The following is a 230,686-nucleotide window of genomic DNA, read 5'->3' on the forward strand; positions in this document are numbered from 1 at the left end:
CCGAGACGGACCTGCTGGCCGGTGCACCCGAGTGGTGGGAGCCGCCCGTGCGCGGAGCCCGTGAGGGAGAGCTCTTCCTCGGCTTCGTCTACGGCTTCGACGGGAGCACCTGGGAGCGAGCGGAGTACGACGCCGAAGACGGCTTCAGGGGCGTGCGGCTGCCGGCCCTCAGCGACGAAAGCACCCGCGCGTCGATTCTGGCCCTCATCGAGCACGCGTCCGGTCCGCAGGGCAGTCTGCCTTCGCGGGAGTCCGTCGACGCCCTGATTGAGGCCGACGCCCGGATCGACAAGGAGCTTCTGGCTGACGTCGTTCCCTCCACCGGCTGGGACGTGACCGCGGGAGTGGCCGCCGCTCTGGCGTTTCGGCCGGCCTGACTGCCCGCGCCCCTGTCCGGCCCGACTGCCCGCGCCCCCACGAGGAGGCCGGGGCCGGGACGGGCCTTTGGCGGAACGTCCGGCAGGGGGAGAGCTGTGTGGTGATCCAGGTGCGCCCGTCAGGCCTTCGGGGCGGGGAGGGGTGCCGGGTGGATCTCGACGCCGGACACCGGGGGCGGGAAGCGGGGTCGGGAAGCGGGTGCCGTTGGCACGGGTCTTATTGGGTTGCCGCCCGCCGGCCCGGTCGGGTAGGAAGCTTGGATGCTGAAGGGCGGCAAGGTCGGGCTCAGGGCCCGGCACGAGGACGACATCCCGATCCTGCGGGAAGAGCTCTACAACGACGTGGTCAACTCCGCGCGGGCCGGTGGCCGGCCGTGGCGGCCGATCAAGCCCGGCTCGAAGGACCCTCGGCTCGTAGGAGACGACACGGCGGATGGGTACGTCCCGTTCTCCGTGGTGGAGTTGCGCGGCGGCGCACTGGTCGGCACCGCGGTGCTGAGCAACATCGACACGCACAACCGTTCGGCGCACATCGGACTCCAGCTGCTGCCGCGCTTTCGCGGCCGGGGTTACGGGACCGACGTCGTCGCGGTGCTCTGCCACTACGGTTTCGTCGTGCGCGGCCTGCAGCGGCTCCAGATCGACACGCTGTCGGACAACGCCGCGATGCTGGGCTCCGCCGAGCGCAACGGATTCGTCCGTGAGGGCGTGCTGCGCTCCTCGGCCTGGGTCATGGGTGAGTTCCTGGACGAGGTGCTGCTCGGGCTTCTCGCTCAGGACTGGAAACCGGGCCCGGACCCGGCGGTGGTAGTGACCGGAGCCACCGGGCTCGGTGCCGCATCCGGACGAGGGTAGTGGCGAGGCGCGGCCCGGGTGGGTGGCTGGGCGACCCGGCCCGTTCCGTTCGCAGCGCCGTGCGGCGCAGCCGCACGGCGCTGCGAACGGAGGGGGCCTGCCTGCCGGTTACGGGCCGACGTCGAGCGGGGCGAGCTTCTTCGCCGTACTGCAGTGCTTGGTCCGCCCGTGCCTCCACAACTGCACCGCGGTCAGCGTGAGGAGGCCGGCGAACACCGCGAGGAAGACCCCCGCGACCACTGTCTGTCGGCCGCCTGCTGCCGAATCGTCGTAGGAGAGCAGGGCCAGGGCTGACAGCAGCATCCCCGCTACGTACACCGAGCGGACGCGCCGCAGCTGCCGCACCGCACGAGGAGCAAGAGCAACACGCTTCACGAAAGCCATGCTTACCTCTGTACCCCTTCCGACGGCGATGAGACATCGATGTGCCGGACAACTGCGCCGCGCTGAGGATGCCTTGGACGTCTGCACGGGGTGAGGCGGGGATGGTCGATCAGGGGCCGCCGGAGGCGTCGTTCGGTCGAGCACCGCGATCACCCGGCGTGCATGATGGTGATATGGACAAGGACTCATCGGCCTCCGCCGTCGAAGCGGGTTGGCAGACCGTACGCGACGACGGGCGCGTCAGCCCCGAACTCCTGGAGGCGGCCTACGCGGAACCCCTCCTGAGACCCCTCTTCCCCTGGACGGGGATGGGTGAACTGCACTTCAGCCGCTGCACCGGGGGACGATGGACCTGGGACATTCCCTATGTCCTGCCCGTCGTCGGTGGTACCTACTGGGTCTCCGGACCTCTCCGCACCGAGACCGTGGGTCCCGCTGCCACACCGCAGGAGGCCATCGCCATGGTGATCGAACGTCTTCCACCCGGCTGCGACCGTGCTTTCGTGGGCACCCCGGAAGAGCTCGCAGCTCATGAGGCCAGGACGCGGAAGCAAGGGGCGGAGGGAGGGTGAACGCCACGCTTGGTCGGCGTCCGGAGGGGGTGGGCACACGATGACCAGGTACGCCGTCGAGCGCTACCGCAAGGGTGAGGATCTGCCCGAGGGGGACACGGACGTGACCGCCCTCGGCGGTCGGTTCCTGGCGGACCTCTTCGGTTGTCCTCTCGGCCAGTTCGTCAACGTCTACGCAGTCGAACCGAGGCACGCCGAAGTGCTGGTCACCTTGCCGGGGCTGGTTCTCGACCTCGACGCGTACGACTACTTCCTGTCCGTCACCGCAGAGGACATCGATGTACCTGGTGAGGCGGCGGCAACGGGCCAGGCGGCGCTCGGTTGACCCGATCCGGCGGCCCCGGAGAAGGTCGACCCGGTCCGGCCGGCTCCGAGAAGTGGGCCCGGCCGGGAGCCGCCCGGCCGGGCCCACCAGGTCACCGGCCGTCAGGTCACCGGCCGTCAGGTCACCGGGTCACCGGGCCCACCGGGTCACCGGGTCACCGCACCCGGAAGGTTGCTTCCGGCCGGTCGGCGGCGCCGATGTTCTCCACGTACAGCAGTGCGTCGTCGCGGTGTCGCAGGTAGCGGCCGGGTGCGCTGTAGGACTCGAAGGACATCAGGGACGGGTCGGAGAGTCCTGGGACGCGCCGCCACGTCGCGTCGGCGCGGTAGGCGTCGTCGTCGGTGCGCGCGCCGATCCACACCTCCCCGCCCTGCTGCCGCAGGAAGTGCCCAGGGAAGTTGACCGACTCCAGCGACACGGCGGAGGGGTCCGCGAGCCCGGGGACGACCTTCCACCGCATGTCTGCGTGCGGTGTGACATCGGCATCGACGCGGCCGCGGCTCCAGGCGTGCCGGACGAACCGGTTCGGGGCGTCGGCCGCTTCGAGGCTGAACACGTTGGAGCGGATCGAGACGTTGTCGAAGCGTGCGAGGGGCCTGCTCGGGGCCGCCGGTCCGGTGTCCGACGACAGCCGGGTGACGTGTACGCCGTTGGCGCCTGAGGCGAAGGCGGTGTCCGTCGTGCTGATCCTCGGCCTGGTCATGTCATCGACGTAGACCTTGACCGACGATCCGGTCGCCTCGATCCGCACCCGGTGCTTCGTGCCGACGGCCGCCTTCAGCCGGGCCGTTGCCAGCGGTGTCCGCTCGTCGCCGGTCGCCTTGCCGAGGACCAGACCGTTCGGGCCGAGGTCGGCGTAGTAGCCGTGGAACCCCTCGGTGCCGGTGCCCGGTTGCGTGACGCGGAAGGCGAGGCCCGCCTCACTGCGGGCGTGGCGCAGGGTCACGTCGGCTTCGTAGACCAGATCCGAGAAGTTCGTGTCCTGGAGGGCGAGGCCGGCGGAGGACGACGCGGCGGAGTAGGCACTGCCCTTCGGGGTCCAGTCGGCATCGCCGTACGTGCGCCATCCGACGGCGTTGCCGTCGTCGAAGTTGTCGTTGACCTTCATCGTGACCGGCCGGATCGTGCCGTCACTGTTGAAGTCGATCCGGTCGTAGGCGAGGGCCCGGTGGTTGCCGTCGGTCTCGCTCAGCGGGCGGCGGTGGTAGACGATGTACCAGATGTCGGTGCCTGGCACGTTGACGACCGAGTTGTGTCCGGAGCCACGGGCGACGGCCGGGTCCTGGGCCAGCACCCTGTCGATCTTCTTGAACGGGCCGGTGGGGGAGTCCGACATCGCGTAGGACACCGAGTAGTCCGGGCCGGTCCAGCCGCCCTCGGACCACATCATGTAGTACGTGCCGTCGCGCTTGAACATGTAGGAGCCCTCGACGTAGTTCTCCGGAGTGATCTCCTTGTAGGTCGATCCGTCGGAGAAGGTGCCGAGGCTGGTCATGTCCGGGTTGAGCTTGACGACGTTCGCGTGGCCCCAACCGCCGTAGTACATGTATGCCTGGCCGTCGTCGTCGATGAAGACGTCCTGGTCGATCGGCTGGGCGCCGTTGTGGAACCGGGAGACGAGCGGGCCGCCGATGGCATCCTTGTACGGCCCTTCGGGGCGGTCGGCGACGGCGACGCCGATACCACCGAGCTCGGAGTCGCTCTGGATGTCGTTGGCGGCGAAGTAGAGGTAGTACTTGCCGTCGCGGAACACCGGGGCGGGCGCCCAGAGCGCGTACTCGGCCCAGGAGACGTCGGCGATGTCCAGCACCTTGGGGTGCTTGGTCCAGTTCACCATGTCCGTCGAGGAGAACGCGTCCATGAAGGTCTGCTCGCTGTACCTGCGGGACGTCGTCGGGTAGATCCAGAAGCGGTCGCCGTAGACCGCGACATCCGGATCGGCGTACCACCCCTCGACGATCGGATTACCCGCCTCGGCCGTGCTGGCGTCCGGTGCGCCGGCCGTCCGGGCGGCCGGCGGCGGGTCGTCGGCTCCGGCGGGCGAGGGTGCGAATCCGGCCAGCAGGGCGGCCGCGGTCAGGATGACGGAGAGTCTGCGGATATTGCGCAGCATGAGGACTGGGGGCTCCTTCTCGTGTGCGACAACGTTGTCCGGCGGGACGAGGCGCTCGGCAAGCGGCTGGGCAGAATGCCGGCGGGGCGGTGAGCGGCGGGCTGTGTCGCGGGTGGAGCGGGCGACGGCCCGGTGACTGTGGCGCGCGTGCGTTCGGCGTGGCCCGGGGTGCGTGCGCTCGTCGCGGACGACCGCAGCCCTGTGGGGCGGGCCGGTCGGAGGGCTGGGTGCCAGTCAGGAGGGCGGGGTCTTGTACTACGTTGGAAATTTTGGTGCGTGCAGCATGACAACACGGGTACGGCACCCTGTCCACCCCGCTACCACTCCAGCGCGGACTCCCGGTAGGGGTGGGACCCACCGGTTTCGGACACCCCGCACCGAGGCGGTGGGCGTCGTCGTCCGCGTGAGCGCCGCTCCCGGCTCCCCGCCCGCCGCTCCCGGGGCCGGGTGATCGTCGCGAGGAGTCCGCTCGCCATACAACGGGGCATACGGCGGAGGCCAAGGGGCCCACCGGAGCGGGCACGGCATACCGGAGCGGGCACGGCATGCCGCAGCGGGCGCGGCGTGCCGGAGGGACGACCGGCCCGCGCCCTCCGCCGGTGGGACCGCGGTGTCCGGTCCGACAGGACGTCAGCCGTACGTGAGCCGGACGTCAGCGGCGCCCGGGACAGTGGGACAGTCCGGCCACCGGGGCGACGCCGTGAGCACACGTGCCGCCCCTCTTCGCACACCGCAGGAGTGACCCATGAGACGACGTACCTTCCTGGGAGGGGCGGCCCTGGCCGCGGCATCCGCCGCACTGCTGCCGCTCCCCAGCGCCACCGCCGCCACCACGACCACGGTCACTTCCCTCGACGCCCTGCAGAAAGCCATCGACAAGGCCCTGCCGGGTGACCGGATCGTCGTCGCCGACGGCACCTACACCGTGCCGGCGGGGAAGGCCGTCACCGTCTCGGGCCGGAACGGCACGAGTGCCGCCCCCATCACGATCGTCTCCCAGTCGCGTGGCGGCGCGGTCCTGAAGGGTGAGCGGAGCTTCGTCCTCGGCAACTCCAGCTACGTCACCCTCAGCGGCTTCACCCTGCGCCAGAGCGTCACCCTGGAGGTCCCGGCCACGTGTACCGGGATCCGGCTCACCCGGAACACCCTGGAGTTCGCCGACGACACCGACCTCGACTGGGTCGTGGTGCGGGGCGACGACACCAAGGTGGACCGGAACCGCTTCCGGTCCAAGACGACGGCCGGCTGCTACCTCGTGGCCGACGGGCCCGGGAGCACGGCCATGGCCCAGCGGCTGCAGGTCCTGCGCAACCACTTCTCCGACCACAGCTACAGCGGCGGCAACGGCGGAGAGCCCATCCGCCTCGGCGTCAGCAGCCGGGCCCTCAGCAGCGCCCACGGCGTCGTCGAGTACAACCTGTTCGAACGGTGCGACGGAGATCCCGAGGCCATCTCGGTGAAGTCCTCCGACAACACCGTCCGGTACAACACCATCCGCGACAGCGTCGGCGGCATCGTGCTGCGCCACGGCAACCGCACCACCGTGGAGGGGAACCACCTCCTCGGCGGTGTCAACGGCCTGCGGCTGTACGGCAACGACCACTTGGTCGCCAACAACTACCTGTACGCCCTGACCGGCCGCGCCCTGGTCATCGGCAGCGGCAGCACCCGCGACCACCACGCGGGCGAGACGGCGGACGAGCGCCGCGGGAACGACGCCTGCGACCGTACGCTGATCGTGCACAACACACTGCTGAACAACAGGACCACCCTCTCCGGGGACAGCGGCACGGACCGCCCCCACCTCCCGCAGGACGTGTCGGTGGCGGACAACCTCCTCGTCGCCCAGTCCGGCGGCCTCGTCCAGGCCGGCCTGGGCGCCGGAGTCACGTGGCGGAGCAATCTCCTCTGGGGAGCGGCACTGCCGGGGGACATCCCCTCGTCCGGCTACACCCGGGCCGACCCGCTCCTGCGCCTGGAATCCGACGGGGTCCACCGGCTGTCTCCGGGCAGCCCGGCGATCGGCGCGGCGTCCTCCGGGCTCGGATCGGTCACCCAGGACCTCGACGGTCACGCACGGGGCGCCGCACGCGACACCGGCGCGGACCAGTACAGCGTCCAGGCACCGCTGCGTCGGCCGCTCACCGCGGCGGACGTGGGGCCGAACGCTGCCTGAGCCCCACACTTCGACCCCGCCCGGCAGTCGTTCGGGCGGGGGAGTCGTCGCTCGACGTGGCGGGGTCAGCCCGTGGCGCGGATGGCGGCGATGTCGAACTGGAGGCGGAGCCTCTCGCTCACCATGGCCCCGCCCTCGGCCAGCCTGGCGTTGTACGTCAGGCCCCAGTCGGAACGGTTGATGGTGGTGGTCCCGTCGAAGCCGACCCGTTCGTATCCGAACGGGTCGGTGACGTGGCCGATGTAGGTGAGGTCCAGGACCACGGGGCGGGTCGTTCCCCTGATGCTGAGGTCGCCGGTCATGCGGTAGACCTCCTTGCTCGCCAGCTGCACAGCGGTGCTGGTGAAGGTGATCCGCGGGTGCCTGCCGGCGTCCAGGAAGTCGCGGCCGACCAGATGGGCGTCACGCTGCTCCACACCGGTGTCGACACTCGCCGTGGCCAGCGCGATCTCGGCCCTGGAACGGGACGGGTCCCGGCCGTCGAAGAACAGGCGGCTCTCGTACTCCGCGAAGGAGCCGCGCACCGTCGTCACCATGGCGTGCCGCACCGAGAATCCGATCCTGCTGTGCGCGGGGTCGATCATCCACTCTCCGGTGAGGGCAACCAGGGCCGGATCCGGCGCCACCACGCCGGTGGGGGCCGCCGCGTCGGCCGGTGCCGCTGGGCGGCGGAGCGTGGAACTACGGCTGAAGAGGTTCATGATCATTCAGTTATCCAGGGGTGAGCAGCACCCGCAAGGCCGGATCGGGAAACCCGACCATTCCTTGGCAGACCTTCACACGGTGGAGTTCCCTGTCCGCGGCGTCCATTCACCCCCGGCCGGTAGGTGGGGTGGTGGCCCGCCTTCACGCGCGCACTCCCTCGTGGAGCTGGCCGAACGCCACGTGGCCGCCCGCCCTGATCCGTGCCCCCGCCGCGTTATCGATCTTCCTACCCGTCACACCTCGCCCTCTCTGTGCCTCCGGCGCGGAGGCGGGGTTCCCGTGAGCCACACCACACCGATGTGATCGTAAACAGGCGGGAAATGGGCGTGAGAGACGCCCAATGCTTCACCCAACCTCCTTATAGTGGTCGCGCGTTGATCGTATGGCCGCAACGCGCGAAGCCGTCTCCCCAGGAGTCCGTACGATGACGAGCCCTTCCTTATCCGCCGTGCCCGCGTCCGGCGGCTGCCCCGCGCACGCCGCCACCGCCCCCGTGCAGCTCGGCGGACCGGATTTCACCACCGACCCGCAGGCCCTGTACCGGACGATGCGCCACGCGTACGGGTCCGTGGTTCCGGTCGAGCTCGCCGGAGGGTTTCCGGCCTGGCTGGTCGTCGGCTACCGGGAGGTCCACCAGGTCACCAGCGACGGCGAGCTCTTCCCGCGGGACGTCGGGCTGTGGAACCAGTGGGAGCACGTACCCGAGGACTGGCCGCTCCTGCCCATGGTGGGGCGGCCCATGCCGTCCATCTACTTCACCGCGGGCGCCGAGCACCGGCGGCACTCCGAGATGGTGGTGCCCGCGCTGGAGGGCGTGGACCCGTTCGAGATCCGAGGGCACTGCGAGCAGCTCGCCGACCGGCTCGTCGACGACATCTGCGGCCGGGGTTCGGCCGATCTCGTCGCCGACTTCGCCGAGCCGCTGCCCGTGCTCGTCCTCGCCCGCCTCGTCGGGTTCCCCGACGCGGAGGGCGCGGACATCGCCCGGGTCCTGAAGGACCTGGCCGACGGGGGCCCCGGGGCCCAGGAGGCGTACGGGCGGTTCGGTGCGCACATGCGGCGGCTCGTCGCGGTCAAGCGGGCCGAGCCCGGCGACGACGTCACCTCGCGGATGCTCGCCGACCCCGAACCCTTCACGGACGAGGAGTACGCGCTCGACCTGATGGCCATCACGGCGGCGGGCCACCTCACCACCGCCGACTGGATCAGCAACTCCCTGCGCCTCATGCTCACCGAGGACCAGTTCGCCGAATCGCTCGCCGGCGGCCGGCGCAGCATCGGCGACGCGATGAACGAGGTCCTCTGGGAGGAGAGCCCCACCCAGATCCTCGCCGGCCGGTGGGCGGTCCGCGACACGCAGCTCGGCGGGCGGACCATCAAGGCCGGGGACATGCTCCTGCTGGGTCTGGGCGCGGCCAACACCGACCCCCTGATACGCCAGGAGCTGGGGCCCGGCACCGCGTCGCACGGCAGCAACGGGGCGCACCTGGCGTTCAGCCACGGCGAGTACCGCTGCCCCTTCCCCGCACAGGAGATCGCCGAGACCATCGCCCGTACCGGAATCGAGGTCATCCTCGACCGGCTGCCCGATCTCCGGCTCGCCGTCCCGGCCCAGGACCTCGTGCGGCGGCCGTCCGCCTTCCTGCGCGGGATGAACGCGCTTCCCGTCCGGTTCGCTCCCGTACGTACGACAGGAGACCTGTTGTGAACTGCCCGCACGCGACCGTGGTCGTCGACCCCCTCGTCCGGGACCTCGACGGTGAGACCGAGAAGCTGAGCGGGGGTGGCGCGCCACTGGCCCGCATCGAGCTCCTCGGGGTGCCCGCCTGGACCGTCACCCGGCACGCGGAGGCACGCCAACTGCTCGTCGACACGCGGCTGGTGAAGGACCTGAACGCGTGGGGGCTCTGGCGGAGCGGCGAGGTCACGCACGCCTGGCCGCTGATCGGCATGATCGACGCAGGCCGCTCCATGTTCACCGTGGACGGCGAGGAGCACCGCCGGCTGCGGACGAAGACCTCCCAGGCACTCACCCCGCGCCGGCTGGAGGCGATCCGCCCGGCCATCGAGAAGTTCACCGAGGAACTGCTGGACGCGCTCGCCGAACAGGGGAAGGACGGCGTCGTCGACCTCAAGGCGGTGTTCGCCCAGCCGTTGCCGATGCGGGTCGTCGGCCTCCTGATGGGGGTGGACGAGGCGCAGCACCCGATGCTGACGAAGCGCTACAAGGCGTTCTTCTCCATGCTCACCCCGCAGGAGGAGCGCATGGCGCTGCTCGCGGAGCTGGACGTGTTCTACGCGGAGCTCGTGCGGGAGAAGAAGGCGCGGACCACCGACGACCTCACCAGTGCGCTGATCCTCGCCGAGGAGGGCGGCGAGCCGCTGACCGAGGAGGAGGTCGTCGGCAACCTCAAGGCCATGGTGGCGGCCGGGCACGAGACCACGATCGGGCTCATCCTCAACGCCGTACGCGCGCTGCTCGCCCACCCCGACCAGCTGAGGAAGGTACTGGACGGGGAGATCCCGTGGGACACGGTGATCGAGGAGACGCTGCGCTGGGACACACCCACCACCCATCTGCTGATGCGGTTCGCCACGGAGGACATCCAGGTCGGTGACCAGGTGATAGCCGAAGGGGAGGGGGTGGTGATCTCCTACCGGGCCATCGGACGCGATGCCGTGCAGCACGGGGACGACGCCGACGCCTTCGACATCACCCGCCCGACGCCGATCCGGCACATGACGTTCGGTCACGGGCCGCACATCTGCCCGGGCGCCGCGCTGTCCCGCGTGGAGGCGGGCATCGCGCTGCCGGCGCTGTTCGGACGCTTCCCGCAGCTGAGGCTCGCCGTTCCGGACGAGGAGATCCGCAAGCTGCCGGTGATGACACAGAACGACATGGAGGCGTTTCCCGTGCTGTTGCACGGCTGAGGGGCGCCTGCCGGGACGCCGCCGGAGCACCGCTCGGGACACGCCCCTGCCCCGCCCCGGGGAGGGGTCGCGACGAGCCGGGGCGTACCTCCTGACGGCCTCTCGGCTCCTGTTACGCTTTTCGTGGGTCATGAGTTCCAGTGGCAAGCCCCGGCTCGCTGGACGGCACCCCGCTTCCGCTGCGGGTGCTCCGGGTGACGACCCGCTCCGCGCGGCACCGCGCGGGGAACAGCGGACACCGGGGGCGGGCCCCGGGGTCCAAGACCCCGGAAGGCGGCGACCGCCCATGCTCCCCCACCTCATTCACCAGGACGGCTGCACGCAGTACGCCGCCGGGCACCACGTGCACTGGATCCACGCCAAGAAGTGCGTGCAGGAGCCGGGCCGGGCCGTCGAGTTGCTGCTCACCTCCAGCGATGTGCGTGACGACGGCTGGTTCGCGCTGCGCGCCGCCTTCGAGCACGCGGGCGACCTGCCCGAGGTGTGGATGCACGCCCCCGCCGATCTGCGGGAGCTGCTCGCCGGGCACCGGGGCCGGGTCTTCTGGCTCCCGCGCTGGCACGCGCTGCGGTTCGTCGGCCTCGACGGCGGGGCGACCGGGCTGGTGAACGTCGGCACCGAGGGCGGGGCGCTGTGCGTGACCGAGCGGCCCGGCCCGGAGCGGACGAACCGCGGGAACTTCACCTACGGGCTCTGACGGGGCCCCGGCAGGGCCGCTGCGTCGGGCCCCACTCGCCGTCGGCCCCGCGGCGTGCCGGCGGGGCCGGAAGGACGTCCCGTGCGGCGGTGCGTCGGTGCGGCGGTCACGGCACGAGGGTCGCGATGATGGTCTGCGACCGGCGTGGGCCACTCGTTTCGCGACACTGCGCGGGCAACCCGCCGACGAGGCGTGCCTCGTCCGTGATCCGGCGATGAACGGAACCGGTCGGCCGGTCGATCGATGAGTTCCGGTCCCTGCGGAGGTCACAGCCTGCGGGACCGCCGACCGACCGGCGCGCTCGTAGGCGGAGGAGACACATGGCAAAGCTCATCTACTCGATGATCACCTCGCTCGACGGCTATGCCGAGGCGGCCGAGGGCGACCTCGGCAGGGGGGCCGAGGACCAGGAGGTGCACACCTTCGTCAACGACCTCTTCCGGCCCGTCGGCACGTACCTCTACGGCCGACGGATGTACGAGACGATGGTCTACTGGGAGACCGCGCACACCGAGCCCGACCTGCCGCCGCACATCCTGCAGTACGCCCGCGACTGGCGGGCCGCGGAGAAGATCGTGTACTCCACGACGCTCGAGTCGGTGTCCAGCGCGAAGACCACGATCGAGCGGACCTTCGACCCGGACGCGGTGCGCAGGCTCAAGGCCGAGGCGGATCACGACCTCACCGTCGACGGCCCGAACCTCGCGGCCCAGGCGATCGCGGCCGGTCTGGTGGACGAGTACCACCTGTTCATCACCACGAGCGTGGTCGGCGGCGGCAAGCGGTTCTTCCCCGAGGGGGTGCGCCTCGATCTCGAGCTGGTCGAGGAGCGCGTGTTCGACAGCGGACTGATCTACGCGCGCTACCGGACCCGCTGAGCCGCAGCGGTTGCTCCCACCTGCCGGTGGCCCAGCCGGGGCAGGTGGGACCCGAGCGGCTCGAGGGCGGGCTCCTCCTGCCGCGAGTGTCAGGCCGACCAAGCACCGTGCTCGTGCTGTTCGTGATCTCGCACGGGGTGCGCGCGTTCGCCGAATCCGTGCGCGATCCGTTGACGCGCAACGTGTTCGATTCTACGGTCCCGTCCGAAGTGCCGAGCATTATTCGATATGTCGAACCTGCGAATGGCGTGGGCATGGCAACCAGTGAGCGGTCGGCGGCGACTGTCCAGTGCCACCGACGCGCCCCCCGCGCCCCACGACCGAAGGAGGTCTCCTCATGAGCCGCAGCCTGAGAAGGACCCTCGCCGTTCTCCCCGCCGCGCTGCTGATGGCCCTCGTGCCGGGCAGTGCTTCCGCCTACCCCAACCCCGGTGTCGTCAACGGCGACATCGTCGTCCACGACCCGTCCATGATCCGGAGCCCGTCCGGCCGGTACCTGCTCTACTCCACAGGAGAAGGCCTCCAGCTCCGCACCTCCACCGACCGCACCGCCTTCGGCCGGTCGGGCAACGCCTTCACGACGAAGCCGAGCTGGTGGAAGAACTACTCCTCGGCTTCGGACCCCTGGGCCCCCGACATCTCCTACCGCGGCGGCACGTACCTGATGTACTACGCCGTCTCGTCCTTCGGCTCCAACACCTCGGCCATCGGACTCGCCGGCTCCACCACCGGTCTGGCGGGCAGTTGGAGCGACTACGGCATCGTGTACACCTCGAACGCGTCGAGCGACTACAACGCCATCGACCCCAACCTCTTCGTGGACGACGACGGCAAGTGGTGGCTCTCCTTCGGCTCCTGGTGGACCGGGATCAAGATGATCCGCGTCGACCCCTCGACGGGCAAGCAGTACGCGGGGGACACCGCACGCCGCTCCCTCGCCTCCCGCCCCACCGGGACCAAGGCGGTCGAGGCGCCGTCGATAGTGAAGCGCAACGGCTACTACTACCTCTTCGCCTCGTACGACACCTGCTGTGCCGGGACCAGCTCCACGTACAAGATCAAGGTGGGCCGGGCGACCGCCATCACCGGGCCCTACAAGGACCGCAACGGCGTCAGCATGCTCAGCAACGGCGGCACTCCCGTCATGGAGTCGCACGGCCGGTACATCGGACCAGGGGGCCAGTCGATCCTGGCGGACTCCGACGGCGACCTGCTCGTCTACCACTACTACGACGGCCAGGAGAACGGCACCCCGAAGCTCGGCGTCAACCTACTGAACTGGAGCAGCGGATGGCCCGTCGCCTACTGACCCTGCTGAGCGCCCTCCTGCTCGCCCTCGCGCTGGGCCAGCCGACGGCGGCGTCCGCTGCCGAGGGGCGGCCCTACACCAACCCGGTCAAGGCGCAGAAGGGCGCCGACCCCTGGATCTCGTACCACGACGGCAACTACTACCTGGTGGCGACGAGTTGGACCGACGTCATCACCCTGCGCAAGTCGCCCACACTCGCCGGGCTCGCCACCGCGCCGAGCGTGCAGGTGTGGAAAGGTGACGCGGCCTCCCGCTGCTGCAACATCTGGGCGCCGGAACTGCACTACTCGGGCGGGCGCTGGTACCTGTACTTCGTCGCCGGGCAGAACATCACCGACTACAACCCCACGCAGCGGGTGCACGTACTGCAGAGCGCGTCCTCGGACCCGATGGGGCCCTACACGTACCGCAACCAGCTCGGCAGCACCTGGATGCTGGACCCGAGCGTGCTCACCGTCAACGGCTCGATGTACCTGCTGGGCAGCGCGAGCGGTGGCGGTACGCAGAACCTGGTGATCGCGCCGATGTCGAACCCGTACACGCTCAGCGGATCCTTCTCGACGATCTCCACGCCCACCTACGACTGGGAGAAGTCGGGCGGCACGGTCAACGAAGGCGCCGAGGTGCTCCAGCGGGGCGGGAAGACGTTCATCGTGTACTCCGCCAGCGGCTGCTGGACGCCCGACTACAAGCTGGGGCAGCTCACCCTGACCGGCTCCGACCCGCTCGCCGCATCCTCCTGGACGAAGAAGTCCACCCCGGTCTTCCAGCGGAACAACGCCGCCGGGGTCTATGGACCGGGGCACAACGGCTTCTTCACCTCGCCCGACGGCACGGAGAGCTGGATCGTCTACCACGCGAACGACTCGGCGTCCGACGGCTGCGACAACGGACGTACCGCGCGGGCGCAGAAGTTCGGCTGGAACAGCGACGGCACCCCGAACCTCGGCACACCCGTCGCCCTGGGCACGACACTGGCCGGGCCCTCCGGTGAGACGGCGGCCACGCCCACCGCGTACACCGTGGTCAGCCGGGCCACCGGGAAGTGCCTCGACGTGAACGGGGCGTCGACCGCCGACGGGGCGAACGTCCAGCAGTGGACCTGCAACGGAGGCGCACAGCAGAGATGGCGGGTCGAGGACCGGGGCGACGACACCAGCCGCCTGGTCAACGTCGCGACGGGCAAGGTGCTCGACACGGCGGACTGCTCGACGGCCGACGGTGCCGACCTCCGTCAGTGGTCATGGCTCGACAACACCTGCCAGCGCTTCCGCCTCGTCACCACCGACACCGGCGGCTGGGTGCGCATCGTCAACCAGGCCACCGGCAAGGTCGCCGACGTGGCGGACTGCTCCGCGGCCGACGGCGCGGACGTACGGCAGTGGACCTGGCTGAACAACACCTGCCAGCAGTGGAAACTCACCCCGGCGGTCTGACGCCCGAGGGGCCCGGGCCGCGAAGGCCCGGGCCCCTCCCGGGGCCGGGAAACGCGATGATGGAACCGCTGCGGATTCCGTACCGCCACGCGGCAACCTTTCGGGCCGCGGCGGCGACTACTGCCAGGAACCCCCACCTCTTCCCGACGGAACGGATCAGGTCATGGCAGCGAATCGACGACGTACCCCGGTCGACCCCCGGCACCGCCGCACGCTGGTCGCGGGAGGGACGGCGCTCCTGGCCGTCGTGTCGGTGCAGGCGTACGGGTCGGCGTCCGGCGCGGCAGCGGCGACCACCCTCACCGTGGCCAAGGACGGCAGTGGGCAGTACTCCACCGTGCAGGCCGCGGTGAACGCGATCCCGGCCGGCAACACCGCGCGCGTCGTCGTCTCCGTCAAACCCGGCACGTACCGGGAGACCGTGAAGATCCCCTCCACCAAGCAGAACGTCACCCTCCAGGGCAGCGGACCGAGCCGCAACGACACCGTCATCGTCTACAACAACGCCTCCGGCGCCCAGAAGCCCGACGGTTCCGGCACCTACGGCACGAGCGGCAGCGCCACCGTCGCGGCCGAGGGGAACGGCTTCCAGGCCCGCAACCTCACCCTCTCCAACGACTTCGACGAGGCCGCCAACCAGAACATGAGCGGACTCCAGGCCGTCGCCCTGCGCACCGCCGCGGACAAGGTCTTCCTCGACTCCGTCATCGTCACCGGCGACCAGGACACCCTGCTCCTCGACACCGCGTCCAAGGCGACCCTCGGCCGGGTCTACATGGTCAACTCCTATGTCGTCGGCAACGTCGACTTCATCTTCGGGCGGGCCAGTGCGGTGATCGACAAGTCCGTCATCACGCTGAAGAAGCGGTGGAACGGCAGCTCCGCCGGCTACATCGCCGCGCCCAGTACCGCGGCCGGCCGCAAGGGCTTCCTGATCAACAGCTCGACCGTCAACGGGGACGTCTCCGGGGCGAGCTTCTACCTCGGACGGCCCTGGCACGCCGGTGGTGACGCCTCCCTCGACCCGATGGCCACCTTCCGCAACACCAACCTCAGTGCCGCGATCAGATCCGCCCCGTGGACCGACATGAGCGGCTTCTCCTGGAAGGACGACCGCTTCGCCGAGTACAAGAACACCGGACCGGGCGCCGGCGCGGCGAGCAGCGACCGACCGCAGCTCTCCGATGCCCAGGCCACCGCGCAGGAGACCGCGGACTGGCTGGACGGCTGGACACCGTCGGCGTCCTGAGCCACGGTGTGCAGTGAGAGGGCCCGAAGGCGGTCGAAGCGCTTCAACTCCACTCTGGACAGTCCCTGTGAGCAAGTCTAGGCTCATCGGTGTCTGTGCATGTCAGAGTGTGAAGAGGAGGGCAGGGGGTGCTGTCGAAGCGCTTCACCGACTCTTCTTTACCGCCCTCATCTGTAATGGAGAGCTGAATGGTCACGCTTGCCGAGGTCGCCCAGCACGCCGGAGTCTCCGCGAGCACGGTGAGCTATGTCCTCAGCGGGAAGCGGTCGATCTCCGCCTCCACCCGTGAGCGGGTGGAGCTCAGCATCCGGCAGCTCGGCTACCACCCCAACGCGGGGGCACGCGCCCTCGCCAGCAGCCGGACCAACATCATCGCGCTCATGGTGCCGCTGCGCACCGACATGTACGTGCCGGTGATGATGGAGATCGCCATCGCCGTCGCCACCACCGCCCGGACCCACGGCTACGACGTCCTGCTCCTCACCGGAGAGGAAGGGCCCGCGGCGGTCCGGCGGATCGCCGGGAGCTCGCTCGCGGACGCGATGATCCTGATGGACGTCGAGATGCACGACGAACGGCTCCCGCTGCTCCGTGAGTCCGGACGGACCGCCGTCCTCATCGGCCTGCCCGCCGACACCGCCGGACTGACCTGCGTGGACCTCGACTTCGAGGCCACGGGTGCGCTCTGCGTCGAGCACCTCTCCGACCTCGGACACCGCGAGATCGCCGTGATCGGCGAGGCCGCCGCCGTCTACGAGCGCCACACCGGCTTCGCCGAACGGACCGTGGACGGCATACGGGCCAAGGCCCAGGAGACGGGCGTGCGGGTCCTGCACCGGCCCTGCGAGGGAGGGTACGCGGCGATGGCCGGCACCCTGGCCAGGGTCTACGACGAGCGGCCGGGCACGACCGGCTTCATCGTGCAGAACGAGGCCGCCGTGGAGCCGCTGCTCAACCTGCTCCAGCAGCAGGGGCGCGCGGTCCCCGAGGACGTCTCCGTCGTCGCGATCTGCCCCGAACAGGTCGCCACACAGGCCTCGGTGCGGCTCACCTCCGTCGCCATCCCGGCGCAGGAGATGGGGCGCAGAGCGGTGGAGCAGGTGGTGGCCAAACTCGCGGGCCGCGGCACCGACGAGGTCGAGCTGCTGGCACCGGAGCTCACCGTGCGGGCGAGCACGGGGCCTGCCCCGGCCTGACCCCCATCCGCCCGGCGCTGTGACCCGAACCCCGGTGTGCCCGGGGCTCCCACCGTGCGCGTGGTGTCCCGCCCGTTCGCGCACCCGACGTGATCGGGCACAGGATGTCGGGTCCGGCGGGGTCGGTGCTGCCTAGCGTGGTGGTCGTCAAGAGGAGGGGGGACCGGGCATGCTCGAGCGGCTGAACCAGGCCGTGGAGCACATCGAACGCCATCTCGACCAGCACATCGAGGTGGAGGAGCTGGCACGCATCGCGGCCACGTCGGAGTACCACCTGCGCCGGATGTTCTCCGCGCTCGCGGGCAGACCGCTGTCGGAGTACATCCGGCGCCGTCGGCTCACCCTCGCGGGCGCCGAGGTGCTCGCGGGGCGCGGGACACTGCTGGAGATCGCGGTGCGCTACGGCTACGGCTCCGGCGAGGCGTTCGCGCGCGCGTTCCGCGCCATGCACGGCATCGGGCCGGGCGAGGCCCGGCGTACCGGAGCCGAGCTCAGCTCCCAGTCCCGGATGGCCTTCCGCCTCACCGTTGAAGGGAGTAGCAGTATGCGATACCGCGTCGTGGACAAGGCGGACTTCACCGTCGTCGGGCTCAAGGCCAGGGTTCCGCTGGTGCACGCGGGACCGAACCGGGCGATCATCGACTTCGTCCGCGGGATTCCCCGGGAGACCCTGGAGCGGCTGGAGGAGCTGTCGGACCAGGAGCCGCACGGCATCGTCGCGGTCTGCGACGACCTGGACCCCAGCCGCGCCGAGGGCACCGAACTCGACTACCACCACGGGGTGATCACCTCCGTGGCCGCTCCCCCGGGGGCGACCACGCTGGCCGTCCCGGCCGGCACCTGGGCGGTCTTCACCACCTCCGGGCCGGTGCCGCAGGCCATCCAGGAGATGTGGCGGGACGTCTTCACCGAGTGGTTCCCGTCGAATCCGTACCGCAGCCGCACCGGGCCCGAGATCCTGCGCACCCGCCCGTCGCCGGACAGGACCGGGGCCGACGCCGAACTGTGGCTCCCGGTGGAGCCGGAACGCGGCTGACCGGAACCCCGGTCCCGGCGGGTGACGCCCCGGCACGCAGAACCGGACGAGCCGGCCCCTGGTGGGGGCCGGCTCGCCCGAGCCCGTGCACGTGGGAGGACCGTGCGCCGGGCCCGTGCGCCGGGGTCAGCTCGACGAGACGTTGAACCCGTTGGTCCTGAAGTCCAGTCCGCCCTGCGACGAGGTGATCTCGTAGCCGAACTGGACGTCACCGATGGTCTCGTTGCCCCACCAGCCCTTGGTGTCCTTGATCCACTTCAGGATCGGCAGGATGTTGACCGTCCCGGAGGAAGAGTCCGAGGTGCGCAGGAACGAGAAGACCTGGTTGGCCCCGTTGTCGCCCTTGTAGACGGCCCAGGTGTGGCCGCCCAGCGTCACCGTCCCCTGCGAGGTGCCGAGCGGACCGACGGCCCCGTTGTGGTTGACCCAGAGCATGACCTCGTAGTCGTAGTCCGTGTCCCAGATGTCGTACGACGTGTTGTAGGCCCCGGACGACGGGACGGTGACGTTGTAGCTGCTGGTCAGCGACGAGAGCGAGGTGATCGACTTGTTGACGATCTTCTTGGCGTTCGGGTACGACTTGATGCCGCCGGTGTTCGGGTGGTTGGCCCAGACACCCCAGTTGCTGGAGGAGTTGGCCCAGACCGTCTGGGCGCCCGCTCCGGAGCCCCAGATGTTGTTGTAGAGGATGTAGCCGTCGGACGTGGTGTAGTTGCCCCACTGGTCCGATGAGGACCAGACCGCGGCGTGGGCCGGTGCCGCGGCGAAGCCGATCAGGGCGGCCACCGCTGTCGCGGGTGCCAGCAGGAGCCTCGTCAGAGTGCGTCGTGGTGCCATGGTGTCCCTTCCATGGGTGGGGGGAGGTGCGCTACCGCGGCCCCAGGGTGAGGACGCGGTCCACGCCGGCCGCCAGGTCCAGGGGGACCCGGGGGTTCGCGGCGCAGGTCTCGGTGAGGGCGAACTTCTCGCCCGTACGCACGTCGATGCGGGCGTCACGGGTGGGGTGCAGGACCGCGGTGGCGCCCGCGGGGGACCAGCTCAGGTCCAGCCGGGCGCCGAACCGCGTGCGTACGCCCCGCAGTTCGCCCGCGGGGTACTCCGCCGGAAGGGCCGGGAGCAGGACCAGCCGGCCCGGGGCGGACTGGACGAGCGACTCGATCACGGCGGACGGGAGCGTGTGGGCCGCGTCCGCGTTGTACACGTTGCGGGACGGATAGTGCGCGCTCATCAGCGAGTCGTGGAAGAAGTCGCCGCCCAGTACCGCGTCCAGCGCCGCCGACACCCGTGCCGGGTCCCGCAGCCGGGCCGCGATCAGCGCATGGTGCAGGTGCCCGTGCGCCGAGTCGTTCTCCGACCCGCGCAGCTCCAGGGCGCGGTGCGCGGCGGCCGCCAGCTCCGGGGTGTCGTAGGGATTGATCTCGTCCAGCGGCCACACGGGGTAGAGGTGGCTGAGGTGGCGGTGGTCGTACGTCTCCTCCAGGCCCGGCCACGCCCATTCCGCGAGCGCCCCGTCCTCGTTCACCAGGTAGTCGGGGAGCCGGGCCGCGAGCGAACGCCAGAGATCCGCGGACGGATGGCCGGGGGAGGCGCAGGCGGCCGTGGTCAGGGCGTGCCGGGCCGCCGCGATGTCCATGGTGGCGTTGACCGTGCCCCAGCTCGCGTTCGCCGGCCGGTTCTCCGGGGAGTAGGAGGGGACCACGGCGATGTTCCCGTCCGGGTCCTCGCGGCTGAGGAAGTCCTCGTAGAACAGCGCGGCCTCCACGAGGGCGTCGGTCAGCCGGGGGCCCGCGGTGCCCGTGGTGACCTCGGCGTGTTCGAGGAGCGGCTGCAGCAGCCAGTCCGCCCCGGCCGTCCACAGGTGCAGCGGATAGGCGCGCTGGAAGTGCCGGGTGTGACCCGACTCGCCGTCCGTGTGCGACGGTGCGACGATGCCCCGCGCCCCGAAGATCGCCCGCGCGTTGTTCTGCCAGTCCGCCAACTGCCCGTGCACCAGGGCGGCATGGGCCTCGGTGACCTCCGGCAGGGCCGCCGTGGCGGCCGAGGAGATCTGCAGGTTGAGATTGGCGTTCGTGGTGAACGCCCCGGACCAGGCGGTCTCCCAGTCACCGGTCCACAGCCCGGTCAGCCGGGGCGGCAGCTGCCCCGACGAGGACAGCAGGTGGTAGCGGCCCGCCGCGAAGAGCCGCTCCAGGAGCGCCGGGCTCTTCGGGCTGCGGAGCAGCTCGCTGCCGGACAGCTCCCGGTCCTGGACCGCGTCCCGCAGCGTGAGCGACGTGCGCCCGAACGCCGCCCGGTGCAGCGGCTGATGGCGGGCGAGCAGGGTGGCGTAGTCCTCCTGCGGCAGGGCCGCCCACAGGTCGCCGAGGCCGGGGTGGCCGAGCCCGCGCCGGACCCGGGTCGTCAGGGTGAGGCTTCGCGCCCCTTCGATCCGGATGCCCTCGCCCGCCACGGTCACCGTGCCGCCGTCGATCCGGGCGGCCGTGACCCCCGTGTACGCCAGACCGCTGCCCGGATAGCCCACCCGCAGCGCGAGGTTCGCGCCGTTCGGGGTCAGCACCGTCGAGCGGCCGACCGCCAGCTGCGCCGGGGCGCCGGGCAGGGCGTGGTCCAGCAGGATGTCCGCGCTCAGCCCGAGGTCGGTGACGTACTGCACGATCACGTCGTCGGCCCGCGACACGAAGACGCGGCTGCGCCACGCCTCGTACGACGCCGTCACCTCGCCCGTCGTGAAGTCGACCTCGCGCCGGTAGCCCGCGACCGCCTCGTGCAGCCCCCGGCCACGGCGGACGCAGGTCCGGAAGGCCGGGTGGAAGGGCTGGACCCACACCAGCGGACGGCCCGCGCCGAACTCCTCCGACGCCGTGGTGTCCCCGGTCAGCAGGGCGTCCTGGAGACGCCCGAGCCGGCCGGCGAGCTCGGGCGGCCGGACGTCCTCGCTGCCGTTGGGCCGTACCAGGGTGTGGTGGTTGACGACCACCCGGTCGTCCGCCGGATCGCCGTACACCATGGCGCCGTGCCGCCCGTTGCCGCTGAGGAACGCGTCCTCCCAGCGGGCGGCGGGGGCCGGCTCCCACGTTCCGTCGATCATGCGGAGACGTCTCTGAGCACGGCCACGCCGTAGCGGCCCAGCTCCAGGCCGCCGTCCGCCTCGACACCCGTGAGCAGGTCGAGGCGTCGGCCCGGCAGCTTCACCGCGACGGTGGACCGGCTGTGGTTCAGGAGGAAGAGCAGCCCGCCCCGGCGCACCGCCTCCACCTCCTCGGGCAGCCCCTCCAGGACGGGGCGGGCGCCCGCGCCCTCCGCGGCCCGGCCGAGCAGTCCGCGCAGGGCCTCGGGCTCGGGCAGTGTGGAGACGTACCAGGCGGTGCCCTTGCGGAGCACGGCGGGAAGCCCGTCGAGCTCGCCGCCCCGGTACGCGGACACGGTCTCCGCGCTGCCGTCGGGCTCGAGCTCCTCCGACCACAGGCCGCCGCGGAAGCCGTCGCAGTCCACGGAGGCGTCCGCGTCCAGCGGCCACCACTCGTGGACCGTGCGGATGCCGAACAGCTCACGCAGTCTGCTGTCCATGCCGCCCGGCCTGATCCGGTCGTCCACGTCCGCGACGCCGGTGAAGAAGCCGCACACGAGCGTGCCGCCTCCCCGCGCGTAGGAGACCAGGTTGTCGATCGCCGCGTCCGTCAGCAGGTACAGCTGGGGCACGACCACCATGCGGAAGGCGCTCAGATCCGCCTCCGGGCGGGCGAACTCCGTCGCGATCCCGCTCTCCCACAGCCCCCGGTGCCAGGCCTGCACGAGGTCCGGGTACGCGACCCGTGAGGACGGGCGGCCCTCCTGGGTGCTCGCCCACCAGGAGTCCCAGTCGTGGAGCACGGCGACCTCGGCCGGGACCGCCGCGTCGCTCACCTCGGCCCCGATCAGCGCCAGCTCGGCACCGATCTGCTTGACCTCCCGGAACGTGCGGCCGTGTTCCCCCGCGTGCGTCAGCATCCCGGAGTGGAACTTCTCCGAGCCCTGCCGGGACTGCCGCCACTGGAAGTAGCAGACGGCGTCCGCGCCCCGGGCCACCGCCTGCAGCGACCAGAGGCGGTTGAGACCGGCCGGTTTGGGGTGGTTCACCTCACGCCAGTTGACCCCGCCGGCCGCCTGCTCCATCAGCATCCACGGCCCGGCGGCCTGCGAGCGCGTCATGTCGGCGAGCATCGCGTTGTACTGGCCGCCCTGCGGGTCCGTCGGGTCCGGATAGATGTCGACGGAGACGACGTCCTCCTGCTCCGCCCACGCCCAGCCGTCCTGGCCCGACCACAGCGGCATGAAGTTGGTGGTCACCGGGATGTGCGGGGTGTGCCGGGCGACGATGTCCCGCTCGGCGACGTAGCACTCCATCAGGGCGTCGGAGGTGAACCGCTTGAAGTCCAGCACCTGCGCCGGGTTCTTCATGTACTGCGCCCGGCGCGGCGGCAGGATCTCCGCCCAGGAGTCGTAGCGCTGGCTCCAGAAGGCCGTTCCCCAGGCTTCGTTGAGCGCGGCGACGGAGCCGTACCGGTCGGCCAGCCAGCGGCGGAAGTGGTCGGCCGTCGCGTCGCACCAGCAGTGCGTGCAGTACTCGTTGTTGATGTGCCAGACCGTGAGCGCCGGATGGTCCGCGTACCGGGCGGCGAGGTCCTCGGTGAGCGCGGTGGCGTAGCGCCGGTAGACCGGTGAGCTCGGGCAGAAGTGCTGCCGGGAGCCGTACGACACGAGTGTGCCGTCCTCCGCACGCGGCAGCGTCTCCGGATGGAGGGCACCCATCCACGGCGGCGGAGAGGCCGTCGGGGTGGCCAGGACGACGCCGACGCCGTGGGCGTGCAGGAGGTCCATCAGCCGGTCCAGCCAGCCGAACTCCCGCGCCCCCGGGCGTGGTTCGATCTTCGCCCAGGAGAACACCCCGAGGGTGACGGAGTTGACCCCCGCCTCCTTCATCAGCCGGACGTCGTCGGCCCACACCTCCTCCGGCCACTGCTCGGGGTTGTAGTCGCCTCCGAAGAGGACGCGGCCACGGGTGGCGTCGTGCAGGGACGGCATGGACTTCTCGTTCCTCATTCGGGATCTGCGTACTGGATGCCGCGGCCGTTGGTGCCCAGGTAGACACGGCCGTGGACGCGGGGGTCGCCGGTGATGACCTCACCGGTCCACCCCCACTGGTGGGAGTCGTCGTTGATGCGGACCCAGGTCCTGCCCGCGTCGTCCGAGCGGAGCACCGCCACCCCGTCGTGCGTGGCGGAGACCCGGCCCGTCTGGAAGACCGCCGGATAGCCCGCCCGGCCCTTCGCCGGGGCCGCCTTCCCGAAACCGAGCGCGTGCGAGGCCTGGCAGCCGGCCACCGCCGTGAACGTCCGGCCGCCGTCCGTCGAGCGCAGCAGTCCGCCGTCCTTGGCCGACAGCCACAGGTCGCCGGAGCGGCCCGGTGCGGCGGCGATGCGGAACTGCACATCACCGGAGGGCAGCCCGGTGGCGGCCCGGGTGAAGGTGGCGCCCCGGTCCGTGGAGCGGAACACCGTCCCGGTGTCCGTGTCGTACACGTAGAAGCGGGCGGGGTCGAGCGGGTCGGCGACCGGTGTGCCGCCCTTGGGGAACGTCGTGACCTCGGCCCAGGTCGCGCCGCCGTCCGTCGAGCGGTGCGCGGGGTACTTCGTGCCGTCCCAGTGGATGAACGACCACAGCAGCACCGCCCCGTCCGCCGAGACGGCGACCGGCCCGGGGGCGGACGCGGCGATCTCCGGCTGGGTGGCGAACGGCCGCCAGCTCGCACCGCCGTCGCGGGAGAACGCGCCCGCGGAGGTGGAGCCCGACGGCCAGCCCGTCCGCACGACGTACGAGGGCTTCAGCGTGGCCAGCGCGAGGCCGGTCGCCGTACCGGACACCGGATTCGACGCCATCCCGCGCGACGGGGAGGCGGTCAGGGAGTCGTGGTACATCACCCCGATGTCACCGAGTCCGCTGAGCAGCCGGGCCCCCGACGGCGGTGCGATCAGCTGCCGGACCGCCGACTCCTCCAGCCCCCGGATCTCCGGCGCCCAGCGCACCAGGTCGCGCGTGCCGTAGATCGTCGCGCCGGTGCCGAACAGGATGTGCCGCGAGTCGTACGGGTCGACTGCCACGGCCTGGATCCACCAGCCGAACTTGGGCGTCTCGCCGCCCCACTTCAGATACGGCGTCTCGGACGCGTCCAGGACCGCCGAGTCCTTGAGCGAGGTCCAGTGCGCGCCCCCGTCCGTGGAGCGGAACAGGGTGTCCACCGGCCCCCAGCGGTTGTTCGTGGAGACGACCACGGTGCCGGGGCGGGCCGCGTCGACCGCCACCCCGCCGTAGCCGAACGCGTCACCGCTGCCCGGTGCGACGGGGGTGACGTCGGTCCAGGTGCCGGTCACCGTGTCGAGCCGGTGCACCGAGCCGTCGCTCTGGTTGTTGGGGCCCGGACCGTCCGCGTAACTCACGTACAGCGCACGGGTGTGCCTGTCGTACGCGGCACGGATCGGCACCTTCGACGACGCCGCGTCGGCGGACGGCTGTCCGGGGACGGCCTCCCAGCCGCCGGAGCCGTCCGTGCGGTACAGAGCGGTCCCGCCGTCGCCCCAGCCCGCGTACACCGTCCGGCCCACCGCCACCAGCAGCGTGACGCCCTGGCCGCCCGCCCGGACGGTCGCCGGGAACGCGGGGTCGGCCGCCCACGTCGCCCCGCGGTCCGTGGAGCGCAGCAGGCCGTCGTGCCGCGTCCCGAGCCAGAGCGTCTCGCTGTCGCGCGGGTCGACCAGCAGCCGTTCGCCCGCGCCCCGGCCGTCCTCGTTGGCTCCCAGCCGCACCGTCAGGTCCGTACGGGCCCAGGTGGCGCCCCGGTCCTCGGACCTGAGGACCGCGCCCGGGCCGGCCCACGACTGCGCGTACGTGCCGAGTGCCAGATACAGCCGGTCCGGGTGGGCCGGGTCGACGGCCAGGGCCTCGACGCCGAGCAGATTCCAGTCGTCCCAGCCGAGGTGGTCCGTCAACGGCTTCCAGCGGGCCGCGGCCGCGTCCCACCGGTAGGCACCGCCGATGTCCGTCCTGGCGTACGCCAGACCCCGGACGGCCGGGTGGAACAGGATGCCCGTCACGAAACCGGTCCCGCCGATCGCCGCCGTGCGCCAGCGGTGCGGCTGGGTCCTCCTCGGTCGCCGGGCCGCCGCGGCCGGGCCGGCCGCGGGCAGTACGGCCGCGGCGGAGGCGGCGACCACCGCCGCCCCGGCGAGCACGGTGCGGCGCCGGGGCGCGTTCTGCCGAGCGGGTTCGGGCTGCGGGACGGACGGAGCACGCATGACGGACACACCTTCCGGTGGGGAAACGGGGACGGGAGTGGTGGTGCTCAGCCCTTGACGGCGCCGGTGAGCATGCCCTTCTGGAAGTGCTTCTGGACGAACGGCGACAGCACGGCCACCGGAATCAGCGCGAGGACCATCACCGCCATCTGCACCGACAGGCTGTTGATCTGCCCGCTGCTCACCGCCGCGCCCATGGCGCCGGGCGGCACCTGGTGCTGGAGGACCAGCTGGCGCAGGATCATCTGCAGCGGGTACTTGTCGCTGTCCTGGATGTAGAGCATCGCGTTGAACCACTGGCTCCAGTACCCCACCGCGTAGAACAGTGAGATCACCGCGATCACCGCCCGGGACAGCGGCATGATGATCTGGAGCAGGATCCGCCATTCACCCGCGCCGTCGATGCGCGCGGCGTCGATCAGCTCGGGCGCGGTGTCCATGAAGAAGCCGCGCAGGACCAGGATGTTGAAGACGCTGATGGCGCTCGGCAGGATCATCGACCAGTAGCTGTCGCTGAGGCCGATGCCCGTGACGAGCAGGTAGGTCGGGATGAGACCCGCACCGAAGAACATCGTCGCCATCATGGTCATCAGCAGAGGCCGGTGCGCGAAGGAGTCCTTGCGGCTCAGCCCGTAGGCGCACAGCACCGAGATCACCATGCTGAACACCGTGCCGACGACGGTCAGGCCGATGCTCACCAGGGCGGCGCGGGTGACGGCGCCGCCGCTGAGCAGTTCCGTGTACGCGACGAAGGTGACGGTCTTGGGCCAGACGACCAGACCGCCGGCCTCGTTGATCGCCTTGGTGTCGGAGAGGCTGGTGACCACCACCACCCAGATGGGTACGAGGATCACCGCGCAGATCGCGAAGAGCCCGACGCCCTTGAAGGCGAGGCCCGCCTTGGTGGGCTCCTCCTCCCACACGGGGCGGTGTTCGGTGCGCAGGGCGCGCTGGAGCGGGGTCCGGGTCCGCTCGGCCGTGGGCCGCGCGGACGGCTTGCCGTCCTTTTCCGTGTCCAGGAGAGTCGTCATTTCTTGGAGTACACCCCCTGCTCGCCCATCATGTGGGCGACCTTGTTGGCTCCCAGCACCATGGCGACGCTGAACAGTCCCTTGAAGATTCCGGCGGCGGCCGCATAGCCGAAGTCGCCGGTTTTGATGCCCGTCCACCAGATGTAGGTGTCGAGGATCTCGGACGCGCCCGCGCCCACCTGGTCGCGCTGGAGCAGGATCTGTTCGAAGTCGAGGTTGAGCGCACTGCCGACCCGCAGCACGAGCAGCAGGGCGATGACGGGGCGCAGCGCGGGCAGGGTGACGTGCCACATGCGGCGCCAGCGGCCCGCGCCGTCGACGGCCGCGGCCTCGTACAGATCGGTGTTGACGGCGGCGAGCGCGGCGAGGAAGACGATGACGCCCCAGCCCGCGTCCTTCCAGATCGCCTGCGAGGTGACGAGGAACTTGAAGAAGCCGGGGTTCGTCATCAGGTCGAAGCCCTCGTGGCCGTGCTCGCGCAACCACTGCGCGACCAGGCCGGCGCCACCGAACATCTGCTGGAAGACGGTGACGACCAGCACCCAGGAGAAGAAGTGCGGGAGGTAGACGATCGCCTGGACCCAGGCCCGCACCCGTGCGCTCATGATCGTGTTCAGCAGCAGGGCGATGGCGATCGGGATGGGGAAGAAGAGGATCAGCTGGGTCAGGAAGATGACCAGCGTGTTCAGCAGGACTTCCCAGAAGCGGTGGTCCTCGAAGATCCGGGTGAAGTTGTCGAAGCCGACGAAGGGGCTGCCGGTGATGCCCAGGTCGTACACGTCGTAGTCCTGGAAGGCCACGACGTTCCCGAGCAGCGGGATGTAGTTGAAGACCAGCAGCAGCATCATGGCCGGCACCGTCATCAGGACCAGCGTGCGGTCCCGGCGGAAGCGCAGGCGCCGGGTGATGCCGCCCGGCTCGAACGGTGCCTTCGTCTTCTTCCCGCGCCGCTTCGACGGCCGGGCCGGCGGCCCGCTCGCCCGCGACCGGGCGCGGGCGCCGTCCTCGTCGCTGTTGTCCTCGCCGGACGGGACGGCAGTCCGCCCCTCCGTGCGCTCCGCGTCGGTCGCCACCGTGGCCCGAGGCTTCACCCTGTGCTCCCCATGTCGTGCTCTCCACCCCGGCCGCCGGGCTCCTCGCGCCCGGCGGCCTGCTGTTCAGTCGTTGTGCGTACGTGCAGGTGTGGTGTGGCGCGCCCGGGTCAGACGCCGGAGCCGTTCTTCTCGAGAAGGTCCTGGTACCAGTCGCGGAGCTTGTCGCCGCCGCTGTTCTTCCAGGTCGTCACCGCGGCGTCGACGTCGCTGACCTTCTTGCGGCCGCGCCGGATGTCCTTCTGCAGGTCGTCGAAGGGGGTGTAGAGGGAGGCGTAGCGCTGGGGCTCCACGACCTGCATGCCGAAGAAGAGGGGCTTCTTGACGTGCGGGGCCTGGCGGGCCATCCAGCCGGCGTAGTCCTGCACCAGCTTCGGCTCGTCGGGGAAGGCGATGGTGTGCGGCGGGGAGGCTATGTAGAGGAGGGTGGCGGGCTGGGCCTCCTGGATGCCCTGCGGCGTGAAGGTCGGCACCCCGCCCTCGACCTTGTAGTGGGTGTCCTCGACGCCGTAGTTCGTCAGCATGAACTCCTTGGTGCCGTACGGCGCCGCGGCGAAGTCGGCGATGCCGAGGAACTCCTCGATCTTCTCCTTCGGCAGGTCCTTGCTGAGGAAGGTGAAGATCCCCGCCGGGTCGTCCTGCCACAGGACCGGCTTGCCACCGTCCGCGGCGAAGAAGTCCAGGGCCTGCATGTCGAACTTCGGGTTGGCGGCGGCCTGCTCGGAGACCATGCCCTTCCAGCCGCCGGTGCCGTCGTTGTACATGAGGACGTGGCCGCTGGTGAAGCGGATCTTGGAGTCCGCGTCCTTGTTGGCCTCGGCGTCCGGGTGGATGTATCCGCCGTCGTGCAGCTTGCGGGCGAAGGCCAGGGCCTCGCGGTACTCCTGCGTCTCGATCTTGTGGACGAGCTTGCCGTTCTCCAGCTGCCAGTAGTGCGGGGCGTCGGGCAGCAGGCCGTAGACCTTCTGGATGCAGGTCCACAGGTCGTCGAACGCCCACACCTTGCTCTTCGGGGCGGTGTACTCCTTGCCGAAGGCGAGCAGGTCGTCGGCGCTCGCGGGCAGGGCCCCGGAGCCGACGAGGTCCTTGCGGTAGAAGAACGCGTTGCCGATGACCGGGTTGGGCATGGGCAGGCCGCGGAGCTTGCCGCCGAAGACGGAGTACTGCCAGGCGCCGGTCGGGATGTTGGCCAGGTTCGGGTACTTCTTGACGGCGTCACCCGCCAGGTAGGGCCCCAGGTCGGCGAACTTGGCCGTGATCGCGTTGCGGATCTGCCCCTGCATGTTCCAGCCGGGGATGGTCATGACATCCGGGATCTCGGAACCGGCCAGGACCGCGCCGATCTTGTCCTGGTAGGTGTTGCCGTCCTGCGGGTCGAAGCCGAGCTTCGCGCCGACCGCCTTGTTCACCGCCGTGTAGTACGGGTTGTCCTTCTTCGGGACGGTGCCCCACAGCGGGGTCATGACCCGGAACGAGGACCCCTTGCCCGGCGCCGACTTCACCGAGGCGACCAGCGGGTCGGGCAGCTTGGTGAACCCGGGGCTCGAGCCGTTGACACCCGGGACGTCGGGCTGCACCAGATTCGTCGGGGCGTAGCTCGGCATGACCTTCTTCAGTGCCTTGCCCGTCGTCGTGCCCTCCTTGCTCCCCGATGCGGTACCGCTGCCGCCGCACGCGGCGAGCAACGGTGCTCCGCCGGCCACGGCCACTGCGGCGAAGGCGCCCGATGCGAGGAAGCTTCTCCGGCTCGGGGCGGTGGAGGAGGGGGAGGAATTCGGCGTCATTGCGTCAACCCTTCGAGGCGCACCAGGACGACACGCGGCGGGCGACCGCCGTTCGGTTCCTGTGTCTGAGGTGGGGCGTTACTGGCCGAGCCGGCTGCGACATCACCGGCCGGGAGTGAAGCGGTTTCAACACTGTCGAAGCGCTTCGATGTTGCAGCGAGGTTAAGTGAAGGGAACCGGTCGCACAAGGGTCCGTTTCCAGATTCCTCCGACCTGTTTCCGAACCGTTTCCCGGCGCGGTGTGCCCGAGATGCGCCCGGTTGGGGATGCCGTGCCCTTGACACCCGCGGGGTCGGACGCAGAGCATCGAAGCGCTTCGAAAGATCTTCTCCTCGGATCGAGGGTCCTTTCGCAGCGTGAAGACCGGAAAACCTCCCACCTCTCCAAGGGGACCCGCACGTGACGGACCATCCGCTTCCCTTCCGCGACCCGCAGCTCTCCTTCGCCCTGCGCACCGACGATCTGCTCGGGCGGCTCACGCTCGACGAGCGGATCGCGATGCTGCACCAGTTCGCCCCCGCGGTGGAGCGCCTGGGGATCGGCCCGTTCCGTACCGGACAGGAGGCCCTGCACGGCGTCGCCTGGATGGGCCCCGCCACGGTCTTCCCGCAGGCCGTCGGCCTCGGCGCCACCTGGAACGACGACCTCGTCCGCCGGGTCGGCGAGGCCGTCGGCAACGAGGTCCGGGCCAAGCGCGCCCAGGACGACCGCGTCGGCCTCAACGTCTGGGCCCCGACAGTGAACCTGCTGCGCCACCCGCTGTGGGGCCGCGGCGAGGAGGGGTACGCCGAGGATCCGGCGCTGACCTCCGCCATCGCCGTCGCGTACACCCGCGGGCTGCGCGGCGACGACCCCCGCTACTGGCGCACCGCCCCCGTGCTCAAGCACTGGCTCGCCCACAACAACGAGACCGACCGCGACACCGCCTCCTCCTCGGTCCGCCCGCGCGTCCTGCACGAGTACGACCTGCGGGCCTTCCGCGACGCGGTGCGCGCCGGAGCCGTGGCCGGTGTCATGCCGGCCTACAACCTGGTCAACGGCCGCCCCAACCACGTCTCCCCGCTGCTGGGCGAGCAGCTGCGCAGCTGGACCGAACAGCCGCTCGTCGTCTGCTCGGACGCCGGCGCCCCCTCCAACCTGGTCGATTCCGAGCACTACTTCGACACCCACGAGGAAGCCACCGCCGCCTCCCTGAGGGCCGGCGTCGACAGCTTCACCGACCACGGCCAGGACTCCACGGTCATGACCGGCCGGATCCGCGACGCACTCGCCAAGGGCCTGCTCGACGAGAACGACATCGACACGGCCGTCCGCAGGCTGCTCGCCATGCGCTTCGCCCTCGGCGAGTTCGACCCGGAGCTCGACCCGTACGCGGACGTCACCGCCTTCGACACCGACGAGCACCGGGCGCTCGCCCTGGAGGCCGCGGAACAGTCCGTCGTCCTGCTGGGCAACGACGGGCTGCTGCCCCTGGAGCCGGGTGAGGGCCGGACCGTCGCCGTCGTCGGACTCCTCGCGGACGCCTGCAAACTCGACTGGTACAGCGGAACGCTGCTGCACCGCTCCACCCCGCTCGACGGCATCCGCCGGCGGTACGGCGCGGAGAACGTCCTCTTCGCCGAGGGGGTCGACCGGGTCCGCCTGGAGTGCGCCGACGGCTGGCTGCGGGTGCCCGAGGCCGCCCCCGCGAAGGACGGCGAGGCACGCGGCGCGGAGGGCGCCCTCGACCCCGCGCTCCTCGCCGGCCGCACCGACCTGCCGCCGCTGACCTGCGGCGCCGACGCCACCGAACTGGCCCTCGTCGACTGGGGCGACGGCGTCCTCACCTTCCGTACCGACGAAGGTCTGTACCTCTCCGTCGCCGACGACGGATACGTCCGGGCGTCCGCGGACGAGCCGGGCGGGTGGATCGTCCAGGAGACGTTCCGGCTGGAAGAGGTGGAGGGACACGACGGCGGGCACCGCCTTCTGCACATCGGGACGGGTGGGTACGTCACTGTCGCCGCCGACGGTGCGAAGGTTGCCGTGTCCGGCGAAAAGATTTCCGCCGCCGACGCGACGGTCTTCCGGACGGAGACCGTGGAGCGGGGCGAGGACGCCGTGGCCCGGGTCGCGGCCGCCGCCGACACCGTGATCGTCGTCGCGGGGAACGACCCCCACATCAACGGCCGCGAGACCGAGGACCGTACGACCCTGGACCTGCCCGCCCAGCAGGAGCGGCTGTGGCGCACCGCGTCCGCGGCCAACCCGCGCACCGTCCTCGTCCTGACCTCCGCCTACCCGTACGCGGTCACCGAGGCGGCGGCCGAGCTGCCCGCCCTGCTCTGGACCGCGCACGGCGGCCAGGCGGCCGGCACCGCGCTCGCCCGGGTCATCGCCGGCGACGTGTCCCCGGCCGGACGGCTCCCGCAGACCTGGTACGCCTCGGACGCCGATCTGCCGGGTCTGCTCGACTACGACATCATCGGCTCCCGCCAGACCTACCTGTACTTCGACGGCACCCCGCTCTTCCCCTTCGGGCACGGCCTCACCTACGCCGCCTTCACCTACACCGACCTGGCGGCGGAGGTGGAGGGCGAGCGGCTGCGGGTGTCGCTGACCGTCACCAACGACGGGCCCCGCGCCGCCGACGAAGTGGCCCAGGTCTACGTCCGGGCCGCCGAATCCGGTACGGACCTGCCGCTGCGCAAGCTGGTCGGCCACCGCCGGACGCACCTCGCGCCGGGCGCCGCCGAACGCGTCGAGATCCTCGTCCCCGTCGAGGAGCTGGGCCACTGGAGCGTGGCGCACGGCCGCTGGACCGTCGAGCCCGGCGCGTACGAGGTCATGGCCGGCGCCTCCAGCGCCGACATCCGGCTCACCGCCACCGCGGTCCTCGCCGGCGAGCCGTCCGGCCCGCGCCCCGTCGTCGAACGGGGCCTGGAGGCCGCCGACTACGACGAGCAGCAGGGCACGGAGATCGTCGACCGCGCGAAGGTGGCGGGTGACGCCGTCGCACCCGTCGAGGGTGTCGGTCAACTCCTCTTCCGGGGCTGCGACTTCGGAGACGGTGTGCATGGGGCCACCGTGTCCGCCTCGGGCGCGGGGTCCGTCACACTGACGGTGGACGGACGGTCGGCGGAGCTCGCCGTCCCCGCCACGGCGGGGATCTACGACTACCGCACCGTCGAGGCCGCACTCGACATCCGCGGGGTGCACGACGTGCGTATCACCCTGAAGGGTTCCGTACGCCTCGCCGGAATCGGATTCACCGCGTGATCCCCCTGCCGCACGTCCCCGATCCCCGACCGCTTCCCCGTGCCCCCGGCAAGGAGTCCTCATGAGGTTCACCGACGGCTTCTGGCTGATGCGTGAGGGCGTCCGCGCCTCCTACGCGACCGAGATCCGCGATCTGCGCGTCGAGGACAGCCGGTTCACCGCGTACGCCGCCGTCAAACGGGTGGCGGCACGCGGTGACACGCTCAACACCCCGCTCATCACCGTCGAATGCTTCTCCCCGGCCGAGGGCGTCATCGGCGTACGCACCACCCACCACGCCGGAAAGGCCCGCCGCGGACCCGACTTCACCCTCCTGCCCGGCGACGACGGCGCACCCGCCGCCCGTACCCGGAGGGACGGCGCCGTCACCGAGCTCACCAGCGGACCGCTGACGCTGCGCATGGACGGCGACGGCCCCTGGGGCATCTCGTTCCTCGACGCCGGGGGGCGGCGCCTCACCGGCGTCGACACCAAGGGCACGGCCTTCGCCACCACCCCCGACGGCGCCCACCACATGATCGCCCAACTCGCCCTGGGAGTGGGGGAGAACGTCTACGGGCTCGGCGAGCGCTTCACCCCGTACGTGAAGAACGGCCAGACCGTCGACATCTGGCAGGCCGACGGCGGCACCAGCAGCGACCAGGCGTACAAGAACATCCCGTTCTACCTCTCCTCGCGCGGCTACGGCGTCTTCGTCAACCACCCCGGCAAGGTCTCCTTCGAGGTGGGTTCGGAGTCCGTCGGCCAGGTGCAGTTCAGCGTCGAGGACCAGTCGCTGGAGTACTACATCGTCGCCGGACCGACCCCCAAGGACGTCCTGGCCCGCTACACGGCCCTCACCGGCCGCCCCGCACTGCCGCCGGCCTGGTCGTTCGGCCTCTGGCTGACCACCTCGTTCTGCACCTCGTACGACGAGGAGACCGTCACCTCCTTCGTCGACGGCATGGCCGAACGGGACATCCCGCTCAGCGTCTTCCACTTCGACTGCTTCTGGATGCGCGAGTACCAGTGGTCGGACTTCCTCTGGGACCCCGAGGTCTTCCCCGACCCGGAGGGCATGCTGGCCCGGCTCAAGGCGCGCGGGCTCCGCATCAGCATGTGGATCAACCCGTACATCGCCCAGAAGTCCGTGCTGTTCGCGGAGGGCGCCGAGCTGGGCCACCTGGTACGGCGGCCCAACGGCGACGTCTGGCAGTGGGACCTGTGGCAGCCCGGCATGGCGCTGGTCGACTTCACCAGCGCTGCCGCCCGCGACTGGTACAACAGCAAGCTGCGGATGCTGCTCGACCAGGGTGTCGACTGCTTCAAGACGGACTTCGGCGAGCGCATCCCCACCGATGTGGTCTGGCACGACGGCTCCGACCCGGAGCGGATGCACAACTACTACGCCCAGCTCTACAACCGCACCGTCTTCGAGCTCCTGGAGAAGGAGCGCGGCGCCGGCGAGGCGGTCCTCTTCGCCCGCTCCGCCACGGCCGGCGGGCAGCAGTTCCCGGTGCACTGGGGCGGCGACTGCTTCGCGTCCTTCAACGCGATGGCCGAGTCGCTGCGCGGCGGCCTGTCCCTGTCCCTGTCCGGCTTCGGCTTCTGGAGCCACGACATCGGCGGCTTCGAGGGCACCCCCGACCCGGCGGTCTTCAAGCGCTGGCTCGCTTTCGGCCTGCTCTCCTCGCACAGCCGGCTGCACGGCAACGTGTCCTACCGGGTGCCGTGGGCGTTCGGCGAGGAAGCGGTCGACGTGGCCCGGAAGTTCACCCTGCTCAAGCACCGCCTGATGCCCTACCTCTACGGGGTCGCCGCCGAGGCCCACCGCACCGGCGTCCCGATGATGCGCCCCATGCTGGTCGAGTTCCCCGGCGATCCGGCCGCCCGCACCCTGGACCGGCAGTACATGCTCGGCCCGGACCTGCTGGTCGCCCCGGTCTTCACGGAGGACGGCGAGGTCGAGTACTACGTCCCCGAGGGCACCTGGACCTCGCTGCTCACCGGCGAGCGGATCACCGGCCCCGCCTGGCGGCACGAGACGCACGGCTTCGACAGTCTGCCCGTGCTGGTCAGGGACGGCGCCGTACTCCCGTGGGGCGCCGACGACCAGCGCCCGGACGCCGACTGGCTGGACGGCCTCACCCTGCGGGTGTTCGGCTCCGGCGGCGGTGAGCGGACGGTCACCGTCCCGGACCTGACCGGCAGCCCGGCGGCGTCCTTCCACGTCGTACGGGACGGCGCGGCCACGCAGGTCACGGCGCAGGGCACGGAACTCCCCTACCGCGTGGTCATCGAGGAGTCCGGGACCGTGGGGGAGGGGACGGGGGCGGTCTCCGTCGCCTGACCCTCCGACAGCGGATTTTGGCGCCAACGGGCCCGCTGCGGATGGGTGTTGTCGCTCGACCCGGACCCGTGCGTGACGTCGGCTCCCAGGACCAGGGTGTGGTCCCGGGGGCCGACGTCGTCGTAGGGGGTGCGTGTCGGCGTCGTCGGAGCCCGGTCCCGGACCGTGGACGCCGATCAGGGTGCCAGGGTCGCCGCCGTCCCGTCGGCGGCCCGGTGTCGCGGCCCCGCGGCGCGACCCGTGCAGGGGCCCGCTCCGGGCACGTGCCGGCGGGCGTCCGATGCGTTCCCGTGTCCGCACCGGCCGGGCCGCGAGGAAACCGGCAGGCGACATCGGACGCTTCCGATGGCAAGATCAATCCAACTCACTAGCGAAGTCGGTTCGTTGACCGGCCGAACCCTGGAGACGTCGTGTCCGCTCGCTCCGTACTGCCCGCCATGGCCACCGCCACAGCCACCCTCACCGCCGTTGCCGTGCTGGCGGGCTGCACCAGCACCAAGCCCTCCGCGTCCGGTGGCGGTGAGCTGGAGCTGGTGAAGTCCGGCAAGCTCACCACCTGCACCCACCTGCCGTATGAACCCTTCCAGGTCCGCAAGGGCGACGCCGTCGTCGGCTTCGACGTGGACCTCGTCGACCTGGTCGCCAAGAAGCTCGACGTCACCCAGGAGATCGTGGACACGCCCTTCGAGGGCATCCAGAGCGGCGAGGACCTCAATGCCCGCAAGTGCGATCTGGCGGCGGCGGGCATGACGATCACACCGGTGCGCGCGAAGAACCTGGACTTCTCCGCGGGCTACTTCGATGCCACGCAGGCCATGATCGCCAAGAAGGGTTCCTCCTTCACCTCGCTGGCGAGCCTCGAGGGGAAGAAGCTCGGCGTCCAGCAGGGCACCACGGGGGAGACGTACGCGCAGAAGAACGCCAAGGGCGTGACGACCGTGCAGTTCGAGGACCTGGCCCTGCTGCTCACCGCCGTGAAGACCGGACAGGTCGATGCCGCGGTGAACGACAACGGCGTGCTCTTCGAATACGTGCGGAAGAACCCGGACACCCAGGTCACCGCCGAGTTCGACACGGGGGAGGAGTACGGCATCGGGGTCCGCACCGGGAACGACGCCCTGCGCAAGGAGATCGACGCAGTGATCGCCAGTGCCAAGTCCGACGGCAGTTATGACCGGATCTACAAGAAGTGGTTCCCCGCCGCTCCCAAGAAGTGAGGAACCACCACCGATGTCCATATCCCGTAGACAGCGGACCCGCGCGATCCGGGGCGGTCAGTACGCCGTCCTCGCCGTCGTCCTGCTCGTAGTCGCCCTGGCCGCCGACTGGGGCGAGATCCGACGGGCGTTCTTCGACGTCGAGGTCGCCAAGGCACAGTTCCCCGACATCATCACCACTGCCCTGCTCAACACCGTGGTCTACACCCTGCTCGGCTTCGGCTTCGGGCTGGCCGCGGGGCTTCTGCTCGCCCTGATGAGGCTGTCGCGCGTCCCTCCGTACCGCTGGCTGGCCATCGCGTACATCGAGTTCTTCCGCGGAATTCCCGCACTGCTCGTGTTCATCGCCCTCGGATTCGGCGTACCGCTCGCCTTCCAGGTGGCGCTCAACCAGTACGTGACCGTCATGCTGGCACTCGGTCTCGTCGGCGCCGCCTACATGGCGGAGACGATACGGGCGGGAATCCAGGCGGTCCCCAAGGGGCAGATGGAAGCGGCGCGTTCGCTCGGGATGTCGCAGAGCCGGGCAATGGTCTCCATCATCATCCCGCAGGCTCTGCGCATCGTTCTGCCGCCGCTCACCAACGAACTGATCCTGCTGACCAAGGACTCGTCCCTGGTGTATCTGCTGGGCCTGTCGCTCTCCCAGTACGAGCTCGCCAAGTTCGGCCGGGACGCCCTGAACCAGAATCGCAGTCTGACGCCGATCCTCATCGCGGGCCTGTGCTATCTGATCATCACTCTGCCGCTCGGCCACCTGGTCAGGCGGCTCGAAGCGCGTACGGCGAAGGCGAGGTGACCGCGGTGAAGGCGGTTTCGGCGGCAGGCGACGCGGAGGCGGTGAGCGGGCCGGCGATCGACGTGCGGGGCCTGCGCAAGTCGTTCGGCACGCTGGAGGTGCTCGCGGGCATCGACTTCTCGGTCGCCCGGGGCGAGGTGGTCTGTGTCATCGGCCCCTCCGGTTCGGGCAAGTCCACGCTGCTGCGTTGCGTGAACCTGTTGGAGGAGCCCACGTCGGGGACGGTCACGGTGGCCGGAACCGAAGTCACCGACCCGGACGTGGACATCGACAAGGTGCGTCGGCGGATCGGCATGGTCTTCCAGTCGTTCAACCTGTTCCCGCACCTCACGGTGCTGGAGAACCTGACGCTTCCCCAGCGCCGCGTGCTCGGCCGCGACAGGGCGGAGGCGGCGGGGATCGCTCGCGAACGGCTGGCCCGGGTCGGCCTGACCGACAAGGAGTCCGCCTACCCGGCGCAGTTGTCGGGCGGCCAGCAGCAGCGCGTCGCCATCGCGCGGGCTCTGGCCATGGATCCGGAACTGATGCTCTTCGACGAGCCCACTTCCGCGCTCGACCCGGAACTGGTGGGGGACGTCCTGGCCGTGATGCGCTCACTGGCCGACGAGGGGATGACGATGCTCGTCGTCACCCACGAGATGAGTTTCGCCAGGGAGGTCGCGGACCGCGTCGTCTTCATGGACGGCGGAGTCATCGTGGAGGAGGGGGCTCCGGAGCAGGTGATCGGCGCGCCCCGGCATGCCCGGACCCGGTCCTTCCTCGCACGCCTGCTGACCCCGGCCACCGCGGACCTGACGGAGGCGGCCGAGGCCGCCGACGGGGCGGGGAAGCGTTCGGGCCCGGTGTAGCCGTGCTCCGGGCGCCCGCAGCGGGCCAGGCGCGACGTCGTCGCCTGGCCCGCTCCGGGCGCCCGTGCCGGTACGCGCGGCCGGGCCGGCCGGCCATCGGGCGAGCGGGTGCGCCGGTCGGCGCCTCGCGGCCCGCGGCTCGGCGGCGAAGGTGTTTCGCGGCTCGGCGGGCACGACCGGGTCCTGCGAGCCGACCCCGCGCACCCAGGGCAACGGATGTACACAGCCCTGCCCCGGCCTGCCCGCAGCCGGTATGCCGCGCGTCCGGCCACCCGGCGTGTGACGGCGTCGCGCCCGGGTTCCAGCACGATGGCGCCGCCGGGTGACGCAACCGACAGCGGCGATCCGGGGGCGATCCGGTGGGGGCCGGATCAGCCCGGTCCATCGACCGGCGCGGCCCACGAGAGCGGGATACGCAGGCGTTGCGTACTGCTCGCGTGCCGGAGTGCGCCGACGCGTGCCGACTGTGCCGAAGCGTGACACGAATCCGTCGGGGCACCCCACCGGTCACGGGCCGACCCTGCCACCCCCGTGCCCTCGCCGTGGGCAGCCTCTCGGGCGCCGGGTGCCGGGCAGCCTCTCGGGTGCCGTGAGTGAGCCGCGTCACCCAGAGCGAGTATCCAGGCATACATCCGACCGGAACGGAGAGGGTCCCAGACTGCTGGTGCCGAATCCCGGTCCACCGGCGTGTGTGCTCGGCCGGACCGGTGCGGAGCAATTCAGGCACGGAAGGCAGATCACTACATGTCGGCTCACCTCTCGTCGGCTCATGCCGCGACGGCGCTGGAGACCATCCACATCGACGGGACCTGGCACGCCGCCGCGTCGGGTGCGACGCGCGAGATCCTCGACCCCGCCGACGCGACCGTCCTGGCCCTCGTCGCCGAGGGCGGGCTCGACGACACCGACGCGGCCGTCGCCGCCGCACGCCGTGCCTTCGACGACGGACCCTGGCCGCACCGGCCCGTCGCCGAACGCGCCGGGCTTCTGCGCCGGGTCGCCGAGCTCCTCCAGCGGGACCGCGAGGAGATCGCGATCACCGAGAGCCGCGACACCGGCAAGACCCTGGAGGAGGGGCGTGTCGACGTCGACGACGTGACCAACGCCTTCCGCTACTTCGCCGACCTCGTCATGAACGAGAGCGGCGGCAGGGTCGTCGACGCGGGCGACCCCGATGTGCACAGCATCGTCGTGCACGAGCCGGTCGGTGTCTGCGCCCTGATTGCGCCGTGGAACTACCCCCTGCTCCAGGCGAGTTGGAAGATCGCCCCGGCGCTCGCCGCAGGTAACACCTTCGTGCTCAAGCCCAGCGAGGTCACCCCGCTCTCCACCGTCCACCTGATCCGGCTGCTCGCCGAGGCAGGCCTGCCCGATGGAGCCGCCAACCTCGTCACCGGCGCGGGCGACCCCGTCGGCGCCCGGCTCTCCGAGCATCCGGACGTGGACCTGGTCTCCTTCACCGGCGGCCTCGCCAGTGGGACGAAGGTCGCGCAGGCGGCCGCACCCACGGTCAAGAAGGTCGCGCTGGAGCTCGGCGGCAAGAACCCCAACGTCGTGTTCGCCGACGCCTGCGCCACCGACGAGGACTTCGACACGGCCGTCGACCAGGCACTGAACGCCGCGTTCTTCCACAGCGGTCAGGTCTGCTCCGCAGGGGCCCGGCTCATCATCGAGGAATCGGTCTCCGCACGCTTCGTCACCGAGCTCGCGCGCCGCGCCGACGCGATCCGGCTCGGCCGGGGCACCGTCGACGGCATCGAATGCGGCCCCCTCGTCTCCGCCCAGCAGCTCGCGAAGGTCGAGGCGTACGTCGCCTCCGCCCGCGAGGAGGGCGCGGTCGTCCGCTCCGGCGGCGCCCGCCCCGAGCCCTCGGACGTACGGCCCGCGAGCGGCTACTTCTACCGGCCGACCGTCCTGGACGGCTGCCACCGCGAGATGCGGGTGGTCCGTGAGGAGACCTTCGGACCGATCCTCACCGTAGAGACCTTCCGTACCGAGGAAGAGGCCGTCACGCTGGCCAATGACACGGACTACGGTCTCGCGGGCGCCGTCTGGACCACCGACGCCGGCCGTGCGCGGCGCGTCGCGGGCCGGCTGCGCCACGGCACCGTCTGGATCAACGACTACCACCCGTACCTCCCGCAGGCCGAGTGGGGAGGCTTCGGCAAGTCCGGTACGGGCCGCGAGCTCGGGCCCACCGGACTGGCGGAGTACCGCGAGGCCAAGCACATCTACCAGAACCTCAACCCGCGCCCCCAGCGCTGGTTCGCAGGCTGACCGCGTCACCCCCACCGGACGCCCCCGCTGTTCGCAGCAGCACGCACACGCAAGCACCTTGCAGAAGGAGCAGTGACCGATGCCTCCGTCCCCCCGCTCAGCACGCCCCGAACCTGCCGACTACGTGATCGTCGGAGGCGGTACCGCCGGTTCGGTCATCGCCTCCCGCCTAGCCGAGGACCCCGACGTCACCGTCACCGTCATCGAGGGCGGCCCCACCGACATCGACCGGGACGACGTGCTCACCCTGCGCCGCTGGCTCGGACTGCTCGGCGGCGACCTCGACTACGACTACCCCACGACCGAGCAGCCGCGCGGCAACTCCCACATCCGGCACAGCCGTGCCCGGGTCCTCGGCGGCTGCTCCTCGCACAACACACTGATCAGCTTCAAGCCGCTGCCCGGTGACTGGGACGAGTGGGCCGAGGCCGGCGCCGCCGGCTGGGACGCGGCCTCCATGGACCCGTACTTCGCCCGGCTGCGCAACAACATCGTGCCCGTCGACGAGAAGGACCGGAACGCCATCGCCCGCGACTTCGTCGACGCGGCACAGGCGGCGGCAGCGGTGCCGCGCGTCGACGGTTTCAACCGGAAGCCCTTTCACGAAGGGGCCGGCTTCTTCGACCTGGCCTACCACCCGGAGAACAACAAGCGCTCCTCCGCGTCGGTCGCCTACCTCCACCCGCACATCGAGTCCGGGGACCGCCCCAACCTGTCGATCCTGCTGGAGACCTGGGCGTACAAGCTGGAGTTCGAAGGCAAGCGGGTCACCGGTGTGCACGTCCGCACCGCGGACGGCGAGGAACTGCTGCTGCGTGCCACCCGCGAGGTCATCGTCTGTGCGGGAGCGGTGGACACCCCCCGGCTGCTCATGCACTCCGGAATCGGTCCGGCGAAGGACCTGGCGGCCCTGGGCATCCCCGTCGTCCACGACCTGCCCGGCGTCGGCGAGAACCTCCTCGACCACCCCGAGTCGGTCATCGTCTGGGAGACCGACGGCCCCATCCCGGAGAACTCCGCCATGGACTCCGACGCGGGCCTCTTCGTGCGGCGGGACCCCGAATCCCGGGGCCCCGACCTGATGTTCCACTTCTACCAGATCCCCTTCACCGACAACCCCGAGCGCCTCGGCTACGAGAAGCCCGAGCACGGCGTGTCGATGACCCCGAACATCCCCAAGCCGCGCAGCCGCGGCCGGCTCCACCTCACCAGCGCCGACCCCGGGGTCAAGCCCGCCCTGGACTTCCGCTACTTCACCGACGAGGACGACTACGACGGCCGCACCCTCGTCGACGGCATCAAGCTCGCACGCGAGATAGCGAAGACCGAACCGCTCGCCCACTGGCTCAAGCGCGAGGTCTGCCCCGGCCCCGACATCACCTCCGACGAGGACCTCAGCGAGTACGCCCGCAAGGTCGCGCACACCGTCTACCACCCGGCCGGCACCTGCCGGATCGGCGCGCCCGGCGATCCGGCGGCCGTCGTCGACCCGCAGCTCCGCGTCCAGGGCCTGGACGGCGTACGCATCGCCGACGCCTCCGTCTTCCCGACCATGCCCGCCGTCAACCCCATGATCGGTGTCCTGATGGTGGGCGAGAAGTGCGCCGAGCTGCTCCAAGCGACCCCGACCGCCGGAGGCGACGTCCGATGAGTGAACCCACCACACCCGTCTTCTCCGTCCGCGATCTCTGGAAGGTGTTCGGCCCCGGGGCCGACCGTATCCCCGGCAGTGAACACGCCGCCCTGCCCTCCACCGAACTGCGCGAGCGCACCGGTTGCACCGCCGCCGTACGCAACGTCTCCTTCGACGTCGACAAGGGCGAAGTCTTCGTTGTCATGGGCCTGTCGGGCTCCGGCAAGTCCACCCTCGTGCGCTGTCTGACCCGGCTCATCGAGCCCACCAGCGGCACCCTGGCCATCGACGGCGAGGACGTCCTGGCCATGGACCGCACACGGCTGCGCGAACTGCGCCGCCACCGGGCCGCGATGGTCTTCCAGCACTTCGGACTGCTGCCGCACCGCACCGTCCTGGACAACGTCGCCTACGGTCTGGAGATCCAGGGCCTCGGCAAGGCGGAACGCCGTGCACGGGCCGCCGAACTGGTCGAGAAGGTGGGCCTCGGAGGCCTCGAGGACCGCCGCCCCGCCCAGCTCTCCGGCGGCCAGCAGCAGCGCGTCGGGCTTGCCCGCGCGCTCGCCGTCGACCCGTCCGTCCTCCTCTTCGACGAACCGTTCAGCGCGCTCGACCCGCTGATCCGGCGCGAGATGCAGGACGAGGTCGTCCGGCTGCACCGGGAGGAGGGCCGGACCATGGTCTTCATCACCCACGACCTGAGCGAGGCACTGCGCCTGGGCACCCGCATCGCCCTGATGCGCGACGGCGAGATCGTGCAGCTCGGCACACCCGAGGAGATCGTCGGATCGCCCGCCGACGACTACGTACGCGCATTCGTCCGGGACGTTCCCCGGGAACAGGTCCTCACCGTCGCCACCGCCATGCGCCCCCCGTCCGCAGGCGAGGGCGATCACGGCCCGGCCCTGCGCCCCGAGGCCACCGTCTCCGAGGCCATCGAGGCCGTCGCCCGCTCCGGCGACCCCGTCGCACGCGTCATGAAGGACGGCCGGCTCGTCGGAGTCGTCGACCACGCGTGCCTGCTCGACGTCGTCGCGGGTACGGGGGCCCAGGCGGTGACCGTCTGATGGCCACCGCCCAAGCCGCCACCGGCCCTGCCGCCGGTCCCGGCACCGCAGGCCCGCTCGCCGCCCTGCGCGGCCGGCCCGCCCTCGGCAAGCTGCTCCTGCTGCTGGTGATCGCCGCCGTCGCCGTACCCGTCGTCCACGCCCGCTGGGGCGGCGGGATCTGGCCCGGCGCCCTGACCGTCGACCTGGGCGGACCGCTCGGCGAGGTCAACGACTGGATCATCGGCAACCGCGACAGCCATCCGCTGTTCCTCCACTTCTTCGGCCACATCAGCAACGCCGTCGTCCTGTCCGTACGCGGCGTCTACCTGGCCCTGCTCGCCCTCGGCTGGGCCGGTGTCACCGCCGTCGCCGCGCTCGTCGCCTGGCGGACCGCCGGAGTGCGCCTGGCACTGACCGCGGGCCTGTCCTTCTTGGCGTGCGGACTCCTCGGCATGTGGGTGCCGACCATGCAGACCCTCGCCCTGATGGTCGTCGCCGTCCTCGTCTCCGTCGTCCTGGGCATGCTCCTGGGGCTCGCGGCCGGGCTGTCGGACCGCACCTTCCGCCTCCTGCGCCCCGTCCTGGACACCATGCAGGTGCTGCCCGCCTTCGCCTACCTGCTGCCCGTCGTGCTGATCTTCGGCATCGGAGTGCCCGGCGCGGTCCTCGCGACCGTCGTCTACGCGGCACCGCCGATGGCCCGCCTCACCGCACTCGGGCTGCGTGGCGCCGACGCGGGCGTCATGGAGGCCGTGGCTTCGCTCGGCGCCACCGGCAGGCAGCGCCTGCTGACCGCCCGTCTGCCGCTGGCCCGCAAGGAACTGCTGCTCGGCCTCAACCAGACCATCATGATGGCGCTGTCCATGGCCGTCATCGCCTCCGTCATCGGCGCGGGCGGCCTCGGCGACCGCGTCTACCAGGCGCTCTCCTCGGTCGACGTCGGTGCCGCGCTCGCCGCGGGCATCCCCATCGTGCTGCTGGCCGTCGTCCTGGACCGAACGACCGAGGCGGCCGGCCGGAAGCTCGGCACGGAACCCACCGGACCGGCCGCGCTGCGCGGCCGGCGCGGCTGGGGGGCCGTCGCGGTGATCACCGCCGCCGTCGCCGTCCTGGGGCGGTTCACCGGCGGCCGCATCTGGCCCGAGAGCGGCGTCGTGGCCATCGCCGGACCCGTCAACACGGCCAAGGACTGGATGGTCGACCACCTCTACACCGGCATCCCCGTCATCGGCGGAACCGCCGACTGGGCCGCCCACTTCACCAACTGGATCCTCAACCCGCTGCGCAGCGGACTGCAGGGGCTCCCCTGGTGGTCGGTCCTGCTGATCGTCGCCGCACTCGCCTGGACCATCGGCACCTGGCGCACCGCGCTCACCGCCGTGCTGGCCATGGCCGGCATCGGGGTCCTCGGCGTCTGGGAACTGTCGATGGACACCCTCAGCCAGGTCCTCGCGGCCGTCGCGGTCACCCTCGTCCTGGGCTTCGCCATCGCCGTCGGCGCCGCACGCAGCACCCGCCTCGAACGCCTGCTGCGCCCCGTCCTGGACGTCTTCCAGACGATGCCGCAGTTCGTCTACCTCATCCCCGTCGTCGCCCTCTTCGGCGTCGGCCGCGCCCCCGCCGCCGCTGCGGCCGTCGTCTACGCGCTGCCCGCCGTCGTCCGCATCACCACCCAGGGACTGCGGGGCGTGGACCCCGCCGCGATGGAATGCGCCCGCTCGCTCGGCGCCACCCCCGGACAGCAACTGCGCCAGGTCCAGCTCCCGCTGGCCCGACCCGCCCTGCTGCTCGCCGTCAACCAGGGCGTCGTCCTGGTCCTGGCCGTCGTCATCATCGGCGGTCTCGTCGGCTCCGGCGCGCTGGGCTACGAGGTCGTGTTCGGCCTCGCCCAGGGCGACCTCGCCACCGGCCTCGTCGCCGGTGCCGCCATCGTCTGCCTGGGACTGATGCTGGACCGGGTCACCCAGCCCACCACCCGCCGCCAGCGGAAGGAGAGCTGACATGGCTCGCACCCGTACCCGCGCGCACCTGCGCACGACCGCGACCGTGGCCTCGGCCGCCGCCCTGCTGGCCGTCACCGGCTGCGGAGCCGCGGACATGACCAAGCAGGCATCCCCGTTCGCGGCCCCCGCCGACATCAAGACCGTCACGCTCTCCGTGCAGTCCTGGGTCGGCGCCCAGGCCAACGTGGCCGTTGCACAGAAGCTCCTGGAGGACGAACTGGGCTACCGCGTCGACCTCGTCCAGACCGACGAGGTCCCCGCCTGGGACGCCCTCAGCCAGGGCCGGGTGGACGCCATCCTGGAGGACTGGGGCCACCCCGACCAGGAGAAGCTGTACGTCGAGGACAAGAAGACCATCGTCCCCGGCGGCGACCTCGGCGTCACGGGGCACATCGGCTGGTACGTCCCCGCGTACTGGGCGGAGGAGCACCCCGACGTCACCGAGTGGAAGAACCTCGACAAGTACGCCGACGAGCTGCGCACCCCGGAGAGCGGCGACAAGGGCCAGCTGATGGACGGTTCGCCGTCCTACGTCACCAACGACAAGGCACTGGTGAAGAACCTCGGCCTCGACTACAAGGTCGTCTTCGCCGGTTCCGAAGCGGCGCAGATCACCCAGATCCAGCAGTTCGCCAAGGAGAAGAAGCCCTTCCTCAGCTACTGGTACCAGCCGCAGTGGCTGTTCAACGAAGTGCCGATGGTCGAGGTGGAACTCCCGGAGTACTCCGACGCATGCGCCGCGAAGGCCCCGGAGGACATCGACTGCGCCTACCCGACGACCCCGCTCCAGAAGTACCTCAACGCGGACTTCTCGAAGCGCGGCGGGGAGGCGGCCGCCTTCCTGAAGAAGTTCCACTGGTCGGAGAAGGACCAGAACAAGGTCTCGGAAATGATCGCCTCCGAGCGGCTGGCGCCCGGCGAGGCCGCCGAACGCTGGATCGAGGAGAACCCGGCCACATGGAAGAAGTGGCTGGACCGGTGACCTGAACCGGGCACCCCTCGGACAGGGCCTCGGCCGCCACGGCGGCCGAGGCCCTGTCGCATGTGCACGTCTCGCTTCCCGCCATCCGTTCCGTGCAGCTATTCACTCGCGTCGCCGCCTGCACCGAGCGCATGACGCCACTGTTCATGGGCTTGCGAGCGAGCACACCGGGGCGGGAATCCGACCTGGACTTCTACGCGGAGTCCGTACGCGACCTCTGGTACGCCGACCGGCCGATCGCCGACGCTGCCGAGCGCGTACGCCTGCTGGAGCAGTTCCCGGAGCTTCAGCCGAACGAGGAGGGGATCACCGATGTCGTCGACACCTACGCCTTCTTCGCTGTCCTCACCTTGCGGTATGCCCTGCTGGTTCATGGCTCGGGAAGCGCTGATGACGCGGTGTCCTGCGGCCATGTGGCGCTCACCGCGATGGGGATGCTGGACCAGAACGTGGCGGGGGCCAGCCTTCTCGCCGAGGAACAACGGCTCCAGTCCCACTCGCTGAGCAGTGACGGAGCAGGTCTGTGGGACGCGAGCGTCACGGCAGGACGGGAGAGGTTCCGTGCCGTACTGGGCCGCCTGCCCCGCCAGTCGTGCTTCTGATCCGGCCCCGTCTCCGACCGCGACGCCACCAGCTGACACAAACACCAGGTCAGGCACCCACGTCTCCCACCCAACCAGGCACCACCTCGTAAGAGCGGGTCACGGATCGGGCGGAGCGGGCGCTCGGGGAAGGCGCAGCTGGAAGCACGCCCCGACGCCGGAGGGGACGAGAGCCAGCGTTCCTCGGTGGCGGTGCGCGAGTTCGCGGGCGATGGGGAGGCCGAGGCCGGTGCCCCCGAGGTCGCGGGAGCGGGCGTCGTCGAGCCGGACGAAACGTTCGAAGACGCGCTCGGCGTCCTCGCCGGGTATGCCCGGCCCGTCGTCGTGCACGGACAGGACGACCTGCTCGTCCTGGTTCCGGACGTTGACCTGGACGCGGCTCGTGGCGTGGCGAGCGGCGTTGTCGACGAGGTTGCGCAGCAGTCGCTCGTAGTCGCCCTTGCTGCCGCGCACGTAGGCGGGCGCGGTGGTGTCCGCGGTGAGTGTCATCGGTCGGTCCGGCAGGTCGTACTGCCCGACGAGCAGGGACACGAGGGCGGCCAGGTCCACGGTGCCGCTGCCGGTCGTCGGTGCGTGGGCGTCGAGGCGGGCGAGGAGCAGCAGGTCCTCGGCGAGGCTCCGGAGACGTCCGGTCTGCCGTGCGGCGGTAGCGACCGCACCGGGCCAGTCGGTGCGGTCCGGGTAGGCGAGCGCCACTTCCAGACTGGCCGTCAAGCTTGCCAGAGGGCTGCGCAGTTCGTGTGCGGCGTCCGCGACGAAGCGTCTCTGCCGGGCGGCTGCCTCGTCGAGGCGTTGCAGGGTGGTGTTGATGGTGGAGGCCAGGGCGGCGATCTCGTGCCCCGTGGCGGGCACGGTGACACGCTCTCTCGGGTCGCTCGCGGTGACCGAGGCGGTGGCCGTACGGATCGCCTCCACCGGCCGCAGCGCCACCCGTACGGTGACGTAGGTGACAGCGGAGATCAGCACCAGGCTGACGAGTCCGGCCCGCAGCAGCAGAAGGTAGATGTTGTCGGTGATCGCCTCGGCCGTGTCGGGGAGCACGACCACATGAACCCGCAGTGTGGCGTCCGGGGCGACGCCCAGGGCAGCCGCCTGCTCGGTGCTCAGTTCACCGGCCCAGATGTCGGCGAACAGGACCGGGTAGGTACCGCCGGACAGGTCGAAGCGGCCCGCGGGCCCGTCGCCGCGGCGCTCCGGGATGCGGATGTAGCGTTGCGTGTAGTACCAGCCCGAATCGGTGTCGGTGGGCCCGGAGAGCGGGGGCGGTGCGGGCAGCACATGGGGGGAGCCCGGGGCGAAGACGTCCATGCCTCCGCCGGCGGCGACAGCTGTGCTGCGACCGGTCGCGACGACCTCGTACGGTACGGCGCTTCTGCGGCTGGGAACCACGCCCTCACGCAGTTGGTCGGCGAGAGCGAGGAGAGGGGCCCGGGCCTGTTCCTGGGCGATCCGGGTGCCCTGACGGTAGACGTCGCGGTGCAGCCACCAGCCGATGGCGACCAGGATGACGGCGGCGGTCGAGGCGACGACGAGGGCGGTACGGGCGCGTACGGACCGTGGCCACCCCATGCGTCTCGGCTCAGCCGTGTTCACGGTCGTCCACCAGGCGGTAGCCGATACCTCGCACGGTCTGCACGGACCGCCGGTCGAACGCGGCGTCCACCTTCTTACGCAGAACGCTGACGCGCGCCTCCACCAGATTCGGGTCCAGGGCGTCATCAGGCCACGCGTGATAGAGCAGATCCGCCTTCGAGACCGCCTGGCCCGCCCGGCGGGCCAGCAGCTCCAGCACGGAGAACTCCCTCGGGGTGACCTCCACCCGCACCCCGGCCCGGCGGCAGACCCGGGCGGCGACATCCAGCGACAGGTCACCCACGGCGAGCACGGGCGGGGCCACGGCGGCGGCTCGCCTGACCAGGGCCCGCAGCCGTGCGACCAGCACCAGGTACGAGAAGGGCTTGGCCAGGTAGTCGTCGGCACCCGTGTCCAGAGCCTCCGCCTGGTCCCACTCCCCGTCCTTGGCGGTGAGCACCAGGATCGGGGTCGCGTTGCCCTCGCGGCGCAGTTGGGCGCAGACCTTGTAGCCGTTGAGTCCGGGCAGCATCAAGTCCAGTACGACGACGGCGTATTCACCGGTCCGGGCCATCCACAGCCCTTGTCGGCCGTCATGGGCGAGGTCGACGCTGTAACCCTCGGCGGTCAGACCGGTGTGCAGGGTTCGGGCAAGGTCCGCCTCGTCTTCGACCACCAGGATGCGCATGCCGTGCAGCCTCGCACAGCGCCGGGAGGGTTTCCTGATCGGCCGGTCAGGTCGGGTCAGCAACCGGTCACCAGGGGCCGGGCACGCTGGCGACCTCTCCACGCCGCCGAAAGGTCCCGTCGCCGATGTCCCTCGATGTACGCGCCCCCGCCGCCACCGGGCCGGCTCCGGCCCGGCTGCCCTCCGGCCCGGTCAGGGCCCTGGTCCTCATCGCACCCGCGTCACTGACCGCAGCTCTGGGACTCTGGGGCATCCGCAGGCAGAACACGATGTGGGGCGACGAGGCCGTCACCTACCAACTCGCGCTACGCGAGCCGTCCCAGATATGGGCCACGGTCCAGCAGGTCGACCTGGTCCACGCCCTCTACTACGCTGTGATGCACGTGATCTTCGATCTCTTCGGTCCCGGGCTGCTGTCCTTGCGGCTACCGTCCGTGCTGGCCATGTCCGCCGCAGCGGGCGGGATCGGACTTCTCGGACTGCGCCTGGCGGGACCCCGCGCCGGAGTGCTGGCCGGGCTGGTGTTCGCGCTCCTTCCCCAGGTGCAGAAATACGCGCAGGAAGGCCGCTCCTACGCCATGGTCTGCGCCCTGGTCGCCTGGGCCACCTACGCACTGGTGGCCAACGTCCGACGGCGCGACCGGTGGCGCTGGACGGTGTACGGCCTCACCATGCTCCTGGCCTGCCTGCTCCACGAGTTCGCGGTCCTGGCACTGGCCGCACACGGCGTCACACTGATCGTCTCCGGCACGCCGAAAGGGGTGCTGAGGGCGTGGAGTGTCGCCGCTGCCAGTGTGGTGATCGGGCTGTTGCCGCTCGTAGTCGTCAGTGCGGGACAGTCGGAACAGGTGTCCTGGATCGGCGGACCGGTGCGCCCCTACCACTTGCTGGTCGCGGTGATTGTCGGGGTGGCGTGTGCCCGGGCGCCGCTGCGGAGTGACGGGCCCGTGCGGCTCGCCGCGCTGGCCGTGCCGATTCTCGTACTCCCGGGTGCTCTGCTGCTGACCGCCTCCCTGGTCAAACCGCTGTTCGTCGACCGCTACCTCCTCTTCAGCAACATCGGAGTCGCCCTGCTGGTCGGTGCCTGGCTGGAGTACGTCCACCGGCTGCCGCGATACTCCCGGACCGTCCACATCGCGGCGGTCGCGGCCCTGGTCGCGCTCGTACCGCCGAGCCTCTCGCTCAGAACCCCACAGAGCCGGAGCAATGACGTCACCGCCATCGGCGCCGCTGTGCGGGAAGAAGCCCGCCCCGGTGACGGGCTGGTCTACCTCGCCGGCCGACACAGGATCCTGGCCGCGTCCTACCCCGGGGACTCCCGTCAGCTGACAGATCTCGCCCTGGCACAGGACCCCGTTGAGTCGAACACGCTCGCCGGTGTCGAGCTTCCCGCCCGCGACATCGCGGCGCGCATGATGCAGTTCCATCGGATCATCACGGTCCGCGCGGCGCGCGAAGACTCTCTCTCCGATCCACAGGAGAAGGCGAAAACAGACACCCTGGAGCGTCACTTTCGCGAGTACGCAACAAGGCGGGTGAACGGGGCGCATATCACTGTCTACGTCCGAGACCGCGGCTCATCCCCGGCTGGGTCATGTGTTCCGTGCTGAGCCCCGTGCCGCGTCCCGGGACGCTGTCCTGATCCGGTTCGTGTCCCCGCGAGGTCGCCACCCTCCCGAGGCACGGACCGCCCCCGGGTACCGACCGGGCACGTGACTCCCGCACCGCGCACAGGCGGTGCGGGACCGGTAAGGCCCCTGACGGCGCGACGCTGCTGCGATCATGGTGAGGACTGGAGACGGCGCAGCCGAGGGGGACGGGTTGATCAGCGAGCCTGAGATGGTGGGGGAGTTCGGTTCGGCCGAGGCCGCCGAGGTGATGGGCGACCCGGACCGGGAGCCCGTCGGCCGGCGGAAGCCATGGTTATGGGCTGTCGGCGGGGCGGTCGCGGCGTCGGTCGTCTGGGGGGTGGCCCTGGTCGCCTACGGGATCGGCGACCGGGCACCGGACATGCACGGGTACCAGCTGGATCAGGACCCCTGCACCTCGCTCCGGATGAGATCGATCGGAACGGCCATCGCGCCGAGAGAGGCCACGGGCCCGTCGGAGTCGCAGCTCTCGAAGCATGCGGCCCTCGACCAGGTCCGGTGCTTCGTGCCTCTCCGGTCCCCGGCCGAGGACGAGCGGACCGGGAGTGGCTGGAACGTCGAGTACACCGTCGGGATCACCGTCGAGCTGCACAAGAAGACCGACCCCGGCGCGGAATTCGAGGCGCGGCAGTGGGTGTCCGGCCCCGGCGCCGACCCTGAGGCGAGGCTGGAGACGGTCCCGGACCTCGGCGACGCGGCCTACCTGAGGACCTCGGACCGGGGTCACGCCGAGCTCTGGGTACGTGAAGGCGGCGCGGTCCTGTCCTTGAGCCTCTCCTCGTTCACGCAGTACGTGGATGAGGACCACGGGGGAGGGCCCGACGGCGGCGGGGGCGAGCGCGGGGAAGAGCCGGACACGCCCGACCTGAGCCCCCACCACCCGGCGCTGATCAGCGACATGCGCGATCTGATGTCCCTTCTCAGGCAGTGACTCAGCAGCGCTCGCCACGCTGACGGCTACTCAGTCGATCCGTTGTGAGGCGGCGCGTTCCTGCCGGTCACACGGCTGCTCGCGCCCGTGCCGGCCGCCGGGGCAGCCGGCAGCGGGCACGGGCGGGCGCGCGGGGTGCGGCGGTCAGCCGACGGGGCGGGCCTCCTCCTCCGCGCCGGGCCGCTCGAACTGGGTGCGGTACAGCTCCTCGTACCGTCCCCCGATGCTCAACAGCTCTTCGTGGGTGCCCCGTTCGACGATCCGGCCGTCCTCGACGACCAGGATCAGATCGGCGGCCCGCACCGTCGAGAGCCGGTGCGCGATCACCACGGCCGTACGGCCCTCCAGCGCCTCGGCCAGGGCCTCCTGCACGGCCGCCTCCGACGTGGAGTCCAGGTGCGCGGTCGCCTCGTCCAGGATCACCACCCGCTGACGGGCCAGCAGCAGCCGGGCGATCGTCAGCCGCTGCCGCTCCCCGCCCGAGAGCCGGTAGCCACGCTCGCCGACGACCGTGTCCAGGCCGTCGGGCAGCGAGGCCACGAGCCCGTCCAGACGGGAGCGGCGCAGTGCGTCCCAGATGTCGTCCTCGGCGGCGTCGGGCCGGGCGAGCAGCAGGTTGGCGCGGACCGATTCGTGGAAGAGGTGCCCGTCCTGGGTGACCATGCCCAGCGTCTCCCGGATCGAGTCCGCCGTCAGATCCCGTACGTCGACACCGTTCAGCCGCACGGTGCCCGCGTCGGTGTCGTACAGCCGGGGCAGCAGCTGCGCGATCGTCGACTTCCCGGCGCCGGACGAACCCACGAGCGCGATCATCCGGCCCGGTGCGGCGGTGAAGGACACGTCGTGCAGGACCCGGGTACCGCCCCGCGAGTCGAGCGTCGCGACCTCCTCCAGCGAGGCGAGGGAGACCTTGTCGGCGGACGGATAGCCGAAGGACACCCCGTCGAACTCGACGGACACCGGGCCGTCCGGCACCCGGCGGGCATCCGGCTTCTCGGCGATCAGAGGCTTCAGGTCGAGGATCTCGAAGACGCGCTCGAAGCTGACCATCGCGCTCATCACCTCGACCCGGGCGCCGGCCAGCGCGGTCAGGGGCGCGTACAGCCGGGTGAGGAGCAGGGCGAGGGCGACCACCGCTCCGGGCTCCAGGCTGCCGCGCAGCGCGTAGTAGCCGCCCAGGCCGTAGACGAGGGCGAGGGCCAGCGCGGACACCAGGGTGAGGGCCGTGATGAAGGTGGACTGCAGCATCGCCGTCCGGATGCCGATGTCACGGACCCGGCCCGCGCGGGCGGCGAACGCGGCGGACTCGTCGGAGGGACGCCCGAAGAGCTTGATGAGGGTCGCCCCCGGTGCCGAGAAGCGCTCCGTCATCTGCGTGCCCATCGTCGCGTTGTGACCCGCGGCCTCCCGCTGGAGCGACGCCATGCGGGAGCCCATCCGGCGTGCGGGTACGACGAACACCGGCAGCAGGACCAGGGCGAGCAGAGTGATCTGCCACGAGATGGTCAGCATCACGGCAAGGGTCAGCAGCAGGGTGACGAGGTTGGAGACGACACCCGAGAGCGTGTTGCTGAACGCCCGTTGGGCGCCGATCACGTCATTGTTGAGCCGGCTGACCAGGGCGCCGGTACGGGTCCGGGTGAAGAAGGCGACCGGCATCCGCTGCACATGGTCGAAGACAGCGGTGCGCAGGTCGAGGATCAGCCCCTCGCCGAGCGTGGCCGAGAGCCACCGGGTGAGCAGCCCCAACCCCGCCTCGCAGACGGCGATGAGGGCGATGAGCAGGGCGAGCCGGGTGACGGTCCCGGTCCCGTCGCCCCGCACGATCGCGTCGACGACGCCGCCCGCGAGCACCGGTGTGGCCACCGCGAGCAGCGCGGTGACCACACTCAGCAGCAGGAAGCGGCCGATCCGCCCCCGGTGCGGGCGGGCGAACGCCGCGATGCGGCGCAGCGTGGCCCGGGTGAAGGGCCTGCGGTCCTTCTGCGCGTTCATCGCACTGTGGAGCGATGTCCACGCGGTGACTTCCATGTCCATGCGAGTGCCTCCGGAGTCGGGTCCGTACGCATGGAACGCTAAGACCTCAAGGAAGCTTGAGGTCAACCCCGCGATGCCGGGCGCGCCCGCACCGTCGCCATGACCTCCCGGTCCGGCTGCAGTGTCAGCGTCGGTACGGGGTTGATGATGCCCGGGTCCACGTCCAGCTCGAAGCGGCGCGCCAGGACGGCGAGGATCAGCACCGCCTCGACCATCGCGAAGCGCGTACCGAGGCAGACCCGTGGTCCTCCACCGAAGGGGAACCAGGCGTACTCCGGGACGTCGTCGCCGTCCTCGGGGTCCCAGCGCCCGGGACGGAACTCCTCCGGCTGCGGGAACCACCGCTCGTCCCGGTGCGTGGCCCACTGGCTGCTCCACACCCGTGTGCCCGCCGGCATCGGCACGCCACCGATCCGGGCCCCTTCCTTGGCGACCCCGGTCACCAGCCAGATCGTCGGGTACAGCCGCAGGGTCTCCTTCACCACGGCCTGGGCGTACGTCAGTTGTGCGTAGTCGTCGATGCCGGGCTCGCGGTCGCCGAGCACCCGGTCCAGTTCGTCCGCGAGAGCCGCCCGCGCCCCGGGATTCCGGGCCAGCAGATACCAGGCCCACACCAGGGTGGAACTGGTCGTCTCGTGGCCGCCGATGTAGAGGGTGACCGTCTCGTCCCGTATCTCCTTGTCGGTGAGGTGCGCTCCGGTCTCGTCCACCGCGGTGAGCAGCCGGCTCAGCAGGTCCGGGCGCTCTCCGTCCCCGTCGCGGTGACGGGCCACCACCCGGCCCACCTCGGCGTCGATCACCGCGGCGGCCTTCCTGATCCGGGCCCGGCCGGGCGTCGGCACCCAGTCGGGCAGGATCGCGCCGAGTCCGCTGAACTCCTTGCCGATCTCCTGCTGGGCGATGTCCATGGCCCGGCCCATGGCCTCGGCGTCGGCCGGGGTGTCCACCCCGAAGATCGTGCGGACCGCGATCTTCTGCGTCAGGGCCGCCATCTCCCGCTTGACGTCGATGCGTTCGCCGCCCGACCAGGTGTCCGCCAGGTCCACGGTGCTCGCCGTCATCGTCGACGCGTACGACTTCACCTGCTTGGGCCGTACGGACGGCTGCACCAGCGACCGCTTGCGCCGCCAGTCGGGACCGCGCGCGACCACCACGCCGTTGCCCATCACCGTGCGGAACGCGATGCCGAGCAGTGGCTGGTCGAAGGTGCGCTCCGTCTCGGTGAGCAGCTCACCGATGTACGTGGGATCGGAGACGAACACGCAGTCGTTGCGGCCGAATCGCCAGCTCACCATGTCCCCGTAACCCCGCAGACGCTCGAAGAAGGCGAGCGGGTCCTTCCCGAACTGAGGCAGACTCCCGAGGACGGGCAGCCCTCGGGGGCCCGGTAAGGGCATCGGTCCGCGGGGTTCGGTACCGACAGCCCCACCGGTTTCAGTGGACATGAGGAGACTCCCGTCATCAGCCTTGTGAGTGAGGTGAGTTGACAACCTCTCATGGTGCGCCCGACCGCCGGTACGGGTGTCCGGGGCAATGACGCGATACCCCCGGCCTCAGCAGCGCGGGCGGTGACCTGACCGCTCCACGCGCGGCAGCCGCTCATCCGTCGGGGCGAAGGCCGAGCATTCCTCGGCGAAGTCCGAGTGGCCCGGGCCACTCGTGTGCGGGGGCGGAGGAATCAGACTCCCGCGGAAGGGGAGGCGGGCCTGCGCAGCAGCCACTGTCCGAACGTCCGGCGCGCGGGCCGCACCACCACCTTGCCGTGGGCCTTCTGCCCGGCCAGCTCCACGCGCAGCGTGGTCGGTGTGCCCGGGGGAGTCCGCGGGCGGCGGTGGACGAGCTTGCAGTGGACCAGGATCAGGCCGTCGACATCGACCTCCACACCCGGCCTCGTGATCAGTGTCAGGCTCTTCCCCGTCATGGCCACGTCGATCCGCAGGGTGTCCTGCGTGACCACGGCCTCGGTGAGGTCGAGGGTCACGTCGCACCAGGCCACGGCGAGCTCGAGCCGCCGCGGCAGCACCCAGCGGCCCGTCCGCTCGACCCCGCCGCTGAACGCCTGCTGGATCCGGACGACGTCCTTGACGTCTGCGGCCGCTACTGCGGGGCCGTGCGCGGTGGTCGTCACGGCCGGCAAGTCGGCTGTGAGGGGCACCAGTTCGGCCAGAGTCCGGGCCGACAGGGCGGCCTCGATGCGCTCGTCCAGTTCGTCCGCGGTCAGCAGCCCGTCCCCCGCCGCGATGCGCAGCACATCCACCACCCGGTCCCGGTCCGCGTGAGAGGCTCGCAGCTCGGGTGACGAGCCGGTTCCGGGGTGCTTCCCGGTGGGTGACATCTCTGCCGACATGGTTTCCGTCCCGGTCCTGTCGAAGGTCTCCGCGCGACACACGCAGAGGTGCGCGTGGAAGACTAACGGCCCGTCGCGCTACGCATCCGCTGGGCCCTGTCCCGAAGAGGTCAGGGGGCATGCCGGTGCACGGCATACGGCGTTCGTCGGTCGGGGCGGTCGCTTCCGAGGGGCAGTAGAGCGCACGTACGATCTTCGGCGGACGAGCAGGCCGGACCAGCACGACGGACGAGCAGGCCGGACGAGCAGGCCGGGACCAGCACGACGGACGAGCAACGGAGATCTCTCATGCAATGGACCGCCCGCCAGGAATTCGACCGCTGGGCCGGACGTCAGCAGGGTTGGGGTGCGGGCCTGATGGCGGTCTCGGCAGCCCTGTTCCTGTGGCTGGGCTACCTGCTGCTCGTCCCGTTCAGCGTGTACGAGTACCGCGATGAGATCGCCTGCGACGCACCGTTGTTCCCCGACCGTGCCGACTCCGCGTACAGCACGAGCACGCACAAGCTGTGCGCCGCCGAGCGCGACTGGCCGGAACTGCTCGGGGTCGGCTTCCTCGCCGTGCCGCCCGCCGTCGCCGGTGCGGCTCTCTTCACCGGCGGAAGTGCCCGCAAGCGGGCGAGCGCCCATGTCTTCCGGATCCTCGAGATGCAGGAATCGGAGGAGCGTGCGCGAAGGAAGGCGCGGATCGAACCCTGAGCGCGGGGCATCGGCGACCTCTGCGCCTCCCCGACCGCGCCGACAGGCCGGGATCGGGGAGGCCACCACCACGCGTCGGGAACCGCGTCCCGCACGAGCGCCCGAGCGCGTCCCGCCACGGGGCACGGGGCACGGGTCACCGGTTCACGTCCGCACCACCCTGGCGCTCCCCTCCCCGGCGGGCGGAGCATTCGGCACGACCCGTGTCCGCACACGCGAGGAGCCGTCCTTGTCCGCCGTACGTCAGCCCGCGATCCTGCTCTACACCCGCACCACCGACTACCGGCACGCCTCGATCCCCCACGGGATCGCCGCGTTCCGGGAACTGGGCGCGGACCAGGGCTTCACCGTCGACGCGACGGAACGGCCCGACGTGTTCGAGGGTGATGGCCTCGCGCCCTACGACGCCGTGGTGTTCCTCTCCACCAGCGGCGACGTCCTCACCCCCCGAGGGCGCGAAGGGCTGCGGGCCCACTGCGCCGCGGGCGGCGGCTTCATGGGGGTGCACGCGGCGGCCTGCACGGAGTACGACTGGCCCTTCTACGGCGAGCTCCTCGGCGGCCGCTTCGCAGGGCACCCCGCGCTCCAGCCGGGGACCGTCGTCGTCGAGGACCGGGACCATCCGGCCACCCGTCACCTCGGTGCGACCTGGGACCTCACCGACGAGTGGTACGACTTCCGGTCCTGCCCGCGCGGAACGGTACGGGTGCTGGCCTCCGCCGACGAGTCCACGTACGAGGGCGGCGGCATGGGTTCCTGCCACCCGCTGGTCTGGGCCCATCAGCACGGGGGTGCCCAGGTCTTCTACACCGCGCTCGGGCACACCGCCGAGGCGTACGGCGACCCCGACTTCCGGGCCCATCTCCTCGGCGGTCTGCGCCACGTGATGCCCCGGCACGCCGAAGGGCCGCCGGCCGGGGCGTGACACCCCGGCCGGCGGCCCGTACCGGCCGGCCTTCCTGCTGCGGCCGCCCCGTCTTCCGTCAGACGCCCGGCGGGACCCGGGACGGCCGTCCGCCGCCGCGGGTCAGCCCGTATCCGAACACGGCGGCCAGCGCGGCGAGTACGCCGCCGCCCACCGTCCACAACCAGCGGTCGGTCCACCAGCCGGAGGACCAGCCGTCCTCCGGCTCGCTGCCGAGCGAGACCCGGGGCTTGTCCGCACCGTCGTCACCGTCGGCGGCCTGTTCGACCGAGGACGCGCCCGGCACCAGCGGTTCCGCCAGCGCGCCGTCCACGTCGTGGGCGCCGCCCATGCCGGCGGAGGTGACCTCGATCTCGGCGTGGACCGGCAGACCCAGGTCCTCCTCGGCCGCGTCGACGACCGTCAGCCGCACGAAGTAGCTGCCCGGCAGCGGGTCGTCCGCCCACGGCTCGGACCAGGCGCGCACCGTACGCAGCACACAGGACAGCTCGACGGTGCCGGCGTCCTGCGTGGCCTTCCTGGTCTGGTGGCCGTACATGCAGGCCTGGCGGCGGCGCAGCCCGTCGTACACGTCGACCTGCCAGGTTGACGTCCCCTTGCGGGCCGCGTCCTCGGGCAGGGTGACCTTCGCCCGGACGGTGGGGCGTTGACCGGCGTCGGCGGGGAACACCCAGTACAGGTAGTCACCCGTGGAGGCGTCGGCGGTGGCGGTCTGTTCCTGCTGGATCGCGGTGGCGGTACGGAACGCCGTACCCGCCTCCGTCGGCCCCGCCGCGTCGCCCTCGGCCGGGCTCGCGCTCGCCGAGGGGTCGTCGGCGAGCGCCCCGCCCGCCGAGGTGAGCAGGGTGACACCGGCGAGCAGAGCGCCCACGAAGCCGCGCTTCACACGGTTGCTGCGGATGGTTCGCATCAGTTGGTCCTCCATACGGCGACACGCCAGCGCGAGATCCAGCCGAACAGCAGTCCGGCGACCAGACCGGTCAGGACCATGACACCCAGCAGCCACCAGCCGCGGCCCAGGCCGAACGCGGCCACGTCGGCGGCGTCGTCGGGAGCGCCCACCAGGTCGATGGTCAGCTCGACGGGCATGCCCGGGGTGGTCTTCACGGACGAGGGCGCCGCGAAGGAGTTGCTGAGCTGGAGGCAGACGGTCTCGGCGGCGGGCTTGACGTCGCCGTCCACGTCGTCCTGTTCGGCCTTCGGATAGCGCAGGCCGGAGGAGATGGCATCGGTGCGCCCGGTGCCCGACTCCGCGCCCCGGACGATCTCTCGGCCGTGCACGGTCACCGCGCGCAGCAGTACGCCGTAGTCGTTGTTCACGGCACGGTCCGCGGCCACGCTGACCGAGGCGCGCAGCTCCTGACCGGGGAGCACGTCCACCCGGTACCAGCGGTGCTTGCCGAACTCCTGGCGGTCGGTGTAGAGGCCGGCCTTCAGCTGGGGGGCCGCGGAGCAGCTGCCGGCACCCTCGGTGGCCACCGGGGTGACGACGGGCTCGGCGGCCCGGTCCACCAACTGCTTGACACGGCCCGAGAGTTCCTCGGTGTGCTGGATGGCCGTGTACGTACCGCCGGTGGCTTCGGCGATGCAGGTGAGCTGCTGCCGGATCTTGGCGTTGGGCACCAGGCCCAGCGTGTCGATGACCAGGTGGATCCCGCGGGCGGCGATGTCGCGCGCGACCTCGCACGGGTCGAGCGGTCCGCAGGTGTCCTCGCCGTCGGTGATCAGGACGATCCGGCGGGTGGAGTCCCCGCCCTCCAGATCGTCGGCCGCGCCGAGCAGCGCGGGCCCGATCGGGGTCCAGCCGGTGGGCGCCAGCGTGGCGACCGCCGTCTTGGCCTCGGTGCGGTCGAGCGGCCCGACCGGGTAGAGCTGCTTGGTGTCCTTGCAGCCGACCTTGCGGTCGTCGCCCGGGTAGTCGGCACCGAGGGTCCGGATGCCGAGCTGCACCTCTTCGGGCACCGCGTCCAGCACGTCGTTGAAGGCCTGCTTGGCGGCGGATATCCGGGACTGGCCGTCGATGTCCCGGGTGCGCATGGATCCGCTGACGTCAAGGACCAGTTCGACCTTGGGGGAGGCTGCGGAGGAGGGTTCGTCGGCAGCGGCCGGGAGCGCGGTGCCGAGCCCGGCGGCCAGGGTGGCGAGCAGGATGCCCACCCCGGCCGTGAGCCGTTTTCTTGTGATCATCGACGGATCCTATTGAAGATCCGCTGGCATCCCCAAAACCGTAGGGACGTACGGTGATCCGGGCCCTCGGCTCAACCGCCGAGCAGGGGCCGGGTCGCCCGGTCCAGCACCGAACCGATGCGGTCCCAGGCTTCGGTGTCCCTTTCCACCGAGGGGAGTTGGGCGTCCTCGGCCTTCGCGTTCCACCGGGTCGCCACGGCCACCGGGTCGCCGCCCCCCGCCGCTGACGCGGCGAGTGCCGCAGCGCCGAGCGCGACCAGTTCGCCGCTACCGGGCACGATCAGGGGCCGGCCTGAGAGGCGGCGCACCGTCTCCACCCAGGTGCGGCCCTGCGCGCCGCCGCCGATCAGCCGCAGTGGCCGGCCGGCCACCTCGGGGTCGGCCGGGTCGAGGCCGCATGCCCGCAGCAGCTCGTCGAGCGCGCGCAGCACGGTGTAGGCCGCGCCCTCGTAGGCGGCGCCCAGCAGTTGCTGCGGAGTGGTGTCGTGCCTGAGCCCGGTGAGGAGACCGGACGCGGTAGGCACGTCCGGGGTGCGTTCGCCGTCCAGGTAGGGGAGGAGGACGGCCTCGCCGCCGGGAGCCGCGTCGTCGCGGTGCAGACCCAGCAGGGTGGCGACCTTGTCGACGGCCAGGGTGCAGTTGAGCGTGCAGGCCAGCGGGAGGTACGTGCCGTCGGCTGCCGCGAATCCGGAGAGGGCGGTGGACGCCGGCCGGGTGCGGGACGCGGCGAAGACCGTGCCCGAGGTGCCGAGGCTGAGGACGGGGTGGTCCAGGAGTCCGGCGCCGCCCAGCCCGAGGCCCACGGCGGCGCTCATGTTGTCACCGGTACCGGCCGCGACGGCGATGCCGGCCGGGAGGCCGAGCGCCTCGGCGGCCGAAGGGGTCAGCGAACCGATGCGGGTCGCGCCGGTGGTGGCGATCGGCGGCAGCATCGAGACGTCCAGGCCGAGCAGACCGAGGAGCTCGGTGTCGTAACCGCCGGTGTCGGTGGAGTACCAGCAGGTGCCCGAGGCGTCGCCCGGGTCGGTCGCGGCGGTGCCCGCGAGCCGCTCGGTCAGGAAGTCGTGGGGCAGCCGCACCGCGGCGGTCGCCTCGGCGTTCGCCGGGTCGTTCTCCCGCAGCCACTGCCACTTCGTGGCGGTCATGGCCGCGACCGGCACCGAACCGGTCCGCGCGGTCCAGGCCTCCGGCCCGCCCAGGGCGGCGGTGAGCGCCGTGGCCTGCGGGGCGGAACGGGTGTCGTTCCACAGCAGCGCCGGGCGCAGCGGCCGGCCGGACCGGTCCAGGACCACGAGGCCGTGCTGCTGTCCGGCGACGGCGATGCCGACGACCGAGGACGCGGAGAGACCGGATTCCTTCAGCCCGGCCGCGACGGCGTCGCACAGCGCCCGCCACCAGACCTCGGGGTCGCTCTCGCGTGCCCCGCCCTCGCCCGTGACCACGTGCGGGGCACGGCCGACGGCCAGCAGCTCACCGGTCTCGGTGTCGGTGACTGCCGCTTTGGTGGACTGGGTCGAGCTGTCCACGCCGATGACGACGGTACGCGGCGGCATGGGCTACCTCTTCTCGTGCGGGTGGTGAGCGTACGGTTTCGGTCAGGCTGATTTTGGTCGTGCGAAAAACAAATTACGTGATGGGACGCGTCCGGAACAGAGGTGACCCCCGTTTCGTCGCGCGAGGGGTCGCACCGGCGACCGTCACGGGGCGGATTAATCAAGTGGATGAACTAATGTGCGCACGGTGAGCGAAGCCCGACGCTGGACGCCTCGGCCCGGGACCGGCCGGGGCGCACGGCGCCGGCCGGACGTCCGCGGAGCAGGGCGGACGGGTACGTGACGCGGCGCGCCTCACGGGCGGGTGCCGCAGGCCGGGGGCCTGCCGTCGCCCCGGCTGTGGGGTGCTCAGTCGCCGAGGAAGGCCGCCGGCCGGGCGTACGCCACCGGGTCGGCCAGTACGTCCTGCACCACCAGGGCCGCCGCGCCCCGCGCCGCGTCACCCGCGACGGAGGAGGCGCGCAGCCGGCCGCTGCCCCCCGACCACAGGCCGGACACCACACGGCCCGTCAGCTCCTCGTCGGCGTGCGCCGACAGCCACGGCATCAGGCCCCGGTATATCCCGCCGAGAACCACCGCGTCCGGGTCGAACAGATTGACCGCGCCGGACAGCACCCGTCCCAGCATCCGCCCCGCGTCACCCACCGCCGCGACCGCTCGCGCATCCCCCGCCTGGGCCCGTCGCTCCAGCTCCAGCACCCCGGCCGCTCCGCCGCCGGACTCCTCGACCCCGGCCGCCCGCAGCAGCGCGGACTGGCCCGCGTACTGCTCCAGGCAGCCGCGGGAGCCGCACCGGCACTCCGGGCCTGCCGGGTCGACCACCACATGGCCGATCTCCCCGGCGAAGCCGTGGGCACCGCGCAGCAGTCGGCCGTCCAGCACCAGGGCGCCGCCGACACCGATCTCGCCCGTCAGGTACAGGAAGGTGCGGACCGGGTCGAGTCCGCCGAACCACAGCTCCGCCAGGGCCGCCAGATTCGCCTCGTTCTCCGAGCGCACCGGCAGCGGCGCGTCGCCGGTGCGCAGCCCGGAGAGCGCCTCGGCGAACAGGGACTCGGCCGGGACCTGGTTCCATCCCAGGTTCGGTGCCTGGCGTACCGAACCGCCCGAGACCAGACCGGGCAGCGCGAGCGTGGCCCCGACCGGGTACAGATCCTGCTCCCGCGCCGAGTCCAGGGTGCGCGCGGCGATCCGCGCCGCCCTGGCCAGTACCTCGTCGGGCGGGGCGCCGCGATTGTCCAGGTGCTCGGTCTGCCGGACCCGGCCGGTGCCGGCCAGGTCCACGACGCACACCGAGACGTAGTCGATGTTGACCTCCACGCCGAGCCCCGCGGGGCCGGTGCGCGCCACCTTGAGGGCGGTCCCGGGGCGTCCGGCCTGCCCGCTGAAGGTCTTGCCCGACTCGGTGAGGAATCCACTGTCGATGAGCTGCTCGACCAGGGAGGACACCGCGGCCCGGGTCAGTCCGACCCGGGCCGACACACCGGCTCTGGTCGCCTCGCCGGCCTCGCCCTCGTCCCGCACGGCGCGCAGCACGAGACTCAGGTTGTGGCGCCGCACGGTGTCCTTGTCCGCCTTGGGCCCCAGGGGTGTGAGGTAGCTCTTCATATGAACGAGGAGCCTATGCGATGCCCGGGCGGTGAAGGCCCTGCGGTGCACGGGCTCCTCACCGCCGGTGTGCCCCGGCACGGGCCTGGCGGACGGGCACCCGGCCGCCGCGCCGGTGCCGGGCGGTCACATGCCCGCCGCGTCCGTCACCGCACCCAGGTCGACGAACTTGAAACCGGTCGCCTCCCGGCCCTCCCCGTCACCCGCGGCGGACGTCTCGTGCCCGTCCTGGACGACCAGCAGTCCGTTGGGGTAGCGGGCGCCGAGGGGCTCGTTCAGCACGGCGGCACCGTCGCACTCCTCGCTGCCGTCGAGGTCCGCCGTCACGGCGGTGATCCGGAAGCCGCCCTCGTACTCGTTGCCCTCCGAGACCTCGCGGTCGTACAGGGCGAAGGTGTCGTCACCCTGGCTGGACGCCATCAGATAGCCGTCGCCGTCGGACTCGCGGAAGAGCGTCAGCCCCTCGACGTCCGCAGTCAGCCGCTTGCCGCCGAAACCGGGATCGGTGCCGGGCGTGCACTCCTCGGTCTCCGGGTCGTACGTCCCCGGGACGCCGTACTCGCGGACCTTGTCCACCAGGACCGGGCGTCCGTCCAGGCCGGCCGGGACGCGCCAGATGCCCACGTCCTCCTGGCCCGCGTAGAGCGTGCCGGTCGCCGGGTCGACGACCATGCCCTCGACCTGCGGCAGCTCGCCCGGCTCGCCGCACGGGGTCCAGGACCCGCCGTTCGGGAGGCGGAAGGAGGACGGGAGGGAGATTGTGCGGACCTTCTCGTAGCCGACCGTGCCCGCCGCGGTCGGGCGCAGCTCCAGCAGCGCGAGGTCGGTGGTGTTGCGCCGGCTGACGAGGGCGTACGAGCGTCCGGTCCGGCGGTCCTGCCACGCGGCGAGCCCGTACGCGGTCCGCTGGTCGTTGATCTCGGCCTGGTCCTTGGAGAAGACCGGGGCGGCGGCCGGGTCCGTGACGTCCTTCAGTGGACGCCCGGGGCGCGAGGGGTCGATGCGGTAGACGCGGAGGCGGTCGTTCCCCCGGTCGCTCACCACGGCCACGTCGGTGCGCCCGGCCGGCGTGCGCAGGCCGGTGACGAGGTCGACGTTGTTGAAGCGGCCCGGTGCGTCGTCCTCGGAGGCGGCCGGGGGCGCGGGTACCGACTGCACGAGCGCGGCGTCCAGGCCGTAGACCCGGAGTCCGCCCTCCTTCGCGGTCGCGAGGACCAGGCTGCGGCCGGGGTCGACGTCGTTGCGCCAGATCGCGGGGTCGTCGGCGTTGGCGTTGCCACCCGCCTCGTCGTCGTACAGCGCCTTCGTCTCGGCCGTGGCTCCGACGGCCGGCAGCGACTTCGCCTGTGCGGACGGGAGCGGGGCGAGCGTGATGAGTGCCGCGCCCATCAGGGCGGTGGCCGTCAGGCGCGGGGAGCGGTGCAGACGCACGGATGCTTCCTGTCGTCAGAGGGGCATGTTCATGACTTGCCAGGAAGTGTCCGGTGGAGGCGCGGTGTCAAGGTGTCGGATCGATGTGGGGGAGGCGGGCGGAAGATGAATTCGCGGCTCCTCCCGCACGCCCCGGCCCCTGGGGGCCACCGCGGCCGGTCCCGGCCCGGTGTGCGCGAGCGCGGCCGGTCCCGGAGGCGATGCGCACCTCCGGGACCGGACGGCAGTTCACCCCGGCGGCTCAGGGTTTCGCGCCCCGGGCCCTCAGCATGTCGGCCATGAGGGCGATCTCCGACTCCTGGGCGCGGTCCATGCCCGTCGCCAGATTCCGGATCTCGTCCGTGCCCGCCGCACCGGCCGCCGCCTGCGCCATGTCGGCACCCGCGCGGTGGTGCACGGTCATCAGCCGGAGGAAGAGCACCTCGGCGGCCCGGCCCTCGGCCGCCCGCAGCCGGTCCAGCTGCTCGTCGGTGGCCATGCCCGGCATGAGGGAGCCGTCGGACCGGGGGGTGAACGTGTGCCCCATCCACTCCATGGGCGGCCGGTCGGAACTCTTCGGCCTGTCCCAGATCTCCAGCCAGCCGAGCATCATGCCGCGCTGATTGGCCTGGGTGTTGATGATGTCGTACGCGAACCTGCGGACGTCCTCGTCGTCCGTGCGGTCCCGGACGATGAAGGCCATCTCCACCGCCTGCTGATGGTGGATCGACATGTCCCGGGCGAACCCCACGTCGGCCGAGCCCTCCGAGGGCGCGGAGACCCCGGAGCCGGCCGAGGACGGCGAGGCCGAGGACGGCCGTACGACCATCACCAGTACGAGTCCCACCGCCACGAGGAACACCACGGCGCCGGCCACCACCATCGAACGCGGTGCGCGCACGGACGAGGTCACTTGGCGACCCCGCCGCTGCAGGCGGCACCCGGCTCCGGGGTCTGCGCGCCCTGGACGTACTTGGTGAAGAACTGCGCGACGCGTGCGTCGGTGGCGCTCTTCACCGTGAGCTGCTTGCCCCACGCGCTCAGCATCAGCGGGTCCTTCTGGTCGGCCACCGGGCTCATCAGGGAGTAGGGCGTCTTGGAGACCCGCTCCGAAAGCGCCTTGACGTCCGCCTCCTTCGCCTTGTCGTTGTACGTGACCCAGACAGCGCCGTGCTCCAGGGAGTGGACCGCGTTCTCGTTCGGTATCGCCTCGGTGTAGACGTCGGCGTCGCAGTTCATCCACACCGGGTTGTGGTCGCCGCCGACGGGCGGGTTCATCGGGTAGGTGACCGGGGTCTGGACGTGGTTCTGCTCCAGCTTGTCCCAGGACTTCTCGCCGGTGACGGGGGAGGTCCTGGCCTGTTCCTCGGCCGCGTCCTGCTCGTCGGCGGCGGACATCAGATAGCCGCCCCCGGCGACCAGCCCGGCGACCACGAGGACGGCGGCCGTGATGGTGATGATGCGGCTTCGGCGCTCGATGGCCCGTTCCTTGCGGCGGGCCTCCTCGAGCTTGGCGCGGCGCGTGGCGGCAGGGCTGTTCTGGTTCTTGGCGGAAGCCATGTCAGGTCCTCGGGTTCAGCGGAACGCATGCGCGGGACACGCGCGATGCGGGGGGCACAGGGGCATGGGGGAGGCCGCCCTCGGCGCCGGACGCGGCGGGGTGAGGAGCGGACCCGGAGGCCTCTAGACCCGTTGGACCTGCAGACGGAGATGATCGACGGCACCCACGCCGTCGTTGGAGGGCCCGCGGATGGCGGTGGCGCCGGTGAGTGGAGCCGTCGGGGTCACCGTCGAGGTGCAGGGGAGTGCGACGGGAGCGGCAGGGCCCGGAAGCACGACGGGCGTCGAGTGGCTCGTCGCGCCGTGGCAGGAACTGCCGGGGCCGCGCTCGCCCGGGGCCTCGGCCCTGACGACCGACTCGACCGCGGTGGGCACCGGGGTGAAGGCCCGGACGGCGGGCGGGGCGGGGGTTCCGCCGCCGGACGCGGCCGTGGCGGAAGGGGCGCAGCAGAAGAACACGGCCACCAGGGCCAGCAGCCAGCCCAGCACGACAGCCGGGGTGAATCCGCCCCGTCTCCGGTCCGTCCGCTCAGTCCGCCTGGTCATCGCCGCCATCGTACGGTGAGTGAAGATTCAATGAGTATGGGCCCACGGGTTCGCAGGATAGTGTGCCTCGGTGACCACGCAATCGAACATACCTGCGGGCTGGCATCCCGATCCCCACGGCGCACCCGAGCTGCTGCGCTACTGGGACGGCGCCCGGTGGACCGAGCACACCCACCCGGCCCAGGGTCGGGACGCCGCGCAATCCGCTGCCGCGCAGTCTCCGGCCCAGCCCGTCGCGGCGCCGCAGGCCGCGGTGGCCCAGCCGCAGGCGGCCCCGCAGCAGGTGGTTCCCGGGTACGGGGTGCCCCAGCAGGGCGCTCCCGGTGCCGGGTCGCTGTTCGACCAGCGGGTCCTGGTCGTGAACCAGAAGGCCAAGCTGGTCGAGCTCACCAACGAATACCGCGTCTTCGACCAGCAGGGCGTCACCGTCGGCTCGGTCGTCCAGGTCGGCCAGAGCGCGCTGCGCAAGGTCCTCAGATTCGTCTCCAGCATCGACCAGTACCTGACGCACCGGCTGGAGATCCGTGATGCCCACGGGCAGCCGCAGCTGCTCCTGACGCGTCCGGCGAAGTTCATCAAGTCCCGTGTCGTCGTGCAGCGCCCGGACGGGCAGCCCGTCGGCGAGATCGTTCAGCAGAACGCCATCGGGAAGATCAACTTTGCGATGACGGTCGACGGCCGCAAGGTCGGCGCGATCAAGGCGGAGAACTGGCGCGCCTGGAACTTCGCCATCGTCGACCACAACGACGCCGAGATCGCCCGGATCACCAAGACCTGGGAGGGGCTCGCGAAGACCATGTTCACCACGGCGGACAACTACGTACTGCAGATCCACTACCAGCTCCCCGAGCCGCTGCTCAGCCTGGTCGTGGCAACGGCGCTGACCGTGGACACCGCGCTCAAGCAGGACGCACGCGGCTTCGGCTGAGCCCTCGCCCTGGCGGGCCGCGGTCCGGGGCTCCCCTTCCGGGGCCCTGCGCCGTGGGGGCCCTGATCCGTGAGAGCCCGCGCTCTCCGTGGGCCCCGCTCCGAGCGGCCGCCGGTCCGCCGGAGGTGTTCCTCCGCCGGCCGACCGGGCCAACGGCGCATGCACGCGTAGGGGGTCCGCGACACCCGCCGGCTCAGGGGGCGTGGACGCCGAAGGCGGCCCCCTGCGGATCGCTGAGCACGGCGACGGACGGTCCGCCCGGGATGTGCCTCGGCGGCACGAGCGGCCGGCCGCCCGCTCCCAGCGCGGTGGCGGCCGCGATCTCCACGTCGACGACCGTGAAGTACGGCACCCAGCGCGGCGGCGTCTGCGGCTCCTCCTCGCCGTCCAGTGCCTTCATGCCGCCGAATTCGGCCCCGTCCACACCCCAGTGGGTGTAGCGCTCCGTGGCGTCGACCGTCCAGCCGAACACGGCCGGGTAGAAGGCGAGCGCGCCCTCCGGATCGGGGGTGAGCAGCTCGGCCCAGCCCAGGGCCCCGGGAGCGTCGAGGAGCCCGGCGCCCGCGAAGGCGCGGGGCTGCCAGAGCGAGAACACCGCACCGGCAGGGTCGGCGGCCACCGCGAACCTGCCCTGGTCGAACACGTCCATCGGGCCCATCAGCAGCGTGCCTCCCGCCGACCTGACGGTGTCCGACGCGGCGTCCGCGTCCTCCGTGGCGAAGGAGACCGTCCACGCGGACCGCTGGTCCGGGCGGTACACGGGACTCAGTGCGGCGACCGCGTCCTCGCCGAGGCGCGCCATCGTGTAGCCACCCGCCTCGGGCCGCGGGTCGGTCTCCGCCCGCCACCCGAAGAGCGCGGCATAGAACGCCGCGGCACCGGGCACGTCCGACGTGCTCAGTTCGACCCAGCAGGGGCCGCCGGGTACCGGTTCCGTGAGCTTCATGCCGCATCCTCCCGAGGCGCGCCGCACGACGCGTTCCTACGCTGTCGTGGAGACGCTATGACCGTGCGGGGGCGGCGGCGACCGGAAGCGGCCGTCCTCCGGCGGGCTCCCAGAAATGTTTTACAGGTGTAATACCTGCTAACGTAATTGGGTGAGTGATACAGCCGTGCGATCCCGGAAGTCATCCGTCCACAAGCTGCCGGTCACCGGCACACTGCGGCTGAAGAGTCCTGCGGAGATCTGGTTCAAGCCCGCGCTGAGCGTCGTCGTCGCCTCCGCGGTGCCGAATCTGCTGCTCTACTCCATCGACCGCCTCGACCTCGTGATGTACACGATGGCGGGTTCGCTCTGCGCGCTCTACGGGCACAACCTGCCGTACGCCCGCCGGGCCCGCACGGTCGTCGGCGTCGTCCTCGGCATGGTCGCCGGCCTCGCCGTCGCCCTGTTCACCGCCTCCGCCACCGACTCGACCGCCGTCCTGATCGCCGTGGGCGCGGTCCTCGCGGCCGCGCAGAGGACTCTCTGCGACGCCACTCGCATCGGCCCGCCCGGCAACGTCATCTTCACCTTCATCACCTCGGCCGCGCTCTTCGCCCCGCAGGAGCCCGGCCAGGTGCCCGGACACCTCGCGCTGGCCCTGGCGGCGGGCGCCTTCTCCTGGCTGGTCACCGTCGGCCCCGCCCTGGGGCGCAGGGAAGGGCCCGAACGCCGCGCCACCGCCCGCGCGCTCGACGCCGCCGCGGCCTGCGTGGCCGACCCCGGACCCCGCACCCGGCACGCCGCGGCCGCCGCCGTCCAGGCGGCCTGGCAGTCCCTGCTCGCGGCCGGCCGGCCCACCCCCGTACGACGGGAACTCGAACGCCTCGTGGTCCACGCCGAACGGGCCCTCGCCGGAACCTCCTCCGACGGCGGTGTCGGCAGCGCCGACGCCGGGCAGCTGACCGCGTGGGCGGCGCGGACCCGGGCCCGCGGCCCCGTACCCGGCCCCCCTCCCGCACCCGGCACCGTCGAGCAGCTCTTCGGCATCGACGCGGAACGCTCCGGGCAACGGGCCAGGCGGGGGCGGCGCGAGGCGCGGTACAGGATCCTGCGCGCCCTGGCCCCCGGCTCCCCGGTGCCGACCACCGCCCTGCGCACCCTCATCGGCTGCGCCCTCGCCGGCTACGTGTCCTCCGCCCTCGGTGTGGGCCACCCCTACTGGGCCATTGTCACCGCGGCCTCCGTCTACCAGCCCAACCTCACCCTGTCCTGGAGCCGGGCCCTGCAGCGCACCTTCGGCAACCTCGTCGGCGTGGTGGTGTTCGCCGCCGTCATCCCGGTCGCCCGGCTCGACCCGCTCGCCCTCGTCCTGTGCGTCCTGTTCTTCAACTTCGCCGCCGAGGCCCTGATCACCCGGAACTACTGGCTCGGCTCCGTCGCCGTCACCCCGATGGCCCTGCTGATCGTGGAATTCGCCGGAGCCCAGCCCGCCGGGGTGCTCATCAGTGACCGGGCCCTGGACACCCTGGTGGGTGCGGCCGTCGGGCTGCTCGCCGCCATCGCCGTACCCAACCGCCGGGCGAGCGGTCGCGTCGAACGGGCCCTCGCCGCCACGGGGGAGGCCCGCAGTCGCGCCGAACAGCTTCTCGCCGACCCGTCCGCCGACCCCCTCACGCTGGAGACGGCGCGCAGGAGGCTGACCTGGACCCTCGTCGAGCTGCGCGACGCCAGTGACATCGCCGCGGGCGAGTGGTGGCAGCGCGCCCTGCCCGAGGAGGACATGCTCGCCGCCGAACAGGCAGGACACCGTACGCTCGCGGCGACAGCACAACGGCAGGGACTGATCACCCTGCCCCCGGCGAACGGAGCGGTGTGACCGACGACATCGTGGCCTCGGTGGTCCGGCAGTGGCATGCCGTCAACCCGGAGCTCGACACCGGACCGATGGAGCTCATCGGCCGCATCAACCGCTGCGCGGCGCTCCTCCAGCAGGCGGAGGACGCCCCCCTGCGCGCCGCCGGACTGACCCGGGCCGAATTCGACCTGCTCGGCGCGATGCGGCGCAACGACCGTGAGCTCACCCCCGGCGAGCTGGCCCGCGAGACCTTCTCGTCGGGCGCCGCGGTCACGAAACGGCTCCGCGCGCTGCAGGAGAGCGGCCTGATCGGCCGCCGCAGCGACGTCCGGGACCGCAGGGTCGCCCATGTCGGGCTGACCGACGAGGGCCGCGAACTGGTGGACCGTCTGCTGCCCGAGCAGCTGGCCTACGAGCGTTCCGTGCTGTCCGGGCTCGACGAGGAGACCCGCGACGGGCTCAGCGGGCGGCTGAGCGCACTCCTCCTCCATCTGGAGGGCCGCCTCGGCGGGTCCCGGCGCTGAGGGCTGCCGCCGAGGGCTGCGGAACACGGCGGGCCGGGCCTGCCGGCGAGCGACCGGTGTCCGCCGTCAGGGAAGGTCCGCGGGCGCCGTCAGCCGTGCGGCCGACTGGCGCAGCTGCTCCGCCCGCTCGGCCAGTGCCGCGTCGTCGCCGCGGTCGGCCGGGGAGGCCGCGCTCAGGGCGAGCCGGTCGCGCCGGCTCGCGCCCGTGAGGGTCACCGCGACGGCGTGGAGACCCGGTACGCATTCGCCGCGGCTGAAGGCGCGGCCCAGCTCGCGGACCTCCGCGAGCTCGGCCAGCAGCCCGGCCCGGGAGACGACGGTGTGCGGGGTGAGCGCGGTCAGCCGCTCCTGCGGATAGAGCGCGCAGACCTGGTCGGCCGTCAGCCGCGCGAGCAGGACCTTGCCGGCCGCTGTCGCGTGTGCGGGACGGGACCGGCCCGTGTCCGCCGCCACCCGCACCGGGTGCGCCGACTCCCGGCCATCGGTGAGGACGACCTGACCACCGATCAGCGCGGCGCTCTGCACCGTCTCCCCGGTCCTCCGGACGGCGTCGTCCAGGACGGCCCCGAGCCGCGCGCGCAGTTCCGCGTCGAAGCCTGCCGGGCGGCCGAGCAGCAGCAGCTCGGGCCCCGCCTCGTAACCCCGGCCCGACGGGGCGCGCACCGCGAAGCCCCGGCTCTCCAGCGTGCTCAGGACCCGGTGCGCGGTGGACCGGCCGATCCCCAGCCGGTGCGCGGCCTCGCTCACCGTGAGTGTGTCCTGGGTGAGGAACAACTGCATCAGCCGGAGACCGGTGTCCAGGGACTCGATGATGTAGGCCCGCGCCGGCATCTCCACCGCCGGCTCCCCGTACATCCGTCCGTCGATCATGAATCTGCTCCTTTCGATCCGATTCGATCACATGTGCGCTTGTCTCGCTGTGCGGTGCAGATAAATTCGCAGGCGTGACGCATTTTCGCTCGCCTGTTCGTCAATTTTCGGCTCCTTGCTGGAAACCTGCCGGTGGAAGCAGAGGTGAACGCCCGGCGCATTGTCCCGTACAGCGGGACGCGAGGGTCCGCATTCCACCGATTCCGGCAGGGAGTCACTCCTTGTGTACGTTCCATAGCGGTGAGTGCGAAAACTGGTGAGTGTATTACCGCCGGAGTGCTCGCGCAGGGGGTTGGGCGAATATGCCGAGGCACTGTTCTGATCTGGCTAGGCTCACGCGCAGTGAAGTCGAGTTGATATGAATTCGAGCACTTGTTCATAACTGTCCGCACAAGTGCTTCTACCTCCCGAATCAACCGCCAGAGGGTTTAGATGGTTCGTGTTGAATCACCGCCGACAAGCAGAGACATCCCCGTAGTCCGCGCCGCACTGTTGCCCGTCGTGCTGATGGCCGCGGCGACGGCAGCCGGCGCGATGCCGGTGGCCGGGGCCACGCGGGCGGCAGTCGTCTGGTGCGGTGCGATCGCCACCGTCGTGGTCGCCACGCTCGCCGTCGCACTCAACCGCCGCAGCCGGGCGACGCGCGTCCAGCGCGCCGAGTACGAACAGCGCATCGCCTACCTGGAACACCGCATCGCGGCGCACGACCAGGAGACCGTACGGCTGACCAAGGAGCTGCTGCCCGCCGCCATCCGCCGGCTGCGTGCGAGCAACTCGCCGCAGGAGGTGATGCGGGACATGGTCGACGCCGACGAGTCGTACCGCAACCTCCCCAAGGCGCAACGCGCCCTGGTCCTCCAGATCCTCGACATCATCGACAACGAAGAGGCGATGCGTGACTCCGCGCAGCGCGCCTTCGTCAGCGTCGCCCGCCGTGTCCAGGCCATCGTCCACCGACAGGCCAGTGAGCTACGGGAGATGGAGGACCACCACGGGCGCAACCCCGAGGTCTTCGACGACCTGCTCCGCATCGACCACGGCACGGCACTCATCGGGCGGCTCGCCGACTCCATCGCGGTACTCGGCGGAGCCCGCCCCAGCCGTCAGTGGCCCAAGGCCGTACCGCTGTTCAGCGTGCTGCGCGGTGCCATGTCCCGGATCCTCGAGTACCAGCGCGTCGACCTGCACTCGATCGCCAAGATCGCCATCGTCGGCACCGCGGTCGAACCGCTCATCCACGCCTGCGCCGAGCTCCTCGACAACGCCACCCGCTACTCCCCGCCGCAGACCCGGGTGCACGTCACCGCGGTCGAGGTGCAGACCGGCATCGCCATCGAGATCGAGGACGGCGGCGTCAGCCTGAGCGAGGAGGCCCGCGCGCGGGCCGAGAACATGCTCGCCCAGGCCCAGGCGGGCATCAACATGAACGACCTGGGTGAGTCCCCTCGCCTCGGCATGGCCGTCGTGGGCCGGCTCTCCCGGATGTACCAACTCCAGGTCTCCCTGCGGCAGTCCGCGTACGGCGGTGTCCGGGCCGTGCTCATCGTGCCCCGCGACATGATCACCACCGGGCCCGCGCCCGGCATCGCGCACGGCATCGGCGCCACCTCGCGCCCCCAGAGCTCGCTCGACATGTCGCAGCTGCAGCACGTCGTACCACCGCGCGGCAAGCGCAAGGCGCGTCCCGTCGCGACCGGTCCGGTCCAGTCGGCCGCAGCCCCCGCTCCGGCAGCCGCCCCCGGGGCCGCCGCCCGCCCGGCCGCCCGGCCCGCCGTCCCGGTCGCCATGGACGACGACGAGATCGTGGTCACCGAGTGGACGGAGGGCGGACTGCCGCAGCGCCGCAGCCGCGGTCGCGCCCCCCTCGGTTCGCACAACCTCCCGCAGCAGCACGCGGCCCCGGCCGCCGATCCCGCCGCCGGAGGGCACAACGGCCACCACGGGGCCAACGGAGGACGGCCCGGCGGCGAGGAGCCCCCGCCCGGACTCTGGCTGGAGGCCTTCACCCAGGCCGTCAACGGTGTGCCGCAGGAGCCGAAGAACGACGAAGACTCTGACGACGCGTGGGACAAGGGAGACCTCAAGTGATCCAGCAGCGGGGAAACATGGACTGGATGCTCAAGGAACTGGCCGATGACGTACCGAGCATCCACCAGATCGTGGTGCTCTCCTCGGACGGCCTGCGCATCGCCCGGCACGGCGGTGACCCCGACGTCGCCGACCGCCTCGCGGCGGCCTGCGCAGGACTGCAGAGCCTGGCCGCCGCTGTCGCCACCGAGATCCCGTACAGCGACGGCTTGATGAAGCTCGTCGTCATCGAGGTCACCGGCGGATTCTTCTACCTCATGGCAGCGGGAACCGGTGCCTACCTCGCGGTCCTCGCCGGGGAGACCGTCGACGCCGGACTGGTCGGTGCCCGCATGCGTGACATGGTCGTCCGCATCGGCGCGCACCTGACGAGTCCTCCCCGACACGGCGGGCAGGCCGGATGAGTGCTCCCCGACGAGAGCGCCGAAAGGCCGACCCGGCGCTGAGCGACCCGGAACGGCTGTACGTGATCACCGGTGACACCGACGGTGAAAGGGCCGCGCTCGACCTCGTCACCATGGTCGTCGCGCAGGCCGAACCGTCGCCGACGGTCCAGCCCGAGCAGGCCGCGATCCTGCGGCTCTGCAGGGCACCGTTGTCCGTCGCCGAGATCTCGGCCTATCTGAGCCTGCCCTTCAGCGTGGTCACCTCCCTCCTGACAGAACTACTGGCGACCGAACTGATCGAATCGCGCGCGCCCATCGTCCGCGCCGCACTCCCGGACCGGTCCCTTCTCGAAGCGGTGATGCATGGACTTCAGAAGCTCTGACACGATCACGGGCCCCCGCAGCGAGGACGTCCTTCCCACCACGGCCACGGCCGCGGTGAAGGTCGTCATCGTCGGCGGGTTCGGGGTCGGCAAGACGACCATGGTCGGCTCGGTGAGCGAGATCCGGCCCCTGACGACCGAAGAGACCATGACCCAGGCCGGTGTCGGCGTGGACGACAACGCGGGGGTGGAGAGCAAGACCTCCACCACCGTCGCCATGGACTTCGGCCGGATCAGCCTCAGCGAGGAACTGATCCTCTACCTGTTCGGCACCCCGGGCCAGGAACGCTTCTGGTTCCTGTGGAACGGCCTGTTCGAGGGCGCCCTCGGAGCCGTCGTCCTCCTCGACACCCGGCGGCTCCAGGTCAGCTTCGACGTCATCGGCCGGCTGGAGGAACGGGGCGTGCCGTTCGTCGTCGCCGTCAACACCTTCCCCGACGCGCCGAACCACCCGGTCGAGGCCCTGCGCAACGCCCTCGACCTGCCGGAAGAGGTCCCGATAATCGACTGCGACGCCAGGTTGCGCACCTCCAGCCGCGATGTGCTGATGACGCTCATGCGCTACCTGCACAGCCTGGCCGTCCCCTTCGCCTGACGGCGGCGCGCGAGTCCCCCTCCGCGCACTCCCGTCCCGGGTATCCCCTTGCCCGATCCTTGAAGGCCCTATCCCTGGAGCATGAGTGAACTCCCCCTTCCAGCACGAACCCGGAGCTGCCACGGGCCCCGTGCCGCCGCCCGAGTGCCCGGCACACGGCCTCGTCGCCAGCACCGGTCCCGGCGGCCTGCGACGGCTCTTCGGCCCCGAGGCCGAGAATGACCCCGCGGCCCTGTACGACAAGCTGCGCGCCGAACACGGCACGGTGGCACCCGTACTGATGCACGGCGATGTCCCCGCCTGGCTGGTGCTCGGTCACAGCGAGAACCTGCACATGACCCGTACCCCCTCGCAGTTCTCCAGGGACTCACGGCGCTGGCGGGCCCTGCAGGACGGCAGCGTGGCACCGGACCACCCGCTCGCCCCGATCTTCACCTGGCAGCCGGTGTGCTCGTTCGCCGAGGGCGCCACCCACGAACGGCTGCGCGGCGCGGTCACCGACAGCATGGCGCGCATCGACACCCGCGGCGTGCGCCGCCACATCAACCGGTACAGCAACCGGCTCGTCAACGAGTTCTGCCAGGGCGGCCGCGCCGAGCTGGTCAGCCAGTTCGCCGAGCGGCTCCCGATGATGGTGATGTGCGCGATCGTCGGCATGCCGGAGGACTACAGCGAACGCCTGGTGGAGGCCGCCCGTGACCTGACACGGGGCACGGAGACCGCCATCGCGAGCAACGAGTTCCTGGTCGGTGCCCTGAACAGGCTGGTCGAGCGGCGGCGGGCGGTACCGGCCGACGACTTCGCCACCTGGCTCGTCGAGCACCCCGCCGGACTCACCGACAAGGAGGTGGTCGAGCACCTGCGCGTCGTGCTCTTCGTCGCGTACGAGACGACCACCAACCTCATCGCCAACGTCCTGCGCATGGTCCTCACCGACCCCAGGTTCCGCGCCAGGCTCAGCGGGGGCCACATGACGGTGCCGGAGGCGGTCGAGCAGACGCTCTGGGACGAACCTCCCTTCACCTCGGTCCTGGGCCGCTGGGCGGTGGGTGACACCGAGCTCGGCGGGCAGCAGATCAAGGCCGGGGACGCCCTGATCGTCGGCATCGCACCGGCCAACACGGACCCGGTGGTACGGCCCGACCTCAAGGCCAACATGGAGGGCAACCGCGCCCATCTGGCCTTCAGCAGCGGACCGCACGAGTGTCCCGGCCAGGACATCGGGCGCGCCATCGCCGACGTGGGTGTCGACGCCCTGCTGATGCGGCTTCCCGACCTGGAACTCAGCGTCGAGGAGAGTGAGCTGCGCTGGGTCGGGAACTTCGTCTCACGGCATCTGGTGGAGCTTCCCGCACGGTTCGCCCCGAGTCCGCAGCAGGAGGTCGAGGCCGATCCGCCGAACTCCACCCGCCGCCGGTCCGACAGCGACTGGGAGGTGTCCTCGCCCGCCGCGCCGAGGGACACCACGGCCGTCCCGACGGGCCACGCCCCGGCGGGAGTGCGGACCGCCGATCCGATCGCCGCACCCGAGGAGAGCGTCGTCGTCCCCGCGCAGCGCACCGGACCGGGCCGGATCTGGCGGGCCGTCGCCCGCTGGTGGAACGGCCACTGACGGCGGACGTGGGACGCGGTACCCCGGACCGCAGTGACCGGGGTACCGCGGCGGCGGGCACCCGGATCTTCGTGTCCCGGGTACCGCGGCGGCGGGCGCCCGCCCCGTACCATCGAGCAGCGTGAAGCTGACAATTCTTGGTGGTGGCGGATTCCGGGTCCCTCTCGTGTACGGGGCACTGCTCGGCGATCACGCCGAGGGCCGCATCTCGCGGGTGACCCTGTACGACACGGACGCGGACCGGCTCACCGCCGTCGCCAGGGTCCTCGCCGAACAGGCGCGGGGCGTCCATGACGCGCCTGCCGTCGTCGCCACCGACGACCTCGACGAGGCCCTGCGCGGAGCGGACTTCGTCTTCTCCGCGATCCGCGTCGGCGGCCTCGAAGGCCGCGCAGCCGACGAACGCGTCGCTCTCGACGAAGGCGTCCTGGGCCAGGAGACGGTCGGCGCGGGCGGCATCGCGTACGGGCTGCGCACCGTGCCCGTCGCGGTCGCACTCGCCCGGCGCATCGCCCGGCTCGCTCCGCACGCGTGGGTCATCAACTTCACCAACCCGGCAGGTCTGGTCACCGAGGCCATGTCCCGGCACCTCGGCGACAGGGTCATCGGGATCTGCGACTCCCCGGTGGGTCTCGGCCGCAGGATCGCCCGGGTCCTGGGCGCAGACCCGGACCGTGCCCGGGTCGACTACGTCGGGCTCAACCACCTCGGCTGGGTGCGCGGGCTCCACGTCGACGGCCGTGACGAACTCCCGCGCCTGCTCGCCGATCCCGCGCTGCTCGGCTCCTTCGAGGAGGGCAGGCTCTTCGGTCCGGACTGGCTGCGCTCCCTCGGCTCCGTCCCGAACGAGTACCTGCACTACTACTACTTCAACCGTGAAGCGGTGCGCGCCTACCAGGATGCCGAACAGACCCGGGGGGCCTTCCTCCGCGACCAGCAGGAGGGCTTCTACGCCCGGGTGAAGGATCCGGCCGTCCCGGCGCTGGCCACCTGGGACCGTACGCGTGCCGAACGTGAGGCCACGTACATGGCGGAGAACCGCGATGTGGCCGGGGCGGGCGAGCGCGAGGAGAGCGACCTGGACTCCGGCGGCTACGAGCAGGTGGCGCTCGCCCTGATGCGGGCCGTCGCCCGCAACGAACGCACCTCCCTGATCCTCGATGTCCGCAACCGGGGCACCCTCGCGGTGCTCGACGAGGACGCCGTCATCGAGGTGCCCTGCCTGGTCGACGCCAACGGAGCCCGTCCCGTGGCCGTCGAGCCGCTCCCGTACCACGCGGTCGGCCTGGTCACCGCGGTCAAGGCCGTGGAGCGCGCTGTGCTGGAAGCGGCGGAGACCGGCTCGCGGTCCGCGGCCGTGCGGGCCTTCGCCCTCCACCCCCTGGTGGACTCCGTCTCCGTGGCCCGCCGGCTCGTCGACGGGTACACGAAGGTCCACCCCGGGCTCGCCTACCTCAGCCGGCCGTGACCGGGGTCGGCCGCGCCCGGCGGCCCGCAGTTCGCGGCTGACCCGGAGGTGCGGCCGCGCCTCCAGCCAGGAGGCGCAGACGGCGGCCTCGGCGGTGCCGAGCGAGCTCAGCGCGCCCGGGAACGCCCGCAGCAGTGCCGCGTCGCGCGCCGCCGCTCTGCCCCTGCGACGCCCTCGGGAGGTGACCGGGGCGACCGGTCAGGGCGCGGGTACGGCCTTCGGCGGGCCCGACGGCGTCCAGGACGGCGTGACCCCGGTGACCTGGCACACCATGAGGAAAAGCGGAATGGGCGGCGTGTAGGGCGTACGGCTGTCCGGTGCATGGATCAGCCGTGGACGTCCGGCCGGGACGTATGCCCCGGTGGCGTACGAAGCCTGCTCCGGCCAGTCCAGATCGAGATCCGAGCCCGAAGGGACGATCCACCACCACTGGTCCGCATCGGCGAACACGCAACCGGCCCGCGGCAGATGGGACATCAACCGGAATCCGTAGCGGGCGGGCACGCCGACGGCGTCGCAGCCCAGGCTCGCGGACAGCGCGGGCGGCAGCGGCAGCCGGACGTGCCCCGGCACGGAGTCGTCCCGCGGACGGTCGCCGCGCGGGCCGAACAGCTGGGACAGGGCCCTCTTCAGCATGAGCGCTCCGTGCCGCACGGCAGCTCCGCCCACACGATGCGGCCCGAGCCGTTCCCCGCGTCGTGGGACCCCCACGCCGCGCTCATGGAGTCGACGAGCAGCAGTCCGCGCCCGTGTTCGTCGTCGGAGGTGAGGGACAGCCGCGGGCCCCCCGGCTGGTGCCCCTGGTCCTGCACGGACACGCGGAGCCGCCCGCCCGTACACCTGAGCTCGCAGAGGACCCGTGCACTGGCGGTGTGCACCACGGCGTTGGTGACCAGCTCGGAGACGATCAGAACGGCCGCGTCGTACGCGTCCCCGCCCAGCCGCCACTTCTCCAGCCGGGCCCTCGTCAGGCGGCGCGCACCGGCGACCGATTCGGGGTGCGCCGGCAGCGCGAAGCAGTAACGGAGCGCTTCCGTCCCGGGGCTGAGATCCATGAGCCGGGGGATGAGCGCACTGCCAGGTGCCACGACCGAATCCTCACAGTGGGGGCTGCGTCACGCTTCGCACCGTGCGGAAATGGGGTCGGGCGCGCTACGTGAACTCGTTCACTCAGCAACTCTCCCTCTGACATGAACACTTGGCAAGAGGCACTCTGAAATTTCCAGAGTGACAGTGTCCTTGAGGCCGTGTGCATGGCACACTGCTGGCAAACAGCGCATCGGGAGGTCTGAAGTGAGCGAACCGCGGTCCGCCCCGACCGTGGGCCAGGTCGTTCTCGGCAAGCGTCTGCAGGATCTGCGGGAGCGTGTCGGCCTGAGCCGCGATCAGGCCGCCAAGGTGCTCCGTGTCGCCCCCGGGACGATCCGCAGGATGGAGACCGCCGAGGTCGGGCTGAAGATCCCCTACGTCCAGCTTCTCCTGAAGGCCTACGGGATCGGCGACGACGAGGCCGAGGCCTTCGTCGACCTCACCGAGGAGGCCAACAAGCCCGGCTGGTGGCAGCGATTCCACGACGTGCTGCCCGACTGGTTCAGCATGTACGTCAGCCTGGAGGGCGCCGCCAGCCTCCTGCGCACCTACGAACCGCACTTCGTCCCCGGCCTCCTGCAGACCGAGGACTACGCACGCTCCGTCCTGCGCACCGGTGCAGTGGGCCAGACCAGGCCCGAGGACATCGAGCGCCATGTGGCACTGCGGATGGCACGGCAGTCGCTGCTCACCAAGGAGGACGCGCCGAAGCTGTGGGTGGTCATGGACGAGACCGTCCTGCGTCGCCCCGTCGGAAGCCCCGACGCCATGCGCGGCCAGGTCGACCGGCTGCTGGAGGCCACCGAACTGCCCCATGTGACGCTGCAGATCGCGGAGTTCGCGACCGGCCACCACCCGGGCACGTACGGCCCGTTCGTCCTCTTCCGCTTCGCCGTCCCCGAACTGCCCGACATGGTCTACAGCGAGTACCTGACCGGCGCCGTCTACTTCGACGCGCGCCCCGAGGTGGCCTCCTACCTCGAGGTCATGGACCGCATGGCGGCTCAGGCCGCAACTGCACAACGCACGAAGGAAATCCTCAGGGACTTCCGCAAGGAGCTGTGATGAACCACATATACAACGGCATGCCGGCCGCCGACCTCGGAACGGAAGGCTGGTACAAGCCGTGGAGCGGCGGTAACGGGGGCAACTGCATCGAGGCCATGAAGCTGGCCGACGGCAGAGTGGCCGTCCGCCAGTCCGCGGATCCCGACGGCCCCGCACTCATCTACTCCAACGGTGAGATCGCGGCATTCATCCAGGGCGCCAAGGCCGGTCAGGCGGACTTCCTCCTCACCTGACGCCCCACCACATAAGGTCGCCCCACACGCTGTTCGCCGAGTGACCGCCGACCAACGGAGCGCGCATGACCGGGCAAGAGAACCCCGCTGTCGAGATCGACACGAGCAAGCCGCATCCGGCTCGGATGTACGACTGGTTCCTCGGCGGCAAGGACAACTACCCGGTCGACGAGCAGATGGCCCGCCAACTGCTCACCCTGGACGCCCGGGGCCGCGACATGGCCCGGGTCAACCGGGCCTTCATGCACCGGGCCACCCGCTGGCTCGCCGAACACGGCGTGCGTCAGTTCCTCGACATCGGCACGGGCATACCCACCGAGCCGAACCTCCACCAGATCGCCCAGCAGGCCGCCCCGGACGCACGCGTCGTCTACTGCGACAACGACCCGATCGTCCTCGCCCACGCGGCGGCCCTGCTGCGCTCGACCCCCGAGGGGGCCACCGAGTACATCCAGGCCGACGCCCGCCGCCCCGACAGCATCCTGGAAGCGGCCGGCAAGGTCCTCGACTTCGACCGGCCCATCGCGCTGTCCCTCCTGGCCCTGCTGCACTTCATCGACGACGAGGACGGGGCCGCCGACCTCGTCGACCGGCTCCTGGACCGGCTCCCCTCCGGCAGCTACCTGGTCCTCTCGCACACCACCGGCGACTTCGACCCCGAGGGCGCGGCCCAGGCACGTGCCCTGTACAAGGCGCGCGGCATGACCCTGCGGCCCCGCTCGCGCGCCGAGCTCACCGCGTTCTTCCACGGGCTCGAGCTCGTGGACCCCGGTGTCTCGCTCTCCGCCGACTGGCGGCCGGAGCTCGGCGAGGTCATCGACGTCCCCGGCGACGAGCCGATCCCCGGTTACGCGGGAGTGGCCCGCAAGCCCTGACGGTCGCACCCCGGCCGTCGCGCCCGACCGCACAGCCCCGGTCGTCACGCTCGCGCCCGGGCCGGGCCGCGCACGATCGCCGGCCCGTCCCCGGGGCACGGCGCGCGGGCCGCGGGTCACAATGGACACATGTCACGACGTACCTCACGCCCGCGCCGGCCGGACGGCCCCGCCGCCGCCGGGGCGGGCCCCCGGCAGACCACCCCGGCCTCGCCGTGCCCGTGCGGCGGGCCGGCCGCCTACGGGGACTGCTGCGGCCGGTTCCACGCCGGCACCGCCGCCGCCCCGACGTGCGAGGCACTGATGCGCTCGCGGTACGCGGCCTTCGTCGTCCGGGACGCCGCGTACCTGCTGCGCACCTGGCACCCGGAGACCCGCCCCCCGTCTGTGGAATTCGATCCGGCCATGCGCTGGACGGGCCTGGACATCCTCGACACGACCGAGGGAAGCGCCTTCCACACCACCGGCACGGTCACCTTCCGCGCCCACTACACGGACGGCGGCCGCCCCGACGCGCTCCACGAGCAGAGCCGCTTCGTCCGCCACGAGGGCGCGTGGGTCTACTCGGCGGCGGTCTTCGTCGACTGAGGAGCGGTGTACGGGGCCGCCCGCCGGCCCCGGCCGCCGAGAGGACTCCCGTACGGCCCGCGCAGGACCGTCCTCCCGCCGCCGAGGACCCGGGGACCCGGGCCTCAGGCGGGGGATGCCGTCCGCTGTGCCGGCGCCAGTTCGTGCGCCAGGTCCTCCGCGAGCAGCCGCTTGGCGATGACATCCACCGCGGCGCGCAACTGCTGGTCGTCGGGCCGGGCACCGTCCTCGGCCAGCCGCTCGTTGAGCCACCGCCCCCAGGCGGCGGAGAGGGTGGCCGCTTCACGCCGGCCCGACGCCGTATGGGCGAAGAGGTGGCCGTCCCCGGTCAGATAGCCCTCCTCGATCATCCGGTCGAAGACCGGCACCAGCACCTCGGGCGGGATCCGGTGGCGGGCGGCGATCAGCCGGAGTCCCGCGTGGCCCACCATCCGGGTGAACAGGTCGACCTGCATCACGGCCCAGGCACCCGCCATGTCGAGCCGGGTGTCGGACTCCGCGACGATCCGCCTGGCCGTGTCGGGCCCGGCGGCGTGCAGGATCCTCGCCACCGAGAATTCGAGCAGCTTCGCGGAGTCCCCGGTGCCCGGCTGGGCGAAGCCCTCGCCCATGTCGGTCGAGTCCGCCCGCGCGGTGTCGCGCAGCTTCACCTGTTTCAGGAACAGCGCCACGACGAACCCGATCAGGGCGACCGGGACCGTCCACAGGAAGACCGTGTGGAGGGTGTCCGCGTAGGCCTGCGCCAGCGGAGCGGTCTGCTCGGCGGGAAGGGCGTGCACGGCCTGAGGGCTCTCCGCGGCCTTCGCCAGGACGGCGGGGTCGCCGCCCGCCCGCACGGCCTGTTCGATGCCCTCCGCCAGATTCGGCCGCAGGGCGTTCGCGTAGATCGTGCCGAACACCGCCGTACCGAACGAGCTGCCGAGGGTGCGGAAGAACGTCACGCCCGAGGTCGCCGTGCCCAGGTCCGAGTAGTCGACGGTGTTCTGGACGGCGATGGTCAGCACCTGCATCGACAGGCCGATGCCCACCCCCAGGACCAGCATGTACAGCGACTCCAGCCACACCCCGCTGCCCGGGCCCATCCGGGAGAGCAGGAAGAGACCGGCCGCCATGACCAGCGATCCCACGACGGGGAAGATCCGGTAGTGACCCGTCTTGCTGACCACGTTGCCGCTGAAGACCGAGGCGACGAGCAGCCCGACCACCAGGGGCAGGGTCCGCACCCCCGACAGGGTGGCCGAGTCCCCGTCCACGTACTGCAGATACGTGGGGAGGAAGATCATCGCGCCGAGCATCGCGAAGCCCACGATGAAGCTGAGGACGGAACACACCGTGAACACCGGGTTCCGGAACAGCCGCATGGGCAGCATCGGTTCCTTGGCCCGGGCCTCCACCACGCAGAACAGTGCCAGCGCGACGAGCCCGCCGGTGAACAGACCGATGATGACCGGGGAGCCCCAGGCGTATTCGTTGCCGCCCCAGCTCGTCGCCAGGATCAGCGCGCTGGCGCCGACCGCGACCAGTGCGATGCCCAGGTAGTCGATGACCGGCCGCCCGGCCGCCCGCACCGCCGGGATGTTGCGGGCGGCGGCGATGACCACCACGATCGCGATCGGCACATTGACGTAGAACGCCCAGCGCCACGTCAGGTGGTCGGTGAACAGACCCCCCAGCAGCGGTCCGACGACCGTCGCGATGCCGAAGACCGCGCCGATCGCGCCCTGGTACTTGCCGCGGTCGCGCAGCGGGATGACATCGGCGATGAGCGCCATCGACGTGACCATCAGACCACCCGCGCCGATGCCCTGCAGCCCCCGCCAGATGATCAGCAGCAGCATGTTCGACGCCAGGCCGCAGAGGAACGAGCCGGTGATGAAGATGACCGCCGAGATCTGGAAGATCAGCTTGCGGCCGAACAGGTCACCGAACTTGCCGACCAGGACGGTCGCGACGGTCTCCGCCAGCAGATATGCCGTGACCACCCACGACATGTGCTCGGCGCCGCCCAGCTCCGAGACGATCGTGGGCAGTGCCGTTCCCACGATCGTCTGGTCCAGGGCGGCCAGCAGGATCCCGAGCACGATCGTCGCGAAGACGATGTTCCTGCGGCGCGGGTCGAGGACGGGTGGCGCGGCGGCACTCTGCGCGGCGGGGGCGGTCTCGCTGGCAGTGGTCACGCTTGCACCTTCACACCGGCCCCCGCCCCACGCATGCGGGAAAGGCCGGACGGGTCAGGCCGTCAGCCGTCGCAGGGAGACCTTCATCCGGGCCACGAACGCCTCCCTGGCGTCCTCCGGGACACGGTCGAGCGAGAGGTAGGGATTGAGGTCCTCCAGCTCCACGAGCAGCAGCTCGCCCTCCGCGGTCCGGCAGGCGTCCACCCGCTGGATGCCGTGGGCGAGACTGTTCCACTCCACGAAGCGACGCGCGAACGCGAGGTCGGCGGCGTCCGGCAGGTACGGCTCCAGCACCCAGCGCCGCTCCGGATGCGGCGCGTACAGGGCGTACTGGAAGTCCTGGTCGATGAAGTAGAACGACACCTCGTAGCGGAAGTCGATCCTCGGCTGCACGAGCAGCGTGCCGTCGCCGCCCTCGGGGAGCACCGCGTCCCGGGTGAACCGGAGCCCCACCGAATCCGCGCCGAGCTTCGGCTTGACCACGTACTCGTCGGCCCGGGGGAGCAGTCCGAGGTCCGCCGCCCGGTCCGCGGTGGGGATCACCGGGAAGCCGGCCCGGCTCAGATCGACCAGGTACTGCTTGCCCGCCATGTCCCCGCGCCCGTCCAGCGCGTTGTAGACCGGGAGACCCAGCTGCCGGACCCGGGCCCGGAAGGCGTCGTAGGCCTCCTGGTAGTGCAGCACCGGACCGCTGTTGCGCATGACCACGGCGTCGAAGCCGTCCAGCAGCGCCGCGGCGTCGCGGGGGTGACAGAGCGCGACGTCGAACTCCTCCCGCAGCCGGGACGTGAGGAAGATGTCCTCGTCGCAGTACCGGCGGCCGCGCGCCTCGTAGCCGAGGTCGCTGACGAAGAGGAGCGACGGGCGTGGCCCGCCGGACGCGGTGTCCATGATGTTCTCCCTGGGGGGTGCGGGACCGGGCAGCCGGTCAATAGCCTTGCGGACGTTGCTCGTTCACGACCCCGGAGCATTCGGCTACGCGCCCCACAGGAGTCATACGTGTCACAAGCTGCGTCCCTGCCCGATATTCTCTCGCCCGCCTTCGCCGCCGACCCCTACGGGGCCTACCGGACGATGCGCGACCACGCCCCGCTGATCCGGCACGAGGCCACCGGCAGTTACCTCGTCTCGCGGTACGAGGACGTCGAGCGCGTCTTCAAGGACAAGGCCCGGGAGTTCACCACCGAGAACTACGACTGGCAGCTGGAGCCCGTGCACGGCAGGACGATCCTGCAGCTCAGCGGCAGGGAGCACGCCGTGCGCAGGGCCCTGGTGGCCCCCGCCTTCCGCGGTGCGGACCTCCAGGACAAGATCCTGCCCGTCATCGAGCGGAACGCCCGCGAGCTCATCGACGCCTTCCGGCACACCGGTGAAGCCGACCTCGTCGAGGCGTTCGCGACCCGCTTCCCCGTCCTGGTCATCGCCGACATGCTCGGCCTGGACCGCGCGGACCACGCCCGTTTCCGCGACTGGTACACCACCGTCGTCGCCTTCCTCGGAAACCTGGCGGGCGACCCCGCCGTGACGGCGGCAGGTGAACGGACCCGCCGGGAATTCGCCAAGTACATGATTCCGGTCATCCAGCGGCGCAGGGCGGACCCCGGCGACGACCTGCTCTCCGCGCTCTGCACCGCCGAGGTCGACGGCGTGCGGATGAGCGACGAGGACATCAAGGCGTTCTGCAGCCTGCTCCTGGCGGCCGGCGGGGAGACCACCGACAAGGCCATCGCGTCCGTCTTCGCCAATCTGCTGGCCCACCCCGAGCAGCTCGCCGCCGTACGCGAGGACCGGTCCCTGATCGACCGGGCCTTCGCCGAGACCCTGCGCTACACGCCGCCGGTCCACATGATCATGCGGCAGACGGTGGACGAGGTGGAGCTGACGGGTGGCACCGTTCCCGCCGGTGCCACCGTCACGTGTCTCATCGGTTCGGCCAACCGCGACGCGGCCCGCTACCGCGAGCCGGACCGCTTCGACCTCTTCCGCACGGATCTGACCAGCACCAACGCGTTCTCCGCGGCGGCCGACCACCTGGCGTTCGCCCTCGGCCGGCACTTCTGCGTGGGCGCCCTGCTGGCCAGGGCCGAGGTCGAGACCGGTGTGAACCAACTTCTCGACGCGATGCCGGACCTGCGACTGGCCGACGGCTTCGCCCCCGTCGAACAGGGAGTCTTCACCCGTGGTCCGGCCTCGCTCCGGGTCCGGTTCACCCCGGCCGCGGCCTGAGACGCGGCGGCTCGGCCGATGTGCGCACCGACCCCTTCGGCGGACCCGGACCCGCGTGCGCCGCCGTGCGGCGGCAGGGGGCGTGCGCGGTGTGCTCAGCGGATGTGACGCCCGGAGATGGCCCGCGCGATGACGAGGCGCTGGATCTCGCTGGTTCCCTCGAAGATCGTGTAGATCTTGGCGTCGCGGTACATGCGCTCCACCGGGTGTTCCCTGCTGTACCCGGCGCCGCCGAGGATCTGGACGGCCTTCTCCGTGGCCGACACGGCGAGTTCGCCCGCGCGCAGCTTGGACATGGAGCCCTGGCCCGCGTCGAAGGTCCGGTCGTTGCGGGCCATCCACGCGGCCTGCCAGATCAGCAGGCGCACGGACTCGATCTCGGTACGGATGTCGGCGAGCGCGAACGCGATCGACTGGTTCTCGATGATGGGCCGGCCGAAGGCCTCCCGCTGTACGGCGTACTCCAGCGCGTACTCGTACGCGGCCCGCGCGATCCCCAGCGCCTGCGCTCCCACGGTGGGGCGGCTGACCTCGAAGGTCGCCATCGCGGCCTGGCCCTGGGCGCTGCCGCCCTCGCGGGCCCGTGCGAGCCGGGCGTCCAGCTTCTCCTTCCCGCCGAGAAGGCAGTGCCCCGGCACGCGCACGTCGTCGAGGAAGACGTCCGCGGTGTGCGAGGCGCGCAGGCCGAGCTTCTTGACGGTCCGGCCCGCCTCGAGGCCCTCGGTGCCCGGCGGGACGATGAACGCGGCCTGGCCCCGGGCGCCGAGGGCCGGGTCCACCGAGGCGACGACCACATGGATCTCGGCGATCCCGCCGTTGGTGATCCACGCCTTCTGCCCGGAGAGCACCCACTCGTCCTTGGCCCCGTCGTAACGGGCCCTCGTCGCCATCGCGGAGACATCCGATCCGGCCTGCGGCTCGGAGACGCAGAAGGCCGCCACCTTCGGGTCGTCCGCGTCGCCGAAGCACTGCGGCACCCACTCGGCGAGCTGGTCGGGCGTGCCGGAGGCGAAGATTCCCGCGACGGCGAGCGACGTGCCGAAGAGCGCCATGCCGATGCCGGCGTCGCCCCAGAACAGCTCCTCGTTGGCGATCTGGAGGGAGAGCCCGCTGGGGTCCCCGTACATGTCGGCGAGCGACTCGAATCCGTACAGGCCGATCCGGGCCGCCTCCTGGATGACGGGCCACGGGGTCTCTTCCCGCGCGTCCCATTCGGCCGCCGCGGGGCGCACCACCTGGGCGGCGAAGCCGTGCACCCAGTTGCGCAGGTCCTGCTGCTCCTCGGTGAGGGCGAGGGAGAAGTAGCTCATGGGCTCAGGCCTTCGGGATGTCGAAGTAGCGGGTGAGCCCGGAGGCGAGGCCGACGTCGCCGACGATCCTCAGCTTGCGCATCATGAACATCGTCACCGGGTTGCCGTTGCCGGACACCAGCTTGAGGAAGTCCGCGTCGCCCATCATCAGCGTCGTACGGGGCTCCGCGTCGGAGCGGCCCGCACGCACGGTGCACGTGCCGGCGGCTATCGAGGTCTCGTAGACCTCGTCGCTCTCGCCGGTGATCTTCCAACGGATCAGCGCCCGGAGCTGTCCGGCCGCCTCGGGGCGGAACTGCTCCCGCATGCGTCCGAAGACCTCGCTGAGCACACGGGTGCGTATCTCGCCGTGCATGAACTCGGTGAGCTGCTTGGCGGACAGGCCCTTGACGATCCGTGCGAACTCCGCGGGGGAGACGGCGGCGAAGTCGAGCCCGGCCAGATCGTCGGTGGCGTTGCCGCCGCTGTTGTCGGCCACGGAAATCCTTACTCCAGAGTAAACTTACTTCTGGGTAAGGTAAGACCGCCGCCGCCTCTCCGCAAGTGTCACCACGCCCCGCCCGGGCGCACCGCGAGCAGGGGGTGGTGGGCGGAGAGCGTCTTGTTGGCCCTGGCCAGCTCGGACAGCGCCTGCTCGCGGTCGGCCTGGTCCTCGACCCCGAGCCTCGGCCCGCGGAACCTGCGGACCTCTCGGGCCGCGCAGTGGGCGTCGAACTCCGCGGCCAGGACGTGCGGCGGGATGCAGGACCCGATCAGCGCGGCGATCCGGTCCGGGATCGGCACGGGGACGAGGAGGTGCGAGGCGGTCATGGGGGTTCCCTCTCGGGTGGTCGGCCAGGAGGTGGTACCGCGGGACGGCCGGTGGGCCACCTGCTCCTCCATGTGTACGGGACGCAGTTCCTGGTTTCTCGTTGAGAACGTCTCCGTGTCGCAACCGTTTGGGACTGACCGTCTATTTCGCGTTACTCAGTAGTAAGTTGACTCTTTGCCATAATTTGTGATGCGGCGTCAGCCAGCAGGTTCCTCGCTGCGGGCACGTAACTGCAGGGCCCGCAGCACGGCTTCGGTGGAGAACCGGCTCTCGGGGTCGACCAACTGCTCGCCGAAGATGGACTCCAGGCTGCGCATCCGGTAGCGGACCGTCTGGGGGTGCACGTCCAGCAGCTCGCCCATCTGGGCCGCGGTGCCTCGGGTGTCGAGCCAGATCCGGAGGGTCTCGATCAACCGCTCGCGCCGGTTGGCGCTGATGTGGGCGACCGGAGCCAGCTCACGCTCGGCGAGCTGGTCGAGGAGGGCGGGGTCCGAGAGGAGCCACAGGGTGATGAGGTGGTCCTCGCACAGGACGGCCGGCGCGTCGTCGATGACGCCGGAGTCGATCAGCTCGACGACCCTTCGCGCCCACCGGAGCGAGTCGGACGCGTCCGCGGTCGGTACGGTCAGCCCGATCGCGGCGCGGGTACCGGTCAGGACGCGGTCGAGCATGCCCCGTCGGGCATCGTCCAGAGGGCCGGGGACGAGCAGGTGCGGCTGCGGATCGCCGAGGTCGACCAGGACGTCGCGGGGCAGGTCGGCGGGGTCGACGCCGACCGGAGTGCGGACGGCGACGAGCGTGACCTGCTCCGGCAGGACCCAGCCGGTCTGCTCGCAGAGTTCCGCGATGGCGGTACGGGGTGTCGGGCGTCCGGCGAGGACCAGGTGCAGGAGCCGGCGGCGCATCGCTTCGCCCTGCTGGTCCGACTGGGTCTGCACCTCCAGATACCCCTCGCGGGACAGCGACTCCAACTCGTCGACGTAGGCGAACAGCGCGTCGGCGAAGCTGAGCATCAGTGTCGGCGAGAAGTTGTAGCTCCGGCCGACCTTCTTCGCCCTCCGCAACGCGATGCGCGCGCCCAGCCGGTAGGCCCCCTGGAGGGCGTCCATGCTGCGGCCCTCGTAGGCCTCGAACCGTCCGAACCTCCGGCACATGTCGTCCCGCAACACCGTGGGGGACGACGGTTCGGCGACCAGGTCGACGAACGAGGACAGGCTCTGTTCGACGCCGATCCGGATCGACTGGCCGTTGGGCCCGTTCAGCAGACGCGCGTATTCGGGATACGCGCGGGTGACCTCCATGCCGATCTCTTTGATCAGGCTCGGCAGTTCGGGCCGCATGATGGCGGCGAATTCCTGAGGGAGAGGCCCCAGGGGGTCGCCGGTGTCCAGCGGCTGTATGAGTCTTGGCATGACTGTCCCCTTGCTCTCCGGTGCCCGGCGCGGGTGAGGCATTTTTGGGGGAAGCGCTCTCACGGACCGACGGGTGTATACCGACGTCGGCGACGAAGATAGACCAAGTCGGGGGGGATGCACATCACTTGGACACACCGGAAGTGCAAGGGCCACGCATCCGCGCCGCGTTATGGGCCTTCGGTGCAGGTGGGGCGGGAGTGCTCACTTCCGGACAACATTTTCGGACGCGCGTGGTCCGCGGAACGGGGAAGTGACCCAGCGTGGCGCCGGATTCCCCGGTGCGCACCGCTCCCTCCGGAGCTCCCTCCAGGCGCCCGGCATTCCCGGGGGAGCGCCCCGCCGGGTGCCCGTGCGGGGACGGGGGGCGGGTGAGGCCTGAACTCTCCGCGTGTTATTGCGCACCAAGTGACAAGTGGGCCGGGCGAATTAGTGACCCACGGACGAGTAAAAAAACTTACGGGACCAATCTTGACCGGCGGGATTGTGCTCCAAGTTTCCCGCAAGTAACGTCACGCCCTGTCACAGAACGTGTGTGGCTGAAAGAGCAGCACGGCCCCCACGCAACACGATTCATCGCTGCACCTCCCTGCACCTTTGCAGGATTTCTGGTGCTGTCCCCGCAACAGTGCACCCGCATTGTCGAATCGGAGGAACTAACTGTGCGCAACTCCCTCAGAAAGCTCGCTGTGGCCGCCGGTGCCGCCACCGCCGCCGTCGCCCTCGCGGCACCCGCCGCCACCGCGGGCGTCGCCGCACCGCAGTGGGTCGTCGGACCCAACTCGCCCGAGACGTTCAGCGCCAGCGCGACGGGCGTCGTGCTGAACCTCAACGGCATTCCCATGACGTGTTCGTCGTCCGCGGCACAGGGCAGCCTGGCCTCCGCGGCCGGCAGCACGAACGTCACGGTCGGCACCATCGCGCCGCTGACCTTCAGCGGGTGCACCAGCCCGTTCGGAGCCGTCTCGCCGGTCACCGACACCACGCCCGCCTGGCAGCTGAAGGCGAACACCCAGGTGGCGGGCTCGGGCGTCACCAACGGCGCGATCACCGGTGTCGACGCCACGCTGACCGTGCTCACCTGCACGTTCCGCGTGACGGGCTCCGTCGTCGCCACCTACACCAACTCCACCGGGAAGCTGGCGGTCAGCAACAACGCCACCTACAAGCTGACGGTCGTGAGTGTCAGCCCCGGTTGCGCCGGTATCGCCGCGATCGGCAACAACCCGACGTTCACCGCCTCGTACGGGGCCGTCACGCCGATCGGCGGCACGGTCAAGCCGAGCATCACGTACGTCCCCTGACCGGGGCACGCACCGAAGTCGGCTGAAGAGGGATCGCACGGCGGCACGCCCGTCGTGCGATCCACCGTCCCGGTTCCGGCCGGTCCGTCCGAAGGGGAACACCTGAATGAAGCGCATCCAGGGCGCGGGAGTCCGGCGCCGTACCGCGCGGGGCGCCGCCGTGGCCGCCGCCGTCCTGATGGGGGGCATGATCCCCAGTGCGCAGGCGGCCCCCGGTGTGCTGGAGATCGACGCCGACCTCTCGTACACCTGTGACCTCCCGTCCGGAGAGCAGCCGGTGAAGGCGGGGGTGCGAGCACGGGTCGCGGAAGCGGTCCGGGCCGGACAGGCGGTACAGCCCGAGGACGTGGTGACGGAGGTGACCCTGCCCGAGGGCGTGGTCGCGGAGCTGACAGCGGCAGGGGCCGCGACCGTGAGTGCCGAGACGCGGCTCACGGTGGACCTTGCGCAGAACGGCGGGCACGCGGAAGCCGAGTGGGTCGGTGCCGGCGCGGAGTCCGCGCCCGTTCCCGAGACGGGCGGCCTGACGCTGAACACCTCCGGGGGTGTTCCGTACGTGAAGCCCGGGGCACCCGGTGACCTCTCGTTCGCAGCAGCCGGCCTGTCCGTGGTCCTGACGCCCAGGACCGCCGAGGGTGCCCCGGCCGAACCGCGGAGCCTCGCGCTGGAATGCGTCCTGGACGCGGACCAGGAGGCGTCCCTGGCGACGGTGGGGGTAGCGGCCGACGAGGAGGACGGGACCGGATCGGAGCCGTCACCGAGCGCGAGCCTGCCCGGGGGGACGGCGGAATGGGGGGACACCGGCAGGCCCGAAGTGGGGAAGAGGGCCGAGGAGCCGGCGGCGGCCGACGCGCCGCCCTGTGTGGGGGACCCGGACGACCCCTTCAACATGGTCGCCTACGTGACCGGCTACGCGAACGTGACCAAACTCGACGGCGCGACCAGATTCCCGGTGGCGTGCGGGCAGATCACGCAGGGCGAGACACGACCGGACTTCTCCGATCCGGGCTACATGCACATGTACCAGGACTCGACCGTGGTGCTGGACTACCAGGGCAAGCCCCAGCTGCCACCCGCCGAGGGGACGTTCCTCACCTTCGGATTCATGCCGACGACGGCCACTCTGGAAATGACACAGATCCCCCCGGGAACCCGGGACGACGGCAGCCTGACGCCGAACGTCAAATCCGATCTGGCCATCAAGATGTCCGACTTCTCGAGCCGCAACACCACGGTGATCACCCTGGACCTCATGCTCCGGCTGCATGACGTCGAGGTCAACGGCGTCCCCCTGGACGTGGGGGACGACTGCCGCACGAGCAAGCCCTTCACGCTCACCCTGAACGGCCTCGGGACGTACGGGGCCGACGGCGTCCTCGACGGCTACACCCTGGGTCAGGGCGGCCCGGTCACGGGTTCGGTGACGCTTCCGCCCTTCAGCGGGTGCGGCGTCGACGAGGACCTCGACAACCTCTTCACCGCCTCACTGTCCGGATCGCCCGGCTACGTCAAGCAGGTGCAGGGGGCCCCCTGCGCCGCCGCCCAGGGCGACCGGGCCGTCTGCACGCCCGAGAACCAGCCGGTGGACGTGCCGAAGGCAGCTCGCTGAGGCCTCGCCACCGGCGGGAACAACACGCACCGAGCACGACAACTCTTCTGAGCCGTAATCGAATTGAGGGAACGATGAGACCTGTCTCGAAGACCTGGATCAAGGGCGCCGGTGCCGTCGCCGCTTCCGCCGCGCTGGTCATGCCCCTGACTGCGACGCCGGCCGGTGCCGCCACGGCCGCCGCTACCCAGCTCAACGGTGCCTGGGCCCCGTTCGACCGCTGTCCGGTGGACAACCCCGCCATGCTCGCGACGGACGGGGACACCGACATCGCTCTGTGCGTGACCTCGACATCGCCCAACGGCACGATCAAACTGGGCAACACCACGGCCACGACCGGTTCCACGAACATGCAGTTCGGTGTCATCCAGCACCCGGCCCAGGGGACCTACACGGTCGTCCCCCCGGCGGCCGGATCCCTTGTCAGCGGCAAGACGACGATCCCGGGCGGGCTGCTGGGCATCATGTGCCCCAGCAACATCCCGGTCGTCTCCGCGGTCTGCGGGCAGATCACCGACGCGACCCTGAACAAGGTCACCGCCACGGTGGAGTCGGCCGGTGCGCCGACCGAATTCAGCCTGGTCGCGGGGATCTCCTCCGGGCCCATCGTCAAGCTGCCCGTCAGGATCCGCCTGGAGAACCCGCTTCTCGGCTCCAACTGCTACATCGGCAGCAACAGCAACCCGGTGCTCCTCCGGCCGGGGAACCTCAACGCTCCGACCATGGGCGTCTCCCTGTTCGACGGGGACGGCACCGCGAACCCGGACGGGGGCTCGATGATCCAGATCGGGCTGTCGGGGGCCGCTCAGGGTGACAACCAGTTCTCCGTGCCCAAGGCCAGTGGCTGCGGGCTGGGCGGGTTGCTCAGCTGGGCGATCGACCTCAAGGTCGGCCTGCCCGCCGCGGCCGGCTCGAACAATCTGGTCCTGAACGACACCAAGACCTACACGGCCGGTCTCACGGCACCCGGCATGTCGGTGCCCGACGCCGGCAAGGAGCTCGCCCGGAACTGGCACTCCGCGGTGAAGTAACCGACAGGGCGCGGCCGGCACCGCACCCCGCTCCTTGTCACTTCGTGCGTGCCGCCGATTTCCCGCCCATGAGCCCGCTCCGACCGGACGACATGCTGGTCGGAGCGGGCTTCGTCGTGCCCTGAAGGCGTTCCGTGACACGTCGGCCCCGTCCTCGAAGCCTCACTTTTCGATAGGTTTCGACAGCCGATTACTCATCGGGCCACAAGAAATCAGCGCCTGCGCATTACCTGTCAGAAAATTCGTGAACCGCTATTGCGAAGTAAGGTTACTGACCCGTAGCGTCCCGGATGAGCAGGTCGGAAACGCGTCCGCACCTGCTCGTTCGACGCTCGTGGATTCCCGGTCGCGCCCCCCTTGGCCGGGTCTCCGCCGGGAGCGGCTGCGGACCCGGGTCCTCCATCCGGAGCCGAGCCCCCTCCCGGTGCCGGGGTCCCGCGGCGCGGGACCGGCCCCGGCCCGCACACCGGAGATCTTGCGCAGATTTCGACAAACCCGCCGTACGGGGTTGTCACTCGGTGACAAGTGATCCACACCGGGCACCCTGCCCGTCGATTTCCGCTGTTCAACGGCTTGTCCTGGCGGTTTCGGCGGACCTAACGTGCGCCTCCTGGTGCATGCGTGACGAGTCGCCATTGGATATCTCTGAGCCGGAGCGCTGACAGATGACGTCGTTCACCACCCCTTCGAAGGAGGGCCGATGGGAATCGAAGTAGTCGTCGAGGGCCTGACGAAGTCCTTCGGCAAGCAGAACATCTGGCAGGACGTCAGCCTCACGCTGCCGGCCGGTGAGGTGAGCGTGATGCTCGGTCCCTCCGGTACGGGAAAGACGGTCTTCCTCAAATCCATCATCGGACTTCTGAAGCCGGAACAGGGACGCGTCCTCATCAATGGCGTCGACATGGTCAACAGCCCCGAGCGGGAGATCATGGAGACCCGGAAGCTCTTCGGTCTCATGTTCCAGGACGGCGCGCTCTTCGGCTCGATGTCGCTCTTCGACAACATCGCTTTTCCCTTGCGTGAACACACCCGCAAGAAGGAATCGGAAATCCGCCGCATCGTCATGGAGCGCATCGACATCGTCGGGCTCCTCGGAGCCGAGGAGAAACTGCCCGGCGAGATATCCGGCGGAATGCGCAAGCGTGCCGGCCTGGCCCGTGCCCTCGTGCTGGACCCGCAGATCATCCTCTGCGACGAGCCGGACTCCGGACTCGACCCGGTCCGCACCGCGTACCTCTCGCAGCTCCTCATCGACCTCAACGCGCAGATCGACGCGACGATGCTCATCGTCACCCACAACCTCGACATCGCGGCCACCGTCCCCGACAACATGGGCATGCTGTTCTGCCGCAACCTCGTCACCTTCGGGCCCCGCGAGGTACTGCTCACCAGCGACATGCCCGTCGTCTCCCAGTTCCTGGCCGGGCGCCGCGAAGGCCCCATCGGGATGTCCGAGGAGAAGGACGCGGCCACCCTCGCGGCCGAGCAGCTGAACGGGACCGGCCCCGGCGCCGGGCCGCGCAGCGTCGTCCCGCAGCTGGAGCCCTCGCCCGGGATGCCCGTGCGGCAGGGCGCGCTGCGCCGACGGGAGCGGGTCATGGCGATGATGGGCCAGCTGCCGCAGGCCGCCCGTACGGCCATCCTGAACAGCTACACACCGGCCCCGGGCGGTGGGCGCCCGTGACGGCCCCGCTGCCGGTCCGGCCGGCCGGCGAACCGGCGGACCGCGTCCCCGCGGACGCCACGCCGCGGCAGAAGTCCCCGTCACGGCTGCTCGCCCCGCTGCGCGAGACCGGGAAGCTGTTCGCGCTCGCCGCCGCGGTGACCCGGGCGATCTTCCGGCGGCCCTTCCAGGTACGGGAGTTCATCGAGCAGTTCTGGTTCGTCGCCAGCGTCACCATCCTGCCCGCGGCCCTCGTCTCCATCCCGTTCGGCGCGGTCATCGCCCTCCAGGTCGGCTCGCTCACCGAGCAGCTCGGCGCCCAGTCCTTCACCGGCGGCGCCAGTGTCCTCGCCGTCATCCAGCAGGCCAGCCCGCTCATCGTGGCGCTGCTGATCTCCGGGGCGGCGGGCTCGGCCATCTGCGCCGACCTCGGCTCCCGGAAGATCCGCGAGGAGCTCGACGCGATGGAGGTCATGGGCGTCTCGCCCATCCAGCGCCTCGTCGTCCCCCGGGTCCTCGCCACCATGCTCGTCGCCGTCCTGCTCAACGGACTGGTCTCCGTCGTCGGCACGCTCGGCGGCTACTTCTTCAACGTGATCATGCAGGGCGGCACACCGGGCGCCTACCTCGCGAGCTTCTCCGCGCTGGCCCAGCTGCCCGACCTCTACATCGGCGAGTTCAAGGCCCTCGTCTTCGGCTTCATCGCGGGCATCGTCGCGGCCTACCGCGGACTGAACCCGCGCGGCGGACCCAAGGGCGTCGGCGACGCGGTCAACCAGTCCGTCGTCATCACCTTCATGCTCCTGTTCTTCGTGAACATGGTCCTCACGGCGATCTACCTCCAGATCGTCCCCGCGAAGGGGAGCTGACCGATGTCGATGCTCAGCCGGCTCGACCGCTCGGGCGACCAGCTCCTGTTCTACGTACGCGCGCTGATCTGGATCCCGCGGACCCTGCGCCGCTACCTCAAGGAGGTGCAGCGGCTCCTCGCCGAAGTCGCCTTCGGCAGCGGCGGCCTCGGCGTCATCGGCGGCACCATCGGCGTGATGATCGCGATGACCCTCGCCACCGGCACGGTCGTCGGCCTCCAGGGGTACGCGGCGCTCAACCAGATCGGTACCTCCGCCTTCACCGGCTTCATCTCCGCCTACTTCAACACCCGTGAGATTGCCCCGCTCGTCGCGGGCCTCGCCCTCTCCGCGACCGTCGGCGCGGGCTTCACCGCCCAGCTCGGAGCGATGCGGATCAACGAGGAGGTGGACGCCCTGGAGGCGATGGGGGTCCGGTCCATGCCCTACCTCGTCACCACCCGGATCATCGCCGGAGTCGTCGCGATCATCCCGCTGTACGCGATCGGGCTGCTCTCCTCGTACGTGGCGTCCCGCTACGTCACCGTCCTTTTCAACGGCCAGTCCGCGGGCACGTACGACCACTACTTCAATCTCTTCCTCTCCCCGGACGACGTGCTCCTGTCGGTGCTCAAAGTGCTGATCTTCAGCGTGCTGGTGATCCTCGCCCACTGCTACTACGGCTTCCACGCCACCGGCGGCCCCGCCGGGGTGGGTGTGGCCGTGGGCCGCTCGGTGCGCAACGCCATCGTGCTGATCAGCGTCACCGACTTCTTCCTCTCACTCGCCATCTGGGGCGCGACGACAACGGTGAAGGTGGCCGGCTGATGCATTCCTCCACGGCGCAGACGGTGCGCCGCAGACTTGCCGGGGTGGCCTTCGTGCTCGTGCCCGCCCTGCTCGTGTGGGTGTCGGTCTCGGTGTACGAGAAGGACTTCTCCGACGACGTCACCGTGACCGTACGCACCGGGAGCGTCGGCAACGAGATGCACGACAACGCCGACGTGAAGCTGCGCGGCGTCGTGATCGGGCAGGTCCGCGACATCGCGGCCGACGGCGAAGGGGCGCGGCTGACCCTCGCCATCCAGCCCGACAGACTCGGCCGGATACCGGCCGACGTCACCGCCCAGATGCTGCCCACCACCCTCTTCGGGGAGCGGTTCGTCGCCCTGGTCCCCCCGCCCGTCCCCTCGGCGCAGACCCTGCGGGCGGGCGACGTGATCCCTCAGGACCGCTCCAGCAACGCCATCGAGCTGGAGGAAGTCCTGAGCAACGTCCTGCCGATGCTCACCGCCGTGCAGCCGCAGAAGCTCGCCGCCACCCTCAACGCCGTCTCGCAGGCGCTGGAGGGACGCGGCGACAAGCTCGGCGACACGCTGGTCACCCTCGACGCCCATCTGAAGGAGTTCAACCCCCAGCTCCCCACGCTCAACGCGGACATCAAGGAACTCGTCAAGGTGAGCACGCTCTACGCGGACGCGGCACCCGACGTCCTCGACGCACTCACCGACTTCACCACCACCAGCGGCACCCTCGCCGAACAGCAGGCGGAACTCGCCGGTCTGTACGGCTCCACCACCGCCTCCGCCCAGGACGTCACCTCCTTCCTGCGGCAGAACAAGGACAACCTCATCCGGCTCTCCGCCTCAGGCAGACCGACACTGGAACTCCTCGCGGAGTACTCGGACGCCTTCCCCTGCACCCTGCGCACCATGGCGGGTTTCGTCCCCGCCATGGACAAGGCGCTCGGCAAGGGCACGGACAAGCCCGGACTGCACGTCACCGTCAAGGCCGTGAAGTCCAAGGGCAAGTACGTGGCCGGCCGGGACACCCCGGTCTACGACGCCACCGGCGGCCCGCACTGCTACTCGGTCCCGTACGTCGGGAAGGCGGCACCCACCGCCGACACCCGAACCACGCCCGCCACGGACGACGCAGCCGTCGGCGAGGAGACGCGGGAGCCCGCCGCCGACAGCGCGCTGGGCATGCCCAACTCCCCCCAGGAGAGCAGGCTCGTCAACGAACTCGTCGCCCCCTCACTCGAAGTCCAGCCGCAGACCCTGCCCGACTGGAGCAGCGTGCTCATCGGTCCGGCCTTCCGCGGTGCGGAGGTGAAGCTCAAGTGAAGCGCCGCTCCCTCGCGGGACCCCTCGCGAAATCGATCGTCTTCATCGTCGTGACGGTCCTGGCCACCACCGTCCTGGCCCTGTCCATCGCCAACACGGGCGTCGGCGACACCACGACGTACAAGGCGCGGTTCACCGACGCGACCGGGCTCGTCGTCGGGGACAGCGTCAGGATCGCCGGCGTCAAGGTCGGCCAGGTCGAGTCCGTCGAGGTCGCCGACAAACGGCTGGCCGAGGTCGGCTTCGCCGTGCGCAAGGGCCGCAGGCTGCCCGCCTCGGTGACCGCGTCGATCAAGTACCTCAACATGGTCGGCCAGCGCTACATCGACCTCGACCAGGGCGCGGGACCCGTCGGCCGCAGCTTCGCCGCGGGCGCGACCATCCCGCTCTCCCGCACCACGCCGGCACTCGACCTGACGCAGCTCTTCAACGGCTTCCAGCCGCTGTTCGAAGGGCTGTCGCCGCCGGACGTCAACCAGCTCGCCGGTTCCCTCGTGCAGGTCCTCCAGGGCGAGGGCGGCACCGTCGACAGCATCCTCTCCCACGTCGGATCGCTGACCGGCACCGTCGCGGCCAAGGACGAGGTGATCGGCGAGGTGATCAAGAACCTCAACACGGTCCTGAAGACCGTCAACGACCGGGAGGCCGGCTTCGACGACCTCGTGGTCACCCTCCAGAAGCTCGTCACGGGCTTCTCCGGCGACCGTGAGCCGCTCGGCGAAGCGGTGACGGCGATGGGCGCGCTCACCACCGTCACCGCCGATCTCCTCCAGGACGGGCGCAAGCCCCTCAAGGAGGACATCGCACAGCTCGGACGCCTCACCGACCGGCTCGACGAGAACACGCCGAAGATCGAGAGCTTCCTGCAGAAGACCCCGGCCAAGATGGCGGCGATCACCCGCCTCGCCTCGTACGGCTCGTGGCTCAACCTCTACCTCTGCGAAGCGAAGGTCGCCGGAGTGACGAACGAGGACGGCAGTGCTCCGCCCACCGGCATCGCGATCACCCAGCCGAGGTGCCTGTCATGAGAATCAAGCCCGTGCGGGAACGCAACCCCGTGGCCGTCAGCATCGCCGGACTCCTCGTCCTGTCCCTCCTCGGCCTCGCCGCCTACCGCGCCGACGCCCTGCCCTTCATCGGCGGCGGAACCACCTACACCGCAGACTTCTCCGAATCGGCCGGCCTGACCGACGGCGACGAGGTGCGCATCGCCGGTGTGAAGGTCGGCGAGGTGACCGGGGTGTCGCTCGACGGCCCCAAGGTGAAGGTCGACTTCAAGGTGAAGGACGCCTGGATCGGGAACTCCTCCACCGTCGGCATCGCCATCAAGACCCTCCTCGGCGACAAGTACCTCGCCGTCGACCCGCTGGGCAACGCCCCCCAGGACCCCGGCTCCCGCATCACCAGGAGCCGGACCACCTCCCCGTACGACGTCACGCAGGCGTTCAACGGGCTCGGCGAGACCATCGGGGAGATCGACACCGACCAGCTCGCCCGGAGCTTCGAGACGATCTCCGAGACGTTCAAGGACTCCCCTCCCGACGTACGCAGTGCCGCGAACGGGCTCTCCGCACTGTCGAAGACCGTCTCCGAACGGGACGCGCAGCTCGCCACCCTCCTCAAGGGCAGCAAGCAGCTCACCAGAACACTCGCCGGCAAGAAGAGCAGCTTCGAGACCCTGCTGGAGGACGGCAACCTCCTCCTCGGCGAGATCCAGGCCCGCCGCGACTCCATCCACCTGCTGCTCACCGGGACGAGGAACCTCGGCACCCAGCTCACCGGACTCGTCGAGGACAACAACAAGCAACTGAAGCCCACCCTCGACTCGCTCGGCCGGGTCACCACCGTCCTGGTGAAGAACCGCAAGAGCCTCGACAAGGTGCTGTCGCTGGCCGGCACCTACAACCGGCTCGTCGGCAACACCCTGGGCAACGGCCGCTGGTTCGACAACTACGTCTGCGGAGTCGTCCCGAAGAGCTACCTGCCCGCCGGCACGCTCCCCGCGGACGACTGCATGCCGCCGAAGCAAGGGGGCCGCTGACATGAGACGCACCCGCATCATCGGCATCGGCGCCGGACTCGCCGTCGTGGCGGTGGCCGCGGCCTCGGGCGTGATGGCCATGGACGAGGAGGGAACGACGACGATCACCGCCTACTTCGACCGGGCCACCGGCGTGTACGCCGGGTCGGACCTGCGCGTCCTCGGCGTCAAGGTCGGCACCGTCGAGTCCGTCGAACCGCGCGGCGAGGAGGTGGGGGTCACCCTGCGCCTCGACAAGGGGGTCAAGGTCCCGGCGGGGGCGCACGCCGTCGTCGTCGCCCCGAGCCTGGTCGCCGACCGGTACGTCCAGCTCGCCCCCGCCTACTCGGGCGGCGCGACCATCGAGGACGACGCGGTCCTGCCCGCCGCGGAGAACGCCACCCCCATCGAGGTCGACCAGCTGTACGCCTCGATCACCGAACTCTCCACGGCACTCGGCCCGGACGGGGCCAACGCGGACGGCGCGCTCGCGGGACTCCTCGACACCGGGGCGAAGAACCTCGACGGCAACGGAAAGGCCATCGGAGACTCCATCGAGCAGTTCGGCAAGGCGACGAAGACCCTCGACAAGAGCAGCGGGAACCTCTTCGACACGCTGTCCTACCTGCAGACCTTCACCACGATGCTGAAGGAGAACGACGGCGACGTGCGCGCCGCCGAACAGCAGCTCAACTCCGTCACCGGCTTCCTCGCCGAGGACAAGGAGAACCTCAGCGCGGCGCTGAAGGAGCTGGGCACCGCCCTCGGCCAGGTCAAGGGCTTCATCCAGAAGAACCGCGGCGCCCTCAAGGAGAACGTGGACCTTCTCGTGCCGCTCACCCGGACACTCGTGGACCAGCGCGCCTCGCTCGCCGAATCCCTCGACACCCTGCCCCTCGCGGCAGGCAACGTACTCAACGCCTACGACCCGGTGAACCGCACGCTCAACGGGCGCACGAACCTCAACGAGCTGTCCATGGGAGGACCGCTCACCGAAGCCGATGCCCCCGGCCTGCACGGGCTGGCGCCGGTCGACACCACCCGGCAGAAGTCGCTGCCCGCCCTGCCGCTCCCCGCCGTCGGCACCGTCTACGGCACCCCGGAGAAGACCGCAGCGAAGGAGAGAGGGGCGAACCGATGAGCCGCGCCCTGCGCAGACCCGGACCCCGCGAGGCCACGGGCCTCGCCGCCCTGCTCGCCGTCGGCGTCGGCCTCGCACTCGTCGTCGGCAGCGTCGACATGCCGACGTTCACCGGCATCGACCAGGTGCCGCTTCCCGGCGGCGCGGACCTCGGGGACCACCCGTACGAGGTCACCGCGGAATTCGGGGACGTCCTCAGTCTCGCCCCGCAGTCCTCCGTGAAGGTCAACGACGTCGCCGTCGGACGGGTCACCGGGATCTCCCTCACCCCGGGCAGCTGGACCGCGAAGGTCACGATGCGCGTCAACGGGAAGATCAAGCTGCCCGCGAACGCCTACGCCCACCTCGAACAGTCCAGCCTCCTCGGCGAGAAGTACGTCCAGCTCTCGCCTCCCGCAGAGGGCACCGCCCGCGGCGCACTGGCGGACGGCGACCGGATCCCGCTCGCCCGTACCAACCGCAACCCCGAGGTCGAAGAGGTCTTCGGCGCCCTGTCGATGCTGCTCAACGGCGGCGGTGTCGCCCAGCTGAAGACCATCACCACCGAGCTCAACAAGGCACTCGCGGGCCAGGAACCCCAGATCCGTTCGATGCTGAGCCGGGTCGACACACTCGTCACCAACCTGGACGACCACAAGGAGGACATCACCCAGGCGCTCGACGGCGTCAACCGCCTCGCGGCCACGCTCGCCACACGCAAACAGGACGTCGGCACGGTCCTCACCGGGCTCAGCCCCGGACTGAAGGTCCTGGAGAAGCAGCGCGGTTCCCTCCTGACCATGCTGCGCTCGCTCGACACGCTCTCCGACGTCGCCGTCGACACGATCAACAAGAGCAAGGCCGACATGATCGCCGACCTCAAGGCCCTCGCCCCCACGCTCAGGGCGCTCGCCGACTCCGGCGACGACCTGCCGGACTCCCTCCAGGTGCTGCTCACCTACCCGTTCACGGACGAGGTGCTGCGCGGGGTGAAGGGCGACTACCTCAACGTCTATCTGGATGTGACGGCCATGCCGGGTACCCAGATCATCCCCGCCCTCGATCCCGACGCCCCCGCGGCCGGGCTCGACGGCAGGACCTCGGCACTCCCGCTGCCCCTGCCCTCGGTCACGACGGCCGGCACGACGCCGAGCGCCACACCGGGCGGGGGACCGGGCGCGACCCCGTCCGCCCCCGCGGAGACACCCGGTGGAACGCCCGCCACCACTCCGGAATCGGAGGCCACAACCCGATGATCACACCAGGCGTCCGGCTCAAGAACGTGGCCTTCCTCGTCATCGCGGTGCTCGTACTCGGCTACCTCGGTGTGCGGTACGCCGACCTCGGCCACTACGTCGGTCTGCGCAGCTACTACTCCGTCAAGGTCCAACTGCCGCAGACCGGCGGCCTGTACACCCACTCCAACGTCACCTACCGGGGCGTCTCCGTCGGCACGGTCGGACCGATCGAGCTCACCGACGACGGTGTCGAGGCGGAGCTGCGCATCGAGAACGACGCACCGCGCATCCCGGACAGCCTGCAGGCCGTCGTCGCCAACCTCTCCGCGGTGGGCGAGCAGTACGTCGACCTGCGGCCCACCCGCGCGGACGGCCCCTTCCTGGAGAACGGTTCGGTCATCGACCAGGCCGACACCACCATCCCCGCACCCGTCACCAACGTCCTCACCAGCGTCAACGACCTGACCGCCTCCGTCGACGCGGAAGCCCTGCGCACCGTCGTCGACGAATTCGGCGCCGCGTTCGACGGGCGCGGCGACGACCTCCAGGTCCTGCTCGACACCAGCAGCGAATTCGTCGAGGCGGCGGACGACGCCCTGCCGACCACCACCAGACTGATGGCCGACGGAGAGACCGTGCTGCGCACCCAGGCCGAACAGGGTGACGCGCTCAAGGGCTTCGCCTCCGGTGCCAAGGAACTCGCGGCCGAGCTCAAGGGCTCCGACACCGACCTGCGCAGGCTGATCGCCGCCGCACCCGGCGCCACCGAACAGATCAGCGGCCTGCTGCGCGACCTCGACCCCAGCTTCGGAGTCGTCGTCGCCAACCTCCTCACCACCTCCGAGGTCGCCGTCACCCGGCAGCGCGGACTGGAGGAACTCCTGGTGAAGGTACCCGCGGTCGCGGCGGCCGGGGCCAGTGTCATCGACGAGGACGGGGCCCGCTTCGGGATGTCGGTCACCTTCTTCGAGCCGCTTCCCTGCACCGCCGGATACGGCGCCACCACCTACCGTCCCGGCACCGACCTCTCACCCGCCCCCGCCGTCAACAGCAAGGCCCGCTGCACCTCGTCGCCCGGCACCGGGATCAACGTCCGGGGCAGCGCCAACGCCCCGAAGGGCGGCCCCGTGCCCGAGCCGGCCAAGCCCGGCTCGCTGCTCCTGGGCACCCCGGGAGCAGCGCTCCCGGGAGCGCTCGGCACCGGCGGCACCGGCACACCGGCCGACGGCATCGCCGGTCTGCTGGGCCTGGGAGGCGGCGCATGACGGCCCGTGCGAAGAGCCTCGGCGGCTGGGCCGCGCTGCTCGCCGCCGTCCTGGTCTGCGCGCTGGGCGGCTGGTCGTACACCGCGGCGCGGGGCGACGGGACGCTCGCGTACGCCAAGAGCCGGGACGCCGCACTCGCCGACGGGAAGCGGCACCTCGCCCGGCTCACCACCATGGACGGCAAGGACGCCGCCGGTGTGGACTCGGGGCTGGAGGCATGGCTGGCCGCCTCGACCGGGCCCCTCCAGGACCGGCTCAGGAGCACCCGGAAGAAGGACGCGGGCGACATCGTCTCGGCGGGTGCCACGGCTCGCGGCAAGGTCACCGACGCTGCGCTCACCGCGCTCGACGAGCGGGCCGGGACGGCGGCGCTCATCGCCACCGTCGACGTCGCGGTCACCCCGCGCACCGGCAAGGCCGGCACCGAGCGCAAGCGGTTCGAGGCGACCCTCGCGCGCACCGGGGACGGCTGGAAGATCAAGGCACTCGACGCCATTCCGGTCGGGAGCGGCACATGAGGGAGACGGAGACCGGAGGAACCACCACCGTGAGCACCGGCAGCACGTCCACCGGCGCCGGCCCGGAGACGGGGACAGAGCCTGAGCCCGAGACGGCGGACGAATCCGCCGGCGGGGCCGCGGCGCCGCGCCGTAGGCGTTGGCACCGCGCCCTCGCCGCGGTCCTGGCCGTCGTCCTGCTGGTGACGGGCGGCGCCCTCTTCCTCATGGGCCGGCAGCTCCGCGACACCCCTGCCACGTCCAACCGCGCCCTGACCGACGGCGCGGCGACCACCCGGGTCGCGGGGGACGTCAGCAACGCGCTGGGCAAGGTCTTCTCGTACAGCCCGCAGGCGACCTCCGTCACCAAGGAGTCGGCGAAGCAGCTGCTGGCGGGCAAGGCGCTCCAGCAGTACGCGGCACTGTTCGGGCAGGTCGAGAAGCAGGCCGCGGAACAGAAGCTGACGCTCACCACCCACGTCGTACGCGCCGGAGTCACCCGGCTCGGCGCCGACAACGCCCACCTGCTCGTCTTCCTCGACCAGGTGTACGAGCGCGAGGGGAAGGCCGCCACCACGGCGGCGGCCCAGCTGTCCGTCACCGCCCGGCTGCGGGACGGACGCTGGCAGATCGTCGACATCACCTCCAGGTAGGGGAGAGGCACCAATGGCACGGGTAAGGACGACGAGGAATCCGCTGGTGGCGGCAGCGATCGTGCTGACGGTCGCGGCGGCCGGCGCGGCGGGCTGGGGCGGCTGGTCCCGGTACGACGCCGCGCACGACGACTCGGCGGCCTACGCACAGGCCCGCGACGACGCGCTGGCGGCGGGGGAGCAGGCGGTGCAGAACATGAACACGCTCGACCACGCGGAGCTCGACGAGGGGCTCGACAGCTGGGAGGACTCGACCACCGGCGATCTGCACAAGCAACTGGTCGACGGACGGGAGGCGTTCGTCGAGCAGATCGAGGCGGCGAAGACGGTCAGCACGGCCACCGTCCTGTCGGGAGCGGTGACCGAGCTGGACGACAGGGCGGGCCGGGCCGGAGTGATGGTGGCGCTGCGGGTCACCGTGACCGCACCGGAGGGCGAACCCGCGGTGAAGGAGAGCCGGATGCTCGGGCAGCTCACCCGCACCGCCGACGGGTGGAAGCTCAGCGCCCTCGGCCAGGCACCCGTCGGCAACGCCGCCGGCTGACCCGCAGCCCCCACCCCCTCCGAGAGGACTCCTGCCATGTCGACCACCCGACACCTCGTGAACCGCCGCCGCCGGCTGGCCACCGTCGCCTCGACGTCCGCCCCGGACCGCACCCGCACCGCGGAGGAGCCGGACACCGGTGAAGCGGCCACCGACGGCGGACCGGCGCCCGCCCCGGCCACCCCTGAACCGGCCACCGGTGCTGCCGCCGCCGACTCGTCCCGTGACGGCGACACCGTGGCCGGGGAGACCACCCCGGCGGACGCCGACGAGCCGCCCGGGCCACCGCGCAGGCGCTTGCCCCGCCTCCGCGTCCGGCTGCCCGCCGTCCTCTGCGCCGCGACCGTGCTCCTCGGGGCCTTCGCCGCCTGGGCGTTCACCTCGGCGGCCACCCTGCGCGACGACCCGGTCCGGCAGAACACCGCACTCACCGACATCAGCCGGACCAGCGAGGTGAAGGGCCAGATCACCGAGGCCGTCGGTGCCGTGTTCTCGTACACCTACGCCTCGCCCGCGAAGTCCGACCGGGCGGCCGAGCGGTATCTGGTCGGCGCGGCCGTGCAGCAGCACAAGGACATGCTCGCCGAAGTCCGCGCACAGGCACCGAAGCAGAAGCTCGTACTCACCACGACCGTCATCGAGAGCGGTGTCGAACTGCTCGACGGCGACCGCGCCCGGCTGCTGATCTTCGCCGACCAGAGCAACACCCGTACCGGCAAGGGGGAAGAGACCACCTACGCGGCGGCCATGTTCGCGGTGGACGCCGTCCGCCGCGGGGACACCTGGCGGATCGCCGCCATCGACACGTTCACCCGATGACCCGGGGAGAGGGAGGACACATGAGGTTCAACGGGACCATGCGCCGCGGACTCAGCGGCACGGCCACCGCGGTCGCCGCCATGGCGGCGCTCACCGCGTCCCAGGCCCCCGGGCTCACGGGTGGCGCGTCCACCGACGACATGAAGAACGTGGCCGCGGACGACGTCGTCTGGACCGAGGTGCCCAACGACGACAGCTACCACACGGAGCTGCCGCCGTTGAAGACACCCGAGCCGCCGAAGAAGGACGCGCACAAGCCCGGCGCGGCCCTCACACAGCCCTGGGCCGAGGCCGGCATCCCGGCCACCGTCCTGGCCGCGTACCGGAAGGCGCAGACAGCCCTCGGCCGCACCGACCCCGGCTGCCGGCTGCCCTGGCAGCTGCTCGCGGCGATCGGCAAGGTCGAATCGGGCCACGCGGGCGGGGGACGCGTCAACGCGGCGGGCACCACACTGACCCCGATCCTCGGACCCGTCCTCAACGGCGACGGATTCGCCGACATCCGGGACACGGACGGCGGGGCGTACGACGGCGACACCCGGTACGACCGGGCGGTGGGCCCGATGCAGTTCATCCCCTCCACCTGGGCACACTGGGGGAAGGACGGCAACGGCGACGGCCGCAGGGACCCCAACAACATCGTCGACGCGGCCCTCGCCGCGGGCCACTACCTGTGCGCCGGCCGGCGCGACCTGTCCGTGCGGGGCGACCTCGACCGGGCGGTCCTCAGCTACAACCACTCGGACACCTACCTGCGTACGGTGCTGTCCTGGCTCGAGTTCTACCGGAAGGGGACCCACCCGGTCGCCGACGGCACGGGTGTGATCCCGCAGAGCCCCGGCGCGGGCGGCCCCACCGGGCCGAAGGCCCCGGTCGGCGGCCCCGGCAGCCCGGGCGGCGGCGGAGGCATCGTCGTCGGTCCGCAGCCCGGCGCCACGCCGCGCCCCTCCGGCTCGCCCACCCCCGGGCCGACGCCGACGCCGACGCCGACGCCCTCGGAGTCCGGCAGCCCCGGCCCCAGCGGCTCCCCCAGTCCGACGGACCCGGGCCCCGAACCGACCGGCACCGCAACCCCGGACCCCACGACGACCCCCGACCCCACCGGCTCCGCGGACCCGACCGAGACCCCCGGGCCCACGCCCGACCCGGAGCCCGGCACCTCGGGTCCCGACTGCCCCACCGGCTCGCCGGAGCCCGCCCCCACCCCCACCGACGCGGCGACCGACGACCCGTGCGCCCCGCCCGTCTGATCCGTCATCCCGTGCGCAGCACCTCGGACAGGTCGTACCGCACCACTTCCTCGAGCTGCGCGTAGGTGCAGCCGGTGGCGGTGCGGTCCGGCCGCCACCGCCGGAAGCGGGTGGTGTGGCGGAAGCGGTCACCCTCCATGTGGTCGTAGGCCACCTCACAGACCCGCTCCGGAACGAGCGGCACCCAGGACAGGTCCTTCTTGCCCGACCAGCGGCTCGGTGCCCCCGGCAGCCGTGCCGACTCGTGCGCCGCCGCGTCGGCCCAGGCGGCCCACGGGTGCGCGGCGGGCTCGATCCGCAGCGGGTCCAGCTCCTCCACGAGTTCGGCCCGCCGCTTCATGGTGAAGGCCGCGGACACCCCGACGTGCTGCAGTACGCCCGCGGAGTCGTACAGCCCGAGCAGGAGCGAACCGACCACCGGTCCGCTCTTGTGGAACCGGTAGCCCGCCACCACGCAGTCGGCGGTCCGCTCGTGCTTGATCTTGTACATCGCCCGTACGTCCGGCCGGTACGCCAGATCGAGCGGCTTGGCGACGATACCGTCGAGCCCCGCCCCCTCGTAGCGCTCGAACCACTCCTGGGCGAGGCCGGCATCGGTGGTGGCCGGGGCGAGGTGGACGGGCGCCGACGCACCGGACAGGGCCCGCTCCAGCGCCGCCCGTCGCTCGGTCAGAGGCGCGCCGAGCAGGGACTCGTCGCCCAGCGCGAGGATGTCGAAGGCGACCAGACCGGCCGGAGTCCGCTCGGCCAGCAGCCGCACCCGTGAGTCGGCCGGATGGATGCGCTCGCTCAGCCGGTCGAAGTCGAGCCGCCCCTCGTGCGCGACCACGATCTCCCCGTCGATCACGCAGCGCGGCGGCAGATTCTCCCGCACGGCCGTGACCAGTTCGGGGAAGTAGCGGGTGAGGGGCTTCCCAGTACGGCTGCCGAGGACCACCTCGTCGCCGTCCCGGTGCACGATCACACGGAAGCCGTCCCACTTCGCCTCGTACTGCATGCCCGGCGGAATGGCGGACACGGACTTGGCGAGCATGGGTTTCACAGGAGGCATCACCGGCAGGTCCATGTCCCGATTCTGGACCGTACCGTCGAGGGCGTCTCCCGATATGCGGCATATGTGGGCCGGGCCTACGGTGTCCGACATGGGAGCAGCGGGAGCAGCGGTGGAGCTGGACGCGGACGGACGGGCCGTACGGCTGTCCAACCCCGACAAGGTGTACTTCCCTGAGAAGGGCTACACCAAGAGGGACGTGGCGGAGTACTTCCGTGCCGTGGGGCCGGGGATCCTCCGCGCCCTGCGTGAGCGGCCGACCACCCTGCAGCGCTTCGTGGACGGGGTCGAGGGCGACTTCTTCTACCAGAAGCGCGCGCCGAAGAACCTCCCCGACTGGACCCCCACCGCCCGCATCGAATTCCCCAGCGGCCGGCACGCCGACGAGATGTGCCCCACCGAGATCGGCGCCGTCCTCTGGGCGGCCAACCTGGGCACCCTCACCTTCCACCCGTGGCCGGTGCGCAGGACCGACACCGACCACCCCGACGAACTGCGCATCGACCTCGACCCGCAGCCCGGCACCGACTACGCGGACGCGGTACGGGCCGCCCACGAGCTGCGGTCCGTCCTGGACGACCACGGTCTGCGCGGCTGGCCCAAGACCTCCGGCGGGCGAGGGATCCACGTCTTCGTGCCCCTCGTCCCCGAGTGGACCTTCACCCAGGTCCGGCGTTCCGCCATCGCGGTGGGCCGGGAGCTCGAACGCCGCATGCCGGACCGGGTGACCACCGCGTGGTGGAAGGAGGAGCGCGGCGAGCGGATCTTCGTCGACTACAACCAGACGGCCCGTGACCGCACGATCGCGTCCGCCTACTCCGTACGCCCGTTCCCGCACGCCCCGGTCTCCGCCCCGTTGCGCTGGGAGGAGATCGACGACGCGGAGCCCCGCGACTTCGACATCCGGACCATGCCCGAGCGGTACGCCGAGGTGGGAGACCTCCACGCGGACATGGACGACCACGCCTTCCGGCTCGACCGGCTGCTGGAGCTGGCGACCCGGGACGAGCAGGAGCACAAGCTCGGCGACCTGCCCTACCCGCCGGAGTACCCGAAGATGCCGGGGGAGCCGAAGCGGGTCCAGCCCAGCCGCGCCCGGCACGACGACGCATGAGCGCCGGCGAGGGGACGGAGCACCCCGCGCACGGAGCGCACGGCAGGCCCCCCACCCGGCGCGAGAGGTGGCAGGAGTACAAGCGCTCGCCGTACTTCCCGGCGATCGTGCTGACCCTCATCATCGCCGCCGCCGCGGGGCTCTTCGCCGGCTCGTACACCTACGCGCTGGCCAATCCGACCCCGCACCGCATCCCGGCCGCCCTGGTCACCGGCGGTCCGGCGTCTCCCGGCGTCGACCGGTTCGTCGGCGGCATGGAGAAGGCCCTCGACGCCTCCCTCGAACTCCACCCCTACACCACCCGGGCCGAGGCCGGTGAAGCGCTGGAGGCCCAGAAGGTCTTCGCGATCCTGCGGCCCGCGGGGGAGCGGGGCGTGGCCATGGACCTCGCCGCGGCGTCCGGCGCCACCGTCGCCCAACTGCTCGGCGAAGCCGGTGTCGAGGTCGCGCGGCGCGCCGACGTCCCGCTCGTGGTCAGGGACGTCAAACCGCTGCAGCAGGGCGACCCGCGCGGTCTCGCCCTCTTCTACATCTCGCTCGCCGCCGTCATCATCGGCTTCATCGGTTCGATCCAGCTCAGCGTGAACGCCCGGGAGCTGATTCCGATCGAGCGGATCGCCTTCACGATCGCCTACGCACTCCTCGGGGGCTTCTGCATCGCGGCCGTCGTGGACTGGGCGCTCGGCGCGGTCGATCTGCCGTTCGTCCAGTCCTGGCTGATCCTGTCGTTCACCATGTTCACGTCGGGCATGGTCTTCACCATGTTCAACACCCTGATGGGCCGCTGGGCGATGATCCCCACCTGGGGCGTCATGGTGCTGCTCGGCAATCCGTCGTCCGGCGGCGCGGTGTCCTGGCCGCTGCTGCCGTCGCTCCTCGGGCACATCGGGCGCTGGCTGCCGCCGGGCGCCTCGGTCAACGCCCAGCACACGGCGGTCTACTACCAGGGCCACCAGTACGCCTTCCCGTACGTCGTGCTGACGGTCTGGTCGCTCGTCTCCTGCACGGTCTTCTGGGTGTGGCGCCACCGGCACCCGGGAGGCCGCGACCGCATGCCGGAGCATGCGGCCGCGGCCTCCTCCTGACCGTTCCGGCGGGCTACAGCTCCTTGATGCGGATGTCGCGGTACGAGACCACGTCCGTGGTGCCGTGGACCTGGAGGCCGATATGGCCGGAGGCGAAGCGCCGGCCGTCGGTGCCCGGGTCGTCGCCGCGCGGGGGCTCGAAGGCCTGACCGCCGTTGTTGTCGAACTCGTTCAGCAGGACACCGTTGCGGTAGACCGAGTAGTGCTGGTCCACGACCCGGATCTCGTAGTCGTTCCAGGTGCCCTTGGGGGTGACCCCGGCGCCGCCGAGGCCCACCCGGTCGAAGCCGTAGACCGACCCCGTCTTGTACATGTCGCCGTCGGGGCGGTCGTTGATCTGGATCTCATGGCCGTACTTGATGGCGACCCACTCCGGCCGGGACTCCTCCGGGTGGTCGTGGACCTCCGGGAAGCGGACGAACACTCCGGCGTTGGCGTTGCCCGTGCCCGGGGCGTCGTCGCGCCACTGGAGCTTCAGCGAGAAGTCCCCGTACTGCCTGCCCGGGAACCACAGCATGCCCATGCCGGCGACGGTGGTGGAGCTGGTGATCGAGCCGTCCTCGGCGTTGAGCCCGAACTTCCCGCCGCCGACCTGCTGCCACTTGGCGAGGGAGCCGGCGGTGCCGTCGAACAGCTTGCGGTAGCCCTCGTCCTGGCCCGGCTTGCCGATGCCGGACTGCTTGGCCGCCTTGTAGATCCTCTTGTGCTCCCGGGCGTCGATCGCCCCGGCCGTGAGCAGCTTGTCGAGGACCGTGTCGACGTGCTTCAGGAACAGCGCGTGCGAGGACCAGTCCTTCTCGTCCTCGATCAGTTCGTTGATCGTGCAGCGGTTGCCGGTGAGCCGGTTGGGAACGCCCGTGTCGACCGTGCCGACGATGACGGTGAGCCGCTCGTCGAACTCCGGGCAGTTGGGCGCCGGGACCCCGCCGCTCTCGGCGATGGTGAACGACACCTGCTTCGCCTCGGAGGTGTTGCCCGCCTTGTCCGTCGCCCGGTGGGCGAAGGTGTGGTAGCCGACGCGGTCCACGATGACGGGCGCGGTGTACGCGAGGTACGGGCCCCCGTCCAGGGAGTACTCGGTCTTCTGCACGCCCGAGTCGGCGTCCGTGGCGGTCACCGTGGCCCTGGCGCTGGTGAGGAACGCGCCGTCCGAGTTCTTGTCGCCCGTCACCGCCACGGAGGTCACCGGCGGTGTCTTGTCCTGCGACGGGGGTTCGACGACGGTGAAGTCGACGGACTTCTCCGCCGCGACGTTGCCGGACCTGTCGGTGGCGCGGTAGCGGACGGTGTGGGTACCCACCTCGTGCACCATCACGGGAGCGGTGTAGGCCTGCCAGGCACCGGCCGTCCCGATCGCGTACTCGATGGTGTTGACCCCGGACCCGGTGTCCGACGCGGTCACGGTGACCGTGGCCATGCCCAGGTAGGCGCCGGCCCCGTCCTTCTCGCCCGAGACGGTCGCCGAGGTCTCCGGCGCGGTCTCGTCGTCCGTGGGCGGTGCCGCGACCGCGAAGCCGACGGACTTCTCCGCCGCGACGTTGCCCGACTTGTCGGTGGCGCGGTAGCGGACGGTGTGGGTGCCCACCTCGTTCACCACGACGGGCGTGGTGTAGGGCTGCCAGGCGCCGTCGGCCCCGAGCGCGTACTCGACGCCGTCCACCCCCGAGTCCGCGTCGGTCGCCGCCACGGTGACGGTGGCCTGACCGATGTACGCGCCGTCGGCGTTCCTGTCGCCGTCCACCGTCGCCGAGGTCGCGGGGGCGGTGGTGTCCTCGCCGCCGCCCCCCTCGGTCACGGTCAGGATGCCCTGCATGGACCCGTGGCCGGGGATGGTGCAGTGGTAGAAGTACCGGCCGGGCGAGAGGGTGACCTCGACGCTGTGCTTGCCGCCCTCGCTGTCACTGGGGTTGGCCAGGATGTTCAGCGGGACGTCGTTGTTGAACTCCACGTCCGACACGCTGAAGGTCAGTGTGTGCGGCATGCCCGTCGTGTTGCCGGTGGCCGCGCTGTTCTCGAAGACGATCGTCGCGGGGCCGGCCACCGCGGTTTTGGGAGCCGACAGGTAGTGGTCGATGGGGTCGCCCGCGGTCCAGGTGAGGACCTGGTCGGCCGAGGTGGCCGGACGGTCGTCGTCCCGCCCGTACGCGGCCGTCGACGTCAGCCCCAGGACCATCAGGAACGAACCGAGCAGGGCGAGCCACGCCCGTGCGGGTCCGTACCGCTGTCGCGCGAGGAGCGAAGGGTGTCTCACTGCGCTGCCGCCTTCCGTGCCAGGTCGGCGGCGGCCGGGGTCGGCCCGCCGCCCTTGTACGTCACGCGCCACAGCGCGGACTTGGGGTCGGAGGTGAAGAAGCCGCGCCCGTAGTCCAGGACGTAGAGCGAACCGTCCGGGGCGAACTTCCAGTCCATGAGGTTGCGGATGCCGTCCGCACCGACCGGAATGATCTTCTTCAGGGACTCGGCGTGCGTGGGCAGACCGCCCTTGCCGACGGTCTTCGGGTCGGTGAGCACGGCGTGGCGCGGCTGGGTGTCGTCGTAGAAGTCACCGACGAACCACTTGCCGTCCCAGTACGACGGCCACTTGGCCTCGCTCGTACTCGCCGCGTCGTAGCGGTACACCGGCCCGTTCATCGTGGCCTGGCCGCCGCCCTTGAGCCAGGGCAGGAGCTGCTTCTGGTCCGCCACCTTGTAGCTCGGGACGCCGTCGGCGTCGCGCGGGTAGTCGACGCCGCCGCCCTGCGGCGAGTACCAGATGGTGTTCGACGTGACCGGCGGCAGCTTGACCAGGCCGTCGTTGTTCGGCGACTCGTTCTTCGGCGCGTCGCAGTCGTACCAGCCGAGCGGCTTGGACGGGTCCGGCAGGTTGCGGTCGCGGTAGGGCTGCTTGTTGCCCATGCAGTACGGCCAGCCGTGGTTGCCTGCCTGCGTGATCGCGGCGAAGGTGTCGTACTTTGCGGGGCCCCAGGTGGTGCTGGGGGAGCCGGCGTCCGGGCCGACCCAGCCCGCGTACAGGGTGTCGGTCGCCGTGTCGACGGAGATCCGGGCCGGGTTGCGCACGCCCATCACGTAGATCTCGCCGCGGGTCTTTCCACCGCCCTCGTCCGGCTCCTTGCCGGTGAAGAGGTTGCCGGCGGGCAGGGTGTACGTGCCGTCGTCCTCGGGGTGGATCCGCAGGATCTTCCCGTTGAGGTTGTTGGTGTTGCCCGCGGTGCGACGGGCATCGGCGAACGAGACGCCCTTGTAGTTCGGCTGCGGGTTGTTGCCGGAGTAACCGTCACTGAAACCGGAGGAGTTGTTGTCACCGGTCGCGATGTAGAGGTTGGCCTCGGAGTCCCAGGCCAGACCGCCGCCCGCGTGGCAGCAGCTGTGGATCTGGACCGGCCACTTCAGCAGCACCTTCTCGGACGCCGTGTCCAGCGTGTTCGTGGCGCTGTCGAGGGTGAAGCGGGAGACCTGTCGGACCGCCATGCGCTTGTCACGGTCGATCTTCGCGTGCGGCGTGTAGTGCAGGTACACCCAGCCGTTGGACGCGAAGTCCGGGTCCAGCTCGATGCCGAGCAGCCCCTCCTCGACCTTGACCAGTTCGTCGCCGCCGCCCTTGTTGCCGAAGACGTCCAGCGCGCCGGCCAGCGTGACCTTCCTGGTCTTTGGGTCGTAGACGTGGATCTCGCCCTTGCCCTTGCCGATGGCGGGGTTGTTCCAGTCGGTGATCACCGGGCTGCTGCTGTCGGCGCCGCCGCGGCCGATGTAGAAGACCCGCCCGTCCTTCGCGGTGACCAGGCCGTGCGGTTCGCCGATCTGGTCGTTCCGGCCGGGCTGGTTGGGCTGGGTGAGACGCTCCGCCGTGTAGTTGGAGTCGATGGTGGCCTTGCAGTCCGCCTGCGAGAGGCGGGTCGTCCAGGCCAGCGCGCCCCGCAGATGGTCCCGGAAGTCGGCCTCGGCGAAACTGCTCGCCGTACCGCCCATACCCGTGTAGAACGACCGTCCGCCGTCGTAGTCGCGACACCAGGAGACGGGGTGGTCCCAGCCGTTGGCGCTCGTGCCGGGCGCGTACGTGATCTCCCGGACGCGGGCCACCGTGTGCACGTCACCGGACGGATTGTCCTTCCAGTTCAGCCACTTGTCGGGGCGCTTCCACTCCTGCGGGAGGTTCTTCGTCGCCGGGTGCTGCCGGTCTCCGATCTCCACCGTGGCGCGCTGAACGCCCGTGGGGCCGCCGGCCGCCGGACGCGCGCCGACCAGGCCGGTGAACCAGTCGGAGTACGGTTCGGCGCGTGCCGCGTCATGGATGCCGAGGAAGCCGCCGCCCGCCTCCATGTACGCCTCAAGGCCCGCTTCCTGCTCCGGGTCGAGGACGTCGCCGCCGCCGGTCAGGAACACCACGGCGTTGTACCTGCCGAGCTGCTTGCCGTTGGTGAAGACCCCCGCGTCGTCGGTGGCCACGGTCTTGAAGCGCCCGGCCTCCGGGCCGCTGAGCCCGATCTTCTCGATGGCCGCGATCCCCGCGTCCACGGTCGGCGGCTCCTCGCCCGCCGAGGCGTGGAAGACCAGGACCCTGACGTTGGCCCCGCCCGGCGGCGAGGGAAGGGACAACGTTGTCGCCATCCGTTCCTTGAGTCCCGGGTCCGGGTAAGGACGCGCGCTGGCCGCGTTGCTGCCCAGCAGGGACGCGGTCAGCGCGCCGACTGCCACCGTCGCCGCGAGGCCCCGTCGCGATCTGGACCTGTGATGTGGTGTGCGCTGCATGTGGTCACCCACCCCTCTCTGGTCACTTCTCTGGTCACTGCATCTCCGTGGTCACTGCAACAGCGCATGAAGCTAGACCTCTTTTCGCGACTCGCCAATAGGTAACGCAGCAATCAGACGAACTTTGTCCTTAGTGTGGATAAACCAAGGTTCCCCGGCTACGGTGTGGCCGTCCCAAGGGAGAGGCCCGTCAGTTTCCGTAGCACAGTGGGGAGTTGGACATGGACCGAAGGACCTTCAACCGGCGGATGCTGGTGGGTGGCGGTGTGGCGGCGGCGACCGGGGTGACATCGATGTCACTCGGCGCGGTCCAGGCGACGTCCGCGGAGAACCCGGCGAAGACCGCTCCGGCGGGAGGCGCGGTCAAACACCTCAAGCTGTACGCGGAGAAACTGGCGGGCGGTCAGATGGGGTACGGATTCGAGAAGGGCAAGGCGTCGATCCCCGGACCGCTCATCGAGATCACCGAGGGCGACACCCTGCACATCGAGTTCGAGAACACCACGGACGTCGACGCGAGCCTCCACGTCCACGGTGTCGACTACGACATCGCCAGCGACGGCACCCGGATGAACCGGAGCCACGTCGAACCGGGCGGCACGCGCACGTACACCTGGCGCACCCACACCCCGGGCCGCCGCAAGGACGGCACCTGGCAGGCGGGCAGCGCGGGTTACTGGCACTACCACGACCACGTCGTCGGCACGGACCACGGCACGGGCGGCATCCGCAAGGGGCTCTACGGGCCCCTCGTCGTCCGGCGCAAGGGAGACGTCCTGCCCGACAAGACGCTCACGATCGTCTTCAACGACATGACGATCAACAACAAGGCCGCCCACGAGAGTCCCGACTTCGAGACCACGGTGGGCGACCGGGTGGAAGTCGTGATGATCACGCACGGCGAGTACTACCACACGTTCCACATCCACGGGCACCGCTGGGCGGACAACAGGACCGGGCTGCTCACCGGCCCCGACGATCCCAGCCGGGTCATCGACACGAAGATCTGCGGGCCCGCCGACTCGTTCGGATTCCAGTTCATCGCGGGTGAACACGTGGGAGCGGGCGCCTGGATGTACCACTGCCACGTCCAGAGCCACTCCGACATGGGCATGGCCGGACTGCTGCTGGTGGCCAAACCCGACGGCACGGTCCCCGGCTACGACCCGCCGCACCACGCGGCCGGTGCGGCCGGGACCCACGAGCACTGAGTCAGACCCCGGCAGCCATCCGCCGCTGCTCCTCCTCGACGATGCGCCGGGCGAGCGCCCCGTCCGACACGTCGACGGCGTCGGGCGTCGCCTCGGCGACGTCGCTGCGCCGGGCGTACGCGTCGAAGAGCCGGTCCTTGCGCGCCAGGATGTCCAGCATCCGCTGGTCGACGCTGTCCACCACGAGCAGCCGGTGCACCTGGACCGTCCGTATCTGCCCCATGCGGTGCGTACGGGCCACCGCCTGGTGCTCCATCGTGGGCTTGATCTGCGGCTCGCACAGGATCACCACCGAGGCCGCCTGGATGTTGAGCCCGACACCGCCGGCCTGGATCTGGCCGAGCAGCACCGCGTGCCCGTCCACCGCGCCGAACGCGTCGACCAGCTCCTGCCGGCGCGCGGCCGGCAGGCTCCCGGACACCGGGCCGAACACGCCCTCGCCCAGGGCCTCCCGGACGGTGCGGAGCACCTCACGGAAGTACGAGAACACGACGACCTTGAGTCCGTTCCCCTCGGCCTCCGCCACCAGCTCGCGCAGCCGGTTCAGCTTCGCCGAGGTCTCGGGGCGGGCGTACGCGGCGCGGCGCATCCGCATGAAGTGCCCGTCGCCCACCGCCTCGTGATACGCCTCCAGGTCGGCGGCGGAGAACTCCTCCCACTCGTCGGCCCGGACGAGCGCGGGGAGCTCACCCAGCACGTCGTCCTGGTTGCGCCGCAGGTAGGCGGGGGCGACGGCCCTGCGGAAGGCGTGCGAGCCCGCGACGCCGTGCGTGGGTGTGACGGACGGGGCGAGCTCGGGGCGCAACTGGCGTACCAGGCTGCGGAATTCCTCCACCCGGTTCTCCATCGGGGTGCCGGTGAGGAACAGGACCCGCTCGGTGTGCCGCGTCCAGCCCGTCACGGCACGGGAGCGCCGGGTGGCGGGGTTCTTCACGAAGTGGGCCTCGTCGACCACCACCATGCCGGGCCGCGTCCCGCAGGCAGGCCCGTCCGGCAGGGTGGCCAGCGAGTCGAAGGTGGTCACCGCGACCCCGCCCTCCGCCCGCCACTCGGCGAAGGCGTCGTCACGCTCCGGACCGTGCACCGGCACGGCCCGCAGGGTGGAGCGGGCACGGATCTCCCGCCCCCAGTTGATCAGTACGCTCGCCGGGCACACCACCAGGAAGTGGGTCTCCCCGTGTGCGGCCAGGTGGGCCAGGGCGGCGATGGCCTGCACGGTCTTGCCGAGCCCCATCTCGTCCCCGAGGATCACCCGCTTCTGGGCGAGCGCGAAGCGCGCACCGAAGGACTGGTACCCGCGCAGCGACACCCGCAGATGGGTGTCGTCGAGCCGCAGCCCGCGTACCCGGTCCGCCAGCCCGGCAGGCAGGAACCCCTCGGCGGCGTCCCGGTCCGGGCCGGTGCCGGACATCTCGGCGAGCAGGCTGTAGTACTCGGCGGAACGCAGCTCGAAGTCGACCCATGCCTCGGCCTCCGAGGCGGGCCCGCGCAGCAGGTCCACGGACACCTGCCCGAACAGCAGGCGCAGATCGCGTGCGGCAGCGTTCGCGACCGCCGTCCGCAGGGAGGTGACGGCGGCCAGCGTGTCCGCGCGGGCGCCCCGCCCCGTGAACAGCATCCGCAGCCGGCTCCGGGCGGGCGCGGCGGCCGCGAGCCCCGGCTCCAGCTCGGTCAGGAGGCGGCGGGCGGCGGTGGCGGCCCGGGGCGCGTCGGGGCCTGCCTCGACCAGCCGGTGCAGCGCGATGACCAGCGCGGTCGTGTCCGCGTCGGTGGACTCCGCGTCCATCCGCACGGCGACGGTGTCCCGGACCGCGTGGGCGATCTGCCGCGCGGCCGCCAGCGCCCGGTCCGCCGTCTGCGCCCCGACACCGGGGATCTGGCGGAGCTCGTACCGCCCGGTGCCGTGCACCCGGCCCACCGTCAGATAACCGGCCTGCTCCAGCGCTCCGAGCCGCAGCCGGCCCTCGGTGACGTCCCCGAGCCGGGCGAGGGGGATGCCGGCCAGCTCCCGGTCCACCAGCGTGTCGAGGAGCGGGGCCAGGGCGGCACGCGCGGTGTCGAGGGCGCGGCCGTGGTCGTCCAGCACCGCACGGGCCGTTCCGACGAGCCGGTCCGCTTCCTCGAGCAGCTCACGGGCGGCTCTTCCCGTGGGCACGTCCGCACCCGTGGGCCCTGCCTGTGTCATGTACGTCCTTCTGTCCCGCAGCCTCTCCGCCACCGGCCGCCCGCCGCCCTCCCGGGCGCGTCCCATCGTGCCACGGGCGTACGGCGCAGCCGCCCCTCACCGGGCGGGCGCCCGGCGCCCGGCCGATGCCGGCAGCAGGATCGCCGGGGCGCGCGCACAGGACCGGGCCCCGTCCCGGCCGGGGCCACCGGGCACGGGACGGCCACCCGGGCGGGCCGTGCGGGCTGCGGTGCCCGGTGCCCGGTGCCAGACTCGGAGGGTCAGGGATTGCCCGCACGATGAGCGAGCGAGACACGCGATCCGCCCGAGGAGCACACCATGCTCGACCCGAGTTTCGTCACCGGCGCCCCCAACTGGGCCGACCTCGGCACCCCCGACGTCGACGCGGCCACGACCTTCTACCAGGGCCTCTTCGGCTGGGAGCTGGTGCGCGGCGGGCCGGAGACCGGTGGCTACGGGATGTACCAGCTGCGGGGGCGGACCGTCGCCGGTGTGATGGCCGTGGCCGAGGACCAGGGGACGCCCGCATGGTCCGTCTACTTCCAGACCCCCGACGCGGACGCCACCGCGCGGACGGTGGAGAAGGCGGGCGGCACCGCGGCGTTCCCGCCGATGGACGTCCTGGACTACGGGCGCATGGGCGGCTTCACGGACAACGGCGGGGCGTACTTCGGCGTGTGGCAGCCGGGGACGAACACCGGCCTCGGCATGATCATGGAGCCGGGCTCGCTGATCTGGTCCGAGCTGTACACCCCGGACGTCCCGGCGGCTGCCGCGTTCTTCCACACGGTCTTCGGCTGGCAGACCGACGACATGGCGTTCCCGGGCGGTTCGTACACGATGGTCCGTCCCGCGGGGGACAACAGCGCCGACTCCTCCTTCGGAGGACTCGTGCCCATCGACGACGTACCCAGCCAGGCCGCGGCGGGCCCGCACTGGCTGCCGTACTTCGCCGTCGACGACTGCGACGCCGCGGTCGCCACGGTGGAGCGGCTGGGCGGCACGGTGACGATGGCCGCCATGGACGTGCCGGACGTCGGCCGGATCGCCACGTTCGCCGATCCGGCGGGTGCGGCTTTCGCCGTGATCAAGCCCGCGCCGATGCCGCAGAGCTGACCTCGACGTGGGACGGGCGGGACCGGACGCGGCCCGCCCGTCCGGTGTGCGGACGGGCGGGTTGATGAATCGTTGATCAGCTGTTTATCGCGACCGGGCACCGTGTGGCGCATGCAGACCAACACGATGATCGACGACGCGCTCGCCTGGCAGGAGACAGCCCTGTGCGCGCAGGCCGGTCCGGAGTTCTTCTTCCCGGCACCGGGCAGTTCCACCCGCGAGGCCAAGCAGCTCTGCAACGCCTGCGAGGGCAGGGTGGCCTGCCTCGAGTACGCCCTCGCCCACGACGAGCGCTTCGGCGTCTGGGGCGGCCTCTCCGAGAAGGAGCGCGACCGGATGCGCAGAGGCCGCCGCGCCGGGTGAGCAGCAGCCCGGCCTCGGTGGTCCGGCGGGGTCCGCCGTCCGCCCGGGTCCGCCGTCCGCCCGGGACGGGCGGCCGTCCCGGCGGGGCCGGGTCCGTCGATCGTCCGGGGCCCGCCGGCCGTCCAGGGCCGGCCCTTCGTCCGGCGCCGGTCGGACGGGGTTGTTCCCGGCGAACGCCGGGCCGCCCGGTCACGGGATGCGGAAGGTCTCCCCGTACACCTGCCACCGCAGTGGCGTGCTGAGCTCCAGATTGCCGTCACGCAGGAACACCCGCTGGGCCGTGTCGATCCGGGTCGTGTCCCGCTGGACCGTGCGCGCCCTGATCGCCGAGCGGCCCTCGTCGAGGAACGTGCCGAGGTACGCCGTCTCGTCGCCGCCCTCCGCCGCCGTGTCCGCCGACGCCATCGCGGCGTCGCGGATGCCGTAGAAGCCGTTGGCCTCTATGCCGGGCCCGTGCAGGACCATCGCGTCGTAGTAGATGAACTGTCCGAGGGTGCCCAGACCGTCCAGCTTGGCCAGCCGCACCGCGGGCTCGAAGTACAGCCGGTCCCGGGTCTCGTCCTGAGCCGTGCGGAACGCCCGGTCCTCGGCGGCCTCCCGCCACGCGGCGGTGAAACCGGGGTCCAGGCCCTCGTGCGAGTCGGTGCCGTCCACCGTGCGCAGCGCGGGGAGGTACGGGGCGAGCGGATTGTCCGGATGCTTCTCGGTGTAGGCCTCGACGAGCTGCAGCATGTCGTTCGTACCCGAGCAGAAACCGACGATCCCGGCCGTGTAGCCGTTGCCGTCCCCGAGGTCCTCGATCGCCGCGTACTGGCTGCGCCAGTCCAGCGTCGAGGCGTCCGCGCTCGACACCAGCCGGGACGCGATCTCCTTCAGCTCCGGAGCGGCGAGCCCGGGCGGCAGGGCGTCGGTCCGCTCGGCGGCCTCGTCGGCCTGCACCGCGGCCTCCGGGCGTGCCGAACCCGTCCCGGTGGGTCCCGCCGGCTGAGGAACGAGCACGGGCGGCTCGGAGTCGCCCATGCTGAACAAGATCGAAGCGGCGATGACAATCGGCGCACCGAAGAGAACAAGACGCGTCACTGGCTTCACCGGCACAGAGTACGGTCTGCGAACCTGTGGGGAGAGATCACCCGTCCTGGGCGCAATCACCCCCGCGGCCGGAGCCCGGCCTCGCACGCCGAGCCGAGCCTGCGGTTCCGGCGGCTGCTGCGTGCGCTGCCCGCCCGGCACCGGTGCCCGCCGGGCAGGACGCGGCAAACGCGGAGGTGGCGGCGCGGGTCGTGCACGGGCGCCGCCACCCCGGTGGATCAGGCGTCGGCGCGGGCCGCCCGGCGGGCCTTGCGGGCGGCCAGCTTCTCGTCGAACTTCGACGCCTCGCGGTCGAGCCCGCTCATGTACAGGCCGATCTCCTCCTGCGCCTTCAGGCCCTCCGGGCCGAGGCCGTCGATGTCGAGAACCTTGAGGTAGCGCAGCACGGGCTGGATCACGTCGTCGTGGTGGATGCGCATGTTGTAGATCTCGCCGATCGCCATCTGCGCGGCGGCCCGCTCGAAGCCGGGCATGCCGTGGCCGGGCATCCGGAAGTCGACGACGACGTCGCGCACGGACTGCATCGTGAGGTCCGGGGCGAGCTCGAAGGCGGCACCGAGGAGGTTGCGGTAGAAGACCATGTGCAGGTTCTCGTCGGTCGCGATCCGGGCCAGCATCCGGTCGCAGACCGGGTCGCCCGACTGGTGGCCGGTGTTGCGGTGCGAGACGCGGGTGGCCAGCTCCTGGAAGGCGACGTACGCCACGGAGTGCAGCATGGAGTGGCGGTTGTCGGACTCGAAGCCCTCCGCCATGTGCGCCATACGGAACTGCTCGAGCTTGTCCGGGTCCACGGCGCGCGAGGTGAGCAGGTAGTCGCGCATCACGATGCCGTGCCGGCCCTCCTCCGCGGTCCAGCGGTGCACCCAGGTGCCCCAGGCGCCGTCACGGCCGAAGAGGGAGGCGATCTCGTGGTGGTAGCTGGGGAGGTTGTCCTCGGTCAGCAGGTTCACGACGAGCGCGATCCGGCCGATGTCGGTGACCTTGGACTGGCTGGTCTCCCACGCCTCGCCGTCCTCGAAGACGCCGGAGAAGTTCCGGCCGTCGCTGAACGGTACGTACTCGTGGGGCATCCAGTCCTTGGCGACCTTGAGATGGCGGTTGAGTTCCTTCTCCACCACCTCCTCCAGCGCGTACAGCAGCTGGGCGTCGGTCCACGCCTTCGAACTGCCGAGGTGGGGAGAGGTGATCGTCACGGTGGCTCCTGGGGACGGGAGAATTACCTACGGCTTCGTAGGTTACGTGACCGTAGGTTAAGGCGACGATAAAGGCATCACCAAGCCCGACCTTCGCACTGCCTGATCACGTACCGTTATGTGGGCAGGTCGGGGGCGTGTGGAGCGGGACAATTCACGCCTCCCCGGTCCGGCGCTCCACCGGTGTCGCGGGGGTCTCCGGCAGCTCCACGGGGTCGATGGCACGGAGCCCGTCGGCGTCCGGCAGCGACCGGCGGGTGGTGCCCGGCGACCTCGGTAACGGCAGGTCGTGGCTCGCCACCACCAGCGCCCCCTCGAACGCCTCCGGCGCGGCGGTGCCCACCGGACAGGTCAGGGCGGGTCGGCGGCTCGGGCGGGCGCCCCCGCCCCGCAAACGAAGTCCCGCCGTCCCCGTCGGCTTCCCGGCCCTTCCGTCAGCCGGACTCGTCCAGCAGCTCGGTGAGATCGCGGTCGAGTTCCATGAAGCGGTACTCGTCACCCACCGGGACGAGGTCCTGGGCCCGCTTCAGGAAGCGGCGCAGCTCCGCCGTCCGCACGTGGACCATGGCGATGCCCTCGACGGCGTGGAACTCCAGCACCGTGCGGTCGTACCCGAAGGGCCGTACCCGGACGTCACCGACCCCGGCCGGCTCGTCCATCCCGGTCGTGAGCAGTTCGCGGGAGAACTCCCAGGACACCTCGGCGCCCTCGAGGGTGGCGGGTGCCGGGAAGGCCATGCGCACGGCGAACGGGTCCCCGCGGTCGTAGTGCAGGGTGGCGGGCAGGGTTTCCATCCGCGGAGCGGATGCCACCATGCGGGCCTGCACGGACTGCTCGATAACGCTGGACAAGACCTGCTCCCTCTCGCGTCGGATGAACGGTTCCCGGCAATGGAGTAGACGACGGAACGACTGGATCCGTGCACCGGCGGGGGGCGTGAGCTGCGTCACCGCTCGACCTCCCCCTGATCCACTGCCCCGTTTCGCCCGTCGCACCCTGGACGGCCGCCCACCCGTGGGCTAGCTTCCAGCGCCATGACGGCCATGGGAAAGACGAGACGACTGATGGCGCTGGGGCTGTGCGGTGCCGCGGTGACCGCGGCGCTGGCCTCACCGGCGGCGCAGGCCGCGCCGGAGGGGCGGCCCGATCCGGGCTGGGCGCTCACCGACACGGGCACGGACGCGCGCTTCCGCGGCCTCGCCGCCGTCAGCCGTGACGCCGCCTGGGTCGCCGGATCCGGAGGCACGGTGCTGCGTACGGCCGACGGTGGCCGGCACTGGCGCGACGTCTCGCCCGCCGGCGCGCGGGAGCTGGAGTTCCGCGACATCGAGGCCTTCGACCAGCGGCGCGCGGTGGCCCTGGCCATCGGTGAGGGCGAGGCGTCCCGGGTCCTGCGCACCGAGGACGGCGGCAGGACCTGGACCGAGTCCTTCCGCAACACCGACGCCCGGGCCTTCTACGACTGCCTGACCTTCTTCGACCACCGTCACGGGCTGGCCATGAGCGACCCGGTGGACGGGAGGTTCCGCATCCTGTCGACCTCGGACGGCGGGCGGAACTGGCGTGTCCTGCCGACTGCGGGAATGCCCGCAGCCCAGCCCGGCGAGGCGGGTTTCGCGGCGAGCGGTCAGTGCCTGGTCAGTGCCGGCGGCAAGGACGTCTGGCTCGCCACCGGCGGTGCGGCCACCGCCCGCGTCCTGCACTCCCGCGACCGCGGACTCCACTGGACCGAGGCGGCGTCCGGCATCCCGGCGGGGGACCCGGCACGCGGTGTCTTCGGCCTGGCTTTCCGTGACCGCGCGCACGGCATCGCGGTGGGCGGTGACTACCGCGCCGGCCAGGCGTCACCCGACGCGGCGGCCGTCACCGGCGACGGCGGCGCCCGCTGGCACCGGTCCACGACCCCGCCGCCGGCCTACCGGTCCGGTGTCGCATGGCTTCCGCGCAGCAGGTCCTCCGCGCTGGCGGTCGGCCCCACGGGCACCGACCTGACCCGGGACGGCGGGCGCACCTGGAGCACCGTGGACACCGGGTCGTACGACACGGTGGACTGCACCCCGGACGGCGGCTGCTGGGCCGCGGGCGAGAGGGGCAGGGCCGCGCGGCTGCGGTGAGTGCCTAGCCCGGCAACTGCTGCCGGTACGGGGCGAGCGCGGGGGACGTCTTCGTCGCGAGGAACTCCGTGATGCGGTAGGCGCACACCCCGTGGGCGGCGAAGGGGTCGGCTGCCGCGACCTCCTCGATCCGCGCGCGGTCGTCCCCGACGGCGATGATCACCCCGCCGTCGCGCGGGTCCTTGCGGCCCGAGGCGATGAACACCCCGGCCGCGTAGTGGGCGTCGAGCCAGGCGACATGCTCCGCCATCAACGCGTCGACGCGCTCGACCGGTGCCGTGTAGGTCAATTCGAGTACGAACATGATCGGCAGGCTACGGGACGGCGGATCCGCGCCGGGCCGTGCGGGCTTACCGGCCCTTCGAGCGGGAACGGCTCCGCGCGGCACGGCCGTCGGATCCCGTCGGCCGTGCCGCGCCCGACGCCGGGTGGGCACCGGACCAGCGGCTCCGTACGCGGACCGGCGGCGTCGATCACCTCGGTGCGGTCTGCGCAGGGGGCCGCTCGCGTGGAGCTGCCGGGGGGTCACGGAGCATCGGTACACGGTCGGACGTACGCACGTCGGTGTACACGAAGGCCCGCCGGGCCCGCCCACGGCGTCGCCACGGCTTCAGGCCGCCTGCCCCGGCGGCCGGTCCGGCTTCGCACGTCGTCGGGTGAGCCGCGACATCGCCGTGTGGCGCCTCCGTCCCCGGCAGGTTCCCCGACGGGGCGGGCGAACGGGTCGCGGACCGGACGGGTCGCGGACCGGACGGCGGGTCCACGGCGGTCACGGCCATTGCCGAGCCTGGTGCACCTCGCTATGTTAATCAGGAATCACATAGCCCAGCAAGATCCGAAACGTGGTGGTCGCACAACTGGCAGGCCTGAAAGGCGTACTGCGCCATCTGGCCGAAGCAGGGAAGTGGGTAAGTGAATGAATAATCCCAACAGGCGCCATGTCCTGTCCCTCGGTGTCGCACTCGGCCTCGTCAGCGTGGCGGACCCCGCCAAGGCGTGGGCGTGGGCGTCTGCGGACTCGGTGGCCGGGGCCGGTGCGGGTGTCGATCCGGAGTACGTCTGGGACAGCGCTACGGACCCCCTGATGGTCTCGCTGCTCGAGAACGGCCAGGTACCGTCGGTCAACACCGCGATGGCGGGGTGGGTGAACAACCGTGACGCGCTGCCCGCGGGCCTGCCGGGCGCTCTCACCGCGCATCTGCTGAGGGTCAACAAGCTGCCCTCCTGGGCCGACCCCGCCAAGCTGGCCCGCGCCGCAGACTTCAACCGCCGCAAGGACACCTACCTGTTCGTGCTGTACGGCCTCGGCAGCGGGATCATGAGCACCGTGATCCCGAGGGAGGCCAGAAGCGTCTACTGGTCCGTGGGCGGCGCCGACATGAATGACCGCGCGGCGAAGACGTTCACGTTCGGCTACGACTTGTCCCAGCTGGACGCCTTCAAGCCGACGGGACAGTTCGTCGTCACCGCCAACAAGACGCGCCTGGTACACGCCGCGGTACGCCACCTGCTGCCGCAATCACCGCACTGGCAGGCGGGCGCGGACCAGACCGTCCCGATCAGCGCCGCCGACATCCTCGTCACCTTCCACAGTCTGGGCACCTTCGTGCACAGGAAGCTGCTCGACTGGAAGGTGCCCATGTCGGCTGCGGACGAGGAGGCGTTCCTGCATTCGTGGCAGGTCGCGATCCACCTGCTCGGTGTGCCGGACGAGTACATCCCGCAGACCTGGGCGGCCGCGGAAGCCCAGTCGGCACAAGTGCTCACCCCGATCCTCGCCCCGACACCCGAGGGCCTCGACCTCGCCGAGGTGCTGCTCGGTCTGACCGCCGAGATCGATCTCGGGGTCACCCGGGGGTTCCTGAACGAGTTCGTGCGCTACGTCCTCAGCAACGAGGTCGGCGACTGGCTCGGGCTGCGGCGCGACTACGCGGCGGCGGCCCTGATCCGCACCGCGTGGCCGGCCTTCATCCTGTTCCGCGAAGGGCTGTCGCCCGTCGTGCCCGGCGCCTTCTACATGTTCGACCAGTTCGTGCGCGCCCTGGCCATGCTGTTCCTCAGCAAGGGCGCCTCCACGACCACCACCCCGATCACGATACCGACCGGGAACAGGCCGACCGGCTGAGCGGTCGCCCCGGACCCGCCGGCGCCCGCCCCTCGTCGGTCACGCCGGGGGACGGGCACCCGGGCGGCTTTACGCGGGGGCGCTTCCCGGCGCGGACGCCTCGTCGCGTGCCCGGTTCCGCCGTCCGTTCAGAGGCCCAGGGCGCCCACGACGAGAGCGGTCACGGCGTCGCGGCGGTCGGGGCTGTCCCGCCACCGCAGCCGGCGTCCGGCCTCGACCGCCACGCCGAACCCCGCGTGCACCAGCACCCGCGCCCGGCGCGGGTCCAGCTCGGGACGGGCCAGCCGCAACTGCTGCTCCCAGACGGCGATGTGTTCACGCTGTGCGAGGACCAGGGACCGCCGCAGGTCGCCCGGCAGGCCGGCGAGCTCCGCTTCGGCGACGCTGTTGAGCGCCGTGTACTCGAAGCTGTAGGCCACGTACGTCGCCGCCAGTGCGACGACGGCGTCGTGCGGGCCGGCCACCCCGTGCAGACTCTGCTCCACGCCCTGGGCCAGGAGTCCCGCCGCCTGCAGGCACGCCGCCGCGAGGATGTCGACCTTGCCGGGGTAGTGGCGGTAGAGCGCCGACGGGGCCAGTCCCACCGCTTCAGCGATCTGGCCGTTCGTGACGCTGGCGAACCCGTCCCGCGCGAACAGGGGGATGGCGGCCGCGAGGATCTCCGCACGTCGTGTGCGCGGCACCGGCTGTGCGGGCAGCTCGACGGTGCGGGCGCTGCCCGGGGCCGCCGCCGGATCGGTCGCGGCCACGCGCGAGGCGGACGCCGCCAGCAGTTCCTCGGCCCGGCGTGGAGCGATCGAGGTGTGATGCATCGTGATCGACCCGATCGCACCGAGCGCTGCCACGGCCCGCAGGCCCGCGTCGGGCAGTGCGTGCGCGCGCTGGACCGCCTCGTCGACCCGTCCGACGACGTACCCGAACTTCGTCATGAGCTGCCGACGGTCCTCGCGGCGGAGGAATCTGGCCTCCCAGCGGTAGACGCCTCCGGACGCGCGGTGCCCGACGGTGACCCGGGTGACGGCGCCGAGCACCTCCGCCAGGGCCGCTCCGGGCTCCACCTCGTCGAGCGCGGCGACGAGACGGTCCGCCATGAGGTCGGCGCACTCGGCGAACAACGCGTACTTGTTCGGGAAGTGCCGGTACAGGGCCGCCGCGCTGATACCCACGCCGGCGGCGATCTGTTCCATGGACGCCGCGTGATACCCGTGCTCGCTGAAGACCCGGCCGGCCGCCTCGACGATGAGCTGCTTGCGGTTGCGGGGCCGGGTGGCCGCGGCCGGATCAGCGGTCACGGCCGAACGGGCGGGTGCGGAGGCGGGGCCATGCGGAGCAGTCAACCACACGTCACCGGGCGTTCCCGGGCTCCCTCCGCGCGGACGTACAGGGGGGCGATTCCCGCGTTCTCCGGGGGCCGGGCCCCCACGAGACAGGGAACGGGGCGGCCGGTGAGGGCGCTGTTCTCGTATGGCTACCGCCAGGTGGTGTGCAGCGCCGAGTGATCGCCGTAGACCTCGTTTCCCAGCTCTGGCCGCCTCGTCGGGTGTCCTGCGGCACTGCACCGACGTGGAGGCCGACCGGCAGTACACCGATACGCGCGGCGCCTCCATCGTCGGGTTCGCGTTCGCCCACTTGCTCGACTTCAAGCTGATGCCGAGGCTGAAGAACATCGGCTCGGCGAAGCTGTACCGGCCGGCGGCCGGTCAGGACGAGACATGGCCGAACCCGGCTCCGGTGCTCTCCACCAAGACGATCGACTGGGACCTGATCGCCCAGCAGTACGACCAGATCGTGCAGTACACCACCGCCCTGCGTCTGGGCACCGCGGAGGCGGAGCAGGTCCTGCGGCGCTCCACCCGGGGCGGGCCCAAGCATCCGACGTACCGGGCGATCGAGGAGCTGGGCCGGGCGGTGCGGACCTCGTTCGTCTGTGACTACCTCGCCGACGTGGAGATGCGCGGGGAGATCCACGAGGGGGTGCAGGTGGTGGAGAGCTGGAACTCCGCGAACAAGGACCTCTTCTACGGCAAGGCCGGCGACCTGGCCGGTGCCGACAAGGAGTCCCAGGAGGTTTCCATGCTTGCACTGCACCTGCTCCAGTCGGCGTTGGTGCACGTGAACACGCTGCTGGTGCAGGAGGTCCTGGCCGATCCGAAGCGGGCGGCACGGCTCAGCCGTCTCGATCTGCGCCTGTCCGTACGGGTGACGCCGCCCGGTCGGCGCGGCCCGCAGGACGAGGGGGCAGCCGCCCCGGTGTGACGAGCGCCGGGAGGCTGCCGACAGGGCAGCTCAGCTGCCGCAGGCGCAGCCCGCCGCCGGCTCGGGCGTCGCGGTCTCGGCGGTCTCGCTCCGGCCGGTGCAGCAGGCGTCGCCTCCGAGAACGGGGCTCTTGCCGAGCTGGTCGGCGTCGGCCTTGACGACGTAGACCTCCCAGGGCTCCTTGCCGGGGCCGTGGACCCACACCTTGTCCTGGAGGGCGTAGCAGCAGGAGGTGTCGTTCTCCTCGAAGGTGGCGAGCCCGGCGTCCTTGAGGCGGGTGGTGGCGGCGGTGACTTCGTCGGTGGTCTCCACCTCGACGCCGAGGTGGTCCAGGCGGGTCTCCTGGCCCGGCTCGCCTTCGATGAGGACGAGCTTGAGCGGCGGTGTGGTGATCGCGAAGTTCGCGTAGCCGGGGCGCCGCTTTGCGGGCTCGACGCCGAAGAGCTTGGAGTAGAAGGTGACCGACGCTTCGAGGTCGGCGACGTTGAGCGCGAGCTGGGCACGGGACATGGCGGTCTCCCCGATCAGTTTGCATTGATGTCTGTCGATTCAAGCTTGCGCCTTGGATCGAAAAACGTCAACATAGAAGCATGTCGAAACAAGAGTTCGTGGTGCTCGGCCAGGACGACGCCGAGGGATGCTGCCCCGCCCTCCTGACCGCCCCGCTGGACGAAGGCCGGGCCGAGACGCTGGCGAAGGTGTTCAAGGCGCTGGGCGACCCGGTCCGGCTGCGGCTGCTGTCGATGATCGCCTCACGCGCGGGCGGGGAGGTCTGCGTCTGCGACCTGACCCCCGCCTTCGACCTGTCGCAGCCGACGATCTCCCACCACCTGAAACTGCTGAAGCAGGCCGGGCTCATCGACTCCGAGCGGCGCGGGACGTGGGTGTACTACCGGCTGCTGCCGCAGATGACCGACCGCCTCGCGGCGATCCTCACCCGTCCCGCCGGGCAGCCTCTGACCGAGACCGCGCCTGCCGGGGCCGCTTCGTGAGCGCCGAATCCACCACCACAGTGGCGCCCGCGGGGCCGGTCGCCGGGCGGCTGTCGTTCCTGGACCGCTTCCTCGCCGTGTGGATTCTGATCGCGATGGCCGCCGGCCTCGGCCTGGGCCGCCTCGTTCCCGGCCTCGGGGACGCGCTCGCGAAGGTCACCGTCACCGGTGTCTCGCTGCCGATCGCGCTCGGCCTGCTCGTGATGATGTACCCCGTGCTCGCCAAGGTCCGCTACGACCGCCTGGAGACCGTCACCCACGACCGGCGCCTGCTGATCCCGTCCCTGGTCCTGAACTGGATCGTCGGCCCGGCCCTGATGTTCGCCCTTGCCTGGGTCTTCCTGCCGGACCTGTCCGAGTACCGCACCGGCCTGATCATCGTCGGCCTCGCCCGGTGCATCGCCATGGTCATCATCTGGAACGACCTCGCCTGCGGCGACCGCGAGGCCGCCGCCGTCCTGGTCGCCCTGAACTCCGTCTTCCAGGTCTTCGCGTTCAGCCTGCTGGGCTGGTTCTACCTCTCCGTGCTCCCCGGCTGGCTCGGCCTGGAGCAGACCGCGCTGGACGTGTCCGTCTGGGAGATCGCCCGCAGCGTGCTGATCTTCCTCGGCATCCCGTTGCTGGCCGGGTTCCTCACCCGCCGCCTCGGCGAGAAGACCAAGGGCCGCACCTGGTACGAGGACAGGCTGATCCCCCGGATCGGCCCGTTCGCCCTGTACGGGCTGCTGTTCACGATCGTGGTGCTGTTCGCCCTCCAGGGCGACGCCATCACCTCCCAGCCGCTCGACGTGGTACGGATCGCGCTGCCGCTGCTGGTGTACTTCGCCCTCATGTGGGCCGGGTCCATGGTGGTCGGCCGCGCGGTCGGACTGGACTACCCGAAGGCCACCACGCTGGCGTTCACCGCCGCGGGCAACAACTTCGAGTTGGCCATCGCGGTTGCCATCGCCACCTTCGGCGCCACCTCCGGCCAGGCCCTCGCCGGAGTCGTGGGGCCCCTCATCGAGGTCCCCGTCCTGATCGGCCTGGTCTACGTCGCCCTGGCCGCCCGACGCTTCTTCCCTCAGCCCACCCCGACGGTCGATCCGGCCGCCGCCCCGGAAGGTTCCGCCCGTGTCTGAGACCTCGAAGCCGTCCGTGCTGTTCGTGTGCGTCCACAACGCCGGACGTTCACAGATGGCCGCCGCCTTCCTCACCCACCTCTCCAAGGGCGAAGTCGAGGTCCGCTCCGCCGGGTCCGCACCGGCCGACGCCGTGAACCCGGCCGCCGTCCAGGCGATGGCAGAGACCGGCATCGACCTGTCCGCCGAGACCCCGAAGGTGCTGACCGTCGAAGCCGTGCAGGCGTCCGACGTGGTGATCACCATGGGCTGCGGCGACACCTGCCCCGTTTTCCCCGGCAAGAAGTACCTCGACTGGAAGCTCGAAGACCCGGCCGGACAGGGCATCGCCGCCGTCCGGCCGATCCGCGACGAGATCGAGCGCCGTATCCACGGCCTGCTCGCCGAACTCGGCATCGAGGCGGCGTGAGAGCCGACGGGACGGGCGTGCGGATCGAGCCCTTGAGGCCGGAGCACGCCGGGCAGGTCCTGGCGATCTACCAGCGAGGCATCGACGAGAACAACGCCACCTTCGAGACCGCCGCCCCCACCTGGCAGGCGTTCAACGAGGCCAAGCTGCCCGACCACCGCCTGGTCGCCCTCGATCGCGGCGAAGTGCTGGGGTGGGCTGCCGTAGTGCCGGTCTCCGACCGGTGCGCGTACGCCGGAGTCGTCGAGCACTCCGTCTACGTCCACCCCGACGCCCGCGGCCGCGGGGTGGGCCTGGCCCTGCTCAGCGCTTTGCTGGCCTCCACCGACGCCGCCGGAATCTGGACGGTGCAGTCCGGCATCTTCCCGGAGAACATCGCCAGCATCGCCCTGCACCGGCGCGCCGGTTTCCGCGTCATCGGCACCCGCGAGCGCATCGGCCGCCACCACGGCACTTGGCGCGACGTCCTCCTGGTCGAGCGCCGCAGCCCCGAGTAGTCACTCAGCGCTACACGCCACCTGGCGGTAGCTGTACGAGAACAGGGCCGTGACGGACTCTCTGCGGGCGGACGCGGCCCGCCACGTGGTGCCGCGGGGCCCACGGCGCGGCAGCCCGCGGACCCGCAGGCGCCTCCGCTCCAGGCGGCCCGGACGCGGCTGCCTAGACTGCACCGCATCATGACGACATTCCGGATGCCCGCCGACGAGGCCGAAGCCCGTGCCGTCCAAGATGCACTGCGCACCCGGGTGGTGCTCGACGAGCCGGGGCCACCGCCCGGTACCGGCCGGGTGACGGGGGTCGACGTCGCCTACGACGACGAGCGGGACGTCGTCGTCGCGGCGGCCGTCGTCCTGGACGCGGCGACCCTCGACGTGGTCGCCGAGTCCACGGCGCGGGGCCGGGTGACCTTCCCGTACGTCCCCGGGCTGCTCGCCTTCCGGGAGATCCCGACGGTGCTCGCCGCACTGGAGGCCCTGCCCGTCGACCCGGGGCTCGTCGTCTGCGACGGCTACGGCCGGGCGCATCCGCGCAGGTTCGGGCTCGCCAGCCACCTGGGCGTCCTCACCGGCCTGCCGGTCATCGGCGTCGCCAAGAACCCCTTCACCTTCAGGTACGAGCAACCGGGTCCCCGGCGCGGCGACTTCACCCCGCTCCTGGACGGGGACGAGGAGGTGGGCCGGGCGCTGCGCACCCAGGACGCCACCAAGCCCGTCTTCGTCTCCGTCGGTCACCGCACCGGCCTGGACGACGCCTGCGCCCACACCCTGGCGCTGGCCCGCGACTTCCGCCAGCCGGAGACCACGCGCCGGGCCGACGCGCTGTGCCGGGCCGCCCTGCGGGAAGCGCTCGCCTGACCGCTGACCCGCAGCCGGGCGACGCCTCCGCCCCTCCTGCCGGAACTGTTGCCGACTGAGTACATGTACGGATGTTGCTCGTCGAACATCGGGGGCAGGCTGATACACATGATCGAACAGCGCGTACCGCAGATGAGCACCGGCACCGTCCACCTCTCGCAGCGCGGCATGGCCGTGGGCATGACCCTGGGAGTGGTCGCAGGTCTGGCCTGGACCGTGTCCATGGTCGTCACGGTGGCGTCCTGGATGTTCTGACCCGGAGCCCTCCGAGCCCCTGGAGTCCCCGAGCCCCGGAGCCCTCCGGAGTCGGCCGGCGCGCTCAGCGCACCGCCGCGACCCGGAAGCCCATCCCGGCCGCGATCAGCCGTTCCAGCAGCGCGTCCCCCATCGCCACGGCCGTCGTGACCTGACCCGACGTCGCGGGAAGCTCGTCCAGCGCGAGCGAGAGGGCCGACTCGGCGAGCATCTTCGCCGTCTCGTCGTAGCCCGGATCACCGCCCGACACCTCGGTGAACACCCGTCGGCCACCGCCGTCGCCGACGAAGCGCACCGTGAACCAACTGCGCTTCCTGCGCTGCTCGTCGGGGCCCGCACCCGGCTCGTAGCGTCCCGTCAGCCACTTGCGCACCGCCGCGATCTGAGCGGCTCCCGCCAGCGCCCCCACGGCCGCCGTGCCGCCGATCGCGACCGGCAGGTGCTTCACCGAGGCGAAGTGCCGGTAGCGGAAGTCCGGGCCGTAACGTTCCAGCGCCCGCGCCGAGCGCTCCACGACACGCGGGTCCAGGGTGGGCAGCGGCAGGGCCCAAGTGCCGGTCTCCCGGCTGAAGTGGGGCGAGCCCTGCGGTGCGCGGGCCCGTCGGCCCACCAGGCGGGGCTCGTGCAGCCGGCGCTCCTTCGCGGCCCGCACCATCTGCGGGCCGCGGCCCATTGCGGTGAGCGCGGAGGCGAACGTGCCGCCGGAGAAGACCGCGTTGCTGCGGACGAAGCCGTCGACCGTCAGCGGCGCGTCCTCGGGGAGCTGCCGCACCGTGAAGTAGACGCCGAGGTCGTGGGGCACGGAGTCGAAGCCGCAGGCGTGCACGATCCTGGCACCCGTCTCGCGGGCCCGTGTGTCGTGTGCCAGGAACATCCGGTCGACGAACTCCGCCTCCCCCGTGAGATCGGCGTAGTCCGTACCCGCCTCCGCGCAGGCGGCCACCAACTTCTCGCCGTACCAGACATACGGTCCGACCGTCGACGCCACTACGTGCGCGGACTCGGCGAGCTCGCGCAGCGCGTCGGGGTCGTCCGCGTCGGCGGTCAGCAGCGGGAGGTCCGCGCAGCGCGGGTCCGTCGCGGTGAGCCGTTCGCGCAGTCGTTCCAGCTTGGTCCGGCTGCGACCCGCCAGGGCCCAGCGGCAGCTGTCCGGCGCGTGCTCGGCCAGATACGTGGCGGTGAGCTCTCCCACGAAGCCGGTGGCACCGAATAGGACGACGTCATAGGGGCGTTCTGCCCCGCTCTGCCTGTTCATGCGTTGCCTCCGCTGGGGCCGGCGCCGATATAGCAGGCAGAGGTTAGCGGAGGGGTTCGTGGCGTCGTGCAGCCGGGCGGGCCGAGGTGCGAGAGGATCCAGGAGGAGAACTAAGCGCTTGCTCGGCCAAAAGGGTTGTGCCGAGCGCCGACTGTTCTTAGCATCATCGATGTTACATCAGTTGTGTCATACCTCTGGGGGCTTGATGGCAACGACAGGACACGGCCCGCGGGGCCCGCTGGCCGGCGTGCGCGTCGTCGAACTGGCGGGAATCGGGCCCGGGCCGTTCGCCGCGATGCTCCTGGCCGATCTCGGCGCGGACGTGGTGCGCGTGGACCGGCCCGGCGGGGCGGGGCTCGGCATCGACCCCGCGTACGACCTCACGAACCGCAACAAGCGCTCGGTCCTCGTCGACCTCAAGGCCGAGGGCAGGGCGGACACGGTGCTGGACCTCGTCGAGCGCGCCGACGTGCTGATCGAGGGCTACCGGCCGGGTGTCGCCGAGCGCCTCGGCGTGGGACCGGCCGCCTGCCTGGAGCGCAATCCGCAGCTCGTCTACGGGCGGATGACCGGCTGGGGCCAGGACGGTCCACTGGCCGAACGGGCCGGACACGACATCGCCTACATCGCGCTCACCGGCACCCTGTCCATGATCGGCGCCCCCGGCGAGCCGCCCACGGTCCCCGCCAACCTGGTCGGCGACTACGCGGGCGGCTCGCTCTACCTCGTCATCGGCGTGCTCGCCGCGCTCCAGCACGCCCGTACGCCCGGCGGTGCCGGCCAGGTCGTGGACGCCGCCATCGTCGACGGCGCCGCCCACCTCGCCACGATGATCCACGGGATGCTGGCGGCCGGCAGCTGGCAGGACCGGCGCGGCTCGAACCTCCTCGACGGCGGCTGCCCCTTCTACGGCACCTATGAGACGGCCGACGGGCTGCACATGGCGGTCGGCCCGCTCGAACAGCGCTTTTACGAGCAGTTCGTCACCCTGCTCGGCATCGCGGACGAGGCCCCCGACCGCAACGACCCCGGCCGCTGGGAGGAGCTGCGCACCGTCGTCGCCGACCGCTTCCGGACCCGTACGCGCACCGAGTGGACCGAGGTCTTCGAAGGGACGGACGCCTGCGTGGCCCCCGTCCTCTCGCTCCGCGAGGCGCCCCGGCACCCGCACCTCGCCGCCCGCTCCACCTATGTGGAGCACGGCGGCCTCATCCAGCCCGCACCAGCGCCCCGGTTCTCAGCGACGCCCGCCTCCGTGCGCAGCGGTCCCGCACTGCCCGGGGCCGACACGGAGGACGTCGCAAAGGACTGGGGCGTACCGGGCCTGTCGACCACCGGGAAGGAAACCACCGGCTGATGGAACTCTCCCTGCCGCTGAACTACGCGGGTGACCCACGCGCGGCCTGCGACGAGGTCGCCGCGCTCGAGTCCGCCGGACTCGACGCCGTCTGGGTCGCCGAGGCCTACGGCTTCGACTCGCCCACCCTCATGGGCTACCTGGCCGCACGCACCGCACGCATGAGGATCGGCGCGGCGATCCTCAACGTCTACTCCCGCACCCCCGCCCTCATCGCCCAGACCGGTGCGGGGCTCGACGCGATCTCCGGCGGCCGGGCCCTGCTCGGCCTCGGCGCCTCCGGCCCGCAGGTCGTGGAGGGCTGGCACGGCAAGCCGTACGACAAGCCGCTCGGCCGGACCCGCGAGACCGTTGAGCTGTGCCGCCGGATCTGGCGCCGCGAGGTCATCGACCACCACGGCATCACCGACATGCCGCTGCCGAAGGAGAAGGGCGGCCGGCTCGGCAAGCCGCTGAAGATCCTCACCCGGCCGGTGCGCGACACCATCCCCCTGTACATCGCCTCGCTCGGCCCCGCCAACGTGGCGCTGACCGCAGAGATCGCCGACGGCTGGCTGCCCACCCTCTACATCCCGGAGAAGGCCCCGCAGGTCTGGGGCGCCGCCCTGGCCGAGGGCACGGCGAAGCGCGACCCGGCGCTCGGCCCGCTGCAGACCGTCGCGGGAGGCCTGCTCGCCATCGGTGACGACGCCGCGGCCCTCAGGGACCTCGCCCGCCCGCAGATCGCGCTGTACGTCGGCGGCATGGGCGCGCCCGGCAAGAACTTCTACAACGACCTCGCCGTGGCCTACGGGTACGAGCGGGAAGCAGCCACGATCCAGGAGCTCTACCTCTCGGGGAAGAAGAAGGAGGCCGAGGCCGCCGTCCCGGACGAGTTCTGCGAACTCATGTCGCTCTGCGGGCCCGAGGGGTACGTACGCGACCGCATCGCCGCCTTCCGCGAGGCAGGCGTCACCATGCTCAACGTCACGCCCGTCGGCCCCGAGCCGGCCCGCCTGATCTCCACCGTCAAGACCATGCTCCAGGGGGCCTGAGTGCAGCGGCAGATCTTCACCGAGGAACACGAAGCGTTCCGTGGGACCGTCCGCACCTTCCTTTCGAAGGAGGTCCTCCCGCACTACGAGCAGTGGGAGAAGGACGGCATCGTCTCGCGCGAGGCATGGCTCGCGGCCGGCCGGCAGGGGCTGCTCGGCCTCGCCGTACCCGAGGAGCACGGCGGTGGCGGCAACGCCGACTTCCGCTACAGCGCCGTCCTCGCCGAGGAGTTCACCCGGGCCGGGGTCGCGGGGCTGGCGCTCGGCCTCCACAACGACATCATCGGCCCCTACCTCACCGGGCTCGGCACCGAGGAGCAGAAGCGGCGCTGGCTGCCCGGCTTCTGCTCCGGCGAGCTCATCACCGCCATCGCGATGACCGAACCCGGTGCGGGCTCCGACCTCCAGGGCATCCGCACCACCGCCGAGGACAAGGGCGACCACTGGCTGCTCAACGGCTCCAAGACCTTCATCTCCAACGGCATCCTCGCCGACCTGGTGATCGTCGTCGCCAAGACCTCACCGCAGGGCGGCGCGAAGGGCCTCTCGCTGCTCGTCGTCGAACGCGGAGCGGAAGGGTTCGAGCGCGGCCGCAACCTCGACAAGATCGGCCAGAAGTCCCAGGACACCGCCGAGCTGTTCTTCAACGACGTACGCGTCCCCAAGGACAACCTCCTCGGCGAGCTCGACGGCGCCTTCATCCACCTCATGACCAACCTGGCCCAGGAACGGATGGGCATAGCGGTCGCCGGAATCGCCGCCGCCGAGTACCTCCTGGAGATCACCACCACGTACGTCAAGGAGCGCGAAGCCTTCGGGCGCCCGCTCTCCAAGCTCCAGCACATCAGGTTCGAGATCGCCGAGATGGCCACCGAATGCGCCGTCACCCGGGCCTTCCTCGACCGGTGCATCGTCGACCACTCGGAGGGGACGCTCGACGCCGTGCACGCCTCGATGGCCAAGTGGTGGGCCACCGAACTGCAGAAGCGCGTCGCCGACCGCTGTCTCCAACTGCACGGCGGATACGGCTACATGACGGAGTACCGGGTTGCGAAGGCGTTCACCGACGGCCGCATCCAGACCATCTACGGCGGTACGACCGAGATCATGAAGGAGATCATCGGCCGCTCACTGCTCGGCTGACCTCCGCCACCCCCCTATTGCGCAACCACCCCCGAAAGGCTGCTGACTTGAGTACCGAAGCGTTCGTCTACGACGCGATCCGCACCCCGCGCGGTCGCGGCAAGGCCAATGGCGCCCTGCACGGCACCAAGCCGATCGACCTCGTCGTCGGCCTCATCCACGAGATCCAGGCCCGCTTCCCGGACCTCGACCCCGCGGCCATCGACGACATCGTCCTCGGCGTGGTCAGCCCGCTCGGCGACCAGGGTTCCGACATCGCCCGGATCGCCGCCATCGCGGCCGGGCTCCCGGACTCCGTCGCGGGCGTACAGGAGAACCGCTTCTGCGCCTCGGGCCTGGAAGCGGTCAACCTCGCCGCCGCGAAGGTCCGCTCGGGCTGGGAGGACCTCGTCCTGGCCGGCGGCGTCGAGTCGATGTCCCGGGTGCCGATGGGCTCCGACGGCGGAGCCTGGGCGATGGACCCGATGACCAGCTTCGAGACCGGCTTCGCCCCGCAGGGCATCGGAGCCGACCTCATCGCCACCATCGAGGGCTTCTCCCGCCGCGACGTCGACGAGTACGCCGCACTGTCGCAGGAGCGTGCCGCCGCGGCCTGGAAGGACGAGCGCTTCGCCCGTTCCGTCGTACCCGTCAGGGACCGCAACGGCCTGCTCGTCCTCGACCACGACGAGCACATGCGGCCCGGCACCACCGCCGACTCCCTCGCCTCCCTCAAGCCGTCCTTCGCCGCGATCGGCGAGATGGGCGGCTTCGACGCCGTCGCGCTGCAGAAGTACCACTGGGTCGAGAAGATCGACCACGTCCACCACGCGGGCAACTCCTCCGGCATCGTGGACGGCGCCGCCCTCGTCGCCATCGGCTCGAAGCAGGTCGGCGAGCGCTACGGACTCACCCCGCGCGCCCGGATCGTCTCCGCGGCCGTCTCCGGCTCCGAGCCCACCATCATGCTGACCGGACCCGCACCGGCCACCCGCAAGGCGCTGGCCAAGGCCGGGCTCACCATCGACGACATCGACCTCGTCGAGATCAACGAGGCGTTCGCCGGTGTCGTCCTGCGCTTCGTCAAGGACACGGGCCTCTCCCTCGACAAGGTCAACGTCAACGGTGGCGCCATCGCGCTGGGCCACCCCCTCGGCGCGACCGGCGCGATGATCCTCGGCACGCTCGTCGACGAACTGGAGCGCCGTGACAAGCGCTACGGCCTCGTCACCCTCTGCGTGGGTGGCGGCATGGGCGTCGCCACCGTCATCGAGCGTCTCTGACCGTCCCCCGGCCCTTCCTGCCTACGGAGAAGAAGAACCATGACCGAGAGCACGACCATCCGCTGGGAACAGGACGAGACCGGCGTCGTCACCCTCGTACTCGACGACCCCGACCAGTCCGCCAACACGATGAACCAGGCCTTCCGGGACTCCATCGAGGCCGTCGCCGACCGGGCCGAGGCCGAGAAGGACTCCATCCGGGGCATCATCTACGCCTCCGCCAAGAAGACCTTCTTCGCGGGCGGCGACCTCAAGGACATGATCAGGATCGGCCCCGAGAACGCGCAGGCCGCGTTCGACGCCGGCACCGCGATCAAGCGGTCGCTGCGCCGCATCGAGACCCTCGGCAAGCCGGTCGTCGCCGCGATCAACGGCGCCGCGCTCGGCGGCGGTTACGAGATCGCCCTCGCCGCCCACCACCGCATCGCCCTGGACGCGCCCGGCTCCCGGATCGGCCTGCCCGAGGTCACCCTCGGCCTGCTGCCCGCGGGCGGCGGCGTCACCCGCACCGTACGCCTGATGGGCATCGCCGACGCGCTGCTCAAGGTCCTCCTCCAGGGGACCCAGTACACCCCGCGGCGCGCCCTGGAGAACGGCCTGGTCCACGAGGTCGCCACCACCCCCGAGGAGATGCTCGGGAAGGCCCGCGCCTTCATCGACGCCCACCCCGAGTCGCAGCAGCCCTGGGACGTCAAGGGCTACCGGATCCCCGGCGGCACCCCGGCCAACCCGAAGTTCGCGGCCAACCTGCCCGCCTTCCCGGCCAACCTGAGGAAGCAGCTCGCGGGTGCTCCCATGCCCGCGCCCCGCAACATCCTGGCCGCCGCCGTCGAAGGGGCGCAGGTCGACTTCGAGACCGCGCAGACCATCGAGGCCCGCTACTTCACCGAGCTGGTCACCGGCCAGGTCTCGAAGAACATGATCCAGGCGTTCTTCTTCGACCTCCAGGCCGTCAACTCCGGTGCCAGCCGCCCCAAGGGCGTCGAGCAGCGCCAGGTCCGCAAGGTCGCCGTCCTCGGCGCCGGGATGATGGGCGCGGGCATCGCGTACTCCTGCGCCCGCGCCGGCATCGACGTCGTCCTCAAGGACGTCTCCACCGAGGCCGCGGCCAGGGGCAAGGCCTACAGCGAGAAGCTGCTCGCCAAGGCGCTCTCCCGCGGTCGCACGACCGAGGCGCAGCGCGACGAACTGCTGGCGCGCATCACCCCGACGGGTGACCCCGCCGACCTCGCCGGCTGCGACGCCGTGATCGAGGCCGTCTTCGAGGACACCGCGCTCAAGCACAAGGTGTTCCAGGAGATCCAGGACATCGTCGACCCGGACGCGCTGCTCTGCTCCAACACCTCGACGCTGCCCATCACGGCACTCGCCGAAGGGGTCACGCGCCCCGTCGACTTCATCGGGCTGCACTTCTTCTCACCCGTCGACAAGATGCCGCTCGTCGAGATCATCAAGGGGGAGAAGACGGGCGACGAGGCACTGGCCCGCGCCTTCGACCTGGTGCGCCGGATCAAGAAGACCCCGATCGTCGTCAACGACTCCCGCGGCTTCTTCACCTCGCGCGTCATCGGCCACTTCATCAACGAGGGCGTCGCGATGGTCGGCGAGGGCGTCGAGCCCGCGTCGGTCGAGCAGGCGGCGGCGCAGGCCGGATACCCGGCCAAGGTCCTCTCGCTGATGGACGAGCTGACGCTCACCCTGCCGCGCAAGATCCGCAACGAGACCCGGCGGGCCGTCGAGGAGGCGGGCGGCACCTGGGCCCCGCACCCCTCCGACGAGGTCATCGACCGGATGGTCGACGAGTTCGAGCGTCCCGGACGCAGCGGGGGAGCCGGCTTCTACGACTACGGCGAGGACGGCAAGCGGGGTGCGCTGTGGCCCGGGCTGCGTGAGCACTTCACAAAGCCGGGCACCGACGTGCCCTTCGAGGACATGAAGGAGCGGATGCTCTTCTCCGAGGCGCTGGACAGCGTCCGCTGCCTGGAGGAGAACGTCCTGATGACCGTCGCCGACGCCAACATCGGCTCCATCATGGGCATCGGCTTCCCGGCCTGGACCGGCGGCGTGCTCCAGTACATCAACGGCTACGAGGGCGGCCTGCCCGGCTTCGTGGCGCGCGCCCGGCAGCTCGCCGAGCGCTACGGCGACCGCTTCCTGCCGTCCGCGCTGCTCCTGGAGAAGGCGGAGAAGGGCGAGACCTTCCACGACTGACCCGGCACGCCGCCGCGGGCCGTGTTCACTCCTTGGTGAACGCGGCCCGCAGCTCCTCCTTCAACGACCGCTGGAAGGCGGTCAGCAGGGCCTGGAGCACCATCGGCTGCATGTGGGCGGACAGCGACTTCATCGCCTTCACGTGCTCCGGGTCGGACTCCCGCTCCCGGTACGGGTTCCACACCTCGTCCCGGAACAGCCGCGTCAGCTCGTGGGCGGCCGACCGGGTGTGCTCCAGCAGGACCGTGCGCGCCGCCAGGATCGTCTCGTGGGCGATCGGTACGTCCAGCAGCTCCACCCCGAGCCGCAGCAGCCCGACGTCGACCCGGCAGGTGTCGTCGTCGGCGCCGGGGCGCTCCAGTACGCCCATGGCCGCCAGCCGGTCCACGTCCGGGCCGGTGAGGGACCGGCCCGCCCGCCGCTCCAGTTCCGCCCGTGTCATGTCCTCCGCGGAGTCCGGCGCCCAGGACGCCACCAGGGCCCGGTGGATCGCCAGGTCGTGCGCGCTCAGGTCCGGCGGCAGCTGTTCCAGATAGCGCTCGATCGCCGCGAGGGTCATGCCCTGGTGCTGGAGCTCCTCGATCAGGGCGAGGCGCGAGAGATGGGCCGGGCCGTAGTGTCCGACGCGGCGCGGCCCGATCACCGGGGGCGGCAGCAGCCCCCTGGTGCTGTAGAAGCGCACGGTGCGCACGGTGACTCCCGCGCGTGCCGCCAGTTCGTCGACCGTGAGCGTCGGTTCCTCGGTTCCGGTGGCCATGACTGCTCCTTGTCGCCGACTGCTCGGTCCTGCTGTGCCCGTGCACCGATCAAGTGCAACAGTATTGCTGTCTCACCACTGTTGTGAAAGTGTCCGGCACCATCGAAGCACAGTCCCACCCCCCGGTCCGGGCCGCACGGCCCGGCCGATGGCGTCAGGAGGCGGCCGTGACCACGATCCTGCGACTTCCCAGCGAACCAGGGCAACTCACCCTGCCCGCGCTGCTGTTACGCAATGCCGAGGACCACGGCAGCCTGCCCGCCCTGTCCTGGCGGGACAACGGGGACGGCGGCGGATGGACGACCCTCACCTGGCAGGAGGTGCGTCACGAGACCGCCGTGCTCGCCGCCGGGTACGAAGCCCTCGGCGTGGAGCGCGGCGAGCAGGTCCTCATGATGATGGGCAACAGGCCGGAGCACTGGCTCAGCGACCTCGCCCTCACGCACCTCGGAGCCGTGCCCGTCTCGGTGTACGGAACCGCGGCACCCGGACAGATCGCGCACATCGCCCGGCACAGCCGCGCCCGGTTCGCGATCGTCGAGGGCACGCGGGAACGGACCCGCTGGGAGCCCCTGCTGGCCGACACCACCGTGGCGCTGGAGGCCCTGGTCGTGGTGGAGCCGGCCGAGGCCGGACCCCACCGCACGTACGCCTCCCTGCACACCGCGGGTGCGCGCATGTCGAGCCCCGAGGCTTTCGACGGGGCCTGGCGGAAGTCCCGGGCGGACGACCTCCTGACGGTCGTCTACACCTCGGGCACCACCGGCGATCCGAAGGCCGTTCCGATCACGCACCGCAGCGTCGTGGCCAACGCGCTCGCCCTGGACCGGGTGGTGGAGCTCCCCGATCACGTCGAGCACATCTGCTACCTCCCGTTCGCCCACATCGCGGAGCGGATGCTGGGCATCTACCTGCCGGTCTTCCGGGCCTCGCACGTCCACCTCTGCGCGGACACGGCTGCCGTGGCGGCCACCGCGGGCGCCCTGCGCCCCGCCCAGTTCTTCGGCGTCCCCAGGGTGTGGGAGAAGCTCGCCTCGACCCTCCGGAACGCCCTGGCCGCACTGCCGGAGGACCGTCAGGCCGTGATCGAAGCCGCGGCCGGGACGGCGCGCGAGCACGTGGCGCACCGGGAACGCGGTGAGGAGCCGCCCGCCGTGCTGGAGGCCGCCTACCGGAGCGCCAAGGCGGAGGTCCTGGACCCGATCCTCTCGCTCGCCGGCTTCGACCGGCTGGTCTGGACGGCCAGCGCCTCGGCTCCCATGCCGCTCGACGTCGTCCGCTTCTGGGCGGGCTTCGGGATCGTCGTCATGGACGCCTGGGGGCTCACCGAGACGGTCGGGGTGTTCACCACGAACAGCCCGTCGGCCTTCCGGCTCGGATCGGTGGGACGGCCGCTGGAGGGGCTGGAGCTCCGGATCGCGGACGACGGCGAGATCCTGGTCCGGGGCGCCACCGTGTTCCCCGGCTACCTGCGGGCCGACGGAAGTGTGGAAGGGGCCCTGGACGCGGACGGCTGGTTCCCGACCGGGGACATCGGCCGGATCGACGACGACGGCTATCTCTGGCTCACCGACCGCAAGAAGGAAATGATCATCACCTCGACCGGGAAGAACGTCTCCCCGGCACTCGTCGAGAACACGCTCAAGGAGCACCCGCTCATCGGCCAGGCCCTCGTGCACGGGGACGGGCACTCCTATCTGGTGGCCCTGCTCGTCCTCGATCCGGAGACCGCTCCCGCCTGGGCGGCGGCGCGCGGCATCGACGTCACCCCGGACGCACTGCCGGACCACCCCGCCGTGCGCGAGGAGGTCGAGCGCGCCGTCGGAGCGGCCAACGCCCGGCTGAACCGCACCGAACAGGTCAAGCGCCACCGGTTGCTGGCGCAGGAATGGGGGCCGGAGACCGGCGAGCTGACCCCGTCGCTGAAGCTCCGCCGGCGGGTGGTCCACGCCCGGTACGCGGAGGTGCTCGAGGCCCTGTACGAGGAGGGCGGCAGCTGAGCGTTCCGGGCGGACCGTCGGCCGGCGGCAGAGCCGCCATCACCGGAACCCGCTACGCGTATCAATGTCAGTGGCGGCCCGTACGGTGAGGTCATGTCGGAGATCACCTATGTACAGGGCGACGCCACCACGCCCCTGGGCAAGGGCGTCAAGCTGATCGTGCACTGCTGCAACGACCTGGGCGGCTGGGGGAAGGGTTTCGTCCTGGCCCTCTCCCGCCGCGGGCCCGAGCCGGAGGCCGCGTACCGTCGCTGGCACCGGGAGCGCGCGGGCAACGACTTCGGCCTGGGCGCCGTGCAGTTCGTCCGGACCGGCCCGTACACGTGGGTGGCGAATCTGGTCGGGCAGCGGGGGATACGCACCGGCAGCAAGGGTGTGCCGGTGCGCTACGAGGCGATCGACGCAGGGCTGGAGAAGGTCGCCGCGCGGGCCGCCGAGCTGGGGGCGTCGGTCCACATGCCGCGGATCGGCTGTGGACTGGCCGGTGGCACCTGGTCCCGGATCGAACCCCTCGTTGCCGCCCGGCTGGCGGATCGCGGCATCGCCGTGACGGTGTACGACCACGGATAGCCGGCGTCACAGCCCGTAGTTCCTGCCGATGATGTCCCGCTGGATCTCACTGGTCCCCCCGTACACCGTCGACACGACCGCCGCCCTGAGGTGGCGCTCCATGTCGTACTCGGTCGCGTAGCCGTAACCACCCATCATCTGCATGCCCTCCAGCGCCGCGAGCTTCGCCGTCTCGGTCGCCTTGAGCTTCGCCATGGACGCCTCGCGCGGGAACAGCCGCTCCGGCTCGGCGTCGCAGGCCGCCGCCAGGTCGAAGACCAGCAGCCGCGCGCACTCGATCTCGGTCGCCAGGTCGGCCAGCCGGTGTCGCAGCGCCTGGAAGGAGCCGACCGGGCGGCCGAACTGCTCACGCCCCCGCACATACGCGACGGTGTCCTCGAACACCCGCTCCGCCAGTCCCAGCATGTTCGCCGCGAGGAAGAGGCGTTCCGCGTTCAACCCCGCCATCAGCTGGCTCCAGGCCCGGTCGACCGTGCCGACCACCGCGTCCGCGGGCAGCCGGACATCGGTGAAGTAGACGTCGTTGACCTCGCGTCCGCCCATCGTCTCGATGGGCCGGATCTCTATCCCGGGCGTGCGGGCGGGGACGTGGAACATGGTCAGCCCCTCCTGCTTCGCCCCGCCGCTGTCCGTGCGGGCCACCAGCAGGATGTGCTCGGCCAGATGGGCGTTGGAGATCCAGGTCTTGTGGCCGTTGACCAGCCAGCCGCCCTCGGGGGTCCGGTCGGCCCGGCAGCGCAGCGCCGCCACGTCGGACCCGGCCCCCGGCTCCGACATCGCGATGGAGAGGACCTGCCCGGCCACCACGCCCCCGCACGCCGCCTTGCGCTGCTCCTCGCTGCCGAACCGCTCGTACGCCTTGGCCGTGATCACCGAGGTGATGAATCCGCCGGCCGGTACGAGCCCCAGCGAGGTCTCCCGGAGGAAGAGGCAGGCATCGGTCATTCCACCGCCCGCACCCCCATAGGCCTCCGGGAGGCACACACCGAGCCAGCCGAGGCCGGCCAGCCGGGCGTAGAGCGACGGTGCGTGCGGTCCGCCCGACTCGGCGGCCAGCGCGTCGCGCTGTTCGCGCGTCCCGCACTCGCGCCGGGCGAACTCGCGCAGGGCCGCGACGAACGCGCGCTGTTCGGTGGAGAGTGAGCGGGGGAGCGCGGGGGTGACGGACACGGGGGCCTCCTGGAAGGGTAAAGTTACAAAGTGACGTACCGGGTATCTGTGTTCCGTGGTCGTCATGGTTGAGTGGACACGGCGGAACGGGGAGGGCTCATGTCGGAACCGAGCACGAGCGAGGCACTGCTGGCCACCGCGATGGCCCAGCCGCCCCCGTCGGACGCGCTGAGCGAGCAGATCCTCGACGCGGCACGCGAGCAGTTCATGACCTTCGGGCTGCGCCGCTCGACCGTCGACGACGTGGCCAAGCGGGCCAAGGTCTCGCGGGTGACGGTGTACCGGAGGATCGGCAACAAGGACAGCCTGGTCTCGGCCTGTCTGCTGCGCGAGTACCGCCGTTTCGTCATGGACGTCGACGACGCCGTCGCCGCCCTGCCCACCATGGAGGACCGGCTCGTCGAGGGCTTCGTCGCCGTCCTCCAGCACATCCGCGAACACCCCCTGGTGGGCGGTCTGCTGAAGCTGGAGCCGGAGATCATGCTCCCCTTCCTCACGCTGGAGAGCGGCCCGGCCCTCCTCGCGATGCGCGAGTACCTGGCCGACCGGCTGCGCCACGCCCAGCGCGCGGAAGGGCGACCCGAGACGGATCCGACACCGGTCGCCGAGCTCATGGTGCGGATCACCGTCTCGTTCCTCCTCAACCCGGTGAGCTGCTTCGAGCTCGACGACGACGAACAGGTACGTGCCTTCGCCCGCCGCTACCTGGTGCCCCTGATCAGCACGGGGTGACCGCGCTCAGAACCGGGCGTGCAGCCTCCTGCCGAGCTCGACCGCCCGCGCGGCCGCGGTCCTGGGCGTCGCGAACGACGTCAGGTCCACCGCCGGTGCGAACCGCCGCACGGTGACCGAGTGCGGCGCCGCGAAGGCCCGCAGCCCCTCCTCGCCATGGATCCGTCCGTACCCCGACTCGCCCGCCCCGCCGAACGGGAGCGAGGGGACCGCGGCGAAGCCGAGTACCGAATTCACCGACACCGCACCGGAGTCGAGGCGCCCGGCCACCGCGAGCCCGGCGGCCCGGGAGCGGGTGAACACGGCGGCGCCCAGCGAGTACGCCGACGCGTTGGCCCGCTCCACGGCCTCGGCCATGTCCCGCACGGCGTTCACCACGACGACCGGGCCGAAGGTCTCCTCCGTCACGGCCGGGGAGTCCTCGGGCACGCCGGTCAGCACCACCGGTGCCACCGTTCGCGTCCGGGGCGCATCGGGGCCGCCGAGCACGGCCCGGCCTCCGTCCTGCAGGGCCTGCTTCACATGACGCCGCACCACGTCGAGCTGGGAGGGCAGGGTGAGCGGGCCGTACGCCTCGCCGGGAGCCAGCACCCGCGCCCTGCTCACGACGCGCGCGCACAGTTCCTCGTGCACGGACGCCACCGCGTACACCCGCTCCACACCCGCGCAGGTCTGTCCGGCGTTCCCCATCGCCCCCCACACGATCGCGTCGGCCGCCGCGTCCAGGTCCGCGTCCGCCGCGACCAGCACCGCGTCCTTGCCCCCGCACTCGGCGAGCAGCGGCGTGAGCGTGGCCGCGCATGCGGCCGCGACCCTACGGGCGGTGCCGGGCGATCCGGTGAAGGCGACCTTGTCCAGACCGGTCGGGCCGTCGGCGCCGGCCAGGGCGGCGCCGGTGGACGCGGGACCGGTGATCGTCCGCAGCAGGCCGGCGTGGTCCGGGACCGCCTCCCCGAAGCTCCGGGCGAGCAGGATCCCCACCCCGGGGGTGAGCTCGGACGGCTTGAAGACCACGGCGTTGCCGGCGGCGAGGGCGTAGCCGATCGAACCCATCGGCGTGTAGAGCGGGTAGTTCCACGGTCCGATCACCCCGACCACCCCGAGCGGCCGGTAGGAGAGCAGCGCCCGCTGATGGACCGACAGCAGACCGGAAGACACCCGGCGCCGGCCCAGCACCCTGCGGGCGTTGCGTGCCGCCCAGTCCAGGTGGACCAGCGTCAGCAGCACCTCGGCGCGGGCGTCGTGCAGTGGCTTGCCGGTCTCGGAGGCGATCAGCCCGGCGAACTCGTCGGTGCGCCGGGCCACCGCGTGCTTCCAGCCCAGCAGGGCCGTGCGCCGCCCCCGGTGTCCGAGCGCGGCCCAGCTCCGGCCCGCGCTTCTTGCCTGTTCCACCGCGGTGCGAACATCCTCGACGCCGTGGACGGGAGGGTCCGCCGGACTCGTCATGACTTCTCCAGGGGGAGGGGTTCCAGCGGGCGGCTCTGCGCCCAGTGCGGGCCGAGGTCGTCGAGCCGGTATCCGAAGGGGTAGCTGCGCGGTCTGGGCCGGGAGGGCAGCCAGCGCGGTCGGGCGGGCAGCATCCGTACCCCGTGGGACCGGGCACGCACCATCCTCGTGGCCGTTGCCCGTACCCACCGGGGCTGGGAGGGGAAGCCGAGCGCGCGGAGCAGCGGTTCGTCCAGCAGGGCGAGCGAGATCCTGGCCACCAGGGGGCGCAGCGGGGCCGGGTACCAGGCGGCCATGATCCGGAAGGTGGCGTTGGCGACCCGCCGGTTCGCGGGGTCGTACGCGAACATCCGGTCCTCGTAGGAGTCGAGCAGCTCCTCGAACCCCTCGTAGGTGTCGGGAGCGTCCTCGATGCCCATCAGGACCGCCATCCGGCGCCCCACCTCCGCCAGCGCCGCGGTCTCCGTCGCGCACAGGGGCCGCCACCCGAAGCGGTCGATCCAGCGTTTGGGCCCGACGACGGTCGTGGCCAGCACGTAGAGGTAGTCCTCGTTCGGGATGCGGTACTTGCCGTGAATGCGGTTGAGGTGCCGGGCGGCCGCGCGGGCCCGCTCGGAGTCGAAGCCGTCGGCCGCCATCTCGTAGCCGAACAGGACGGTGTCGTCGTAGCGCTTCTGGCCGTTGCGCTCGAACTCCTGGGTGCGGTCGAGCAGTAAGGAGATCCTCGGGACGCCGTAGTCGCGCAGGAACGCGACACTGATCCCCTGGCGGTAGTCCCAGGGGAATTCGTACTGCGACACCAGCCGGAGTATCTCGGTGCAGTCGCGGGCGGGATCCATCCGGCGGATCTCGCGCAGTCGGCTGTAGCGGCCCATGGTGGGCAACCTCCTCTTGATGGAAGCGGTCCGGGTGCGGGGCCCGCGGTGGGACCGGTGAGCGGACGTCGCCCGCGGCGGCGAGGACCGGCTGCCGCGCCGGCTCGGCGCGGTCGCCGAGTACCGGAGTGCGCACGCGTCGGCCGGCACCGTGGAGTCCTTCGGGCCCGCGTACGACGCGCCGTCACCCCCTGTGCCGGTGCGGTGGCCACCGGGTCCGCCGCGATCGCCGACGGGACGCACAGCACTGCTGACCGCGTCCGACGCGTACGACTCCCAGGCACCGACTCGCTCACTGCATCGGTCATTCGGCGGCACCCTTCTCGCCCTGCGAGTCAAAGTTACAAATACTATTGACTTGTTTCATGAGGCGCGTCAACACTGCTGACACAGATGCGAACAAGGGACCCCGCATGGACATGCACCAGGGCGCCGAGCCACCCTCACGCCAGGAACGCTCCCCGCTGCCCCTGCGGCTCGCCGGCGCGCTCGCGATCGCATACTGGAACACACACGGCCCGGGCACCGGCCCGAGCGCCCGCCGACCCCTGGGAGCCCCCGCATGACCAGCGCAGGAGACCCCGCTCCGCCCCCACCGGGCGGCGTGCTGTGGAGTCTCGCCGGCGACGTCCGGGGCCTGCTGATGCTTCCCGCGGCCCTCACCCTCCAGGTCGCCCACCCCGCGGTCGGAGCAGGAGTCGACGAGCACTCGGTCTTCCGCACCGACCCCTGGGGACGCGGCGAACGCTCCCTGCGCTCGCTCCAGCTCTGGATATACGGGGGAGAGGCGGCCGTCGAGGAGGGGCGCAGGCTCCGGCAGCTGCACCGCACCATCCAGGGCACCGACACCCGCGGCCGCCGCTACCACGCGCTCGCCCCCGCGAACTACGCCTGGGTGCACGCCACCGGCTTTCCCGTGTACCAGCATGCCTCGCGCTATCTGGTCCGCCGCCTCACCGACGCACAGGAACGGGCGCTGTACCGGGAATGGCTCCAGGTGGGGCGGGTGCTCGGCATCCACGACCGGGACATGCCGCAGACCGTCGAGGAGTTCTGGCCGTACTACCGGAAGATGCTGGCCGAAGAGGTGGAGGCGACGGTCGTCGTCCGGGAACTGGTCGCCGCGGACCGCCCCGTACCCCCGCCCGACCTGGGCCCGCCGGTCCTGCGACCGCTCGTCGCGGCGGTGTGGCCGCTCCTGCTTCCGCCACTCGCCCGGTTCCGCAGCTTCATCACCGTCGGGCTGATGCCGCCCGACGCCCGCGACGCGCTCGGGCTCGCGTGGAGCCCGGACCAGGAGCGGCGGCTCCGGCGGTTGTGCACCGTGATCCGGCTGGTGGTGCCGGCGCTCCCCGAGCGGCTGCGCTATCTGCCGCTCGCCCGGTCCGCGCGTGCCGCCCGGCACGCGGAGCTGAAGGCGCGGGGGCTCCGGTGACGCGCCGGAGGGCCGGGCGGACGGAGCGCCCGGGCCTCAGGATGTGGAACTCGCCCTGCACGGTTTCACCCACCGCCGCGACGGTGACGGAGCGTACATCCCCCTGGATCAGCCGCCCCGCCGCCTGATCCCTCTCCTGCTGGACGAGAGGGCGACATATCGGATCACAGACGGACAAGCCGATCCAGCTTGTTGATCCCGGGAGATGTGCGCCGTGTGTGGTACTGCCTACGGAGAGCGAATTCTCGCACTGCGTGAAAGGTGCCATTTGTGTCAAACGACGAGCAGGGAACGGGCAGGCGGGGTGAGTACCTGCCGGTCACGGCCGATCTGCCCGCGGATCCGCACCATGGACGGCACCCCACGACCGACCGGGTGGTCTTCGGTGTCACGGCGGGCCTCACCGTCGCCTTCGTGGTCTGGGGCTCCACGGCCACCGACTCGCTGGAGAGCGTCTCCACCCGGTTGCTCAACGGTCTGATCCACAACGGTGGATGGGCCTTCATGCTGGCCGCCTCCGCGTTCGTCGTCTTCGCCCTCTGGCTCGCGATCAGCCGCTACGGGACGATCTCCCTCGGCCAGGAGGGGGAGGAGCCCGAATTCAGGACGGTCTCGTGGGTCGCGATGATGTTCAGCGCCGGCATGGGAATCGGCCTGATGTTCTACGGAGTGAGCGAGCCGCTGGCCCACTTCGTCGACCCGCCCCCCGGAACCCGGCCCGCGGACGCGGCCGAGGCGCTGCAGACCGCGATGGCGACCACCCTCTTCCACTGGACGCTGCACCCCTGGGCGATCTACGCGGTCGTCGGGCTCGCCATCGCGTACAGCACCTACCGGCGGCGCAGGCGGCAGACGATCAGCGCGGTCTTCGAGCCGCTCATCGGTACCCGGCACGCCCGGGGGACCGCCGGCCGGATCATCGACATCCTCGCCATCTTCGCGACCCTCTTCGGTTCCGCGGCCTCCCTGGGGCTCGGAGCCCTCCAGATCGGCAGCGGCTTCCAGGAACTCAACTGGATGGAGAAGACCGGCACCGGCCTCCTCGTGGCGATCATCGCCGTCCTCACCGTCGCCTTCGTCGCCTCCGCCGTGTCCGGCGTGGAGAAGGGCATCCAGTGGCTGTCGAACATCAACATGGTGCTCGCGCTGATCCTGGTGGTCTTCGTCTTCATCGCAGGCCCCACCATCATCGTGCTCGACCTGCTGCCCACCTCGATCGCCGCGTACTTCGGTGACCTCGCCCAGCTCGCCGGACGCACCGAGGCGACCGGCGAGGGCGAGGTGGCCGACTGGCTGGGCAGCTGGACGGTCTTCTACTGGGCCTGGTGGATCTCCTGGACGCCCTTCGTCGGCATGTTCATCGCCAGGATCAGCCGGGGCCGGACGATCCGGCAGTTCGTGGGTGGCGTGATCCTGGTGCCCAGCACCGTCAGCCTGATCTGGTTCGCCGTGATGGGCGGCTCGGCGATCAACCTCGAGGAGGCCGGCCGGCTCACCGGCGTCGGCGACACCCCGGAGGCCCAGCTCTTCGGCGTGCTCCAGGAGTTCCCCATCGCCACGGTGATGAGCATCCTGGTCATGATCCTGGTGGGCATCTTCTTCGTCTCCGGCGCCGACGCCGCCTCGATCGTGATGGGCACGCTCTCCCAGAAGGGGGTGCTCGAACCCGCCAAGTGGGTCGTCGTCTTCTGGGGTGTCGTCACGGGCGCCGTGGCGGCGGTCATGCTGCTCATCGGTGACGGCAAGGGCGACGCGCTGGCGGGGCTGCAGAACCTGACGATCCTGGTCGCCGCGCCGTTCACCCTCGTGATGATCGGGATGTGCGTCTCTCTGATGCGGGACCTGCGGGAGGACCCGATGATCGTCCGCAGGGAGTTCGGTGTGGAGGCGGTCGAGTCCGCTGTCATCGAGGGCCACGCCAAGTACGACGGGGACTTCGAGATCCGGATCGGCCCGGGTACCGCGGAGATCACCCGTGACCAGCGGCACAAGAACGAACCACCCGGCTGACCCCCGATGCGGCCCGGTCCACCGGCCGGGCCGCAGCCGTCGCCCCGACGACCGGCACCACGGGGGAGCGTGCCGGTCGCAGCCGCCGTCCGGCGGGGCGGGCACCCGTGCGGATTCGTTAGGATCGGCACCCTGATGACTGCCACTCTCGTCGCCAAGGAACTCGCCGCCGGGCACGGCGACCGCACGCTCTTCGCCGGACTCGACCTCGTCGTCGCACCCGGCGACGTGATCGGTCTCGTCGGAGCCAACGGCGCAGGTAAATCGTCGCTGCTGCGACTGCTCGCCGGTCTCGACCGGCCGGAGGAGGGTGAGCTGCGGCTCTCCCCGCCCAGCGCCACCGTCGGGCACCTCCCGCAGGAGCCCGAGCGCCGCGAGGGCGAGTCCGTGCGGGAATTCCTCGCCCGCCGCACCGGCGTCGCCGACGCCCAGACGGCGATGGACACAGCGACCCAGGCACTCGTCGACGGGGCGCCCGGTGCGGACGACGCGTACTCCGAGACGCTGGAGCGCTGGCTCGCCCTCGGCGGCGCCGACCTCGACGAGCGTGCCGAGGAGGTGGCTGCCGAGCTCGGCCTGACCATCGGCCTCGACCTCCCCATGACCGCGCTCTCCGGCGGCCAGGCGGCCCGCGCCGGGCTGGCCTCGCTGCTGCTGTCGCGCTACGACGTGTTCCTGCTCGACGAGCCCACCAACGACCTGGACCTCGACGGGCTGGAGCGCCTCGAACGCTTCGTCTCCGGACTGCGGGCCGGCACCGTCGTCGTCAGTCACGACCGCGAGTTCCTCATGCGCACGGTCACCAAGGTCCTGGAGCTGGACCTCGCCCAGCAGCAGATCAACCTCTACGGCGGCGGCTACGCCTCCTACCTGGAGGAGCGCGAGCGCGCCCGCTCGCACGCCCGCGAGGAGTTCGAGGAGTACGCCGACAAGCGCACGGCCCTGGAGGGCCGCGCACAGATGCAGCGGGGCTGGATGGACAAGGGCGTCAAGAACGCCCGCCGCAAGGCCACCGACAACGACAAGATCGGCCGGAAGTTCCGCAGCGAGGCCAGCGAGAAGCAGGCCGCGAAGGCCAAGCAGACGCAGCGCATGATCGAGCGCCTCGACGTCGTCGAGGAACCACGCAAGGAGTGGGAGCTGCGGATGGAGATCGCCTCGGCCCCGCGCTCCGGATCCGTCGTCGCCACCCTCCGCGAGGCCGTCGTGGCCCGAGGCGACTTCTCCTTCGGCCCCGCCACCCTGCAGGTCGACTGGGCGGACCGCGTCGCCATCACCGGAGCCAACGGGGCGGGCAAGTCCACCCTGCTCGCCGCCCTGCTGGGCCGGCTGCCGCTCGATTCGGGGCACGCCTCGCTCGGCTCGGGCGTCGTCGTCGGCGAGGTGGACCAGGCGCGTGCGCTCTTCCACGGCACGGAGAGCCTGCTGGACGCGTTCTGCGCCGCCGTCCCCGACACCGAACCGGCCGAGGTGCGCACCCTGCTCGCCAAGTTCGGCCTGCGCGCCCACCACGTGCTGCGGCCGGCCACGACGCTCTCCCCGGGAGAACGCACCCGCGCCGGCCTGGCCCTCCTCCAGGGCAGGGGCGTCAACCTGTTGGTCCTGGACGAGCCGACGAACCACCTGGACCTGCCGGCGATCGAGCAGCTCGAGGGGGCCCTGGACGCGTACACCGGGACCCTGCTGCTGGTCACGCACGACCGGCGGATGCTCGAGGCCGTCCACACGACCCGCAGGGTCGAGGTCGCCGGCGGCAAGGTCGTCGAGACCGCCTGAAACACGGAGGCCCGTCCCTCCCGGTGTGCGGGAAGGACGGGCCCGGTGCGTGTGGTTCGTGTGGTCCGTGCGGACCGACGTCAGTCGACGTAGCGGATGTCGGACGAGGAGTAGATGCAGTTCGTGCCGTCCGCACCCGAGCCGATCTCGCTCGGCTCGCCGCTGGTCGTGCCTTTGTACTTGGTGCAGATCTTCATGTCACGGTCGCCGTCGTCGTAGATCGTGACGCCCGAGATCCGTGCCGTGTCACCGTAGTTGGTGTTGATGCCGACCAGGCTCGTGCCGGGGGCGGTCGCCCAGATGTTCTGCAGCTGGATGTGCCGCGCGTTCTGCGTGGAGCAGTTGCCGCAGGAGCGGACCAGCTTGCCGAAGTCGTCCACCTGGAAGTTCTTCACGACCAGGGTGCCGACCCCGTTGTGCTGGAAGACCTTGTCCTCGGCCAGCTTCGCACCGCCGCCGTCGATCGTACGGACCGTCGAGGAGGAGCCGCCGCGGAAGGTCGCCGCGTCCTCGCCCACGTCCTCCCACCAGACGTTCTTGAGGGTGCAGGTGCCCGCGCAGTGCACGCCGTCCGCAGCCGGAGCGCCGAGGATGACGTTCTGCAGGGTGGCGCCGTCCGCCAGCTTGATCATCGGGGGCTGGTCCTCGTCCTGGCCCCCGCTGCCCAGGTCACCGGTACCGTACAGGCGCTTCAGGCCACCGTCGTACGTGCCCGACACCTCGATGGTCGCCGAGACCGCCTGGCTGCCGTTGGCCGTCGGCCAGGACGGCGGGGAGCCCGGGTCGGTGGGCGGGTCGGTCGGGTCGGTCGGCGGGTCCGTGGGGGTCGTGCCCGCCGTGGTGAAGGTCCAGCTCTTGCTGGTCACCGAGTCGCAGGAGTTCTGCTGGACCAGGGCACCCGAAGCCGTCGAACTGTCCTTGACGTTCAGGCACTTGCCGCCGTTGCTGTTGACGACCCGGTAGGTGTTGCCGCTGACCGAGGTCAGCGTCCACACCTGGGTCGCCGCACCGCTGCAGTTCTGCTGCTCGACCGCCTTGCCCGCGCTGGTGGAGGCGTCCTTCACCCCCGCACACCGGGAGCTGTGCGCGGCGGCCAGCGTGTAGCCACTCCCCGAGGAGGTGAGCTTCCACGTCTGACCGGCCGCACCGTTGCAGGCGCTCTGGGCGAGCTGGGTGCCGGCGGTGGTGCTCGATCCGGGGACGCCCAGACACAGCCCGCTGGCCGCGTTCTTCAGGCTGTACGAGCCGGTGGCCGGGGCGGCTGTCGCCGAACCGGTCGCGAACAGAGCGGTGAGCCCCGCGGCGATCACGGAGACCGTGGCGACGAGCGCGGCGGCCGCACGGCCGCCACGCCTTCTGACGTGCTGATTCCTGGTGCGCACTAGGTATTCCTTTCACCGCCTGCGGTGTCCTCCGCAGGCACCTGTCGGTGGATGGGTGCGGTGGTGAAGGCTGTCCCCGATTCCGAGAACGATTCCTTATCGTGAATCGAGTTCGTGTATGTGAATCGCGGTGACGTTATGTCACCCATTTCGCGCGGTCAAGCGGCTGGTGCGGAGCTGGTGCGGACGATCAGCCGGCAGGGTGCGCCGGGGTGGCTGTGGAGTCCCGGACGACCAGGGAGGTCGCCAGCACGGTCTGTGCCGTGGCCGGACCGCCGCCCGACGTCTCCACGGTCTGGATGAGCAGATCGACCGCCGTGCGGCCCGCCGCCGCGGTCGGCATGGCGACGGTGGTCAGCCGGGGGCGGTTCAGCCGGCCGGCCACGGTGTCGTCCACGCCGATCACGCTGAGGTCCCGGGGTATCCGCACGCCCCGGTCGTCGAACCCCTCGATGAGCCCGATGGCGACCAGGTCGTTGTAGGCGATCACTCCGGTCGCGCCGGTCTCCAGGACGGCGGGCGCCGCCACGATCCCGCCGTGCTCCGTCGGCGGATTGGGGGCGAGCACGTCGAGCCTGACCCCCTGGTCCGCCGCCGCCCGGCCTGCGGCCCTGCGCATCTGCGCGCTGGTCCACGAGCCGCGTGGCCCGCCGACCAGGGCCAGATGCTCATGGCCCAGCCCGGCCAGGTGTTCCACGGCCAGCGCTGCTCCGTGCGCCACATCCATCAGGACGGCGGACAGCCCTGCCACGGACCGGTTGACCAGGACGAACGGCAGCTCGCCGCCCAGTCGGCCGATGACGTCGTTGGCCAGCCGGGGGCTGACCAGGATCACGCCGTCCACCTGCCGGGCCAGGGTCCGGATCAGTTCCTCCTCGACAGCCACGTCCTCGTCGGTGTCGGCCACGAAGACCTGGTAGCCGCGGACCCTGGCGTACGCCTGGGCGGCCTTGATGAGCGGGGGGTAGAAGGGGTTGGCGATGTCGGAGACGATCAGTCCCAGATTCCGGGTGCGCCCCGTGGTCAGGGCGCGCGCGGTCTCGTTGGGCCGGTAGCCCAGGTCCGCGGCGATGGCGAGCACCCGTTCCCGGGTCTCCCGCTTGACCAGGTGCGAGGCCGAGAAGGCCCGGGAGACGGTCGAGACATGAACCCCGGCAGCCTGGGCGACGTCACGGATGGTCATGGCCACGGTTGCTTCCCCTCGCCCGCCCCGCGCCGCCGCCCGCACTGTCGCTCGCGGGCCGCAGGCCGACGCTCTGCCCCAGGGGCCCCACCCTATGGCCTTTGCTGTGGATCACACCGGGCTCGCGGGGTCCTGCAACCGGTTGCAGGAAAAGGCAGGTCAGGAGACCCGTGTGGACGACCGTATCGCCGTGCGGTGGGTGGCCCGAGCTGCCGGCGGGCTGTTGGAGGGAGTGGGGGAGCGTGAGGTGCCGGACATCGGGGGTCCTCTCCGTGGGGACTGGGTGGGGGTGCGAGGAGGGCGGGGGTAGGGCCCCGCCCCGCGGCTCGCGGTCGGCTCATGCGGTGTCCGTGCTCAGGGCTGGGTGCTGAGTGCTGAGTGTGCGGCTCGTGGGGTACGCGGTGCGCGATCCGTGTGCGGCAATGCAACCGGTTGCATCACCGACTGGACATCAGGGTCGCGTTGAGTCCTGGACATGTCAATGCCTCGCGCAACACCTGTTCCGCGTGCGGGTCCTGTCACCCCGCACCCGCACCCCTCAGCTCCGGGCCGGAACGCACGGAGCGGGCGGACAGGAGCTTCTCCTGTCCGCCCGCTCCTCCGCCTCAGCGCTTGCGGCCGCCCCGGTCGGAACCCGTCACTCCCGCGCGCCGCAACGCGTCGGCCATCGCACTGTTGGCCGGTGCGGCGGCCGGGCGCGGGGCAGCCCCCTGGCCGCCGTCGCGCGAGCGGCCCTGGCCGCCGCCCTGACGCTCGCTGCTCCGGTTCTGCCGCTGTCCCTGACCGCCCTGTCCCTGGCGCGGGCCCTGCTCGCCCTGCCGCTGGCGCGGCGGACGCTCGCCTTCGCCGCGGCCGTTCCTCTCGCGCCGAGGACTCTGTCCGCCGCCCTGTGCGTCGGCGGCCTCGTCGTCCAGCCGCAGCGTCAGCGAGATCCGCTTGCGGGGGATGTCGACGTCCATGACCTTCACCTTGACGATGTCACCCGGCTTGACGACATCGCGCGGATCCTTGACGAACGTCCGGGACATCGCCGACACGTGCACCAGACCGTCCTGGTGGACACCGATGTCCACGAACGCGCCGAATGCCGCCACGTTCGTCACGACGCCCTCCAGCACCATTCCGGAGGCCAGGTCGCCGATCTTCTCGACACCCTCCTTGAAGGTGGCCGTCCGGAAGGCGGGTCGCGGGTCGCGGCCGGGCTTCTCCAGCTCCTTCAGGATGTCGGTCACCGTCGGCAGACCGAACTTCTCGTCCACGAACTCGTCGGGCCGCAACGACCGCAGGACGTCCGTGTTGCCGACCAGCGAGGCGACGTCGTTGCCCGTCCGCTTCACCATCGTCCGCACCACGGGGTACGCCTCCGGGTGCACGCTCGACGCGTCCAGCGGGTCGTCGCCGCCCCGGATCCGGAGGAAGCCCGCGCACTGTTCGTAGGCCTTCGGTCCCAGTCGCGCCACGTCCTTCAACGCCCTGCGGGACCGGAAGGGGCCGTTGGTGTCCCGGTGCGCCACGATGTTCTCGGCGAGCCCGGTACCGATGCCCGACACCCGTGAGAGCAGCCGCGCCGAGGCGGTGTTGACGTCGACACCGACACCGTTCACGCAGTCCTCCACCACCGCGTCCAGCGAACGCGACAGCTTCACCTCGGACAGGTCGTGCTGGTACTGGCCGACACCGATCGACTTCGGGTCGATCTTCACCAGCTCGGCCAGCGGGTCCTGCAGCCGCCGGGCGATCGACACGGCGCCGCGCAACGAGACGTCCATGTCGGGGAGTTCCTGCGAGGCGAAGGCCGACGCCGAGTACACGGACGCGCCGGCCTCCGACACCATCACCTTGGTGAGGTTCAGCTCCGGGTGCCTGTCGCACAGTTCGCCGGCGAGTTTGTCGGTCTCGCGCGACGCCGTGCCGTTGCCGATCGCGATCAGATCGACCCGGTGCTCCCTGGCCAGCCGCTCCAGCGTGGCCAGGGACTGGTCCCACTTGTTCGCCGGCACGTGCGGATGGATGACCTCCGTCGCGACGACCTTGCCGGTGGCGTCCACCACGGCGACCTTCACACCGGTCCGGAAACCGGGGTCGAGTCCCAGCGTCGCGCGGGTGCCGGCCGGTGCGGCGAGCAGGAGGTCGCGCAGGTTCGACGCGAAGACGCGTACCGCCTCGTCCTCCGCCGCCGTGCGCAGCCGCAGCCGCATGTCGATCCCGAGGTGGACCAGGATCCGGGTCCGCCAGGCCCAGCGCACCGTGTCGGCCAGCCACTTGTCGCCCGGCCTGCCGCGGTCGGCGACGCCGAAACGGCGGGCGATCATGTTCTCGTACGCCGACGGGCCCGGCTGCCCCGGGTCCGGCTCCTCCGGCTCCAGGACCAGGTCGAGCACGTCCTCCTTCTCGCCCCTGAGCATGGCGAGGACCCGGTGCGAGGGCAGTGCGGTGAAAGGCTCCGCGAAGTCGAAGTAGTCGGCGAACTTCGCGCCCGCCTCCTCCTTGCCGTCGCGGACCTTCGCCACGACCCGCCCGCGCGACCACATGCGCTCGCGCAGCTCGCCGGTCAGGTCGGCGTCCTCCGAGAAGCGCTCGGTCAGGATGGAGCGGGCACCCTCCAGGGCCGCCGCCGGATCCGCCACGCCCTTGCCGGCGTCGACGAACGCGGCCGCCGCGATGAGCGGGTCCCTGGACGGGTCGTCGAGCAGCCCGGACGCGAGGGGCTCCAGGCCCGCCTCGCGCGCGATCTGCGCCTTCGTCCGGCGTTTCGGCTTGAAGGGCAGGTAGATGTCCTCCAGACGCGCCTTCGTGTCGGCCGCCCGGATCTGCGCCTCCAGCGCGGCGTCGAGCTTGCCCTGCTCCTGTACGGAGTCGAGGACCGCCTTGCGGCGGTCCTCCAGTTCCCGCAGGTACCGCAGCCGTTCCTCGAGCGTGCGCAGCTGCGCGTCGTCGAGCATCTCGGTCGCTTCCTTGCGGTAGCGCGCGATGAACGGCACGGTCGAGCCGCCGTCGAGCAGCTCGACGGCGGCCTTCACCTGACGCTCACGTACGCCGAGCTCCTCGGCGATCCTGCCTTCGATGGACGTCGTCACGGTTTTCCCGACTCGCCTTCTCGTACTGGCTGTGCTGGCTGTGTGCCACGGAGTGGTCCACATCCGGGGTGGTCCCCTTCGCCTGCATTGTGCCGGGTGGCCGGGTGCCGTGTCGCGTGACCTGGTCGGACGTGGTGCCGCGGACCGCCCGGTCAGGCGCGGCGGGTCCGGCCGCCGCGCGACGCGCCGCCGAAGAGCTTGGCCACGAGCCGGAAGGGGAGCGTCACCACGGTGGCCACGGCGGAGCCGATGGTGCGGAAGACGTCGGCGATCGTGCGCATGATGTTCTCCTTCGTCGGGGTGGTGTGCTCGTACGCCTGACCCCGACCGCGGCCGGTAAACGTACCCGGGCTCAGCCCTTGCCGACGAGGTCGTCCGGGAACGCCCCGGCGGCCGCCGCCGTGAACAGGTACGCGCGCCCCAGCTCCGTCAGCCGCTCCACCCCCTCCGCGCCCAGGTGCTCGTAGGGCGCGGCGTCCATCCGGTCCGTGGCCTCCTCCAGACCGGACCTCAGGGCCGTGCCCGCCTCGGTCAGCTCGCCCGTGTCGTCCAGCAGGCCGCGCCCGCGCAGCCGCTCGACCGCCGCGTCCCAGTCGGTGCGCCGCCAGCCGCGGGTCGCGAGGATCCAGCGCGGCGCCATGCCCTTGCCGGTGGCGGTGTGGCTGACCAGGGCCTCGACCGGGTCGAGGCCGGCCTCGAGCAGGGCGACGAGGTGGGCGTCGCCCCGGTGCTCGCGCAGCAGCGTCGCCGCGTGCCAGAAGGCCAGGTGCGGCTCGTCCGGCACCGGCAGATCGGCATGGGCCGCGTACAGCGGCCGGGCGTGGCGGGTGCAGGCCTCCGCGGCGCGCAGGGCCAGTCCGGCGGCCTCCGCCATCCCGGGGGAGGCGACGACGTCCTCGCCGAGCACCCGGCGCAGCGTCGCGTCGGCGGCGCGCAGCCGTGCGTCGAGTGCCGCCCGGGGCGAGGCGACGGACCACACGGCGGGCAGGTGGCGTGCCACCAGCTCGTGGTTGAAGTTGTAGAACGTGGCCGTGACCGCTCCGGCCCCGACAGCGCCCAGCGCGGCGCCGCGGGCGGCGAAGTAGGCGGCGCTCGCATCGTCGATGCCGAGCTCGCCGAACTCCTTGCCCAGGTCGGGGGAGAAGTAGACGCAGGAGTGCAGCGGGTTGACCGAGTTGTGGCAGCGGCGCCCGGCGCGCGGCGGAAGAGTACTCATGGCAGCACGTTACCGACTGGTCGGTACGGAGTGGAACCCCGGGGCGGCCATGAGATGGGCAGCGTCACCGCGATGGCGGGAAAGGTGGGAAACTCGTCATTGCGGCCATGGGCCGGGCCGCCTCAGGATGGCAGGCATGAAGCAGCGATCCGTACTCGTCGTGCTCTTCGACGACGTGCTGAGCCTCGACGTGAGCGGCCCGATGGAGGTCTTCGCCGGGGCCTCCCGGACCCCCGGGGTCTCCTACGAGCTGCGCACCGCTTCCCTGACCGGTGCGCCGGTCCGCTGCTCCAGCGGCCTCACCCTGGTCCCCGACGGTGCACTCGTCGACGCCGGCGTGCCGGACATGCTCCTCGTCCCCGGCGGGCCCGGGACCCGCACCCCCGACCCGGCGCTGATCGACTGGCTGCGTGCGAACGCCCCGCGCGCGGGGCAGCTGGTCTCCGTCTGTTCCGGCGCGCTGCTCCTCGCCGGGGCCGGGCAGCTCGACGGCCACCGCGTGACCACCCACTGGTCGCTCTGCGAGATGCTCGCCCGTGACCACCCGGCGGTCGAGGTGGACCCCGAACCGATCTTCGTGCGCGACGGCAGGCTGGCCACCTCGGCGGGCGTCACCGCCGGCATCGACCTCGCGCTCGCCCTCGTGGAGGAGGACCACGGCAGGGAGGTGGCGCTCACCGTGGCCCGCCACCTCGTCGTCTTCCTGCGGCGCCCCGGCAACCAGGCCCAGTTCAGCGCCCAGCTCACCGCTCAGACCGCCGTCCGCGAGCCGCTGCGGGACGTACAGCACTGGATCACCCAGCACCCGGACGCCGACCTCTGCGTGGAGGCACTCGCGGCCCGCGCCAGGCTCTCGCCCCGTCACTTCACCCGGGCCTTCCGGGCGGAGACCGGACTGACCCCGGGCCGGTACGTCGAGCGGGTACGCCTCGAACAGGCCCGCCGCCTCCTGGAGGACACCACCGACGGCGTCGCCGGGATCTCGCGCGCCAGCGGCTACGGCACCCCCGAGGCGATGCGGCGCGCCTTCGTCAAGGCACTCGGAACCGCGCCCGCCGAATACCGCAGACGCTTCAACTCCCCGCCCGTGCAGTCCGGACACCGACCCTGAGGATTCCTGTGCAGATCGCCATCGTGCTCTTCGACCGCTTCACCGCCCTCGATGCCGTGGGGCCCTACGAGATCCTCAGCCGCGCCCCCGGAGCCGAGACGGTCTTCGTCGCCGAGCGGACCGGAGCGGTGCGCAACGACAGCGGGAGCCTCGCGCTCGTCGCCGACCGTACGCTCGACGACGTCCCGGCCCCCGACCTCCTGCTCGTGCCGGGTGGCCCCGGGCAGAGCGACCAGATGGAGAACGAGAACCTGCTGGGCTGGCTGCGCGCGGCCGATGCCACCAGCACCTGGACGACATCGGTGTGCACCGGCTCGCTGCTGCTCGCCGCAGCCGGACTGCTCGACGGCCGCCGTGCCACCTCGCACTGGCTCGCCCTCGACATGCTCGGGACGTACGGGGCCGAGCCCACCGGCGAGCGCGTCGTCCTGGACGGCAAGTACGTCACCGCCGCCGGAGTGTCCTCCGGCATCGACATGGGCCTCACCCTGCTCGGCCGGATCGCCGGGGACGAGCACGCCCGGGCCGTCCAGCTGCTCACCGAGTACGACCCCCGGCCGCCCTACGACGCGGGGTCCCCCGAGAAGGCCCCGGCCGCCCTGGTCGAGGAGTTCCGGACGGGCAGCCGGTTCAGCCTGCGGTAGCGGTGGTTTCCGCCGGCTCCGTGGTCCAGGTGAAGAGGGGCGTGCGACGCTCCAGGAAGGCGGCGACCCCCTCTGCGGTGTCGCCGCTTCCGCGCGCCTGCTCCGACCAGTACGCGTCCCGGTCCTCGCGGCCGTCGGCGAACTCCTTCGCCGCGGCCTGGGTCAGCTGCGAACCCGACGCCAGGACCTGCGCGAACGACCGCACCCGCGCGTCCAGTCCGCCCGCCGGCAGCACCTCGTCCACCAGCCCGGTGCGCAGGGCCCGCTCCGTGCCGATCAGCTCGCCCGAGAAGAGCAGGAACTTCGCGGTGGCCGGGCCGACCAGCGAGACCAGCCGCCGGGTCGACGAGGAGGGGTAGACGATGCCGAGCTTGGCCGGGGTGACGCCGAACGACGCGCCCTCCTCCGCGAACCGCAGATCACAGGCCGCCGCGAGCTGACTGCCGCCGCCCACGCAGTACCCGCGCACCGCGGCCAGCGTCGGGCGCGGGAACGCCGCCAGGGCCTCCTCCGCCCGGACGGCGAGCTCCTGCGCACGGCTGCCGGGCTCCCGGAGCGAGCCGATGTCCGCGCCGGCGCAGAAGGTGTCCCCGGCACCGGTGAGCACCAGGACCCGCACCGCCGGGTCGGCGGCCAGCCGCTCCAGCAGGCCGGGCAGCGACCGCCACATGTCCGCGGTCATCGCGTTGCGCTTGGCGGGGTTGCTGATGACGACGCCGGCCACACCGTCCGAGACGGTGTGCTCCAGCCGCGCCTGCTCCCTGGGATCCATGCGCCGGATGCTATCCGTACGCTCCGTACCTATGATCGGGAAGGGGTCGCGAAGCGCGCACTCCGAGGAGCGTTCGATGGCCGGACCCACGACCGAGGGCAGGCGGCTCAAGCGCAGTTTCGGCGGTCTCGCCCTGCTCGGCGTCCTGCTGGTGATCGCGGGGCTCGTCGGCCTCGTCTACACCGGCGTCGCCACGCTCACCTCGATGCTCCTCTTCGGCTGGCTGCTGCTCATCGGCGGCGTGGTCGGCCTCCTCCACGCGATCCAGGCGCGCGGCACCCCGTACTTCTGGCTGGGTGTGGTCGTCGCGGCGCTGAACATCGCGGCCGGGGTGGTCGTCCTGCGCCACCCGCACGGCACGGCCGAGGCGCTGACCATGTTCGCCGCGCTGCTCTTCCTCACCGGGGGAGTGTTCCGTCTGGCGGGGAGCGTGGTCGTGCGCGGCCCGCAGTTCGGCTGGACGCTGCTGCAAGGGGCGTTCGGGCTGCTGCTGGGGCTCCTCGTGCTCTTCGACTGGCCGCACAGCAGCCTCTACGTGCTCGGCTGCTTCTTCTCGCTGGCCCTGCTCTTCGACGGCCTCGGACTGATCGCGACCGGGGTCGGCGGCCGACGCATCGTCAGCCTGGTGACCGACCAGATGACGCCCGAAGCGGACGAGAAGTAGTCCCCTCACCTGACGTTGTCATATCCACCCGGTCATATTGCTTCCATAAGTGGTCACTTGCGGTCAGGGGCCCGGTACGGACCAAGCTCTTCCCGACACTCGTTACCCGATAGCCGGTGAGGTACTAGTCGAGAGCGGGTGCCGGTCCATGGAGAGCCGCGAGAGTGTTCCGGCCCGTCCCGTGTCGTACGAAGGGGTGTGGCGCTTCACCGCCCCCGCCGTCGACGCGTCGGTGCCGCAGGCCCGGCACGCCGTGCGGGACCTGCTGGACCGGCAGGGCGTACCCGTCGACGACGACGTCCTCCACGGCCTGCTCCTGATCGTCTCGGAGCTGGTCACCAACGCGGTCAAGCACGCGGCGCTGCTCTCGCCCGAGCTCGTGGTGGAGGCGGCCATCGGAGCCGAATGGATCAGGGTCTCCGTCGAGGACAACCACCCCTACCGCCCCACCGCCCTGGTCACCGACCACGGGCAGACGGGCGGGCGGGGACTCCTGCTGGTCCGTGAGGTCACCGCCGAGGCGGGCGGCACCTGCGACGTGGAGCACACGGCGGGAGGCGGCAAGATCATCTGGGCGGCGCTGCCACTGAAGACACAGCTCTGACCGCCCCCTACCGCCCCGCGGCGTCACCAGCCCGCGGACGGACCCGTCAGCTCCCTGATCGCGGGGCGCGCGGCATCCAGCACCGTCATGAACCAGGCCGAGAACGGCGCGGCCGCATGCCGGTCGGCGAGCTCGCCGGCGGTCACGAAGGCCGTCTCGCCGACCTCCTCCGCGTCCGGCCGGAGCTGCTCCTGCGCCATGCCGACGAACAGGTGGTTGAACTCCTGCTCCACCAGCCCCGACACCGGGTCCGGGTGGTTGTAGCGGACCGTGCCGGCGGCGGCCAGCAGCGACGGGGAGATCCCCAGCTCCTCGTACGTACGCCGGGCGGCTGCCGCGAAGGGAGCCTCGCCCGGGTACGGATGACCGCAGCAGGTGTTCGACCACACGCCGGGGGAGTGGTACTTGCCGAGTGCACGGCGCTGCAGCAGCAGCCGCCCCTGCTCGTCGAAGAGGAACACGGAGAACGCCCGGTGCAGCTGGCCGGGAGCCTGGTGGGCGGCGAGCTTCTCCGCGGTGCCGATGGTGGTGCCGCTCTCGTCGACCAGTTCGAGCATGATCGCGTCTGCGGTGCCGTTCGACGAGCTGTGCGCCGCGGTGGCTGGTGTGGTCGGCATACCCATCCTTCGCTTTGGCACCCGGCCTGGTGCGCCGGGCCCTCTGGTTCCGGACAAGTCTGCCGTACAAAAGCCGCTAGTCCTCACTTCGGGTGCTGGCATGTCCGTCCCGCCGCACCCCGACGGGCACGGCGGGACGGACACCGCGTCAGACCCCGAAGGCGGCCGGATAGCGGATCGTGCCCGCCGGAACCGGCACGGACGCGTCGAGCACCAGCGCCATCATCGCCTCGTCGGGAACGTCGAAGCCCGGCCGGATCCCGAACCGCGACGCGGGTACGAAGCCGAACGCCGGGTAGTACCCGGGATGGCCGAGCACCAGGACGAGTGACTCGCCCCGCAGCCGGGCAGCGTCCAGCGCCGCCCGCACGACCGCGCGGCCCGCTCCCGCGCGCTGGTGACCGGGGGCGGTGGCCACCGGGGCCAGCGCGAGCGCCGGCGCGTCCCCGACCCGGCACCGGGTCAGCAGGGCGTGCGCCGCCACGGAACCGTCCGGCGCCTCGGCCACGTACGACAGGCCGGGCAGCCAGGCGTCCGGGTCGCCGCGCAGTGCGTCCACCAGGGCGGCCTCGGCCCGGGTGGGGAACGCCGCCGAGACGACACCGTGCACCGCCTCCCGGTCGGCCGGCGCCTCCGGGCGGGTGCGCCACCGGGGATCGGAGGGACGCAGCACATAGCCGGCGTACCCGTACTCGGTGCCGTACGCGCGCCGGGCCGCCAGTTCCTCACGGGTGGCCGCCAGCGCGGCCTCCATACCGGGAGCCGACGGATCGGCCGCCGCGGCCCTCTCGGCCAGCGGGACGTAGTACTCGTCCCAGTCGCTCCCGGGCTGCACCAGCACCCCGAGCAGATGACAGCCCGCCGCCACGGCCGCGGCCGCGTTGGCCGCGACCGTGCGCAGCGACACGTGCTGCTCCCAGAAGGCGCGGGCGCCGGCGGACGGTGAGCCGGTGGTCCAGACGCACTCGGTGACCACCATCGAGCCACCCGGTGCGAGCAGCCGCTGCCAGTCGCGCAGCGCGGTGTCGAACCCGATGCAGTACGCCGACCCCTCGGCCCAGACGAGGTCGAAGGAGCCGTCGGCGAAGGCGGGACCGGTGAGATCGCCCATATCGGCTCGGAAGGTACGGATCCGGTCGCCGAGTCCGCGTGCCTCCGCGGCCTCGCGCAACTCGTCGAGGAACGGCTGGTGCAGATCGACCGCCGTCACCTCGGCACCCGCCTCGGCGGCGAGCAGCAGAGAGGCCCGGCCCGGACCGCAGCCCAGGTCCAGGACGCGCGGACGGACGGGCTGCGGGCCCGCGAGAGCGAGGAGCCGCCGTGTGGTGGCGTCGGAACCGGGGCTCTGCCGGGGCAGGCGGTCGTGCAGTGCGAAGAACGCGTCACGCAGGTGATTGGTCAACGTGGGAAACCCTTGGATCGAGAGGGCTCCGGCCGACGGCGACGTGGAAACAGCCGAGGGTCAGCCGAGAACCCGGGAGATGAGGAAGGACCGGTCGCTGCGCCGGGCAGCAGTCGTCTGGACAGTCATCAACCTCAGCTCCTTCTCACTTCGGGTCCGGGTGCACGGACGTGACGGCGGAACCCTAGCACCGGCCGGCCGGGCTCAGTGGCAGAGTCTCGCCTCGTGCTCCGCGTGCCCGCTCGGCTCCAGCTGGAAGGTGCAGTGCTCGACGTCGAAGTGCACGCCCAGGCAGCCCTGCAGATCGTGCAGGAGCTTCTCGTGCCCGATCGAGTCCAGCATCTCCTGGTGGACGACCACGTGCGCGGAGAGCACGGGCATGCCGGAGGTGATGGTCCAGGCATGCAGGTCGTGGACGTCCAGCACACCCGGCAGGGCCGTGATGTGGGCGCGCACCTCTTCCATGTCGACGCCCTTGGGCGCCGACTCCAGCAGCACGTTGAGCGTCTCGCGCAGGAGCTTCACCGTCCGCGGGACGATCATGAGGCCGATCAGCAGCGAGGCGATCGGGTCGGCGGCCTGCCAGCCGGTGGCCATGATGATGCCCGCCGAGACGAGCACCGTGACCGAGCCGAGAGTGTCCGCGACCACCTCCAGATAGGCACCCCTCACGTTGAGGCTGTCCTTCTGCCCGCGCATCAGCAGGGACAGGGAGACTACGTTGGCGACCAGGCCGACGGCGGCGAACGCGATGGCCAGACCGCCCTGGGTCTCGGCCGGGGTGATGAAGCGGTCGACGGCCTCGAAGACCAGATAACCGCCGACCCCCAGGAGCAGCAGACAGTTGGCCAGTGCCGCCAGGATCTCGGCACGGGCGAAGCCGAAGGTGCGGTTGGGCCCGGCCGGCCGGTTGGCGAAGTGGATCGCGAGCAGGGCCATGCCGAGGCCGAGCGCGTCGGTCGCCATGTGGGCCGCGTCCGCGATCAGGGCGAGCGAGTCGGAGAGCAGCCCGCCGATGATCTCCATGACCATGATGCCGAGCGTGATGCCCAGCGCGACCCTGAGCCGGCCCTTGTACGCGGCGGCGGCCGTGCCCGTCGGGGGCGGCCCTCCGTGCGTGTGCCCGTGATCGTGGCCAGCCCCCATGGAACGCCTCCGGAACGCGTCGTACCCCTCGGGCGCCGACCGCCCGATGTGGCCAGTGAACTACGGGCGGGGGGTACCGGGCAACACGGCATTGAACACCGTTGTCATGTGCTCTGACCTGCGGAAACGTTCGCAGGTCAGAGCATCGGCCCGGGGTCGCGGATCACTGGGCGCGGGCCTCCGGGTGGCGCAGGCACCAGCCCTCCCACGCCGACTCGACCATCTCGCGCACCCCGCGCCGGGCCGTCCACCCCAGCTCCTCGGTCATGCGGTCGGCGGACGCGACGGCACGGGCCGCGTCCCCCGGCCTGCGCGCCTCGACCACGGGCTCCACGGGACGGCCGGTGACCTCGCCCACCAGGTCGGCGAGCTGCCGCACCGATACGCCCTCACCGCGGCCGATGTTCACGGTCAGGTCCTCGCCGGCGCCCTGACCGGCCAGCTTCCGCGCCACGGCGAGATGCGCGTCGGCCAGATCGGCGACGTGGATGTAGTCGCGGACACAGGTGCCGTCCGGCGTCGGGTAGTCGTCACCGAAGATCCGCGGTGCCTCACCGCGCGTCAGCCTGTCGAAGAACATCGGGACGACGTTGAAGACACCCGTGTCGGACAGCTCGGGCCGGTCGGTACCCGCCACGTTGAAGTACCGCAGACAGGCTGTGGAGATCCCGTGTGCCCGCCCCGCGGCCCGCACCATCCACTCGCCCACGAGCTTGGTCTCGCCGTACGGGTTGATGGGCGCGCACGGGGTGTCCTCCGCGATGAGGTCCGTGTCCGGCACGCCGTACACCGCCGCCGACGAGGAGAGGAGGAACTGCCGCACACCGGCCGCGACCACGGCCTCCAGCAGCACGGCGAGCCCGGTGACGTTCTCCCGGTAGTAGAGCAGCGGCTTCTCCACGGACTCGCCGACCTGCTTCTTCGCCGCGAGATGCACCACACCCGTGATCGCGTGCTCGGCCAGCACCCGGTCGAGCAGCCCGCGGTCGTGGGCCGAACCGCGCACCAGCTCGATGTCCGCGGGCAGCCGGCCGGCGATACCCGTCGAGATGTCGTCGAGCACGACGACCTTCTCCCCGGCCCCCGTCATGGCCCTCGCCACGTGTGCCCCGATGTAACCGGCCCCGCCTGTGATCAACCACGTCATACGCGTCAGCTTAGGCCGACCGGTGGGGGACCCGCCGGGTACCTCCCCCCGCCCGGCCGCCCGACCGCGGGCGGGACGCGGTTTGTGGGGCGGGGCATCGATCGACGATGATGATCGCGAACGGCGCCGCATCATGGCCGCTTCACCCGAACGGAGCACAAACGGGCGGTGAACTCGGCCTTCCGTTCATCCGATAGCCTCAGCCGATGCGCCCCGCCGGCCCGTCTCCGGGCCGCACTGTCGCGGGCTGTTCCCGTCAGCACCAAGGAGTGAGTTCGTCTGTCGACCGCCATCCTCACCGGTGCGCCGGTACCCGGATCGTCGCTCGAGGACGATCTGCGGTCACTCGGCTTCGATGTAAGGACCGCCACCGACGCGACCGAGGCCGCCGAACTGCTCGCCGCGGTTCCCGCGAGCCAGCGCGTCGCGCTCGTGGACCCCCGCTTCGTCGGCCACGTCCATGCCCTCAGGCTCGGACTGACCGACCCCCGCTTCGCCGTCGCCACCGTGCCCGGAGCGCTCACCGCGCAGCCCGAGGCACGGGCCGCGGTGCTGGGCGCCCTGCGCACGGCCGTGGCCGCCGTCGGCGCGGGCGTCGGCACGGGAAGCCCCGTCGCGCCCCCGGGCGCCGAACCCGCCGCCGAGGACCACACGGTCCCCGGCCGCCTCGCCGCGGCCCTGGACGCCGAGGGCACCGCCGTGCAGCGTCCCGAGCTCGGCTCGCTCACCGCCGCGGTACCCGACGGCCCCGAGGACCGCGCTGCCGTCCGGTCCGCCGTCGCCGCGGTCGACGACGAGGCGGTACGGCTGCGCAGCGCCGTGAAAGCCCACGACGGGTTCTTCACCACGTTCTTCATCAGCCCGTACTCCCGCTACATCGCCCGCTGGTGCGCCCGCCGGGGCTTCACCCCGAACCAGGTCACCACCGCCTCCCTGATCACCGCCCTGATCGCGGCGGGCAGCGCGGCGACCGGCACCCGCGGCGGCTACGTCGCGGCCGGGGTGCTGCTGCTCCTCTCCTTCGTCCTGGACTGCACCGACGGGCAGCTCGCCCGCTACTCGCTGCAGTACTCGACGATGGGCGCCTGGCTGGACGCCACCTTCGACCGGGCCAAGGAGTACGCGTACTACGCGGGTCTCGCGCTCGGCGCCGCCCGCGGCGGCGACGACGTATGGGTCCTCGCGCTCGGCGCGATGGTCCTCCAGGCCTGCCGCCACGTCGTCGACTTCTCGTTCAACGAGGCCAACCACGACGCGGTCTCCAACACGAGTCCCACCGCCGCGCTCTCCGACAAGCTCGACAGCGTCGGCTGGACGGTCTGGCTGCGCCGGATGATAGTGCTGCCCATCGGCGAGCGCTGGGCCATGATCGCCGTGCTGACCGCGGTGACGACCCCCCGGATCGTCTTCTACGCCCTCCTCGTCGGCTGCGCCCTGGCCGCCTGCTACACCACGGCCGGCCGGCTGCTCCGCTCGCTGACCCGCAAGGCGCAGCGCACCGACCGGGCAGCGGGTGCACTGGCCGACCTCGCCGACTCGGGGCCCCTCGCGCAGGCCGTCGCCGCCGTGGTCCGGCGTCCGGGCGGTGGCTTCACCGCCCCGCTGCTGGCGCTCGCCGGAGCCCTGGTGCTGGTCGCCGCCGCACTCTTCGCGCCCTACGGCAGCTGGCTGACCGTCGGCGCGGCAGGGGTGTACGCGGTCGTCTCCGGCCTCGCGGTCTCACGGCCGCTCAAGGGCGCGCTCGACTGGCTGGTGCCCCCGGTCTTCCGGGCCGCGGAGTACTGCACGGTCCTCGTCCTGGCGGCCCGCAGCGACGTACCGCACGCCGTTCCGGCGGCATTCGGCCTGGTTTCGGCCGTCGCCTACCATCACTACGACACGGTCTACCGCATCCGAGGCGGTACGGGCGCCCCGCCCCAGTGGCTGGTGCGCACCATCGGCGGGCACGAGGGCCGGACCCTGGTCGTGGCCGTACTCGCCGCCCTGCTGACCGGAGCCTCAGCTTTCACCACGGCTCTGACCGCGCTCGCGGCGGCCGTGGCTCTGGTGGTGCTCGTGGAGTCCATCCGCTTCTGGGTGTCCTCCTCGGCCCCCGCCGTACACGACGAAGGAGAACTCGCATGATCGGCCTCGTACTGGCTGCTGGTGCCGGACGCCGTCTGCGTCCCTACACGGACACCCTGCCCAAGGCGCTGGTGCCCGTCGACGGCGAGAAGACGGTCCTCGACCTGACGCTCGCCAACTTCGCCGAGGTCGGACTCACCGAGGTCGCGATCGTCGTCGGCTACCGCAAGGAAGCGGTCTACGCCCGCAAGGCCGAGTTCGAGGCCACGTACGGCGTGAAGCTGACCCTGATCGACAACGACAAGGCCGAGGAGTGGAACAACGCCTACTCCCTCTGGTGCGCCCGTGAGGTCCTGAAGCAGGGCGTCATCCTCGCCAACGGCGACACCGTGCACCCGGTCTCCGTCGAGAGGACCCTGCTGGACGCCCGCGGCAAGGGCCAGAAGATCATCCTCGCCCTCGACACGGTGAAGAACCTCGCCGACGAGGAGATGAAGGTCATCACCGAGGGCGACCAGGGCGTCCGGCGGATCACCAAGCTGATGGACCCCGCCACCGCGACCGGCGAGTACATCGGCGTCACGCTGATCGAGCCCGAGGCCGCCGAGGAGCTCGCCGACGCGCTGAGGACCACCTTCGAGCGCGACCCCGACCTCTACTACGAGGACGGCTACCAGGAGCTCGTGAACCGCGGCTTCACGGTCGACGTCGCCCCCATCGGAGAGGTCACGTGGGTCGAGATCGACAACCACGACGACCTCGCCCGGGGCAGGGAGATCGCGTGCCTGTACTGACGCGCCTCATCCCGTCCCCGGTCGTCGTCGACATCCGTCGCGGCGCGATGGACGATCTGGCCGGTCTCCTCGCCGACCAGCGGATCTCCGCGTCGGGCAAGCTCGCCATCGCGATCAGCGGAGGTTCCGGACTCGCCCTCCGCGAGAGGCTCGCGCCGGTGCTGCCGGGGGCCGACTGGTACCCCGTCGGCGACGGCACGATCGACTCCGCGGTGCGGCTCGCCGACGGCATCAAGGGCAACCGCTACGACGCCCTCGTCGGCCTCGGCGGCGGAAAGATCATCGACGTGGCCAAGTACGCCGCGGCGCGGGTCGGCATGCCCATGGTCGCCGTCGCGACGAACCTGTCCCACGACGGGCTCTGCTCCCCGGTCGCGACCCTGGACAACGACAACGGACGCGGCTCCTACGGGGTCCCCACCCCGATCGCCGTGGTCATCGACCTGGACGTGATCCGCGAGGCCCCCGCGCGCTACGTGCGCTCGGGCATCGGGGACGCGGTCTCCAACATCTCCTGCGTCGCCGACTGGGAGCTGGCCCACGAGATCCAGGGCGAGGAGATCGACGGACTCGCCGCCGCCATGGCCCGGCAGGCGGGCGAGGCAGTGCTGCGTCACCCCGGCGGGGTCGGCGACGACGCCTTCCTCAAGGTGCTGGCCGAGGGCCTCGTCCTGACCGGCATCTCGATGTCGGTCGCCGGGGACTCCCGGCCAGCCTCGGGCGGCTGCCACGAGATCAACCACGCCTTCGACCTGCTGTACCCGAAGCGCGCGGCAAGCCACGGCGAGCAGGTCGGCCTCGGCGCCTGCTTCGCCATGCACCTGCGGGGCGCCCGCGAGGAGTCGCTGCACATGGCTTCCGTACTGCGGCGCCACGGGCTGCCGGTGCTGCCCGGCGAGATCGGGTTCACCCCCGACGAGTTCGTGCGGGCCGTCGAGTACGCCCCGCAGACGCGCCCGGGACGCTTCACGATCCTGGAACACCTCAACCTGTCCACCGACCAGATCAGGGACGCGTACGCCGACTATGCAAAAGCCATCCATAGCTGAACTCCGTCCGGTCGTGCACCCTCCGGGTGTGAAGGACCGGCGCAGCGGCGAGCACTGGGCGGGTCGGCTCTACATGCGCGAGATCTCGCTGCGCATCACCCGGCGCCTGGTGACCACCAAGGTCACGCCCAACCAGCTGACCTACGTGATGACCGTCGCCGGTGTGCTCGCGGCTCCGGCTCTGCTGGTCCCGGGCATCCCGGGCGCGCTGCTCGGCGTGGTCGCGGTCCAGCTCTACCTGCTGTTCGACTGCGTCGACGGCGAGGTGGCGCGGTGGAAGAAGCAGTACTCCCTGGGCGGGGTCTACCTGGACCGGGTGGCCGCCTATCTCTGTGACGCGGCGGTGCTGGTCGGCTTCGGCCTGCGTGCCGCCGACCTGTGGGGCCCGGGGCGCATCGACTGGCTGTGGGCCTTCCTGGGCACGCTCGCCGCGCTGGGCGCCATCCTGATCAAGGCCGAGACCGACCTCGTCGGCGTCGCCCGCCACCAGGGCGGGCTGCCCCCCGTCAAGGAATCCGCGTCCGAGCCGCGCTCCTCCGGCATGGCGCTGGCCCGCCGGGCGGGCGGTGCGCTCAAGTTCCACCGGCTGATCCTCGGCATCGAGGCGTCGCTGGTCATCCTGCTGGTGGCCGTGCTCGACACCGTCAGGGACGACTTCTTCTTCAGCCGTCTCGCGGTCGCGGTCATGGCCGGCATCGCCCTTCTCCAGACCGTCCTGCACCTGGTGTCGATCCTGGCGTCCAGCAGGCTGAAGTGAGCTCACCCATGAAAATCGGCGCAGTCATCATCACCATGGGCAACCGGCCCGACGAGCTGCGTGCCCTCCTCGACTCGGTCGCCGGGCAGAACGGCGACCGGATCGAGGTGGTCGTCGTCGGCAACGGCGCCCCGGTCCCCGACGTGCCCGCGGGTGTGCGGACCGTGGAGCTGCCCGAGAACCTGGGCATCCCCGGCGGACGCAACGTCGGCATCGAGGCGTTCGGCGCCTCCGGCACCGACGTGGACGTGCTGCTGTTCCTCGACGACGACGGGCTGCTGGCGAAGAACGACACAGCCGAGCTGTGCCGGCAGGCGTTCGCGGCGGACCCGGAGCTCGGCATCATCACCTTCCGCATCGCCGACCCCGAGACCGGGGTCACCCAGCGCCGGCACGTCCCGCGACTGCGTGCGGCCGACCCGATGCGCTCCTCCCGCGTGACGACGTTCCTCGGCGGGGCCAACGCGGTGCGTACCCGGGTGATCGCCGAGGTCGGCCCGCTCCCCGACGACTTCTTCTACGCACACGAGGAGACCGACCTCGCCTGGCGGGCCCTCGACGCCGGCTGGATGATCGACTACCGCGCGGACATGGTGCTCAACCACCCCACCACCGCCCCGTCACGGCACGCGGTCTACCACCGCATGGTGGCCCGCAACCGGGTCTGGCTGGCCCGCCGGAACCTGCCGGCACCGCTGGTCCCCGTGTACGTCGGGGTCTGGCTGCTGCTCACGCTGGTGCGCAAGCCCTCCCTGCCCGCGCTGAGGGCGTGGTTCGGCGGTTTCCGGGAAGGGTGGACGAAGCCCTGCGGACCCCGGCGCCCCATGAGGTGGCGTACGGTGTGGCGCCTGACCAGACTGGGCCGACCGCCTGTGATCTGAGAGGCTCTCCTCTGAGACCATGAGCCCTGTTTCGTTGTGTACGGGGACCTGTCCGCCTCGGCCGCACCCGCGTCCGGCTGCGCATTGTGAAGACGAGAGTTCTTACCTGTGAGTGATACGACCCACGACGGCGGGATTGCGCTGAGCAGCCCGCCGTCCGCCGACGAGGGGCTGAGTGCCTCCGGGCTGGCCGCCAAGTACGGCTTGACGGTGAGCGGCGCCAGGCCCGGGCTGTTCGCGTACGTCCGGCAGCTCTGGGGCCGCCGGCACTTCATCCTGGCGTTCTCCAGGGCCAAGCTGACCGCGCAGTACAGCCAGGCCAAGCTCGGCCAGCTGTGGCAGGTCGCCACCCCGCTGCTGAACGCCCTCGTCTACTTCCTGATCTTCGGGATCATCCTCGGCACCAGCAGGGGGATGAGCCAGGAGGTCTTCGTCCCGTTCCTGGTCACGGGTGTGTTTGTCTTCACCTTCACCCAGAGCTCGGTCATGGCGGGGGTGCGGTCCATCGCCGGCAACCTCGGCCTGGTCAGGGCCCTGCACTTCCCGCGTGCCTCGCTGCCCGTCTCGTTCTCGCTCCAGCAGCTCCAGCAGCTGCTGTACTCGATGATCGTGCTGTTCGCCGTGGCGATCGCCTTCGGCAGCTATCCCACGCTCTCGTGGCTCCTGATCGTCCCGGCGCTCGCCATGCAGTTCCTGTTCAACACCGGCCTGGCGCTCGTCATGGCCCGGCTGGGCAGCAAGACCCCGGACCTCGCGCAGCTGATGCCGTTCGTCATGCGTACCTGGATGTACGCCTCGGGCGTCATGTTCTCCATCCCGGTGATGCTGGCCGACAAGCCGCAGTGGATCGCGGACGTGCTGCAGTACAACCCCGCGGCCGTCTACATGGACCTGGTCCGCTTCGCGCTGATCGACGGCTACGGCTCCGAGAACCTGCCGCAGCACGTCTGGGCCGTGGGACTCGCCTGGTCGCTCCTGGTGGGCGTCCTGGGCTTCGTGTACTTCTGGAAGGCAGAGGAACGGTACGGCCGTGGCTGAGGAATCTTCCCAGGGACACATCCCCACCGTGATCGCCGACGACGTACACATCGTGTACCGGGTCAACGGGACGGGGGGCGGCAAGGGCAGCGCCACCGCGGCGCTCAGCCGGATCATGCGCCGCGGCAAGGGCGAGCCGCGCGGCGTCCGCAAGGTGCACGCGGTGCGGGGGGTCTCCTTCACCGCCTACCGTGGTCAGGCCATCGGCCTCATCGGCACCAACGGCTCGGGCAAGTCCACCCTGCTCCGGGCCATCGCCGGGCTGCTGCCGACCGAGCACGGCAAGGTGTACACGGACGGCCAGCCCTCGCTGCTGGGTGTCAACGCCGCGCTGATGAGCGACCTGACCGGTGAGCGCAACGTCGTGCTCGGCGGCCTCGCGATGGGGATGAGCCGCGAGGAGATCCGCTCGCGCTACCAGGACATCGTCGACTTCTCGGGGATCAACGAGAAGGGCGACTTCATCACGCTGCCCATGCGGACGTACTCCTCGGGCATGGCGGCGCGACTGCGCTTCTCGATCGCGGCGGCCAAGAACCACGACGTCCTCATGATCGACGAGGCGCTGGCCACCGGTGACCGCAAGTTCCGGGTCCGCTCCGAGGCACGGATCCGCGAGCTGCGCAAGGAGGCGGGCACCGTCTTCCTCGTCAGCCACAACAACAAGACCATCCGGGACACCTGCGACCGGGTGCTGTGGCTGGAGCGGGGCGAGCTCCTGATGGACGGCCCCACCGAAGAGGTGCTCAAGGCGTACGAGCGGGAGACCGGCAAGTAGGTCCCTCCGTTCCCGTGGCCCCCGCCGGTGCACCGAGGCGGGGGCCACTGCGGTGCGTGGTGGCCCGGGTCGCGGGGACGCCAGGGGGGTATCTCCTCCCGTCGGATGACGTCAATTACTTTGATCCCGGGGAAGGTTGACGGAGATCGAAGTGTTGTGCCGGGACGCGCCGCACCCCGGCGCGGCCCCGTGAGCTGTACAACGTAAGCTGTGCGGGAGCTGATTCGCGGCCATGTGGGGTGATACGCCCCCGGTGCATCGGCCGTTGTGAGCCTGTCGCACTCGGGGCAGTGAGCGGCGTGTCCGAAAAGGGATGTTTTGGGTCAGCAGTGTAGAACGGGAGATGTGACGGCAATGATGGGAAATCTCCAGCTCCGACGTGGTTTCGCCGTCCCCGCGTCGGGCGGTACGCAGTGACCCGTACGCAGCAGGCGCGTACCGACGCCACCTCCACCCTCGACAAGGCCGCGGACGAGAACTTCCCCGTGGCCCCCTTCTTCCTGCCCCGCGCCTGGCGCGACGACCTGATGGCGGTCTACGGCTTCGCCCGCCTCGTCGACGACATCGGTGACGGCGACCTCGCGCCCGGCGGTGCGGACGCCCGCCACCTCGGCGTCGGCCCCGGCACGGCCGAGGACCGGCTCGCCCTGCTCGACGCCCTCGAGGCCGATCTGCACCGCGTCTTCGCGGACGCCGCAGGCGGCCCGCTCCACCCCCTGATGCGCGCCCTGCTCCCCACCGTGCGGCGCTGCGCCCTCACCCCCGATCCCTTCCTCGGGCTCATCGAGGCCAACCGGCAGGACCAGAGGGTCCGCCGCTACGGGACGTACGAAGAGCTCCTCGCCTACTGCGAGCTCTCGGCCAACCCCGTCGGACGCCTCGTCCTGCAGATCACCGGTACCGCGAGTCCCGAACGGATCCGCCGCTCCGACGCCGTCTGCACCGCGCTGCAGATCGCCGAGCACCTCCAGGACGTCACGGAGGACCTCGGCCGGGACCGGATCTACCTGCCCGCGGAGGACATGGCCCGCTTCCACGTCTCCGAATCCGACCTGGCCGCACCGACCGGGGGAGCGTCGCTGCGCGCCCTGGTCGCGTTCGAGGCGCAGCGTGCCCACGACCTGCTGGACGAGGGGATCCCCCTGGTGGGCAGCGTCCGGGGCAGGCTCAGGCTCCTGCTCGCCGGCTTCGTCGGCGGAGGGCGGGCAGCGCTCACCGCCGTCGCCGCCGCCGGATTCGACGTACTGCCCGGACCGCCCAAGCCCACCGTGCCGCGTCTGCTGCGCGAAGTGGGAGTAGTCCTGCGAAAAGCGCACAGAGAGGGGTGAGCCGGACCGTGGAGGGACAGACGACGTACATGTCGGCACCGGTACAGGCCGCGTACAGCTACTGCGAGGCCGTCACCGGACAACAGGCCCGTAACTTCGCCTACGGCATCAGACTGCTGCCGTACGAGAAGCGGCAGGCCATGTCGGCGCTGTACGCCTTCTCCCGCCGCGTCGACGACATCGGCGACGGCGAGCTGGCCCCGGAGACCAAGCGGACCCGGCTGGAGGACACCCGCGAGCTCCTCGGCCGGATCCGCGACGGCGCGGTCGACGAGGACGACACCGACCCGGTGGCCGTCGCGCTGGCGGACTCCGCGCGCCGGTTCCCGCTGCCGCTCGGCGGCCTCGACGAGCTGATCGACGGCGTCCTCATGGACGTGCGCGGTGCGAGCTACGAGACCTGGGACGACCTCAGGACCTACTGCCGGTGCGTCGCGGGCGCCATCGGGCGGCTCAGCCTCGGTGTCTTCGGTACGGAACCCGGCGCACCCGGGGCCGACCGGGCCGCGGAGTACGCCGACACCCTCGGCCTCGCACTCCAGCTCACCAACATCCTCCGCGACGTCCGTGAGGACGCGGGCAACGGGCGCACGTACCTGCCCGCCGACGACCTCGCCAAGTTCGGCTGCTCCGCCGGCTTCCACCGGGCCACCCCGCCCCCCGGCTCCGACTTCGCCGGCCTGGTGCACTTCGAGGTCCGGCGCGCCCGCGCCCTCTTCGCCGAGGGCTACCGGCTGCTGCCCATGCTGGACCGGCGCAGCGGCGCCTGCGTGGCGGCCATGGCCGGCATCTACCGCCGGCTCCTCGACCGGATCGAGCGCGACCCCGAGGCCGTCCTGCGCGGCAGGGTGTCCCTGCCCGGCCACGAGAAGGCGTACGTCGCCGTGCGCGGGCTGTCGGGCCTGGACGCGCGGTACATCTCGCGCCGGACCACCCGGGGGAGGGCCTGATGCGCCCCGTGGACGACGCCGAGCGGGCAACCCCGCACCCGCCCCACGCGTCCCTGAGTGCGACGGCGCGACGGAGGGAGCACACATGACCGGTCAGGACCCGCGCTCCTCGCGTGCCGTGGTCGTCGGCGGCGGTCTCGCCGGAGTGACGGCCGCCCTGCGCCTCGCCGACGCCGGGCTCGACGTGACCCTGCTCGAAGGCCGCCCCCGGCTGGGAGGCCTGGCCTTCTCCTTCCGCCGCGGCGAGCTGTCCGTCGACAACGGCCAGCACGTCTTCCTGCGCTGCTGCACCGCCTACCGCTGGTTCCTGGACCGCATCGAAGGCACCCACCTCGCCCCCCTGCAGGAGCGTCTCGACGTCCCCGTACTCGATGTGGGGCGGGCCCGGGGGCCGAGGCTCGGACGGCTGCGCCGCACCGGGCTGCCCGTGCCCCTGCACCTCGCCGGCGGGCTCGCCGCCTACCCGCACCTCACGCTCGCCGAGAAGGCGGGCGTCGCCCGCGCGGCACTCGCGCTGGGCCGGCTCGACCCGGCCGACCCCGCGCTCGACGGCATCGACTTCGCGACCTGGCTGCGCCGGAACGGCCAGTCGCAGCGGACCGTCGAGGCGCTCTGGGACCTCGTCGGCGTCGCCACGCTCAACGCCACCGCCCCCGACGCCTCCATGGCACTGGCCGCGATGGTCTTCAAGACGGGGCTGCTCTCCGAGCCCGGCGCCGCCGACATCGGCTGGGCCGCCGTGCCGCTCGGCGAGCTGCACGACACCCTCGCCCGCAAGGCCCTCGAGTCGGCGGGCGTACGGCTCCACGTACGGACCCGGGCCGGCTCCCTCACCCGCACCGAGGACGGCCGGTGGGCCGTCGGGACGGACGGCTCACGGTTCGAGGCCGACACCGTCGTCCTCGCCGTACCTCAGGGCGAGACCCACGGGCTGCTGCCGGACGGGGCGATCGACGACCCCGGCCGGCTCCTGGAACTGACCGACGCGCCGATCCTCAACGTGCACGTCGTCTACGACCGCAAGGTGCTGCGCCGGCCGTTCTTCGCCGCGCTCGGCTCGCCCGTGCAATGGGTCTTCGACCGCACCGCGACGTCCGGGCTCCGGGGCGGCGGGCAGTACCTCGCGGTGTCCCAGTCCGCGGCCCAGGACGAGATCGACCTGCCCGTCGCCGAGCTGCGCAGGCGCTACCTGCCCGAGCTGGAGAAGCTCCTCCCCGCCGCGCGCGGCGCCGGTGTCCGCGACTTCTTCGTCACCCGCGAGCGCACCGCGACGTTCGCACCCGCTCCGGGGACGGGGCGGCTGAGGCCGGGTGCGCACACCCGTGCCCCCGGACTCCATCTGGCAGGCGCATGGACTGCCACCGGCTGGCCCGCCACGATGGAGGGTGCGGTCCGCAGCGGTTTCAGTGCCGCGGACGCCGCGCTCCACACCCTCGGACGACCCCACGAACATCCGCTGCAGGAAGCGGCATGAGCAGTACCACCGGAACAAGAGGAGAGTCTGTGACCCCGGCGAATCCGGCTTACGACACCGTGGCGGACACCACGGACGTCACCGCGCTTCTGGAGCGTGGAAGGGCCCTGTCAACGCCGGTGCTGCGAGCTGCCGTGGACCGGCTGGCGCCGCCCATGGACACCGTCGCGGCGTACCACTTCGGCTGGATCGACGCCCAGGGCCGGCCGGCCGACGGCGACGGCGGCAAGGCCGTGCGCCCCGCGCTCGCCCTGCTGTCCGCGGAAGCCGCGGGCGCGCCGCCCGAGGCCGGCATCCCCGGCGCCGTCGCCGTCGAACTCGTGCACAACTTCTCGCTGCTGCACGACGACCTGATGGACGGCGACGAGCAGCGCCGCCACCGCGACACCGTGTGGAAGGTGCACGGGCCGGCCCAGGCCATCCTCGTCGGCGACGCGCTCTTCGCGCTGGCCAACGAGATCCTGCTGGAGCTCGGCACCGTCGAGGCAGGCCGGGCGGCCCGCCGGCTGACCACCGCCACCCGCAAGCTCATCGACGGGCAGGCCCAGGACATCTCCTACGAGCACCGCGAGCGGGTCACCGTCGAGGAGTGCCTGGAGATGGAGGGCAACAAGACGGGCGCGCTGCTCGCCTGCGCCGTGTCCATCGGAGCGGTGCTCGGCGGCGCCGACGACCGCACCGCCGACACACTGGAGGCGTACGGCTACCACCTCGGCCTCGCCTTCCAGGCCGTCGACGACCTGCTCGGGATCTGGGGAGACCCGGAGTCCACGGGCAAGCAGACCTGGAGTGATCTGCGCCAGCGCAAGAAGTCCCTGCCCGTCGTCGCCGCGCTCGCCGCGGGCGGACCGGCCTCCGCCCAGCTGGGCGAGCTGCTGGCCGCCGACGCCAAGAGCAACGACTTCGACAGCTTCTCCGAGGAGGAGTTCGCCGCACGCGCGGCACTCATCGAGGAGGCGGGCGGCCGGGAGTGGACCGCCCAGGAAGCCCGTCGTCAGCACGCCGTGGCCATCGAGGCACTGCACGGCGTCGACATGCCGGAACAGGTACGGGCACAGCTCACCGCACTTGCCGACTTCGTCGTCGTACGAAAGAGATGATCACCATTCGCATATGACTCGCAGTCGCCGGCGGGTGCCCTGACCGGGCACCCGCCGACGGAGACCCCAGCACAGCAGCGGACCAACTGCACGAAGGGGAAGCCATGACAGCGACGACCGACGGAAGCACCGGAGCCGCGAACCTCCGCGCAGCCCCGGTAAGCGATCCGACCGACACGACCACTGCCGCGGACGATGTGCTCGCCGCCGCGCGGCAGGCCGCGGAACGCTCGGTGCGGCACCTCCTCGGCAGGCAGGACGAGCAGGGCTGGTGGAAGGGGGACCTCGCCACCAACGTCACGATGGACGCCGAGGACCTGCTGCTCCGTCAGTTCCTGGGCATCCAGGACCCGGCCACCGTGAAGGCGGCAGCCCGCTTCATCCGCGGCGAGCAACTGGGCGACGGAACCTGGGCGACCTTCCACGGCGGTCCCGGCGACCTCTCCGCCACCATCGAGGGGTACGTCGCGCTCCGGCTGGCCGGAGACCGGCCGGACGACCCGCACATGATCCGTGCGGCCCGCTTCGTCCGGGACCGGGGAGGCATCGCGGCAGCCCGGGTCTTCACCCGCATCTGGCTCGCGCTCTTCGGCTGGTGGAAGTGGGACGACCTGCCCGAGCTCCCGCCCGAGCTCATGTTCTTCCCGAAGTGGGTCCCGCTCAACATCTACGACTTCGGCTGCTGGGCCCGTCAGACCATCGTCCCGCTCACCGTCGTCTCCGCGAAGCGGCCCGTCCGCCCCGCCCCGTTCACCCTCGACGAGCTGCACACCGACCCCGCCCGCCCGAACCCTCCCGGGCGTACGGCTCCGGTGGCCAGCTGGGACGGCGTCTTTCAGCGGCTCGACAAGGCACTGCACCTCTACCACAAGGTCGCCCCGCGCGGACTGCGGCGCATCGCCATGAACGCGGCGGCCCGCTGGATCATCGAGCGCCAGGAGAACGACGGGTGCTGGGGCGGGATCCAGCCGCCCGCCGTCTACTCCGTCATCGCCCTGCACCTGCTGGGCTACGACCTCGACCACCCGGTGATGCGCGCCGGACTCGCCTCGCTCGACCGGTTCACCGTCCTGCGCGAGGACGGCGCCCGTATGGTCGAAGCCTGCCAGTCACCGGTCTGGGACACCTGCCTCGCCACCATCGCGCTCGCCGACGCCGGGCTGAGCCCCGACCACCCGGCCCTCGTGAAGGCCGCCGACTGGATGCTGGGCGAGGAGATCGTACGGCCGGGCGACTGGTCGGTGCGCAAGCCCCGACTGGCCCCGGGGGGGTGGGCGTTCGAGTTCCACAACGACAACTACCCCGACATCGACGACACCGCGGAAGTCGTCCTCGCGCTGCGCCGGGTGCGTCACCCCGACCCCGAGAGGGTCGAGGCCGCGATCGACCGCGGGGTGCGCTGGAACCTCGGCATGCAGTCCCGCAACGGCGCCTGGGGCGCCTTCGACGCGGACAACACCAGCCCCTTCCCCAATCGGCTGCCGTTCTGCGACTTCGGCGAGGTCATCGATCCGCCGTCCGCCGACGTCACCGGGCACGTGGTGGAGATGCTCGCCGTCGAGGGGCGTTCGAGCCACCCCCGCACCCGCCGCGGCATCGAGTGGCTGCTCGCCGAACAGGAGGCGAGCGGTGCGTGGTTCGGCAGATGGGGCGTCAACTACATCTACGGCACCGGGTCCGTGGTGCCGGCCCTGATCGCGGCCGGGCTGCCCGCGGCGCACCCCTCCGTCCGGCGGGCCGTCGGATGGCTGGAGTCCGTCCAGAACGAGGACGGCGGCTGGGGCGAGGACCTGCGCTCCTACCAGCAGGAGGAGTGGGTCGGACGCGGTGCGTCGACCGCCTCCCAGACCGCTTGGGCACTCCTCGCACTCCTCGCGGCCGGGGAGCGCGACGGCAGGCCCGTCGCGAGGGGAATCGGCTGGCTGGCGGGGACCCAGCAGGCCGACGGCTCGTGGGACGAGCCCTACTTCACCGGGACCGGCTTCCCCTGGGACTTCTCCATCAACTACCACCTCTACCGGCAGGTGTTCCCCCTCACCGCCCTCGGCCGGTACGTCTACGGCGACCCGTTCGCCACCGGTACCGGCAAGGGGGCCTGACCGGATGGGCGATGCCCGGAGGCACCCCGCCCCCGTCATGCCACTGCTCATCGCCTGCGCGCTCGGCATCGAGCACCTCGCCCTGCGCACGGGCAGGGGGAAGGGCGGCCCCGGCCCGGTGACCGTCATCAGGACCGGGATGGGTCCCAAGGCCGCGGAGAACGCCGTCCGCCGGGCGCTGGGACAGGACGGGGTCCGGGGCGCCGCGGTCATCGCCTCGGGCTTCTGCGCGGGGCTGGCCCCCGGCATGCACCCCGGTGACCTCGTGGTGGCCGAGGAGACCCGGGACGACAGCGGCACGACGGCCTGTACCGGGACGGGTCTGCTGGTCGACGCGCTGACCAGAGCGGTACCGGGCCGCAACGTCCACACCGGGCCGGTGACCGGCTCCGGTCACGTCGTCCGGGGTGCCGAACGCGCCGGGCTCCGGGCCACCGGAGCCATCGCGGTGGACATGGAGTCCGCCGCCACGCTCCGCACCGCTGTACGGACCGGCCCCCGCCCGGTTGCGGCCGTACGAGTGGTCGTGGACGCTCCTGAGTACGAGCTCGTCCGTATCGGCACGGTCCGCGGTGGAATATCGGCATTCCGTGTTCTTCGTGCTGTCCTTCCGGCTTTCCATGAATGGCACCGATCTTTGCTGCTCCCCAGGAGGTGAGCCCAGATGGCCATGCCGCTCCGTCAGTCCATCAAGGTTGCGACGTATCTGATCGAACAGAAGCTCCGCAAGCGGGACAAGTTCCCGCTGATCGTCGAGCTGGAGCCCTTGTTCGCCTGCAATCTGGCGTGCGAGGGCTGTGGGAAGATCCAGCACCCGGCCGGGGTGCTCAAGCAGCGCATGCCGGTCGCCCAGGCGGTCGGGGCGGTGCTCGAATCGGGCGCCCCGATGGTGTCCATCGCCGGTGGGGAACCGCTGATGCACCCCCAGATCGACGAGATCGTGCGTCAGCTGGTGGCGAAGAAGAAGTACGTCTTCCTCTGCACCAACGCCATGCTGATGCGTAAGAAGCTCGAGAAGTTCACGCCGTCGCCGTACTTCGCCTTCGCCGTGCACATCGACGGACTGCGCGAGCGGCACGACGAGTCCGTCGCCAAGGAAGGTGTCTTCGACGAGGCGGTGGAGGCGATGAAGGAGGCCAAGCGGCGCGGCTTCCGGGTCACCACCAACTCCACCTTCTTCAACACCGACACCCCCCAGACCATCATCGAGGTCCTCAACTACCTCAACGACGACCTGAAGGTCGACGAGATGATGATCTCGCCCGCGTACGCCTACGAGAAGGCACCCGATCAGGAGCACTTCCTGGGCGTGGAGCAGACCCGCGAGCTCTTCAAGAAGTCCTTCGCCGGCGGGAACAGGGCCCGCTGGCGCCTGAACCACTCGCCGCTCTTCCTGGACTTCCTGGAGGGCAAGGCGGACTTCCCGTGCACGGCCTGGGCGATCCCCAACTACTCGCTCTTCGGATGGCAGCGTCCCTGCTACCTGATGAGCGACGGGTACGTCCCCACGTACCGGGAGCTCATCGAGGAGACCGACTGGGAGAAGTACGGACGCGGCAAGGACCCGCGGTGCGCCAACTGCATGGCGCACTGCGGCTACGAGCCGACCGCCGTCCTCGCCACCATGGGGTCGCTGAAGGAGTCCCTGCGGGCGGCGCGGGAGACCATCGGCGGGAACCGGTGACGCCATGACCGCGGGAGAGCCGGTCGCGCTGGGTCTCCCCGCGCTGCCGGCCCGGCCGCTCGCCGACCGACGCGTCACCCGTCAGATCCAGGTCGGGTCGGTGGCGGTCGGTGGGGATGCTCCCGTGTCGGTGCAGTCGATGACGACGACGCGTACGTCGGACATCGGTGCGACGTTGCAGCAGATCGCGGAGCTGACGGCGTCGGGCTGTCAGATCGTGCGGGTGGCGTGTCCGACGCAGGACGACGCGGACGCGTTGTCGACGATCGCGCGGAAGTCGCAGATCCCGGTGATCGCGGACATTCATTTCCAGCCGAAGTACGTGTTCGCGGCGATCGACGCGGGGTGTGCGGCGGTGCGGGTGAATCCGGGCAACATCAAGCAGTTCGACGACAAGGTCAAGGAGATCGCGAAGGCTGCCGGGGATGCGGGGACGCCGATCCGGATCGGTGTGAACGCGGGTTCCCTGGATGCGCGGCTGTTGCGGAAGTACGGGAAGGCGACGCCGGAGGCTCTGGTGGAGTCGGCGCTGTGGGAGGCGTCGCTGTTCGAGGAGCACGGGTTCCGGGACATCAAGATCTCGGTGAAGCACAACGACCCGGTCGTGATGGTGAACGCCTACCGTCAGCTGGCCGCGCAGTCCGACTACCCGATGCATCTGGGTGTGACCGAGGCCGGCCCCGCGTTCCAGGGGACGATCAAGTCCGCGGTGGCGTTCGGTGCGCTGCTGTCGGAGGGGATCGGGGACACGATCCGGGTGTCGTTGTCGGCTCCTCCGGTGGAGGAGGTCAAGGTGGGTCTGCAGATCCTGGAGGCGCTGAATCTGAAGCAGCGGCGTCTGGAGATCGTGTCGTGTCCGTCGTGCGGGCGGGCGCAGGTGGATGTGTACAAGCTGGCGGATCAGGTCAGTGCGGGGCTGGACGGTCTGGAGGTCCCGCTGCGGGTCGCGGTGATGGGCTGTGTCGTGAACGGTCCGGGTGAGGCCCGTGAGGCTGATCTGGGTGTGGCGTCGGGCAACGGCAAGGGCCAGATCTTCGTGAAGGGCGAGGTCATCAAGACCGTCCCGGAGTCGAAGATCGTGGAGACCCTCATCGAGGAAGCCATGAAGATCGCGGACGGCATGGAGGAGGCGGGCGCCGCCTCCGGGGTCCCGGCCGTGACCGTGAGCTGAACCAGGACCGGGAAGGGGCCCGAACACGACGATGGGGAATCACCACGGGGCTCGGGACCGCAGGGCACCGAGCCGGTCACGGCACCGGAACGCGGCGAAGGGAGAGCGGGGAATGAAGGACGACGGGCCCACGGGCTTCGACCTGGCACGGCTCCTCGCGGAACGCGGCGCCGAACGCTACGAGCTGCACACCCGGCACCTGAACCACCAACTGCCGCGCATGCTCCGCACGCTCGGCTTCGACAAGGTCTACGAGCGGGCCGAAGGCGCGTACTTCTGGGACGCGGACGGCAACGACTACCTCGACATGCTCGCAGGCTTCGGCGTGATGGGGCTGGGCCGGCACCACCCCGTCGTGCGCAAGGCCCTGCACGACGTCCTCGACGCCTCGCTCGCCGACCTCACACGCTTCGACTGCCAGCCGCTGCCCGGACTGCTGGCCGAGCGGCTGCTGGCGCACAGCCCGCACCTTGACCGGGTCTTCTTCGGGAACAGCGGGACCGAGGCGGTCGAGACCGCGCTCAAGTTCGCCCGCTACGCCACCGGTAGGCGGCGCATCCTCTACTGCACCCACGCCTTCCACGGACTGACCACCGGCTCGCTCTCGGTCAACGGCGAGTCCGGCTTCCGGGACGGCTTCGCACCCCTGCTCCCCGACACGGAGATCGCGCTCGGCGACCTCGACGCCCTGAGGCGCGAGCTGAAGCGCGGCGATGTGGCCGGTCTGGTCGTCGAGCCGATCCAGGGCAAGGGTGTCCATGCCGCGCCGCCCGGCTTCCTGCGGGCGGCGCAGGAGCTGCTGCACCGGCACAAGGCGGTGCTCATCGCCGACGAGGTGCAGACCGGGCTCGGCAGGACCGGCGACTTCTACGCCTACCAGCACGAGGAGGGCGTCGAGCCCGATCTGGTCTGCGTGGCCAAGGCGCTGTCCGGCGGTTACGTGCCGGTCGGGGCGACGCTCGGCAAGGACTGGATCTTCAAGCGCGTCTACTCCTCCATGGACCGGGTCCTCGTCCACTCCGCGAGCTTCGGATCGAACGCCCAGGCCATGGCGGCCGGGCTCGCGGTGCTCGCCGTGATGGAGGACGAGGAGACCGTCGCGAACGCCCGCCGCACCGGTGATCTCCTGCGGGAGCGGCTCGCGGCACTCGTCGGCCGCTACGAGCTGCTGCACGAGGTCCGGGGGCGGGGGCTGATGATCGGCATCGAGTTCGGCCGGCCCTCCTCGCTGAAGCTCCGCAGCCGCTGGACCATGCTGCAGGCGGCGCGGAAGGGCCTCTTCGCACAGATGGTCGTGGTCCCGCTGCTGCAGAGACACCGCATCCTCACGCAGGTGTCCGGAGACCACCTGGAGGTGATCAAGCTGATTCCGCCGCTGGTCATCGGGGAGCGGGAGGTGGACCGCTTCGTGACCGCTTTCAGCGCGGTCATGGACGACGCGCACGACGGGGGCGGGCTGATGTGGGACTTCGGCAGGACCTTGGTGAAGCAGGCGGTGGCCAACCGCTGAGCTCTTGCCTCTGAGGTAAGAAATTTGCCCGAGAGGAAAGATCCTGGCTCAATGAATGTATGAAACCTCCCGAAGGAGGGGTGGCCGACGATCTGCCGGGGGTCGCGCCGCGCCTGCGTGACCTGCGTCGCGACCGGGGCCTCACCCTGGAGACCGCCGCCGGGCGGGCGGGGCTCTCCCCGGCCCACCTCTCCCGGCTCGAGACGGGCCGAAGGCAGCCCTCGCTCCCCATGCTGCTCGGACTCGCCCGCATCTACGGTACGACGGTCTCCGCACTCCTCGGGGAGATGCCGCCCGAACGTGACGCGATCGTCCGCGGCGGTGCCGTCGGCGGAGGGGCGATCTCCCGCCCCGGAGTGGCCCCCTTCGAAGGGTCAGGCGGAGGCTTCGGCGGTGCCGAGGCCGACGGCTGGCTGTACCACCAGGCCGGCGCCTCGGGCCGTGCCATGCAGGCGCTGCGCGTCAGCGTCCCGTACGGGGCACAGAGTGATCTCGTACGCGTCCATCCCGGCGAGGAATGGCTGTACGTCCTCGACGGGCGGTTGCGGGTGACCCTGGGGGAGACCGTGCACGACCTCGGGCCCGGTGACAGCGCGCACTTCGACTCGCTCACCCCGCACCGGATCGCCGCCCTCGACCGGGGAGGCGTGCGGCTGCTCTTCGTCCACACACTGCTGCAGAGTCCCGCAGCCGAGCTGTGCCTGGGCGGCGAGGTCCACCGGGTGTGAACCCCGCCCGTCCCGATACCCCTCAGATCCTTCGTTCCCCTCGGCCCGAGCGGTCGAAAGAGAGGACTGTCATGTCCGATTCAGCAGACTACGACCCGCTCACGCCCCGCAGGCAGAAAGGCACGGACACGCAGGAGCGGAAGATGCCCCGCGGTGTGGTCATCCGGCTCTTCGCGTACCTGGTGGCCGGGCACGTCATCGCGGCGTTCCTCTACGTCCTGTTCACCGTGGCGGGCAAGAGCTGACCCGCCGGACGTGGCGGGGGAGGGTCTGCCGCTCACGGTGGAGGTGGGGCCGGCTCGCCGGCGCCTCGGCCCTACGCGTCCTCGACGAGGCGCTCGCGCAGACGCTCGCGGGTGGCGGGCGTCAGCTTCAGGCCCTCGGTGAGGTAGCGCTCCGTGCCGCCCCAGGTCTCCTCGATCGCGGTGAACGCGGCGGCGAGGTAGTCGGGGTGCGCGCCGAAGAGCGGATTGAGCAGCTCCATCACCTCGTCGGACATCCCCGCCGACGAGGTGTCGCTGCGCCGCACCTTGTAGCGGCGGTGCGCGTCGTTGGACTTCAGGTAGTCGGCCTCGATGGCCTCCTTCTCGACCCCGACCGCCAGCAGCGAGACCGCGATCGACAGGCCGGCCCGGTCCTTGCCCGCCGCGCAGTGCATCAGCGCGGGAACGCTGTCCTCGGCCAGCGCGTGCAGCACCCTGCTGTGCTCGGCCGTGCGGTCCGTGATGATGGACCGGTACGAGGCGATCATGCGGTCGCTGCCCCTGCCGTCGGCGAGGATCGAGCGCAGTTGCTGGATGTTCCCGTCACGCACGAGCCGCCAGAACTCGGCGCCGTCGGCGGGGTCGGAGAGCGGGATGCTGACGTTGCGGACGCCGGGCAGCTCCACGTCGAGGCCGTCGAGCTTGTGGTCCGCCGCGTTGCGGAAGTCGAAGACCGTGTGCAGCCCGAGGCCGGCGAGGAACGCGGCATCGGCCTCGGTGGCGTGCGCCAGGTGCCCGCTGCGGTAGAGGCGCCCGTGCCGCACCTTCCGGCCGTCCACGGTCGGGAGCCCGCCCACGTCGCGGAAGTTGCGGACACCGGTCAGCTCGGTGTCGGTCGGCGGAACCTCTGGCAGCTGCGTCACAAGGACTCCTGAAGTGTCTGGCGTCGGCGCCTCTCGCCGACGAGGGCACGCTCGCGACGATACGACATGGATTCATCGGGCAACCGTCTCGGTCTTCGCCCCGTTTTCGGCCCGGTCCGAAAGGAAGAGAAATCGCGCCATGTCCGTATTGGTGTATTTAGCAGAACATGCCCCGCTTGTGCGGGAGATGGGCGGCGGCAGGTGAGCGGGATCATATCCGTGACGGTGTGTGGCGGAACCACGGGCGGGTATTCCGGACGCCGCGCGGAAAGCCAAGATCCGTAATCCACGGAGTGTGACCGGAATTCCGGACGGGAAAGGAGGGGCGGATTCCGGTCCGCAACCGGCGGCTTGTTCCCGGCGTCCCGGCTCGCCTACGGTCACGGTCAATCCGGACGGAACGCCTAATCCTGCCGCCGCCCGGAATCCGCACCGACCTACGTGTGGCAGGAGCGGGGGAACCAGGCAAGCCGCCGACCGGAGGGATCCGGGACGGCTCGGGGTCAAGTCGCGTCCAGCGCGGCCGGGCATCTCCAGCCCGAACCCGACAGCTCACCTCGCAGGCGCCGGAGAGGACATCCCCATGCCCGCAAAGGGTAAGCACCGTCGTACGAAGACCGGCCCGATCTCCCGTGGCGTCCTCGCCGCAGGGACCGGCGGCGCCGTTCTCGCCCTTCCGCTGATCGGCGCCACCGGTGCGCACGCGGCGGAGCAGGCCGCTCCCGCCGCCAAGCCGGCGGCCGCGGCTGCGGCGCACAGCGCGCCCGCCGCCTCGGTGGCGAAGAAGCAGAGCGCGCCCAAGACCTACTCCGTGGTCTCGGGCGACTACCTGTCGAAGATCGCGGCCGACCAGAAGCTCAAGGGCGGCTGGGAGAAGCTGTACAAGGACAACCGGGACGTCGTCGGCGACAACCCGAGCCTGATCCTCCCGGGCATGAAGCTGACCCTCGGCGCCAAGGCGTCCGGCCCGGCGGTGCAGTCCGCGCCCAAGGCCGCGCCGTCCGAGGCCGCCCCCTCGAAGGCGGAGGCCACCCCCGAGGCGGCCGCTCCGGTCGAGAAGAAGACGACGGCCACCAACGCGTCCGACTCCTCCGCCGCTTCCGAGAGCAACAGCTCCGGCTGGACCTCCCCGGTCGCCGACGCCAACGTCACCACCCAGTACCGCGCCTCCGGCGCCAGCTGGTCCAGCGGCTACCACACGGGCTCCGACTTCCAGGCCGCCTCCGGCACGAGCGTCCGGTCCATCGGCCCGGGCACCGTGGTCTCGGCCGGCTGGAGCGGTTCGTACGGCAACGAGGTCGTCATCCAGCACAGCGACGGGATGTACTCCCAGTACGCCCACCTGTCGTCGCTCGACGTCTCCGCCGGCCAGACCGTCACCGGCGGCCAGCAGATCGGCCTCTCCGGCTCCACCGGCAACTCCACCGGCCCGCACCTCCACTTCGAGGTCCGCACCGGCCCGAGCTACGGCTCGGACGTCGACCCGGTCGCCTACCTGCGCGCGCACGGCGTCTCCATCTGAGGGGCGTCTCCGGGCGGGCGTCTTCCCGCGAGGCTCTCCAGCTGAAAGCCCTCGGGTGACGTCTCGATATGAGCATCCCGATGTGGGCGTCTTCATGTGAAGGCCTCCATGGGACACGGCCGTCGGTCGGCCCGAAAGTTCGACAGTTCGCCGGGAAGAGGGGCGGTGCGCGGCGGCGCACCGCCCCTCTTCTTATTCCGGCTTTACCAAAACCTGACCGGGTGGTCTTTCTCACCACCCGTCAACCCCCCATTACGGTCGCGTAGGTCACATTCAAAGGTGCAGGATATGCACTTGTGGCAGACGATTCGAGAAACACACAACGAGGCATCATCGGGTCGTACGCGGCGATCGGCGACAGTTTTACCGAGGGTGTCGGGGACCTGGGTCCGGATGGGCGGCTCCTCGGCTGGGCGGACCGCTTCGCGGTTCTCCTCGCGGACCAGCTCCTGGTTCCCGGGGTCCCCGAAGGCCCGCACGGGAACTTCCGGTACGCCAACCTCGCCGTACGCGGACGGCTCCTCGACCAGATAGTCGAGGAACAGGTCCCCCGCGCCAGGGAACTGGCACCGGATCTGGTGACCTTCTGCGCGGGCGGCAACGACATCATCCGGCCCGGCTCCGATCCGGACGACGTGGCCGAACGCTTCGAGCGCGCGGTCGCCGATCTGACGCAGTCCGTCGGCACCGTCATGGTCACCACCGGCTTCGACACGCGGCATGTGCCGGTGCTCCGTCACCTGCGCGGCAAGATCGCCACGTACACCGCCCATGTCCGCTCCATCGCCGACCGCTACGACTGCCCGGTCCTGGACCTGTGGTCGCTGCGGTCCGTGCAGGACAGGCGCGCCTGGGACAACGACCGGCTGCATCTCTCGCCCGAGGGCCACACCCGGGTCGCGCTGCGCGCCGCCCAGGTCCTGGGACTCGACGTGCCGGCCGACCCCGACCAGATGTGGCCGCCGCAGGCCCAGCGCGGGACGCTCGAAGTGCGGCGCGACGACATCCACTGGGCACGTGAGTACCTGGTCCCGTGGATCGGACGACGCCTGCGCGGCGAGTCCTCCGGCGACCACGTCGAAGCCAAGCGCCCCGACCTGCTGCCGCTGTGAGTTCCCGGACGACCGCCCGGCTCCCGGCGGCGGCCGCCTCGGAACGGACCGGTCCGCCGGGAGTACCGGAGTGGGAGCTGCGCGCCGCACGGGCCGATGACGTCGAGGCGGTCGCGGAGCTGCGGGCCGTCGTCATGCGCGCGGACCTCGAGCGCCTCGGACGCTACGACGAGCACCGCGTGCGGCAGCGGCTGCGGGACTCGTTCTCCACCCGGCACACGTCCCTCGTGATCGCCGGCGGCCGGTTCGCGGGATGCGTGACCGTCCGGCCCGCCGGCGACGGGAAGCTGCTGGAGCACTTCTACCTGGCCCCGCAGCACCAGGGCAGGGGGCTCGGATCCGCCGTTCTGCGTACCGTGCTGGAGGGCACCGACCGGGAAGGCGCGACCGTGCGTCTGACCGTCCTGCGCGGCAGCGCCGCACGCCGGCTCTACGAGCGGCAGGGATTCGTCATGGAGGCCCAGGACCCGGTCGACGTCTTCATGGTGCGCCCGGCGGGCCCGGTCACCGCTCCGCGAGCCTGACCGGCGACAGATCCAGGGTCTGCCGGCGCGCGGGGATCCGCTCCAGGACGCCGCCCGCGAAGACGTCGTACAGCGGCAGCGTCTCCAGGTGCACATAGCCGATGTGACAGTCGCACACGTCGGCCGGGCAGCCGCGCGGGCCGAGGGAGCGCCGGTAGCTGCCGTCGTAGAGGTTGCCCAGCTCGGCCCGGACGAAGTGGCAGCGCCGCACCGTACCCTCGCCGTCGACGGAGATGACGGACTCGCCCGTCCGGCAGGGCAGCCCGGCCGAGCTGTGCGGGTGCCTGCTGTAGGGGAAGAGCGGGTCGAGGGCCGTCCACCGGTCCGCCTCCGCGTCCGTATAGCTGTGCCCTTCGGCGGCGTTGATCCAGAGGTACACCTCGTCGGGCAGTGCGCCACGCAACCGCCGGGCCTCCTCCAGATGGTCGTCCAGCCCCACGACGCCGACGCTGTAGCGCACTCCGAGGTCCGACAGCTCCCGGCATCTGCCGAGGAAGCGTTCGTACGGTGTCTGGCCCGGGTGGTACGTGCACCACAGGGCGACCTTGTCGCGCTCGGCGCCGGTCAGCCAGCCGGTACGGGCGCTGAGATTGGTCTGGATGGCGACCCGGCCCACGTGCGGCAGCTGCGACAGCTCCATGATCGCCCTCCGGTACCAGGACCGGACCAGCCCTTCGCCCCACGGAGTGAACAGCACCGACAGCCGGTCGCCCGTCTGCGCGGCGGCCCAGGCCGTGAACCGCTCCAGTGCCGCCCGGTCGGCGCGCAGCTGCTCGCCGCTGTCCCGCCGCTTGGCGAAGGGGCAGTAGGGGCAGTCGTAGTCGCACGAGGCCAGCGGGCCCCGGTACAGGATCGTCAGGTCCATGCTCATCGGTCCCTGTTCGTCGGGTCCACCGTCGGGGTGTCCGTGCTCATCGGGCGGCTCACTTCTGTTCGTACGCGGCCATCGCGGCCCGTACGGCGGGGGAGAAGAGCTCCGGGCCCAGCGCGTCGGAGTGGGCCAGGCCCTCGGGTGAGAGCCGCAGCAGACCGGGGGGCGCGGACGTGTCCAGCCAGCCGCGCCCGGCGACGAGGTCGAGCTCGTCCGTGAAGTCGGCCCGGGGATCCGACCCGAACCGCTCTCGGTACTCCTCGGACCGCAGACCCCCGGCCTGGAGCAGCGACTGCAGAACGTGGCGCCTGCGCGCCTCGTCACCGTCGACGTACCTGCCGACCTCGGCGCGGGAGAAGTCCTCGGTCGCCGTGAATCCGTCGATGATGCCCCTGATCTCCCGCATCTCCACCGCGTAGTCGAAGGAGTAGTGCAGCGAGGAGGTGTACGAGCGGGCGCCGCAGCCGAGCCCGATCATGCCGTCGGTCTGGCAGGCGTAGTCGTCGGGACCCGCGTGCGGCGCGTCGGCACGGCGGAACATCCGCATCGACACCTGCTCGTACCCCTGGCCCAGCAGATGCTCCCGGCCCGCACGGTAGAGGCGCAGCCGCTGCTCGTCCCAGGCGGCGTCCGGCCCGTCCGCTGTGCCCGCCGCGGTGCCCTGGCGGCCGAGGCCGGTCAGCGGGCGCACGTACAGCGGGTAGAGGTACAGCTCCTCGGGCCGCCAGGCCAGGGCGGCGTCCAGCGAGGTGCGCCAGGTCTTCTCCGTCTGCCCGTCGATCCCGTAGATCAGGTCGATGTTGAGGACCGGGATGCGGGCGTCCCGGATCCGGCCCAGGGCCGCCTCGACCTCGGAGCGGTGCTGTGGGCGGACCGCCGCACGTGCCTCGGCGTCGACGAAACTCTGCACACCGATGCTGATGCGGGTGGTGCCGCGGTCGGCGAGCACGGCCAGCCGGTCCGCCGTCGCAGTCGACGGCGAGGTCTCCACCGACAGGGGGACGGACCGCAGATCGGCCCCCATCCGCTTCTCCGCTATGTCGCAGAGCCGCTCCAACTCGCCGGCGGTCAGGAAGGTGGGAGTGCCACCGCCGAACGCGGCGGCCGAGAAGCGCACCGGCCCGTCGTCCCCCAGCGCGTCCCGGACGGCGGAGGCCTGCCGGTCCAGCGCGTCCAGATAGCGCGTGGTCAGCTCGTCGGGTGCGCCGATCCGGGTGAACAGGTTGCAGAATCCGCAGCGGACCTCGCAGAACGGTATGTGGAGGTAGAGCGAGAGCGCGTCCTTGCGCTCCGCCGCCCACAGGTCGCGCAGCAGCGGCCGGCCGGCGGGGTGGGCGGCGAGCGGGCGGTACGCCGTCTTGTGCGGGTAGGCGTAGACGTAGCTCTGGTAGGGCCTGGTGGCGCTGGTCATCGAGATGCCCCCGGATCGAGGAAGAAGTGGGCGTACGGCACGGTCCAGACCGCTTCGTGGCCGAGCCGGTGGCCGGTGTACCCGTCGTCGCCGTAGGCCGTGCCGTGATCGGAGCAGACGATGGCGAAGCACCTGCGGCGACTGCTCGCGGCGGCGAACAGGCGCCCGATGTGCCGGTCCACGTACTCCAGGGCCGCGGCGTGGGTCGCCCTGGAGTCACCCGCGTCGGCGGTGGCTCCGGGCAGGTGGAACCAGTTGGGCTGGTGCAGGGCCGACACATTGACGAACAGGAACAGCTTCTGCTCCCGGGGCAGTTCCGCGACGACCTGTTCGGCGCACGCCACCTGCTCCTCGAAGGACGTCGGCGACGCCACCCCGAATTCCGGCTCCCAGTGGCTCTCCTGGAACATTCCGGGCAGCACGGAGCCGAGTGGGGGGCGGCGGTTGAAGAAGCCGACCCCGCCGACGCACACCGTGCGATAGCCGGCCCCGGCGAGGCCGGAGACCACATCGGGTGTGTCGTGGACGAAGGTGCCGTCCGCGGTGGACTCACTGCCCGCGAAGCGCGCCGCGAACAGGCGCGGGTGCGGGCCGGGCGATGCGGGCGTCGGCAGGAAACCGGCGAAGATCGCCTGATGGGAGGCGTAGGTGAAGCTGCCCGGCGCATGCCTCTTCTCCCAGGCACCGCCCGGCAGATGCCGGGAGAGATTCGGCAGGCGCCCCGCGGCGGCCAGCTCCTCGGCGACGTCGTACCGCAGCGTGTCCAGGGTGACGAGCAGCAGATCGTGACTGCCCACCACCGTGTTCATGTCGGGATTGCTTGGATCCGTGACGCCGGGAGGGGCGTCAGGAGGTAGTGGTGGCACGGTCGTTCCTCGCACAGTCGTTCCTCGGCCGTTCCTCGTTGTTCCTCAGCACGGCGGCCACCTGGGCCGCGTACGTGTCCAGTCCCTCCGCGCCGCTGCCCGGCAGGCCGGTCAGCCGGGGCAGGAGGTCCCCGAAGGCATTGACCTCACCTACGGCGAAGCGCCGCCAGCCGGTGGCGGGCAGCAGATCGACGCCCACGCACAGCGTGTCCGGGAAGCAGGCCGCTGCCCGCTCGCACACGGCCAGGGCCGCGTCCCAGCTGCCGCCCGCCGCCTCGACGGAGGTCCGTACCGCGTCGAGATCACCGCGGGCACCGCCCAGATGCAGGTTGGTCATGGGGGACCGGCTGGTCCGCACGACCGCGTGCGTCGCCCGGCCCGCGACCACGACGACCCGGAGGTCTGCCGCCCGCCCCCGCTGCGACGCCTTGGGCAGCCAGCGCTCGATGTGCAGGCCGTCCGGTGCCAGGGCGTCGACGACCGCGGCCACCTCGCGCTCCGTCGTGCAGTGGCGCACCCGCAGGGAGTTGAAGAGCCGTCCCTCGCTGTCCCGTTCGACCGACGTCGCCGCCCGCACCCGGCCGGAACCCGCCGTCTCCACGGCAAGCACTCCGGAGGCGGACGAACCGTGCGCGGGTTTCACGAACACCCGGGGCATGCGGTGGTCCGCCATCAGCGCACGGACGTCCGCCCACCCCCGCACCGGGGCCCCCGAGGGCCCCGACGTCGGCGAGGCGGGCAAGGGGACCCCGGCGGCGTCCAGCACACCGTGGCAGAGCCGCTTGTCGAACAGGACGGCGATGTCGTCCGGATCGTCCAGCAGGACGGCTCCCGCCGCCGTCGACGCCCGAGCCACGTCCCGTACCGCCGACGTGAAGCGGGCGTACCAGCGGGCCGAGCCCTCCACCCTGGTCGGGTCGTCGACCCCGCGCAGCAGCCGCTCGACCTCGGCGTCCTCCCCCGGCGAGTCGACGCGCACCCGCTCGCCGGGCAGGAAGACCGCCTCGCCCCTCAGCACCTCGAGCCAGGACACCGTGCGGGCGTCCGGCAGCCCGGCGGCGCGCACGGCGTCCTGGAAGAGGGCCACTCTGCGGTTGCCGGGATTGCCGACCACCGCGAGGCGCGGCGGCACGCTATTCGCTGACCGCGACATACCGGGACTCGTCGTCCTCGGGATCCCAGTGGTCCGCCTCCTCCAGATCGACCTTCACACCGGCCCGGGCGCACAGGTCCCGGATGCGCGAGACGAGCGGATCGGTGAGGTAGTGGTGGTGCAGATCCAGCGAGGTCAGATGGGTGAGCGGCTGACCGTCGAGGAGGGCCTGCGCTCCCGCGTCACCGAGGGTGCCCATCGCCAGCGAGAGCGACTCCAGCCGGGCGACGACCGGGGCGGAGGCGACCGCCGTCGCGATCTCGTCCTGGATCTCGCTGTTCTGCAGGCCCAGGTGGCGCAGCCGGGGGAACGCGGCACCCGACAGCACCGGACGCATGTCCTCCACCGTGGCGTCGCCGCCGTACCAACCGGCCCCGAACCACAGCTCGAGCCGCTCCAGAGCGGGGAGCTCGGACGCGCCGACCGCGCGTACGACATGGCCCGGCAGGCCGCCGGACTCGAACCGCAGCGACTTCAGCCCGTCATGCCGCACCGGCCGCAGCCGCAGCTTCTCCTCCTCCGGCACGGGATCGCCGCCACCGCGCACCGTCAGCTCCTCCAGGAGGGGGAAGGCGTCGATCAGCGGGGTGATGTCACACATCTCCAGCCAGGAGACCTCGCACTCCTCGCCCACCACGTCGGCGAGGAACAGGGCGCGAAGTGCCGGGAACCGGTGGGCGTCCGCGGCGACCTGCTCCACCACGGGGGTGAACGAGGTGTACTCGTCGTGCCACCAGGGGCCGATCAGCAGCGCTCGCACCCGGGCCGGGTCGACCGTGCCGAGGAAGTGCTCCCATAGCTCGGAGAACGTCAGCTCCTTCCACGCGCAGTCCAGTCGCCAGGCCACGGAGTCCGCCGCCGGCAGGCCCCCGGGCAGCGGGTCGTCGGGCTGAGGCAGCGTGAGGACCGTCAGGCCGTGGAAGACATCGGGATGTTCGATCGTCATCGTGCCCTCACTCCGCAACCGTGGTGTAGCGCCCTGCCGCGCCCTGGTCGCCCCACGGTTCGCAGCGCTCGGACAGGTCGACCCGGACACCGTGCGGCTCCAGAGCCGCTGTGATCCGGTGTTCCATCGGCTCGGTCAGGAAGTGGTGGTGCAGATCGAGCGTGGTGAGATGGGTGAGCGGCTGGCCCTCGAGCAGCGCGGCCGCTCCCTCGTCCCCGAGCGTGCCGCAGGACAGGTCCAGCGTACGGAGCCGTGCGACGACGGGTGCCGAGGCGACGGCGGCCGCGATCTCGTTCTCTATCTCGCTGTTGCGCAGGCCCAGGTGGTGCAGTTGGGGGAAGCGGGTGCCGGCGAGCAGCGGCGCCAGGTCCGGAAGGCCGACGTCGCCGTCGTACGCCGAGACGCCCAGCCAGAGGTCGAGGACCTCCAGCGCGGGCAGTTCACTGTCGAGTACGCCCCGGACCACGTCCACGGGAAGGCCGCCCGACTCGATGGTGAGCGCGCGCAGCGACCCGTGCTTGACCGGCGGGAACACCAGTTCGCTGCTGCCGCGCACCCCGAGCCCTTCGAGATCGGGGAACGCGGTGAGGAGAGCCGTGACGTCGGACTGCTGGATCCAGGAGATCTCGGCCTCCTCCATCACCAGGTCTCCGACGAAGACCGCGCGCAGCGACGTCAGCCGGTCGGCCGCGGCGACAACGAGGCCGATGGGGTACGCCGAAGTCTCCTCGTACGTCTCCCCCCACTGCCCGATGATCAGAGCCTCGACCCCGGCCGGGTCCACGGCATCGAGGAACGACGTGAACTCCTGCTCCCAGGTCAGCTCCTCCCTGTCGGAGTCGAACGGGTCGACGCTGATGCGCCAGGCCACGGCATCGGCCGCCGGGCGGGCCGCCCCACCGGTCTCGTGCTGGAAATCGACGGCCGGAAGGCCGAGCAACTCGTGCAGGTGGTCCACACCGGACATGGCACTGAGCTCCTGATACTGAGGACGATTGTTGTCCGCAAGGTGTATCAAGCCCCACTGACATCGATGGAACCGGGCCTGAGCCGAGACCGGTTGTCAGACCCCCGTCGTAGCGTTCCATCCGTGGCCGGCACAGCGGGTGCTGCCACGGAGGGGAGACGTCTGTGTACCGGCAGGGCGATGTACTGATCGTGGCGTTGGACGAGTCGGAGGTGCCCGCGCCCTTCCTCGACGCGACGGGTGAACTGCGCGACGGGCGGGGGCGGCTGGTGCTGGCGCTGGGTGAGGTCACCGGGCACGCCCATGCGGTGCAGGGGCCGGGCCGGCTGATGCGTGAGGCCGGGCCGTTCGGCCCGATGATGCTCCATCTCCCCGACGGGGGGCGGGTGGTGCACGAGGAGCACGCGGCGATAGGACTGCCGAAGGGCTGGTTCCGCGTGGTGCGCCAGCGGGAGTACGCACCGGGGGCCGTCCGCATGGTCGCGGACTGACCGTCGCGACGGTGGACGCGATGGTGACGCGGTACCGCGATGGAGCCGGGCGAGCGAGCCCGGTGCGGGTGAACGAGATCGATGTGGACGACGCGGTGACGCGCGTACCAGCAGACCAGGACAGGGGACGGGGAACACCGATGCAGTACGTGAACGCATGGCGGGCCGTGGCGGCGGCGACGGGCGCGGCCGACCGGGGAGCCGCCGAGGACGGGGTGCGGCTCGCCTATCGCAGCGCCGGCCTCGCCGAGCCGGAGCGCATCATCTGGGCGGACTCGCCCAGAGCGGCCGTCGAGGTGGTCGAGAAGCTCGTCGACGCGGGGTGCTCGGTGCGCGAGGACGTCCGCACCCGCCCCTGGGCGGAGGAGCGTCGCCGGATGTACGACGAACTGGGCCCGGCCGGCTGGTCCGCACTGTGGTCCGCCACCGGGGCACAGCTGTGGGAGACCACGGCCGCGCTGGCCGATCGCATACGTGCCGGGGTCGTGGCGGAGCTCGCCGTGCGGCCCGAGGACGAGTCGGCCGTGCGCCTGCTCCTGCTGGACGCGGTCCTCGGCCAGCACGACGCGGCATGGCTCGCCGCCTTCGACGGCCGGGGCGACCGGCTGACCGGACTGGCCGAGGTCGCCAGGAACGCCGGCTGGTGGTGGCCCTACGAGCGCGCCGTGGTGATCAGTGAACGACCCGTGGCACTCCACCGGGACGAGGCCGGCCGGCTCGACCGGGGCGACGGGCCTGCCCTCGCCTACCGTGACGGTTTCGCACTGCACGCCTGGCGCGGCATGCCCGTGCCGGCTGAATTCCTCGACGGACTGGCGTCCTTGACCCCCGACCGGATACGGGCCGAGGAGAACGCGGAGCTGCGCCGCGTGATGCTGGAGTACTACGGGTACGACCGCTACCTCACCGAATCCGGCGCCGAGCCGGTGCACCGTGACGAGACCGGCATCCTCTGGCGGATCGCGCTGGACGGCGACGAGGACGTCGTGATGGTCGAGGTGGTCAATTCGACCCCGGAGCCGGACGGGACCAGCCGCACGTACTGGCTGCGGGTGCCGCCGCGGACCAGGACGGCCAAGGAGGGGGTGGCCTGGACCTTCGGTCTGGACGGTGATGTCTACGCCCCGGTGCGCCAGACCTGACCGGGGTCGTTCGCCCGTACCTCGGCGGCCCGTACCTCGGTGGCCCGTTCCCTGCGGTCTGCGGTCTGCGGTCCTCGCTCTTCGGTCTGCGGTCCGGGACTGCGGGGTGACCGGTCAGGCCGTCAGCGCCGCGTGCTCGATGCCGAGTTCGCGGGCGAGCGCCTCCTCGGTCCACTGCAGCATCGTCGCCCGGGAGAGCGGACCCGCGTACGACGTCATCTGGACGGCCAAGCCGTCCAGGAGCGCGGTCAGCCGCCAGGCCACGGACATCGGGTCGTCGCAGTGGAACTCGCCGGCGGCGGCGCCCTCCTCGATCACCTCGGCCAGCTCCGCCTTCCACTGCTGGTCGAGATCGCCTGCCACCTCGCGCAGCACAGGATCGCGCAGGGAGGCCGCCCATCCCTCGATCCACAACCGCCAGCCCTTGGCCTGGCCCGTCGGTGCGTACCAGCGCACAGCCGCCCGCAGCCGCCGCACCGCGCTGGTGCGGCGGGTCAGCAGCCTACGCAGATGGGCCAGATCGGCCTCCGCGGCGTACGCGAACGCCGCCGCCACCAGCTTCTCCTTGGTGGAGAAGTGATAGAGCACCAGCGCGTTGCTCACGCCGAGGACCGAGGCGACGTCGGCGATCCGTGTCGCGGAGACACCCCGCACCTCGATCTGTTCGACAGCAGCGCGCAGAAGCTCCTCGCGTCGCTCCGCCACGCTCAGTCGTACCCTCGCCACGCACTCACCCTAACCAATGCGCCCGAACGGGCAGCGGACCGCCCGCGCCCCTACCGGTACCAACCGAACCGCTCCGCCATCACCGGCAGCCGTTCCGAGACGATCGCGTGCGCGGCCGCCCGCGGCGTGCAGCCGTCGGCCTCCGCCCGGGACAGCATCCGGTCGATCAGGGCCCGCATCGCGCGGCGGGTGTGCGTGAACGCCTCGTCCGCGTCCGCCCCGATGTCTCCGAACAGTGTCCACCACCACCACGCGTTCGTACCGGAGTTGACGACCACGTCGGGCAACACCGTGATCCCGCGCCGACGGAGCAGCTCCTCCGCCTCGGGCAGTACCGGCATGTTGGCCGCCTCGATCACCCAACGGGCCGTGATCAAGGCCTGGTTCCCCGCGTCCACGGCGTACGAGACGGCCGCCGGGACCAGCACCTCGGCGTCCGCCGCCAGCCACGCGTCGGGGGGCAGCTCGCGGTCCCCGGCCCGCAACGCGCCGCGGTCCACCGTCCCGTAGGCGTCCCGCGCGGCGAGCAGCGCCTCGACGTCCAGGCCCGCCGGGTTGCCGATCGTCCCCTTGACGTCGGCGACCGCGACGACCGTGAGCCCCGCCCGGGACAGGAAGCGTGCCGTCGCGCCGCCCATGGTTCCCAGGCCCTGTACGGACACCCGCGCATCGCCGTACGCGACTCCCGCCCGGTCCAGTGCGGCGAGCGCGGACTCCGCGACCCCGCACCCTCCGACCAGCTCGTCCAGCCCGATCCCGTCCACCGTGACGGCGAACGCGTCCGCGAGCCGCCGCCGGGCCGCCGCCTCGTCGTCCAGGAGCGGATAGACCGCCTGGATCGTGGAGACCAGCCCCGCCTCGGCCGCAGCACGGTCAACGAGGTCCTGGGTCAGCCCGAGATCCTCGCCGGTCGTCCAGACGCTCTCGATGTAGGGGCGCATCGCCCGCAGATAGCGGAGCAGCACCCCGTACGCCTCGGGGGCGCGTGGATCGAGGTCGATGCCGCCCTTCGCGCCGCCCAGCGGGACGTATGCCGCCCCGGTGTCCTCGGCGTCGAAGTGCAGAGCCTCCTTCATGGTCATGCCACGGGCCAGACCCGCCACCTCTTCGAGGGTGCACCCCTGCCGCATCCGCAGTCCGCCACTGGACACCCCACGCACCAGGCGGTCCACGACCAGGTACCCCCGGGTGCCGGTGACGTGGTCCGTCCAGGTCAGAGAGATATGAGGGGCAGGGGAAGCGGGCGTCATCACACATGGCTCCTGGGTCGGTCCTACTGAACAGTCGGTCAGTATCTGGAGAGGGCGGCACGCCTGTCAAAGAGCTTTCCGCCGGCCGGACGAGGAGCGCACCGGAGTCGGCGGAGCACAGAAGGTCACGGTCGGACGCCGGGTCGACGCCTTCGGACGGTTCTCACCCCGAGCGACGGACGGGTGACCCCCGGATGTGACATTCACGGGCACCGGATGCGGAATCCTGCGGTCGGTACGGACGTTGGAGTCGGCATGACGGCCATCGAACGCGGGCACGAAGCGCTGCTCCGACTCATCGGCGAGCACGACGGCGGGGTGCTCGTCACCCTCAGGCGGGACGGCAGGCCCCAGCTGTCCAACGTGAACCACGCCTACTACCCCGACGAAGGGGTGATCCGGGTGTCCATCACCGAGGGCCGGGCCAAGACGCGCAATCTCCGTCGCGATCCGCGGGCGAGCTACCACGTGACCAGCGACGACCGGTGGGCCTGGACCGTCGTCGACGCCACGGCCGAACTGACCCCGCCCGCCGCCGAGCGCGACGACGCGACCGTGGAACAACTGATCACGCTCTACCGGGACGTCAAGGGCGAGCACCCCGACTGGGACGACTACCGACGCGCGATGGTCGAGGACGGCAGGGTCCTCCTGACGCTGCGGATCGAGCACGTGTACGGCCAGCCGCGTGCCTGACGTGCATGTGCCCGGTGCGGGGCGCGCTCGGCGTTGCTCCGTTCACCGTCGAGCTCTCGCCCGTCCCCACCTCCCGACCATAATGAGACGACACCGACTCCCTCAGGAGATGTTGTGACCGGCGCAGACAATCAGCCTTCGCTCCGTACGCGACTTCGTTCGCTGCGCCCCGACGCCTTCGGAGCGGATCCGGCCGGTGCGCGCATGGAGCGCATCCGCCGCTCGCCGAATTTCGCCGACGGGGTCTTCCGGAATCCGGAGGGGGCACGCACCAGGCCCTCCGGTTCCATGCTCGAATTCGCCAAGGTGTACTTCCAGCGGGAGCAGCGGGCCCGCAGGTCGCCGGCCGGTACCGTGCCCGTGCACGCCACCACCGTCGCCGACCTCGCCCGCCCGCCCGCGACGGGTCTGCGGCTGACCTGGATGGGACACTCCAGCGTGCTCGCCGAGATCGACGGCCGACGGGTGCTCTTCGACCCCGTCTGGGGCGAGCGCTGTTCGCCCTTCGCCTTCGCCGGGCCCAAGCGGCTGCACCCCGTGCCGCTGCCGCTGGCCGTGCTCGGGGCCGTCGACGTCGTCGTGATCTCCCACGACCACTACGACCACCTCGACCTGCCCACGGTCAGGGCCCTGGCCGGGACGGACACCGTCTTCGCCGTGCCGCTCGGGGTCGGAGCCCATCTCGAGCAGTGGGGCGTGCCCCTCGACAGGATCCACGAACTCGACTGGAACGAGACCGTACGGATCGCCGGGATCAGCCTCACCGCCACCCCGGCGCGCCATTTCTGCGGGCGCGGCCTGCGCAACCAACAGCACACGCTCTGGGCGTCATGGGCCGTCGCGGGCCCGGAGCACCGGATCTACCACAGCGGTGACACCGGCTACTTCTCCGGCTTCAAGGACATCGGCGCCGAACACGGACCCTTCGACGCGACCATGATCCAGGTCGGCGCCTACTCGGAGTACTGGCCGGACATCCACATGACGCCCGCCGAGGGGGTCCGGGCCCATCTCGACCTGCAGGGAGGCCGGCCGCACGGTGTGCTGCTGCCGATCCACTGGGGCACCTTCAACCTGGCTCCGCACGCCTGGGCGGAGCCGGGGGAGTGGATGAAGGACGCCGCCGACGAGGTGGGGCAGACGGCTGTCTTCCCCCTCCCGGGCGAGCCCTTCGAGCCGGCGGGCAAGCCGCCCACGGACCCGTGGTGGCGTGCGGTGTCGGCACCGATCGCGCACCCGTGGCGTCTTTCCGAGGTGACGGAGGCGGCACCGGTCCATCGGGAAGAAGTCGACCTGGCCGGCGAGCGGTAAGTGAGGGAGGGCGAGGCCCGAGCCGACCCGCTCGCCCGGGTGCCGGGGGCGGCTCGCCCGGGGGGCGGGTAGCACGTTGCGCGGGGGCGGGGAGGGAGCGTACGAGGGCGGCCGCCGACGGCACCCCGCGACGGGCACCCGGCGGTGCGCTTCTTCCCCCTGAGCTCCGTGCGGGTTCCGGCGCGCGCATGCGGGCCGGGCACCGGCGACCCGAATCGCCGTCCCGTATCCGTGTCGGCCGTCCCGTATCCGTGTGGCCCCGAACGGCGGTTTCGGGGCCACACGCGGGTGTGGGCCCACGGGCGATCCGCCGCGGGGTAGGGGCGAGCCGCCCGCGCGCCCGGCTCCACGGGTGCACTGTCCGCGTGTGCGCCAGCAGTTGCGGGGATCGGCGTTCTACCGTTCTCCGATGCGATCTGTCCCCTGGTGGGTCCTGTTCTCCTCGGTATGCGCTCCGATCCTGCTCATCGGAGGCTGGTCGGTCTCGGCGCAGTTGCACGGGCCCGGCTACGATCCGGCCTCGGCGACGATCAGTGTCCTTGCCGCCGACGGGGCCGGCGGGTACTGGGTGATGACGTCGGCCGTGCTCGCGCTGGGTGCCTGTTACGTGATCACCGCCTGCGGGCTGCGCCCCGCCGCCTTCTTCGGACGCCTGGCGCTGGCGGGCGGCGGAGTCTCGGCCATACTGCTCGCGCTGTTCCCTGCGCCGAGCAGCGGCGGCTCGTTCGCGCACGGGGCGGTGGTGGCGTTGGGATTCTCGCTGCTGGCGGTCTGGCCGGTCCTGGCCGTGCGGCGCGGCCCCGTTGACCTGCGGCGCCCGCCGGGGCGGGTGGCCCCGGCGGGCGCAAGGGAGGCGCCGTGGGGTCTGCGGCCCGGGCCGTCCGTCGGAGCGTCCGTGCTGATGTGGCTCGGCGGGGCGTGGTTCCTGCTCGCTCTCTTCCTGCTCGACACCGCCGGAGCCGCCGAGCGCGTCATCACCTTCGCCCAGGCCTTCTGGCCCCTCGTCGTGGTCGTCTCCTGCGCCCGGTACTGACTTCTGCCCCGCTGTCGTGGCGCAGGCACGTGCCGCTCACCCCGGCGCTCCTCGGCCGGACGGACGAGCCGGTCCGGCCGAGGAGGCCCTCGGGTCCGCCTGAAACGATGACCGTCAGGGGACCTGCACCCAGTCGAGTGTGCGTTCCACGGCCCTCTTCCAGCCCGCGTACCCGTCCGCGCGCTGTTCGTCGGACCACTGGGGGGACCACCGTTCGGACTCGTTCCAGTGGGTGCGCAGTTCGTCGGTGTCCCGCCAGAAGCCCGTGGCCAGCCCGGCCGCGTAGGCGGCGCCGAGCGCGGTCGTCTCCGCGACGACGGGCCGGCTGACCGGGACGCCGAGGATGTCGGCCTGGATCTGCATGCAGAGGTTGTTGGCCGTGACACCGCCGTCGACCTTGAGCACGTCGAGGTGGACGCCGGAGTCCTGCTCCATGGCCTCCACCACATCGCGGCTCTGGTAGCAGATGGCCTCCAGGGTCGCCCGCGCCAGGTGGCCGTTGTCGTTGTACCTGGCCAGCCCGACGATCGCGCCCCGCGCGTCGGAGCGCCAGTAGGGGGCGAACAGGCCCGAGAACGCCGGGACGAAGTACATGCCGCCGTTGTCGTCGACCGTACGGGCGAGCACTTCGCTCTCCGCCGCGTTCTTGATGATCTTCATCTGGTCGCGCAGCCACTGCACCGCGGAGCCGGTCACCGCGATGGAACCCTCCAGCGCGTAGACCACGGGGCTGTCACCGAACTGGTAGGCCACGGTGGTGAGGAGACCGTGCTGGGAGCGGACCAGTTCCGTGCCGGTGTTGAGCACCAGGAAGTTGCCCGTGCCGTAGGTGTTCTTGGCCTCGCCGGGAGAGAAGCAGACCTGCCCGACGGTGGCCGCCTGCTGGTCGCCGAGCACCCCTCCGATCGGAATGGCGGCGCGCAGCGGCCGGGAGGTGCGGGTCGCGCCGTAGGCCTCCGGGTGCGACGAGGGGTTGATGGTGGGCAGCATCGCCCGGGGGATGCCGAAGAAGCCGAGGAGCTCGTCGTCCCAGTCGAGGGTCTCCAGGTTCATCAGCATGGTGCGGCTCGCGTTGGTCACGTCGGTGGCGTGGATACCGCCGTCGGGGCCGCCAGTCAGATTCCACAGCACCCAGGCGTCCGTGTTGCCGAAGACCGCGTGGCCCGCCTCGGCCGCTTCCCGTACGCCGTCGACGTTCTCCAGGATCCACTGGATCTTTCCGGCGGAGAAGTACGTCGCCGGAGGCAGGCCCGCCTTGCGGCGGATGACATCGCCGCGTCCCGAGCGTTCGAGGTTCGCCGCGATGGTGTCCGTGCGGGTGTCCTGCCACACGATGGCGTTGTAGTAGGGCTGTCCGTTGCGCCGGTCCCATACCACTGTGGTCTCGCGCTGGTTGGTGATCCCGATGGCCACCAGGTCGCTCGGCGACAGACCGCCGTACCGCAGGGCGTTCTGCATCACCGAGTTGGTGCGCTCCCAGATCTCCACCGGATCGTGTTCCACCCAGCCGGAGCGGGGCAGGATCTGGGCGTGTTCCAGCTGGTGTTTGGCGACTTCGTTGCCGCCGTGGTCGAAGATCATGAATCGGGTGCTGGTGGTTCCCTGATCCACCGCGCCGATGAAATCCGCCATGATGTGCCGCCTCTCGGCCGGTGTCGTCAGTCCTTGGGGGCCGGGACACGTCCCGGCGGCTCGGGTGCCGCGGACGGCAGGAACCGGCCGACGAGACCCTTGTAGAGTCCGGCGCCGAGCAGGCCGCCGACCAGGGGGCCCACGATGGGTACCCAGAAGTAGAGGTTTCCGTACTGGTCCCGCCACGCTCCGCCGTAGCCGGTGATGAAGCTCGCCAGCCGGGGGCCGAAGTCCCGGGCGGGGTTGATCGCGTATCCCGCGTTGGTTCCCCAGGCCATCCCGATCGCGACCACGACCAGGCCGATGACGAACGGCCCCAGGTTCGCGCCCGGAGGAGTGTTCAGCATGTCGGTGATGGCCATGATGAGCAGCAACAGGATGGCGGTCCCGATGACCTGGTCGCGGAACGCGCCCCATTCGTGAACCGGTAGAGCGGGGTTGCCGTTGGCGGGGAGTGTGGAGAACACCGTCTGCGTCTTGACCGTGTGTCCGGGGTCGGCCTTCGCCAGTGCCTCGCTGTAGTTCCACCGGACGAGGAGAGCGGCGACGAAGGCGCCGGCCGTCTGGGCCAGGGCGTAGGGAGCGACCTTGCTCCACGGGAACCCCTTGAACGCCGCGAGTGAGAGGGTCACCGCGGGATTGAGATGCGCACCGCTCAGCCGGGCCGCCACATAGACACCCAGGGTGACGCCCAGACCCCACGCCCAGGCGATGCTGTCGTGGTCCCCGAGACCGCCGGGTGGATCCGTCAGAGCACCGCCCGCCGCCACCTGGGCCACCACTCCGCATCCGAAGAGGATGAGGATCATCGTGCCCACGAACTCGGCCGACAACTCGCCCAGCAATTCCGATCCTGCACGCCTTCCAGCCATGGAAGCTCGCCCTCCGCCGGCTGAACCGGCCGTCGACTACCCCCGCGATATGAGCAGGCTAAAGCGCATCCGAGAAGGGTGCATATCAGGGCGAATCTCTTCCGGTGGCCGCCTGCCGGCCGACGGCACCCGAGGGCGTGCGGCAGGTGAGCCGGCGCGCGGCACCTCGGAGAAGCCTCGATCCCGCCGCTTCCGAGACGACGAGCGCCGACACCGCGCGGAGCCGGCGTACGACGACCCACGCGCGGCCCGCGTCCGCGGAGCCGGCTGCCACCGGCCCGTGACGGGTCCTCCGGCTCACCCGCACGGGTGCCCCGACCTCGTCGGCCGGCCCTTCCGCGGCCGGAACCCGCCCGAAACCGAAGCCCCGTGCCGGTGCGCTCCACGGACGCCCGGCGGCCCGGCCGGGCCGCAGTGCCCACCACCCGGCCGATACGCTCCGCGAGTTGCCGTTTGCGCATCGTCACCCGCACCATGGAGTTCGCGTCCGGAGGCCGGCCCGTCCCGCCTCCGGACCGGGGACGGAAGGAGTGCGGCGTATGGCCGGGTACTTCGAGAACGGCCCCGGTGACCTTGTCCCCGACGCGCTGTCCGGCTTCGCCCGTGCCCATGCGGACCTCGTGGCCCACGACCCCGTCGACGGATTCTTCACCGCCCGGCACAGTTCTGCGGCACGGCAAGTGGGTCTCCTCTCGGGCGGCGGCTCGGGACACGAGCCGCTGCACGCCGGATACGTCGGCGCGGGCATGCTCGACGCCGCCTGCCCCGGCAGGGTGTTCGCCTCCCCCCACAACCGGCAGATCTTCCGGGCCTCCGGCGCGGTCGCGGGCCCGGCAGGCGTGCTGCACATCGTCAAGAACTACACGGGTGACCGGATCAACTTCGGTATCGCGGCCGAGCGGCTCGCCGACGCAGGGATCGCCTGCGCGCGCGTGCTCGTCGACGACGACCTGGCCTCCGACTCCGAGGGAGTCGCCGCCGGGCGCCGTGGCACGGGCGCCACGATGCTGGTGGAAAAGGTCCTGGGCGGCGCCGCGGACACCGGCATGGGACTCGACGCGCTGGCGGAACTCGGCACCGCCGTGACCAGCCGGTGCCGGACACTCGCCGCCGCCTCCGCCGCCCACCACGCACCGGCCACCGGCGAGCCGGCGTTCGGGCTGCTGCCCGGCGAACTGGAGTACGGGGTAGGAATCCACGGTGAACGTGCCGACCGCACCAGGAGTCAGGGGCGTGTGGGGGCGTTGGTGGAGGACATGGCGGGCGCTCTGCTGGACGCGCTGCGCCCCGGGCCGGACGATCCGGTCGTCGCCCTCGTCAATGGGCTGGGCTCGGTCACCTCTCTGGAGCTGTACGGCATCTTCGGCGAACTGGGCCGGGTCCTCGACGCCCGGCGGGTGCGGCTCGCCCGTCACCTCGTCGGCAACTACGTCACGGCGCTCGACATGCGGGGCTTCTCCCTGACTCTCATGGTCGCCGACGGCGACACGCTGGACTTCTACGATGCGCCGGTCCGTACCCCGGCGTTGAGCTGGTGAGCGAGAGGCTCCCGGCGGACCGGGGCCCGTCGGGCTGTCACGGACCGTCGGACCGGGTTTCGTCGGGCCGTGACAGGAGCAGGAGGACCGCCTCATGACGACCGACACCTTCGACGGCTTGCGGACCCGCGACTGGATGCGCCGCTTCGCGGAGTCGGTGTACGCCACCGAGGCCGAGCTGACCGCGCTCGACCAGCAGGCCGGGGACGGCGACTTCGGGACCAACCTCGCTGCCGGTGTCAGTGCCGCCGGGCCGCTGCTCGACCGGATGGGCGGGCCGGTCGGACCGGCGGAGCCGCTGGGCGCCATGGCCACCGCCTTCCTCGACGAGATCGGGGGAACCAGCGGCCCGCTGTTCGGTCTGCTGTTCCAGGCGTTGAGCAGGGCCGCAGCAGGATCCGGGCCCACTCTGACGACGGCCGCCCTCGCCGAGGGTGCCGCCCAGGGTCTGGCCGCGATCCGCCGTGTGGGTGACGCCTCGCCGGGGGACAAGACACTGGTCGACGCGCTGACTCCGGCCGTCGCCGCGTTGCGGGCGGCAGAGGGCGCGTCGCCCGCAACGGCTCTGGCCGCGGCGGCGGACGGCGCGTGGCAGGGGGTGCGGGACACGGCGTCCCTGGCGGCGCGCATGGGCCGGGCCAGCTACCTCGGTGAACGGGCGTCGGGCATTCCGGATCCCGGAGCGGTGGGCGTCGCGCTGTTCTTCGCCTCCGCCAACGGCGCCGTACGCGCCCTGGCGCCCGCCCCGGAGCCCGGCTGACCGCACGGCCACCGGCCGCCGCCCCGGCCGGTCACCGACGCTCGCGCCACTGGTGTTCCCGCACACCCCCGTTCGCCGAAGGGCCAAGGGCCTTGGCCGCCCGGACCGCTCTACGCGCCGATCCGGCTCCGGGCCCACCACACCAGCTCACGGTCGGCAAGGCTGGCGACCCACAGGTCGGCCTGCCCCGACTCCGGGCCGGGCGGGCACGGCCCGACGCCGATGACGCGGAGGCCCGCACGGCGGGCCGATTCCATGCCCGTGAGCGAGTCCTCCACCGCCAGTGCCTCTTCGGGCGGAGCGCCGCAGAGGCGGGCGGCCGCTCTGTAGACGTCGGGTTCCGGCTTCGGTCGTACGCCCTCGCCGGCGACCACGACATGACTGAAGGAGCTGAGGAGCCCGGCGCGGTCGAGGCACGACTCCACCACCTCCCGCGGGCAGTTGCTGGCCACGGCGAGCGGGAGGTGGCGTGCTGCCAGCCGGACGAGCGCGGCGGCCCCGGGCATGGTGACGGGGTCCTGGTCGACCAGTGAGGTGAAGGTGGTGAGGAGCGTGGCGGCCAGGTCATCCGCCAGTTCCGGTTTGCCGGTCTCGTCGGCCATGAGCGCGCCGCACTCGGTGTAGTGCACGCCTTTCGCGCGGTCGGCGAATCCGGCCGGTGGCTTGAGGCCGAACATCCGGAACGTGATGTTCCGGGCGTCCTGCCAGTGTCGTTCCGTGTCCATCAGGGTTCCGTCGCAGTCGAAGACGACGGCGGACGGGGACCACGAAAGGATGTTATGAGCTGTCATTGAACTGCCGTTCTCGGAGGTGGCGCCGAACGGTGAGGTGTCGGCGGGTGCCGGGATGGGGGTGATGCACTCGCGAGACAGAGGCGAGCGATGTCGCGCGTTTCGCGACCACGGGGACGTGAAGGAGTGCGCCGATGGCGGACGTCGTTCACCGCTTTCGGCGGGAGCCGAAAACATCGTGACGGTTACGTTAATTTGACGCCCGCAATTACCGCAATCACCAATTCGAGTGCATGAGAAAGTCCCGGTGCCGGGCGGCCGGCGCTCGAGCGGAGGGCCGAGACGGGGATGGCCGTGCCCCGGGACGCGGTCGACGGGCCTGGTGAACGGTGCTTCAGGTCCCTCGTGACGTCGTTCGCGCTGGAGTCGTCACACGCACACGAAACGATTCTCCCCATCGGGGCGGTGGATTGGGTGAACGGTCGGCCGTGCGTGCAGGGGTGACGAATAATAAGATCTTCGCGCGATGCGACTGTGCCCTCCGTGGGGAGGGTCCCGAATCTCCGATCGTGGCGCTAGTACGTGTGAGCGAAGGTGGAACCGACGTGCAGAACAGGGCTCGTGCAACCCGCAAAATACTGCTGGAATCGGCAGCACATCTCTTTGTCGAACGGGGATATGCGGGAACGAGTGTCAATGACATAAGTGATCACTCGGGGAAAACCAGCGGGGCCATCTATTTCCATTACTCCAGCAAGGAGAATCTGGCCCTGGCCGTGGTCCGGGAGCAGTTCGCCACCTGGCCGCAGATGCTTGCTCCTTATGCCGCGCCCGGAATCCCGCCCCTCGAGAAGCTGGTCGTCCTCAGCTTCGGCATCGCCCGGTCCCTCCGCGAGGACGTCGTGGCGCGGGCGGGCGCCCGGCTGTGGGCGGAACGCCGTGGCATCGAGGCCGCCGTGCCCACGCCGTTCGACGCCTGGGCCCTGGCCGCCACCCGGCTTCTCGCCCAGGCCCGCGCACGGGGTGAACTCGCGGCAGGCATCGAGCCGTCCGCAGCGGCGGTGGCACTCGTCTGTGCCTTCTTCGGGATCTGCACGCTGACCGACGAACTGCCCGGCGGGCGTCGTGACTGGAGGGAGCTGCTGGACCAGTGGTGGACGCTGATGCTGAACTCCCTGCAGGCGGAACCGGACCCCGCTGCTCTGCTCGCCCGTGCGCGGGCACGGACGCCCGTGCAGCTGTGAGCCCCGGCCCGTGGCCCACTGGAGGGGCACGCCCTCCACGCCCTCAAGTGATCCGGTAGGGGCCCGCGCCGGGACCCGAGATCTTGTCCTGGACATGGCGTGCCTGGCCCGCTGTCCGCGGATACGCTGTCCGGAGCAGGATCCAGAGCCGGAGAGGTCTCGAGCCGGAGCAGGGACCGGCACCGGGGAGCCCGGCACGTGGTGCCGCGGCGGAGACCGTGCCGCCCGCGCGCGCGTCGGCCACTCCCGACGGCGTGGCCCTCGACGGCTCGGCGCACGCCGTCACCTCTCGATGGAGCGACCGTGCTGCGGGTGCACTTCACACCGGAGGACCTGGCGAGGGTGCGAGTGGCCCCGGGGCCGGACTTCCTCCGGGAGATCGGCAACAGTGTGCAGACCCTTCAAAGCCGGGACGGTGAGCAGGTGTTCGGTGCGTGGCGTCACCGGGTGCGTCCGCGCCTCTCGGGCAGAGGCCGCCGGCGGTCAGCGCCCACTCCGGCCCGGCCGGCCTGCGCCGGGACTCCGGAAGACGGGGTGGCCGCACCGCCTTGTGACGGTCCGGGCGATCACGGCTCTTTGTGGCGAATCCATGACCCGTCTGTGAATCCGATGTGACCAAGTCATGATCGTTGCTGATGAGTTCATGTCGGACATGTGTTCTTGCGCAGGTCTGAAGACCCGTGGCAGAGTCCCGTCCCGCCTCTGTCGATCATGCGAAGTGCATCACTGGTCCCCGGACCGGGGGCGGTGAAGTGGGGTACTTCGCCGCCGCGTGCACGACAACCGACCAGGAGCGGGGGCAACTGGGAGGTCACGAACGCTCGATGAGCGTCGTGCCGCAGGGGGGGACTGGATCGATGGTGGGCTGGGACAGACGGGGCGGCCGAGTGGCGGCCGGGATGACACTGGTGGCGGCATTCACGCTGCTCGGTCCCGGAGCGCTGCCGGCGGGGGAAGCGGTCGCCGCCGCGGGCTGTGCGGGAGCGCAGCACGACTTCAACGGGGACGGGATCCGCGACACGGTCATCGCCGACCCCGAGGCCACGGTCTCGGGCAAGGAACGTGCCGGACAGATCCACATCGTCTACGGGGGCGACAAGGGAACGTTCCTGCTGTCGCAGGACTCCCCGAACGTGTCGGACGGCGCCGAGACCGACGACCGGTTCGGCTTCTCGTACGCCGTGTACGACGCCAACCTCGACGGCTGCAGCGACATCGCCGTGGGCATCCCGTTCGAGGACATCAACGTGGCGGACGGACCGGTCAAGGACGCGGGACTCGTCCACCTCATCTACGGCTCGCCCACGGGCATCGCCTCCGGAGGGCTCGGCACCATCGGCTTCCGCCAGGGAGCCGACGGAAAGCTCGGCGGCGGATACGAGGCGGAGGACTGGGTCGGATACGCCGTCGCCGCCGGCACATCCGCCAGTGGTATCCCCTTCCTCGTGATCGGAGCCCCCGGAGAGGATGGCGCCGGGGGCAAGGACATGGGGATGTTCCACCACGTCTACGGCACCGGATACAACGTGGCCCACGTCTCGCAGGACTCGGCGGGTGTCTGGGAGGATCCCGAGCCCAACGACCGCTTCGGCGCGTCGATCGCCGCGACGGACCGTCATTTCGTCGTCGGTGCGCCGGGTGAGTCCATCGCCACCACGTCCCAGAACGTGGAGTTCGCCGGAGCCGTCATCGCCTTCCGGCCGTCGATCAACACGGACGGCATCCCGGCCCCGCTCTTCGGCATGGGCCAGGGCCGCAGCGGCAGCGGTGACACGACCGCGCAGGCCGGAGACCAGTACGGCCTCTCGCTGGCCATGGCCCCGTACCGCCCCGCCGGTTCGACCGCGAACAACGACTCGCTTCTCGCAGTCGGCGTACCGGGTGAGGATCTGGCCGACACGGTGGACGCCGGAGCCGTGCACACGTACCACATCAAGGCGGACGGAACCCTTCAGCACCTGAACTGGATCGACCAGAACCAGCCCGAGGTCGAGGGCTCGGCCGAGGCGGGCGACTTCTTCGGACAGCGTCTCGCCGCGGTCAACACCTCTCCGACGGTCACGGGCACCGCCGCCACGATGCGCCTCGCCGTCGCGGCGCCCGGCGAGGAGTCGACCGAGGAGTACCCGGAAGAGGGCGGCGTGCACATCCTCCCGCTGCTCGGTGCCCCGGGCGCCGGTGACAGCTGGATCTCACCCGGCAACGGCATTCCCGCCGTCCGCGCACCCCGGATGCTCACGGGTACGGGTCTCGGCGCGAGCCCGTCGTCGCTGTACGTCGGCATCCCCTACGGCCCCGCCGAGAACAGAGCCGTCCACGCGTTCCCCTGGAACACCCCGAACGGCGGCGCACCCACGCAGAGCCGACGCCCGGGTGAAGGCGGCATACCGGCCGACGGCGTCGCCTTCGGCGCGCAGGTGAGCTGACCGGGGGCGATCGGGCGTACGGCACGCACGTCGTACGCCCGACCCATCGGTGACCGCGGTGCCCCGCGGGCGACGCCGCGACGAACCGCGCACGGCCGCGCAGTCCGCGCACCGCTCCGCCGGGTCACGCACCGGCGCGGAAGGCGGTGCGCCGTCCACATCCGCCACACCCATGCGTGCTGGTCCCCACCGTCATGGGACGGCGGGACCGGCATGCCCGATCCCGCTTCGGGGACCACCGGCCGAACAGCCGGAACGACCAGGGGAGGAACCATTCCTGTGACCAGTCCGATGCGCCCGCCGCGACGCACGGCAAGAGGAAGAACAGCGCTCGCCGCAAGTGCCGTCGTCCTGACCGCATTCGCCCTGGGGTTCGGGCCGGGGGCGCCCTTCACCGCACCCGCCACCGCCCTGGCCGCCGGATGCTCGGGCGTGGACTCCGACTTCAACGGCGACGGCGTCAGGGACACGGTGATCGCCGACCCCGAAGCCGCCGTCAACAACGTTCCGGGGGCCGGCGTGGTCCACATCGTCTACGGAGGCGACAAGGGCAGTGTGCAACTGTCCCAGGAGACGGCCGGTGTCCCGGGAACTGCTGAGCCCGACGACCGGTTCGGCTTCTCGTTCGCCGTCTACGACGCCGACGCCGACGGCTGCAGCGACCTGGCCGTCGGCATCCCGTACGAGGACCTCGACACGGCCCGTGACGCCGGCCTCGTCCAGATCGTCTACGGCTCGGCCGCCGGGCCCGGCGGCGGTAAGGCGGTCAGGGAGCACCTCCAGGGCGCGACCGCGTCGCTCGGCGGAGGTCCGGAGACGGGCGACTGGGTCGGTTACGCCCTGGCAGGCGGGAAGACCGCGGCGGGAAGCTCGTACCTGCTGATCGGCGCCCCCGGCGAAGCACTCGGCACGATCGAGGACGCCGGCGTCTTCTACTACCTCTCCGCCGACGCGGCGACCGCCGTGGGCAACAACCAGGACACCACCACCGCCGGGCCGGTACCGGGGGAGATGGAGGTGGACGACCGCTTCGGCTCGTCGTTCGCGGCCACCCCGACCCACTTCGCCGTGGGAGCACCGGGAGAGGCGATAGGCACCGTGCCGTTCGCCGGAGGAGTCGCCGTCTTCAGCCACACCCTCGTCTCCGGCCTCCCCAAGCCGCTGGTCGGCCTGGCCCAGGACCAGGACGTCATCCAGGGAGCCGAGGAGGCGGGTGACGGTTTCGGCACCGCGCTCGCCATGGTCCCCTACCGGCCCTCGGGGGCCACCTCGACGACCGAGTCCCTGCTCGCCGTCGGTGTCCCCGGCGAGGACCTGTCCACGACGGTCGACGCGGGGGCCGTCCAGGTCTTCCGGGTCACGGCCTCCGGGACCTTCACGCAGGTCTACTGGCTCGACCAGAACACGGCGGACGCCGAGGAGGCGACCGAGGCCGGGGACTTCTTCGGGCAGCGCCTCGCCGCGGTCAACACCGCCCCCAACAGCACCGCTTCGGCCACCACCGTCCGGCTGGCGGTCGGCGTGCCGGGCGAGGAGTCCTCCGAGGAGCACATGGAGAAGGGCGGCGTGCAGATCTTCCCGCTCGTCGGCGCGGCCGGTGCCTCCGACACCTGGATCGACCCGGGCTGGGGCATCCCCGGAGAGCCCGCACCCCGGCAGCTCGCCGGAATGAGCCTGGGCGCCACCCCGTCCGCCCTGTACGTGGGCATGCCCTACGGGCCCGCCGCGGAACACGCCGTCCACTCCTTCAGCTGGAACGTGGCGTCCGGCGGCACGCCCACCCGCACCTTCAAACCCGGTTGGGACGGCGTCCCCACGGGCGACGTCGCGTTCGGAGCCGTGGCCCGTTGATGAACGACCTGGAGAACAGACACATGTCCAGACGCATACGACGCGGCCCTGTGCTGCGCGGCGCGCTCGCCGCGGTGGTGGCCGGCGCGGTCATGACCGGGATCCTGAGCGCCCAGTCGGAGGGCCCCGCCCCCGAGGCGGCACCCGATCCCTCGATCGCCGCCGCGGGCAAGCCGGTGCAGACCGAGGCCGAGGCACTGACCGTCGCCAAGAAGAGCGGCCAGAAGGTCGAGATCCTCGGCATGCGCACCTCGCGCCGTGAGATCTACGCCGAACCGAACGGCACCTTCACGGCCCGCGAGTACACCGACCCCGTCCGTACCTTCCAGGCAGGCACGTGGGTCGACATCGACCGCACACTCGTACGGCACGCCGACGGGACGGTCTCACCGAAGGCCGCGGCGGTCGCGCTGTCCTTCTCGGACGGCACCGCCGGCGAGCCGTTCGTCACGATGAACCAGGCGGGCCGCGAGATGGCCCTCACCTGGCCGTACGGGAAGCTGCCCGCCCCCTCGCTCGACGGCGACACGGCCACGTACAAGGAGGCGCTGCCCGGTGTCGACCTCACGGTGCGCGCCGAGGCGGACGGCTTCGGCCACCTCCTCGTCGTCAAGACCCCCGAGGCCGCGGCCGACCCGCGGCTGGCCCGGCTCGACCTGGGTCTGAGGACCGACGGACTCAAGGTCGAGGAGGACGCCTCCGGCGCCATCAGGGCCGAGGACGCGGCCGTCGGCGGAACCGTCTTCGAGGCCGGCAAGCCCGTCATGTGGGACTCGGCCGCGGTGAAGGAAGCCGCAGCCAGGGCCCAGGGACCCAAGGCCGTGTCGAAGGCACTCGCCGCCGCGGCCGCCGACGCCGCGCCCGCCCCGGCGGTCGCGCCGAAGGCGGCCCTGGCCGGTCCCGGCGGCGGCGGCCGTACCTCGCCGCTGGGCATCGAGGTGGGCAAGGGCAAGCTGTCCCTCGTCCCCGACCAGAAGCTGCTCCGGGGCGACGACACCGTCTTCCCGGTCGTCATCGACCCGATCCAGCGCACCACCTCGCGCACCGCGTGGACCGGCGTGATGTCCGGCATGCCGAGCGAACAGGACTGGAAGTACTCCGGCAGCGCGGGCGTCGGCAAGTGCCCCACCGACTACAGCCCGGTGTCCTGCAACGGCGTGGGGGTGCGCCGGACGCTCTTCACGATGCCCATGTCGTTCTACAAGGGCAAGCAGATCCTCGGCGCGACGTTCTCCGCACGCGTCGAGCACATCTACAGCGCCTCGCCGACCGCCGAACCGATCCGGCTGTACCGCATCGGCGGCAAGAACTACAGCATCACCTCCTCCTCCAGCTGGTCCAACACCTCGGACGACTGGACCGACCACATCGGTACCGTCGACAAGGCCATCTCGCCCACGAGCTGCTCCAGCCAGGCCAACCTGCACTTCGAGGCGGGCGCGAGCGGCGAGCTGACCACCGAGGTCAAGACCGCGGCGGCCGAGGGCTGGTCGTCCATGACGCTGGGTCTGCGGGCCGCCGACGAGTCCCGCCTCCCGGAGTGGAAGCGGGTCTGCGGCAACGCCTACCTGTCGATCAGCTACAACAACCTCCCGCGGAAGATCACGACGCTCTCGCAGAACCCGGGAGGCGTCTGCACCAGCGGCGCCGGCCGCCCGTACTCCGAGGTGCCGCCGCAGCTGCAGGCCGTGGCCAGCGACCCCGACCACGGCAACGGCCTGACCGACAAGGTCAAGGTCGAGTTCAAGGTGGACTGGACGGACCCGGTCACCAAGGAGGCCAAGACCTACTCGTACCTCACTCCGTCCTGGCTCGCGCCCACGTCCGGAACCAAGTTCACCCACACGGTGAAGTCGTCGATCCCGCAGAACACCGTCATCTACTGGAGCGCCCGCGCCTACGACGGTGACGGATACGGCCCCTGGAGCTACGACGGCGACTCCGTGCGCTGCGAGTTCATGTTCGACAAGACGCTGCCGGGCAAGCCGAACGTACTGTCCAAGCAGTACCCGTCCGACTCCGTCTACCACGACGGCGTCGGCACCTACGGCTCCTTCACCTTCGCGCCGAACCCGAACGACTCGGTGCCGGACACCGACATCGTGAAGTACCGGTACGCGTTCGACGGCACCGCCACCCCGGCCACCACGGTCGACGCCGCCACACCCGGCGGGCCCGCCACTGTGAACTGGATGCCCACCCGGTCCGGACGGCACTGGGTCGACGTCATCGCCGTCGACAAGGCGGAGAACCCGAGCACCAAGGCGCACTACGAGTTCCTGGTGACCGAGGGCACCCCGGTCGCCGGCCAGTGGAACCTCGCCGACGAACCGTCGAGCACCGAAGCCCACGACGAGACAGGGGCGTTCTCCGCGAACACCGGCACCGGAGTCACCTTCGGTGTGGAGGGCCCCGGCGGCAAGGCCGACTCGGCCGCCCGCTTCGACGGCACCGGCGCCGCGTACGCCGACGTCAACGAGACGGTGCTGGACTCCTCCGAGAGCTTCAGCGTCAGCGCCTGGGTCCGCCCGAACGGCACCCCCACGCGTGACATGGCGGTCGTCAGCCAGGACGGCACCGGCGAGCCCGGATTCACCCTCGGCTACGACCACGTCGCCGGCACCTGGGCGTTCTCCGTACCGGTGACCGACGTCGACACCCTCGGGCAGTGGAAGGCCGTCGCCACCGGCGTCAGCGTGGTCCCCGACCAGTGGGTGCTGCTGACCGGCGTCTACGACGCGGCCAAGTCCGAGCTGCGCCTCTACATCAACAAGGACTCCAAGGGCACCGCCTCCCGCCGCTCGCTGTGGAAGTCGTACGGACCGCTCCAGATCGGCCGGACCACGGCCAAGAGCGGCTACCGGGACAACTTCTCCGGTGACCTCGCCGAGGTACGTGTCTTCGACCGCGTCCTGCCCGCCGCCCAGGTGGCGGAGATGATGACGGTCAAGCCGAACCGCATGAACTACTGGCAGCTCGACGCTGCCACCGCAGGCGCCTCCGCGGACACCGGCAGCGGTCAGAAGCTGACCCTCGCCGGAAACGCCTCGATCTACAACGCGCCCACGGACGATCCGTACTTCGAGGGCCCGTACCCGATGGTCGGCGCGGGGCACCTGGTGCTCGACGGTGACGGGGACTACGCGTCCACGGCCACCGCTCCCGTCACCGGCGCGGCCAGCTTCACCGCGACGGCCCGCGTGCAGCTCACCACGCTGGACGCGACCGTGCCGCAGACGGTTCTCTCGCTGCCCGGCGCGGCCGCCAACCGGCTCGCGGTCCGCTACCGGCCCGCCGCCGACGCGGAGTCCTCCTCGACGTGGGAACTGGCGGTCGCCGAGTCCGACTCGGCGTCGGCGACGGTGAAGACCTTCACCGACGACCAGACGCTCCCGGACGTCGACATGGCCGGTCAGCACCTCGCCGTGGTCTACGACGCGTTCGCCAACGAGATCCGGCTGTACGTGGCCGGTCAGCTGGCCGACATCGCGCACGGCACCGACGACACCCTCTGGGGCGCCACCGGGGCACTGCAGGTGGGCCGTTCGGCCCTCGGCGGCGGCAGCGAGTACTTCGCGGGCGCCATCGACGAGGTCCGCGTGTACAGCGGGGCCGCCGACCGGACCGCGATCCAGCAGATGGCCAACGGGACACCGCTCCCGAACATGTGATCCCCCCGGGCGGGTGTGCCGGTTCCCAGCGGAACCGGCACACCCGCCCGCTTCAGTCCCATCCCTCACTACGTGCGGAGACACGTGATGGCATTCAGAGGCCGGTTGTTGAACCGGCGCCTACCCGGGCGGTTGCTCATGGCGACCGCCCTGGGAATCACCCTCGCCCTGACCGGCAGCACAGTCCAGGCCGTGCCGTCGGCGCCGGGTCAGGAAGGACGCGGAAGGCCTGGTGTCCAGGACTTCGGCGATCCCGTGGAAGGTAAGGACGCGCAGGCGAAGAAGCGCCCTGCCGACGAGGCGAGGAAGGCCGCCGTCAAGCGGCTGGACGAGGTTGTCTGGCCGGCCGGCGGCAGCGCGAAGGTCGCCGTGGCCACCACGTCCCCCGTGGAGGAGACCGTCGGCGGGCTGCCCGTCGCGGTCACCGCGATCACGTCCAAGACGTCCAAGAAGACCGTGCAGCCGGCCGGTCCGGCCGAGGTCGAGGTCGCCGTACTGCCCGCGAAGCGGGCGGCGGCCATCGGCGCCGGCGCGCTGATGCGCGTCGAGCGCACGGACGCGGCGGTGAAGGCCGCGAAGGTCCGCCTCTCCGTGGACTACGCGAAGTTCGCCGACGCGTACGGCGGCGACTACGGGGCCCGCCTGCAGCTCGTCCAGCTCCCCGCCTGTGCGGCCGTGGCGACCCCCGGCAGCAAGGCCTGCCCGGAGCAGGCCAGGCCCCTCGCCACGGTGAACGACGCCGAGGACCGCACCGTCTCGGCCGACGTCCAGGCCACCGCGGCACCCGCCTCGGCCATGACGGCGAAGGCCGCTCCGAGTGCGGCACCGCTCGTCGCCCTCGCCGCGGGCCCGTCCTCCGCCCAGGGCAGCTACAAGGCGACCGCGCTCGCCCCGTCCGCGAGCTGGAGCGTCGCCAACTCGTCCGGAGGCTTCAGCTGGAGCTATCCGCTGCGCACGGTCCCCACACCGGGTGGACAGTCGCCGAGCATCGGGCTGGGCTACTCCTCGCAGTCCGCCGACGGCCGCACCTCGGTGACCAACAACCAGGGCTCCTGGGTCGGTGAGGGCTTCTCGTACGACCCGGGGTACATCGAGCGCCGCTACAAGCCGTGTTCCGACGACGGGCACTCCACGTCGGCCGAGCAGTGCTGGGCCTTCGACAACGCCACGATCATGCTCAACGGCAGCTCGTCCGAACTCATCAAGGACGACGAGACCGGTGACTGGAAGTTCTCGTCCGACGACGGCACCAAGGTCGAGAAGCTGACCGGGGCGACGAACGGCGACAACGACGGCGAGCACTGGAAGGTCACCACCGCCGACGGCACGGAGTACTGGTTCGGGCTGAACCGCCTCCCGGGCTGGACCGACGGCAAGGAGACCACGGACTCCACCTGGACCGTGCCCGTCTTCGGCGACGACTCCGGCGAGCCCTGCTACAACGCCACGTTCACCAGCGCCCACTGCAAGCAGGCCTGGCGCTGGAGCCTGGACCACGTCAAGGACACCCACGGCAACGTGATGTCCTACTTCTACGCTCCTGAGACGAACCACTACGCCCTCAACGGCAAGACGGACGTCAACGGCACCGCCTACCACCGCGGCGGCTACCTGAAGCGGGTCGACTACGGCCAGCGCGACGGCCAGGCCTACGCGGCCAAGGCACCCGCCCGCGTCGTGTTCGACGTGGCCGAACGCTGCCTGCCCACCGACGACTTCGACTGCGCGGAGTCCAAGCGGACCAAGGCGAACGCGAAGTACTGGCCGGACACCCCCGTCGACCAGGAGTGCAAGGCGTCCACCAAGTGCACCGTGGGCCAGACGTTCTGGACCACGAAGCGACTGACGGGCATCACCACCCAGATGCGCAAGAACGCCACCGAGTACCAGGACGTGGACGCGTGGACCTTCACCCACCTGTTCACCGACAACGGTGACGACTCCAAGACCCTCTGGCTGTCGAAGATCGACCACGAGGGCCGGGTCGGCACGGCGGCGAAGCTGCCGACGCTCGAACTCTACGGCGAGCAGCTCGTCAACCGCGTCGACGCCATCGGCGACAACATCGCCCCCTTCCACCGCTTCCGGCTCGCGGCAGTCCTCAGCGAGACGGGTGCGCAGCTGGACGTCAACTACGCGGCGACCGACTGCACCAAGGCCGCCCTGCCCAAGCCGGGCGAGTCGGCCAAGCGCTGCTACCCGGTGAAGTGGGCCCCGCCCGGCACGGTCGAACCGATCACGGACTGGTTCCACAAGTACGTCGTCGCCGAGATCGTCGAGACCGACCGCACGGGAGGCGGCGACAGCCTCGTCACCCGCTACGACTACCAGGGTGACGCGGCCTGGCGCAAGGCGAAGCCGGACGGCATCACGGAGGACAAGTACCTCACGTGGGGCGGCTGGCAGGGCTACGGCAAGGTCAAGGTGACCAGCGGCAGCGCCGACAAGCAGACCTCGCGGATCGACTACACGTATCTGCAGGGCATGGACGGCGACAAGGACCCGGACGGCGGGACCCGTTCGGTGAAGGTCAAGGACTCCACGGGTGCGGAGTACACCTCCTCGGAGGAGTTCACCGGCCACCAGCTGGAGGCCACCACCTACGACGGAACCAAGGCCGTTTCCAGGACGATCAGTACGCCCTGGAAATACACCACGGCCACCCAGACCCGCAGCTGGGGCACCACTCATGCGGTGATCGTGCGTTCCGATGTCGAGCGCGGCTTCAGCCTGCTGTCCGACGGGACCTGGCGCGAGTCGAAGGTCACGACCAAGTACGACACCACGAAGGGCACCGGCCGCGTTGTCGAGGTCGACGATCAGGGCGACGTCTCCACGACCACTGACGACACCTGTGTCCGCACGTGGTACGTCGACAACACCGCCACCAACCTTCTCACCCTGCCCTCGCGCAGCGAGTCGGTAGGCGTCAAGTGCTCGGCCACCCCGGACCGCAAGACACAGGTCCACGCGGACGAGCGCACTTCGTACGACGGCAAGGCGTTCGGTGAGGCCCCGACCAAGGGCGACGCCACGAAGACCGAGCGTCTGACCGCTCACAACGGAACCACGGGCACCTACCAGGTCACCGGCACGACGACCTACGACGCCTTCGGCCGCCCGCTGTCGCAGAAGGATGCGAACCTGGCGGAGACGAAGACCGCGTACACGGACGTCAACGGCCTCATCTCGCAGACCAAGAGCACCAACGCGCTGAACCACGTCACGACCACCGACTACGCCCCCGCGTGGGGCATGTCGGCGGGCCAGACCGACCCGAACGGCAAGCGCACCGACCTGGCCTACGACGGCCTGGGCCGCCTGACCTCGGTCTGGCTCCCGGACCGCGCGAAGACCCAGACCCCGAGCATCAAGTACTCGTACAACGTCCGGCGCGACAAGGTCGTCGCGATCAAGACGGAGAAGATCGAGAACGACGGTTCCTACGGCGCGGAGTACCAGCTGTACGACGGTCTGCTGCGGCCGCGGCAGATTCAGACGGAGGGCCCCGGCGGCACGCGCATGGTTGCCGACTCCTTCTACGACGGCAGCGGCAAGGTCAAGAAGACCAACGCCACGTACAACGCTGCCGGAGTCGCGTCGGACGAGCTGTTGATCGTCCACAACGGCGAGGTCGGTCAGCAGAGTCTGCTGGAGTACGACGGTCTCGGCCGCTCGACTGCACAGATCATGGCGGTCTCCGGTGTCGAGCAGTGGCGCACCACGACGGCGTACGACGGGGAGCGGACGACGGTCGACCCGCCGGCCGGAGGCGTTCCGACCACCACGGTGAACGACGCCTCGGGTAACACCAAGGAGATCTGGCACTACCGGGGGGCCTCCCCGAACCCTCTGTCGGGCTACGACGTCACCAAGTACACGTTCACGCCGAAGAACGAGCTCGAGACGGTCGTCGACGCCAAGGGCAACGTGTGGCGCTACGAGTACGACCAGCTGGGCCGCAAGACGAAGAGCGTGGATCCGGACGCGGGTACGTCGACCACTGAATACGACGCGCTCGACCGTCCCGTCTCGTCCACGGACGGCCGGGGCAAGAAGCTCTCCACGGTCTACGACAAGCTCGGCCGTACCCTGTCCACCTGGGAAGGCGAGCCCACCACGGGCACCAGGCTCACGGAGACCCGATACGACAAGGCCGGTCTGCTGGGCCAGGCATGGGCCGACATCAGCCACATCTCTCCGACGGAGTCATTCGGAACGGTCGTCCAGACGATGGACGACTTCTACCGCCCGCTGCAGACGAACTACGTGGTGCCCGCATCTCAGGGTTCGCTCGCCGGCACGTACAGCTTCACCTCGGCGTACAACCGCGACGGCACCGTCCAGTCGAGCGGCTTGCCTGCGGCAGGGGACCTGCCGGCCGAGGTGCTGGTCACCGGGTACGACTCCCTGCAGCGTCCGACGACGCTGACGGGCTCGACCCCTTATGTCACCGGCACCGTCTACTCCGACGAGAGCCACGTCCAGCAGCTGGAGCTCTCCACCGGGAGCGGCAAGAAGGTCTGGCAGACCTTCGACTACGAGACCGGTACGGACAGGCTGACCCGCTCGGTGGTCGATGTGGCCGGGGCGTCCGCACCGGCCAAGGAGTCCAACTACTCCTACGACCAGGCAGGAAACGTCCTCTCCATCTCGGACACGGCCAATTCGGCCAAGCCTGATGTTCAGTGCTTCGCCTACGACGCGCGCCAGCGCCTGGCCGAGGCATGGAGTCCGGCATCGACCGTGGCGAACGCAGGAGGCAGTGGAACCACCGGATCTGTGGCGCCGGTGGAGGGCTCGGGACCGACGGCATGCCAGGCCGCTCCGGGTGCGAACCCACTGGGCGGCCCGGCGCCGTACTGGAAGTCGTACACCACGGACGCCATCGGCAACCGCACGTCCGAGACGGTGCACGACACGGCCCTCGACGCAGCACAGAACATCACGCGCGACTACACCTACGGTGGTGCCGGAGCCCTCGGCGACGGTCCGCACCAGGTGACGAAGGCCGTCGAAAGCACTCCTACGGGTGACCGTCAGTCCACCTACGAGTACGACGACAGCGGCAGCGCCACCAAGCGCACCATCGGCGGCAACGCCCAGATCCTGGAATGGACCGCAACCGGCAGGCTCGCCAAGGCGAAGGAGGCCAACGGCTCCGAGACGACCTACCTGTACGGCAGCGACGGCAGCCGGGTCCAGCGCAAGGATTCCACGGGCACGACCGTGTACCTGCCCGGCATGGAGCTCAAGCTCTCGGCCGACGGCACGAAGAAGGAAGCCACGCGCTACTACGGGCACGCCGGTCAGACGGTCGCGATTCGGGCGAACGACGGCAAGGTGTCCTTCCTCGCATCCGACCATCACGGCACGGGCGAACTCGCGATCGACTCCGCGACCGGCGCGGTCACCCAGCGCCGCTTCGACCCCTACGGCGTCGAGCGCGGTGAGGCCACCGGCAGCTGGCCGGGGGAAAAGGGCTTCGTCGGCGGCACCATCGACAAGTCGACCGGCCTGACCCACCTGGGCGCTCGTGAATACGACGCGGCCATAGGCAAGTTCATCTCCGTCGACCCGCTGATCGACTACACACAACCGCAGCAGATCAACGGATACGCCTACGCGAACAACAGCCCGGTCACCCATGCCGACCCGAGCGGCATGGCCATTCCCGAGTGCATGCAAGGGCTCATCGAGTGCCGGGGAGGCATGCCGGTCACCGGCGGGAAGTCCGACCCGGTGAAGCAGGCCGAGCAGAACTCCAACGAGGCCGGTGCCGCACTGGCGGGTGCGCAGGGCCAGCAGTCCGCCGCGAAGCAGCGCATCAAGTCCTCGGCCAAGGCCCTGGTCAAGATTGCCCGGGACATCCTCGGCGTCGACGCGGCGCTCGACTGCGTCTCCAGCGGTGACATGGGTGCCTGCGGCGAGACGCTGCTCAACATCGCGGGCAGCTTCGCAGGAGGTCTCGCCGGAAAGATCCTGGCCAAGTACGGCGCTCCGTGGAACTGGGCCAAGGGAGCCAGACTCGCCAAGCGAGTGGTCGGACTGGTCGGCGACCTCGTCGGCGGCGTCAAGGACCTGTGGAATTCCAGCAAGGCGGTCAGCAAGGCGAAGGACGGGGTGGCCAGGGCCAAGGACGCACTGGCCGCGGCCAAGAAGAAGGCCGCCGCCGCCCTCAAGAAGGGTGACGGTTCCTGCCCGGTCAAGCCGGCCAACCACAGTTTCCTTCCGGGCACGAAGGTTCTGCTCGCCGATGGCACCACGAAGCCGATCGAGGACGTCGAGCTCGGTGACAAGGTCACCGTCACCGATCCCGAGACCGGCGAGACGACCCTGCGTGAGGTCGTCGGTACGATCGTGACCGAGGACGACAAGCACTTCGTCGACCTTGCGATGCGAAACGAATCCGGCGCACAGGAATCCCTGGTTTCGACGACGACCCACCCGTTCTGGGCAGTCTCCGAGGGCCGCTGGATCGAGGCCGGGGACCTGCGCCCCGGCATGACCCTGCGTACGGGGGACGGCGACACGGTCACCCTCGCGGAAACCCGCTACTTCGAGAAGCGTCAGCGGACCCACGACCTGACGGTGTCCGGGGTACACACGTACTACGTGGCGGCGGGGGCTACGCCGGTCCTGGTTCACAACTGCGGTCTTATTGATGAAGACCACGTTCATGTGAACAGTCTGAACGAGGGGCGTGACGTAGCCAGGGCACAGGCGGGCCTGGGGGATGACGCAGTTCCGTTCAAGCAGGAACTGGGGCCCATGAAGGACAAGGTCTACTCGGGAATGCAGAGCCCGGATGGGCTGCGTGGCTGGAGGATGGACTTTGATCCAAAATCACCCAAGGGTGTGCACATCAACTGGTGGGACAAGACCAGCGGCCCCAAGCGGAGTTCTGGCTGGAGAAATGGGGCTGTCATACTGGATGGCATGACAGAGGGTGGCTATCGTGCCATCATGAACCGCTTCCCGCACACTTAGGCCAGGTATGAACTACATCGAGAGCGAACACTTGGCACAGTGGATCTCATCTGGGCGTGCCTCGGTGCCACCGCAAGAGGCCTGCGTGAAGTTTCACGACTACCTGGTCGAGTTCCCATGGTTGCCGACTCGACTGGATTGGCGCAACATTGACCATGAGGAAGTTGATGCATCGGATGTGAGCGAGGATGAATTTGTGTCGCGTGCTCTGCGATACAGGGTCGGCTCGCATTCGCATCTGCTCGCCCTGTTCTCCCCTGAGCAACCGGGAATCATCTGCTCGATGTCGGACGGGCTTTCCAATTTGGATTTCATCTTTTGGAAAGCGCCAGGAATCCGGTACTTTTGTGGAATTGATCTCGACCCTTCGGGAGTGCCTCAGTACCACTATGAGGACTTTGGGGAGTTCGATGGTTTCGCCAAGGTGACGTTCCGGCTGTAGTGCAGAGTAGGCGTGTGCCCTGTGCAGGAAGATTTCCATCTCCGATTGCGTAGGGCACACACCCGCACGGGTGGACGGTTCGGCCCGTTTGCGTGACGCCTCTCGATACTGTCGCAAGCGCGTATGTGAAGCCCCGCCAGGTGTTCTGGCGGGGCTTCTGGGTTCCCTGACGGCGCAGTTGACGGCCGCCTCGGCGAACAGGTGCTGCTCCGTGGGGCATTTCCTCGCTGTCTACGGTGGTTGGTTGACGGCCTGCCGGACCGTTCAGGGCAACGTCGAGGACGTCGCGGGCTTGGTCTTGGAGGTGGCGGAGTCATCGGCCTGGAGGTGGCGCCATGGGGGCGAGGCCCCATGAGGGCAGTGTGGCTGTGTCGTAGCCGAGTTCCAGGAAGCGGAGGCTGCGGAGTCCGACCTGGCGGTTGAGGGTCTGGACGGTGAGGGTGAAGCCGGTCTGCTCGATTGGCCGGCCGGTGATCGTCGTGACTTTGTGGTCGACCCCGGGTCAAGCCCCTTTGGCGGTGGCGCGTTCGGCGTGCCGGTCCAAGGCAAGTTCGAGCGTTGATGCCGGAAGCGGGGAGGGCGATGCGCTGCATTGGAGGGCGCATCCTCCCGTCACCCCTTCGCAATCGGCGCTGCGCTGTCGATAGCGATGTCCATACAGCCGCCCTCTGCGCCCTTGATGGCGACCGCGACCGAGGGCACCGTGTCCGGCTTGGACCGCACGTGTTAGTCCGAGTATCGAACGTGGAAGCCGATTTGCCTTCTTGCGTATTCGACCGCCCATGCGAACCCTCATACCAGAGCGGGACGCATGGTGGGCAAGTTCGACAACTGCGCGGCGGGCACGGGCGATACGCGACTACCGTGTGTTGCCGGTGATCAACGGTGGGCTCCTATCGGTCGAGCCCGTCCGGCCGTTGACCCGGGCCTGACCGACCACCGTAGGTGTCACCACACGAATGCCGATTCCTGGTGCCCCCACGTACCGAGGACGATGATGTCTCAACTTCGCGCACCCACCGCGCGACCCGAACGCCGCGAAGGCGGACGGCACGGCCGTCCCGGTGGCCGTTCGCATTCGGCGGGCGGCCGACCGCGTGCCGTGCAGCCCGCCCCCGACGCCCGTATGCGACCACAGCTGCTGCGCACCGCCGTGCTGCCCGCCGTCGCCGCGGTGCTGAGCGGTTCCGCGGCCGTCATCTTCACCATCCGGTCCTCGGGCGTGCAGCCCTCCGGCAGTCTCCTGGCGGCGCTCGGCGGTTCCGGTGCGCTGGCCGTCGCGGCCGTGGCCGCGGCCTTCCTCGGTGCCAACCGCGTCGCCGCCGGAGTGGTCGACCGGTGTCTCGCGCTCCGGCGCACAAGCGCCCAGCACCACGCCGAGCTGCAGCGGATCGTGGAGCAGCTCCGGGACGGGGAACCGGTGCCGGCCCCGCGGGCCGCCCGGCCCGCCGGCCCCGACGCGGATGCCTTCGACCTGCTCGCCCAGGAGATGGGCCGTGCCCGGGACGGGGCCGTGACGGCCGTCGTGCAGGCGTCCCAGATGTTCAGGAGCACCGGCAACGAACAGAAGGTCGAGGTCTTCGTCAACCTGGCGCGGCGGCTGCAGTCCCTCGTGCACCGGGAGATCCAGATCCTCGACGAGCTCGAACACGAGGTCGAGGACCCCGACCTGCTCAAGGGCCTCTTCCACGTCGACCACCTCGCCACCCGCATCCGCAGGCACGCCGAGAACCTCGCCGTACTGGGCGGGGCCGTCTCCCGGCGGCAGTGGAGCAACCCGGTGACCGTGACCGAGGTGCTGCGGTCGGCCATCGCGGAGGTGGAGCAGTACCCACGAGTCAAGCTGGTGCCGCCGATCGACGGCACCCTGCGCGGACACGCCGTCGCCGATGTGATCCACCTGCTGGCCGAACTCGTCGAGAACGCCACGGTGTTCTCCGCCCCGCACACCCAGGTCCTGATGCGGGCCCAGCGCGTCACCGCCGGGCTCGCCCTGGAGGTCGAGGACCGCGGGCTGGGGTTGCCGGACGCCGAGCGGAAGCGGATGAACGCGCTTCTCGCCGACCCGGACCAGGTCAACGTCGGGCACCTCCTCCAGGACGGCCGGATCGGACTGTTCGTCGTCGCCTCCCTGGCCCGCAGACACGGAATCGCCGTACGGCTGCAGAGCAACATCTACGGGGGCACGCAGGCGGTACTCGTACTGCCCCAGGCCCTGCTCGGTATCGACGAGGACATGGCCGCCGGCCCGGATGCCGCGCCCGCCCCACCGCCCGGAGCTGTACACCGGCCCCCCGTCCAGGAGGACGCCCCACCGGTGCAGGCGCCTCTGCCCCCGCCGGCCCAGGACGCGCAGCCCCCGCTGCGCCTGGACCAGCCACCCCCGCAGAGCCGCAGGAACGACGGGCCGCCGTTGCCGCTGCGTGCCGAGCGCGTCGACCGCCCCAATCCCGCCGCGACCCCGCCCGGCGTCCGGCCCGGAGAGGACCGGGGCGAGACGGCGGCCGGTGAGGGCCTCGGGGTGGCGACCGGCACTCCGGGCCGTCCCCAACTGCCCAGGCGCAGCAATCAGGAGCACCTGGTCCCGCAGCTCAGGGAGGCGCCCGTCCC

General features: G+C 71.1%; 196 protein-coding genes, 2 pseudogenes and 2 riboswitches (2 of these 200 only partly in view). Of the genes and pseudogenes, 127 read left to right on the top strand and 71 right to left on the bottom strand.

Annotated elements, in window-relative coordinates; genetic code table 11:
• Both OG927_RS28375 and OG927_RS28380 read left to right on the top strand, forming a co-directional pair.
• Nucleotides 1-377 carry the 3' portion of a proteophosphoglycan 5 gene (locus tag OG927_RS28375; RefSeq protein ID WP_330321004.1) on the top strand. It extends 184 nt beyond the left edge of the window, so the window shows 377 of its 561 coding nt (coding positions 185-561); the start codon falls outside the window, past its left edge; the stop codon is at nucleotides 375-377.
• Nucleotides 378-638: 261 nt separating this feature from the next.
• Complete coding sequence (locus tag OG927_RS28380; RefSeq protein ID WP_330321005.1) at nucleotides 639-1,232, top strand: GNAT family N-acetyltransferase; 594 nt, start codon at nucleotides 639-641, stop codon at nucleotides 1,230-1,232.
• 108 nt (nucleotides 1,233-1,340) lie between these two features.
• Here OG927_RS28380 and OG927_RS28385 read toward each other — a convergent pair whose 3' ends face one another.
• Complete coding sequence (locus OG927_RS28385) at nucleotides 1,341-1,616, bottom strand: hypothetical protein (protein WP_056792335.1); 276 nt, start codon at nucleotides 1,614-1,616, stop codon at nucleotides 1,341-1,343.
• Between the two features lie 173 nt (nucleotides 1,617-1,789).
• On the opposite strand from OG927_RS28385, the gene OG927_RS28390 reads away from it, so the two are divergent.
• The gene (locus tag OG927_RS28390; protein WP_241191681.1) at nucleotides 1,790-2,188 is read left to right on the top strand and encodes a DUF6193 family natural product biosynthesis protein; all 399 of its coding nucleotides are present in this window, start codon (nucleotides 1,790-1,792) and stop codon (nucleotides 2,186-2,188) included.
• A 40-nt stretch (nucleotides 2,189-2,228) separates the two neighbouring features.
• Entirely contained in the window at nucleotides 2,229-2,513 is a 285-nt protein-coding gene (locus tag OG927_RS28395) for a DUF7683 domain-containing protein (RefSeq protein WP_056792336.1), read from the top strand.
• A 154-nt stretch (nucleotides 2,514-2,667) separates the two neighbouring features.
• Here the strand turns inward: OG927_RS28395 and OG927_RS28400 are convergent, their stop codons facing one another.
• A complete protein-coding gene (locus tag OG927_RS28400; RefSeq protein WP_330321006.1) occupies nucleotides 2,668-4,626 on the bottom strand; it encodes a family 43 glycosylhydrolase in 1,959 nt (652 codons plus the stop codon).
• A 745-nt stretch (nucleotides 4,627-5,371) separates the two neighbouring features.
• Here OG927_RS28400 and OG927_RS28405 point away from each other — a divergent pair.
• Complete coding sequence (locus tag OG927_RS28405; protein ID WP_330321007.1) at nucleotides 5,372-6,802, top strand: polysaccharide lyase 6 family protein; 1,431 nt, start codon at nucleotides 5,372-5,374, stop codon at nucleotides 6,800-6,802.
• A gap of 65 nt (nucleotides 6,803-6,867) precedes the next feature.
• Here OG927_RS28405 and OG927_RS28410 read toward each other — a convergent pair whose 3' ends face one another.
• Nucleotides 6,868-7,503 carry a YceI family protein gene (locus OG927_RS28410; RefSeq protein WP_330321362.1) on the bottom strand — a complete coding sequence of 212 codons (636 nt, stop codon included), beginning with the start codon at nucleotides 7,501-7,503 and terminating at the stop codon, nucleotides 6,868-6,870.
• A gap of 428 nt (nucleotides 7,504-7,931) precedes the next feature.
• Here OG927_RS28410 and OG927_RS28415 point away from each other — a divergent pair, with 428 nt between their 5' ends.
• From OG927_RS28415 to OG927_RS28455, 9 genes are all read left to right on the top strand, one after another.
• Complete coding sequence (locus tag OG927_RS28415; protein ID WP_124280557.1) at nucleotides 7,932-9,215, top strand: cytochrome P450; 1,284 nt, start codon at nucleotides 7,932-7,934, stop codon at nucleotides 9,213-9,215.
• Nucleotides 9,212-10,438, top strand: coding sequence for a cytochrome P450 family protein (locus OG927_RS28420; protein ID WP_056792339.1), 1,227 nt, complete (start codon nucleotides 9,212-9,214; stop codon nucleotides 10,436-10,438). Before OG927_RS28415 ends, OG927_RS28420 begins: the two co-directional genes overlap by 4 nt.
• A gap of 126 nt (nucleotides 10,439-10,564) precedes the next feature.
• A riboswitch (SAM riboswitch) is annotated at nucleotides 10,565-10,676 on the top strand.
• A gap of 48 nt (nucleotides 10,677-10,724) precedes the next feature.
• Nucleotides 10,725-11,135, top strand: a complete 411-nt coding sequence (locus tag OG927_RS28425; RefSeq protein WP_330321008.1) for a hypothetical protein — start codon at nucleotides 10,725-10,727, stop codon at nucleotides 11,133-11,135.
• A gap of 320 nt (nucleotides 11,136-11,455) precedes the next feature.
• A complete protein-coding gene (locus tag OG927_RS28430) occupies nucleotides 11,456-12,013 on the top strand; it encodes a dihydrofolate reductase family protein (protein WP_319099316.1) in 558 nt (185 codons plus the stop codon).
• A gap of 337 nt (nucleotides 12,014-12,350) precedes the next feature.
• A complete protein-coding gene (locus tag OG927_RS28435; RefSeq protein ID WP_330321009.1) occupies nucleotides 12,351-13,322 on the top strand; it encodes an arabinan endo-1,5-alpha-L-arabinosidase in 972 nt (323 codons plus the stop codon).
• A complete protein-coding gene (locus tag OG927_RS28440; protein WP_330321010.1) occupies nucleotides 13,304-14,758 on the top strand; it encodes a family 43 glycosylhydrolase in 1,455 nt (484 codons plus the stop codon). The genes OG927_RS28435 and OG927_RS28440 overlap by 19 nt, the downstream gene beginning before the upstream one ends.
• A gap of 163 nt (nucleotides 14,759-14,921) precedes the next feature.
• A complete protein-coding gene (locus OG927_RS28445; RefSeq protein ID WP_330321011.1) occupies nucleotides 14,922-16,007 on the top strand; it encodes a pectinesterase family protein in 1,086 nt (361 codons plus the stop codon).
• A gap of 188 nt (nucleotides 16,008-16,195) precedes the next feature.
• Nucleotides 16,196-17,203 (top strand): LacI family DNA-binding transcriptional regulator, encoded by a 1,008-nt coding sequence (locus OG927_RS28450; protein ID WP_124280553.1) that lies wholly within the window; start codon nucleotides 16,196-16,198, stop codon nucleotides 17,201-17,203.
• 169 nt (nucleotides 17,204-17,372) lie between these two features.
• Nucleotides 17,373-18,239, top strand: coding sequence for an AraC family transcriptional regulator (locus OG927_RS28455; protein ID WP_330321012.1), 867 nt, complete (start codon nucleotides 17,373-17,375; stop codon nucleotides 18,237-18,239).
• A 126-nt stretch (nucleotides 18,240-18,365) separates the two neighbouring features.
• Here OG927_RS28455 and OG927_RS28460 read toward each other — a convergent pair whose 3' ends face one another.
• The 7 genes from OG927_RS28460 to OG927_RS28490 all read right to left on the bottom strand — a co-directional run bounded on the left by OG927_RS28460 (nucleotide 18,366) and on the right by OG927_RS28490 (nucleotide 29,473).
• The gene (locus OG927_RS28460) at nucleotides 18,366-19,076 is read right to left on the bottom strand and encodes a GH12 family glycosyl hydrolase domain-containing protein (RefSeq protein ID WP_056792346.1); all 711 of its coding nucleotides are present in this window, start codon (nucleotides 19,074-19,076) and stop codon (nucleotides 18,366-18,368) included.
• A gap of 31 nt (nucleotides 19,077-19,107) precedes the next feature.
• Nucleotides 19,108-21,327 (bottom strand): glycosyl hydrolase family 95 catalytic domain-containing protein, encoded by a 2,220-nt coding sequence (locus OG927_RS28465; RefSeq protein ID WP_330321013.1) that lies wholly within the window; start codon nucleotides 21,325-21,327, stop codon nucleotides 19,108-19,110.
• The gene (locus OG927_RS28470) at nucleotides 21,324-23,300 is read right to left on the bottom strand and encodes a beta-galactosidase (RefSeq protein WP_056792348.1); all 1,977 of its coding nucleotides are present in this window, start codon (nucleotides 23,298-23,300) and stop codon (nucleotides 21,324-21,326) included. Before OG927_RS28470 ends, OG927_RS28465 begins: the two co-directional genes overlap by 4 nt.
• Before the next feature lie 14 nt (nucleotides 23,301-23,314).
• On the bottom strand, nucleotides 23,315-25,567 hold the full coding sequence (locus OG927_RS28475; protein WP_330321014.1) for a 1,4-beta-glucanase: 2,253 nt from the start codon (nucleotides 25,565-25,567) through the stop codon (nucleotides 23,315-23,317).
• 47 nt (nucleotides 25,568-25,614) lie between these two features.
• Nucleotides 25,615-26,598 carry a carbohydrate ABC transporter permease gene (locus OG927_RS28480; RefSeq protein ID WP_056792350.1) on the bottom strand — a complete coding sequence of 328 codons (984 nt, stop codon included), beginning with the start codon at nucleotides 26,596-26,598 and terminating at the stop codon, nucleotides 25,615-25,617.
• Entirely contained in the window at nucleotides 26,595-27,689 is a 1,095-nt protein-coding gene (locus OG927_RS28485; RefSeq protein ID WP_330321015.1) for an ABC transporter permease, read from the bottom strand. The genes OG927_RS28480 and OG927_RS28485 overlap by 4 nt, the downstream gene beginning before the upstream one ends.
• Before the next feature lie 110 nt (nucleotides 27,690-27,799).
• The gene (locus tag OG927_RS28490) at nucleotides 27,800-29,473 is read right to left on the bottom strand and encodes an extracellular solute-binding protein (protein WP_241191679.1); all 1,674 of its coding nucleotides are present in this window, start codon (nucleotides 29,471-29,473) and stop codon (nucleotides 27,800-27,802) included.
• Nucleotides 29,474-29,872: 399 nt separating this feature from the next.
• Between OG927_RS28490 and OG927_RS28495 the strand changes: the two genes are divergently transcribed.
• The 11 genes from OG927_RS28495 (at nucleotide 29,873) to OG927_RS28545 (ending at nucleotide 46,470) form a co-directional block, all read left to right on the top strand.
• Complete coding sequence (locus OG927_RS28495; RefSeq protein WP_209469307.1) at nucleotides 29,873-32,731, top strand: glycoside hydrolase family 3 C-terminal domain-containing protein; 2,859 nt, start codon at nucleotides 29,873-29,875, stop codon at nucleotides 32,729-32,731.
• A gap of 61 nt (nucleotides 32,732-32,792) precedes the next feature.
• Nucleotides 32,793-35,060: an alpha-xylosidase gene (yicI, locus tag OG927_RS28500; protein ID WP_209469306.1), complete on the top strand. Its 2,268-nt coding sequence runs from the start codon at nucleotides 32,793-32,795 to the stop codon at nucleotides 35,058-35,060.
• 410 nt (nucleotides 35,061-35,470) lie between these two features.
• On the top strand, nucleotides 35,471-36,277 hold the full coding sequence (locus tag OG927_RS28505; protein WP_371613110.1) for an ABC transporter substrate-binding protein: 807 nt from the start codon (nucleotides 35,471-35,473) through the stop codon (nucleotides 36,275-36,277).
• A gap of 13 nt (nucleotides 36,278-36,290) precedes the next feature.
• Complete coding sequence (locus tag OG927_RS28510; protein WP_056792355.1) at nucleotides 36,291-37,076, top strand: amino acid ABC transporter permease; 786 nt, start codon at nucleotides 36,291-36,293, stop codon at nucleotides 37,074-37,076.
• Nucleotides 37,073-37,924: an amino acid ABC transporter ATP-binding protein gene (locus OG927_RS28515; protein WP_274922810.1), complete on the top strand. Its 852-nt coding sequence runs from the start codon at nucleotides 37,073-37,075 to the stop codon at nucleotides 37,922-37,924. The genes OG927_RS28510 and OG927_RS28515 overlap by 4 nt, the downstream gene beginning before the upstream one ends.
• A 744-nt stretch (nucleotides 37,925-38,668) precedes the next feature.
• A complete protein-coding gene (locus OG927_RS28520; protein ID WP_056792356.1) occupies nucleotides 38,669-40,201 on the top strand; it encodes an aldehyde dehydrogenase family protein in 1,533 nt (510 codons plus the stop codon).
• A 79-nt stretch (nucleotides 40,202-40,280) separates the two neighbouring features.
• The gene (locus OG927_RS28525) at nucleotides 40,281-41,852 is read left to right on the top strand and encodes a GMC family oxidoreductase (RefSeq protein ID WP_209469304.1); all 1,572 of its coding nucleotides are present in this window, start codon (nucleotides 40,281-40,283) and stop codon (nucleotides 41,850-41,852) included.
• Complete coding sequence (locus OG927_RS28530) at nucleotides 41,849-42,901, top strand: quaternary amine ABC transporter ATP-binding protein (RefSeq protein WP_124280542.1); 1,053 nt, start codon at nucleotides 41,849-41,851, stop codon at nucleotides 42,899-42,901. The genes OG927_RS28525 and OG927_RS28530 overlap by 4 nt, the downstream gene beginning before the upstream one ends.
• On the top strand, nucleotides 42,901-44,883 hold the full coding sequence (locus OG927_RS28535) for an ABC transporter permease (RefSeq protein WP_056792359.1): 1,983 nt from the start codon (nucleotides 42,901-42,903) through the stop codon (nucleotides 44,881-44,883). Before OG927_RS28530 ends, OG927_RS28535 begins: the two co-directional genes overlap by 1 nt.
• 1 nt (nucleotide 44,884) lies before the next feature.
• Nucleotides 44,885-45,868 carry an ABC transporter substrate-binding protein gene (locus tag OG927_RS28540; RefSeq protein WP_209469303.1) on the top strand — a complete coding sequence of 328 codons (984 nt, stop codon included), beginning with the start codon at nucleotides 44,885-44,887 and terminating at the stop codon, nucleotides 45,866-45,868.
• A gap of 92 nt (nucleotides 45,869-45,960) precedes the next feature.
• Complete coding sequence (locus OG927_RS28545; protein WP_274922809.1) at nucleotides 45,961-46,470, top strand: hypothetical protein; 510 nt, start codon at nucleotides 45,961-45,963, stop codon at nucleotides 46,468-46,470.
• 99 nt (nucleotides 46,471-46,569) lie between these two features.
• Here the strand turns inward: OG927_RS28545 and OG927_RS28550 are convergent, their stop codons facing one another.
• Together OG927_RS28550 and OG927_RS28555 are read right to left on the bottom strand one after the other, a co-directional pair.
• The gene (locus OG927_RS28550) at nucleotides 46,570-48,063 is read right to left on the bottom strand and encodes a sensor histidine kinase (RefSeq protein WP_330321016.1); all 1,494 of its coding nucleotides are present in this window, start codon (nucleotides 48,061-48,063) and stop codon (nucleotides 46,570-46,572) included.
• On the bottom strand, nucleotides 48,050-48,730 hold the full coding sequence (locus OG927_RS28555; RefSeq protein WP_330321017.1) for a response regulator transcription factor: 681 nt from the start codon (nucleotides 48,728-48,730) through the stop codon (nucleotides 48,050-48,052). Before OG927_RS28555 ends, OG927_RS28550 begins: the two co-directional genes overlap by 14 nt.
• A gap of 125 nt (nucleotides 48,731-48,855) precedes the next feature.
• Between OG927_RS28555 and OG927_RS28560 the strand changes: the two genes are divergently transcribed.
• Together OG927_RS28560 and OG927_RS28565 are read left to right on the top strand one after the other, a co-directional pair.
• Nucleotides 48,856-50,340: a glycosyltransferase family 39 protein gene (locus OG927_RS28560; protein WP_330321018.1), complete on the top strand. Its 1,485-nt coding sequence runs from the start codon at nucleotides 48,856-48,858 to the stop codon at nucleotides 50,338-50,340.
• Between the two features lie 211 nt (nucleotides 50,341-50,551).
• Entirely contained in the window at nucleotides 50,552-51,310 is a 759-nt protein-coding gene (locus OG927_RS28565; RefSeq protein ID WP_330321019.1) for a hypothetical protein, read from the top strand.
• 144 nt (nucleotides 51,311-51,454) lie between these two features.
• On the opposite strand, the gene OG927_RS28570 is transcribed toward OG927_RS28565, so the two are convergent.
• From OG927_RS28570 to OG927_RS28580, 3 genes are all read right to left on the bottom strand, one after another.
• The gene (locus tag OG927_RS28570; protein ID WP_124280532.1) at nucleotides 51,455-53,347 is read right to left on the bottom strand and encodes an ABC transporter ATP-binding protein; all 1,893 of its coding nucleotides are present in this window, start codon (nucleotides 53,345-53,347) and stop codon (nucleotides 51,455-51,457) included.
• Nucleotides 53,348-53,409: 62 nt separating this feature from the next.
• Complete coding sequence (locus OG927_RS28575; RefSeq protein WP_056792365.1) at nucleotides 53,410-54,792, bottom strand: cytochrome P450; 1,383 nt, start codon at nucleotides 54,790-54,792, stop codon at nucleotides 53,410-53,412.
• Between the two features lie 233 nt (nucleotides 54,793-55,025).
• Nucleotides 55,026-55,694 (bottom strand): DUF1707 SHOCT-like domain-containing protein, encoded by a 669-nt coding sequence (locus OG927_RS28580; protein ID WP_056792366.1) that lies wholly within the window; start codon nucleotides 55,692-55,694, stop codon nucleotides 55,026-55,028.
• Between the two features lie 288 nt (nucleotides 55,695-55,982).
• Between OG927_RS28580 and OG927_RS28585 the strand changes: the two genes are divergently transcribed.
• Nucleotides 55,983-56,390 carry a hypothetical protein gene (locus tag OG927_RS28585; RefSeq protein ID WP_330321020.1) on the top strand — a complete coding sequence of 136 codons (408 nt, stop codon included), beginning with the start codon at nucleotides 55,983-55,985 and terminating at the stop codon, nucleotides 56,388-56,390.
• Nucleotides 56,391-56,619: 229 nt separating this feature from the next.
• Nucleotides 56,620-57,315 carry a ThuA domain-containing protein gene (locus OG927_RS28590; RefSeq protein WP_319099351.1) on the top strand — a complete coding sequence of 232 codons (696 nt, stop codon included), beginning with the start codon at nucleotides 56,620-56,622 and terminating at the stop codon, nucleotides 57,313-57,315.
• A gap of 58 nt (nucleotides 57,316-57,373) precedes the next feature.
• Here OG927_RS28590 and OG927_RS28595 read toward each other — a convergent pair whose 3' ends face one another.
• The 8 genes from OG927_RS28595 to OG927_RS28630 form a co-directional block, all read right to left on the bottom strand.
• Nucleotides 57,374-58,225, bottom strand: coding sequence for a hypothetical protein (locus tag OG927_RS28595; protein ID WP_209469296.1), 852 nt, complete (start codon nucleotides 58,223-58,225; stop codon nucleotides 57,374-57,376).
• A complete protein-coding gene (locus OG927_RS28600) occupies nucleotides 58,225-59,502 on the bottom strand; it encodes a VWA domain-containing protein (protein WP_056792370.1) in 1,278 nt (425 codons plus the stop codon). The genes OG927_RS28595 and OG927_RS28600 overlap by 1 nt, the downstream gene beginning before the upstream one ends.
• A gap of 71 nt (nucleotides 59,503-59,573) precedes the next feature.
• Nucleotides 59,574-61,055 (bottom strand): xylulokinase, encoded by a 1,482-nt coding sequence (gene xylB / locus OG927_RS28605; protein ID WP_056792371.1) that lies wholly within the window; start codon nucleotides 61,053-61,055, stop codon nucleotides 59,574-59,576.
• 348 nt (nucleotides 61,056-61,403) lie between these two features.
• The gene (locus OG927_RS28610) at nucleotides 61,404-62,663 is read right to left on the bottom strand and encodes an ROK family protein (RefSeq protein WP_056792372.1); all 1,260 of its coding nucleotides are present in this window, start codon (nucleotides 62,661-62,663) and stop codon (nucleotides 61,404-61,406) included.
• Nucleotides 62,664-62,789: 126 nt separating this feature from the next.
• The gene (locus tag OG927_RS28615; RefSeq protein WP_408058104.1) at nucleotides 62,790-64,094 is read right to left on the bottom strand and encodes a phytase; all 1,305 of its coding nucleotides are present in this window, start codon (nucleotides 64,092-64,094) and stop codon (nucleotides 62,790-62,792) included.
• Nucleotides 64,095-64,335: 241 nt separating this feature from the next.
• Nucleotides 64,336-64,956 carry a DUF305 domain-containing protein gene (locus OG927_RS28620; protein WP_330321364.1) on the bottom strand — a complete coding sequence of 207 codons (621 nt, stop codon included), beginning with the start codon at nucleotides 64,954-64,956 and terminating at the stop codon, nucleotides 64,336-64,338.
• A gap of 26 nt (nucleotides 64,957-64,982) precedes the next feature.
• A complete protein-coding gene (locus tag OG927_RS28625; RefSeq protein WP_056792374.1) occupies nucleotides 64,983-65,633 on the bottom strand; it encodes a DUF3105 domain-containing protein in 651 nt (216 codons plus the stop codon).
• A gap of 123 nt (nucleotides 65,634-65,756) precedes the next feature.
• A complete protein-coding gene (locus tag OG927_RS28630; RefSeq protein WP_199862706.1) occupies nucleotides 65,757-66,179 on the bottom strand; it encodes a hypothetical protein in 423 nt (140 codons plus the stop codon).
• Between the two features lie 70 nt (nucleotides 66,180-66,249).
• On the opposite strand from OG927_RS28630, the gene OG927_RS28635 reads away from it, so the two are divergent.
• The gene (locus OG927_RS28635; RefSeq protein ID WP_330321021.1) at nucleotides 66,250-67,107 is read left to right on the top strand and encodes a phospholipid scramblase-related protein; all 858 of its coding nucleotides are present in this window, start codon (nucleotides 66,250-66,252) and stop codon (nucleotides 67,105-67,107) included.
• 193 nt (nucleotides 67,108-67,300) lie between these two features.
• On the opposite strand, the gene OG927_RS28640 is transcribed toward OG927_RS28635, so the two are convergent.
• Entirely contained in the window at nucleotides 67,301-68,053 is a 753-nt protein-coding gene (locus tag OG927_RS28640; protein WP_124280526.1) for a VOC family protein, read from the bottom strand.
• A 151-nt stretch (nucleotides 68,054-68,204) separates the two neighbouring features.
• Here OG927_RS28640 and OG927_RS28645 point away from each other — a divergent pair, with 151 nt between their 5' ends.
• Both OG927_RS28645 and OG927_RS28650 read left to right on the top strand, forming a co-directional pair.
• Nucleotides 68,205-69,908, top strand: coding sequence for an FUSC family protein (locus OG927_RS28645; RefSeq protein ID WP_206431718.1), 1,704 nt, complete (start codon nucleotides 68,205-68,207; stop codon nucleotides 69,906-69,908).
• Nucleotides 69,905-70,411, top strand: a complete 507-nt coding sequence (locus OG927_RS28650) for a MarR family winged helix-turn-helix transcriptional regulator (RefSeq protein WP_056792379.1) — start codon at nucleotides 69,905-69,907, stop codon at nucleotides 70,409-70,411. Before OG927_RS28645 ends, OG927_RS28650 begins: the two co-directional genes overlap by 4 nt.
• Nucleotides 70,412-70,477: 66 nt before the next feature.
• Here OG927_RS28650 and OG927_RS28655 read toward each other — a convergent pair whose 3' ends face one another.
• Nucleotides 70,478-71,281: an IclR family transcriptional regulator gene (locus OG927_RS28655; protein WP_319099363.1), complete on the bottom strand. Its 804-nt coding sequence runs from the start codon at nucleotides 71,279-71,281 to the stop codon at nucleotides 70,478-70,480.
• Between the two features lie 432 nt (nucleotides 71,282-71,713).
• Here OG927_RS28655 and OG927_RS28660 point away from each other — a divergent pair, with 432 nt between their 5' ends.
• From OG927_RS28660 to OG927_RS28685, 6 genes are all read left to right on the top strand, one after another.
• On the top strand, nucleotides 71,714-73,369 hold the full coding sequence (locus OG927_RS28660) for a sensor histidine kinase (RefSeq protein WP_330321022.1): 1,656 nt from the start codon (nucleotides 71,714-71,716) through the stop codon (nucleotides 73,367-73,369).
• Entirely contained in the window at nucleotides 73,366-73,773 is a 408-nt protein-coding gene (locus OG927_RS28665; RefSeq protein WP_056792382.1) for a roadblock/LC7 domain-containing protein, read from the top strand. The genes OG927_RS28660 and OG927_RS28665 overlap by 4 nt, the downstream gene beginning before the upstream one ends.
• Nucleotides 73,770-74,138: a DUF742 domain-containing protein gene (locus OG927_RS28670; protein WP_056792383.1), complete on the top strand. Its 369-nt coding sequence runs from the start codon at nucleotides 73,770-73,772 to the stop codon at nucleotides 74,136-74,138. Before OG927_RS28665 ends, OG927_RS28670 begins: the two co-directional genes overlap by 4 nt.
• On the top strand, nucleotides 74,119-74,733 hold the full coding sequence (locus OG927_RS28675; RefSeq protein ID WP_056792384.1) for a GTP-binding protein: 615 nt from the start codon (nucleotides 74,119-74,121) through the stop codon (nucleotides 74,731-74,733). The genes OG927_RS28670 and OG927_RS28675 overlap by 20 nt, the downstream gene beginning before the upstream one ends.
• An 85-nt stretch (nucleotides 74,734-74,818) precedes the next feature.
• On the top strand, nucleotides 74,819-76,345 hold the full coding sequence (locus tag OG927_RS28680; RefSeq protein WP_330321023.1) for a cytochrome P450: 1,527 nt from the start codon (nucleotides 74,819-74,821) through the stop codon (nucleotides 76,343-76,345).
• 121 nt (nucleotides 76,346-76,466) lie between these two features.
• Nucleotides 76,467-77,813, top strand: a complete 1,347-nt coding sequence (locus OG927_RS28685; protein ID WP_124280522.1) for a 6-phospho-beta-glucosidase — start codon at nucleotides 76,467-76,469, stop codon at nucleotides 77,811-77,813.
• A 198-nt stretch (nucleotides 77,814-78,011) separates the two neighbouring features.
• Here the strand turns inward: OG927_RS28685 and OG927_RS28690 are convergent, their stop codons facing one another.
• Together OG927_RS28690 and OG927_RS28695 are read right to left on the bottom strand one after the other, a co-directional pair.
• The gene (locus OG927_RS28690; RefSeq protein ID WP_056792387.1) at nucleotides 78,012-78,449 is read right to left on the bottom strand and encodes a hypothetical protein; all 438 of its coding nucleotides are present in this window, start codon (nucleotides 78,447-78,449) and stop codon (nucleotides 78,012-78,014) included.
• Nucleotides 78,443-78,901 carry an ATP-binding protein gene (locus tag OG927_RS28695; protein ID WP_056792388.1) on the bottom strand — a complete coding sequence of 153 codons (459 nt, stop codon included), beginning with the start codon at nucleotides 78,899-78,901 and terminating at the stop codon, nucleotides 78,443-78,445. The genes OG927_RS28690 and OG927_RS28695 overlap by 7 nt, the downstream gene beginning before the upstream one ends.
• Before the next feature lie 205 nt (nucleotides 78,902-79,106).
• Between OG927_RS28695 and OG927_RS28700 the strand changes: the two genes are divergently transcribed.
• The 4 genes from OG927_RS28700 (at nucleotide 79,107) to OG927_RS28715 (ending at nucleotide 81,666) form a co-directional block, all read left to right on the top strand.
• A complete protein-coding gene (locus tag OG927_RS28700; RefSeq protein ID WP_056792389.1) occupies nucleotides 79,107-79,967 on the top strand; it encodes a helix-turn-helix domain-containing protein in 861 nt (286 codons plus the stop codon).
• The gene (locus tag OG927_RS28705) at nucleotides 79,967-80,203 is read left to right on the top strand and encodes a DUF397 domain-containing protein (RefSeq protein ID WP_014049581.1); all 237 of its coding nucleotides are present in this window, start codon (nucleotides 79,967-79,969) and stop codon (nucleotides 80,201-80,203) included. Before OG927_RS28700 ends, OG927_RS28705 begins: the two co-directional genes overlap by 1 nt.
• A 65-nt stretch (nucleotides 80,204-80,268) precedes the next feature.
• On the top strand, nucleotides 80,269-81,078 hold the full coding sequence (locus OG927_RS28710) for an SAM-dependent methyltransferase (protein ID WP_056792390.1): 810 nt from the start codon (nucleotides 80,269-80,271) through the stop codon (nucleotides 81,076-81,078).
• 129 nt (nucleotides 81,079-81,207) lie between these two features.
• Nucleotides 81,208-81,666 carry a YchJ family protein gene (locus OG927_RS28715; RefSeq protein ID WP_056792391.1) on the top strand — a complete coding sequence of 153 codons (459 nt, stop codon included), beginning with the start codon at nucleotides 81,208-81,210 and terminating at the stop codon, nucleotides 81,664-81,666.
• Nucleotides 81,667-81,770: 104 nt separating this feature from the next.
• Here OG927_RS28715 and OG927_RS28720 read toward each other — a convergent pair whose 3' ends face one another.
• Both OG927_RS28720 and OG927_RS28725 read right to left on the bottom strand, forming a co-directional pair.
• Nucleotides 81,771-83,843 (bottom strand): MDR family MFS transporter, encoded by a 2,073-nt coding sequence (locus OG927_RS28720; RefSeq protein ID WP_330321024.1) that lies wholly within the window; start codon nucleotides 83,841-83,843, stop codon nucleotides 81,771-81,773.
• A 54-nt stretch (nucleotides 83,844-83,897) separates the two neighbouring features.
• Nucleotides 83,898-84,734 carry an ATP-grasp domain-containing protein gene (locus tag OG927_RS28725; protein ID WP_056792393.1) on the bottom strand — a complete coding sequence of 279 codons (837 nt, stop codon included), beginning with the start codon at nucleotides 84,732-84,734 and terminating at the stop codon, nucleotides 83,898-83,900.
• Nucleotides 84,735-84,842: 108 nt separating this feature from the next.
• On the opposite strand from OG927_RS28725, the gene OG927_RS28730 reads away from it, so the two are divergent.
• The gene (locus tag OG927_RS28730) at nucleotides 84,843-86,069 is read left to right on the top strand and encodes a cytochrome P450 (RefSeq protein ID WP_330321025.1); all 1,227 of its coding nucleotides are present in this window, start codon (nucleotides 84,843-84,845) and stop codon (nucleotides 86,067-86,069) included.
• Nucleotides 86,070-86,164: 95 nt separating this feature from the next.
• Here the strand turns inward: OG927_RS28730 and OG927_RS28735 are convergent, their stop codons facing one another.
• From OG927_RS28735 to OG927_RS28750, 4 genes are all read right to left on the bottom strand, one after another.
• A complete protein-coding gene (locus OG927_RS28735; RefSeq protein ID WP_056792395.1) occupies nucleotides 86,165-87,379 on the bottom strand; it encodes an acyl-CoA dehydrogenase family protein in 1,215 nt (404 codons plus the stop codon).
• A 4-nt stretch (nucleotides 87,380-87,383) separates the two neighbouring features.
• Nucleotides 87,384-87,857, bottom strand: coding sequence for an SCP2 sterol-binding domain-containing protein (locus OG927_RS28740; protein WP_124280518.1), 474 nt, complete (start codon nucleotides 87,855-87,857; stop codon nucleotides 87,384-87,386).
• Nucleotides 87,858-87,925: 68 nt separating this feature from the next.
• Nucleotides 87,926-88,189 (bottom strand): hypothetical protein, encoded by a 264-nt coding sequence (locus OG927_RS28745; protein WP_056792526.1) that lies wholly within the window; start codon nucleotides 88,187-88,189, stop codon nucleotides 87,926-87,928.
• A gap of 198 nt (nucleotides 88,190-88,387) precedes the next feature.
• Nucleotides 88,388-89,602: a PucR family transcriptional regulator gene (locus tag OG927_RS28750; protein ID WP_330321026.1), complete on the bottom strand. Its 1,215-nt coding sequence runs from the start codon at nucleotides 89,600-89,602 to the stop codon at nucleotides 88,388-88,390.
• A 662-nt stretch (nucleotides 89,603-90,264) separates the two neighbouring features.
• Between OG927_RS28750 and OG927_RS28755 the strand changes: the two genes are divergently transcribed.
• The 17 genes from OG927_RS28755 to OG927_RS28835 all read left to right on the top strand — a co-directional run bounded on the left by OG927_RS28755 (nucleotide 90,265) and on the right by OG927_RS28835 (nucleotide 107,589).
• Nucleotides 90,265-90,906 carry a hypothetical protein gene (locus tag OG927_RS28755; protein ID WP_056792398.1) on the top strand — a complete coding sequence of 214 codons (642 nt, stop codon included), beginning with the start codon at nucleotides 90,265-90,267 and terminating at the stop codon, nucleotides 90,904-90,906.
• 106 nt (nucleotides 90,907-91,012) lie between these two features.
• A complete protein-coding gene (locus tag OG927_RS28760; RefSeq protein ID WP_056792399.1) occupies nucleotides 91,013-92,515 on the top strand; it encodes a DUF6801 domain-containing protein in 1,503 nt (500 codons plus the stop codon).
• Nucleotides 92,516-92,589: 74 nt separating this feature from the next.
• On the top strand, nucleotides 92,590-93,546 hold the full coding sequence (locus OG927_RS28765) for a hypothetical protein (RefSeq protein WP_056792400.1): 957 nt from the start codon (nucleotides 92,590-92,592) through the stop codon (nucleotides 93,544-93,546).
• Between the two features lie 700 nt (nucleotides 93,547-94,246).
• Nucleotides 94,247-95,230, top strand: coding sequence for an ABC transporter ATP-binding protein (locus tag OG927_RS28770; protein ID WP_124280517.1), 984 nt, complete (start codon nucleotides 94,247-94,249; stop codon nucleotides 95,228-95,230).
• A complete protein-coding gene (locus tag OG927_RS28775) occupies nucleotides 95,227-96,078 on the top strand; it encodes an MlaE family ABC transporter permease (protein WP_056792402.1) in 852 nt (283 codons plus the stop codon). The genes OG927_RS28770 and OG927_RS28775 overlap by 4 nt, the downstream gene beginning before the upstream one ends.
• Before the next feature lie 3 nt (nucleotides 96,079-96,081).
• Nucleotides 96,082-96,885 (top strand): MlaE family ABC transporter permease, encoded by an 804-nt coding sequence (locus OG927_RS28780; protein WP_056792403.1) that lies wholly within the window; start codon nucleotides 96,082-96,084, stop codon nucleotides 96,883-96,885.
• Nucleotides 96,885-98,183 (top strand): MCE family protein, encoded by a 1,299-nt coding sequence (locus tag OG927_RS28785; protein ID WP_209469285.1) that lies wholly within the window; start codon nucleotides 96,885-96,887, stop codon nucleotides 98,181-98,183. Before OG927_RS28780 ends, OG927_RS28785 begins: the two co-directional genes overlap by 1 nt.
• The gene (locus OG927_RS28790; RefSeq protein WP_056792405.1) at nucleotides 98,180-99,211 is read left to right on the top strand and encodes an MCE family protein; all 1,032 of its coding nucleotides are present in this window, start codon (nucleotides 98,180-98,182) and stop codon (nucleotides 99,209-99,211) included. The genes OG927_RS28785 and OG927_RS28790 overlap by 4 nt, the downstream gene beginning before the upstream one ends.
• Nucleotides 99,208-100,224 carry an MCE family protein gene (locus OG927_RS28795; protein WP_330321027.1) on the top strand — a complete coding sequence of 339 codons (1,017 nt, stop codon included), beginning with the start codon at nucleotides 99,208-99,210 and terminating at the stop codon, nucleotides 100,222-100,224. The genes OG927_RS28790 and OG927_RS28795 overlap by 4 nt, the downstream gene beginning before the upstream one ends.
• Nucleotide 100,225: 1 nt before the next feature.
• On the top strand, nucleotides 100,226-101,344 hold the full coding sequence (locus tag OG927_RS28800) for an MCE family protein (RefSeq protein ID WP_124280514.1): 1,119 nt from the start codon (nucleotides 100,226-100,228) through the stop codon (nucleotides 101,342-101,344).
• Complete coding sequence (locus OG927_RS28805; RefSeq protein WP_124280513.1) at nucleotides 101,341-102,579, top strand: MCE family protein; 1,239 nt, start codon at nucleotides 101,341-101,343, stop codon at nucleotides 102,577-102,579. Before OG927_RS28800 ends, OG927_RS28805 begins: the two co-directional genes overlap by 4 nt.
• Nucleotides 102,576-103,826, top strand: coding sequence for an MCE family protein (locus OG927_RS28810; RefSeq protein ID WP_124280512.1), 1,251 nt, complete (start codon nucleotides 102,576-102,578; stop codon nucleotides 103,824-103,826). Before OG927_RS28805 ends, OG927_RS28810 begins: the two co-directional genes overlap by 4 nt.
• On the top strand, nucleotides 103,823-104,344 hold the full coding sequence (locus OG927_RS28815; protein ID WP_056792410.1) for a hypothetical protein: 522 nt from the start codon (nucleotides 103,823-103,825) through the stop codon (nucleotides 104,342-104,344). Before OG927_RS28810 ends, OG927_RS28815 begins: the two co-directional genes overlap by 4 nt.
• Entirely contained in the window at nucleotides 104,341-104,976 is a 636-nt protein-coding gene (locus OG927_RS28820) for a hypothetical protein (RefSeq protein ID WP_408058108.1), read from the top strand. Before OG927_RS28815 ends, OG927_RS28820 begins: the two co-directional genes overlap by 4 nt.
• 46 nt (nucleotides 104,977-105,022) lie before the next feature.
• A complete protein-coding gene (locus OG927_RS28825; RefSeq protein WP_199862705.1) occupies nucleotides 105,023-105,520 on the top strand; it encodes a nuclear transport factor 2 family protein in 498 nt (165 codons plus the stop codon).
• Nucleotides 105,521-105,556: 36 nt separating this feature from the next.
• On the top strand, nucleotides 105,557-106,339 hold the full coding sequence (locus OG927_RS28830; protein ID WP_330321029.1) for a hypothetical protein: 783 nt from the start codon (nucleotides 105,557-105,559) through the stop codon (nucleotides 106,337-106,339).
• 20 nt (nucleotides 106,340-106,359) lie between these two features.
• Nucleotides 106,360-107,589: a lytic transglycosylase domain-containing protein gene (locus tag OG927_RS28835; RefSeq protein ID WP_209469284.1), complete on the top strand. Its 1,230-nt coding sequence runs from the start codon at nucleotides 106,360-106,362 to the stop codon at nucleotides 107,587-107,589.
• A gap of 4 nt (nucleotides 107,590-107,593) precedes the next feature.
• Here the strand turns inward: OG927_RS28835 and OG927_RS28840 are convergent, their stop codons facing one another.
• On the bottom strand, nucleotides 107,594-108,655 hold the full coding sequence (locus tag OG927_RS28840; RefSeq protein WP_056792415.1) for an ATP-dependent DNA ligase: 1,062 nt from the start codon (nucleotides 108,653-108,655) through the stop codon (nucleotides 107,594-107,596).
• A gap of 97 nt (nucleotides 108,656-108,752) precedes the next feature.
• Here OG927_RS28840 and ligD point away from each other — a divergent pair, with 97 nt between their 5' ends.
• Nucleotides 108,753-109,754, top strand: coding sequence for a non-homologous end-joining DNA ligase (gene ligD, locus OG927_RS28845; protein ID WP_056792416.1), 1,002 nt, complete (start codon nucleotides 108,753-108,755; stop codon nucleotides 109,752-109,754).
• Nucleotides 109,751-110,839, top strand: a complete 1,089-nt coding sequence (locus OG927_RS28850; protein WP_056792417.1) for an ABC-2 transporter permease — start codon at nucleotides 109,751-109,753, stop codon at nucleotides 110,837-110,839. Before ligD ends, OG927_RS28850 begins: the two co-directional genes overlap by 4 nt.
• 13 nt (nucleotides 110,840-110,852) lie before the next feature.
• On the opposite strand, the gene OG927_RS28855 is transcribed toward OG927_RS28850, so the two are convergent.
• Both OG927_RS28855 and OG927_RS28860 read right to left on the bottom strand, forming a co-directional pair.
• Nucleotides 110,853-113,090: an OmpL47-type beta-barrel domain-containing protein gene (locus tag OG927_RS28855; RefSeq protein WP_056792418.1), complete on the bottom strand. Its 2,238-nt coding sequence runs from the start codon at nucleotides 113,088-113,090 to the stop codon at nucleotides 110,853-110,855.
• Entirely contained in the window at nucleotides 113,087-115,585 is a 2,499-nt protein-coding gene (locus OG927_RS28860; protein ID WP_408058110.1) for a ThuA domain-containing protein, read from the bottom strand. The genes OG927_RS28855 and OG927_RS28860 overlap by 4 nt, the downstream gene beginning before the upstream one ends.
• A 221-nt stretch (nucleotides 115,586-115,806) precedes the next feature.
• Between OG927_RS28860 and OG927_RS28865 the strand changes: the two genes are divergently transcribed.
• A complete protein-coding gene (locus OG927_RS28865; RefSeq protein WP_056792420.1) occupies nucleotides 115,807-116,796 on the top strand; it encodes a multicopper oxidase domain-containing protein in 990 nt (329 codons plus the stop codon).
• Between the two features lies 1 nt (nucleotide 116,797).
• On the opposite strand, the gene OG927_RS28870 is transcribed toward OG927_RS28865, so the two are convergent.
• Nucleotides 116,798-118,981: a DEAD/DEAH box helicase gene (locus OG927_RS28870; RefSeq protein WP_330321030.1), complete on the bottom strand. Its 2,184-nt coding sequence runs from the start codon at nucleotides 118,979-118,981 to the stop codon at nucleotides 116,798-116,800.
• Nucleotides 118,982-119,299: 318 nt separating this feature from the next.
• Between OG927_RS28870 and OG927_RS28875 the strand changes: the two genes are divergently transcribed.
• Together OG927_RS28875 and OG927_RS28880 are read left to right on the top strand one after the other, a co-directional pair.
• The gene (locus tag OG927_RS28875; RefSeq protein WP_056792422.1) at nucleotides 119,300-120,097 is read left to right on the top strand and encodes a VOC family protein; all 798 of its coding nucleotides are present in this window, start codon (nucleotides 119,300-119,302) and stop codon (nucleotides 120,095-120,097) included.
• A gap of 111 nt (nucleotides 120,098-120,208) precedes the next feature.
• On the top strand, nucleotides 120,209-120,460 hold the full coding sequence (locus tag OG927_RS28880; RefSeq protein ID WP_056792527.1) for a WhiB family transcriptional regulator: 252 nt from the start codon (nucleotides 120,209-120,211) through the stop codon (nucleotides 120,458-120,460).
• 189 nt (nucleotides 120,461-120,649) lie between these two features.
• Here OG927_RS28880 and OG927_RS28885 read toward each other — a convergent pair whose 3' ends face one another.
• The 4 genes from OG927_RS28885 to ssgD form a co-directional block, all read right to left on the bottom strand.
• Nucleotides 120,650-121,480 (bottom strand): chitosanase, encoded by an 831-nt coding sequence (locus OG927_RS28885; RefSeq protein ID WP_209469280.1) that lies wholly within the window; start codon nucleotides 121,478-121,480, stop codon nucleotides 120,650-120,652.
• A 287-nt stretch (nucleotides 121,481-121,767) separates the two neighbouring features.
• Entirely contained in the window at nucleotides 121,768-122,742 is a 975-nt protein-coding gene (locus OG927_RS28890; protein ID WP_124280505.1) for an acyl-ACP desaturase, read from the bottom strand.
• A 154-nt stretch (nucleotides 122,743-122,896) separates the two neighbouring features.
• Entirely contained in the window at nucleotides 122,897-123,085 is a 189-nt protein-coding gene (locus OG927_RS28895) for a hypothetical protein (RefSeq protein ID WP_056792425.1), read from the bottom strand.
• Nucleotides 123,086-123,176: 91 nt separating this feature from the next.
• Entirely contained in the window at nucleotides 123,177-123,593 is a 417-nt protein-coding gene (gene ssgD / locus OG927_RS28900) for a spore wall synthesis regulator SsgD (RefSeq protein ID WP_056792426.1), read from the bottom strand.
• A gap of 183 nt (nucleotides 123,594-123,776) precedes the next feature.
• On the opposite strand from ssgD, the gene OG927_RS28905 reads away from it, so the two are divergent.
• On the top strand, nucleotides 123,777-124,856 hold the full coding sequence (locus OG927_RS28905) for a WD40/YVTN/BNR-like repeat-containing protein (protein WP_372450580.1): 1,080 nt from the start codon (nucleotides 123,777-123,779) through the stop codon (nucleotides 124,854-124,856).
• Nucleotides 124,857-124,860: 4 nt separating this feature from the next.
• Here OG927_RS28905 and OG927_RS28910 read toward each other — a convergent pair whose 3' ends face one another.
• A complete protein-coding gene (locus tag OG927_RS28910) occupies nucleotides 124,861-125,160 on the bottom strand; it encodes a YciI family protein (protein ID WP_056792428.1) in 300 nt (99 codons plus the stop codon).
• A gap of 612 nt (nucleotides 125,161-125,772) precedes the next feature.
• Here OG927_RS28910 and OG927_RS28915 point away from each other — a divergent pair.
• Complete coding sequence (locus tag OG927_RS28915) at nucleotides 125,773-126,981, top strand: oxygenase MpaB family protein (protein WP_330321031.1); 1,209 nt, start codon at nucleotides 125,773-125,775, stop codon at nucleotides 126,979-126,981.
• Between the two features lie 128 nt (nucleotides 126,982-127,109).
• Here OG927_RS28915 and OG927_RS28920 read toward each other — a convergent pair whose 3' ends face one another.
• Entirely contained in the window at nucleotides 127,110-128,273 is a 1,164-nt protein-coding gene (locus OG927_RS28920; protein WP_330321032.1) for a TetR/AcrR family transcriptional regulator, read from the bottom strand.
• Between the two features lie 172 nt (nucleotides 128,274-128,445).
• On the opposite strand from OG927_RS28920, the gene OG927_RS28925 reads away from it, so the two are divergent.
• On the top strand, nucleotides 128,446-129,237 hold the full coding sequence (locus OG927_RS28925; RefSeq protein WP_408058111.1) for a Tn3 family transposase: 792 nt from the start codon (nucleotides 128,446-128,448) through the stop codon (nucleotides 129,235-129,237).
• A gap of 30 nt (nucleotides 129,238-129,267) precedes the next feature.
• Here OG927_RS28925 and OG927_RS28930 read toward each other — a convergent pair whose 3' ends face one another.
• Nucleotides 129,268-129,747, bottom strand: coding sequence for an ArsI/CadI family heavy metal resistance metalloenzyme (locus OG927_RS28930; protein ID WP_124280500.1), 480 nt, complete (start codon nucleotides 129,745-129,747; stop codon nucleotides 129,268-129,270).
• Between the two features lie 80 nt (nucleotides 129,748-129,827).
• Here OG927_RS28930 and OG927_RS28935 point away from each other — a divergent pair, with 80 nt between their 5' ends.
• The 6 genes from OG927_RS28935 to mmpA all read left to right on the top strand — a co-directional run bounded on the left by OG927_RS28935 (nucleotide 129,828) and on the right by mmpA (nucleotide 133,369).
• A complete protein-coding gene (locus OG927_RS28935) occupies nucleotides 129,828-130,229 on the top strand; it encodes an ArsR/SmtB family transcription factor (RefSeq protein ID WP_056792432.1) in 402 nt (133 codons plus the stop codon).
• Nucleotides 130,226-131,350 carry an ACR3 family arsenite efflux transporter gene (arsB, locus tag OG927_RS28940; protein WP_330321034.1) on the top strand — a complete coding sequence of 375 codons (1,125 nt, stop codon included), beginning with the start codon at nucleotides 130,226-130,228 and terminating at the stop codon, nucleotides 131,348-131,350. Before OG927_RS28935 ends, arsB begins: the two co-directional genes overlap by 4 nt.
• On the top strand, nucleotides 131,343-131,759 hold the full coding sequence (locus tag OG927_RS28945) for an arsenate reductase ArsC (protein ID WP_056792433.1): 417 nt from the start codon (nucleotides 131,343-131,345) through the stop codon (nucleotides 131,757-131,759). Before arsB ends, OG927_RS28945 begins: the two co-directional genes overlap by 8 nt.
• On the top strand, nucleotides 131,756-132,256 hold the full coding sequence (locus OG927_RS28950; RefSeq protein WP_056792434.1) for a GNAT family N-acetyltransferase: 501 nt from the start codon (nucleotides 131,756-131,758) through the stop codon (nucleotides 132,254-132,256). Before OG927_RS28945 ends, OG927_RS28950 begins: the two co-directional genes overlap by 4 nt.
• 180 nt (nucleotides 132,257-132,436) lie before the next feature.
• Nucleotides 132,437-133,114 carry an endonuclease V gene (locus tag OG927_RS28955; protein WP_056792435.1) on the top strand — a complete coding sequence of 226 codons (678 nt, stop codon included), beginning with the start codon at nucleotides 132,437-132,439 and terminating at the stop codon, nucleotides 133,112-133,114.
• 108 nt (nucleotides 133,115-133,222) lie between these two features.
• Nucleotides 133,223-133,369, top strand: coding sequence for a morphogenic membrane protein MmpA (gene mmpA / locus OG927_RS28960; RefSeq protein WP_164494093.1), 147 nt, complete (start codon nucleotides 133,223-133,225; stop codon nucleotides 133,367-133,369).
• A gap of 64 nt (nucleotides 133,370-133,433) precedes the next feature.
• Here the strand turns inward: mmpA and OG927_RS28965 are convergent, their stop codons facing one another.
• Complete coding sequence (locus OG927_RS28965) at nucleotides 133,434-134,624, bottom strand: saccharopine dehydrogenase family protein (protein WP_330321035.1); 1,191 nt, start codon at nucleotides 134,622-134,624, stop codon at nucleotides 133,434-133,436.
• A gap of 205 nt (nucleotides 134,625-134,829) precedes the next feature.
• Between OG927_RS28965 and OG927_RS28970 the strand changes: the two genes are divergently transcribed.
• Genes OG927_RS28970 through OG927_RS28990 form a run of 5 tightly spaced genes read left to right on the top strand, consistent with a single transcriptional unit; the run spans nucleotide 134,830 to nucleotide 141,631 of the window.
• Nucleotides 134,830-135,981, top strand: a complete 1,152-nt coding sequence (locus tag OG927_RS28970) for a CaiB/BaiF CoA transferase family protein (RefSeq protein ID WP_330321036.1) — start codon at nucleotides 134,830-134,832, stop codon at nucleotides 135,979-135,981.
• Complete coding sequence (locus tag OG927_RS28975; protein ID WP_124280496.1) at nucleotides 135,981-137,015, top strand: LLM class F420-dependent oxidoreductase; 1,035 nt, start codon at nucleotides 135,981-135,983, stop codon at nucleotides 137,013-137,015. The genes OG927_RS28970 and OG927_RS28975 overlap by 1 nt, the downstream gene beginning before the upstream one ends.
• A complete protein-coding gene (locus tag OG927_RS28980) occupies nucleotides 137,016-138,158 on the top strand; it encodes an acyl-CoA dehydrogenase family protein (protein WP_124280495.1) in 1,143 nt (380 codons plus the stop codon). It begins immediately after the preceding gene.
• Nucleotides 138,159-138,205: 47 nt separating this feature from the next.
• A complete protein-coding gene (locus OG927_RS28985; protein ID WP_330321037.1) occupies nucleotides 138,206-139,420 on the top strand; it encodes an acetyl-CoA C-acetyltransferase in 1,215 nt (404 codons plus the stop codon).
• Between the two features lie 39 nt (nucleotides 139,421-139,459).
• The gene (locus OG927_RS28990; RefSeq protein ID WP_056792441.1) at nucleotides 139,460-141,631 is read left to right on the top strand and encodes a 3-hydroxyacyl-CoA dehydrogenase NAD-binding domain-containing protein; all 2,172 of its coding nucleotides are present in this window, start codon (nucleotides 139,460-139,462) and stop codon (nucleotides 141,629-141,631) included.
• A gap of 25 nt (nucleotides 141,632-141,656) precedes the next feature.
• Here the strand turns inward: OG927_RS28990 and OG927_RS28995 are convergent, their stop codons facing one another.
• Nucleotides 141,657-142,388 (bottom strand): MerR family transcriptional regulator, encoded by a 732-nt coding sequence (locus tag OG927_RS28995; RefSeq protein ID WP_124280492.1) that lies wholly within the window; start codon nucleotides 142,386-142,388, stop codon nucleotides 141,657-141,659.
• Nucleotides 142,389-142,555: 167 nt separating this feature from the next.
• Between OG927_RS28995 and OG927_RS29000 the strand changes: the two genes are divergently transcribed.
• On the top strand, nucleotides 142,556-144,388 hold the full coding sequence (locus OG927_RS29000; protein WP_330321038.1) for an AMP-dependent synthetase/ligase: 1,833 nt from the start codon (nucleotides 142,556-142,558) through the stop codon (nucleotides 144,386-144,388).
• A gap of 93 nt (nucleotides 144,389-144,481) precedes the next feature.
• Nucleotides 144,482-144,958, top strand: a complete 477-nt coding sequence (locus OG927_RS29005; protein ID WP_124280490.1) for a macro domain-containing protein — start codon at nucleotides 144,482-144,484, stop codon at nucleotides 144,956-144,958.
• Between the two features lie 6 nt (nucleotides 144,959-144,964).
• Here OG927_RS29005 and OG927_RS29010 read toward each other — a convergent pair whose 3' ends face one another.
• Nucleotides 144,965-146,128 (bottom strand): acyl-CoA dehydrogenase family protein, encoded by a 1,164-nt coding sequence (locus OG927_RS29010; protein WP_124280489.1) that lies wholly within the window; start codon nucleotides 146,126-146,128, stop codon nucleotides 144,965-144,967.
• A gap of 99 nt (nucleotides 146,129-146,227) precedes the next feature.
• On the opposite strand from OG927_RS29010, the gene OG927_RS29015 reads away from it, so the two are divergent.
• On the top strand, nucleotides 146,228-146,860 hold the full coding sequence (locus OG927_RS29015) for a TetR/AcrR family transcriptional regulator (protein ID WP_056792446.1): 633 nt from the start codon (nucleotides 146,228-146,230) through the stop codon (nucleotides 146,858-146,860).
• Between the two features lie 6 nt (nucleotides 146,861-146,866).
• Here OG927_RS29015 and OG927_RS29020 read toward each other — a convergent pair whose 3' ends face one another.
• Both OG927_RS29020 and OG927_RS29025 read right to left on the bottom strand, forming a co-directional pair.
• The gene (locus OG927_RS29020) at nucleotides 146,867-148,306 is read right to left on the bottom strand and encodes an aldehyde dehydrogenase family protein (RefSeq protein ID WP_209469271.1); all 1,440 of its coding nucleotides are present in this window, start codon (nucleotides 148,304-148,306) and stop codon (nucleotides 146,867-146,869) included.
• Nucleotides 148,303-149,181, bottom strand: a complete 879-nt coding sequence (locus OG927_RS29025; protein ID WP_056792448.1) for an oxygenase MpaB family protein — start codon at nucleotides 149,179-149,181, stop codon at nucleotides 148,303-148,305. The genes OG927_RS29020 and OG927_RS29025 overlap by 4 nt, the downstream gene beginning before the upstream one ends.
• A 413-nt stretch (nucleotides 149,182-149,594) precedes the next feature.
• Between OG927_RS29025 and OG927_RS29030 the strand changes: the two genes are divergently transcribed.
• The 5 genes and pseudogenes from OG927_RS29030 to OG927_RS29050 all read left to right on the top strand — a co-directional run bounded on the left by OG927_RS29030 (nucleotide 149,595) and on the right by OG927_RS29050 (nucleotide 154,402).
• Nucleotides 149,595-149,747: a hypothetical protein gene (locus OG927_RS29030; RefSeq protein ID WP_274922807.1), complete on the top strand. Its 153-nt coding sequence runs from the start codon at nucleotides 149,595-149,597 to the stop codon at nucleotides 149,745-149,747.
• A complete protein-coding gene (locus tag OG927_RS29035; RefSeq protein WP_330321039.1) occupies nucleotides 149,744-150,616 on the top strand; it encodes an oxygenase MpaB family protein in 873 nt (290 codons plus the stop codon). Before OG927_RS29030 ends, OG927_RS29035 begins: the two co-directional genes overlap by 4 nt.
• A gap of 46 nt (nucleotides 150,617-150,662) precedes the next feature.
• Nucleotides 150,663-150,812, top strand: a pseudogene (locus tag OG927_RS29040) (carboxypeptidase); the annotation flags it as partial.
• A gap of 74 nt (nucleotides 150,813-150,886) precedes the next feature.
• Nucleotides 150,887-152,626, top strand: coding sequence for a BCCT family transporter (locus OG927_RS29045; protein ID WP_124280486.1), 1,740 nt, complete (start codon nucleotides 150,887-150,889; stop codon nucleotides 152,624-152,626).
• Nucleotides 152,627-152,761: 135 nt separating this feature from the next.
• Nucleotides 152,762-154,402, top strand: a complete 1,641-nt coding sequence (locus tag OG927_RS29050; protein WP_056792451.1) for an ABC-F family ATP-binding cassette domain-containing protein — start codon at nucleotides 152,762-152,764, stop codon at nucleotides 154,400-154,402.
• An 80-nt stretch (nucleotides 154,403-154,482) separates the two neighbouring features.
• Here the strand turns inward: OG927_RS29050 and OG927_RS36045 are convergent, their stop codons facing one another.
• From OG927_RS36045 to OG927_RS29080, 5 genes are all read right to left on the bottom strand, one after another.
• Nucleotides 154,483-155,784, bottom strand: coding sequence for a pectate lyase (locus OG927_RS36045; protein ID WP_408058112.1), 1,302 nt, complete (start codon nucleotides 155,782-155,784; stop codon nucleotides 154,483-154,485).
• 190 nt (nucleotides 155,785-155,974) lie between these two features.
• Entirely contained in the window at nucleotides 155,975-156,967 is a 993-nt protein-coding gene (locus OG927_RS29065) for a LacI family DNA-binding transcriptional regulator (RefSeq protein WP_056792529.1), read from the bottom strand.
• A 605-nt stretch (nucleotides 156,968-157,572) separates the two neighbouring features.
• Complete coding sequence (locus OG927_RS29070; RefSeq protein WP_330321040.1) at nucleotides 157,573-160,044, bottom strand: Tex family protein; 2,472 nt, start codon at nucleotides 160,042-160,044, stop codon at nucleotides 157,573-157,575.
• 152 nt (nucleotides 160,045-160,196) lie between these two features.
• Nucleotides 160,197-160,328, bottom strand: a complete 132-nt coding sequence (locus OG927_RS29075) for an LPFR motif small protein (protein WP_274922829.1) — start codon at nucleotides 160,326-160,328, stop codon at nucleotides 160,197-160,199.
• A gap of 68 nt (nucleotides 160,329-160,396) precedes the next feature.
• Nucleotides 160,397-161,260, bottom strand: coding sequence for an SCO6745 family protein (locus OG927_RS29080; protein ID WP_056792454.1), 864 nt, complete (start codon nucleotides 161,258-161,260; stop codon nucleotides 160,397-160,399).
• A 136-nt stretch (nucleotides 161,261-161,396) separates the two neighbouring features.
• Between OG927_RS29080 and OG927_RS29085 the strand changes: the two genes are divergently transcribed.
• Both OG927_RS29085 and OG927_RS29090 read left to right on the top strand, forming a co-directional pair.
• The gene (locus OG927_RS29085) at nucleotides 161,397-162,371 is read left to right on the top strand and encodes a GlxA family transcriptional regulator (protein WP_056792455.1); all 975 of its coding nucleotides are present in this window, start codon (nucleotides 161,397-161,399) and stop codon (nucleotides 162,369-162,371) included.
• An 8-nt stretch (nucleotides 162,372-162,379) separates the two neighbouring features.
• Entirely contained in the window at nucleotides 162,380-163,015 is a 636-nt protein-coding gene (locus OG927_RS29090; protein WP_056792456.1) for a DJ-1/PfpI family protein, read from the top strand.
• Here the strand turns inward: OG927_RS29090 and OG927_RS29095 are convergent.
• Nucleotides 163,002-163,787, bottom strand: a complete 786-nt coding sequence (locus OG927_RS29095; RefSeq protein WP_056792457.1) for an enoyl-CoA hydratase/isomerase family protein — start codon at nucleotides 163,785-163,787, stop codon at nucleotides 163,002-163,004. The two genes, OG927_RS29090 and OG927_RS29095, sit on opposite strands and share 14 nt — an antisense overlap.
• A 76-nt stretch (nucleotides 163,788-163,863) precedes the next feature.
• On the opposite strand from OG927_RS29095, the gene OG927_RS29100 reads away from it, so the two are divergent.
• Together OG927_RS29100 and OG927_RS29105 are read left to right on the top strand one after the other, a co-directional pair.
• Nucleotides 163,864-164,451 (top strand): HdeD family acid-resistance protein, encoded by a 588-nt coding sequence (locus OG927_RS29100; RefSeq protein ID WP_056792458.1) that lies wholly within the window; start codon nucleotides 163,864-163,866, stop codon nucleotides 164,449-164,451.
• Between the two features lie 148 nt (nucleotides 164,452-164,599).
• A complete protein-coding gene (locus OG927_RS29105) occupies nucleotides 164,600-165,055 on the top strand; it encodes an ATP-binding protein (RefSeq protein WP_330321041.1) in 456 nt (151 codons plus the stop codon).
• 23 nt (nucleotides 165,056-165,078) lie between these two features.
• Here OG927_RS29105 and idi read toward each other — a convergent pair whose 3' ends face one another.
• From idi to galE, 4 genes are all read right to left on the bottom strand, one after another.
• Entirely contained in the window at nucleotides 165,079-165,672 is a 594-nt protein-coding gene (gene idi / locus OG927_RS29110; RefSeq protein ID WP_056792460.1) for an isopentenyl-diphosphate Delta-isomerase, read from the bottom strand.
• Between the two features lie 148 nt (nucleotides 165,673-165,820).
• Nucleotides 165,821-167,074, bottom strand: a complete 1,254-nt coding sequence (locus OG927_RS29115; protein WP_330321042.1) for a bifunctional class I SAM-dependent methyltransferase/N-acetyltransferase — start codon at nucleotides 167,072-167,074, stop codon at nucleotides 165,821-165,823.
• 204 nt (nucleotides 167,075-167,278) lie between these two features.
• Entirely contained in the window at nucleotides 167,279-168,220 is a 942-nt protein-coding gene (locus OG927_RS29120) for a cation diffusion facilitator family transporter (RefSeq protein WP_330321043.1), read from the bottom strand.
• Between the two features lie 163 nt (nucleotides 168,221-168,383).
• A complete protein-coding gene (galE, locus tag OG927_RS29125) occupies nucleotides 168,384-169,367 on the bottom strand; it encodes a UDP-glucose 4-epimerase GalE (protein WP_056792463.1) in 984 nt (327 codons plus the stop codon).
• Between the two features lie 336 nt (nucleotides 169,368-169,703).
• Between galE and OG927_RS29130 the strand changes: the two genes are divergently transcribed.
• From OG927_RS29130 to OG927_RS29215, 18 genes are all read left to right on the top strand, one after another.
• Nucleotides 169,704-171,491, top strand: coding sequence for a DUF5941 domain-containing protein (locus tag OG927_RS29130; protein ID WP_330321366.1), 1,788 nt, complete (start codon nucleotides 169,704-169,706; stop codon nucleotides 171,489-171,491).
• The gene (locus OG927_RS29135; RefSeq protein WP_056792465.1) at nucleotides 171,488-172,225 is read left to right on the top strand and encodes a phosphocholine cytidylyltransferase family protein; all 738 of its coding nucleotides are present in this window, start codon (nucleotides 171,488-171,490) and stop codon (nucleotides 172,223-172,225) included. The genes OG927_RS29130 and OG927_RS29135 overlap by 4 nt, the downstream gene beginning before the upstream one ends.
• Nucleotides 172,213-173,274: an iron-containing alcohol dehydrogenase family protein gene (locus OG927_RS29140; RefSeq protein WP_056792466.1), complete on the top strand. Its 1,062-nt coding sequence runs from the start codon at nucleotides 172,213-172,215 to the stop codon at nucleotides 173,272-173,274. Before OG927_RS29135 ends, OG927_RS29140 begins: the two co-directional genes overlap by 13 nt.
• Nucleotides 173,252-174,031 carry a CDP-alcohol phosphatidyltransferase family protein gene (locus tag OG927_RS29145; protein WP_330321044.1) on the top strand — a complete coding sequence of 260 codons (780 nt, stop codon included), beginning with the start codon at nucleotides 173,252-173,254 and terminating at the stop codon, nucleotides 174,029-174,031. Before OG927_RS29140 ends, OG927_RS29145 begins: the two co-directional genes overlap by 23 nt.
• 8 nt (nucleotides 174,032-174,039) lie before the next feature.
• On the top strand, nucleotides 174,040-174,912 hold the full coding sequence (locus tag OG927_RS29150; RefSeq protein ID WP_371613150.1) for a glycosyltransferase family 2 protein: 873 nt from the start codon (nucleotides 174,040-174,042) through the stop codon (nucleotides 174,910-174,912).
• A gap of 108 nt (nucleotides 174,913-175,020) precedes the next feature.
• Complete coding sequence (locus tag OG927_RS29155; protein WP_056792469.1) at nucleotides 175,021-175,950, top strand: ABC transporter permease; 930 nt, start codon at nucleotides 175,021-175,023, stop codon at nucleotides 175,948-175,950.
• Nucleotides 175,943-176,728: an ABC transporter ATP-binding protein gene (locus tag OG927_RS29160; protein ID WP_056792470.1), complete on the top strand. Its 786-nt coding sequence runs from the start codon at nucleotides 175,943-175,945 to the stop codon at nucleotides 176,726-176,728. Before OG927_RS29155 ends, OG927_RS29160 begins: the two co-directional genes overlap by 8 nt.
• 413 nt (nucleotides 176,729-177,141) lie before the next feature.
• Nucleotides 177,142-178,056: a squalene synthase HpnC gene (gene hpnC / locus OG927_RS29165; protein ID WP_330321045.1), complete on the top strand. Its 915-nt coding sequence runs from the start codon at nucleotides 177,142-177,144 to the stop codon at nucleotides 178,054-178,056.
• Nucleotides 178,057-178,085: 29 nt separating this feature from the next.
• Nucleotides 178,086-179,006: a presqualene diphosphate synthase HpnD gene (hpnD, locus tag OG927_RS29170; RefSeq protein WP_330321046.1), complete on the top strand. Its 921-nt coding sequence runs from the start codon at nucleotides 178,086-178,088 to the stop codon at nucleotides 179,004-179,006.
• 85 nt (nucleotides 179,007-179,091) lie between these two features.
• On the top strand, nucleotides 179,092-180,480 hold the full coding sequence (gene hpnE, locus OG927_RS29175) for a hydroxysqualene dehydroxylase HpnE (RefSeq protein WP_056792472.1): 1,389 nt from the start codon (nucleotides 179,092-179,094) through the stop codon (nucleotides 180,478-180,480).
• Nucleotides 180,477-181,580 (top strand): polyprenyl synthetase family protein, encoded by a 1,104-nt coding sequence (locus OG927_RS29180; protein WP_056792473.1) that lies wholly within the window; start codon nucleotides 180,477-180,479, stop codon nucleotides 181,578-181,580. The genes hpnE and OG927_RS29180 overlap by 4 nt, the downstream gene beginning before the upstream one ends.
• A gap of 104 nt (nucleotides 181,581-181,684) precedes the next feature.
• On the top strand, nucleotides 181,685-183,679 hold the full coding sequence (gene shc / locus OG927_RS29185) for a squalene--hopene cyclase (RefSeq protein WP_056792474.1): 1,995 nt from the start codon (nucleotides 181,685-181,687) through the stop codon (nucleotides 183,677-183,679).
• A gap of 4 nt (nucleotides 183,680-183,683) precedes the next feature.
• Nucleotides 183,684-184,337, top strand: coding sequence for a phosphorylase family protein (locus OG927_RS29190; protein WP_056792475.1), 654 nt, complete (start codon nucleotides 183,684-183,686; stop codon nucleotides 184,335-184,337).
• 6 nt (nucleotides 184,338-184,343) lie between these two features.
• Nucleotides 184,344-185,363 carry an adenosyl-hopene transferase HpnH gene (gene hpnH / locus OG927_RS29195; RefSeq protein ID WP_056792476.1) on the top strand — a complete coding sequence of 340 codons (1,020 nt, stop codon included), beginning with the start codon at nucleotides 184,344-184,346 and terminating at the stop codon, nucleotides 185,361-185,363.
• 4 nt (nucleotides 185,364-185,367) lie between these two features.
• On the top strand, nucleotides 185,368-186,534 hold the full coding sequence (ispG, locus tag OG927_RS29200) for a flavodoxin-dependent (E)-4-hydroxy-3-methylbut-2-enyl-diphosphate synthase (protein WP_330321047.1): 1,167 nt from the start codon (nucleotides 185,368-185,370) through the stop codon (nucleotides 186,532-186,534).
• 112 nt (nucleotides 186,535-186,646) lie between these two features.
• The gene (locus OG927_RS29205) at nucleotides 186,647-188,044 is read left to right on the top strand and encodes an aspartate aminotransferase family protein (protein WP_056790606.1); all 1,398 of its coding nucleotides are present in this window, start codon (nucleotides 186,647-186,649) and stop codon (nucleotides 188,042-188,044) included.
• Nucleotides 188,045-188,103: 59 nt separating this feature from the next.
• Nucleotides 188,104-188,772, top strand: coding sequence for a helix-turn-helix domain-containing protein (locus OG927_RS29210; RefSeq protein ID WP_209469259.1), 669 nt, complete (start codon nucleotides 188,104-188,106; stop codon nucleotides 188,770-188,772).
• A 71-nt stretch (nucleotides 188,773-188,843) separates the two neighbouring features.
• Nucleotides 188,844-189,017, top strand: a complete 174-nt coding sequence (locus tag OG927_RS29215) for a DUF6126 family protein (protein WP_164494092.1) — start codon at nucleotides 188,844-188,846, stop codon at nucleotides 189,015-189,017.
• Between the two features lie 71 nt (nucleotides 189,018-189,088).
• Here the strand turns inward: OG927_RS29215 and OG927_RS29220 are convergent, their stop codons facing one another.
• A complete protein-coding gene (locus OG927_RS29220) occupies nucleotides 189,089-189,898 on the bottom strand; it encodes a tyrosine-protein phosphatase (protein WP_056790600.1) in 810 nt (269 codons plus the stop codon).
• Between the two features lie 424 nt (nucleotides 189,899-190,322).
• Nucleotides 190,323-190,477, top strand: a riboswitch (cyclic di-AMP (ydaO/yuaA leader).
• 4 nt (nucleotides 190,478-190,481) lie between these two features.
• Between OG927_RS29220 and OG927_RS29225 the strand changes: the two genes are divergently transcribed.
• The 3 genes from OG927_RS29225 to OG927_RS29235 all read left to right on the top strand — a co-directional run bounded on the left by OG927_RS29225 (nucleotide 190,482) and on the right by OG927_RS29235 (nucleotide 193,056).
• Nucleotides 190,482-191,420, top strand: coding sequence for a M23 family metallopeptidase (locus OG927_RS29225; protein WP_056790597.1), 939 nt, complete (start codon nucleotides 190,482-190,484; stop codon nucleotides 191,418-191,420).
• A 296-nt stretch (nucleotides 191,421-191,716) separates the two neighbouring features.
• Complete coding sequence (locus tag OG927_RS29230; protein WP_330321048.1) at nucleotides 191,717-192,532, top strand: SGNH/GDSL hydrolase family protein; 816 nt, start codon at nucleotides 191,717-191,719, stop codon at nucleotides 192,530-192,532.
• A 77-nt stretch (nucleotides 192,533-192,609) separates the two neighbouring features.
• Complete coding sequence (locus OG927_RS29235) at nucleotides 192,610-193,056, top strand: GNAT family N-acetyltransferase (RefSeq protein ID WP_330321367.1); 447 nt, start codon at nucleotides 192,610-192,612, stop codon at nucleotides 193,054-193,056.
• Here the strand turns inward: OG927_RS29235 and OG927_RS29240 are convergent.
• From OG927_RS29240 to OG927_RS29265, 6 genes are read right to left on the bottom strand one after another with little or no spacing between them, the layout of a single operon-like run.
• Entirely contained in the window at nucleotides 193,037-193,921 is an 885-nt protein-coding gene (locus OG927_RS29240; RefSeq protein WP_124280477.1) for an STM4011 family radical SAM protein, read from the bottom strand. The genes OG927_RS29235 and OG927_RS29240 overlap by 20 nt on opposite strands.
• Nucleotides 193,922-193,979: 58 nt before the next feature.
• Nucleotides 193,980-195,338 carry an STM4012 family radical SAM protein gene (locus tag OG927_RS29245; RefSeq protein WP_124280476.1) on the bottom strand — a complete coding sequence of 453 codons (1,359 nt, stop codon included), beginning with the start codon at nucleotides 195,336-195,338 and terminating at the stop codon, nucleotides 193,980-193,982.
• Nucleotides 195,335-196,147 carry an STM4013/SEN3800 family hydrolase gene (locus OG927_RS29250; protein WP_124280475.1) on the bottom strand — a complete coding sequence of 271 codons (813 nt, stop codon included), beginning with the start codon at nucleotides 196,145-196,147 and terminating at the stop codon, nucleotides 195,335-195,337. The genes OG927_RS29245 and OG927_RS29250 overlap by 4 nt, the downstream gene beginning before the upstream one ends.
• A gap of 37 nt (nucleotides 196,148-196,184) precedes the next feature.
• On the bottom strand, nucleotides 196,185-197,357 hold the full coding sequence (locus OG927_RS29255) for an STM4014 family protein (protein ID WP_330321049.1): 1,173 nt from the start codon (nucleotides 197,355-197,357) through the stop codon (nucleotides 196,185-196,187).
• A complete protein-coding gene (locus OG927_RS29260; protein ID WP_330321050.1) occupies nucleotides 197,338-198,303 on the bottom strand; it encodes an STM4015 family protein in 966 nt (321 codons plus the stop codon). The genes OG927_RS29255 and OG927_RS29260 overlap by 20 nt, the downstream gene beginning before the upstream one ends.
• Before the next feature lie 7 nt (nucleotides 198,304-198,310).
• Nucleotides 198,311-199,270 (bottom strand): STM4015 family protein, encoded by a 960-nt coding sequence (locus OG927_RS29265; protein ID WP_124280472.1) that lies wholly within the window; start codon nucleotides 199,268-199,270, stop codon nucleotides 198,311-198,313.
• A 164-nt stretch (nucleotides 199,271-199,434) separates the two neighbouring features.
• On the opposite strand from OG927_RS29265, the gene OG927_RS29270 reads away from it, so the two are divergent.
• Together OG927_RS29270 and OG927_RS29275 are read left to right on the top strand one after the other, a co-directional pair.
• A complete protein-coding gene (locus OG927_RS29270) occupies nucleotides 199,435-199,761 on the top strand; it encodes a hypothetical protein (RefSeq protein ID WP_330321051.1) in 327 nt (108 codons plus the stop codon).
• 140 nt (nucleotides 199,762-199,901) lie between these two features.
• Nucleotides 199,902-200,903 carry a DUF6745 domain-containing protein gene (locus OG927_RS29275; protein WP_056790635.1) on the top strand — a complete coding sequence of 334 codons (1,002 nt, stop codon included), beginning with the start codon at nucleotides 199,902-199,904 and terminating at the stop codon, nucleotides 200,901-200,903.
• Between the two features lie 114 nt (nucleotides 200,904-201,017).
• Here OG927_RS29275 and OG927_RS29280 read toward each other — a convergent pair whose 3' ends face one another.
• On the bottom strand, nucleotides 201,018-201,629 hold the full coding sequence (locus OG927_RS29280) for a TetR/AcrR family transcriptional regulator (RefSeq protein ID WP_330321052.1): 612 nt from the start codon (nucleotides 201,627-201,629) through the stop codon (nucleotides 201,018-201,020).
• A 50-nt stretch (nucleotides 201,630-201,679) separates the two neighbouring features.
• Nucleotides 201,680-202,879, bottom strand: coding sequence for a glutamate dehydrogenase (locus OG927_RS29285; RefSeq protein ID WP_056790571.1), 1,200 nt, complete (start codon nucleotides 202,877-202,879; stop codon nucleotides 201,680-201,682).
• A 255-nt stretch (nucleotides 202,880-203,134) separates the two neighbouring features.
• Between OG927_RS29285 and OG927_RS29290 the strand changes: the two genes are divergently transcribed.
• The 3 genes from OG927_RS29290 (at nucleotide 203,135) to OG927_RS29300 (ending at nucleotide 205,919) form a co-directional block, all read left to right on the top strand.
• Complete coding sequence (locus tag OG927_RS29290) at nucleotides 203,135-203,575, top strand: PPOX class F420-dependent oxidoreductase (protein WP_056790568.1); 441 nt, start codon at nucleotides 203,135-203,137, stop codon at nucleotides 203,573-203,575.
• 114 nt (nucleotides 203,576-203,689) lie between these two features.
• On the top strand, nucleotides 203,690-204,886 hold the full coding sequence (locus OG927_RS29295) for an MBL fold metallo-hydrolase (RefSeq protein ID WP_330321053.1): 1,197 nt from the start codon (nucleotides 203,690-203,692) through the stop codon (nucleotides 204,884-204,886).
• 409 nt (nucleotides 204,887-205,295) lie between these two features.
• Nucleotides 205,296-205,919 carry a DUF998 domain-containing protein gene (locus OG927_RS29300; RefSeq protein WP_209469252.1) on the top strand — a complete coding sequence of 208 codons (624 nt, stop codon included), beginning with the start codon at nucleotides 205,296-205,298 and terminating at the stop codon, nucleotides 205,917-205,919.
• 114 nt (nucleotides 205,920-206,033) lie between these two features.
• On the opposite strand, the gene glpK is transcribed toward OG927_RS29300, so the two are convergent.
• Both glpK and OG927_RS29310 read right to left on the bottom strand, forming a co-directional pair.
• Nucleotides 206,034-207,551 (bottom strand): glycerol kinase GlpK, encoded by a 1,518-nt coding sequence (gene glpK, locus OG927_RS29305; RefSeq protein ID WP_056790560.1) that lies wholly within the window; start codon nucleotides 207,549-207,551, stop codon nucleotides 206,034-206,036.
• 26 nt (nucleotides 207,552-207,577) lie between these two features.
• A complete protein-coding gene (locus tag OG927_RS29310) occupies nucleotides 207,578-208,423 on the bottom strand; it encodes an MIP/aquaporin family protein (RefSeq protein ID WP_056790557.1) in 846 nt (281 codons plus the stop codon).
• A gap of 539 nt (nucleotides 208,424-208,962) precedes the next feature.
• Between OG927_RS29310 and OG927_RS29315 the strand changes: the two genes are divergently transcribed.
• Both OG927_RS29315 and dhaL read left to right on the top strand, forming a co-directional pair.
• Nucleotides 208,963-209,961: a dihydroxyacetone kinase subunit DhaK gene (locus tag OG927_RS29315; protein WP_330321054.1), complete on the top strand. Its 999-nt coding sequence runs from the start codon at nucleotides 208,963-208,965 to the stop codon at nucleotides 209,959-209,961.
• A 94-nt stretch (nucleotides 209,962-210,055) separates the two neighbouring features.
• A complete protein-coding gene (dhaL, locus tag OG927_RS29320; RefSeq protein WP_330321055.1) occupies nucleotides 210,056-210,721 on the top strand; it encodes a dihydroxyacetone kinase subunit DhaL in 666 nt (221 codons plus the stop codon).
• Between the two features lie 110 nt (nucleotides 210,722-210,831).
• On the opposite strand, the gene OG927_RS29325 is transcribed toward dhaL, so the two are convergent.
• The gene (locus OG927_RS29325) at nucleotides 210,832-211,512 is read right to left on the bottom strand and encodes an HAD family hydrolase (RefSeq protein ID WP_056790547.1); all 681 of its coding nucleotides are present in this window, start codon (nucleotides 211,510-211,512) and stop codon (nucleotides 210,832-210,834) included.
• Between the two features lie 545 nt (nucleotides 211,513-212,057).
• Between OG927_RS29325 and OG927_RS29330 the strand changes: the two genes are divergently transcribed.
• The 8 genes and pseudogenes from OG927_RS29330 to OG927_RS29365 all read left to right on the top strand — a co-directional run.
• Nucleotides 212,058-212,696 (top strand): ScbR family autoregulator-binding transcription factor, encoded by a 639-nt coding sequence (locus OG927_RS29330; protein ID WP_330321056.1) that lies wholly within the window; start codon nucleotides 212,058-212,060, stop codon nucleotides 212,694-212,696.
• A gap of 303 nt (nucleotides 212,697-212,999) precedes the next feature.
• Nucleotides 213,000-213,200 (top strand): annotated as a pseudogene (locus OG927_RS29335) (transcriptional regulator); the annotation flags it as partial.
• A 404-nt stretch (nucleotides 213,201-213,604) separates the two neighbouring features.
• On the top strand, nucleotides 213,605-215,122 hold the full coding sequence (locus tag OG927_RS29340; RefSeq protein ID WP_330321057.1) for a VCBS repeat-containing protein: 1,518 nt from the start codon (nucleotides 213,605-213,607) through the stop codon (nucleotides 215,120-215,122).
• A 279-nt stretch (nucleotides 215,123-215,401) separates the two neighbouring features.
• Nucleotides 215,402-216,973: a VCBS repeat-containing protein gene (locus OG927_RS29345; protein WP_274923055.1), complete on the top strand. Its 1,572-nt coding sequence runs from the start codon at nucleotides 215,402-215,404 to the stop codon at nucleotides 216,971-216,973.
• A 23-nt stretch (nucleotides 216,974-216,996) separates the two neighbouring features.
• Nucleotides 216,997-220,644, top strand: a complete 3,648-nt coding sequence (locus OG927_RS29350; RefSeq protein WP_157862848.1) for a LamG domain-containing protein — start codon at nucleotides 216,997-216,999, stop codon at nucleotides 220,642-220,644.
• A gap of 138 nt (nucleotides 220,645-220,782) precedes the next feature.
• Entirely contained in the window at nucleotides 220,783-227,634 is a 6,852-nt protein-coding gene (locus OG927_RS29355) for a polymorphic toxin-type HINT domain-containing protein (protein ID WP_330321058.1), read from the top strand.
• Nucleotides 227,635-227,641: 7 nt separating this feature from the next.
• The gene (locus tag OG927_RS29360; RefSeq protein WP_056790530.1) at nucleotides 227,642-228,076 is read left to right on the top strand and encodes a hypothetical protein; all 435 of its coding nucleotides are present in this window, start codon (nucleotides 227,642-227,644) and stop codon (nucleotides 228,074-228,076) included.
• Nucleotides 228,077-229,073: 997 nt separating this feature from the next.
• Nucleotides 229,074-230,686: the 5' portion of an ATP-binding protein gene (locus tag OG927_RS29365; protein WP_330321059.1), read on the top strand. It continues 328 nt past the right edge of the window; the window shows 1,613 of its 1,941 coding nt (coding positions 1-1,613); it begins with the start codon at nucleotides 229,074-229,076; its stop codon lies beyond the right edge, outside the window.

This window comes from Streptomyces clavifer (assembly GCF_036345975.1).
Lineage (GTDB): Bacteria > Actinomycetota > Actinomycetes > Streptomycetales > Streptomycetaceae > Streptomyces > Streptomyces clavifer.

What these genes read in the sequence shown, in the direction of transcription:
- OG927_RS28670 (WP_056792383.1), top strand. Translation starts at nt 73,770, where the DNA reads ATGAGTGCTCCCCGACGAGAGCGCCGAAAGGCCGACCCGGCGCTGAGC.
- OG927_RS28860 (WP_408058110.1), bottom strand. Translation starts at nt 115,585, where the DNA reads ATGCAGCGCACACCACATCACAGGTCCAGATCGCGACGGGGCCTCGCG.
- OG927_RS29310 (WP_056790557.1), bottom strand. Translation starts at nt 208,423, where the DNA reads ATGGCTGGAAGGCGTGCAGGATCGGAATTGCTGGGCGAGTTGTCGGCC.
- galE (WP_056792463.1), bottom strand. Translation starts at nt 169,367, where the DNA reads ATGACGTGGTTGATCACAGGCGGGGCCGGTTACATCGGGGCACACGTG.
- OG927_RS29265 (WP_124280472.1), bottom strand. Translation starts at nt 199,270, where the DNA reads ATGTCCGGTGTGGACCACCTGCACGAGTTGCTCGGCCTTCCGGCCGTC.
- OG927_RS28870 (WP_330321030.1), bottom strand. Translation starts at nt 118,981, where the DNA reads ATGACACAGGCAGGGCCCACGGGTGCGGACGTGCCCACGGGAAGAGCC.
- OG927_RS28725 (WP_056792393.1), bottom strand. Translation starts at nt 84,734, where the DNA reads ATGGACACCGCGTCCGGCGGGCCACGCCCGTCGCTCCTCTTCGTCAGC.
- OG927_RS28975 (WP_124280496.1), top strand. Translation starts at nt 135,981, where the DNA reads ATGGAACTCTCCCTGCCGCTGAACTACGCGGGTGACCCACGCGCGGCC.
- OG927_RS28885 (WP_209469280.1), bottom strand. Translation starts at nt 121,480, where the DNA reads ATGGGCGACTCCGAGCCGCCCGTGCTCGTTCCTCAGCCGGCGGGACCC.
- OG927_RS28875 (WP_056792422.1), top strand. Translation starts at nt 119,300, where the DNA reads ATGCTCGACCCGAGTTTCGTCACCGGCGCCCCCAACTGGGCCGACCTC.
- OG927_RS29030 (WP_274922807.1), top strand. Translation starts at nt 149,595, where the DNA reads ATGGACATGCACCAGGGCGCCGAGCCACCCTCACGCCAGGAACGCTCC.
- OG927_RS28835 (WP_209469284.1), top strand. Translation starts at nt 106,360, where the DNA reads ATGAGGTTCAACGGGACCATGCGCCGCGGACTCAGCGGCACGGCCACC.
- OG927_RS28820 (WP_408058108.1), top strand. Translation starts at nt 104,341, where the DNA reads ATGAGGGAGACGGAGACCGGAGGAACCACCACCGTGAGCACCGGCAGC.
- OG927_RS29120 (WP_330321043.1), bottom strand. Translation starts at nt 168,220, where the DNA reads ATGGGGGCTGGCCACGATCACGGGCACACGCACGGAGGGCCGCCCCCG.
- OG927_RS28450 (WP_124280553.1), top strand. Translation starts at nt 16,196, where the DNA reads ATGGTCACGCTTGCCGAGGTCGCCCAGCACGCCGGAGTCTCCGCGAGC.
- OG927_RS29215 (WP_164494092.1), top strand. Translation starts at nt 188,844, where the DNA reads ATGTCCGATTCAGCAGACTACGACCCGCTCACGCCCCGCAGGCAGAAA.
- OG927_RS29180 (WP_056792473.1), top strand. Translation starts at nt 180,477, where the DNA reads ATGAGCAGTACCACCGGAACAAGAGGAGAGTCTGTGACCCCGGCGAAT.
- OG927_RS28715 (WP_056792391.1), top strand. Translation starts at nt 81,208, where the DNA reads ATGTCACGACGTACCTCACGCCCGCGCCGGCCGGACGGCCCCGCCGCC.
- yicI (WP_209469306.1), top strand. Translation starts at nt 32,793, where the DNA reads ATGAGGTTCACCGACGGCTTCTGGCTGATGCGTGAGGGCGTCCGCGCC.
- OG927_RS29250 (WP_124280475.1), bottom strand. Translation starts at nt 196,147, where the DNA reads ATGAACACGGTGGTGGGCAGTCACGATCTGCTGCTCGTCACCCTGGAC.
- OG927_RS28805 (WP_124280513.1), top strand. Translation starts at nt 101,341, where the DNA reads ATGAGCCGCGCCCTGCGCAGACCCGGACCCCGCGAGGCCACGGGCCTC.
- OG927_RS28830 (WP_330321029.1), top strand. Translation starts at nt 105,557, where the DNA reads ATGTCGACCACCCGACACCTCGTGAACCGCCGCCGCCGGCTGGCCACC.
- dhaL (WP_330321055.1), top strand. Translation starts at nt 210,056, where the DNA reads ATGACGACCGACACCTTCGACGGCTTGCGGACCCGCGACTGGATGCGC.
- OG927_RS29225 (WP_056790597.1), top strand. Translation starts at nt 190,482, where the DNA reads ATGCCCGCAAAGGGTAAGCACCGTCGTACGAAGACCGGCCCGATCTCC.
- OG927_RS28385 (WP_056792335.1), bottom strand. Translation starts at nt 1,616, where the DNA reads ATGGCTTTCGTGAAGCGTGTTGCTCTTGCTCCTCGTGCGGTGCGGCAG.
- OG927_RS29025 (WP_056792448.1), bottom strand. Translation starts at nt 149,181, where the DNA reads ATGGGCCGCTACAGCCGACTGCGCGAGATCCGCCGGATGGATCCCGCC.
- OG927_RS29325 (WP_056790547.1), bottom strand. Translation starts at nt 211,512, where the DNA reads ATGACAGCTCATAACATCCTTTCGTGGTCCCCGTCCGCCGTCGTCTTC.
- OG927_RS28465 (WP_330321013.1), bottom strand. Translation starts at nt 21,327, where the DNA reads ATGATCGACGGAACGTGGGAGCCGGCCCCCGCCGCCCGCTGGGAGGAC.
- OG927_RS28625 (WP_056792374.1), bottom strand. Translation starts at nt 65,633, where the DNA reads ATGGCTTCCGCCAAGAACCAGAACAGCCCTGCCGCCACGCGCCGCGCC.
- OG927_RS29150 (WP_371613150.1), top strand. Translation starts at nt 174,040, where the DNA reads ATGAAAATCGGCGCAGTCATCATCACCATGGGCAACCGGCCCGACGAG.
- OG927_RS28765 (WP_056792400.1), top strand. Translation starts at nt 92,590, where the DNA reads ATGAGACCTGTCTCGAAGACCTGGATCAAGGGCGCCGGTGCCGTCGCC.
- OG927_RS28925 (WP_408058111.1), top strand. Translation starts at nt 128,446, where the DNA reads ATGGCTACCGCCAGGTGGTGTGCAGCGCCGAGTGATCGCCGTAGACCT.
- OG927_RS29260 (WP_330321050.1), bottom strand. Translation starts at nt 198,303, where the DNA reads ATGACGATCGAACATCCCGATGTCTTCCACGGCCTGACGGTCCTCACG.
- OG927_RS28430 (WP_319099316.1), top strand. Translation starts at nt 11,456, where the DNA reads ATGGCAAAGCTCATCTACTCGATGATCACCTCGCTCGACGGCTATGCC.
- OG927_RS29050 (WP_056792451.1), top strand. Translation starts at nt 152,762, where the DNA reads ATGACTGCCACTCTCGTCGCCAAGGAACTCGCCGCCGGGCACGGCGAC.
- OG927_RS29205 (WP_056790606.1), top strand. Translation starts at nt 186,647, where the DNA reads ATGAAGGACGACGGGCCCACGGGCTTCGACCTGGCACGGCTCCTCGCG.
- OG927_RS28760 (WP_056792399.1), top strand. Translation starts at nt 91,013, where the DNA reads ATGAAGCGCATCCAGGGCGCGGGAGTCCGGCGCCGTACCGCGCGGGGC.
- OG927_RS28610 (WP_056792372.1), bottom strand. Translation starts at nt 62,663, where the DNA reads ATGAAGAGCTACCTCACACCCCTGGGGCCCAAGGCGGACAAGGACACC.
- OG927_RS29245 (WP_124280476.1), bottom strand. Translation starts at nt 195,338, where the DNA reads ATGACCAGCGCCACCAGGCCCTACCAGAGCTACGTCTACGCCTACCCG.
- OG927_RS28530 (WP_124280542.1), top strand. Translation starts at nt 41,849, where the DNA reads ATGAGTGAACCCACCACACCCGTCTTCTCCGTCCGCGATCTCTGGAAG.
- OG927_RS28395 (WP_056792336.1), top strand. Translation starts at nt 2,229, where the DNA reads ATGACCAGGTACGCCGTCGAGCGCTACCGCAAGGGTGAGGATCTGCCC.
- OG927_RS28840 (WP_056792415.1), bottom strand. Translation starts at nt 108,655, where the DNA reads ATGGACCTGCCGGTGATGCCTCCTGTGAAACCCATGCTCGCCAAGTCC.
- OG927_RS29145 (WP_330321044.1), top strand. Translation starts at nt 173,252, where the DNA reads ATGCAAAAGCCATCCATAGCTGAACTCCGTCCGGTCGTGCACCCTCCG.
- OG927_RS28880 (WP_056792527.1), top strand. Translation starts at nt 120,209, where the DNA reads ATGCAGACCAACACGATGATCGACGACGCGCTCGCCTGGCAGGAGACA.
- OG927_RS29095 (WP_056792457.1), bottom strand. Translation starts at nt 163,787, where the DNA reads ATGGATCCCAGGGAGCAGGCGCGGCTGGAGCACACCGTCTCGGACGGT.
- OG927_RS29065 (WP_056792529.1), bottom strand. Translation starts at nt 156,967, where the DNA reads ATGACCATCCGTGACGTCGCCCAGGCTGCCGGGGTTCATGTCTCGACC.
- OG927_RS28555 (WP_330321017.1), bottom strand. Translation starts at nt 48,730, where the DNA reads ATGCGCATCCTGGTGGTCGAAGACGAGGCGGACCTTGCCCGAACCCTG.
- OG927_RS28520 (WP_056792356.1), top strand. Translation starts at nt 38,669, where the DNA reads ATGTCGGCTCACCTCTCGTCGGCTCATGCCGCGACGGCGCTGGAGACC.
- OG927_RS28525 (WP_209469304.1), top strand. Translation starts at nt 40,281, where the DNA reads ATGCCTCCGTCCCCCCGCTCAGCACGCCCCGAACCTGCCGACTACGTG.
- OG927_RS29360 (WP_056790530.1), top strand. Translation starts at nt 227,642, where the DNA reads ATGAACTACATCGAGAGCGAACACTTGGCACAGTGGATCTCATCTGGG.
- OG927_RS28810 (WP_124280512.1), top strand. Translation starts at nt 102,576, where the DNA reads ATGATCACACCAGGCGTCCGGCTCAAGAACGTGGCCTTCCTCGTCATC.
- OG927_RS28800 (WP_124280514.1), top strand. Translation starts at nt 100,226, where the DNA reads ATGAGACGCACCCGCATCATCGGCATCGGCGCCGGACTCGCCGTCGTG.
- OG927_RS29315 (WP_330321054.1), top strand. Translation starts at nt 208,963, where the DNA reads ATGGCCGGGTACTTCGAGAACGGCCCCGGTGACCTTGTCCCCGACGCG.
- OG927_RS28460 (WP_056792346.1), bottom strand. Translation starts at nt 19,076, where the DNA reads ATGGCACCACGACGCACTCTGACGAGGCTCCTGCTGGCACCCGCGACA.
- OG927_RS28910 (WP_056792428.1), bottom strand. Translation starts at nt 125,160, where the DNA reads ATGTTCGTACTCGAATTGACCTACACGGCACCGGTCGAGCGCGTCGAC.
- hpnD (WP_330321046.1), top strand. Translation starts at nt 178,086, where the DNA reads ATGTCGGCACCGGTACAGGCCGCGTACAGCTACTGCGAGGCCGTCACC.
- OG927_RS29290 (WP_056790568.1), top strand. Translation starts at nt 203,135, where the DNA reads ATGACGGCCATCGAACGCGGGCACGAAGCGCTGCTCCGACTCATCGGC.
- OG927_RS28640 (WP_124280526.1), bottom strand. Translation starts at nt 68,053, where the DNA reads ATGAAGCTCACGGAACCGGTACCCGGCGGCCCCTGCTGGGTCGAACTG.
- glpK (WP_056790560.1), bottom strand. Translation starts at nt 207,551, where the DNA reads ATGGCGGATTTCATCGGCGCGGTGGATCAGGGAACCACCAGCACCCGA.
- OG927_RS28480 (WP_056792350.1), bottom strand. Translation starts at nt 26,598, where the DNA reads ATGACGACTCTCCTGGACACGGAAAAGGACGGCAAGCCGTCCGCGCGG.
- OG927_RS28675 (WP_056792384.1), top strand. Translation starts at nt 74,119, where the DNA reads ATGGACTTCAGAAGCTCTGACACGATCACGGGCCCCCGCAGCGAGGAC.
- OG927_RS28770 (WP_124280517.1), top strand. Translation starts at nt 94,247, where the DNA reads ATGGGAATCGAAGTAGTCGTCGAGGGCCTGACGAAGTCCTTCGGCAAG.
- OG927_RS28415 (WP_124280557.1), top strand. Translation starts at nt 7,932, where the DNA reads ATGACGAGCCCTTCCTTATCCGCCGTGCCCGCGTCCGGCGGCTGCCCC.
- OG927_RS28630 (WP_199862706.1), bottom strand. Translation starts at nt 66,179, where the DNA reads ATGACCAGGCGGACTGAGCGGACGGACCGGAGACGGGGCGGATTCACC.
- OG927_RS29035 (WP_330321039.1), top strand. Translation starts at nt 149,744, where the DNA reads ATGACCAGCGCAGGAGACCCCGCTCCGCCCCCACCGGGCGGCGTGCTG.
- mmpA (WP_164494093.1), top strand. Translation starts at nt 133,223, where the DNA reads ATGATCGAACAGCGCGTACCGCAGATGAGCACCGGCACCGTCCACCTC.
- OG927_RS28620 (WP_330321364.1), bottom strand. Translation starts at nt 64,956, where the DNA reads ATGGTGGTGGCCGGCGCCGTGGTGTTCCTCGTGGCGGTGGGACTCGTA.
- OG927_RS28705 (WP_014049581.1), top strand. Translation starts at nt 79,967, where the DNA reads ATGAACCACATATACAACGGCATGCCGGCCGCCGACCTCGGAACGGAA.
- OG927_RS29135 (WP_056792465.1), top strand. Translation starts at nt 171,488, where the DNA reads ATGATCGGCCTCGTACTGGCTGCTGGTGCCGGACGCCGTCTGCGTCCC.
- OG927_RS28745 (WP_056792526.1), bottom strand. Translation starts at nt 88,189, where the DNA reads ATGACCGCCTCGCACCTCCTCGTCCCCGTGCCGATCCCGGACCGGATC.
- OG927_RS28475 (WP_330321014.1), bottom strand. Translation starts at nt 25,567, where the DNA reads ATGCGTGCTCCGTCCGTCCCGCAGCCCGAACCCGCTCGGCAGAACGCG.
- OG927_RS28570 (WP_124280532.1), bottom strand. Translation starts at nt 53,347, where the DNA reads ATGGACATGGAAGTCACCGCGTGGACATCGCTCCACAGTGCGATGAAC.
- OG927_RS29210 (WP_209469259.1), top strand. Translation starts at nt 188,104, where the DNA reads ATGAAACCTCCCGAAGGAGGGGTGGCCGACGATCTGCCGGGGGTCGCG.
- OG927_RS28735 (WP_056792395.1), bottom strand. Translation starts at nt 87,379, where the DNA reads ATGAGCTACTTCTCCCTCGCCCTCACCGAGGAGCAGCAGGACCTGCGC.
- OG927_RS28915 (WP_330321031.1), top strand. Translation starts at nt 125,773, where the DNA reads ATGAATAATCCCAACAGGCGCCATGTCCTGTCCCTCGGTGTCGCACTC.
- OG927_RS28390 (WP_241191681.1), top strand. Translation starts at nt 1,790, where the DNA reads ATGGACAAGGACTCATCGGCCTCCGCCGTCGAAGCGGGTTGGCAGACC.
- OG927_RS28510 (WP_056792355.1), top strand. Translation starts at nt 36,291, where the DNA reads ATGTCCATATCCCGTAGACAGCGGACCCGCGCGATCCGGGGCGGTCAG.
- OG927_RS29080 (WP_056792454.1), bottom strand. Translation starts at nt 161,260, where the DNA reads ATGAGTACTCTTCCGCCGCGCGCCGGGCGCCGCTGCCACAACTCGGTC.
- shc (WP_056792474.1), top strand. Translation starts at nt 181,685, where the DNA reads ATGACAGCGACGACCGACGGAAGCACCGGAGCCGCGAACCTCCGCGCA.
- OG927_RS29015 (WP_056792446.1), top strand. Translation starts at nt 146,228, where the DNA reads ATGTCGGAACCGAGCACGAGCGAGGCACTGCTGGCCACCGCGATGGCC.
- OG927_RS29255 (WP_330321049.1), bottom strand. Translation starts at nt 197,357, where the DNA reads ATGTCGCGGTCAGCGAATAGCGTGCCGCCGCGCCTCGCGGTGGTCGGC.
- OG927_RS28955 (WP_056792435.1), top strand. Translation starts at nt 132,437, where the DNA reads ATGACGACATTCCGGATGCCCGCCGACGAGGCCGAAGCCCGTGCCGTC.
- OG927_RS28970 (WP_330321036.1), top strand. Translation starts at nt 134,830, where the DNA reads ATGGCAACGACAGGACACGGCCCGCGGGGCCCGCTGGCCGGCGTGCGC.
- OG927_RS28690 (WP_056792387.1), bottom strand. Translation starts at nt 78,449, where the DNA reads ATGCTGAAGAGGGCCCTGTCCCAGCTGTTCGGCCCGCGCGGCGACCGT.
- OG927_RS29190 (WP_056792475.1), top strand. Translation starts at nt 183,684, where the DNA reads ATGGGCGATGCCCGGAGGCACCCCGCCCCCGTCATGCCACTGCTCATC.
- OG927_RS28440 (WP_330321010.1), top strand. Translation starts at nt 13,304, where the DNA reads ATGGCCCGTCGCCTACTGACCCTGCTGAGCGCCCTCCTGCTCGCCCTC.
- idi (WP_056792460.1), bottom strand. Translation starts at nt 165,672, where the DNA reads ATGCCGACCACACCAGCCACCGCGGCGCACAGCTCGTCGAACGGCACC.
- OG927_RS29020 (WP_209469271.1), bottom strand. Translation starts at nt 148,306, where the DNA reads ATGACGAGTCCGGCGGACCCTCCCGTCCACGGCGTCGAGGATGTTCGC.
- hpnH (WP_056792476.1), top strand. Translation starts at nt 184,344, where the DNA reads ATGGCCATGCCGCTCCGTCAGTCCATCAAGGTTGCGACGTATCTGATC.
- OG927_RS28850 (WP_056792417.1), top strand. Translation starts at nt 109,751, where the DNA reads ATGAGCGCCGGCGAGGGGACGGAGCACCCCGCGCACGGAGCGCACGGC.
- xylB (WP_056792371.1), bottom strand. Translation starts at nt 61,055, where the DNA reads ATGCCGCCGCGTACCGTCGTCATCGGCGTGGACAGCTCGACCCAGTCC.
- OG927_RS29100 (WP_056792458.1), top strand. Translation starts at nt 163,864, where the DNA reads ATGGCCGGACCCACGACCGAGGGCAGGCGGCTCAAGCGCAGTTTCGGC.
- OG927_RS28410 (WP_330321362.1), bottom strand. Translation starts at nt 7,503, where the DNA reads ATGAACCTCTTCAGCCGTAGTTCCACGCTCCGCCGCCCAGCGGCACCG.
- OG927_RS28710 (WP_056792390.1), top strand. Translation starts at nt 80,269, where the DNA reads ATGACCGGGCAAGAGAACCCCGCTGTCGAGATCGACACGAGCAAGCCG.
- OG927_RS28470 (WP_056792348.1), bottom strand. Translation starts at nt 23,300, where the DNA reads ATGCCGTCCCTGCACGACGCCACCCGTGGCCGCGTCCTCTTCGGAGGC.
- OG927_RS28595 (WP_209469296.1), bottom strand. Translation starts at nt 58,225, where the DNA reads ATGCGAACCATCCGCAGCAACCGTGTGAAGCGCGGCTTCGTGGGCGCT.
- OG927_RS28435 (WP_330321009.1), top strand. Translation starts at nt 12,351, where the DNA reads ATGAGCCGCAGCCTGAGAAGGACCCTCGCCGTTCTCCCCGCCGCGCTG.
- OG927_RS28405 (WP_330321007.1), top strand. Translation starts at nt 5,372, where the DNA reads ATGAGACGACGTACCTTCCTGGGAGGGGCGGCCCTGGCCGCGGCATCC.
- OG927_RS28575 (WP_056792365.1), bottom strand. Translation starts at nt 54,792, where the DNA reads ATGTCCACTGAAACCGGTGGGGCTGTCGGTACCGAACCCCGCGGACCG.
- hpnE (WP_056792472.1), top strand. Translation starts at nt 179,092, where the DNA reads ATGACCGGTCAGGACCCGCGCTCCTCGCGTGCCGTGGTCGTCGGCGGC.
- OG927_RS28445 (WP_330321011.1), top strand. Translation starts at nt 14,922, where the DNA reads ATGGCAGCGAATCGACGACGTACCCCGGTCGACCCCCGGCACCGCCGC.
- OG927_RS28560 (WP_330321018.1), top strand. Translation starts at nt 48,856, where the DNA reads ATGTCCCTCGATGTACGCGCCCCCGCCGCCACCGGGCCGGCTCCGGCC.
- OG927_RS28455 (WP_330321012.1), top strand. Translation starts at nt 17,373, where the DNA reads ATGCTCGAGCGGCTGAACCAGGCCGTGGAGCACATCGAACGCCATCTC.
- OG927_RS28815 (WP_056792410.1), top strand. Translation starts at nt 103,823, where the DNA reads ATGACGGCCCGTGCGAAGAGCCTCGGCGGCTGGGCCGCGCTGCTCGCC.
- OG927_RS29300 (WP_209469252.1), top strand. Translation starts at nt 205,296, where the DNA reads ATGCGATCTGTCCCCTGGTGGGTCCTGTTCTCCTCGGTATGCGCTCCG.
- OG927_RS28380 (WP_330321005.1), top strand. Translation starts at nt 639, where the DNA reads ATGCTGAAGGGCGGCAAGGTCGGGCTCAGGGCCCGGCACGAGGACGAC.
- OG927_RS28780 (WP_056792403.1), top strand. Translation starts at nt 96,082, where the DNA reads ATGTCGATGCTCAGCCGGCTCGACCGCTCGGGCGACCAGCTCCTGTTC.
- OG927_RS28750 (WP_330321026.1), bottom strand. Translation starts at nt 89,602, where the DNA reads ATGCCAAGACTCATACAGCCGCTGGACACCGGCGACCCCCTGGGGCCT.
- OG927_RS28905 (WP_372450580.1), top strand. Translation starts at nt 123,777, where the DNA reads ATGACGGCCATGGGAAAGACGAGACGACTGATGGCGCTGGGGCTGTGC.
- OG927_RS29085 (WP_056792455.1), top strand. Translation starts at nt 161,397, where the DNA reads ATGAAGCAGCGATCCGTACTCGTCGTGCTCTTCGACGACGTGCTGAGC.
- OG927_RS28995 (WP_124280492.1), bottom strand. Translation starts at nt 142,388, where the DNA reads ATGGCCACCGGAACCGAGGAACCGACGCTCACGGTCGACGAACTGGCG.
- OG927_RS29285 (WP_056790571.1), bottom strand. Translation starts at nt 202,879, where the DNA reads ATGACGCCCGCTTCCCCTGCCCCTCATATCTCTCTGACCTGGACGGAC.
- OG927_RS28785 (WP_209469285.1), top strand. Translation starts at nt 96,885, where the DNA reads ATGCATTCCTCCACGGCGCAGACGGTGCGCCGCAGACTTGCCGGGGTG.
- OG927_RS28400 (WP_330321006.1), bottom strand. Translation starts at nt 4,626, where the DNA reads ATGCTGCGCAATATCCGCAGACTCTCCGTCATCCTGACCGCGGCCGCC.
- OG927_RS29350 (WP_157862848.1), top strand. Translation starts at nt 216,997, where the DNA reads ATGTCCAGACGCATACGACGCGGCCCTGTGCTGCGCGGCGCGCTCGCC.
- OG927_RS29105 (WP_330321041.1), top strand. Translation starts at nt 164,600, where the DNA reads ATGGAGAGCCGCGAGAGTGTTCCGGCCCGTCCCGTGTCGTACGAAGGG.
- OG927_RS28600 (WP_056792370.1), bottom strand. Translation starts at nt 59,502, where the DNA reads ATGATCACAAGAAAACGGCTCACGGCCGGGGTGGGCATCCTGCTCGCC.
- OG927_RS29275 (WP_056790635.1), top strand. Translation starts at nt 199,902, where the DNA reads ATGCAGTACGTGAACGCATGGCGGGCCGTGGCGGCGGCGACGGGCGCG.
- ispG (WP_330321047.1), top strand. Translation starts at nt 185,368, where the DNA reads ATGACCGCGGGAGAGCCGGTCGCGCTGGGTCTCCCCGCGCTGCCGGCC.
- OG927_RS28580 (WP_056792366.1), bottom strand. Translation starts at nt 55,694, where the DNA reads ATGTCGGCAGAGATGTCACCCACCGGGAAGCACCCCGGAACCGGCTCG.
- OG927_RS29240 (WP_124280477.1), bottom strand. Translation starts at nt 193,921, where the DNA reads ATGGACCTGACGATCCTGTACCGGGGCCCGCTGGCCTCGTGCGACTAC.
- OG927_RS29355 (WP_330321058.1), top strand. Translation starts at nt 220,783, where the DNA reads ATGGCGACCGCCCTGGGAATCACCCTCGCCCTGACCGGCAGCACAGTC.
- OG927_RS28585 (WP_330321020.1), top strand. Translation starts at nt 55,983, where the DNA reads ATGCAATGGACCGCCCGCCAGGAATTCGACCGCTGGGCCGGACGTCAG.
- OG927_RS28655 (WP_319099363.1), bottom strand. Translation starts at nt 71,281, where the DNA reads ATGATCGACGGACGGATGTACGGGGAGCCGGCGGTGGAGATGCCGGCG.
- OG927_RS28795 (WP_330321027.1), top strand. Translation starts at nt 99,208, where the DNA reads ATGAGAATCAAGCCCGTGCGGGAACGCAACCCCGTGGCCGTCAGCATC.
- OG927_RS28660 (WP_330321022.1), top strand. Translation starts at nt 71,714, where the DNA reads ATGGTTCGTGTTGAATCACCGCCGACAAGCAGAGACATCCCCGTAGTC.
- OG927_RS28935 (WP_056792432.1), top strand. Translation starts at nt 129,828, where the DNA reads ATGTCGAAACAAGAGTTCGTGGTGCTCGGCCAGGACGACGCCGAGGGA.
- OG927_RS28490 (WP_241191679.1), bottom strand. Translation starts at nt 29,473, where the DNA reads ATGACGCCGAATTCCTCCCCCTCCTCCACCGCCCCGAGCCGGAGAAGC.
- OG927_RS28990 (WP_056792441.1), top strand. Translation starts at nt 139,460, where the DNA reads ATGACCGAGAGCACGACCATCCGCTGGGAACAGGACGAGACCGGCGTC.
- OG927_RS29005 (WP_124280490.1), top strand. Translation starts at nt 144,482, where the DNA reads ATGTCGGAGATCACCTATGTACAGGGCGACGCCACCACGCCCCTGGGC.
- OG927_RS28865 (WP_056792420.1), top strand. Translation starts at nt 115,807, where the DNA reads ATGGACCGAAGGACCTTCAACCGGCGGATGCTGGTGGGTGGCGGTGTG.
- OG927_RS28965 (WP_330321035.1), bottom strand. Translation starts at nt 134,624, where the DNA reads ATGAACAGGCAGAGCGGGGCAGAACGCCCCTATGACGTCGTCCTATTC.
- OG927_RS28535 (WP_056792359.1), top strand. Translation starts at nt 42,901, where the DNA reads ATGGCCACCGCCCAAGCCGCCACCGGCCCTGCCGCCGGTCCCGGCACC.
- OG927_RS28540 (WP_209469303.1), top strand. Translation starts at nt 44,885, where the DNA reads ATGGCTCGCACCCGTACCCGCGCGCACCTGCGCACGACCGCGACCGTG.
- OG927_RS28930 (WP_124280500.1), bottom strand. Translation starts at nt 129,747, where the DNA reads ATGTCCCGTGCCCAGCTCGCGCTCAACGTCGCCGACCTCGAAGCGTCG.
- OG927_RS28425 (WP_330321008.1), top strand. Translation starts at nt 10,725, where the DNA reads ATGCTCCCCCACCTCATTCACCAGGACGGCTGCACGCAGTACGCCGCC.